Below are 198,263 nucleotides of genomic sequence, written 5' to 3' on the forward strand. Positions count from 1 at the left end.
CGACGTGCCTCACCTAATATGCCCGCGAAACACTTCCGGTGCATCACGTAAAAATGCCCGCGAAACGGAATCATCAGTTTCATGGGAAGTGGGCTATCAATGCGTGCCAGACACGAGATCACACGAAAGTTCGCGAAGCAGTATGCCGCAGCGGCCAAGAAGGAGAAGAGCCGTCTCCTTGACGAGGTATGCGCGATCACGGGCTGGTCCAGAGACAACGCGCGCAGACAGTTACAAGCTGCGCTGAAACCGCGTCGGGTAGGGGCCCGGCAACGTAAGCCGCGCCCGCTGAAGTACTCACATGACGCGTTGAAAGTGCTGCAGAAAGTGTGGGCGTTCGCGGGCGGGATCAGCGGGAAATACTTGGCCGCGTCAATGGAACTCCAACTCATGCTGCTGGAAGCGCACGGCGAACTGGTCCCAGGCCGGGGCAGGTACAGTCACCACGTCGCGGACGAGTTGCTGGCAATGTCACCGGCCACGATCGACCGCTACCTCGCCCCAGCCCGCGCGAGGGACCCACTCCGCGGGATCGCCACCACCACGCCAGGCCCGCTGCTGCGGAACTCGATCACGATCAGGAAAGCCGGTGACGAGATCGAGGCCGTACCCGGGTTCTTCGAGGGCGACACCGTCGCACACTGCGGGCCCGTCTTGAAGGGTGAGTTCTGTCGCAGTGTTGATCTCACCGACATGCACACCGGTTGGACGTACACGCGCTCGATCCGGAACAACGCACACCTGCACATTCGTGACGCCCTCGACCGATTCATCAGCGAAGTGCCGTTCGAGGTGACCGGGGTGGATTTTGATAACGGGTCCGAGTTCATCAACTACGACGTCATCGGTTGGGCTGCAGAACTTGACATCTACTTCACGAGGTCCCGGCCGTACAAGAAGAATGATCAGGCCACGATCGAGTCGAAAAACAATCAGATCGTGCGCCGGTACGCGTTCTACTGGAGGTACGACACCGCGCCTCTGCTGAAGCTATTGAACGAGTTATGGCCGCTGGTGAACGATCGCCATAATTTCCTCACCCCCACGAAGAAACCCATCGGTTGGGCGACCGATCAAAGGGGGCGCCGTAAACGTGTCTACGATGAGCTCGCGACACCATTCGACCGGCTCCAGCGTTCCGGTGTGCTCAGCGCCGAGAAGACCGCCGAGTTGACCGGGTACCGTGACAGCTTGAACCCGGCCCACATCGCTCGCGAGATCGACCGAATCCAGCAGCGCCTCACCTACCTCGCGGCCGAGAAGACTCGCACGCTCGAAGCGATCGAACTCGCGAAAGCACCAAACGCGGCAGCCGGGGTCAAGCCGGCCCGCGCGAGCAGGAAACAGGCAAGCTAAGCTCGAGAATTACGCGGGCATTCTTATGTGAGTCACCGGTGGTGTTTCGCGGGCATATTTATATGAGGTTCCTCGTGCTTTCCTCGTGGATCCCAGCTACGCCATGGAGAGAGCTACTACTGGGGCGGCTCGAGGTGGCGCGAGAGTTCCTCCAGCATGGCCTGGATCTGCGGCTCCACGAAGCGCTCAACCGCTGCCTGTACCCGCTGACGGTGCGCCGCAAGGGCGAAACACACCCGTTGACCGGCATCGTGGGCGCACTGATCCGCCAGCTCAATCTCGGTGCGCAGCCTGCGCTTCTCTTCCGGAGTGAGGGGTGGCCTGGGCAACACGGGCTCGGGCTTCGCCTGTTCGGCGAGGCCGGCGAGCGTGAAGAGGAAAGGTTGGCCGTCTTCCGGCTCTGGGTCAAGATCGAGCCCGTCAAATTCTGGCGGAAGCCCCTCGCTGGGGTTGAAACCTCCCGCATCCCAGAGGGCGTCGCCGGTGAGTTCGGCGTGCAGGCCAGGCAGTTGGCGCTCGGTGAACTCATCCACTGCGCGATCCACAATGCGCTGCATGCGGCTCGTCAGCGCGTGCGCGACCTGGTGGGGGACATCGCCCGCGATGCCCGCGGCGGCCAGAACTGGTGATCCGGTGCATCGCCGACACATGCGCACCCGCCCCCGATGGGTACCCGGCTTCCAGCTGGGCAGCCAACGCAGCCAGGCGTCTACGGCTGCGTCGACGCGATCCTCGATAACGTCCGACACCTGTCTATTCTCCCCGAGCATCGTCGTCGTCTTCGGGTCCACCTGCCGATTCGGCTCCAGCCTCACCGCGACGTTCCCACGGCCACTGCGGAGGGGGCCTGTCGGTGAAGACGCGGCGCGCGAGCACGGCCCAAAACAGGAAGGAACCGAGCGCGAACATGACCGGAAGGGTCGCCGCGTACGGACTCAACCAGGTGTCTTCAATTGTGAGGCCCGCGAGGAGCCCGCCGAGACACCAGATGAGATACGCACCAACTGCCAGCACGAGGGTATGACCCCAGGGCGGCGTGCGGAGCCCGCGTAGCAGCTGAACAGCCTGCAACCAGAGCCCCCAAGCGAGCATTCCGAGCGCGACCGCGATGATCACCGGACCGGCGGCCGAGACGACACCAGGTGTCTGCACCGGCTCCCGATCGGAGAACAGGGCGATCAGCCCCCAGACCGCAACGACCAAGGCCAAGACCACCATGACGGTCGCGAGTATCAAGCCCCCGACGTAGCCCCGGGTGACGCCGCGTCGGGAGCTTTCCGTCACAGCGCCTTCGCCTGCACCTCAGCCAGGGCATCCTCGTACTCGGCGACGGCAGCCGCGTTCTTGCGCGCCACCTTGCGTCCGCGTGAGCCGATCCACGCGCCAAACCACACGGTGACCTCGCGCGCGATGATGCCAGCGACGAGTGCGACAACGAGTGCACCCAAGCTCAGCCGAGCCGCCAGGAGGTCACTGACCGAGCTACGGAATTCCTCTCCGGTATCGATGACGGTGCCGAGGAACGCAACCCCGAACACGAGCACGCCCACCGGAAATCCGCCGATGACATAGGCCCACCATCCGGCGCGACCGGAGATGAGGACAACCAACGCCAGGCCGACGAAGAAGGCCGCAACTGAGCCCAAGTAGCTCCACGAGAGCAAGGCTGGCAGCAGCCCCTCGGTGAGGAACGTCGAAGGTGGGTATGACGGGGCAGCGATCAGCGCGATGATGCCCGCGAACACCAACGCGAATCCGACCGTCGCGAGCAGCGCAATCAGGATGCCGGCGCCTCGATTCCCCTTAATCTCAGGCGGCATGGGCGTCTGCATGTACAGTGCCGCCATTGGGTGATCGGCACTGATGCGGATCTCCCCGTCGCGTGCCGGGCCGAGGCCCGCAGCAGCGGGAGCCGGGGCCGCACCCGGTGTTGTTTCGGTGGACGCGCCAGCTGCCGCACTGGCGGCTCCGGGCACCACTGGAGTGACCGAATCGGCCTCGAGTCGCTGAGCAAGACCCGAACCCTGAGTTGTGGGTGCCGCGGATGCAGCAGCCACAGACTGCGACTCGTGCGTCGGCCGCGAAGATCCGCCGTGCGGGGGCTGAGCTGCAAAAATCTCGCTTGCGGTCGGCCCGGGCGCTGCGCTCGGCTGCTCGACCACCGGCGCGATAATCGGGCGCTCGATCGTGTCGTCAATGACCGCGGGTTCGCCGGTTCCCGACCCTGACGACACAGGACCCTGGGGATCGACCGGGTCTGCAGCAGCGCTCTCGGTGGCGCGTTCAACGGCAGCCTGCACCTCGGTGCCGGACGGCTCATTCTCTTCGACGGGTGCCCCCGCCGTCTGCGTCTCGCGCTCTTCGCTCATGGCCTCACCTCTCGTCGCGACCCGGCCCGCATTGCATCACGTCACAACACATACCGGTTTGCCGCAAGAGTACAAGCGGGCAACGAAGTTCTCGCGCAGCACGCGCGAGTGTTGCCGATCCCGGCACAAAGCAGACGGCGCCCACCCCGAAGGATGAGCGCCGTCTGCGGAGAAACTACGAACTAGCTGTAGTTGCCCGGGTTGAACTCGTCAGCGGTGAAGCTGTCGAAATCGACGAACGACAGATCGTTCTCGTCGAAGTTCGACTCGGTCGCGAACAGACGGCTCGGGTACCGCTCCGCTTTCGCTTCCTCGGTAGCGTTCACATCGACGTCACGGTAGACAGACAGGCCGGTGCCGGCCGGGATGAGCTTACCGATGATGACGTTCTCCTTGAGGCCGATGAGCGGATCTCGCGATCCCTCCATCGCAGCCTGGGTGAGCACGCGAGTGGTCTCCTGGAAGGAGGCCGCCGACAGCCACGACTCGGTCGCCAGCGAAGCCTTGGTGATACCCATGACTTCCGAACGGGCGGTCGCGGTGCGCTTGCCCTCAAGCAGCGCCTCGCGGTTCAGCCGCTGGTACTTCGCGCGATCCACCAGTTCACCCGGCAACAGATCGGTCTCACCGTGATCGACCACAGTCACCTTACGCAGCATCTGACGCACGATGACCTCGATGTGCTTATCGTGGATCGGCACGCCCTGCGAGCGGTACACGTTCTGTACGCCTTCAACGAGGTACCGCTGCACGGCGCGCTCACCTGGGATGTGCTTGCCGTTCTCGGTCGTACCGACCTGAAGAATGTCTTTCGGGTCGAGCGTGCCCGCGATGAAGGGCTGACCCAACACCACGCTGTCGCCGTCTTCGATGAGGAGGGTGGCGCGCTTGAGCACCGGGTAGGCCTTCTCTTCGGTGCCGTCATCCGGCGTGAGGAGAATACGACGACCCTTTTCGGTGTCTTCGATGGTGACACGACCCGCGGCCTCTGCGATCGGCGATGCACCCTTAGGGGTGCGCGCCTCGAAGAGCTCCTGCACGCGGGGCAGACCCTGCGTGATGTCGTCAGCCGAGGCAGACCCACCGGTGTGGAAGGTACGCATCGTCAGCTGCGTGCCGGGCTCACCGATGGACTGGGCGGCGATGATGCCCACAGCCTCACCGATGTCGACGCGCTGACCGGTTGCGAGCGAGCGACCGTAGCAGGTGGCGCAGACGCCGACTGCCGACTGGCAGGTCAGAACCGAACGCACCTTGATCTCGGTGACACCAGCCGCAACGAGCGTGTCGATGAGCACGTCGCCCACGTCAGCGCCGGCCACTGCGATGACGTTGCCCTGAGCATCGATCGCTTCGCTCGCAAGGGTGCGCGCGTAGACCGAGTTCTCGACGTTGTCGTCGCGCACGAGGGTGCCGTCCGCATCCGCGGTTGCGATCGGCAACTCAAGCCCTCGAGTCGTTCCGCAGTCTTCCTCACGAATGATGACATCCTGCGAGACGTCGACGAGTCGACGAGTCAGGTAGCCCGAGTCGGCGGTTCGCAGCGCGGTGTCAGCAAGACCCTTACGCGCACCGTGGGTGGCGATGAAGTACTCCGCCACTGACAGGCCCTCGCGGTACGAGTTGATGATCGGACGAGGGATGATCTCACCCTTCGGATCACTCACCAGGCCTCGCATGCCCGCAATGTTGCGGATCTGCAGCCAGTTACCACGTGCACCCGACGACACCATGCGGTAAATGGTGTTGTCTTCGGGGAACGCTTCGCGCATGGCCGACGCAACCTCTTCGGTCGCCTCGGTCCAGATCTCGACGAGCTCAGTGTGACGCTCGGCATCAGTGATCATGCCCTTGTCGAACTTCTTCTGCACTGCGGCGGCAGCGGTTTCGTGCTGTGCCAGAATCTCAGCCTTGTTCGACGGCGTCACGATGTCAGACAGCGCCACCGTGATACCCGAGCGGGTAGCCCAGTAGAAGCCGGCATCCTTGATGCGGTCGAGCGTGGCGGCGACCTCCACCTTGGGGTACCGCTCGGCGAGGTCGTTGACCAGGCTGGACAGGGTGCCCTTGTCTGCCACGCGCTCGAAGTACGGGTACCCCACCGGGAGCGCCTCGTTGAAGATCGCGCGACCCAGCGTGGTTTCCACAATGAGCGGACGCTCGGAGGTGACACCCTCTGCGTTGGTGTACCCGTGCAGGCGAATCTTCACCTTGGAACCCAGATCGAGAGTTCCCTCATCCTTGGCAAGGATTGCCTCGGCGATTGAGCCGAACGCGCGTCCCTCACCCGGTTCACCAGTCTTGACGGTGGTCAGGTGATGCAAGCCGATGATCATGTCCTGCGAGGGCAGGGTGACCGGTCGACCATCAGACGGCTTCAGGATGTTGTTCGACGCGAGCATCAGCACGCGGGCCTCGGCCTGAGCCTCAACCGACAGCGGGAGGTGCACAGCCATCTGGTCGCCATCGAAGTCGGCGTTGAAGGCGGTGCAGACGAGCGGGTGCAGTTGGATCGCCTTACCCTCGACGAGCTGCGGCTCAAACGCCTGAATTCCGAGTCGGTGCAGGGTGGGTGCGCGGTTCAGCAGCACGGGGCGCTCGCGGATGATCTCCTCGAGCACGTCCCAGACCTCGCTGCGTGAACGCTCAACCATGCGCTTGGCGGCCTTGATGTTCTGCGCGTGCGACAGATCGATCAGGCGCTTGATCACGAAGGGCTTAAACAGCTCGAGCGCCATCTGCTTGGGCAGGCCACACTGGTGCAGCTTGAGCTGCGGGCCGACCACGATGACCGAACGGCCCGAGTAGTCAACGCGCTTGCCGAGCAGGTTCTGACGGAACCGACCCTGCTTACCCTTCAGCATGTCTGACAGCGACTTCAGCGCGCGGTTTCCGGTGCCCGTCACGGGGCGACCGCGACGGCCGTTGTCGAACAGCGCGTCCACAGCTTCCTGCAGCATGCGCTTCTCGTTGTTCACGATGATCTCGGGGGCCCCAAGATCGAGCAGGCGACGCAGACGGTTGTTGCGGTTGATCACACGACGGTACAGATCGTTGAGATCAGACGTCGCGAAGCGGCCACCATCGAGCTGCACCATCGGGCGCAGCTCCGGCGGGATCACGGGAACGACATCGAGCACCATCGCAGCCGGGCTCGCGCCAGTCTGCAGGAACGAGCTGACAACCTTCAGTCGCTTGATGGCGCGGATCTTCTTCTGACCCTTGCCCTCGGAGATCTGGAGGTGAAGCATGTCGCTTTCCTCCTGCAGGTTGAAGGCTTCCAGGCGCTTCTTGATGGCCTCGGCGCCCATGTAGGCCTCGAAGTAGTCGCCGTAGCGATCCATCAGGTCAGCGAAAGTGGCGTCTTCTGGCTTGAGATCGCCGACCTTCAGGGTGCGGAAATCTTCCCACACGCGCTTCAGGCTGGCGATATCGTCATCGAATCCCTTGCGGATCGATGCCATCTCCTTCTCGGCCGAAGCCTCGGCGCGGCGACGCTGATCTGCCTTCGCACCCTCGGCCTCAAGTGCCGCGAGATCCGACTCTGCCTGCTGCTGACGCTGCGCGATGGCGAGATCGCGCTGCTTCTCGAGCGACTCGAGTTCGAGGCGCAGCTCATTCTCGAGCTCGGGAAGATCGTCGCGACGACCTTCCTCGTCGACATCGATCACCATGTACGCGGCGAAGTAGATGACCTTCTCGAGATCCTTCGGCGCCATGTCAAGCAGGTAGCCCAGACGGCTGGGCACACCCTTGAAGTACCAGATGTGCGTGACTGGTGCGGCGAGCTCGATGTGGCCCATCCGCTCGCGACGTACGCTCGACTTCGTAACCTCTACGCCACAACGCTCGCAGACGATGCCCTTGTAGCGAACACGCTTGTACTTGCCACAAGCGCACTCCCAGTCGCGGCTCGGTCCGAAGATCTGTTCGCCGAACAGGCCATCCTTCTCGGGCTTCAGTGTGCGGTAGTTGATGGTCTCTGGCTTCTTGACCTCGCCGAATGACCAGCTGCGAATATCGTCAGCGGTCGCCAGGCGGATCTGCAGCTCGTTAAAACTCGTACCCTCGAGCAATGTGTCTCCTTGGGGATGTAAATCTCTGTGGTGTATTCCGACGCGCGCATCATCCGAGGATGATGCGGCCATCAACTCAGATCTCGTCGATTGACGAGGTCTCGAAGCGGGTCGAGAGGTTAATGCCGAGCTCCTCCGCAGTGCGGTGAGCCTCATCGTCGTTATCGCGCAGATTCACGACTTCTCCACCGGCGCCAAGCACCTCGACGTTCAGGCAGAGCGACTGCATCTCTTTCATGAGTACGCGGAACGACTCAGGAACTCCCGGCTCGGGGATGTTTTCCCCACGAACGATCGCCTCGTACACCTTGACGCGGCCAAGGATGTCGTCGGACTTCACCGTGAGCAATTCTTGCAGCGCGTATGCGGCGCCATAGGCCTCGAGCGCCCACACTTCCATCTCACCGAAACGCTGTCCACCGAACTGTGCCTTACCACCCAGCGGCTGCTGCGTGATCATCGAGTACGGTCCGGTTGAGCGCGCGTGAATCTTGTCGTCAACCAGGTGGTGCAGCTTCAGGATGTACATGTAGCCGACGGAGATCGGGTACGGGTACGGCTCGCCAGAGCGACCGTCGAACAGGCGGGTCTTGCCGCTTGCGCCGATGAGTCGCTCGCCATCGCGAGTCGGGAGGGTCGAATCGAGCAGACCGCCGATCTCTGCCTCGGTCGCGCCGTCGAACACCGGGGTTGCGACCTTGGTGTTCGGTGCAGCTTCGAACGCTTCCTTCGGCAGGTTTGCGGCCCACTCGGGCAGACCGTCAACCTTCCAACCCTGCTTGGCGATCCACCCGAGGTGGATCTCAAGCACCTGGCCGAAGTTCATTCGACCGGGCACGCCCAGCGGGTTGAGGATCACGTCGACCGGAGTGCCGTCTTCGAGGAAGGGCATGTCTTCCACCGGAAGAATCTTCGAGATGACACCCTTGTTGCCGTGACGACCGGCGAGCTTGTCGCCCTCGGTGATCTTGCGCTTCTGAGCGATGTAGACAACCACGCGCTGGTTCACACCAGAGCCCAGATCGTCATCGTTGTCGTTCTCAGCGTCGAAGACCTTGACCGCGGTGACGGTACCGGCAACACCGTGGGGCACCTTCAGCGAGGTATCGCGAACCTCGCGGCTCTTCTCGTTGAAGATCGCGCGCAGCAGGCGCTCCTCGGCCGACAGCTCGGTCTCGCCCTTCGGCGTGACCTTGCCGACGAGGATATCGCCGGGGCGAACCTCGGCACCGATGCGGATGATGCCGCGCTCGTCGAGGTCTTTTAGCGCCTCCATGCTGGCGTTGGGGAGATCACGGGTGATCTCTTCCTTGCCGAGCTTGGTGTCGCGGGCATCAACGTCGTACTCCTCAACGTGGATCGACGAGAGCGTGTCGTCCTTCACCAGGTTCTGGCTCAGGATGATGGCGTCCTCGAAGTTGTGACCCTCCCACGACATGAACGCGACGAGCAGGTTCTTGCCGAGTGCGAGCTCGCCATTCTCGGTCGCTGGACCATCGGCGATAACCTCGCCGGCTTCGATCCGTTCGCCCGACTTCACGATCACGCGGTGGTTGTAGTTCGTGCCCTGGTTAGAACGATCGAACTTGCGCAGGAAGTAGGTCTTCGTTCCGCCCTCGTCGTGCTGGACGGTGACGAAATCGGCCGACACGTCGGTGATGACACCGGCAGCCTCCGAGGTGATGACATCGCCAGCATCGATCGCGGCGTAGCCTTCCATACCGGTACCCACGAGCGGCGACTCGCTGCGAACCAGCGGCACCGCCTGGCGCTGCATATTGGCACCCATGAGTGCGCGGTTTGCATCGTCGTGCTCGAGGAACGGAATGAGCGAGGTCGCTACCGAGACCATCTGACGCGGGGACACGTCCATGTAATCGACGCGGCCCGCATCGACCATCTCGACCTCAGAGCCACGGGGGCGAGCCAGCACCTGCTTGTCGGCGAAGCGGCCATCGCTGGTCAGCGGGGCGCCGGCCTGCGCGATGAGGAACTCGTCCTCCTCATGGGCGGTGAGGTAATCGACCTGGTCGGTGACCTTGCCGTCGATCACGCGACGGTACGGCGTCTCGATGAAGCCAAACGCGTTGATGCGCGCGAAGGTCGCGAGCGCGCCGATCAGGCCAATGTTCGGGCCTTCCGGGGTCTCGATGGGGCACATACGGCCGTAGTGCGACGGGTGAACGTCACGCACCTCAACGCCTGCGCGGTCACGCGACAGACCGCCGGGGCCGAGTGCAGAGAGTCGACGCTTGTTGGTCAGCCCCGCGAGCGGGTTGTTCTGATCCATAAACTGCGACAGCTGCGAGGTGCCGAAGAACTCCTTGATCGCGGCCAGCACGGGGCGCGTGTTGATCAGGGTGTTCGGCGTGATCGCCTCGATGTCCTGCGTGGTCATGCGCTCGCGAACCACGCGCTCCATCCGGCTGAGCCCGGTGCGCACCTGGTTCTGAATCAGCTCGCCAACGGCGCGGATGCGACGGTTGCCGAAGTGATCAATATCGTCGGTGTCAAGACGCAACTCGACTGCCTTGCCGTCGCGAACGCCCGGCAGGGTCTCGGTGCCCGCGTGGAGGCCAACGAGGTACTTGATCGTCGCGACGATGTCTTCGAGCGAGAGCACCGAATCGGTGATGGGAGCGTCGATCCCGAGCTTGCGGTTGATCTTGTAACGACCAACCTTCGCGAGGTCGTAGCGCTTCGAGTTGAAGTAGCTGTTGTCGAGCAGCGCGCGCGCCGCTTCGATCGCAACCTGCTCGCCCGGACGCTGCTTGCGGTAGATGTCCTTCAGGGCATCTTCCTGCGTGGTGATGCCGTCTTTTTCAAGGGTGAGCGCGATCGACTCGTAACCGGCGAACTCCTCGAGGATCTCCTCGCTGGTCATGCCCAGCGCCTTCAGGAAGACGGTGACCGACTGCTTGCGCTTACGGTCGATACGCACGCCAACCTGATCGCGCTTGTCGATCTCGAACTCGAGCCACGCACCGCGGCTCGGAATCACACGAGCCGAGAAGACATCCTTATCGCTGGTCTTCTCCTGGCTGCGGTCAAAGTAGACGCCCGGGCTACGGACGAGCTGCGACACGATGACGCGCTCGGTGCCGTTGATGATGAAGGTGCCCTTGTCGGTCATGATGGGGAAATCACCCATGTAGACGGTCTGGCTCTTCAGCACCTGAGTCTCGGTGTTGTAGAAGGCCGCCTCGACGTAGAGCGGGGCAGAGTACGTCTTGCCACGCTCCTTGCACTCGTCGATCGAGAACTTCTGTTCATCGAGAATCGGGTTCTCGAACGAGAGCTGCATCGTGCCGGCGTTATCTTCGATCGGCGAAATCTCGTCGAAGATCTCTTCGAGGCCACTCTTCAGCGCGATGTCGTCGCGCCCCTGAGCTTGAGCCTCAATGACGCGTGATTTCCACACGTCATTGCCGACGAGCCAATCAAAGCTCTCGAGCTGGAGTGCCAACAGATTTGGCACCGCCAACGTGTCGGAAATCTTAGCGAAGCTGAGTCGCGAGTGATCGCGACCGTTCTTCGGCGAATGGGTGGAAGTTGCGTTGCGCGCAGCAGCCAAGGAAACTACCTCCGTGGGCCCCGTCGGGCCGGTTGACCTGGTCTTGCAGAAAGGCTTCGAGTCACAAGTTGAAAGGCCCGTGAAAACAGGCATGACGGCCGACCGCAATATGAAGGCAGATAGGTGTTCGAAGCGCAACTATCTACTGTAATCGATCTGTTACCGTTCGGCAAGCGGCGATGTGGATCAGGCCTGGTGCCGAGCCCCTCGGGTAAGATATGACTATGCCTGATCAGAGCACCTCCTCCCCCGAGATCCGCATGTTTGGTGCCGACTGGTGCGGTGATTGCCGCCGGGCGAAGCGCCTGTTTGGTGAACTGGGAGTTTCCTACCAGTACATCAATCTGGAGGCGGAACCCGCGGCTGCAGAGGTCGCCCGCGACATCAGTGGGCGCACGAACATCCCGGTCATCATCTACCCCGACGGTAGCCATCACGTCGAGCCAAGCGACGCCGATATGCGCGCGAAACTCACCGAACTCGGCCTCGGGTGAAGCTCCCCGACCCCATCACATTGACCTCGGGGCTCATCGCAGAGTTTGAGGAAGACCGATGGGTGCCGGGAGCCGTGCAGCTCCTCATCGATGGCACGCCCCAGTCTCACGTCAACCTGCGCGACCCGTCCGAGCTCTTCTTTGAGTACATCCGGCGGATCGGCCATGTCATCGACTTGTTCCGCACGCCCGGCAGGCCCATTTCTGCGCTCCACCTGGGCGGCGGCGCCTTCACGCTGCCACGCTACATCGTGGCCACCCGCCCGGGCAGCCGGCAGCAGGTGGTTGAGCTTGAGGGCGCACTCGTCGATCTGGTTCGCGAGGCCGCCCCACTCCCCAAGCGCGCAAGCATCCGCGTGCGACGTGGCGATGCACGCGAGGTACTCTCGAAGCTTCCCGAAGGCATGCGCGGGGCCATGGATCTGATCGTGGTCGACATCTTTGCGGGGGATCGCACTCCCGCCCATGTCTCCAGTGTCGAGTTCTACGAACTCGTGCGGCCACTCCTTTCACCCGATGGGATCGCCGTGGTCAACGTCACAGACGGCACCGGGCAGCATTTCACGCGCGGTCAGGTCGCCACCCTGGAAAGTCTGTTCCCCTCGGTAGCCGCGATCGCCGAGCCTCAGGTGCTGAAAGGTCGACGTTTCGGCAATATTGTGCTGCTCGCAGCAGAGCACACCGAAGAACTGGACTGGCTGCCCCGGCTACTCGCCAGCGGTCCACATCCCGCACGCATGCTGATCGGCCGTGAGCTCGAGACGTTCGTGGGAGGCGTGAAACCGGTCACCGACGCGCGTGCGACCGACTCCCCTCGTCCGGCCCGCGAGCTCTTCGAACGTTCATGACAACTTCCAGCGCCTCCGGTGACCCTACTCGTGGCTGACCTCACGCGCGTGCGCGTCTGGGCTGATGCGTTGATTCGCATGCATTTAGACCCGGCCGAATGGAGCTTCGGCTTCGACCACGCCAAGCGTCGCGCGGGACTGTGCAACTTCACGGACCGCCGCATCACGGTCTCTCGCTTTCTTGCGGCGAAATTCGACGACGACGAGATCCATCAGATCTTGCTGCACGAGGTGGCGCACGCGATGGCGGGGCCAAACGCGGGCCACGGCCCCGCATGGAAGCGCATTGCCGAGGAGATTGGCTACGTGGGCGGGCGCACGCACGATGGGGATGTCGCGCGTGAGTTAGCTCCGTGGGTCGGCCACTGCCCCGGAGGGCACGAACACGTGCGCTTTCGCCGCCCGACGCGCGAGACGAGTTGCGCACTCTGCTCCCGTGGCTTCTCCCCCGCTCACCTCATCGCCTGGAACAAGCGCCGCTAGCACCCGACCGAAGCCAGAGCTTGCCGCAACAACTTGCCGCGGCCGCCCGTAAGATCTGCGAGGTTACCCTCGGCGAGCGCCTGCTCGGGCGACATCCACGTCACCTCAAGCGCGTCTTGCCGGGGGTTACAGCTGCCCGTAACCGGCACCACGAACACCAGCGACACCGCGTGCTGACGCTCGTCGACAAACGGTGAAATGCCGGGTAGCGGGAAGTATTCCGCGACCTGCGCGGGCACCGGCGAGGCTGGGATCAGCGGGAACGCCATCGGCCCCAAATCGTTTTCGAGGTGCCGGAAGAGGGCATCTCGAATCGACTCGCCATAGCGCACGCGCCCGGCGATGAAGGCCCGGTTCATCACGCCGTCGGCGGTGCTGCGCAGCAGCAGCCCCACCTCGGTGACCTGCCCCTGCCCATCAACACGGACGGGCACGGCCTCGACGTAGACGATGGGCATCCGGCCGCGCACGAACGCGAGTTCGTCGTCGCTGAGCCAACCCGGATTCATGTTTGGCGCGGGCCTGTCGTCTGGGTCACCGGGTTCTGGCCGTTCGGCCGTGTCAATCGCCATGGCTTCATTCTGCACGATCACCCATGCCCGTGCCATCGGCGCGCCAGCACTGTCGGCGCAAACGGGTGCTACTTCCCGAGGCGCCGCTGCCTGCGCGAATAGTCGCGCAGCGCGCGCAGCAGGTCGACCTCGCGCAGGTCGGGGTAGAGCGCTTCGACAAAGTAGAACTCGGAGTGCGCCGACTGCCAAATCATGAAGTCACTCAGTCGCTGCTCACCCGAGGTGCGAATGACCAGATCGGGATCGGCCTGGCCCCTGGTCCACAGGTGCTCGCCGATCATCTCGGGAGTGAGCCTTTCGGCGAGCGTCTCGATCGTGCCACCTGCGGCCTGGTGTTCAGCAATCACGCTGCACATGGCGGCGGTGATCTCGCTGCGGCCGCCGTACCCGACTGCGAGGTTGATATGGAGGCCGTCGCGACCCTCGGTGTCACGCTCGGCGCGCTCAAGCGCGAGGGCGAGTTCGGGTGAGAGCCCCTCGATCGACCCCACGTGCTTCACCCGCCAGGCATCGATCGCCGCCAGGTCGGTGGCGAGATCCGCAATGATGCCGAAGAGATCGGTGAGTTCCTGGCTCTGCCGCCCGGCCAGGTTGTCGGCTGACAGGAGGTACAGGGTCACCACCTCGATGCCGCTCTCCTCGCACCACCCGAGAAACTCGGGAATCTTCCGGGCACCGGCACGATGGCCGACCGCTGCGCGCTCCTGCAAACGCTGCTTCGCCCAGCGCCTGTTGCCGTCGACGATTACGGCGATGTGGTGCGGCACTCGCGCTGTGTCGATCTCACGCCTGAGGCGCCGCTGATACAGCCGGTACAGCAGCCCGGGCCGTGGTGAGGTTCGCTCGGGATTCACCCTGCGAGTGTATCGGCTCGCGATTAACGCAAGTACACGGGATCGAGTGCCACAAGCAGCGCGGCGGCCCAGTGGCAGAGAAACGCGAGCACGGTCAGCGCGTGAAAGATCTCGTGAAACCCAAATACTCCGGGAATGGGATTGGGGCGCTTCAGTCCATAGACGATCGAGCCCAGGGTATAGAGCAGACCACCAACGATGACCAGGATCATGGCGACCGGGCTGGCACCATAAATGTCGCCCATGTACATGACCGCCGCCCAGCCCAGGATGAGGTACAGCGGCACATACAGCCAACGCGGGGCGCCGATCCAGAAGACGCGGAACCCGATGCCCAGGAGCGCGCCAGCCCAGACGAGCACCAGCAGCAGGATGCCCTTCTCTGGTGGCAGCGCGAGCAACGCGATGGGGGTGTAGGTGCCCGCGATCAGCAGGAAGATGTTGGCGTGATCGAGGCGACGGAAGGTCTGCCTGACCCTCGGGATCCAGTTCACGCGGTGGTAGAGAGCAGAGATACCGAACAACATCATGCTCGTGAAGGTAAAGACCGCCGCGGCCCACTTGGCGACCGGACCATCGGCCACCGAGATGAGCACGATGCCGGCAACGACGGTGATCGGAAACGTGGCCGCGTGGATCCACCCGCGCCAACTCGGCTTGACGTCTGCGTCGGCCGAACCTACCCGATGGTGGGCCTCATGTTCCACCGCGTCTTCGAGCAGCGGAAGCGAGAGGCTATCCGGCTCTGGGAACGAGTGTGGATCGCGCGCAGTCATGCACCTAGTGTACGAAATCCACAGAATCTGCGACGCATATATGTAAGGAACCTCAGTCGGCGAGTCTGCCGATGCGTCAGTCCGCGAGGAGCGCGAGCACGGCCTCGCCATAGCGCTCAAGCTTGGCCTGGCCGATCCCGGAAATGCCCAAAAGTTCTTCCTCATCTTGCGGGCGATGCAGGGCGAGCGCGCTGAGCGTCGCGTCACCGAACACCACGTAGCTGGGCACTCCCTGCTCGCGCGCCTCGGCGAGGCGCCATTCCCGCAACCGATCGAACACCGCGAGCTGCGCCTCGTCAAGATCGGCCGCGGCCGCGGCACGCTTGCTCCCAGTGGATCCGCCCCCGCCGCGTCTGGCCGCGACCTCCTCGCGCATCATGACCTGAGCCTCGCCCCGGAGGATCAGCTTCGACTGCTCGGTCGGGGCGAGCACGCCCCACTCCCCGAGCGAATCCACCCCGCCCGTGGCCAACAGGTGCCGAACCACGCCGCGCCACTGCGTCGCCGAGAGGTCACTGCCGATGCCCCAGGTCGACAGCTCATCGAGTCGCAGCTGATCCACTCGCGGTGAGCGCACCCCGCGCAACACGTCAATGTGTTGCCCGGCGGCGAACGTCTTGCCGCGCTCGCGCCCGATTCGCACCACCGTCGAGAGAAGTTTCTGCGCGGGAATCGTCGCGTCCCAGAGCTTCGGAGGCTCGAGGCACACGTCGCAGTTGCCGCAGGGCGTGCTGAGTTCTTCGCCGAAGTAGCGCAACAGGTACTGCCTGCGGCACCCGGTGGTCTCGCAGAGCGCGAGCATGTGGTTGAGGTGACGCACCTGGTTGCGCTTCGTCTCGGCGTCGCCGTCGTTTGACTCGATCATCTGCCGCTGCTGCACGACATCGGCGAGCCCGTAGGCCATCCACGCTTCCGCCGGGGCGCCGTCACGCCCGGCGCGGCCCGTCTCCTGGTAATACCCCTCGACCGACTTGGGCAGATCGATGTGCGCGACAAATCGCACGTCTGGCTTGTCGATGCCCATCCCAAACGCGATGGTGGCGACCACCACCACCCCCTCCTCACGCAGGAAGCGCGTCTGCGCGTTCAGACGCTGCTCGGCGGGGAGACCCGCGTGATACGCGACCGCGTCGACACCCGCGTCTCGCAACCAGGCCGCGGTTTGCTCGACCCGCTTCCGGCTCAGCGCGTAGACGATCCCAGCCTCCCCCGCGTGCCCGCGGGTCACGAAGTCGACCAGCTGCTGCCGGACCGTCCCCTTTGTCACGATGCGATACGTGATGTTTGGCCTGTCGAAGCTCGAAACGAAATGTCGGGCGCGGCCTAAATGCAATCGCTCGGTGATTTCGCGGTGCGTCTCGGGTGTCGCCGTCGCGGTCAGTGCGATGCGCGGCACCTCGGGCCACACCTCGGCGAGCGCGCCCAGGCGCAGGTAGTCGGGCCGAAAGTCATGCCCCCACTGCGAGACACAGTGCGCTTCGTCGATCGCGAACACGGCGATCTTTCCCTGCCGCAGAAAGTCAACGGTGCCCGGGGCGGAGAGCCGTTCGGGCGCGAGATACAGCAGGTCAAGCTCGCCCGCGAGGTAGGCCGCCTCGATGGCCTGCCGATCCGCCCCACTGATCGACGAGTTCAGAGCCGCCGCGCGCACGCCCGCGAGCCTGAGCGCCGCAACCTGATCGTGCATGAGTGCGACGAGGGGCGACAGCACGACACCCGTGCCCTCACGGCACAGAGCGGGGATCTGGAAGCAGATGGATTTGCCGCCTCCGGTGGGCATCAGCACCACCGCGTCTCCGCCCGCGATCATCTGGCGGATGATCGCTTCCTGCTCGCTGCGGAACGCGTCAAAACCGAAGACGTCGGCGAGTACGCGTGCCGGGTCAGCCGGGTGGGGCGCCGCGGTCATCTCGAGCTACACGCGGGGTTCGGAATCAGTGTTCCCCGCATCTGGCTGGGTGCCATCCGCGCCCCCAGCAGCAGCACCGCTCTGAGTAGAAGCCGCGGTATCGCGCTCGGCAACCTCCGCGGCGAGCGCCTCACCAATCTCGTGGCGGTATTTGCTGCGGCGAAGCCGACGCACCAGGTCGAAGCCGAGGAAAATGACGGCGAGTGCGAAGAGCGCCGTCACCGCGAAACCGATGACGCCCGGCGAGACGGAGGCCGGATCAAACTCGGCCTCCTCTTCGGCGAACAGTGCGATCATCGCGACCACGGTTGTCAGAACGCTCATGCCGTCTCCTCGTCAATCCCCTGAAACAGGTCTGCTTCAAACTCGCTTGTGGCAACGCGCGACGCAGCGAGTCGATAATCCTCGTAGGGCCAGGCCTCACGCTGGAGGTCATTCGGCCAGAAAAAGAAAAAACTGTCGGGCGGGATCTGGCTCGCGTGGGCGCGCAACGCCGCGTCTCGCTGATCAAAGAAACGGCCAACCTCGACCCGCGCGGTGACATCGCTGGGCCGTCTCCGAAAACGCTGCTCCATCTCCTCAAACTGGGCGATCAGCGGCGACTCGGGCTCACGCTCACGCAGCACCTCGTAGACGCGGGTCATGCGCTCAGTATTGAATATCGATTCGTAGTACAGCTTCTTGATGGCCCAGGGCTCACCGGCGTCGGGATACGACTCCGCGTCACCCGAGAGATCCCACGCGATCTTCGAAATCTCGTGGCACCTGATGTGGTCGGGGTGCGGGTAGCCACCCTGCTCGTTATAGGTGATCATCACGTGGGGGCGAAACTCGCGCACCAACCGCACGAGCGCCTCAGCCGAGACTTCTGCCGGCACATCGGCGAAGCTCCCCTGCGGAACCGCTACGCCCTCGGGCGGCAACCCCGAATCTTCGTAGCCCAGCCAACGATGCTGAAAGCCGATGATGTCGCGGGCGTGATCCATCTCAGAACGGCGCAGGCCGGCCAGATCGCGTCGACTCTTCGGGTCGCGCGCCACGAGCTCGTTGAGCACGTCGCCGCGCTCGCCGCCAGTGCAACTCACGATCAGCACCTCGGCACCCTGATCAAGATAGTGCGCATAGGTGGCTGCGCCCTTGCTCGATTCGTCGTCGGGATGCGCGTGCACCGCGATCAACCTCAGCGCCATTGCGGCCTCTCATCTGACTCCCGGGAGGGCCCGGTACGCTGGCGTAAGTCTCCACTCTACTGGCTTGACTTCGGAGGAACCCGTGACGCAGACGGCCGACCCGTCGGTGCCTACCCAGGCCGCTCAGACGACCCCCGAGTCGATCGACGAACGCTACGGTCGCGGACGACAGCGCGGCATCGACAAACGAGTGGGGTGGATCCTCGCGGGGGTGCTGCTCCTCAGCGGTCTCGCCGTGGTTCTCTTTGGGGGCTGGCAACAGACGAGCCAGGTCGAGTTTCGCGACCTCTCCTATTCGGTCGAGAGCGATCGCGAAGTGAGCGTCAGCTTTGAAGTCACCGCGCCCGCAGGTGCCGAACTCGCGTGCGCACTTGAGGCTCTCAGCCCCTCATTTGCGACAGTGGGCTGGAAGGTACTCGAGCTCGACCCCTCCGCCGATCGCACCCGCCGCTTCACTGAGATGCTCGTGGCGACATCCCCGGCGACCACCGGCATCGTGCGCTCGTGCTGGATTCGCGAAGACGGCGCAGCGGGCTAAGACGCGCCGCCTGCACTCGGTGCCGCCTCCAGACGAGACAGCCGACCGGCTGATAGTCTGTCGGGCAAGCCCCGGCACTGCTGGGGCATAGCTACATCTGCGGGAGATCCGCAGCAATGATAGATTCGCAGATTCGATGGAGGATCCAGCATGGAAGACAATCACACCTGGCTCACCCAAGAAGCCTACGACCGGCTCAAGGGCGAGCTTGACCACCTTTCCGGCCCCGGCCGACGAGACATCACCGCGCGCATCGAGGCCGCGCGGGAAGAGGGCGACCTCAAGGAGAACGGCGGATACCACGCCGCAAAAGACGAGCAGGGGAAGATGGAGGCGCGGATCCGCGATCTCCAAGAACTGTTGAAGCACGCTGTTGTGGCCGAGGCGCCGAAAAGCCGCGGAATCGTCGAGGTGGGCACGGTCATCACCGCGGAGATCATGGGCGACGAGGAGCGCTTCCTGCTCGGTAACCGCGAAATCGCCGACGGCGAGGGCATCGAGGTATACAGCGCTGAGAGCCCGCTCGGTTCCGCGATCCTGGGCCTGAAAGTCGGCGGCACCGCGAGCTACACCGCGCCGAACGGCAAAGAGATTGACGTGAAGATTCTCGGCGTCGACACCTACGCCGGCTGACGCGACGACACTCGAACGAGGGCGCCGGGTCAGCTGACTCGGCGCCCTCAGTCGTCAGTGCACAGCTGGCTAGCCCCGGCCAACGAAGTGATCCATTGACGAATACACCTTGAACACCCGGTCTGCGATGAGATCCCAGGCCCTCGTGGGGAGCACCCCACGTAGCGCCATGGCGAGCTTCACCGTCCACGGCCTGGCAACAACGGGCGTGCCCGACAACATGCCCGACCAGGCAGCCCGGACCGCGGCTTCTGGCCGCATAATGGGGGTCAAGAGGGGCCCCCGAGCACCCTGAAACATGCCGGTCGACACGTAGCTGGGCACGAACGTGGTGACGGCGACGTTGCCGGTGCCCGCGCGTTCAAGTTCGAGCCGCAGCGACTCGCTCCAGCCGATCATTGCCCACTTCGAGGCCGCGTAGACGCTCATGTTGGGGTTCGCGAGTGTTCCGGCTGCGGAGGCTATGTTCAGGATCCGCTTCGAGCGCGCGCGGTCGGCCATCATCGCGGGCAGAAGGGCCCGGGTGAGCCACATCGGGGCGAGCGTATTCACCCGCATGGTCGCCTCGATGTCACGTTCGGAATCATGCTCCCAGAACGGCACCCCGCGCACGATCCCCGCGTTGTTCACCAGGATGTCTGGCGTGCCGAGCTCAGCGAGGGTGCGCTCCGCTGCCTCGGCAACCTGGTTTCGGTCGGCGATGTCGACCGTGTAGCAACGCACCTTCGACCCCACAGCCTCGAGTTCTCGCGCAAGCTGTTCCATGGGTTCGGGGGTGAGATCCCACAGGGCGATCGCCGCGGCACCCTCGTCTGCGGCAAGCCTGGCATAGAGTTCACCCATGCCACGCGCGGCACCGGTGATGACGACGAACGCACCGGCGGCCGATCTGCTTCGCTTCGGGCCACGTGGCATCGGGCGATCCTTTCCTAGTAGCGCTCACCGAGGCGCACACGGTATCCCGCGTCGCGAAGCGCGCTGACGACCTCTTGCCCGTGCTCGGGGCCTCGGGTCTCGATGTGCAGCTCCAGCTCGACATCGCTGATGGGCAGCTCGGTGGCATGCCGTGTGTGAACGACCTCGACGACGTTGGCATTCTTGCTGGCGACGATACTCGCCGTACGCACAAGCTGCCCCGGAATGTCGGGCAAGAGGATGCGCAGTTTGAGATATCGCGAGGAGGCGGCGAGCCCGTGACCAATGACCCGTTGCAGCAACAGTGGATCGATGTTGCCGCCCGAGAGGATCGTCGCGGTGGGGCCCGACACCTGCACCCGGTTCATGAGGAGGGCGGCCACGCCCGCTGCACCTGCCGGCTCGACCACCAGCTTGGTGCGCTCCAGCAGCATCACGATCGCACGCGCGATGTCGTCATCACTCACCGTGACGACTTCATCGACGTACCGTTGCACCATTTGGAAGGTCAGATCGCCGGGCCTCGCGACGGCGATCCCGTCAGCGATGGTCGGGCTGGTCTGGATGCTCACGGGCTCACCAGCCTCAAGTGACGGGCCAAATGAGGCGGCATTCTCGGCCTGTACCCCCACGATGCGAATGCTTCGCCCATCGCGCTCGGCGATCAGTTTCGCCGCAGCGGCGACGCCGGAAATCAGTCCGCCGCCGCCGATCGGCACAACGATGGTCTCTATTTCCGGGGCCGCCTCGAGCATCTCGAGTGCCACGGTGCCCTGCCCGAGGATCACCGAGGGGTGATCAAAGGGCGCAATGAACATCGCACCGGACTCTGCCACGAACTCGCGCGCGGCTGCCAAGGTGGCATCGAAGTTGTCGCCAATCAGGTGCACCTCGGCGCCGTACCGACGCGTCGCCTGCAGCTTGGGGAGCGCCACTCCGAGCGGCATGAAGATGGTTGCCTGAATGCCGAGCTCGCGTGCGGCGAAGGCCACACCCTGCGCGTGGTTGCCGGCGGAAGCCGCCACGACCCCCCGAGAACGCTCTTCGGGGCTCAACTGCCGAAGTCGGTTGTAGGCCCCCCGCAGCTTGTAGGCACCGGTGCGCTGGAGGTTTTCGCACTTCAGATAGACCTTCGGCACTCCCAGAATCTCGGCCAGATAGCGGGACGACTCCAAAGGCGTGACGCGGGCCACACGGTGCACGATGTCGAGTGTGTCTTCGAACTCCGACAGGGTCGGCGGCACGAATGACTCGGTCTCGGGCGAAACCACGACCTGCTCGGTCATACTTTTCCTTCCTTGCGCGTGATCCGCGCAACGTTACGGGCCCGGTGTTTGGCTTCCCGCGAACGTTTATCGTGGTGGAGAAAGCTGGCGACCGGCGTGTCATCCGGATCCCACTTTCGAGCCATGAGCGTGTTTACGATGGCGCTTGCTGATGCCGCGATCGGCACCGCAAAGAGTGCACCGGGAATGCCCGCCAGCAGGGCGCCCGCAGAGACCGCCAGCACGACCCCGAGCGGGTGCACCCGAACCGCGTTGCCCATCACGAGCGGCTGCAGCACATGCCCCTCGATCTGGTTCACGAGGATGACCACGCCGAGCATGAGCAACGCGTTGACCGGGCCGTTGTACACGAGTGCGATAAACGTGGCCAGAAGCCCGGTGGTGATGGCACCCAGAAAGGGTATGAACGACCCCAGAAAGACGAGGATGGCGATCGGGATCGGGAGCGGCACTCCAAGAATCAGCGCACCCAGGCCGATCCCCACCGCGTCGACAAAGGCGACGAAAATCTGAACGCGCACGTACTGACCCACTGAGATCCACCCGGCGAGGCCGGCCGAGTGCACCGGCGCGTGGGCGCTCCTCGGGAGGAACCCGAGCACCCAAAACCAAATTCTCTTGCCATCGATCAGGAGGAAAATAAGGGAGAAAAGTGCCAGCAGAGAACCGGTGATGAGTTGTCCTGCAGTGGTCGTCACCGCGAGAGCGCCACTCCAAATCTCATCTTGGTGGGTTTCGATGGTGTTCACCAGCTGACCGATGAAGCCATTGACCTGCTCGGCCGAAAGGCCGAACGGTGCCGATTCGATCCACTTCAGAAAGTCATTCCACGCGATGCTGGATCGCCGAGCCACATCGCCAAACCCGCCACGCAGTTGACTGACGATCAGCCAGACGAGCGCCGTCACCGCGAGCAGGAACGCGAGAAGCGCGGTCACCACCCCTGCCCAGCGGGGCCAGCCGCGCTTGACGAACAGGCTCACAATGGGCTGCAACAGGGCGGTGAGGAGGATCGCGACCATGACCGGCACAACCAACACTCGCACCTGCACGATGAGCCACAACAGTGCAGCGATCGCGGCTCCGATAATGATGAGTCGCCATGACCACGCCGCGGCAACGCGCACCCCGAGCGGCAGCTCGGTCTCCGCGCTCACTTGTCGGCTTTGCTCTTCCACGGATTCATCCTAGCGATGGGGCGCATGCCGCCGTGTGTGGCGCCGACTACCGCAGCTTTCCGAGCCACCCACGCACGAGCGCCTCCTTTGCTCGGGTGAACGGTGGCATCACCGTCGGGCCGAGGGTGTCGGGATGCAGCGACTTCGCGAGCACCGCCTTCTCGTGGCTGAACGTGAGAAAGGATCGCTCGCCGTGATAGGCGCCCTGGCCGCTTGGCCCCACCCCGCCAAACGGGAGATCGGGCACGGTGAGGTGCATGATCGGCGCATTGAACGTGAGCGCACCGGAGCTCGTCTCTCGCTCCCACCGTGCGCGCACCGACCTGTCGTCGCTGAACACGTAGGCCGCAAGCGGCTTGTCTCGACCGCTCACGAACTCCAGCGCGTCGTCAATGCCGGATACCTCAACCAGCGGCAGAATCGGCCCGAAGATCTCATCGCGCATCACGGCCGAGTCGCGTGCGACTCCCGCGAGCACGGTCGGTTCGATGAAGCGCTCGGATGCGTCACTTCCGCCACCCGCCACGACGGTTCCGTCGGCGAGATACCCGACGAGCCTCGCGAACTGCGCATCATTCACGATCCGACCGTAGTCGGGGTTGCGCTGCACGGCGTTGCCATACAGCGAGTGGATCGCGTCGGCCAGGTGCGGAGCGAGCCGTGCGAGCACCTCGCGCGTGCCCAACACGTAGTCGGGTGCGACGCAGGTCTGGCCCGCGTTCAGGTACTTTGCCCAGACGATCCGCTTTGCCGCGTCGGCAGGTGCCACGGTCTCGTCGATGTAGACCGGTGACTTTCCGCCAAGTTCGAGGGTGATCGGGGTGAGGTGTTCCGCAGCCGCCCGGGCGACGATGCGGCCGACTCTGCCGTTGCCCGTGTAAAAGATGTGATCAAACCGCTCTGCAAGCAGCGCGGTGGTCTCGGGCACCCCGCCCTCGACGATCGCGAGCGCGCGCCGGTCGAGGTACCCGGGTATGAGCCTCGCCAGGGTGGCACTCGTGGCTGGCGCGAGTTCGCTCGGCTTTACAATCGCCGCGTTGCCGGCGGCGAGTGCACCCACTAGCGGCGACAGCGCGAGCATGAGCGGATAGTTCCACGGGGCGATGATCAGTGCGACACCCAGGGGCTCCGCCACGATACGAGCGGTCGCCGGCTGGAGCGCGAGCGGCGCCGCAACGCGGCGCGGCTTGATCCACTGTGAGAGGTGCGCGAGGGTGTGATCGATCTCACCCACCAAGAACCCAATCTCGGTAAGCTGCGATTCGACACCGGACTTGCCCAGGTCTGCGTGCAACGAGGCCTCGAACTCGCCCTCGTGCCGAATGAGCATGCTCCGCAAGGCGAGAAGCTGTTTCCTGCGCCACGCCTCCGGCCTCGTCACACCCTGCGCGAAGGAGTGGCGCACCCCAGCGACGATGGTGGTGATCGCTGATTCGGTGACGTGAGACTCGGGCATGCTCACAACCTAACCGTGCAGGGCAGGCACGATCAAATAGATACCAAAAAGTACGCCAGCAGCGGAGAGCGCGAAGCAGGTATAGGCGGCGATGGTGGCCCAGCGCGGGCGACCCAGCGGATCAACGTCGTCGTCTTCATCGTCGCGCGGGGCGCTCGGCACCGGCCCGGCCTCAACGCGCGGGGGTGTGGCGAGGAAACGAATACCCAGTGAGTACAGTGCCACGAGCGTGATCGCTGAGGCGATCGACGCGACAAAGACGATGACAAACGACATCCAGTCGATCACGAGCGAGCCCCCTTCTTGCGCCCGATGTGCACCGCGCGGCCCGCCCGGTTGACGTCTGGCACGGCAATCGCATTGGAGTGATCAACCCGATTGCGTCGGGAACGCCAAAAGATAAACAGGATGAATCCGAAGCCGAGCACGGAATCGATGACGATGCCCACGGTGCCGAGGTGCGCGATGACGGCCGCGAGGGCACCCACCGCACCTGCGGCCGGCAGCGTGAAGAGCCACCCAGTGGCGATCCGGCCCACGGTTCCCCAACGCACGCTTGACCGCCGACGCCCCAGGCCCGAGCCGATCACCGATCCGGAGGCGACCTGGGTGGTCGAAAGCGCAAAACCCAGGTGGGTGGAGGCGAGAATCGTCGCCGCGGTGCTGGTCTCTGCGGCGAAGCCCTGAGCCGGCTTGACCTGGGTCAGACCGGCGCCCATCGTGCGGATGATGCGCCACCCGCCGGAGTAGGTGCCGATCGCGATGGCGAGGGCGCAGGCGACGATCACCCAGAGTTGTGGCCCGCTGCCCGGCGCTTGCAGGTTCGCGGCGACCAGCGTCAGCGTGATGACGCCCATGGTCTTCTGCGCGTCATTGGTGCCGTGCGCGAGCGCGATGAGCGACGACGAGGCGACCTGGGCGTGGCGGAACCGACCGCGACCGTCCTTACGACCGTCGTGACGGCGAGTGATCGCGTAGGCGACCTTCGTCGCCGTGAAGGCCACCACCCCGGCGGTCAGCGGTGCCGCCACCATGGGGATGAGAATCTTCGAGAGCAGCACCCCACCGTTGATCGCTTCGATTCCGGCACCGACCAACGCGGCACCGATGAGGCCACCAAACAGCGCATGGGAGGAACTCGACGGCAGTCCGTACAGCCAGGTGAGGAGGTTCCAAATGATCGCCCCAATGAGCCCCGCAAAGATCATCTCAGGCGTGATGAGCACTCCGCCGTCGCCCTCGTTGATCAGCCCGCCCGAAATCGTTTTCGCAACCTCAGTCGAGAGAAACGCGCCAATGAGGTTGAGGATCGCCGCGATGAGCACTGCGGTCTTCGGCTTGAGCGCTCCCGTGGCAATCGGGGTGGCCATGGCGTTCGCCGTGTCGTGGAAGCCGTTGGTGAAGTCAAAGAAGAGTGCGAGCACGATGACGAGCAACACGATCAGAGTGAGGTCCACCGGCGTCTTTCGTTCGAGAGTTTGCTTCGTGGCGCACACCTGCTGGCCACGAAGGATTCACCCAAAGTTCACTAGCGCGCGCGTGCAGTTTATGCTGACATCTCGCCGCGGCAAGGTCAAGTCGAGCTGGGTGTTTTGCTCCGAAGCTTTCCTCCCCATTTCGCCGGGTACACTCAATCACGGCATTCTCGCGTGCGCCAGCCGCGATGTAGCCCGACCAGGAGGACTCCATGAGCACCGATTTCGTGCCCGAAGCTGGACAGATCACCATGTTCTCAACCGAGTGGTGTGGGTACTGCAAGCGCCTCAAGAAGATGCTCGATGCCGAAGGGATCGGCTACACCGAAATCGACGTTGAGGAGGTGCCCGGCACCGCGGAACTCGTCGAGGCCATTAATGGAGGTAACCGCACGGTGCCCACCGTGCTCTTTCCCGACGGCACCGCGGCAACGAACCCTTCGCTCAACGAAGTGAAGCAGCGCCTCACCGCCTAGCCCGCGAGGAGCGAGCCTTCGGGAGCGCGCCGCCCGAGGCGATCTGGCTGAGGCGGGCCGCCCGACGCAAGTACCGGCGGTTACCGTAGGCCGAGCTCCCCGCGCAGAACGTGCATGAGTGCGAGCATCTGCACCGATTCCTCTTCTTCACGCTTCGCCTCGGCACCGTCGAGCGCGCGTGCAGCCAGGCCCGCCTTGGTGTCGATCAGTTCGGCGATCTTCGCGTCGATCGTCTGCGCGGCAACGATACGCCAGGCGGTGACCGGCTCTTCCTGGCCGATGCGGTGCACACGGTCGATCGCCTGCGTCTGCTCGGCGTCCGTCCAACTCAGCTCCGCGAGCACAACATCTGACGCGGCCTGCAGGTTCACGCCGACGCCCGCCGCGGTCAGCGAGCACACCGCAACGGCAACCTCGGGGTCGCTGTTGAACGCGTCGATCTGGGCCTGCCGAAATGTCGCCGTCTGGTCGCCACGGATCGAGATCGTCTTCAGACCGCGATCGGCGAAGGCGGCCTCGGCGCGATCCATCACGTCGATGTGCTTCGCAAAGAAGACCACTTTCCCGACGGAGCGCGCGAGTTGCGCAGCGTAGTCTGCCGCAAGGCCGGCCTTCGCCTGGCCGATCTGACGCACCATGGTGAAGACATTGAGGCCCGTTGCCTGCGCGGTCGAATCCTCAAGCTCCTGGGCAGAGGCCATCCGGATGACGGCCTCGTCGCTGAGGTCGCGGCCGAGCTTACCCGCCTTAATGCGAGCGAAGCGATCCATGAGCTTTGTGGCCAACTGACGCTCGGCTTCGCGGATACCGCGACCCAAATCATCGTCAAGCTCGACCGGCAGGTCAACCACACGCTTGGCGGGCAGATCCGCCGCGACATCAATCTTGCGGCGGCGCACAATGCCGAGATCGATCACGGTCTGCCTGGCCGCCGGGTAGAAGGCCGAATCTGCGGGCGTATACCCGTTCGATTCAAGGGCCGACAGCAGCTCAGGGCCCGGCTTTTCCGCATCGGTCCAGCCGAGAAAGCGCCAGATTGCCCGGAAGTCATCGATGTCGTTGATCAGCGGGGTGCCGGTCAGAGCAAGCAGCAGCGGGCGCCCGCCGGGAACTCGGTCACGGATCCGATCCGCCAGCGCGAGCACGTTGCGCGAACGCTGCGACTGCACGTTCTTGATCATGTGCGCCTCGTCGACGACCATGCCTTTGAACCCAAAGCGTGAGATCCAGTTGAGGTGTCGGTCGAGGATGTCGTAGTTCACCACAAACACGTCGGCAAACGCGTCAATATCTGCGCCGTCGCCGTGAATCACGGTAACCCGACGCTGCGGGGTCCAGCGTTCCACCTCGCGGGCCCAGTTCATCTTCACGACGTTCGGCACGACGACGAGCAGCGGGTAGGCATCGGCAACCGAGGCTGCGATCACCGACTGTGCCGTCTTTCCCAGGCCAGGCTCGTCGGCCAGGAGAAAACTGCGGTGGCCGTCGCGCACGCTCGCGAGGAACCTCGCCTGGTGCGGCATAAGTTCAAGACCCTTGGGTGCCAGCCGGTCGGGCACGGGCGCCTCGGGCAGATCCATACAGGCGGATCCGCCGCCGCCCTGCTCAAATGACTTCAACAGCGGTGAGAGCAATTCCCAGTTGGCGAGTCGCACCACGGGTGTCGGGGTGTGCGTGCGCGAGAGATCCGGCGCGAGAAACGGCTGCGACAGCAGTCGGGAGTCAACCCCGGGAGGTTCAACCTGCCGCTCTGCGAGTTCGGGCGGCACGTACGTAGCCACGGGCTCGGGCTCGATCACCAGCTGAGGCAGGTCGATGCCGGCCTGTTCCATCATCTTCCGCTTCAGCGCGCGAGTGGCCTCGGTGATCGGGGCGGCCGGCTCGAGCATCGTGATGAGCGAGGTGTCGCGCGCGGCGGTCTTCGCGAGGATCGAGGCAACACCGTCAAGCCGCTTGAGCGTCTCGGCGCGCTCTGCGTCGCTAAGACCCTCTTCGGTCTTCACTCGCGCGCGCTCCTCGCGCATGAGCAACGCAATAACGTGAAACTTCGTACGATTCGCCGGGGTGGCCTTGCCACGCTGGGCCGATGCCTCGACCTCGCGCACGGCGCGAGCGAGGAGCGGGATGAGCCCGGCGTTATTGGTGTGGCGTTTGCGCGCGGTGCCCTTGCCTGAGCTCTTGGACTTACCCGAACGCGTGGCAGTGGTGGATGCCATGGATCTCCTGATCAGCGAAAACGCACACCCTCAGAGTGGAGGGATGCGCGGCCACCCGAGGTTCTCGGCCTGATGACGTGCATTGCACGGCGGCGGGGGGAACTCACGCGGGTGAAACCAAGCCTAATTCTAGCAGTCGCCGGGATCCGCCCGCTGACAACCCGCCAACAACGGCGCAGCCCAGTTAGTGCATTGCCAGAATCTCACGAGTCGCACGCACGTCTTCCTCGATTTGAGCGACGAGCGCTTCAACCCCCGAGTAGGCAACCATGCCGCGAAGACGCTCGACGAACTGCATCTCGATCCGCTTTCCGTAGAGATCGCCGGTAAAATCGATCAGGAAGGCTTCGACTCGGGGCGAACCCTCGGGTTCAAAGGTGAGGTTCACTCCGACCGAGATTGCGGCCGGGTGACGCACCCCGTCAACGATCGCCCAACCGGCGAACACGCCGTCGATGGGCAGCAGGCCCTCAACCTCGCCGCCCAGATTCGCGGTCGGGAAGCCGAGGTCTCGACCCCGCGCGTCTCCGTGCACAACCTCGCCGCGCACTGACATCGGGCGACCCATCATCCGAGCGGCACGTGCGACATCGCCGGCGATGATCGCCTCCCGAACACGGGACGAAGATACTCGACCGACCTCCTCGTCTTCGACCTGGTCGATGACCTCGACGACAAAACCGAGCTTGGTGCTCATTTCTTCCAGCAGTGCGACATCTCCCGCGCCGCCACGCCCGAACCTGAAATCGGCCCCGACGCAGAGGTACTTCACATGGAGGCGTTGCACGAGCACCTCGGTCACGAAATCTTCGGCCGACAGCGCGGCGAGTGCGGCGTCGAAGGGCACCATCACACAGGCGGTCACTCCGGCGGCGGCCAGCGCGTCAAGTCGCTGCGCGCGGCTCATGATGGGGGCCGGGCAAAGTTCGGGTTTCAGAAAGCTCAGCGGGTTATTCGCGAAGGTGAAGACCAGTGGATCAAGCCCTCGCTCCGCGGCAGCTTCCCCTGTGCGCGCGAGGAGCGCGCGGTGGCCCCGATGTACTCCATCGAACTTCCCAATGGCGACGGCGCTGCCGTTTGCAAACGCGTCTGCGGAGATCTCGTCGACGGTCGTGTAGATCTGCATCAGTATTGACACTCCGATTCACTTGCAGACGTGCGGTCGGGTTCGACCAGGCCTCGCGCATCGCGCCGCAGCCAAATCATGCCCAGTACCGGAAGCACGAGCGGGATCCAGAAGTAGTTCATGCCAAAGAACGACCACACCGAGTCGTGCGCGAACCACTCTGGAATGACCAGGCTCAGCGTGCCCACAATGATCACCCCGACGAACTCAAAGATGAGGGCCGCCCAGGCCACGGTACGCCAGTGGCCCGTGCGCTGCGTGAGGGCGATGGTGGCGATGATGTACACGACACCTGATGCCAGCGACAGGCTGTAGGCGACCGGTGCCTCGTCGAACTTCGCGACGATCTGATAGATCGCGCGCAGCGTCGCGGCGAGTGCGAGGATCAAGTACACGGTGATGAGCACCCGACCGAGGCCGTCGGTGCGCGGCTGGGCGGCTCGCTGAGCGTCAGTCACCCCACTGCGTTCGAAATTTGGCACGCCTACAAGCTTACCGCGGCGAGTTTAGCCCCAGATCACCAGCATGCGAAAGACCATCACCGCGACCGATACCTGCATGACCGCAAGCACGAGGTTCGCGGTGCGCTTTCGATCGATCAGGGCCCAGATGCCGACCCCAAACGGTAGTGCGGCCGCGGTGATCAGATACATCCAGAATTCCAGTGGATCGCCCACCGCCGGGTTGCCCGAGAACGGGGCCACGATCGAGACCACCATCTGCGCGAGCAAAAGCACCCCGAGCAGGAGGGTGGCTCCGAGCGTGTAGTCGTTGGGGCCGCCCTTGCGCGCGAACACCCAGAGGCTTACGATCGCGCCGCTCACGCCCACCACCATCTGCGCGACAGCGAACCACAGAATCATGCTGAGGTCTCCGAGGCCTCCGCGGTCGTCGATGCGTCGGTGGACTCTGGAGCACGGGGCGCCTCTGAGGCCTGAGGTATCGCTGGAGTCTCAGGGGTCTCAGGCACCTCAATGGTCGCCGGAGGGAAGTTTGTGACGACTCGGGTGCGTCCGCGTTCGACCTTCACTAAGCCCACAAGCCTGCCGTCTTCGGCGATTGCCGCGGCGAGCGGCGTGTTCTCGCACTGCCCGTGCGGCAGGTCGAGTCGTTTCCCGTGCCCCAGGTCGATCTCTTGCTGGGGGGTCAGTCGCAGCACCGGAAAGAGCCTGGCGGCCACATCGGTCGGGGTGAGCAGCGCCTCGCGCCCAATGCCGCCGTCGGCGAGCGCTTCGTTCGATGCTGCCTGATCCACTGTGAAGGGACCCACCGCGGTACGCCGCAGCGCCGTCAGGTGTCCACCCACGTCGAGAGCGGCACCGAGGTCACGTGCCAGCGCGCGCACGTAGGTGCCCGAGCTGCAGCGCACCGTGGCATCGATCTCGAGCACATCGATCTCGTGACCATCCTCGTCTCGAATGGTCAGCATGCGGGGCTCACCGATCGAGAATTCGTGAATCGTGACAGGGCGCTTCGTCAGTTCAACCTGCTCGCCCGCGCGCACCCGATCGTAGGCGCGCCTGCCGTCGACCTTGATGGCGCTGACAGCGCTCGGCTTCTGCTTGATGTCACCGGTGAGGGCCGCGACGGCCTCGTGCAGCCAGACCGGGTGCCGCGCGAGCTCCGCGATATGTCCGGGCTCGGCGACTCGCGCCGTTTCGCCTTCTCGATCGTCGGTGACCGTGGAGTAGCCGAGACGAATGGTGGTGAGGTAGGTCTTGTCGAGGCCCACAAGGTGCGTGAGGAGCCGGGTCGCGGGGCCCGCGCCCAGCAAAAGCAAGCCCGTCGCCATCGGGTCGAGGGTGCCGGCGTGGCCAACCTTCCGGGTGCCCAGCGCTCGCCGCGCTTTGGCGACCACGTCGTGGCTTGTCCAGCCTTCGGCCTTGTCAACGAGAAGGATGCCGTTCGGTGTGTGTTCCATTTGTCTCAGCCTACTTTGTATCAGTGTGAGAACTCACTCGCTCACTACACTGGGCGCGTGAGCGAACGTGTGATGGATCAGGACGGCAGGCCGGTGAGGGAACGATTCTCGGGGCTTGCCGAGGCGCTCGGGGCCTGGTTCGCACGCGAGGCCCGCCCGCTTCCCTGGCGTGGCGCGGGGGTCGCCCCCTGGTACGTGCTGGTCTCCGAGTTCATGCTGCAGCAGACTCAGGTCGACCGGGTGGTGCCGCGGTATCTCGCGTGGGTCGAACGCTGGCCGGTTCCCTCCCGCCTTGCCGCCGAGGCACCGGGCGAGGCGGTGCGGGCGTGGGATCGGCTCGGCTACCCTCGCCGCGCCCTCTGGCTCCACCGCGCTGCCAGCGAGATCGCCACCCAGCACGACGATGCGGTTCCACGCGACCTCGACACCCTCCTGGGCCTGACCGGCGTGGGGCCCTATACCGCCCGCGCGGTCGCCGTATTTGCGTTTGGCGAGCGGCATCCGGTAGTCGACACCAATACCCGGCGCGTGCTTGCTCGCGTCGTGCACGGACGGGCCGCCGCCGGTATGCCGCGTGCCGGTGATCTCGACGATATGGCCGCGCTGCTCCCCGAGGCACCGGCCGAGGCGCAAGTCTTTAACGCCGCCGCGATGGAGCTTGGGGCGACCGTGTGCACCGCCCGGTCGCCCCGCTGCGCCGAATGCCCGGTGGCGGCCTGGTGCGAGTGGCGCGGGGCTGGCTACCCAGCAAACGCGCCTGAGCGGCGACCCAAACAGGCCGCCTTCGCTGGCAGCGACCGGCAAACTCGGGGGCGGATCATGGCGCTGCTGCGCAGCGCCAGCGAACCCGTGCCGCGAGGTGACGCGCTCGACGCAATGGTTACTGAGTCGGCGCGTGATCCACTGCAGGCTGAGCGAGCGCTCGACTCACTACTCAGCGATGGACTCCTCGTGGAGTTCGACGGTCGGCTGCGACTGCCCTAGTCGCGTTCCTCGTCTTCTTCGAGCTCTTCTTCGTCAAGGCCGTCCTCGTCTTCGTCGTCAAACTCATCGTCGACCTCGTCGAGTGCCTCGAGGGCTTCCTCCTCGAGGTCGTCGCCGTCTGCGTCAGCCTCCGCGTCGCGGGGTTTCTGATAGGGATCGGGATCACCGGCATACTGGGCGGTTGCGGCCAGTGCCTTCGCCTCATCGTCGCGGCGTCGCGCCTCGGCCAGCAGCTCGCTCAGGTGCTCGGCGCTCTCAGGTAACTCGTCGTGAATGAACTCCAGCGTAGGAGTTAAACGCGTGCCCAGCTGCTTCCCGACCTCGGTGCGCAACATGCCCGTCGCGGCCTTCAACGCGGCGGCAGAGTCTGCCTGCTCCTCTTCCGTGCCGTACACGGTGTAGAAGATGCTCGCGTGCTGCAGGTCACCCGTGACACGCACATCGGTGATGGTCACGAAACCCAATCTGGGGTCACGGAGACCCTTTTCGAGCCTACGCGCGATGATCTGCTGGATCCGCTCTGAGACCTTGCCTGCCCTGGGATTACTCATGCCTTCAGACTACCGCGCTTCGCTCTCCCGAGGGGGTGCACGCGTGCCACCTCCAAGATCGCCACCGCGCCGTTGTGCCCGGACCGTCTGCACTCCACTAGAGTCAGAAATTGCACACCATACAAGATTGGATTTTTCTTAATGACAACACCTCCCGCGGCTTCTACCGCCCCGTACGGCAACCCCGGCCCGGGCGAACCCTACGACGGCGCGACATCGCCCAGCGTTCTGAACCGCCCGCTTTACGGCGCAACATTCGGGCAGGCAATCTCGCGGTTCTTCAAGAACTACGCGACGTTCTCCGGGCGCGCCTCGCGCAGCGAGTACTGGATGCTCACGCTCTTCATGGTCATCGTCTCGGCAGTCTTCGGTGCGCTCATCGGCATCGTCACGGCCACCGCCGGTGTCACCGAAGACGGCACGGCTGAACTCCCCGGCTCCGCGATCGCGCTCATCGTCGTACTGAGCTTGTTTGGGCTCGCGACGCTCGTCCCGTCGATCTCGTTGCAGTGGCGTCGACTCCACGACGTCAACCTGGCTGGCCCGTTCTTCTTCCTGTCGTTTATTCCGTCAGTCGGGTCGCTCATTGTGCTCATTCTGTCGCTTCTGCCACCGAAGCCTGAGGGTCGGCGCTTCGACAAGTAATCTCCGCACAGTCGCAGACGACGCAGGGGGTGGGTCCGATCCGGACCCACCCCCTGCGTCGTCTGTCACGCTGAACCGTTACGCGCGCGGCTTCTCCACCATCTCGGTGGTCTCGATCTCGTCACCGATCTGAATGTCGTTGAACTTGCCGAGGCCGATGCCACACTCGAAGTCAGTCCTGACCTCGGTGACGTCATCCTTGAAGCGGCGGAGCGACTCGATGGCCAGGCCATCGGCAATCACCACACCGTCGCGAATCACGCGCGCCTTCGCGTTACGCGTGATGGTGCCATTGCGCACAATGACGCCTGCGATGTTGCCGATCTTGGAGGAACGGAACACCTCGCGGATCTCGGCCACACCCGAACGAATCTCTTCGTACTCAGGCTTGAGCATGCCTGTGAGGGACTGCTCAATGTCGTCGATCGCGTTGTAGATGACGTTGTAGAAGCGGATGTCGATCCCCTCGCGCGCTGCACGCTCGCGGGCCTTGACATCGGGACGCACATTGAAGCCGATGACGATCGCGTTGTCAATCGTCGCCAGGTCAACGTCGCTCTCGGTGATCGCGCCCACACCGCGGTGCAGGATGCGAAGCTGCACCGAATCGTCAACCTCGATCTTCATGAGCGACTCTTCCAGCGCCTCAACGGCACCAGACACGTCACCCTTGATGATGAGGTTGAGGGACTCGACCTTGCCATCCTCCAGCGCCTTGGTGAAGTCCTCAAGGCTGATACGCTTGCGCGCCTTCGCCAGGAGGGCGTTGCGCTCAGCAGCCTCACGCTTCTCAGCGATCTGGCGCGCGGTGCGATCCTCACCGACGACAATGAAGTTGTCGCCAGCACGCGGAACACTCGACAAGCCCTGAACAAGCACGGGGCGAGAAGGCAGGGCCTCTGCAACCGCGTCGCCGTTCTCATCGAGCATGGCACGCACACGGCCATATGCCGTGCCCGCCACGATCGCGTCGCCCACGCGCAGAGTACCCGACTGAATGAGCACGGTAGCAACCGCACCGCGACCCTTGTCGAGCTTGGCCTCGATGGCAACACCGCGGGCGTGCTTGTTGGGGTTCGCGCGCAGGTCGAGCCCGGCATCTGCGGTCAACAGCACCGCGTCGAGCAACTCGGAAATACCGATCTCACTCTTTGCCGAGACGTCGACGAACATGACATCGCCGCCATACTCCTCGGCAACCAGCCCGAACTCAGTCAGCTGCTGACGTACCTTCTGCGGATTGGCATCTTCCTTATCGATCTTGTTTACCGCGACCACAATTGGCACGTTGGCCGCCTGTGCGTGGTTCAAAGCCTCGATGGTCTGCGGCATGATGCCGTCATCAGCCGCAACCACGAGGATCGCGATGTCGGTGACCTGTGCGCCACGAGCACGCATGGCGGTGAACGCCTCGTGACCCGGGGTATCGATAAACGTCAGCGCACGATCCACACCATCGTGCTCGGTGTGCACCTGGTAAGCACCGATGTGCTGGGTGATGCCACCGGCCTCGCCGCCGCCCACGTTCGCCTTGCGGATCGCGTCGAGCAAGCGGGTCTTACCGTGATCGACGTGACCCATGACAGTGACGACTGGAGGACGGATGACGAGCACATCGTCGCCCTCTTCCTCGAGCTCGCTCTCGATATCGATATCGAAGCCCTCGAGCAGTTCGCGGTCTTCGTCTTCGGGCGAGACAACTTGGATGCGGTAACCCAGTTCCTCACCGAGGACCTGGAACGTTGCCTCATCGAGCGACTCGGTCGCGGTAGCCATCTCACCCAGGTGAAAGAGCACGGTGACAAGGTTCGAGGCACTGGTGCCAATCTTGTCGGCAAAGTCGCTGAGCGACGCGCCACGGCGCAGTCGTACCGCGGTCGTTCCGTCACCGCGGGGTACGCTCACGCCGCCAAGCGACGGGGCCTCCCGCAGTTCGAATTCTGCCCGTTTCGCCCGCTTCGACTTCCGTGCCTTGTTCTTGGAGCCACCACGGCCGAACGCGCCGGCGGTGCCAGCACCGCGGCCTCCACGGCCTCGACCCGCAAACCCACCGGCGGGTGGACGTGGCGGGCCAAAGCCTGAGCCCCCACCGGGTGCGGCACCACCGGCACCGGCACCTTGACGGCCGGGACCACCCGGACGCGCACCGGCACCACCCGGACGGCCTGGACCACCTGGACGAGCACCAGCTGCACCGGGAGCCGGACGAGGGGTCGGACGCGGAATATTCCCCGGGTTCGGGCCCTTCCGGCCCATGCCCTGAGCGGGAGCGAACGGGTTATTGCCCGGACGCGGTGGGCGAGGAATGCCCATACCCTGGCTGGTTGCGAACGGGTTGTTACCCGGACGCGGACCACCGGGTTTGGGTCCTGGCTTCGAGCCAGAGGGCTTTGCGGCCGCGGGCTTTGCAGCATCGGTCGCGGCGCCCTCTGCCTGAGGTGCTTCGGCCGCATCTGATGCTGCCGCGGGCGTTGTGGGCGCGGAAGGCGCCGAGGACTTCTTCGCAGCGGGGCGCGAAGGGGCTGGCTTCTCCGGTGCGCCCTGCTGAACCGGCGCCGGAGCTGGCGCTTCGACTGGTGCCGGCGGCGCCGACGGAGCCGGGGGCTTCGGGCCGGGCTTTGCAGCCGAGGGCCGGGCGCCGGGGCGAGGTGCGCTCGTCGCGGGCTTTGTCGCTCCTGCGGCCTCCTCAGCCTTGGGGCTTGCGACGCCCTCTGCCTGAAGCGCTGCCTTGACCTTGCGCGCGACTGGCGGCGCAACGGCCGACGAACTCGCCTTGACGAATTCGCCCATATCTTTCAGCTTGGCCAGAACGACCTTGCTATCTACACCGAGCTCTGCAGCTATCTCGTGTACGCGTGGGTTTGCCACTTTTCTCCTGTCTGGGTTCACGCCCCAGACAGGCGAGAACCATAATTATCGGACGGGCCTCATTGTGAGCCGCTCATTAGTTGTCCATGAGTGTTTCTAGCCTGTTCTCTAAGGGGCCAGGATCAGGTTTCCCTGATGCCTTCAATGCACGCACGAAGGCTCCGCGCGACACCGCTAGTTCAAGACACTGCGGAGTGGGATGTACCCACGCTCCGCGCCCGGGGAGTACCGCACGCTCGTCGAAATTCAATCGACCCTCGCGCAACACGACCCGGAACAACTCGCTGCGGGACGCCTTTCGGCGGCACGCAACACACGTTCGAACCGGAATCATCTTACCAGCTTCCTCTGTGATCGTTCCCCGGGCGTGTCGTTGTGGGAGTTCAGTCGGATTCCATAACGGAATCCGGCTGAATGTCGAAACTCCGGACATCCTCCGTCACGCTAGTGAGCGCTCCGCAGGATGCGCGAAGATCGACCTCCAATCAGTCGGATTCCATAACGGAATCCGGCTGAATGTCGAAACTCCGGACATCCTCCGTCACGCTAGTGAGCGCTCCGCAGGATGCGCGATGATCGACCTCCAATCAGTCGGATTCCATAACGGAATCCGGCTGAATGTCGATCTTCGCGCCCGTGAGCTTCGCGGCGAGGCGAGCGTTCTGGCCCTCCTTGCCGATGGCCAGTGAGAGCTGGAAGTCGGGAACCAGCGCGCGCACCTGCTTCAACGACTCGTTCAGCATGAAGACATCGGTCACTTTGGAAGGTGACAGCGCGTTCGCGACAAACGTCGGGAGGTCGGGTGAGTAGTCGACGATGTCGATCTTCTCTTCGCCCAGTTCGCTCATGACAGCGCGCACACGTCGGCCCATCTCGCCGATGCACGTGCCCTTAGCGTTGATACCCTGCTGATGCGCCCGCACGGCAACCTTTGTGCGGTGGCCGGCTTCACGGGCGAGAGCGACGATCTCAACGATGCCGGCGGAGAGTTCGGGAACCTCAAGTTCGAACAGTCGACGCACCAGGCCTGGGTGCGTGCGCGAGACGGTCACCTGCGGACCCTTGAGGCCCTTGGAAACGCTGGTGACATACACCCGAAGACGCGTGCCGTGACTGTAGTCCTCGCCGGGTATCTGCTCCTCGGGTGGCAGGATCGCCTCAAGGTCTCCGAGGTCGATGTGCACCATGCGCGGGTTTGGCCCCTGCTGCACAACTCCGGAGAGAATGTGTCCCTCTTTGTCTTTGAACTGGCCCAGAACCGCATCATCAGTGAGATCACGCAGTCGCTGGTTGATGACCTGCTTTGCGGCATTCGCGCCAATCCGACCAAACTCTTCGGTCGGCACAACGGCCTCGCCGATCACCTGACCGGCGTCGTCAAGCTCCGGAACGAAGACTGAGATTTCGCCGCTCTTCCGGTCAAGCGTCACGCGCACCTGGTCATCTTTGGGCTCGGGCTGACCGAGACCCACGACGTGCTTGATGTAGGCCGAGTGGATCGCCTGCTCAATAATCTCCGCGAGTTCCTCGAAGGGGATCTCTTTTTCGCGCTCAAGCCCACGAAGCATGGCGAGGTCGATTTTCACAGTGGCCTCCATATTATTCAGCTGTCAGGTTCCGCCCTGGCGGATCAGTCCTCCAGAATACCCCAGCCAAGCGCAAGCTGCACCGGTGTCGCCCGGCCGCCCTCGATAACGAAGCCCCGCCCCGGCGGAAAGTCCCCTCGCCGCACCCGTCCAAACACGTTACGGAACGGGGTGCCGCTGTCGGTTTCGTCGGGCTGAAGCGCGACCCCCCACCGCGCCTGTTTGAGTACCCCAAGGAGATCCCATACACCCGCAGCGGCTCCGAGTTCGTATTCCACAATGAGCAGCACCTCCGCTCGCCGGCAGGCCTTCGCCAGTGCTACGAGAGCAGAAAGCGCCTCGGTGCCTTCTGCATAGGCCGCACGTTCGACCGCGATGACGGTGTGAGCGTTGGGTGACGCACCTTGACCCAACTCAGTGATCAACTCGCGTGCCATCGCGGCGACCGCCTCCGCCCCGTGCGCCGCTCTGTCCCACGGCCGGCCCCACAGGAGCGTGTCCTCAGCAAGACTCAGAAGAATCCGCCTCACGTACTCTCCTCGTCCAGATGCACGCCGGTCACAGGCGGCCACACAGGTCTTCAGCGCGCTGGTGAGGCCTGATCCTGGCGGCCCAGACACCACAGCCAGCCCGGAGAGGGGAATCCCAATCGGGCTGAAGTCCTGCGACTCGATTCCCACGACAGGTCGATCCTCGATCGCTGTCGGGAGCGATTCCAAAAGCACGCGCTCTGGGGTGTTGCGCAGGGGCGTCGCCGGGCTCACACCACGGTCACGAAGCGAGACAGCCAGGGCCTCGATCGCGCGAGCTTGACCGCCGAGATCCGCTCTTCCCTCCAGCAGCGCAAGCTGCACTTCGACCGAATTCCTCGCGATCACCGCGCGCCCGGCGGGTGCGTTCGCGAGCATTTCCGCGGGCACCCCCAGCTGCGCATAATCAAATGCGCCCGCGAGCCGAAAGACGAGATGCTCCTGCACGCTGGCGGCGAGCGCCGCAGGAAGCGCGGCGGGCCGATCCGCTGTAACGACCACGTGCACCCCCACGGATCTGCCCGATTGCATAATGTCGGCGAGTTGCGTCAAGCGTGCATTTCGCGCACCCAGGGATTCGCTTTCGGAGCGGAACATCGAGAACCCGTCGATGAACAGCACAATTCTCGGCTCCGCCGCACCATCTGCCGTGGAGCGAAACGAGGTGAGGCTGTTGGCGCGTGCCGCTGCGAATCGATTTCCCCGCTCGGCGACAAGCTCAGAGACGTGTCGGAGTATCCGATCAACAAGCTCGACATCGGGAAGCGACGCAACTGCCCCCACCGTCGGGAGTTCACGAAGCGTCTCAAGCGCTCCGCCAGCGGCGTCGATCGCGTAGATGTGCACCGGATCCTCGATTGCTTGGGCGGCAAGCGCCCCGGCGATCGTGAGGAGTGCGCAACTTTTCCCGGTGCCGCTTGCGCCGACGAGTGCGACGTTGCCGAGCCGCTCGAAGTTGAGCGCATAGATGTCGTGCCGCTGTCGCTGAGGCAGATCTGCGAGTCCGATCACTGGCGATTCGCCGCTGGCCTGTTCCTCTTCGTTCGGCACCAACTGCGACAGCAACGCCCAGTCGATCACCAGAGGAAGCGGATCGAGCCACGGCCTGCGGGGTGCACCGAGCCACGCGGCCGCCGATGCAGCCGTGATTCCCGCGAGCAGACGCACGATGTCGCGAGCGCGCGCTCCGTGTGGTCGCAGGGATGCGGGTTCGGGTGGAATCGGCCAGGGTTCGGTGCGTCGAAACCCGAGCGAATGGAAGGCAATCCCCGGATCGATCGCCTGCGCGGGGTGGCCTCCGAGATACCCGGTCTGGAAATGCTCGATAGGCCCCGCTCCGACTCGATAGGCGGCGCGACCGGGGTGTGCCGGGTCGAAGCTCGCCGCATCGGTTACCCCAAGCACGTCACTGCTGTCTGCGCCATCAGCCACACGAAGCGCGATACGAAGATTGGTGTTCGCCCGCAGGTTCTCGGTGATGACACCCGCAGGCCGCTGCGTCGCGAGAATCAGATGAATGCCGAGCGATCGACCACGCTGGGCGATATCGACGATGCCCTCCACGAACTCGGGCACCTCCCGCACGAGCGTCGCGAACTCATCGATCACGATCACCAGCACGGGCGGAGCCGCCGGTTCCGATCGTCGCTCCAGTGTGACCAGGTCTTTCGCTCCCCGGCTAGCGAGCAGTTCCTCCCGGTGACGCAGCTCGGCCCGCAGCGAGGTCAGCGCGCGCCGCACGAGATGCTGATCGAGATCGGTCACGAGCCCCACCGTGTGCGGCAACTCGGCGCACTCTGCGAACGCCGCTCCGCCTTTGTAATCGACCAGAAGGAACGAGAGACAGTCGGGGCTGACCGTCGCTGCGAGCGACATGATCCAACTCTGCAGGAACTCCGACTTTCCCGATCCCGTCGTGCCCCCGACGAGAGCGTGCGGACCCTGTGCCCGGAGATCGAGCCTGACTGCGCCCTCTGGCCCCTGCCCGACGACCACGTCGAGGCAGATTGGTTCGCGCCGCTCCCCCGATTGCCAGGCCTCCTTCAGTGATCCGGAGGCTCGCCAAGACGCGAGTATTGGGTGGCCACCGCCGAGCACATCGATGGGATGCACGTCTCGCAGCGCGAGGGCCTCGGGAAGGTCGCTATCATCCAGCGGCCGTGTGGCCGTGTCGACGACCGGGGCGAGCGACCGTGCGAGGGCACGCCCCCCGGGCTCATCAAGAAACTCCAGCCTGCTCAATCGAACGGTCTCGCTGCTGCGGGTCACGCGCACGTGCGCCTCACCGCGATCGATGTCGATGAGTGTGCGGCAGGCCGCAGGAACCTCTGCACTTCGCGCGGCGACCCACAGCAAGTGAATGCCCACATCCGGCCCTGCTTCGGCGAGCGCGATCAGGCGCGCCGGATCGATGCCACCCGTGTCAAGTACCAGCACGAGGATGACGGGCAGCATGGGAAGCTCGGTGACAGCCTCCGCGGATCCACCAGGAACACCGGGATCCAGGTGCGAGCGCACGGTGCGTCGAGACTGTGCGTGCGCCATTCGTGCCGCGAGCACACCCTCCAGGCCTGCTAGCAGCGTGGCCTGGGTGTGTTCGTCGCTCGCGAGCGGCCAGGCACGAAGTGGGCCGGCGGGTGGATCCACATGGGGCAGCCACCCGAGCCACCGCCAATCACTGTGCCCCTCGCCGAGGTGCCGAGGGGCTGCGAAACAGGCCAGCGCGAATTCAGCCGGAGAATGGAGGCCGACGAGTTGCAGCACCAGGGAGCGGGCGCACCCCTCCGCCCAGTGCGGCTCTCCGGCAACGCCAATTGAACCGCTGCGGTCGAGGCGTTCGAGCACCGGAACCGGTCCGACCGACGCAAATTGCGAAGCAAGATCTTGCAGGGCCGACCAGTGCTCAGGACGGCACTGCCCGCGGTCGGGCATCAGCGTCGCGGTGCGGCTGCTCAGCGTTCCCTCACCGAGGCGAAGCTCGAGAAACTCCCGATGCTCGGGACGCCGCATCCACAGCATCGGGCCTCGCGATTCGATCGCGCCAGCAATATCCGTGATGCTCGGCGCCTCGGATCTGCGCGCCCCAATTTCTTCATCTCGAAGCGCCGCGAGTGCCGCGCGCTCCGCCCGCACCGCCGCATCAAAGACGACGCTGTCGCGTCGAAAGGCGCGCCGCCCCGTCACCCTGCCGTCAAGCCACGAGCCAACCATCATGAGCGGGCTGAAGGCGATCATCAGGAGACTGATGGCCGATCCCGTCACCGCATACATCGCGAGGCCCAGCATCGCCGGGGCAAGCATGGCGAGGAGCGGCAGCTTACTGGCTGGTGAAGGTGCGGGGGGCTGCGGGAGTTGACGCTCGGAACCCGAGAATCGAGGGGACACGTGCGGCTCTCGTGTGTGGGGGTGTGTCGGGGAGAGCGCATCGCTGCGTGCCGGATCGAGCACCCCGGTGAGGTGCAGCCTGAGCCGCACGGTGCCGACCGTCACCTCAGCGCTCATCATTGCGGTTGCTGCCGCTCCCCGGCCATCTCCGACGCCGCCCAAGATCACCCCGCCCTGAGGCGAGCCATCCAGCACCGTGCCGTCGACCGTCGTGCCATTGACCGAACCGAGATCACGCACGAGCACCCGTTCGTTCACGTCAATGGACGCGTGACGGCGGGAGACGCTCGTCTCGTCGAGCAGAATCCGACTGCGTGGATCGCGCCCCACGGAGTTGGTGCCGGCCACCAGGCTGTATCTGGCGCCCCGTTGCGGCCCATCAAGCACTTCGACCGTGCCGACAGCAGGAATGAGCCGCGGGGTGGTGCTCTCCGTGCCGTCCTCACGCACCGCCCGAATCGACCATCCCGACCGGAGCCCGCTGCTGGAGATTGATGATGCGGGGTCAAGCATGACCCACGGTCCCAGCCCCTCCGCACGACCAACCAAGGTCACCGGGGCGGCCCTCGCGGTGGCGATCCGCTCGAGTTCACTATCGCCAGTGAGCCCCGAGCGGATCAATGCCCGCGCCACCTCGGCAACGGTCGCCGTGACGTCACACGACAAAATAATCTCTTGGGTCTCACCCGAACTGGACTGCGCCGCAAGCCTAAGTTGCATCTCTCACTCACCCCAGACCGCTGCTCGGCGAACAGGCGGAGGTCACTCGCAGGTCGACCGCATTGTCTCTCGCGTACAGCGAAATGCGAGACCCGCCGTAGCGATCGGCCCGCATATAGACCAGCGGCATGCCGTCGGGAAGCGGGCCCCGGAAGATGTCCGTGACGACCCACCCGCGCTTCATCCAATGCACGCGAAGCCTCTCGGCCGCCTCGTAGGTGAGTTCGTAGTTCGCGTGAATGATCGAGACAACTATTTGGCCACCGCGACGGCCCGCATCGTCCAAATCACACATGGTTCCATGCAACTCGGGCATCCTCACGTCACGGTACTCTGCCCAATTCCCCTCAGCCACCAGCATGTCCCAACCATCCGGGTCTCCCAGCACGAGGAGCGCCTCTTCGGTCTCCGCAATCGCCCAGGCTATCTGCAGATCTGAGGTTGCGAGCATGTCGGTCTGTCCGGTTTCCCAAGCCGGGCTGAACTTGCGTGTGCCATAGACATCGACGGAACGTGACTCTGATTCAGGCCCGTCACTGGGGCCAAACATTTCGTCGCAACCCACGAGACCTGCGCACAGCGCGAGTGCGATTGCCAGGCTTCCGACCCTGTGGTGACGCTTCACTATTCGTTTCCCTTCGCGAGGATCCATGGAGTATCGGGTGAGACCATCGGCTGGCCATTCCGAGTGAGCCCGCCGGGCACATGCGGCAGTGCGCCAAGACTCGTCGCGGCCGCACCGACAAGCGCCTGCGTGTCGATGTCGAGGTAGCCACGACCTGTCGAAGCATTGCCGCCGAGCAGGCCTCGATCGCCCGCCCCGATGACCGAGTGGCCGTCTGTGGAGAGCAGGGCACCCCAGCCGTCTGACCCGAACACATACGCGCCCGGAATGTGATCTTGTCCGGCGGCTACTGCCCCAGGATTTGGTTGCGCCCGGTCAGAGAGGGCCGCGCCCAGCGGCGCGAGCTGATCCCCCGCAGCCTGAGTGGTGAATACTCTGGGTGCTCCCGCGTGATCCCGTTCGATATTCAGGTCGGAGAATCCCCTCACAACTTCGTCGTCGAGGCCTGCTGATCCGAGCATCGTGAACGACTGCACCGGGTACTGAGTCAGAGTGAGCGCGTTCGCGGTCACGGGTGTGCCGTACGAGTGCGCGATCACCGCGTGAGTGGGCAGCGGCACTCCGTGCGCCCGGGTCGCCGCGGCCCCGTCAAGCTCGGCGGCAAGCCGGTGAGCGCCGGTTCGCGCCGACTGTGCGAAGAGGACCGACAGCAGGTGCGGGGTGTCGTAGGCGAGAAACGCAATCACACCGGGTGCTTGCGCCACACCCCCGCGCGATCTCGTGTGTTTTCGCTGCGCATTGAGCAGGCGCTCTTGGGTGCCGTAGAGGTTCTGGCTTGCCTGGTGCCAGGAGCCAAGTGCCAGGTGGGCATCGCTCGACATTCCGGGCACCTCCCAGGTCAGGCTCGATGACGTGTCAAGGGTGCCGTAGCCGACCGCAACCATGGGGATGCTCCCGCTGAGATTCAGCGCGACGACCGTCACCGGCGGATCGCCTGTGTCGTCCTGCAATGCGCTGGTCAGCTCTCTCAGCAACTCCACACACTCAGGGCTCAGCCCGTCGTGGTGAAGCGCGTAGTACTCGAGCAGACGCCGATTGGCCTGATCGCGCACGTGAAACGGCAGGCCGGGTAGGTTGCCGATCACCCACGGCACCTCCGCGATCAGTTGCTGTTGTTCGGAGGGGGTGAGCTCGCTCCAACCCTCAGCTATGCGAGCCGGAGCGGGAGGGGTGTGCCAGGTATCCGCCCCAGAGCGGGTGCCCAGGAGCTGCACCAGGAGGGCATGCTCCGTGGCCGGGGAAACTGGCGGTCGAGTGAGCCCCCAGAGCTCACCCGAGAAGCCGAACGCAACGATGCTGCGACGCGCAGCGATCGTCGTCTCACTGACCGTGATGAGTTGCCCGAGGGCGGTGCTGTTGAGGGCCGTCAGTAGCGCGAGTTCGGCACTTGACCGCTCATCGAACAGTCGCCGCCATTCGTCGATATCCGCATCGATCTGGTCGACCGCGCCCCGCCACCGCGAGACGGCGGCGGCCCACAGTGGCTCGAACCGAGCACGCACCGCGAGGGCCTCCATCGCGCCGCCGGTGGTCGCTCCTCCGTCGTGCGGAAGCACGCCGATCCAGCCAGCGTCGGGGGCCGGGATCCCGAGTGCCAGCGCGGGCATGACGACGGGCGGGCCAGCGCGCCAGTGGAATTCAACTCGTGCCCCGAGCGCCCGGCAGATCTCGTCAATCGTGTCGCGCTGGCCACGAATCACTGCCAGCGACCCCTCGACTCGCGTGTGCACCCACCGGGCCGCAGCGTGGATGCGGTCGATCTCGGCCGCGTAGTGCTCGAACGCGCTCCGCGCGGTGACAGCCGTCTGATTCAGCGCGACCGCGCCGACCTCCAGCCGTTGCCCGATCTTCCCGGAAATCTCGGTCACACCGTCGCTCTGCACGAGGCCGAGCGTGTGCTGCGCCCGCTGGAGTGCCGCGCGATACTGAGCGACCCCGTCCGCGGTTCCCCCGAGGTACCGCGCCACGGCAGAAGGCTCATCGGGGCACCCCAGAATAGGCGATTCACTCGGCAACACTTCCTCGGCCGACGAAGGAATCCAGGTCATGTCTTCGGTCGCCTCACCTGGGGCACCGCAAACCCATCACCGAGTTGCACCGCAAGTCGCTCCTCAAGCTCCGCGCTCACCTGCATGACTTCGGCAACCGCCCGACCGGCGGTGCCTGCCGCGTCGGCGAGCGCAGCACGGGCAGTAGCGATGCCCTCCAAGAACCAGCGCACCCGGTCACCAGAGCGGGTCACCAACTGCAGTTCAATGTGCGGCGCCGAGGAACCCCCATCGACCAGCGCAGCGGCGGCGTGCGCGAGAAGCGAGCCAGCAGCAAGCAAACTCTCGTCGTCGATTTCGAATCGATCGCGCATCCGAGGTCACCGGGCCGTGCTCAGCTGATGCGGGCGGCGAGTTGTGAATCCAGATCGCGGATCGCGCCCGCCGTCTGTGTCAGAAAAGATTGAATCTCGCTGAGCTTTTCCGCGACGATCGCCGCGCCCGACGTGTACTCGCTGTACATCGAGTGAAATCGCACCGATGCCTGATCGGTCACAAACCCGGTCGACACGAGGGTAGTGATTTGCGATTCAAGTAGGCGGAGCTTCGCGGTGATCTCGTCTCGCCCCTGGGCGAGCTGCCCCGCCACCTGCTCAATATCGCCGTACGTCACCCGAATATTTGCCATGTGGATCCGCTCCCTCGCGCTCACGGCCCCGATGTCTTCACCGGGCGCTACCGTTCTGCGTCTATCTCAGCGGAGCGCGGGCGTCGGAAACGAGGCGGAGGCCGATCTGTGGAGAACTCGAGGATGTTCGTCCGAGCACGGTCGCCTGTGAGCGAAAAGAAGAAAGGGGCGCTGCCACAGGCAGCGCCCCCGATCCACTGGGAGAAAGTGAGCCTACGCCCCAAACAGCCCGGGCACGTCGACCAGTGCGACCTTCTCTTTGGCTCCGGTGGCGCGATCCCACACCTCGGCGAACCCTTCGGTCGCGTCGCGGCCCACCACGACCACGCGCGGCACGCCAATGAGCTCGGCATCGCCGAACTTCACGCCTGGTGACACCTTCGGGCGGTCGTCAAACAGCACCTCCACGCCGGCTGCATCAAGGGCACCTGCCAGCGATTCGGCGATCCCGATGATCGCCGCGTCTTTGCCGGTCGCGACAAGATGCACGTCGAACGGGGCGATCGCACGCGGCCAAATCAACCCGCGATCGTCGTTGTGCAGTTCGGCAAGAATCGCCATGATGCGAGTCACGCCGATGCCATACGACCCCATCGTCACGGTCACCAACTTGCCGTTCTCGTCGAGTACCTTGAGTCCGAGCGCCTCGGCATACTTGCGCCCGAGCTGGAACACGTGACCGATCTCCATACCGCGCGCAGTCTCAATCGGGCCCGACCCGTCGGGTGCCGGGTCGCCGTCTCGCACCGAAGCAATGTCAATCACGCCGTCGCCCGCGAAGTCGCGCCCAGCGACCAGGTACGCAACGTGCTTCTCGGGCTCGTTCGCGCCGGTCACCCACGACGTTCCCGCAACCACGCGCGGGTCGAGCAGGTAACGCACACCAGTGGATCCCGCCTCGCCGAGCACCGGCGCCCCTGCGGCGCCCGGGCCGATGTACCCCTTCACGAGCAGCGGGTGCTTCGCGAAATCTGCGGCATTCGCGGGCTCGACTTCGGCGCCACCAAAGGCAGCCTCGGCGCGCTTCATGTCGGCGTCACGGTCTCCCGGAATGCCGACGACCACCAGTTCGCGCGTGCCGTCGGCCGCGGTCAGCGCGAGCACCACGTTCTTCAGGGTGTCGGCGGCCTCCCATGCACGGCCATCGGCGCGCGGCAGCACCTCGTTGGTGAGCGCGACCAGCGTCTCGATGGTCGGGGTGTCTGGCGAGTCGTACACGACCGCCTCAGGCTGACCCTCAATGGGCAGCGGATCGGGCGTAGGCGTCACATACGCCTCGACATTGGCCGCGTATCCACCGGCCGAGCGCACAAACGTGTCTTCACCGATCTCGGTGGGAAGCAGAAACTCTTCGCTCTTGGATCCACCCATCGCACCCGCGTCTGCCGAGACAATCACGTACTCGAGCCCGAGCCGCGTGAAGATGCGCTCGTAGGCATCGCGCTGCGCCTGGTAGCTCGCCTCCAGCCCCGCGTCGGTGACATCGAAGGAGTAGGCGTCCTTCATCGTGAACTCACGGCCGCGCAGCAGTCCGGCACGCGGCCGTGCCTCGTCGCGGTACTTGTCTTGAATCTGGTAGAGCGACAGCGGAAGATCTTTGTACGACGTCACGATGTCTTTCACCATCAGTGTGAAGACTTCCTCGTGCGTAGGCGCGAGCAGATAATCGGCACCGTGCCGATCCTGCAAGCGGAACAATCCGTCGCCGTACTCGTCCCATCGGCCGGTCGCCTCGTAGGGTTCGCGCGGAAGCAGCGCCGGAAAGTGCACCTCGTGCGCCCCGGCGGCGGCCATCTCGTCGCGCACGATCTGCTCAAGCTTCGCCTTCACACGCAGCCCGAGTGGCAACCAGGCAAATACCCCGGGTGCCTGGCGGCGGATATAGCCGGCCCGCACGAGCAGCCGGTGACTCGTCACCTCGGCATCGGCCGGGTCTTCGCGGAGCGTCTTCAGAAAGTAGTTCGAGAGGCGTGTAAGCACGGAATCTATCGTAGCCGCAGGCCGGGCCTCGATTGCCCAGTGGATCAGCCGATCACCCGCGGCCCGGGCACCGATCCCTCCAGCCTAGGCTGGAGGCGTGCCCGTTCCTCCACCCGCCGCTGCCTCGAGGTCGCCGCGCTCGCGCATAAGCGCCGGACCTCAGGATTCAGGTGCGCCACTCGGACGGCAGAAGCCCAGTGCACCTCGCTCCCTGCTTGCGCCGCTGGCGGTGATCGCGGTGCTGGCTCTCGCTGCGGCACTCAGGTTCTGGGCGCTCGGCCGCCCCGACTCGCTCGTTTTCGACGAGCTGTACTACGTGCGCGACGCGGTGAGCCAGCTGGGGAACGGATTCCCGACGACCTGGCCCGACGATGACCCCGCATTCGGCGGCGAGCGCGCCCTCGCCTTCAGCGATCAGGCGAGCACGATCGCGCACCCTCCGCTCGGCAAGTGGCTGATTGGTCTGGGCGTTCTCCTCTTTGGCGCCGACACCGGCTGGGGGTGGCGATCCGCCGTCGCGCTCGCCGGGGTAGCTGCGGTAGGGGTCACCATGCGGCTCGGCTGGCTCATGACCCGCAGCCTGTGGATCGCGTGCGTGGCGGGGTTCCTCCTCGCAATCGACGGCGTGCATGTGGTGCTCACCCGCGTGGCGCTGCTCGATGGGTTTCTCGCCCTCTTCGTGCTGTTGGGTGCCCTTTTCGTGTGGCGGGATGTGTGTTCAAGCACAACCTCTTCCCGTGGCTCGGAGAAACACACAATCCAGGAGGAAAAGCCGCAAATCGATCCGATTTTGCGCGGATCTCCGAGCGAAGAGAGGGCGGCACAGGCAAGACCGGCACAAGCAGGAGCGGCGCAGGCAGGAGTGGCACAAGCAGGAGCAGCACAAGCAGGAGCAGCACAAGCAGGAGCAGCGCAGGCAGGGCAGCCTGGGCGGCACATCACCTGGCGCAGGCCGTGGCTGCTGGCGGCAGGCCTCACCTTCGGCGCTGCGGCCGCGATCAAGTGGTCGGGCCTCTACCCACTGGCCGCGTTCCTGCTCTTTGTCGTGGCCGTCGACATCTGGCGCAGATTTCGAACGGATCAGGCCAACAGCGGGCAGACTCACAGTGGCCCGTCGCTCAGCATTCGACCTCCCGGCGGCGCAAGGGTGCGCCCCCTCGCTGGCGCGGCCCTGCAGGCCCTCGTCACCGCGGCACTCGCCCTCCCCGCCGCGGCACTCGCGTATCTCGTCAGCTGGTGGGGGTGGATCGCCTCGCCCACCGCGCAGAATCGTGAACCGGGCGAGCCCTGGTGGGTGTCGCTCGCCCAGTGGCACGCGGATGCCCTGGCCTGGCACGCGACCCTCTCCGCCCCACACCCCTACCAGTCACACCCGCTGACCTGGCCGCTCGGGCTCCGCCCCACCGCCATGTACGAGGTGAACTGGCCGCAGGGCGACGGCTGCCGGTGGCCGAGCGGCTGCGTCGCAGCGATCTCCCCGCTCCCCAACCTGCTCGTCACGTGGGGCGGGGTCGCCGCGTTGCTCCTACTCACGTGGGTGGTCGTGCGCAGCGGGTGGATCGCGGTTCGCCGCCCGCGCTTCGCGCGCAACCCGGGTCTCGGCGCGGCATCGGCGTTCGTGCTGGTCGGCTACCTCTCCGGATGGTTGCCCTGGGTGCTCACGTTCTCGCGTTCAGCGGTGTTCCAGTTCTACGCGGTGGTGCTCACACCGTTCGCCGCGCTCGCCCTGGCGCTCGTACTGGGCGCGCTCTGGCACCGACACCGCCCCGGACACCCGGGGCTGCTGGCCCTCGCCGGGATCCACCTCGATAGCTCACCGGAGGCGCTCCTGGGTCGGCGGATCGCCGTGACGATCTTCCTCGCCATCGCACTGGTGGTCTCAGTGCTGTTCTTCCCGGCGTGGTCGGGCATGCCGATTGCCGAGTGGTTCTGGCGCGCCCACCTGTGGCTGCCCGGGTGGGATTAACCGGAAAGTCGGTGATCGAGACCGCTACAGCAGCCGTCGGGCAAGCGCCCATGCGGTCAGCTCGTGCCGGTTCGAGAGCTGCAACTTGCGCAGTACGTTCGACACGTGAGTCTCGACCGTGCGCACCGAGAGGAAGAGCTCGGCGGCGACTTCCTTGTAGGTATACCCTCTGGCGATCATCCGCATGACCTCCTGCTCGCGCACCGACAGTCGATCGAGCTCGTCGTCGGCCGCCGCGGTCTCGCCCAGCCCCGCACCGAATGCGTCAAGCACGAACCCGGCGAGCCGCGGCGAGAACACCGCGTCGCCGCTGTGCACGCGCATCACCGCGGCGGTCACCTCGGCCCCCGATGCCGCCTTCGTCAGATACCCACGGGCTCCCGAGCGGATCACGCTCACCACGTCGTCTGCCGCGTCTGAAACGCTGAGCGCCAGGTATCGGGTGCCCTGCAGCGCAGGCACGCCGCTCAGCTTGCGCAATACCTCGGCACCCCGCCCCCGGCCCCACCCGGCAGGTGCACGTCGAGCAGCACCACGTCGGGGCATGCGAAAGGGATGAGCGCAATCGCCTCATCGACAGTCGAGGCCTCACCCACAACCTCGAGCTGGGGCCCCAACTCCGCGCGCAGCCCCGTGCGAAAAATCTGGTGATCGTCGACGATGACCACGCGGATCGGGGTCGGCTCAGTCGCGAGCTCAGGAACATGATCCGACTGGGCATGCGGCCCCGGGCGCTGGTGTTCGTTCATCTCGTGTCCTGTTCGATCGGGGGTGCACCCAGCCCGGCAGCCTCGCCGCGGTGCATGGAGAGGCGCACCGACGTGCCGGTGCCGCCCGGCCCGGCCACGATCCGCGCGGATCCGCCCGCGCGTTCCATTCGCCCCAGTATGGACTCGCGCACGCCCATGCGCCCGCCGGGAAGCTGCGTGATATCGATGCCCGGGCCCCGATCGGTCACGTCGATCGAGACCGATTCGGGGCCCACCTCGAGATACACCGTCACGTCGCCCCCCGCGTGCCTGGCCGCGTTCAGCATCGCCTCACGCGTGGCCGAGACGATCGCCTCAGGAACGCTGGCTTCCGCCATCGCGCCCACCGCGACGATCTCGAACCGCACCGCATACTCATGCTCGAGAGCCACGGCGTGCTGGCGCAGCTCTCCATCGACCGCCGTGCTCGCAGCCGGGGGCGCGCCATCCGCGCCGCGAAACAGCCATTCGCGGAGCTCACGCTCCTGGCCTCGGGCGATGCGTGCGACTTCGCTACCCGGCTCTGATCTCTGTTGGATCAGCGCGAGTGTTTGCAGCACCGAATCGTGCAGGTGCGCTGCGATCTCCGCGCGCTCCGCCTCGCGCGCGCGGCCGGCGCGCTCGGCGACCAGTTCGCGATTGAGCCGCAGCAACCAGGGGGCAATGGCAAGGGCAACCCCGGCGAGCACCGCCAGAGCCGCAGCGACGACGGTGACGACACTCGGTTCCCGGGCCGTGACGAAGAACATCAGCACGCCCACCGCGACGAGTGCCAACGCGCCGAGCACCCGGGGTACCGAGTGGCGCTCGGGCCGGTCGCGGTCGGCAATCTGCCACCACGCGAGCCCCACGCCCACGAGGACCGCGAGCGTGGGCAACAAGATCTCGAGCCGAAGCTCCACCCCCAGTTGCGAGAGCACGAGGGCTACGCCGGCGACCAAGAAACACGCTCCGAAGAGCAGCTCTGCGACCGGCCAGTGCCTCCGCGCGGGCGCTGAGGCCCCGGGCCGCACGCTCGCGCTGTCACCAGGATCGGCGCGAGTCTTCGCGCTCAGGCCCGAAATGCTCCCCGGATTCGCTCCTTGGCTCGCATCCGACTCGAGCACCGGCTGCGTCAGTGCACGGCGCATGGGCACCACCGGTTCGTCCACCTCGGCTGGTGCCAGGATCCACAGCCACGCGTAGAAGAGCGCGCCCGCCCCACCGAAGAGCGCGAAACCGACCATCGCGATGCGCACCCAAAAGACCGGCAGACCGAGGTGCGCCGCGAGGCCCGCGCACACTCCAGCGAGCACTCGCCCCTCACGGGGGCGCTGCAGCGGCATCTGGGACATGGTTCTATCCAAGCACCCGGCACCGACATACGGGCCAGCCGGCGGCATTGTTCAGGGTCGAATCAGTAAGAACCCCCATGGCGGCGGGCCGCAGACGGGTGCACACTCGAAGCATGAACGACATTCCTCCCTCCGCACCCCCCGCACCGGGCCCGCAGCAGCCCCCGGGCGCCGCAGGCGGCTTCTTCGGGTGGCTGCGCGGCCTGGGCATCATGCGCAGTAGCAGCGATCGCTGGTTCGCGGGTGTCGCCGCGGGCATCGCCGACCGGGCGAACATCGACCCGCTGATCGTGCGCGGCATCTTTGTCGTGCTCGCCGTGCTGGGCGGCCCGGGACTCGTGCTCTACCTCGCGGGCTGGCTGCTGCTGTCCGACCCGAGTGGCAAGATCCACCTGGAAGAGCTGTTTCGTGGGCGCGCACAGACCGGGGTGATCGTTGCCGCGGTTGTGATTGGCGCGCTCGTCGTCCTCCCCATCGTCTTCGGGACGCTCTCGGCGATGTTCGGCGGCCCCGCCAACTGGGTGATGTGGGACGTCTTCGGAGTTCCCGACTGGGTGCAGGTCACCGCGTCGATCATCTGGTGGGCGGTGCTGCTGCCGGCGGCGCTCATCTGGCTCATCGTGTGGATCAGCCGTGGCGGACTCCGCCGGGCCAGCGCCGCACCGCAACCCGATGCGGCCGAATGGACCCAGAAGCTGGCCGACGACGCAACCGCATGGGGTCAGAAGGCCTCTGAACAGGCAACCGCTTGGGGGCAAAAAGTGGGAGAAGACACCCCCGCGTGGGCAGAGCGCGAACGACTGCGCTACGAAGCGCGCAAGCTCGGCGCCGGTCACATCCTGATCACCCTCGCACTCGCGCTCTTGACGGCGGGCGGGGTCGCCGCCTGGGGGCTGAGCATCGGAGAAGACGGCCGGTTCGTGTTCACGACGTCGATCGTGGCCGCGGTCGCGGTCTGCGCCCTCTCGATGATCGTCGCCGGGGTCCGCGGCAAGTACAGCGGGTGGGTCGGGTTCGCGGCCCTCGTCGGCGCGATCGCGCTGCTCTTCACCCCGTACACCACGCTGATGCCCGACAATCTCACGTTCCGCCCGGTCGGCGATGCCGAGGTTCGGGTGACCGAAAACACCCCATCCGACTCAGGTCTCGCGGTGTTTGCCGGCAACGCCGAGCTCGACCTGAGCGCGCTCGACGAACGCGACGCGGGCCGCACGATTGAGGTCTGGATGTTCGCAGGAAATGTCGACATCGAGTTGCCCGACGATCACCCCACCCGCGTCACGGTGAATCTGCTGGCAGGCAATACCATCGCGACCTCGACTGACGGTGAAACGCGCACGATCAGAGGCCCGTTTCAGATGTATGTGACCGGCGCGAATCTGCAGGGTGCCGCGGCCACAGACATCACCGAGGTGCAGGTGCGCATGCTCGCCGGCAACGCCAGAATCGACGGCACTGAATCCGAAAGCGAGGCCACCCGATGACTACCGACCCGACCCCCGAACCGCGTCCCGCTGCTCCGGGCTCCGGAGCCGAAACGTATGGCACCGATCCACACCTGGCAGCAGAAAGGCCCCGGCCACGCACCGGCCCGATCGTGTGGGGCGCCCTGTTTCTCGTGTTCTGCGCCTACGTAGTGCAGCGCGAGTTGGCACCCAGCTCCGTCGACACGGCCGTGTGGATCGCAACCACCGTCATCGGGCTCGGCGTGCTGCTGCTCGCGGTCGGCATCGCCGTGGTCATTCGGGGCGCGAGTTCGCGCTAGTTCCCTTACTCGTCGGTGTTGATCCAGTGCAGGGGAATGTTGATCGCGACTCGGGTGCCCCCGCCCTCGTGCGCCCCCCAGGTAATCGATCCGCCGAGTTCGCCTTCAACGAGGGTGCGCACGATCTGGGTACCCAGCCCGTCGCCGACGGTGCCGCCGGGAAGCCCGGTGCCGGTATCGATCACCTCGACCGCCAGCCGATTATCGGTGCGATCGGCGGTGACGATCACCTCACCCTCGCGGCCAGCAAGCCCGTGTTCGACGGCGTTCGTCACGATCTCGGTGAGTGCGAGCGAGAGGGGCGTGGCGTAGCTCGAGGGCAATTCGCCGAAGCGCCCCACCTTGCTGGGGTGCACCGTGGTGTTGTGCAGGCTGGCCACCTCGGCGGCCAGGCTGATCACCCGGTCGAAGACCAGGTCAAAATCGACGATCTGCGAAAATCCGGTCGAGAGCGTGTCGTGCACCACCGCGATCGCCGCGACGCGTCGCATGGCCTGGCCGAGCACCTGCTTCGCCTCTTCGCTGCGCGCCCGGCGGGCCTGCACGCGCAGCAGTGACGCCACGGTCTGCAGGTTATTCTTCACGCGATGGTGGATCTCGCGAATCGTCGCATCCTTGGTGATGAGTTCCTGCTCCTGATGCCGCAACTCGGTCACATCGCGGGTGAGCACGATGCCCCCGATGCGCTGTTCATCGCGGATCACGGGAATCGACCGCAGGGTCACGGTTCGACCGTTCACCTCGATATCGGCGCGCTTGGCAACCTTACCCTGGGTGATCAGCGGCAGGGACTCGTTGGTGTCTGACTGGCCGTGCACCAGGCTCGCCACATCTTCGGCGAAGTTCTCGCCCTCGAGCTCGTCGCGATGCCCCAGGAGAGCGAAGGTGGTCTGCGTGTTCGGACTCGCAAAGGTCACAATGCCCTGGGTATTGACGCGCACGAGACCGTCAGATGCACGCGGGGCCCCGCGCTCACGGCCGCGCGTCGAACCTGGTGAGGGAAACAGGCCCTGCTGAATCATGACGAACAGGTCGGAGGCGACCTCTCGGAATGCCTTTCCAATGCGCGTATCGCTTTGCATATCAGAGGCACTCGTGTGCACCGTGACCACCGCGAATGGTTCGGTCTGGTAGCCAGCTGGTGTGGTGATCACGCCGGTATCGGTGTTGCGGGCCGTGGTGCCGCCGGTATCGTCTCGACGACTCACGGAAAACGCCCACAGCTTCATAGCGTTCTCCTCGACCCAAATCGGGGCGCGTGAGTTTGAGGGCTGCCGCGTTTGCATCGCCTCGTCTACGACCTCTCGCCAGTCGGGGCGCAGCACGTCGCCAATGACATCACGGTAGAACAGCGTGATAGAGCCGGCCGGGCGACTGTGCGCGGCCGCGATGTAATTGCCGTCAGCGGTGGGCACCCAGAGCACGACGTCGCCCAGCGAGAGATCGGCAAGCAGGGGGAAGTCGGGTGCCATGAGTTCAAGCCATTGAATCTCTTCCTCGCCCAGGGTCGAGTACTTGGTTGCGAGGTTGCGCAGCGTAGCCATGGTTCGAGTGTACTGAGGCGCCGGCTGATCCAAAGCGCCCTGACACTGGGCGTAATTGCTCATTGACACGCGGCAGCCGTTCACGCCTATCGTGGGGACTCTCGGTACAATGCCGAGCTTTCGGCGCAGCCAGGGGAAACAGGGGGCACGGCGCCGCGAGAGACATCTTCGAACGGAGCCCGCAATGCCCCCTGTCTCCCCCGCAAGAGTTGCACCCGCGCGCGTGCGACCCGCACACCTCACGCTGGTTCCCCAGCCGTCGGAGCCGCCGCGCTCGCGCCCGGAATTCCCTGAACCGGAACGGCGGGCTCACGAACTCCCCGGCCCCGATCCACGAATGATCGGAGCGATGGCGGTGCACGTGTTTGAGGCGCTCGAGGGCACACGGGGCCTGGCTCAACTCGGCAACGCGATCACCTGGAAGCTCGCCGTGCACCTCGGCCAGGTGCGCGCCGCGCGCATGGAGCGACGTCACCTCTTCAAGGATGAGCGTCACTCCGCGCCCAGGCCGAAGCGTGTGGTGCTGTGCAGGCCAGCACCACACGCGATCGAAGCATCGGTGGTGCTCGAAACGAATCGGCGCACCCACGCGGTCGCCATGCGATTCGAGTGGGTGACCGACCGCTGGCGGGCGACCGAAATTTCGGTGCTGTAGTGGTTACGGTGTCGGTGTGAGTTCGGTGAGGGTGTTGGTGCGAGTTCGGTGCTGGTGCCGGTGCGGCTACTGCTCTGGCGCGCGCTCGGCCCGCAGCTTCGAGATCTCATACAGCGAGACGCTCACCGCGATGCCCGCGTTCAGCGACTCGGTGGCCGCGGTGATCGGGATCGACACGACCGCGTCGCAGGTCTCGGTGACGAGCCGCGACAGACCCTTGCCCTCGCTGCCGACAACGATCACGAGCGGGCGATCCGCAAGTTCAAGACCGGGCAGCGACACGTCGCCGTCGCCGTCAAGCCCGAGCACGAACACGCCCTGCTCCTTCAACGCCTTCAGCGTCTGGGTGAGGTTGGCGGCCATGGCGACGGGGATGCGGGCGGCGGCCCCGGCCGAGGTCTTCCACGCGGCGGAGTTGAGCCCGACCGATCGGCGCTGGGGCACGATGACACCCTGCCCTCCGAACGCGGCGACGGAGCGGATGATCGCCCCGAGGTTGCGCGGGTCGGTGATGCCGTCGAGGGCGACGAGCAACGGCGTCTCGCCGCGATCCACTGCCGACTCAAGCAGGTCGAACGGGTGTGCGTACTCGTACGCGGGCACCTTCAGCGCCACGCCCTGGTGCACGGTGTCGCGCGAGGTCATGCGGTCGAGTTCGGGGCGCATAATCTCGAGCACGGGCACGCCGCGACCCACGGCGATGCCGAGGATCTCGCGCATGCGTTCGTCCATCTCAACCTTGGCCGCGACGTACAACGCGGTTGCGGGGATCTTGGTGCGGAGCGCCTCGAGCACCGAGTTGCGGCCGGTCACCAGCTCGGTGTCGTCGGTGGGTTTGCGCGTGCCGCGCTGCTGCCGTTCGGGCTTTGCGCCGCGACGCGGGTCTTTGCCGCCGGCCGCCACGTAGCGATCCTTTGCGGCCTTCGCCTTACCCGCGGGGTGGTAGGGCCGGTCCTCTGCCTTTGGCGTCGGGCCGCGGCCCTCAAGGGCCTGGCGCCCCTGCCCGCCCGAACCGACGGCCTTGCCGCGACTCTTCTTACGTACTGCGCCGGGGCGCGATTTCTTCATGTTCATGCGAGACTCCAGCGGGTTCCGTTCGGGCTATCTTCCAGGGCGACCCCCGCCTGCTGCAAGCGATCGCGAATCGCGTCGCTCGTGGCGAAGTCCTTGCGTGCGCGCGCCTCTCGGCGCTCTTCGATCAGGGCGGTGACCAGGGTGTCGAGCGCTGCGGCTTCCGCACCGCCCGCGACTCCTCCCGAGGCAGCCCAGTGCTCGTCGCGTGGGTCAAGGCCCAACACGTCAAGCATGGCGACCACCTCGGTCGCGCGGGCCAGGGCCGACCCTGCGTCACCCGCGTCTATCGCGGTGTTCCCTGCGCGCACGGCCCCGTGAAGGGTCGCGAGCGCCTGCGGCACCCCGAAGTCGTCAAGCATAGCCGCAATAAAGTCATCGGGCAGCATCTCGCTCGTCGCGGTCCCGCCGAGCGGCATCATGCGCACGAGATGCGCGGCCGCGCCGCCACCCGCATGACCCTCCGACACGAACGTCTCCGCACGCTCCAAGAACCCCTCGATGCGTTCGAACGCGGCCGCCGCCTCGGCGAGCGAATCGGCAGAATACTCGAGCACCGAGCGGTAGTGCGCAGAGCCCAAGAAGTAGCGCAGCACCACCGGGCGCGCGGCGCGCAGTAGGTCGTGCGCGAAGAGCGAGTTGCCCAGCGACTTCGACATCTTCTTGCCGCCGGTATTGACGAGGCCGTTGTGGATCCAGTGCCGCGCGAAGGCATGCCCGGCCGCCGTCGACTGTGCCAACTCGTTTTCGTGGTGCGGGAAGCGCAGGTCAAGCCCGCCCCCGTGAATGTCGAACTCTTCGCCGAGGTATCTCGTCGCCATGGCCGAGCACTCGATGTGCCAGCCCGGACGGCCGAGCCCCCACGGAGACGGCCAGGCGGCACTCTCGGGCTCGTGCGCGCGGTGCGCCTTCCACAGCGCAAAGTCGCGCGGATCGCGCTTGCCGACCGGCTCCGAGTCGGTAGCATCTTCCATCTGATCGCGGCGCTGCCGGGTGAGGTCGCCGTAGTCGGGCCAACTGCCCGTGTCGAAGTACACGCTCGCCGAACCGTCTTCGGCCTGGTAGGCGTGCCCGCGCTCAATGAGTCGCGCAATCAGCGCCACCATCTCGGCAATGTTCGCGGTGGCGCGCGGTTCGTAGGTGGGGGGCAGCACCCCGATCGCGTCGTAGGCTGCGGTGAAATCGCGCTCCACGCGGTACGCGAGCGCCCACCACTGCTCCTCGCCCCCAGCAAGCTGCGCCTCGCGTGCGTTGTCGAGAATCTTGTCGTCAATATCGGTGACATTGCGGATCAGCGTGACTCGCTGCCCCATCGCCGTCAACCAGCGACGCATCTGGTCGTAGACGAGGGCGCTGCGCAAGTGCCCGATGTGTGGGGCCGATTGCACCGTCGGCCCGCACACATACATCGAGACCTCGCCCGACACCCGCGGTGCGAGGTCGACCACGTCCTGTTTTCGCGAGTCGTAGATGCGCTGTTTCACGCTTCAAGACTAGGGCAACGACAGGCCCCGGGCGCAGTGGGCCCTGGCATCGCGATCCACTTGGGAATTCACGGAAATACCTGGATGCACGAAAACCGGCTTAGAGCAGCGCGCCGCGCAGGAAATAGTTCACCTGCCGGCTGATGTTCACCGCGTGATCGCCAAATCGCTCGTGGTAGCGGCTCGCGAGGGTCGCGTCGACGACACCCGTGATGTCGGTGTTGACCTTGTCGCTCAGAACCTTTTCAAAGACCTTCGCGTGCAACTCGTCGATCGCGTCGTCGATATCGCGAATCTCGTCGATGAACGCGGGATCCTGCGTACGCAGCAATTCCACGAGTTTGCCCGCGATCTTGGCGTCGAGCTCACCCATGCGCGCGAAGGTCTTGCGCAGGCCCTGCGGAATCGCGCTCTCGGGGTAGCGGTACCGCGCGAGCTGAGCGATGTGCTCGGCCAGGTCGGCCATCCGCTCGAGCGACGAGCCCATGCGCAGCGAGCCCACCATCAGGCGGAGGTCGCTGGCGACCGGCTGCTGCCGGGCGAGAATGTCGATCGTGAGTTCGTCGAGCTCGGCGGCCATCTGCTCGACGCGCTCGTTGTTCTCGATCACTTGCTCGGCGAGTGACACATCGCTCGTGCGAAACGCTGTGGTGGCCTGCTGAATCGCGATCTCCACGAGTTCGGCGATCTGCACCAGGCGGCTCTGCACCTCGGCGAGCTCCTGCTGAAATACTTCGCGCATGTCGAACGGTTCCCTTCCGGTTCCAAAATAGTGCGTCGTGCCATTGCGGATCGCCGTCCAGCCGCCAATTGACAACCGTTGCAGGCACGCCGCAATCGACGCACTGGTTCCATAGTCTCACCTGCGGAGGTGAACAGTCACCTCCCGGGAGGTAAACAGGAACTGAACGCGCGAGGGTGTGGGTGACGGCCGGGCATACGATGGGGACATGACCCCGACCGCCATCGTGCTGGCCTCCGTGGCCCTCGGCACCCTTGCCGGCTCGTTGGCCACATGGATGGTCGTCACGGCCCGAGCGGCGGGCAAGCGGCGGGCACAAGCACTGCGACCGGAGCTTCCCGAGGTTGCGGTCGAGATCCTGAATGCGGTCGATAGCTTTGCGGTGATGCTGGACGCCTCGCTGTCGGTCGTGTATGCGAACCCCGTAGCGCGCGAGGATCGCCGGATCACGGGCGAGGAACTGCGCGACCCCGACTTCTTGCAGCGGGCGCGCCGCGTCATGACCACGGGGGTGCCTGACACCCGTTTGCCCGACCCCCAAGACCCCGGCGACACCGTGCGTGTGCTGATCGTGCGCATACAGGAGAGGTTTCTGGCGGTGTTTGCCTTCGATCTCGGCGAGGAGCAGCGGGTCAACGCCATGCGCCGCGACTTTATCGCCAACGTCAGTCACGAGCTCAAGACACCCATCGCCGCAATCGGTTTGCTCTCCGAGGCGGTACTCGAGGGCGCCGACGAGCCCGACATCGTGCGCAACTTCGCGAGGCGGCTCATCAAGGAATCCCGCCGACTTGGCGACCTGTCGCGTGACATCATCCAGCTCTCGGAGGCGCAGTCGACGTTGCGCCCCGAAGACCGGGAAGAGGTCTCACTCCGCGCCGTCGTGCGCACCGAAGTCGAGGCGCATCGCGATTTCGCGTCACAACACGGGGTGACACTGGTACTCACCGATGTCGGCGGCGCAAGCGAAGAGCTGGTCACGCTCGGACGCCCCGCCTCGATCGGCACCGTGCTGGCGAACCTCTTGAGTAACGCGATCCGCCATTCGCCGGAGGGCGGGCGAGTCGGCATCGGTGTCGAATCGACGAAACGCACCTGCACGATCACGGTCACCGACCAGGGAGAGGGCATTCCGCCCGAGCATCTGCCCCGCATCTTCGAGCGCTTCTATCGGGTCGACGCGGCACGCAGCCGCGAGGGCGGGGGCACCGGCCTGGGGCTCTCGATCGCCCGGCACACGATGCGCGCGCACGGCGGCGATATTGATGTGTGGTCGCAGCCCGGCGTCGGCGCGAGTTTCATTCTCACCTTCCCACTGGTCAATCATGGCGGGGCCGCGAAGAAACCAAAGCGCAAGCGGAGGCAGACTGAAGCCCAAGCTTTGACCGAGCAGTTCGGCCCGCGCACTGCGGCACCGGACACCGCACCTTCACGTACCGAGAGGGCAAACAATTGAGTAAGCGCATCCTGCTTGTAGAAGACGAGGCCTCGATCTCTGAGCCGCTCGCGTTTCTCCTCGAGCGTGAGGGCTACCACGTGCAGATCGTGGCTGACGGTACGGAGGCGGTGCGGGTATTTCCCGGCGCCGACGCAGACCTGGTGTTGCTTGACCTCATGCTTCCCGGGCTGCCCGGCACCGAGGTCTGCCGGTCGATCCGCGCTCGCTCGCGAGTGCCGATCATCATGCTCACCGCGAAGGACAGCGAGATTGACATCGTCGTGGGGCTCGAACTGGGTGCCGACGACTACATCACGAAGCCGTACTCCACTCGGGAGCTGCTGGCTCGCGTGCGCGCCGCCCTGCGACGTGGCGAGGGCGAGGGTGATGACCCGGAGGAGGACTACTACGAGGAGGGCGTGCTCGACGAACAGGGCGTGCGGCTCGACACCGAGCGGCACACGGTGACCGTGCGCGGCGAGGAAATCTCGATGCCGCTGCGCGAATTCGAGTTGCTCGAATTGCTCATGCGTCACTCGGGCCGCGTGCTCACCCGAGGCCAGTTGATCGACCGCGTGTGGGGCAGCGACTACTACGGCGACACGAAAACCCTCGACGTGCACATCAAGCGGATCCGCTCACGCATCGAAGAAGAGCCGAAGGACCCGAAGCTCGTGACGACCGTGCGCGGCGTCGGATACCGCTTCGCGTAGACCTCCACGCTGGCCGGCACGCCCGCGTATCGGTCTGTGCGCCCGCCGCACCGCTCCCTACACGCGGCGCTCTTGCCCCACACAAGACGAAGGGCCCCTGGAATCCCAGGGGCCCTTCGTCGTCGCTGTGCGCGGGAGGCTATTCGGCCGCGCCCTCAGCGCCGGTATCGGTGTTGTTCGCATCGACCGACTCGGTCGAGAGTTCCTCTTCCTCGGCGATGTCTGACGGCGAAAGCACGAACGAACGGTATTCGAGCAGCGTGCCATCGAGCACGGGAACCTCGCGCTCGACGTCGGCACCGCCCGGAACCTGGAGGAAGGCGTTGATCGTGGCACCGGCCGCCAGGTCGGGAAGAGACACGAACACGGGTGGGTTGTCGCCCTCGGGATCGCCGAAGAGCGTGCTGCCCGGCTCGATCGTGAAGTCGGCGGAGGCCTCGGCCGATCCGCTCTCGCTCACAAAGGTGATGCGCAGATCGAGCGTGGTGGTACCGGTGTTCACGCCCGTGAACACGACGTTGAAATTCTCGCTCTTCTCGTCGGCGATCAGCATCAGGTTGCGCACCTCAACGCCGGCAACCGATACGTCGATGCCGTCGCTTGGGGCGTACGGATCAGTCGTCGCCTGAGGCACGGCAAAGCCGCAGCCAGTTGCCCCGAGGGTGATGGCCGCCGCGAGAGCGATGGAAGATGCGATCCGACGAGTCTTCAAGGTGGGTGTCCTCCGGACGGTGGGCGATGCACGAGGCATCACAAACGGCGCTGACGGTTTGAAACTATACTATCTCGTCCGAGGTCTTGGCCGCAGCTTAGGCTCACCTCACTGACGGCGAGTGATGTGGTAAACTAAGGGTTGGACTGATATAAGGAGCCAACTCGATGCAATTTGAGGTCGGAGAGACCGTCGTCTATCCCCACCACGGCGCAGCCAAGATCATCGAGGTGAAGAAGCGGAAGCTCGGTGGCGAGGAAAAGCTTTTCCTGAAGCTGCAGGTCAACCAGGGCGACCTCACCATCGAGGTTCCCGCAGAGAACTGCGACTTGGTCGGTGTGCGCGATGTCATTGATCAAGACGGGCTTGAGCGGGTGTTCGAGGTGCTTCGCGCGCCGTTCACCGAAGAGCCGACGAACTGGTCACGCCGGTACAAGGCCAACCTTGAGAAGCTCGCCTCCGGCGATGTCATCAAGGTGTCAGAGGTCGTTCGCGACCTGTGGCGTCGCGACCAAGAGGTGCGCTCGCTCTCCGCGGGCGAGAAGCGCATGCTCGCGAAGGCGCGTCAGATCCTCGTGTCTGAGCTCGCTCTCGCCGAGAAGACCGACGAAGAGCAGGCATCGAAGGTACTCGACGAGGTGCTCGCTTCCTAGCGAGCTGCCCCGGCCATGAGCGCGGACACCCCTGTGCGAGTTGATACACCGGTGCGTGCTGATACACCGGTGCGTGCTGACACGTCGGTGATTGCTGATACTTCCCTGCATCACGTCGCAGAACTGGGTGTCATCTTGGTGGCGGCGGGCCGCGGCGAGCGCCTGGGTGCCTCCCTGCCCAAAGCGTTCGTCGAGCTCGGCGGCGCACCGCTGCTGGCCCACGCCATCTGCACGGTGACCTCGCTCCCCCATCCGGGCCAGCTCGTGCTCGTGGTGCCCGAGGGGCATGCGGGCGAGGCGTTGGCGCTTGCCGATGAACTGGTGCCCGAGGGCTCGCCGTGGCAGGTGTCGGTTGTGCCCGGCGGCCGCGAGCGCCACGAGTCGGTGCGCTTCGGCATCGAGGCTTTACACGACACCATCAAGACCGTCCTGGTGCACGATGCGGCCCGCCCGCTCACCCCGGCCGCGGTCTTCGAGCGCGTGCTTGATCGCGTGCACCAGACGGGCGAGGCGGTCGTGCCGGGCGTTCCCGTGGCCGACACCCTAAAACAGGTCGATGATCGCGGCACGGTCATATCCACTGTGGATCGTGCGTCGCTCGTCGCCGTGCAGACCCCGCAGGGGTTCACCCGCGAAGGGCTCGCCGCCGCACACGACTCCGCGCAGGCGCGCGCAGGCGCACCCGGCGGGGCCGGCGGGGCCGGCGGGGCCGGCGGGGCCGATGCCCCCACCGACGATGCCGAGGTGGTGCAGCGCTTCGGCGGCACCGTCCACGTCGTGCCGGGCGATCCGCTGGCACACAAAGTCACCACCCCGGCTGACCTCGTCATGCTCGAGGGCACGTTGCTGCATTCGGAAGCGAACAGCTTCGCACCACGGTCGGGGCGACATTCGGCCACGCCACAGAGCCGCGCGGCGAAATGATCCGCGTCGGCACCGGCGTCGATGTGCACGCGTATGATCCCGCCGCGCCACTTCGGCTCGCCGGGCTCGACTGGCCGGGCGAACCCGGGCTTTCCGGGCACAGCGACGGCGACGTGGTCTGTCACGCGGTGGTCGATGCACTGCTGGGGGCGGCCGGGCTCGGCGATATCGGCGAGCTCGTCGGGGTGGATCAGCCCCACACCGCGGGGGCGGCAAGCACCGGCTTTGTGACGCTCGCGCTCGCGCGCCTTGCAGAAGCGGGCTGGCGCCCCGTCAACATATCTGTGCAGATCGTGGGGCAGCGCCCAAAATTCGCACCGCGCCGTGCTGAGGCGCAGATCCGCATGTCCGAATTGGTGGGCGCCCCGGTGAGTCTGAGCGCCACCACCACCGACGGACTCGGGTTCACGGGTCGCGGCGAGGGGCTCGCGGCGATCGCGACGGCCCTCATCGAGCGCAGCCCCACCCGCTAACGCCGGCCCACCGACTGGCTCAGGCCCTCTCCCACCCGCGCCTCCGCCACCCCGCCCCCACCTCGAGAGGTCAAAACCTGCGTTCCGGCGCGCCAGCGCACCACAGAATCTGACCTTTCGACAGGCACATGCCCGGAAGAAGGGTCCTTTCGCGCACCGGCAGCTCGGCGTAGTGTTGCACCGTGGAGGGGAGTTCCCATGAGCGACGGCATCACCAGGCGACAGGCCTTGGCGATCGGCGCGGTCGGCGCGGGGGCGCTCGCCATTGGAGCCACCGGCCTGGTACTCTCCCTGCAGGCACCGAGGCCCGCCTCCGACGCTGACCCGTCGCCCGAGACCCCGACACCGGAACCCCCCGTGGGCGAGGCAGCAGGCGGATGGGCCCAGCCGGAGGTGCTCTCGGCGAAGGACGGGCTCCTCGAATTCGACCTCAGGGTCGCGGCGGCCGAGGTTGTGGTGGGCGGATCCACCGTTCGTATGCTCACCTACAACGGCACCGTTCCCGGGCCCACTCTGCATCTCCACCCGGGCGACCGCCTTCGCGTCCACCTCGTGAACGAGTTCGGCGAAATGACCAATCTGCACACCCACGGGCTGCACGTTTCCGCGGAAGGCAACAGCGACAACCCGTTCGTTCACATCGAGCCCGGGCAGAGCTTCGACTACGAGATCGACATCCCCGATGACCATCCCACGGGCATCAACTGGTACCACCCGCACCATCACGGCCTGGCCGCAGACCAGGTGTTCGGCGGCATGTATGGCGCGATTGTGGTCGATACCGACGACTGGTCAGCAGGTGGATCTCCCCGCGTGGTGCTGGTCTCCGACACCACCTTCGCCGGGGGCGGAGTGGCCGGAGTCACCCAGGCCCAGCGCATGATGGGTCGCACCGGCGAGACGCTGCTCACGAACGGCCAGGTTGCGCCCGAGCTGCGGGGCCCGGCGGGATCCACCCAGAGACTGCTCGTCATCAACGCGTGTGCGAGCCGCTACCTTGACCTCGGGCTGGCCGGATTCTCTGCGCAGCTGCGGGGCACCGACTCGATGCCCCTTGCCGAACCGCGCAGTGTCGATCGCGTGCTGCTCGCGCCGGGCAACCGCGTCGACCTGAGCGTAGTGATGCCTTCTGCGGCGACTGAGCTGGTCGCCGCATCCTTTGATCGCGGGCGGATGAGCATGGGGATGATGGGCGGCCAGAGCACCACGGCCCCCGATGCCGTGGTACTCACGGCGACCCCCGATGCCGCGATTTCTGCACCTCCCGTCCCTGCCAGCATGACTGCCGCGCACCCCGACCTTCGCACCCGGGAGCCGGACGGGGCTCGCACCATCACGATGTCGATGGGGATGGGCGGCGGGGGCGGAATGGGGATGCAGTTTCTCCTCGACGGCCAGGAGTACAGTCACGATCGCGTCGACCAGGCGGTGCAGCTGGGAACGATGGAGGAGTGGACGATCGTCAACGATTCCCCGATGGCTCACCCGTTCCACCTGCACATCTGGCCCATGCAGGTCATTCGCGAGGGTGACGCGGAGGTGAGCAGCATCGACCTGCGCGACGTGGTGCACGTGCCCGAGTTCAGTGCGGTCACCGTCCGCATCGCGTTTGGCCGCTTCCCCGGCCGCACCGTCTACCACTGCCACATCCTCGACCACGAGGATCTCGGCATGATGGGCATCATCGAGGCCGCGTGAGCACGCAAAAGGGCGGGGTGCGTACGCACCCCGCCCTGATCCACTAGCGAGCTAGTGAGAGCAAACTAGACGAGCTTTGCGACTGCGCCAGCCTCGGTGAGCTTCGCGAGTGCCTCTTCGGCTGCGTCCTTCTTGAGGGCCTCGAGAACGTTCTTCGGAGCCTCCTCAACGAGAGCCTTGGCCTCGCCCAGGCCCAGGCCGGTGAGCTCGCGCACAACCTTGATGACCTGGATCTTCTTGTCGCCGGCAGCCTCGAGCAGCACGTCGAACTCGTCCTTCTCCTCGACGGCCTCAGCGGCAGCAGCGGGAGCAGCAGCAACTGCAACCGGAGCAGCAGCCGACACGTCGAAGGTCTCTTCGAATGCCTTGACGAACTCCGAGAGCTCGATGAGGGTGAGCTCCTTGAACTGCTCGAGCAGCTCTTCGGTTGAAAGCTTTGCCATGATGTATCTCCTTGATGTGTGCCTGTCACGCTGCGCGCGACGAGCGGGTCTTATGGGGGTGAACCGAAACGGTTCTTACGCGTCCTGCTTCTCCTGCAGCGCACCGAAACCGCGAGCGGCCTTGGCGGGCAGAGCGTTGAACAGCTGTGCGGCACCGATCAGCGACGCCTGCATGACGCCGGCAGCCTTGGCCAACAGCACCTCGCGGCTCTCAAGATCGGCGAGCTTGCCAACCTCAGCAGCAGAAAGGGGCTTGCCATCAAAGTAGCCGCCCTTCACCACCAGATGAGGGTGTGCCTTAGCGAAGTCACGCAGAGACTTAGCGACCGCGACAGCGTCACCGTGCACGAAGGCGAGAGCCGAAGGACCGGTCAGCTCGTCGTCGAATGCGGTGATGCCAGCGTTGTTCGCGGCAATCTTGGTCAGCGTGTTCTTCGCCACGGCGTACGTCGCGTGCTCACGGATGCCGGCGCGCAGTTCGCGCAATTCGGCAACCGTCAGACCGCGGTACTCAGTCAGCAATACGGCGGCCGACTCTTCAAAGTTCTTCTGAAGGTCGGCGAGCCTAGCATCCTTCGTAGCCATGGCGCTCCTTAGCTTGTGTGTCCCCGCGAAGCGGATGCTTCCCGGGGGCCGAACCACCCGTCACAATAAAAAAAGCTCCGGTGCGCATGCACGGAGCTTCGGGGGCGGATCGAGATCCACACTCAAATATTCGTACCTGCGCAGGTCTTCGCTCTTGCGATTGTTACAGAACTCTTGCGAGTTTCTACCGGCGGTCTTGGGCCATCGGCTAGCTTATCACAGGTTGCGGATCAGGTTTGCGGATCTGCCCTGCGGGTCAGCCCGGCGGGTCAGCCCGGCGGGTCAGCTCTGCGGATCTGCCGCACGTGCCACGCGCGCAGCAACTCGACGAGAATCACGCCGACGCCGACGATCACCAGCACGGCGAGCCCCAGCGGCTCGGGCAGCCACCCGATCTCGAAGAACTGTCGCGACCACGGAATCGCCCAGACAACGCCGAGCCCCGCGTACATCGCCAACACGATGAGCAGCCGGAACCAGTGGAACGGGCGCGAGAGCACCGCGAGCACCCACAGCGCGATGCCTGCGAGCGTCAGCGTCGAGGCCGACTGCATCTCGCTCACCGTGAAGGGTCCGAGCCGCTCCCCCACGAGGTACACCGAGATGAGGCCCGCGGTCACGATGAGTCCCGAGGGGATCGCGAAGAGAAGGGAGCGACGCAGGAAACCCTCGCGGTAGCGGGCCGCGTTCGGCATGATCGCGAGGAAGAAGGCGGGGATGCCGATGGTGAGCCCGTCGGTGATCGAGAGTTGGCGGGGCAGGAACGGAAATGCCCACGCGAGGAGGCCGAAGATCACGCCCACCGAGAGGGCATACGTGGTCTTCGTGAGGAACAGCATCGAGACGCGCTCGATGTTCGCGATGACGCGTCGCCCCTCGGCGACCACCCCCGGCAGCCGCTCGAAGCGCCCGTCAAGCAGCACGAGCCTCGCCACCGCCTTCGTCGCCTGCGCCGCGCTGTCGACGGCGATCCCGAGATCGGCCTCCTTGATCGCCAGGGCATCGTTCACCCCGTCGCCGGTCATCGCGACCACGCGACCCTTCGCCTGCAGCGCCCGCACGAGCGACACCTTCTGCTCGGGCGTGACTCGACCAAACACGCGTTTGCGCTCGAGCACCTCGCCGAGCTCGGCCAGGCCCGTGGGCAGTTCGCGCGCGTCGAACCCACCGTCGCAGTCGATGCCCACCTCGCGCGCCACCGCGGCAACGGTGCGCGGGTCGTCACCCGAAATGATGCGGATCCCGACCCCCTGCTCGGCGAAATAGCTCATGGTCCGTGCGGCATCGGGACGCACCCGCTCGCGAAACGTGACGAGGGCCACGGGCGTGAGCCCCGCGGGCAGGGTCGGGGTTTCGGCGGGTGGCGCGGTCGCTACGGTGTGCGCGAGCACGAGTGTGCGGAGGCCATTCGCAGCGCACTCGCCGGCGCGTGCGAGCGTCTGTGCGATGAGCGGATCCGCCCCGCCAGCCTCAAAGACGAACTCCGGCGCGCCAAAGATCCAGGTGCCGGGGGCGACGCCAGCGGGTACCACGAGCCCGCTCCACTTCCATGCCGAGCCGAACGGAATCTCGTGCTCCACCTCGAGCGCCCGCCCGCCGGGCTCGAAACGCTCGGCGAGGCAGCGGGCCGTGGAGTTTGCACCCTGGGCACCGCCGAGGTGCGCGAGCACCGCCTCCCACCCGGGGGCCTCGATGATCGGCTCGACCCCGTCGAGCGTCATCTCGCCGGTGGTGATCGTTCCGGTCTTGTCGAGGCACAGCACATCGACGCGGGCGAGCCCCTCGACGGCCGCGAGCTCCTGAATGAGCACGTCACGGCGCGCGAGCGTCACCGCGCCCACCGCAAACGCGATGCTCGTGACCAGCACCAGGCCGAGCGGCACCATCGCGATCACCGCGGCGACCGCGCCCACCACCGCCTCGCGCCAGGCCCCGCTCGCGATCGCTGCCTCCCAGCCGCCGTGCGACTGCATCTGCCCGTTCGCGACGATCAGCACCACCGGGCCGAGCAGCCAGGTGATCCACTTCAGCAGCCGGTCGACGCTGCCGCGCAGCTCCGAGCGCACCATCGAGAAGCGCTGGGCCTGAGCGGTGAGGCTCGCGGCGTATGAGTCGGCCCCCACGCGCAGCACCTCGGCGAGCCCGGATCCACCCACCACGCTCGACCCCGAGAGCACCTCGTCGCCGGTGTGGCGCGGCACCGAGTGGGATTCGCCGGTGAGCAGCGATTCGTCGAGTTCGAGGGTGCCGGGGCCGCGATCTGCGGTGTGGATCACGCGCGCATCGGCCGTGACCTGGTCGCCCGCGCGCAGCACGAGCGCGTCGCCGAGCACCACCTGTTCGAGGGGAATCTCGATCTCTTCGCCGTCGCGCAGCACCCGAGCCGACGGGGCGTTGAGCACGGCCAGCCGGTCGAGCGTGCGTTTTGCCTGGAACTCCTGCACCACGCCGATCAGGGTGTTGAAAAGTGCCGGCAGGCCGAACAGCGCGTCTTGCCAGCGGCCGAGCACAAGCAGCGTCGCGAAGCCCGTGAATACGATCGCGTTGAAGAGGGTGAAGACGTTCGCCGCGAGGATCTCGCGCAGGGTGCGGCTGCTGGAGTTCGGTGCCTCGTTGCCGAGGCCCTCACGCAGTCGCTGTTCGGCTTCTTCGCGCGTGAGCCCCAGTACCCGCTGATCCATAGCAGCAGACTATTGCAGGTCTAGCCCATCGCGTCGGAACTTCTTAGGAAAACCTCGTGCATGCTCAAACCGATGGTTTGAGCATGTAGCCCGCCACCCCACACTGCGTTTTTGTGGGCTGCCGACGATGTCGGCAGCGCGGGCCGGCTCAAACCGATGGTTTGAGCATGTAGCCCGCCACCCCACGCAATGCTCTGTGGGCTGCCGACGATGTCGGCAGCGCGGGCCGGCTCAAACCGATGGTTTGAGCATGTAGCCCGCGCCTCTTACCGTGTGGATCATCGGGGGCTTGGACGCATCGATCTTCTTGCGCAGGTAGGAGATGTAGAGCTCTACGACGCTGGGCTTCCCTGTGAAGTCATAGCTCCAGACGCGATCCAGAATCTGCGACTTGGAAAGCACGCGACGCGGGTTGCGCATCAGGTAGCGCAGCAACTCGAACTCGGTTGTGGTGAGGTCGATCGGCTCGCCCGCGCGCTCAACCTCGTAGCTGTCTTCGTTCAGCACGAGATCGCCGACGCGCAGGATCGGGTCGGGGTGCTGATCCTGCATCAACTGTGAGCGACGCACGAGGGCGCGCAGTCGCGCGATGAGCTCTTCGAGACTGAAGGGCTTCGACACATAGTCGTCGCCACCCGCAGTGAGACCGTTCACTCGGTCGTCGACCGAGTCGAGCGCCGTAAGGAAGAGCACCGGGAGGAGGTAGCCCTCGCTGCGAAAACGCGACAGCACCTGAATGCCATCGAAATCGGGAAGCATGATGTCGAGCACCGCGACATCGGGGTTAAAGCTGCGAAGCTTCTCTATTGCCTCAGCGCCAGTCGAGGCAGTGTCAACATCCCACCCCTCGTATCTCAATGCCATTGCAATGAGATTGGAAATTGAATCCTCGTCATCAACCACGAGTGCGCGGGTCTTCGCTCCGTCGCTTTGCTGTATCTTTGCTGCGCCCATAACCTGCAAGTATGGCGGGTCGAGCTATGCAGAGCCTGGTTCCAAAAAGATTACGGACGCATGTATTAAAAACCCACAGAAATCGTTGTGGAGTTCAGCACTTTCTGCATGAACGCCAACAGCACACTGGGGTCTAATTCACACTCAGTTCATCGTTTGATCTCACGAGACGTAGCCCGCATGAGGACTCGACGTGGCCCGCACGCAGGCTGCTCGCGGCTGGCCTACCTCCTCACAGCCGGAACAACTGGCAGAATGAGGGGCGATGATCCACAGGCCTGAGCACCTCAAACGTATTGTTACCGATGGCACCGATCGCGCGGCATGGATGCGTGCACGCGCACGCGGCATCACGGCGACCGACGTCGCGAAGCTGTCAACGCCCCGCTCCATCGACACGGCGGCCTGGCAGAAACTGCACGGCAGTGGGTTTTCCGGTAACGCCTTTACCGACCACGGCAAGGCGCGCGAGCCGGTCATCGCGGCGTGGGTGCTCCGGGAATACGGCATCGAGCCGAGCCAGGCGCTCTTCCACGCACAAGACGACGCGCGGCACCTGGCCACCCCCGATGGGCTCGTGCTGAGAGATGCGGGTCACCTTGAGCTCGCCGAGATCAAGACCACCAACAAGGAATGGCGTTCGATCCCTCGCTCCTACCTGCGTCAGGTGTGGTGGCAGCAGCACGTGCTCGGCGCTGAGCGCACGCTCATGGTGTGGGAGCGCCACGAGAATTTCACGCCAGTCGGCGATCCACAGTTTCGCTGGGTGGATCGCGACGAGAACGAGATCGCAAAGCTCGTGGCACTTGCGGGTCAGCTCATCGACACCCTGATCGCCCGCTCGCGGTAGTCGCGACAGCTAGCGCGGGATCGAAACCGTGTCGTCGGGACCAAACGATGCCTGCGGCGCGGGAGCCCCGGGCACCCGGCCCGACGGATTGCCCTGAGCGTGCGTGAAGTTGTGCTCGATGAGCGTCTGCAGCGCGTCCGCCGCCACTTCGAACCCGGGAACGTCACGCAGCACGGTCGACCCGTCGATGCCTCCCGCACCGCCGACGAGCTCGATGTCGCCCGAGCCGAACACGCGCTGCACGAGGGTGCGCCTCGATCGAACCTCGCGCACGCGACTCAGCGGCACTTCGCTGCGGTGCTGCACGAACACCCCGCTGCGGGCGATCACCCGCCGGTTGGTGATAATCGTGCGCCGGGTGAGCCAGCTGAGCAGGGGGCCCACGCCGAGAAGCAGCGCGAGCGCCGCCGCGCCGCCGGCAGCGGCCAGATTCATCCAGGCCTCGGGCAGTGCCCCCACCCAGAACCCCGCGGCGACGGCGAGCGCAGCAAGCATCAGCACCGGAAGCGTGAGCGCGCGCCCGTGCCTCCGCACCCGCATCACCACGGACTCCACCTGAATCGGCGGTTCAGCGGGGCGCGGGTTCGACATGCCCCTTATTCTGCCGCCCCGGGCTCGCCTGCCGCCGAGGCTCCCCGGTCACCCGCATCATTCACGGCGGCATCAAGGCGCGTGCGCGCGATCTGCCCGGCTCGTTCAGCCAGGCCTGCGAGCTCGGCACGCGCGGCATCTGCGGCCTGACGCTGCGCCTCGAGCGATTCCTCGGCACGCGCCGCACGCTCAGCATCGGTGCTCGGATTTCGCGTCTCTCGCGGCCCCGGAGACTCGCTGATCTCACCGGCCCGCCCGGCACGCGCACTCCGCTCGGCACCCTCAGCACGCTCGGCACGCGCCGACGCGTGCCCGGCCGCGGCCCCGGCGGCTCCCCCGGTCACCGCACCGTTGAGCACGCCCACCAGGTCGATGCCCACGGTGTCGCGCGCCATGTCGAGCAACCCCTTCAGATTGCCCATGGCCTCGCCGGCGACCTTCGCGGTGCCGTCGGCGGAGACGACGGTCATGGTATCGATCGCGCTGATCGCCTGCGCGTACTCGTGCGCGATCGACGGCAAGAGGTGGATCAACTCCTGCGCCAACACCGCCTGCGACTGCGTCTCGAGCGCCCGCGCCCGCGCATCGATCGCCTGCGCCTCGGCGAGACCCTTCGCCTCGGTGGCCCGCGCCTCGGCAAGGCCGCGGGTCTCGATCGTGCGGGCGTCGGCCTCGGCCGTCGCAATGGTGGCTGCGGCCTGCGCCTTCGCGAGCGCCTCGACGCGGAAGGCCTCGGCCTCGGCGACCGCACGCACCTCCGCGTTCAGCCGCTCCTTCTTCAGCGCGACCTCCCGCTGCGCGGTGATCTCTTGCTGCTGCACGATGGCCTGCTGCTGGATCGCCTGCTCGAGCGGCTCGGCGGCGCCCGCCTGGGCGTTCGCCTTGTCGGTCTCGACCTGAATCTCGGCCTGGCGCAGCTTCAGCTCTCGGTTGCGATCGAGCAACACCCGCTCGGCCGCGATCTTGGCCTCCTGCGACGCCTGGTACGAATTGGTCTCCGCGATGTCGGCCTGCTGGCGCACCTTGGCGGCCTCTGGCCGACCGAGGTTTGTAATGTAGTCGGAGCCGTCGCGGATCTCCTGGATCTGCAGCGTGTCGACCACGAGGCCCTGCTTGGTCAGCGCCTCCTCTGCCGCCTCGAGCACGCTCTGCGCGACGACCGCGCGATCCCGAATGATCTGCAACACGGTGAGCCCACCGATGATCGAACGCAGCGAACCCGACAGCACCTCCTGTGTCGACTCGTCGATCTCGTCAGAGTTTGAAAGGAAGCGTTGGGCCGCGGCGCGGATCATCTCTTGAGTGCCACCGACCTTCACGACTGCCACGGCCTGCGCCTGGATGGTGATGCCGTCGGTGGTCTGCGCCTCGGTGGTGATGGTGAGGCGGCGCGACCGCAGCGAAATGGTGAACGACTTCTGTACGAACGGCAGCACGAACACGCCGCCGCCGGTGACCACCTTCTGGCCAGAGAGGTCGCGGTTGACGCTGCCGTCGGCCCCACGAATCTCCTTGCCCTTCCCGCCCGTGACGATGATGGCCTCGTCAGGCTTGGCGATCCGGTAGCGCTTGATAATGACCAGCGCAACGAGCACCAGCGCGATGATGGCGCCGAAAATGCCGATAATGGCCGGGGTGGCGAAAAGCATGTCGTCTCCGATGGTTCGGTGGCGGTTACGGGTCGGTATTCAAGAGTTCAACATGAACCGAGGTGGCGGTCAGGGTCTGCGCGACGCGCACGCGCGCGCCACGGGCGATGGGCGCGTCGGCGGTGGCGGAGAGCGAGATGCGCTCACCGTGGCGCACGAGCGCGACCTCGCCGAGCCCGCCCGCGGGGATCGCGAGCACCACGCTCGCTTCGGCCCCCACGAGTTCATCGGCAGTCACCGAGGTGGTCGATTCTGCTCGGCGGATCGCTCGGCTCAGCCACCAGGCGATCGCGCCGCCCAGCACACCGGCCACCGCGCCGACGACCGCACCCACCGGGGTCGAGGCACCTGCCCCAACCGTGGCAAACGCCGTGAACCCGAAGATCGCGGTGAACGCGGCGATCGTGGTGAGGCTGAGCGGGCCGTCGCCGAAGTCGAAGAAGTCGAAGACGCCGTCGAGCAAGACCGAGATGAGGAGCAGGATCGCGCCAGCGATCCCGATGATGAGGAAGATGCCGCCGGCCACGAGCGAGCCATCGATCAGCCGCTCGAACCACGAGATGATGTCGTTCACGTGCGGCCTCCTCACTGTGCGTTGGATTCAGTCTATCGAGCACCCCCGTCATCGGTCACGGCGAGCGCGAAGCCGACCCCGGGTAGACTCCTGGGGTGACTTCCGAGACCCCCGCCTCACCCGCATCGCCCGCGTCCCCCTCGCGCGCGACGCTGATCCTGCAGCTCGTGCGCTCCGCGTGCCACCTCATCACCGTCGTCATCGTGGCGTTCTGGGCCTTCCTCGATTGGGCATGGCCGTGGCCCGGGCTCCTCACCGGAATCGGCTTCACCATCCTCGCGATCCTCATCTGGGCACTCTTCCTTTCGCCCAAGCCGGTGCTGCACACCGATCGCTTTGGCCAGGGGCTCATCGAGTTGCTCTTCATCGCGTCGGGAGTGGGCGCCATGCTCGCCCTCGGCGTGCACTGGGTGGTCGCGGTTGCGTTCGGTGTCGTGGCCGCGGTGGTCGGCTACCTCGCGCCGAGTCGTCTCACTCCGGCCTAAGTTATGCGCGCATGACTCGGGCAATGTGACACGAAATGTCGCCCCCAAGCAAGGTTGACCACACTTTGCGTCACATTGAAGTGGGGCAGGCGCACCACGCCGGGCGAGCGGCGCGATCCACCCTCAGAAACCGGGCAAGATTCGCGGGAATATCGCGGGCGCGCGCTTAGTTGAAGATTATATGAATCTGAATACTTCTCCCGCAGTGGATCATTCGCAGCTCATCCTCGGACTCGACACCTTCGGCGACGTCACCGTCGGCCCGGACGGGAAGCCGATCCACCACGCGCAGGTTTTGCGCGATGTGGTTGAGCAGGCGGTTCTCGCAGATCAACTGGGGGTCGACGCGCTGACACTCGGCGAGCACCACCGCGACGACTTCGCGATCAGCTCACCCGAGATCGTACTCGCGGCGATCGCCGGCCGCACCGAGCGCATGCTGCTCGGCACCGGCGTCACCGTGCTCTCGAGCGACGACCCCGTGCGGGTGTACGAGCGCTTTGCGACGCTCGACGCGGTGAGCAACGGTCGCGCCGAGGTGGTGCTGGGGCGTGGCTCATTCACCGAGTCGTTCCCCCTGTTCGGGCTGAACCTCAACGACTACGAGGGATTGTTTAACGAGAAGCTCGAGCTGTTCGCGCAGCTGCGCGGCGAGGGTGCCGTGACGTGGTCGGGCAAGCATCGCGCGGCGCTCGTGAACCAGGAGGTGTTCCCGAAGACCGAGCAAGAGGGCGGCGTGCGGGCGTGGATCGGCGTGGGCGGCAGCCCGCACTCGGTAATGCGGTCGGTGCAGGTGGGGATCCCGATGATGCTCGCGATCATCGGCGGCGAGCCCGAGCGGTTCCTGCCGTTTGTCGAGCTGTACCGCAACGCGCAGCGCGAGCTCGGGCGCGAGCAGATGCCCGTCGGCGTGCACTCGCCGGGGCACGTGGGCGCGACCGATGCCGAGGCGCGCGACGAACTGTGGACGCACTACGAGGCGTTCCGCAACCGGCTTGGGCGCGAGCGCGGGTGGCCGCCGGCGGCGCGCGCCGAATTCGAGCACGAGGCCGACAGTGGATCGATGTACGTCGGATCCCCCGAAACCGTCGCCCAGAAGATCGCCGCGACCGTGCGCACGCTGGGTGCTGATCGTTTCGATCTGAAGTACGCGAACGGCACGATGCCGCACGCACTGCTCATGTCGAGCATCGAGCGCTACGGCCGCGAGGTGATCCCGCGCGTGCGCGAGCTGCTCGCGGACTAGCGGGCGGGCGGCGGGCGGGGCGTGCCCCGCGCTGTCTAGAGCGTGAATTCCCGCCAGGCGCCCGTGGCGGCCCCGGTCGGCATGCCGTCGAGCACGCGGATGCGGCGCTCGGCCGGGCTCATCACCACGGTTGCGAGGGTCGCCCACCGGTCGCCGAGCGGCATCGCGGGATCGGCGACGCAGCTCAGCGGCGGATCGCCCTCGCCGCTCTCGAGCAGCGCCACCAGCGCGGTGAGATCAGCAGGGCGGCACGCCTCGATCCGCTGCTCGAGCAGGTCGAAGCGCTCTGATGAGTCGGGCTCGTACGAGGCCTTCTGCTCGCGCAGCGGCGTGGAGTGCTGTAAGTGGTTCGTGCGGATCAGGACCCCCTCGCGCAGCGGCACCTCGAAGACGCCGACCGGCGTGACCTCGAGCGAGACGGCGCCGCCCGCGTCGGTGAGCGTGAGCGAGGTCGAGGCGCTTACCGGGGTGGCGCGCACGAGCGCGATTGCTTCGTCGACGTTCGCGCACTCGCGCAGCACCGCGTAGGCGAGGAGGTGCACGGACACGCCCCCCGGCCCGTCTGCGGCGTGCCCCAGAATGTTGAAGTTGACCGCGAGACCTGCCTCGTTGAGGCCGATCTTCGCGAGGATGCCCTGCTCGGTGATGCCCGCGAAACGGTAGTTCGGGCGCGGGTGAGCGCCTCCGGCAGTCTCGCCTCCCCCTGCGGCCCTACTCCCGGCGGCACCATCTCCAGTAACCGTCTGGGTGTGCCAAAACTCGGCGAGGTCCGCGTGCCAATCCCAGGTCTGCACGCTGTGCATCGCACCACCGAGGCGGATCGACACCGTCGAGCACTCGTGAGCAGGCGCGTTGCCTAACGCGAGGATCTCGGTGCGCGCGTTGAGCGCCATGAGCCGGTCGAGGGCGAGCCCCGATGCGTCGGCGACCGCGCGGAGTTCCTCGGCGATTTCGGGGCGCCAGGCCTCAACCGCGGCGAACGATGCGGCGGCGGACTCGCGCTCGGCCGCTTCGCTGACGCCGACCGCGCGAAAGATCGCGGCATACCCCCGGTAGGCAGCGTCGATCGTGTCGCGCAGTGCCAGCCCGCGTGCGCGCCCGAGCTCGCGCGGGGTGGTGCCCGCGAGCTCGAAGTGGGCACGCGAATGGCGCGTGCCCACTGCGGAATCGGTGCCGGGATTCGTGTGAGTCATGGTCTGCTGAGTGCGGCTTTCGGTTTGGTTAGCGGGTGGATCACTCCACGCTCTCACACTCGACCGCCGCGATGGGTGAGACTCTCCTACCCCGCGACACCCCAGCCTCGCCACTTCCCCGCAGCAAGGAGACCCGTGTTGAGGTATCTCGATGTCGAGATACCTCGATCCACAATGGTGGATCACCGCACTTGCGCTCGCGGCGATGCACGCTAGCCTGAAAGCATGAGCCACCTCAGACTCGAAGAACTGTCCGCCTCCACGATCGTGCACGTCAACAGCCTTGGGCTGAAACCGGGCCAAGAGCAGTTTGTGAGCCCCGTGTCGTACGCGGCGGCCGCGGCCGTGACCCCCGTACACACCGCCTGGCAGCGCGTGGTGCTCGACGACGACCGAGTGGTCGGGTTCATTCACGGCAACTTTGACCCCGACGCTTTGCAGGAGGAGTTTAAGGCGGCGCTGTGGCGCATCAACGTCGACGCCGAAGCGCAAGGCCAGGGCGTGGGCCGCTTCGCGGTCGAGGCCCTCATCGAGGAGGCGCGCCGTCGCGGAGTCGAGCGCCTCACCGTGCTCTGGGAACGGGGCGAGGATGGCCCCGAGCAGTTCTTCCTGCGGATCGGCTTCAAGCAGGTGGGCGAGACCGAGTATGGCGAGGTTATCGGCGCGATCGACCTCTAGCGCACCGCGGAGAATGCCCCCGGCCCGCAGGGTGTGGGGGCATTTTTTCGCCCATTTGCACTCTCCGTGCATGTCCCCCGTTTCTCCCCGAGTTCCTCCTCGTGACCCTCCCTGCGCCACGCGTCGCGCCACGCGTCGTGCCACGCGTCGCCCCTCTCTCCGCACCACTTGGCTTGGCACCTAGACTCGCCCAGTCCCACTCCTCCATCATCCGAAAGCGAGCAGCATGCCCACCGCAGGCCAGTCTCAGTCGCGCGGCGTACTCGTCTCGGTCGGGTCGTCGGTCTCATTCGGCCTGATCTACTTCCTCACCCCGCTGCTGGCCCCGATGTCTGGCGAGTCGGTGTGGGCGGTGCGCACCCTGGTGTCGCTGCCGTTCATCGCGGTGGTGCTCATCGCCCTGCGCCGATGGGGTCTCGCGGCAGAGGTTGCCCGCCGCATCCGGCGCACACCGCTGCTCGCGCTCGGCGTCGTCGCATCGGGCCTGCTTCTCGCCGCCCAACTCTGGATCTTCAGCTGGGCTCCCCTCAACGGCCGCGCCATGCAGGTCGCGCTCGGCTACTTCCTTCTCCCGCTCGTCCTCGTGCTCGTGGGCCGCTTCCTCTACGGCGACCGCATGGTCTGGTGGCAGTGGATCGCCGCGGCTGTCGCCGCGACCGGTGTCGCGTTTGAGATCATTCGCGTCGGCGGCATCTCGTGGGAGACGCTCGTCGTCGCCCTCGGATACCCCGTCTATTTCGTGCTGCGCCGCGCGATCGGCATAGGGCATCTCGGCGGGATGTTTTGGGAGATAGCGGTTCTGTTCCCGGTTGCGATCGTGGTGGTCTGGCTCAATTTTTCCAGTGGATCCCTACTCGCCGCGAATCCCGCACTGTGGTGGGCGGCACCCAGCTTCTCCCTCTTCGCCGCCTTCGCGCTGCTGCTCTACCTCCTCGCCTCGCGCTACCTCTCGATGAGCATCTTCGGGCTGCTGAGCTACCTCGAGCCGGCCCTGCTCGTGGTAGCAGCGGTGCTGATCGGCGAGCGGATCGCGCCGGGCGAGTGGTTCACCTACGGCGCGATCTGGACCGCCGTGCTGATTCTCGTGATCGGCGGGACGGTTGGGCTGGCGCGGTCGAAGCGGCGCCGCCCGGGCGAACCGCCTCCGACGACCCAGCCGATTCCCCTCGCGTAGATGCCCCTCGCTTGGATGCCCCTCGCGCAGGTGCCCCTCGCGCAGGTGCCCATCGCTTGGATGCCCCTCGCTTGGATGCCCCTCGCGCAGGTGCCCCTCGCGTAGATGCCCCGACCAGGTAGGGCGCAAGTGGGTGCTTCACCTGCGTGCAACGCGCCACTTGCGCCCTACCGGCCTTCCGGCAGCAGGGCAGCAGGGTTGCCGGGTCGCTCGCGAGCGGGCGCTGGCCCGCGCGCAGCCGGGCAGCAGGGCAGCTGGGTCGCTGGGCAGCCGGGTCGCAGGGGCGCTCGCGAGTGGGCGCTGACCCCTGCGCACCCGGGTGCCTTGTTCACCTCGGGGTGCCTTATTCCCGCAAATAGGGCACCCTGAGGTGAATAACGCACCCTTTCCCGGGCGCTGGGGCCAGCTCGGAGAGGGATCACGTCACCCACGTGCAGCGGGTCACCTCCCCAACCTCGCCTGCCGGGGGGCGCAGACTCACACGCGCTACTTTCACCTGGTACCGTGCGAGGTGTGCGTGAGGATCCACCTGTAAACGAACCGGCGACCACCACCGGCCCGGCGCCGCGCGGCAGTGCCGGCGAGGTCTTTCGCGCGTTCCTGAAGCTCGGCCTCACCTCCTTCGGCGGCCCGATCGCACACCTCGGGTTCTTTCGCGACGAACTGGTCACCCGCCGCAGGTGGGTGCGCGAGAGCGAATACGCGGATCTCGTCGCGCTCGGCCAGTTCCTCCCCGGGCCCGCGTCGAGTCAGGTGGGGTTCGCGCTGGGGCTGTTTCGCGCGGGGCCGCTCGGCGCGCTTGCCGCGTGGATCGCCTTCACCCTGCCGTCGGCGATCCTGCTCGTGGCGTTCGCCTACGGGGCCACGCTCTTTGACAATGCGATCGGCGCGGGGGTGCTCGCCGGGCTGAAGGTCGTCGCGGTCGCGATCGTCGCGCAGGCGGTGTGGGGCATGGCCCGCACGCTGACACCCGACGCGCGCCGGGCATCGATCGCGGTGGTCGCCGCGATTCTTGTGTTGTTCGTCGCCGGCCCGGTGGGGCAGGTCGGCGCGATCGTGCTCGGCGCCCTGGCCGGATACCTGTTGTGTCGCGACGCTCCCGCTGGTCTCCCAACCAGTGCTCCCGTCCGAAAGCCGGCCAGCCCAACCGCTGCGGAACCCGCTGAGGCAGAAGACAGCCCCGCCACCGGCCTGGCAACCGACTCGACTGCTCGTCGCGCCGAGGGGCCAGCGGGTTCTGGTGCCCTGCGCATTCCCGTCTCGCGCCGCGCCGGCGTCGTCGCTCTCAGCCTCTTCGCTGCGCTACTCGTCGCGCTCCCGGCCGCCGCGGCCGCGCTCGGCACCCCGCCAAGCACAAGTTCCGCCGCGAACGCTGGCAACGGCTCAGTCACCAGCGCCGCTAACACCAGCGCCGCAGGCACAACCTCGCCAGGCAGCACCGCGCCAAGCAGCACCGCGCCAGGCAGCACCGCGATCCACGTGGCCGACTCCTTCTATCGGGCGGGCGCGCTCGTGTTCGGCGGTGGGCACGTCGTGCTCCCCCTTCTGCAGTCCGAGGTCGTGACCGGAAACCCCGCCGGCTGGGTCACCCCCGACGCATTCCTCGCGGGCTACGGCGCGGCGCAGGCCGTGCCGGGTCCACTGTTTACGTTTGCCGCGTACCTCGGAGCGCTCGCCGAGCCCGGCCCCGCGGGCCTCGTGACGGCCGCGATCGCGCTGGTCGCGGTGTTTCTGCCGGGGCTGCTGCTGCTCGTCGGAGTGCTCCCCTTCTGGAACACCTTCCGCACGAAGCGCCCCGCCCAGGCGATCATGCGCGGCGCGAACGCGGCGGTGGTCGGCATCCTCGCGGCGGCGCTCTACGACCCGGTATTCGTCACCGCGATAGTGGATCCCGCGACCTTCGCCCTCGCCCTCGTGTGCTTCGCGCTGCTGGTGTCGTGGCGCACTCCCCCGTGGGTGGTCGTGCTCGTGGGCGCAGCCGGCGGGGCGCTCCTCGCCGCCTGAACCGCGCACTGCACAGCCTCCCGCGCATCGCGCAGGCGACTCGGGCTTTCCTCTCGCACGAGTCCGTGGGCAGTAGATGTCGGAAAGCCCGTGCTTTCGAGCATCTACTGCCCACGGACACCCGTAATCGCGATGGCCGGCGGAATGGATCGCCCCGCCCAGGCAGGGTCGCCCCGCAGCAGATTGCTCGTGACCTCTGTCAGGAACCGGACGAGCCGATCCACGCCCGTGAGCGTGTCTCCGTCGGTATCACCAGACACCGCACCCGAACTCTCCGCGAGTTCTGCAACCGCACCCTGAACGCGGCGCAGAGTCTCCTCCACCACCCACGCAACTCGAGCACGAGGCAACCCCCACCCGATGCCCTCATCGATGAGGTGCTCGGCCGTGATCTCGCGCCAGAATCTCTTTCCACCGATCCGCATGGAGAGGAGAGCGGCCTCATGGTCGAAAAGCACCTGAGGAACAATGTCGTAGGCATCGGCGAGCGTCGCCACGCGGCCGCGCGGCTCAAACGCCCCACTGAGCCCCGGCAGCATGAAGGAAAAGTTCTTTGCATGCGCATCCGTGTTTCCGCACGCAACATTCAGCACGGTCAGCGCGAGGAGTCTTTCTCGGGGCGCGAGCGTGATGCCCGTTGCCTCCGGCTCCCGCCGCAACGGTGACGGGGCCGGCAGTAAACGGGCGATCTGCGCGAGGCTGGCCCGTTCAGAGTCGGCTCAGCGCGGATCCGCCCCCACCCACCGCTGCGCCGCGGATGTACCCGGCAGCGCGGGCAAGAATTCGATCAAACTCGTCTTCGTCAATGTCAATCGGTTCGAGTGGCGGGCGCGGTTCGCCGATGGTCACGCTGCCACCTACATCAGCCCCATCCTCGGCGAGGAGCCCGTACAGATCGTCTGCCCTCACGTGAGCCTCGCGCGCGAGCCGGCTCAGTCCTATTCCTTCGGGCAGCAACCCGCCGAAGAATGGCCCCGGGTCAAGCCCCTCTGCGCCAAAGGGCAGCGAGTGCGACAGCACGGGTGAGTTGAGCGGAGCGATTCACGACCAGTCGCCACCCCAAGCGAACGAACCGTCGCCACGGATCTCGCCGATCGAGACACCCGAGAGGCGCACTTCCAGTGGATCACGGCTCATCGACGGTCGCCGTCAGATTGATGCCGAGCGAGGTGAGCACCTGAAAATACCGCTCGTTGGCCTGTTTTCCCTTGCCCGATTCAAGTTCGGAGAGCCACCGATGGGTCACGCCGAGGCGCTCCGCGAGCTCACGCTGGGTGAGGCCGTGCGCCCGGCGCACGTGACGCACGAGGCGGCCGACATCCATAGGACTGGTGACAATCGCCTGCACACGGCCTCCGATAACGTTTTCGTAAAGTTTTCTCGTTGACTACGATAACGTAAACACTCGGGCCTGACTACCCTTTCGTGCAATTCATGGCCAACAGCCAGGCGCAAGGGGACGGAGTGCCGGGGCGGGGTGCAGGGGGCGGGGCGGGGTTCCGCGGGGCGGCGGATCACTCCGCCTCGTACACGACCTCTCCGGCAAGCACGGTGACCCGATTGCGGGTGAGGTGGATCTCGGCCGCATCTGCCGCGAACGGGTCGCGATCCGCCACCGCCACATCGCACACCTCGCCGACCGCGATGCGCCCGCCCGGCATGCCGAGCAACTCGTGCGACCCGCGCGTGTACGCGGTGAGGATCGACGACAGCGACAGCGCCTCGTCGGGCAGCAGTGGATCAAACTCCGTCACCCCGGGCTCGCGGCGCGTCACCGCCACGTGCATCGCCAGCCACGGGTCGGGGCTCGAGACCGGCCAATCGGAGCCACAGGCAAGCGCGGCCCCCGCGCCCTCGAGCGACGCGAACTGGTACTGCCACCCGGCCCGTTCCTCCCCCATGAGGGGCATCGTGAGGGTGAGCATCTGCGCGTCGAGGCACGCCCACAGCGCCTGCAGGTTGGCGGTCACGCCGAGCTCTGCGAAGCGGGGCAGGTCTTCGGGATTGATGATCTGCAGGTGAGCGATGTGGTTGCGCACGCGGGCGCGATCCGCCTCGGGAACCGCGGCCACCGCGTCGAGCGCGTACCGCACCGCGCGATCGCCGATGGCGTGAAAGTGCGCGGTGAAGCCGCGGGCGTTGAGCAGCGGCACGAGCTCGAGCAGTTGCTCGCGGCTGAAGTAGGCGAGGCCTGATCCACCGGTGCAGGAGCACTCGGCGATATAGGGCTCTTCCATCGCGGCGGTCTCGTTCTCGGGCACCCCGTCGACCATGATCTTCGCGGTGTCGAGCGTGAGCCCCTCGCGTTCGTACTGCGCGCGCCGCCGCTCGAGATCGGCCACGAAGTCTGCGATCGACATCCCGTCAAAGTCGCGCGACACCCACAGCGCCCCGCTCGCCCGCCCGCGCAGTTCGCCCGCGTCGATGAGCGAACGGTAGACCGGGGTGAAGTCGGTGTAGCCGGCGTAACTGCCGAGGATCGCCTCCTGCCACCCGGTGATGCCGTAGCGGAACATCACCTGTTCGCCCGCGAGCAGGCCGGCCCGCATCTCGGCGTCGGTCGTCTCGGGAATCACTGCGGCGACGAGCTCGGCGGCCCCCTCCTGCAGGGTGCCCGCCGGTGCGCCCGTGGCGTCGCGCTCGATGCGCCCGTCGGCGGGGTCGGGGGTCTCGGCGGTGACGCCGGCGAGTTCGAGCGCACGCGTGTTCGCCCACGCCCCGTGGTGGTCGGCGTTGATGAGATACACCGGGCGGTCGGGCACCACGCGGTCGAGGTCCTCGCGCAGCGGGGTGCCGCCGGCGAACTGCGGCATCCGCCATCCGCCGCCCACGATCCACGGCAGCTCGGGGTTCGCCGCCGCGTACCGGGCGATCTCGGCGTAGACCTCCTCGGCGTTCGTGCACGCCGTCAGGTCGCACCGCAGCGACTCGATGCCGCCAATCGTGGTGTGCACGTGCGCGTCGACGAAGCTCGGGGTGACGAGCCCCCCGCGGGCATCGATAACCCGGGCTGCGGCGAAGCTCTCCACAATCTCGTCGCCACCGAGCGCCACGATGCGCCCACCCGCTGCGGCGAGCGCGGTGTGCGGCAACATGGCCCCGTCGCTGAAGATGCGGGCATTGTGGATCACCAGCTCGGCCGAGGCGTGCTCTGCTGAGGTCGCGTGCGCCTGGTCGGCGTGTGTCTGTGCAGCCTGGTTCTGTGCAGCGCGCGTCTGTGCAGCCTGGTTCTGTGCAGCGTGTGTCTGGTCGGCGTGCTTCGGGCCATTGGTACTCATGCGGTGGCGCCTTTCAGGTCGTCGAGTTCGTGGCGGAACATTTCGATGTAGCGGCTGAGGAGATTCATGAACGTCGTCTCGGCGACGCGTCGCTGGTCGGTGCGCCCGCGCGTAATCGACGCGAGGATCGGTGCGCCCTGAGCCGCCACCACGTCGGGGTCGAGCATGAGGTCTTCGGCGTTCCACTCGTAGGCGAAACCAAGGGCGAGGTGCTCGAGCCCGAGCAGCGCCTCAAACGCGCGCACGGGCTCAAAGCCCTGCTCGGTAAGCGTGCGCAGAAAGAGTTCATACATCGCGAGTGTGCCGGCGTCGCGCACCGGCGTCGTTGACAGCACCTGAATGGTGTTGGGGTGGCGCGCGAAGGCGCGGTAGTAGGCGAGCCCGAAGGTGTGGATCGCCTCATCCCAGGGCTGCCGGTCAAGTTCGGGGGTGTGGATCTCGCGCACCACGAGCGCGCGAACGAGGTCGACGATGCCCTTCTGCCCGTCGACGTGGTGGTAGAGCGAGGGCGCACGCACCCCGAGGCGCTGGGCAAGCACCTTCATGGTGCAGGCCGCCCAGCCGAGCTCGTCGATGATCGCGAGCGCCTCGCGGGCGATGGAGTCTTCGGTGAGGGCGGGGCGCGTGGGCCTTCCAGCTTTGCGTGGAGTGTCCGCGTCAGGGGTCGACGTTTCACCCATTGCTCACCTCCCATCGCAGCGTCGCTCATGGTTGTTGCTTCAAGATTTCAAGTTGGTAACCATGCGGAAACGGTCGCATCACGACCCTTGCGCTCCTTATCTAACCCCATTAGGTTTATCGATCACAAGGGTTCGCACCGAAGCGGATCCCGACTTCACCGGCTCGCACTCGTGCGAGCCACACCAACACAGGCTCGCACCGATGCGGGCTCGGGTTTTCAGGAAGCAGGCGATTTATGACCACGCCCATCCCGACAATCAGCGGGCACGACCGCGTCAATCCCACCGATTCCCCCTCGCGCGAACTCACGATCTCGCACGCACGCAAGACCTTCATCACCCCCGAGAAGACGCACGTCAACGCGATCGACGACGTGTCGTTCACCATCAAACAGGGTGAGTTCTTCGTGATGCTCGGCCCGTCGGGGTGCGGCAAGACCACCCTGCTGCGCTCGATCGCCGGGCTCGACACGCTCGACGGCGGCGAGATCCACCTGGGAAATCAGCGCATCGACCAGCTCGCCCCGCACGCCAGGCCGGTCAACACGGTCTTCCAGTCGTACGCGCTGTTTCCGCACCTGACCATCGCGCAAAACATCGCGTTCGGCCTCGAGATGGAGGGGCGCCCGAAGGCGGAGGTGGCCGCCCGCGTCACCGAGATGCTCGAGCTCGTGCAGCTCTCGGAGATGGCGAATCGCAAGCCGGCGCAGCTCTCGGGCGGCCAGCAGCAGCGCGTCGCCCTCGCCCGTGCGTTGGCGAAGCAGCCGCAGGTGTTGCTGCTCGACGAGCCGCTGGCCGCGCTCGATCTCAAGCTGCGCCGCGGCATGCAGTCCGAGCTGAAGCGCCTGCAGCGCACCACCGGCATCACCTTCGTCTTTGTCACGCACGATCAGGAGGAGGCGCTGAGCATGGGCGACCGCATCGCGGTCTTCAATCAGGGCCGCCCCGAGCAGATCGGCACCCCCGAAGAGATCTACGAGAAGCCGGCGAGCCGCTTCGTGGCCGACTTCATCGGCGAAACCAACTTCGTGACGACGCCAGCCCAGCGCGTGGCCGGCAGCGGCGAGGGCGGCGGCGAGGGCGGCGGCAAGCGCAGCAGCAGCAGCAGCAACAGCAGCGGAGTCTCTCACGAGAACAGCGGGGCGGATCAGCGCCTCGTGGTGACGCTGCCGGGCGGCGATTCGGTGACCCTGCCCAAGGTCGTTGACACCCCGAATGGCGAGGTAACCCTCACCATTCGCCCCGAACGGGTGAGCCTCACCCCGACCGGTGTGCGCTTCGCGTCGGGCCGCATCTCGAAGCTCGTGTACATGGGCACCGACCTGCGCTGCAACGTGATGTTGGCCGACGGCACGGAACTCGCGGTGCGGGTGCCGCCGCCGTTCCCGGCCGAGGTGCAGCCCGACGCCGAGGTGTCGCTCTACGCCGACCCAGTGGCGCTGCGGCCCCTCACCCCCGAGACCGCCGCGGGGCACGGGGCACCCGGCCGTGCCGCCACCCACGCGAAACCGCAGGCTGCACAATGAGCACCCCCACCGTGCGCGACGACCGCACGGGCGTGAACCTGGTGCCGCTCGCGACGAAGCGCAAGAAACAGCCGAAGGTGCCCGGCCGCTTCCCGTGGTTCGCGGTGATCCCGGCGCTGATCGTGGCCGCGCTCTTCACCATCGGCCCGCTCGTCATCATCGTGATCTTCTCGTTCATGACGCGCCCGCCCACCGGCGGCGGCATCATCTACGAGTTCACGCTCGAGCCCTACGTCAACTTCCTCTTCCAGTCAGACTTCCTCGGCAACACGGCCTTCGACCCGCGCTACCTGTCGGTGTTCGGCGATTCGCTGTGGCAGGCCGCGATCACCACGATCGTCTGCCTGATCCTCGCGTTTCCCATCGCCCTGTGGATCGCCACTCGCCCCGAGAAGAAGCAGAACCTGCTGGTGATGCTCATCACGGTGCCCTTCTGGACCAACCTGCTCGTGCGCACCTACGCGTGGATGCTGATCCTGAACGACAACGGCATCGTGAACACCGGGGCGGCCGCGCTCGGCCTCCCGCAGATGGATCTGCTCTACACGCCGATGGCCTCGCAGCTCGGCCTGATCTACACATTCCTGCCGTTTATGGTGCTGCCGATCTACGCGTCGCTTGCGGGCTTCGACTTCCGCCTCGCCGAGGCCGCGTACGACCTGGGGGCGCGCAAGTCGACGGTGATCCGCCGCATTATCTTGCCGCTCGCGACCCCGGGCATCATCTCGGGCGTGCTGCTCGTGTTCATGCCGGCGTTCGGCTCGTACGTGCAGCCCGTGCTGCTCGGCGGGGGGAAGGTGCTGCTGATCGGCAACCTGATCGCGTCGCAGTTTGGCGACTCGCGCAACTGGCCGTTTGGTGCGGCCCTGTCGGTGATCACGCTCGTGCTGCTCATGGTCGCGCTGATCGCGATTGCGCTGTACTCGAGAAAGTCGGGCAAGAAGGTGGAGATCTCGCTATGACCGCACCCGCCACCAGCAGTGGATCCGCCGCAACGACCGGCGCGCCCGGCGCTGCCGCCGCTGTGCCATCCACCGCCGCAGCACAGCCTGTGACCCAGCCCCGCAAATCCCCGCGCGCGCTGCGGCTGCGCGACTTCCCGGGCATCGCCCCGATCGCGATCTTCGGCATCGTGTTCCTCTACGTGCCGATCCTCATCACCACGATCTACGCGTTCAACGACGGCGACTCGGCGCTCATCTGGAAGGGCTTCAGCGTGCGCTGGTTCGGCGAGGTGGCGCAGAACGCGAACCTGCTGAGCTCGGTGTGGGTGTCGCTGCAGATCGCGGTGGTTGCGACCGTCGTGGCGACGGCGTTCTCGATCCTGTTCGCGCTCTCGGTCGAGCGGCTGCGCGCAAAGGGCAGCGCGATCGCGACGGCGATCCTCACGGCCCCGCTCGTGATTCCCGAGATCGTGCTCGCGGTCGCGACCCTCGGCTTCATTCGCATGATCGGCCTGCCGCCCGGAATGACCGCGCTCATGCTCGCGCACACCTCGTTCTGTATCCCGTTCGCGCTCATGCCGATCCGCGCCCGCTTGCGCAGCCTCGGCACCACCTACTTCGAGGCGGCGACCGACCTGGGTGCGAACACCTGGCAGATGTTCCGGCGCATCACGCTGCCGCTGCTGGTGCCCGGCATCATCTCGGGCGCGATCCTCGCGTTCGTGATCTCGCTCGACGACTTCATCATCTCGAACTTCCTGTCGGCCTCCGGCGCGACCCCGCTGCCCGTGTTCCTGTTCAGCTTGATCCGGCGCGGCGCGAGCCCCGCAGTAAACGTCATCGCAACGATGCTGCTCGTGCTCGCGATCGTCGTCACCCTCATCACTTTCTGGCAATCACAACGAAGGAGTAAGCAACATGCGTAATACCAAAACGGGGCGCAGGATCGCCTCAGCACTGGCCATCTCGGCCGTGGGCGCGCTCGCCCTCACCTCCTGCGGCGGCGGAGTCTCTGACTCGGGCGGCGGCGAGGCCGCTGCATCTACCGAGTACGTCGAGGCGACGAGCGGCGAGGTAAACCTCTACACGTGGAGCGACTACTTCCCCGACGAGCTCGTGAAGAAGTTCACCGACGAGACGGGCATCAAGCTCAACGTCGACTTCTTCGACTCGAACGAGAGCCTCGAGGCGAAGCTGCGCGCGTCTGACGGCGCCGGCTACGACGTGGTCGTGCCGAGCGACTACATGGTCGAGATCCTCGCGAACGACGGCATGCTGCTCGAGTTCGACTCGCAGAGCCTCCCCAACGGCGGCAACATCAAAGACGACTTCATGGATGTCTACTTCGACGAGGGCCGCAAGTACACGACCCCGTATCTCTACGGCACCACGTCGTTCATGTACGACACCGCGGTGATCACCGAAGAGCTCGACTCGTGGGCCGACTACTTCAACCCGCCCGCCTCGGCCGGCAACGTCGGCACCATGAACGATCAGACCGAGGTCGTGAACTCGGCACTGCGCGTGACCGGCGGTGACTTCTGCACCACCGACGGCGCCGAGCTGCAGGCCGCGCAGGATCTGCTCATGCAGTTCAAGCCGCGCGTCGACACCATCAACAGCGACGGCATCTTGGAGCGTCTTGCGAACGGCGAGCAGGCGATGGCAATGATCTGGAACGGTGCCGGTCACCGGGCCGCGATCGATCGCCCGAGCCTGAAGTTCGTGTACCCGGAGGAGGGCATCGCGCTGTGGCAGGATAACTTCGCGATCCCGTCGGGTGCGAAGAATGTGGATCAGGCCAAGACCTTCCTGAACTGGATGCTCGTTCCCGAGAATATGGCCGTCGCGGTCAACTTCCAGGCCTACGCCTCGGGCGTCGAGGGCACCGACGAGCTCATGAGCGACGAGTTGAAGAACAGCTCGGCGATCGTGGTTCCCGAGGGCTACGACGGCGCGAAGCCGGTCACCCCCTGCAACAACGAGGAAATGTCGAACTACACGAAGATCTTCGAGACCTTCAAGGGTTAGGCAGGCGTGCCGGTTCGGCAGAGCCGGCACCTCTCGCACACACAGCGGCCCCCGCGATTTCACCCCCAGTGGATCGCGGGGGCCGCTGCGTTTCCGCACCTCTTCCCTTGGGGTGCACGATCACGCAGATGCAATGAGATCAGATGCCTCGAACGACGCAAGACAGGCGCAAGATCAACCCAATATGCACAATCTTGCAGATTCTGGCCCGAGATGCGTAGACTAAGCCCAACCAGCGAGTATTTCTGCACGATCGCACAAAATCGGAGGCGAGATGAACGAGCACACCTCCCAAGCGGAACACGTGGCAGCTTCGCTCGGTGCCACGATTCGCGCTCGACGCCGCGAGCTTGAACTTACGCAGCAAGACCTTGCTGATCTGGCAGGCGTTGCCGTGCGTTCGATCCACGAGCTTGAACGGGGAAAGCCAACGATCCGCCTCGCCGTGCTCGTCGCCACACTCAGTGCGCTCGGCCTGACCCTGCATGCATTGAAGGCCGGATCTCATGAGTGAGCGCAATCAAGCCCTGGCCCACACCACCACCGACACCGCCAACGCCAACGCCAACGCGACCGTCGCGACCGTCACCAAACACGGCGTGCCCGCCGCAATCCTCCGCAAGACACGAGAGGCAGTGGAGTTTCGCTACCTCCCCGAGTACCTGACATCGGGTGGGCCGGCGGTTGCTACCTCGCTCCCCCGCACATCAGATCCGATCACCCTGAGAGCTGGTGCAGTTCCGCCGTTCTTTGCGGGGCTCCTCCCCGAGGGTCGCAGGCTCTCGGCGCTAAGACGCGCACTCAAAACCTCGGCCGACGATGAATTCGGGCTGCTCCTCGCTGTAGGTGGAGATGTGATCGGCGATGTCACTATTACCGAATCAGGGGACGCGCCCAGGCCAGTCCCCATGCTCAACCTGCCCGCCGACATCTCTCAGTTGAACATTCTCGAACTTCTGGGAGATGCAGACTACGACAGTGTCTCGATCCCAGGTGTTCAAGACAAGTTCTCGGGACGCATGCTGAACCTGCATGGCGCCCAGGCTGGCGCAAGTGTCATAGTGAAGCTCGATCCTCCCGATTTTCCACACGTCGTGCGCAACGAGGCGGCGTTCCTGCGCGTGGCACGGGAGTCGGGGGTGCGCGTTCCCGAGTGGCAGCTTGCCACCGATGCGATGGGGGTAGATCTGTTGATCGTCACCCGGTTTGACCGCGAGGGCGACACGAAGTTCGCCGTTGAGGACGCTTCGCAGGTGCTCGGCATCTGGCCTGCAGACAAGTATCACGTCACCGCAGAAGAAACATCGCTGGCGCTGATCGAACACTGCGCGGCGCGACCGGTGGCCGCAAAGACACTGTTCGAGCAGGTGCTTTTCGCGGTGATCACGGGCAACGGCGATCAGCACGCCAAGAACGTGTCGATGATCCAGAGAGACAGCGAGTGGCGCATCAGCCCCGCCTACGACCTTCCGTCTACCGCGGTGTACGGCGACGCAACAACTGCTCTGTCGATTTCAGGCTCCAAGCGCGGGCTGTCGCGCCGCAAGGCGATGTTGTTCGCCGAGCGGATCGGCCTCCCGCAGCGTGCGGCGGAACGCAGCCTCGATCGTCTCCTCGCGCGCACCGCGCCGACGCTTCGCGACCTCACCGAATTGCGCCTCCCCTATTCCGCAGCCCAAACGCGCGACTGGCAGCGCGAGCTCGACCACCGTCGCCGTCTCCTCGATAGCTAACGAGTTCCGAACCGCACCGCACCACACCACACCACAGACACGGTACAGACACGGTACGGAATTTCGTCATCTGCACTTGCCAAAATTTACTTAGCCAGACTAATTAGCTAGACTAAGCAATATGCCGCCAGACAGACCCACCAAGAACCTCGCAAAGAGCCCCGTCGAGAACCTTGCCGAGGGCCTTGCCGAGGGCCCCGCCGACCCGCACTTCCAGGAGGCCGCCGATCTGCGCCTCGCGGTCTTTCGCCTGGCCCGCCGCCTGCGCGCCGAGCGCGGCGCGAACCAGCTGAGCGACGCCCAGCACGGCGTGATCGCGGTGCTCGCGCACGAAGGCCCCATGTCGCTCGGCGAGCTCGCCGCGCGCGAGCGCATCTCGGCCCCCTCCATGAATCGCACGGTGAACTGCCTTGAAGAGCAGGGCCTCGTGCAGCGCGTCGCCGACACCTCAGACGGCCGCAAGGTGTCGGTGCAGATCACCGAGGCGGGATCCACCCTCGTGACCGAGGTTAAACGTCGGCGCACCAACTGGCTGGCTAGCGCCATGCACGAACTCAACCCAGACGAGCAGCGCTTACTCACCGACGCAACCGCCGCCCTGAACAAGTTGGCCGGCCGATGACCGCGATGTTCCGCTCCTTCGCGTCGTTCAACTACCGCGTGTGGTTCATCGGCGCGCTCGTCTCAAACGTGGGCACTTGGATGCAGGCGACCGCGCTGAACTGGGTCGTGCTCACCGAGGTCACCGACTACGACGCCACCGCCGTCGGCATCACCATGGCGCTGCAGTTCGCCCCGCCGCTGCTACTCGTGCCGGTCACGGGGTGGGTGACCGACCGCTTCGATCGCCGCCACGTGCTGTACGTCACACAATTGGCGTTCACGGTGCTCGCGGTGCTGATCGGACTGCTGCTGCTCAGCGGCCAGGCGCAGCTGTGGCACCTGTATCTCTTGGCGGCTCTGTTCGGTGTGGTGATGGCGTTCGACACTCCGGCGCGGCAGACCATCGTGACCGACATCGTGTCGCTGCAAAACGCGTCAAACGCGGTCGCCCTGAACTCGGCGGCGTTCAACACCGCGCGGCTCATCGGCCCGGCGGTGGCCGGCTTCACCATTGTGGCGTTCGGCTCGGGCTGGGTGTTTCTCGCCAACGCGGCCACGTTCGTCATCATGCTGGTCATGATCAAGCTGCTCCGGGTGGATCAGCTTCCCGCCCGCGTGCGCAGCACCCAGAAGCGGAATCTGCTCGAGGGGTTTCGCTACGTCTCGAAGCGCCGCGACCTGCTCGTCGTGTTCGGCATCGTCTTTCTGATGGGCGCGTTCGGCATGAACTTCCCGATCATCGCCTCGACCATGGCGGTGGAATTCGGGAAGGATGCCGACGGCTTCGGCCTGCTTTCCTCGATCCTCGCGATCGGCTCGCTCACGGGCGCGCTGCTGGCGGCCCGGCGCGACCGCGCACGCATCAGCGTCGTGATTGGCGCGTCGGGGTTCTTCGCGGTCGCGAGCATCATCTCGGTGTTCATGCCGAGCTACTGGTTGTATGCCGCAAGCCTCATGCTGACCGGGTTCGCGGTGGTCACGCTGCTCACCACGGCGAACGCGGTGGTGCAGACCACGACCGATCCTGCGCTGCGCGGTCGCGTAATGGCTCTCTACATGGCAATTCTGATGGGTGGCACCCCGATCGGCGCGCCGATCATCGGGTGGGTGGCCGACGCGATGGGTCCGCGCTGGGCGATCGGCGTGGGAGCGATCGCCGCGCTGATTGGCTGCATCGGCGGCCTGGTGTGGTTGGTGACGTCGGGGCGGATCCACCGTGGTGAATCGAGGTGGCGGCTCACCCTCGACCGCACCCAGTCGATTACGGTCGTGCACCCCGAGGAATTCTCGGACGAAATCGCGTCGACAACCCCGATCTCCCTCTCCCCCGATGAGAAGAAGGGCTGAACTACTGACGAGTTTCTTTTCTCCGACGACGCGCAGCAACGGGGATTAGTATATGAGTCATGAACGGCTCGATCCTCAATCAGGTAGTTCGGCCAAGTAGGCTGGATCTGGACAGTCGAGCCTCCGTCGGCAGTGACGGCCTTACAGACGCCGAACGAGAAAAACTCGCCAAACTCTACGACGCAAAGACCACTCCAACAGACGACGATCGTCTGAAGTTCTCGCGATGGCGATCACAGCAGAGTGAGGCTTGAATGGCAAGAAGCAGACCGTGAAACTCGTGGGGAGCTTCAGCAGTTTGCTTGTGCCTATCCATCCAAGGTAAGCCGATTTCGCTCACGACCTCACACCCACCCACGCAAGTGGCAAGTGGAGGTTCAGAGTTACATTCGGAACTTGAAGTACCCGGTTCCCATTCCTGATCACGTTCTCGTGGGTCGCTCACTAGGGAAAATCGCGGTGGTGGTGATCTACGAAACTGCGACTGGAGCAGATATGGGTTCGCCGCATTTCATAAAAGCCCTTGCCCGTTCAAACGACTTCCACGGCACTGATGTCGCGGATCAAGCGATGCGAGAACTTCTGAAAGTGCTGCGTGAGCATGACGCTGCGTCGGGGCTCCAACGCGGCGTTTTCGCAAAAGTTCATGTTGACAATAGATCCGGCAAGGCTCTCATGCGGAGGCACCATTTCGGTCAATTCGGAAGGGACGGCTCATATTCTTTGTGGGGCAGAGCCTAGTCCCGCTGAGGCGCCGGCTTACTCCTCGCGGGTGAGGCGATTCATCTTGTGGATCTCGCGAAGCTCTGCCTGCAACTTCTTCGTGAGCGTGGCAAACACTAGCGCGTACGACTCCTCAATGAGTTCGGCCAGGTGGTCGCGAGAGAGGGTCGAATCGGCGAGCCGCACCGAGATCCAGTGCTTCTTGTTGACGTGGTAGCCGGGCACGACCTCGGGAAACTCTTGTCGCAACGCCTCGTTGTCGAGCGGATCGCCCTTCAGCGTGAGGAGGAGCTCGCCGCTGCCCACCCCGAAGATGCCGAAGATCTTGCCGGCGACGGTGAGCACGAATGTCTCCCACTCGGGCTTCTCGGCGGCCTCGGCCCCGGGCCACGCGGCGACCAGCTCGGTCAGCCACGCCTCGTCGATCGTCTGATCACTCACTACCGCTCCTCTCTCACACCTGTCTCGCTTCCTATTTCCACACCTATTTCCGTCATTCACCCGACGCGGGAGGCACGACAACATGATGGACTAGATAGATCATGACAGACACCTCTTTCTCCCTCCCTCAACGCGTCATCGTCACCGGCGCGCAGTCAGGCATTGGCCGTGCGGTCTCACACGCGGTCCGCAACGCGGGCGGTACCGTGCTCGGCTTCGATCTGCACGCCCCTGCCGCACCAATCGATTCTGCCGCGCCAATCGATTCTGCCGCACCAATCGATCCGGCCACGGAGGGCGGCGCGGGCCCCGGCCGACTCATCACTCGAGCTGTCGATGTGACCGATGCCACCGCGCTTGCGCATGTGTTTGCTCGCGCAGAAGACGACCTCGGCGGCCCACCGGATGCGGTGATCCACAGCGCGGGTATTTACCGGCAGGCCCCGGTCGGCGATATGTCGCTCGACGAGTGGGAGCACAGCATGCGCACCAATAGCACCAGTTCGTTCCTCGTGGCGCGTGAGGCCAGCCGCATCATGACCAGCGGGTCGCTCGTGTTACTCACGTCGATCGCCTACGCCCGGGGTGACTTTTTTGAACCGTGCGCAGCCTACGCCGCAAGCAAGGGCGCGGTGGTTTCGCTCACGACGCAGTTGGCCGCGGAGCTCGGCCCGCGCGGCATCCGAGTGAACGCCGTTGCGCCGGGAGTCATCAATACCCCGATGACTACGATCACGCAGCACGAGGACGCGACGGCTGGCCTCCTGCAGCGACTCCCGCTCCGACGCCTCGGCGAGGCGAACGAGGTCGCGGCCGCCTGCCTCTTCCTGAGTAGCCCGGCGGCGAGCTACATCACGGGTGTCGTTCTGCCGGTTGACGGCGGTTTTCTCGTTTCGTAATCAGTGGATCGCGGCAGCGTGCGGGAGCACGTGCGACCTCAGCGGGCGCGCTCTGTCGTCGCATCAAACCAGGGCGGCAGTGCGAAACTCTGGAGGCTTCCAAAGGGCTCAGGATGCAACAGCACATGCTGCTGGTCTTGAATCTGGTACACGAGATGGGCCTGACTCAGCGCAGCATCGGAGGTGGTATCGGGGTAGAGCCTGGGCGCATGCCCGGTCTCGCCGAAGTAGTACACACCGTTGACGCCCCGGTACGGCCACCGCCGCAGGTACTGCACGACGGCTTCGACGTTGCGCGGATCCACTGACGACCACGCCGCGGAAAGCATCCGCACCTGGTCGTACACCGCCCCGGCCTGCGACCACCCCGGATCTTCGCCGAATTTCGTCGCATACTGGAGGCGAAAACGCCGCCCCAATTCGTCGTCGTACGTGCCGGTGGTGGTCGACCAGATCACGCCGTTTGCTGCCGCTCCCAACTCCCGCAGGTAGGAGGGGATGGACGGTGAGTAGATGCTGTAGACCAGCGCGGGCAGGGGCGAGTGCGCAAATGCGCGCTGAAACGAGACCAACTCGGTCTCAACATAGTTGGCGATCAGGATCACATCAGGGCGCAAATCGGCGAGGTTGGCAACAGTGGCCGACCAGTCGGTGTTCCCGACCGGGGTTTCGATGGTGGCCGCGACGGTCCATCCCGCGTCACTCGCGCGCTCCAGGAAGGCTGGGGTCGCCAGATGCATGCTCACTGACTCCATTTCCAGGCACACGATTCGCCGCTCACGCGGAGCCCACAACCGTGCCTCCTCGAGGCGTTTGAGCACCCTGAGCATTCCGGGCCCGTAATAGGTTTCTGAGGCGCAGGTTTGAAACACCATGCCGTACCGCCACGGCTCAAGCTCGGCCCGCAACACATCAGCTTCGAATGTCGCGGTATGCAGGAATGGCTTGCCGTAGTCGGCGATGACGTCGAGGAACTGTGGATGTTCGGCGCTCACGTAACTCGTGATGATCGCGTCAACGTCGGCCTCGATGACCCGGTCGAGCCCACGTGCGACGCTCTCCCAATCAAAAATCTCGACGGTTTCGATGATCGGTTCGATGCGCCGCCCCCCGATGCCGCCCTGCGCGTTGATCTCGTCGATCGCGAGCAACGCACCGTTGAGCGTCTGCGCGGAGTCGGTGCCGAGGCCCCCGGGTTCGATGATTCCCAAGCGAATGGGCACCCGCGCCGCGAGCCCTCCCCTCGCCACAGAGAGGCTGGGATCAAACTGCGCGTGCAGAGCCAGTTCGAGTTCTGCGATACCGATGCCACCGGATTCGGGAGTGCCTCCGGGAAACGGGAGGCGCAGCAGCCCGAGATCGACGGCAACGGCAGCCAATCCACCTCGCGATGTCTGACCAAGCTTCTCGAGCAGACGCTCCAACTGGCTCGACACGGTACGTGCTGAGGTGCCGAGCCGTTCGGCGATGCCGCCGTTGGTGAGGCCGAGTGCCACCAGCGTCAATACGTCGAGTTCTCGCACGGTGATGCCGCGTGGCATCTCGGTCGGTGAGACCAGCACGCGCACGTGATCGTGGCCGTGGTTGCCCACCCCGCTGCGGTTCTCGCGACTAAACTGCACATCGATCCACTGCTTGTCGTCTCTCCACACAAAGCGGAGTGTCGGGCGACGCAGGTGGAGAAACGCGAGGGCGTAGCGCCAAATCTCGGCGGGAACCTGCCGGGGCAGGTCGCGTTCGGGCGTATCGACGGAGATGGTTCTCTCAAACACCTGGTCTAACACCAAAGCCCACCCTCGCTACGTCGAACTGTGTACTCGCGAACGATCATTCAGGCTCTGAATCAACTGGCGTGATACCCCCCGTCAACGGGCAAGACAGCGCCGGTGACGTAGGAAGATGCGCGACTCATCAGATAGTAACAAGATTCAGCGAGTTCGCGTGGATCGGCCACCCGTGCGAGCGGAACTCGGCGCAGCAGTTCTGCGCCACGGCCGGTCAGGCCTTCGGTAATGCCGAGGTGCACCGTATTGACCCGAATGCCAAACGGCCCCCACTCGACCGCGAGTTGGCGTGCGGTGCCGGCGAGCCCGCCGACTGCCGCAGACATGGATGCAGTGCCAAAGCCCGGCGCGCTGTGCGCTACCCCGACATCGACCACGAGCACGACGGCACCATCTTCCACCTGTTGACCGCCGCGCAGTCGCAACATTTCGCGTGCGCCTGACTGCGCAAAGAGAAACCCCGAGAGCGGGTGATGCGACTGGGTCGCTTCCCAGCCGTCGGCTGACTCAGTGACCGCGAGCCGTGCGCGGGCATCGGGCGTATCCGATGTCGCGAAGTACACGAGCGCCGAGGCGGGATGCCCCCAGTTCGAGGACACCCTCGCGAAGCACTCTTCAACCGCCTGGGCATCCGACAGGTCCACGGGATAGGTCGGAGTGTCGGGCAGGGTGCCCCAGCTCTCATGCGGATCGCTGAAGACCGCAATCTTCCAACCGCGTTCGCGAGCGAGTTCGACGAGCGCCTGCGCGGCGGGGCTTGCGGCACCAGCAAGCACCAAGCCCGGCGCAGATGCCAGCGTGTCCGTGATCACGCGAAACTCACCCCACCGTTCACCGCAAGATTCACACCGGTGACGTAGGAGGCTCCTTCTGAAGCGAGCCAGGACACAGCCTGGGCAACGTCATCGCTCGTGCCATGCCGACCCATCGGCACCTCAGCACGCAGTTGCGCAAAGCGGGTCTCGACGGAGATTCCGCGTGCCGCCGCCTGCGCAGCCACCTCCGCTTCGTGCATCGGAGTGAGAATGTAGCCGGGGTCAATGGCGTTGCAGGTGATCCCCTCCTCGCCGAACTCGAGCGCCATGAGACGCGTGAGACTGTACACCGCTCCCTTGCTCGCCGAATAGTCGCCACCGTTGGGTGCCGGATCATGCGCGAACAGTGACGCAAGGTTGATGACGCGCCCCCGCGACGATCGCGCCAGGTGCGGCAGAGCGAGCTGGGTCATACCCACCAGTGCGACCACGTTGATTTCGAGCGTGTCACGCAGATCTTGCAGCGCAAGGTGGGCGATCGGCCCTCCGGCGCCCCCGGTAGCGGCATTGTTGACGAGCACATCGATTCCCGCGAATCGTTCGGCGACCTCCGAAACGAACGAGGTACGAAAGAGCTCGTCGCCAACATCGCCCACCCGAACCACTGCGGTGCCCGCGATGAGTTCGTCTCGCCAGGTGGTGAGCAGCTCAGGGTTGCGGTCACAGATACCGAGGAGAAACCCATCGCTGTGCAGGCTGCGGGCAATCGCGTAGCCGATGCCAGACGCGGCCCCGGTGACCAGGGCTACCGGGGCCGCCTCGTGCGGCTGGTGCGCCGCGGGTGCTTCTGAATGAGTCATCGTGCACGCTCAGTGCGCGGGGACGAGCGGAACCAATTCGGCCGCGCTGTCTACTGCTACTTGCTGCCAGGGCTGCAACGCGAGCTGCGGGTACGCGCTCAAGAACGCCATGTTGGGGTCGTCCACTCCCGATGACTTGCCGCTGAGCGCTTCAAGCACCGCCATGCCACAAAACGGCACATAGCTGGCGGAGTACCCGCCCTCGTGCGAGAAGACCAGGCGACCCTCGCACAGCTCTTCGGCAGCCTCAACCATCTCGGCCGTCATCGCCCGGAATCCCTCGCTGGTCACCACCATGCGTCCGAGCGGGTCGGTCGCCGCAGCGTCCATGCCGCTGCCCACAATGATCAGCTGCGGGCGGAAGCGTTCCAGCGCAGGCCGCACCACGCGGCGGATCGCGTCGAGGTATCCCCCATCTCCGGTTCCGGCGGGCAGCGGGATGTTGATCGAAGTTCCGCGCGCACGCTCGCCACCGTTTTCCTCGCGGAAGCCAGAATCCACCGGATAAAGCTGCTCCTGATGCAGTGAAATGTTGAGCACCGAGGGGTCGTCCCAGAATACGGCCTGCGTGCCGTTGCCGTGGTGCACGTCCCAGTCAACGATCGCTACCCGTTCGATACCGAACTCGGCCTGAGCCATGCGTGCCGAGATTGAGGTGTTTGCGAAGATGCAGAATCCCCGCCCGCGATCGGGCTCGGCGTGATGCCCGGCAGGCCGCACCAGCGCATACGCATTGCGCACCTCGCCCGTGAGCACTGCTCGCGTGGCGGCGAGCGTCGCACCCGCCGCAAGCCTCGCGATGGGCAGCCCTTGCGGGCCAAAGACCGCAAACTCGCCGGCATCGCCACCGGTCGGATTCAGATCCACCACTCGTTGCAGATACTCGGGAGTGTGAGCTCGCAGAATCTCTTCATCGGTCGCCTCGTGGGCGCGAATCGCGTGCAGCTCTTGGTCGAATCCGGAGACCTCGACCAGCGAGGCGAAACGCCCCTTCGTGTCGGGGTTATCAAAGGGCTCGCCCGGCTGCACGAACCCGCCCGCCGGGAAGAAACCCGAACCATTCCCCGTGTTGTGCCAGTTAAAGGCCTCGCGCCATACCCAGCCTGTATGTGAATTAGTCATCTCGCTTACCCTTCCGTTCTGCCTGCGCGGCGTATTCGTCAGCCACGGCAAGCGCCTGCGTGGTGGAGTCTTTTCCAGCATCAAGCTCGGTCAGAGCGAGTCGACCTCGCTTCGCCCAGGAACGCTTGAGAATCCGCTGGATCGACTCGTCCAGGCTCACCGCGATAACCAGGGTCAGACCGACAATCACGGTCTGCAGGAAGGCAGAGGCCTGCAGAAAGATGAGACCGCTGCGCAAGACGCTGAAGAACAGCAAACCCGCGAGCACCCCTCCCATACGACCGTAGCCCCCGGCGAAGGCCACACCACCGAGGAGGACCACCGTCAGCGCCTGCATCTCCATACCGAGGCCGATTGCGGGGCTCACCGACTGCACCTTGGCACTGAGCATGATGCCGGCGAGCGCGGCGAAAACACCGGAAATGATGTAGAGAGCGAAGCGGGTTCCGACGACGCTAAGACCCATGAGGTGAGCGGCACGCTCATTGCCACCGATGGCGTACACGGTGCGGCCAGCGCGATGGCGCGCAAGCACGTACCAGGCAATTGCCGCGACGACCAGAATAATGAGGAGGCGCAGCGGGATCGGGCCGACCATGAACGAACCGATAGAACGGAAGGCCTCAGGCAGGTCGGTGCGGGTGATCGTACGCCCGTTCGTGAAGAGCATGGCGAGACCGCCCCACACGCTCAGGAAGCCGAGCGTGATCACAATCGGGTTCAGACGCAGGTAGGCCACCAAGAATCCGTTGATCGCCCCTGCCACAGCGCCGAATGCCAGGCCGGCCAAGAAGCCGAGTATGACGGAACCGGAGTTGACCATGGTGATGCCGGAGGTGACCGCCGCAACAGAGGCAATCGAACCAACCGACAGATCCACGACGCCGGTAATGAGGAGGAACGCCATCGGAATGACGATGAGCCCCAGCTCCGCCACCTGCAGCAGAATATTCAGACCGTTCTGCGGCGAGAGGAATCTCGGGTTGACAATACTGAAGAGGATGATCAGCGCGATGAGAGCGACAAAGATGCCATTCTTCGCAAGCTCGGTTTTGAAGTCAAAACGGCGAGTTTTCATGAGTTCCGGACCTTCCCGGTGGTTTCGGCAAGAGAGAGCAAAGTGGTGAGGAGGGTGGCTCCGAAGTCTTCGCTGCGCTCGACGGGCGAGTAATTCGTGTCTGCGATGACGTAGGCGCGATCGCAGAGCAGCTCGATTTCGTCGGATTCGGAGGAGGCAACGAGCACAGTAGTTCCGGTCTCGGCAATAGCCCGCACGGCGCGCACGATGTCAAGGCGAGCCCCGACGTCCACGCCTTGGGTGGGCTGGGCGAGGAGGAGCAGTTTCGGCGGCTGAACGAAGGCCCAGCGTGCGATGAGGTGCTTCTGGCGGTTGCCACCGCTGAACTCGTCGATCGGTGCAGCGCCATCGGGCCCCAGTATCTGCAGTTCAGACCGCGCGAGGTCGTAGGCTTCCTTCCCGGTCCCAGAGTAGATCCACGCACCGCGACCAGGGATCGTGCGATACCACGGCAGGAACACAGTGTCGAGCGCCGTGTTGCCGCTGATCAGCCCGTCGCGCTCGCGGTCAGCGGGCACGAGATGCACACCCTTGCGCACTGCCGACTGTGGCGAAGTGCTCTGCACTCGGGCACCGTCCACAGTGAAGTCGTAGGTACCCTGCAACCCGAACATGCACTCGAGAATCTCGAACTGACGACCGCCAGCCATCCCGAAGAGTCCGACGATTTCACCTGCACGCGCGGTGATACCCTCGAACGTCCCGTGGAGCGCGACGGCCTCCGGCTGCTCGGCGAGGTGGCGGCGTGCGAGATCGTCGAACTCGGCGTCGGGGGCCAGCGCCTGCGACAGGGTGCGCCCGTCATACGCTGACGCGAGGCCGTCGGCCTGCACGCGACCCGCTCGCAAGATCACGATCCGGGTGCACACATCCAGGATGTCGGGGAGGCGGTGTGAGACGTAGATCACCGTGACCCCGTCGGCGGCGAGCTGGCGAATGAGCGCGTGCAGCGCGTCGGTCTCGGCGCGACCCAGTGCCGCGGTCGGCTCATCGAGCATCAACACGCGCATGTCGCCGCGCACGAGCCCGCGGGCAAGATCCACGAGCTGTCGTTCGCCGAGTCCCAGCGAAGCGACCTCGCGGTCGAGGTCAAGGGTCGCGCCGACGCGCTCGAGCGCGGCCTGGGCCCGCGCGCGACGCGTGCCGCGAGGTGCCAGATCCTCTTGCCCGAGAAAGATGTTCTCCACCACGGTCAGGTTGTGAGCGAGAGCGGGTTCCTGGTGGATCACGGTGATGCCCAGCTCCGCCATCTGGCTGGGCGAGGGCTTCACCGGCGCGGATTCGCCGCCGACTGAGACGGAGCCACTGCTGGCCGCGAGCGCCCCCGAGACGACGTTGAAGAGCGTCGATTTGCCGGCACCATTGTGACCGAGCAACCCCACGATTTCACCCGACCCGAAGGAGAGCGACACATCGTCGAGCGCTCGGGTGGCCCCGAAATCGACCCGCAGGCCGACCAGCTCAAGCTGGGCGGCCTGCGACTCTGCGAGGCGGTGGTTACTCAACGCGGAAATCATCAGCGTTCTCCGCGGTCACACGGGTGGAGGACATGTTGATGTTCTCGGGCGTGCCACCATCAGCTGCGTCGAGCAGCAGCTTCACGATGTTGTCGGCGAGCTCAGCCGCGGGCAGGATGTACCCGAAGCGCCAGATCGTGTTCTCCTCGACAATGATGTCGAGCGATTCGTTGGTCGCGTCCAGGGCACCCAACATGTAGCTGCTGTCGTCGGGTGCCACGCCACGGTCGGCGAGGGCTCGGTAGGCGCCGATGAGCTGATCAGAGCCAACGGAGAGCCACAGTTTGGTATCGGGCTCTGCGGAAAGCTGGTTGATGGCGGCGTCGTAGCTCTCTTCAACGCTCAGGGTCGAGGCCTCAGAAATCTTCACGTTCGCGCCGGCCTGAGCCAGGCCTTCCTTGATGCCTTCGGAGCGATCTCGGCCGAGATCGGTCTCGTAGTACGAGTAGAGGAAGAGCCCCACCTCTTCGTCGCCGTAGTTCTCGACGATCCACTCGCCAGCTTCAGTGCCGAGCGTCAGCCCGTCCTGATAGTTGTCGATGAGCAGAGCGGCCTGAATGCCCTCCCACTCGGTGGCGTACCCGAGCACCGGGATCCCGGCAGCATTTGCCTGCTCGGTCACTGGGAAGACGGAATCTGATTGCACGGGATATCCCATCAGTGCCTTCAGATCACCGCGCACAATCCACGATTCCCAATCCTGCACCTGCGTCTGAATGTCCCACGCGGGATCGTGCGTGAGGAATTCGTAGCCCGCTTCTTCAATTTGGGGTTCGATCATGCCGAGCATGTCTACCCAGATCTGTATGTCAAGGCCAGCGAAGCTCATCGCTATCGCTCCCTTGCTTTCACCACCGCCCGAATCGCCACCCTCTGCGCTGGGGCTGCAACCAGCCAGGGCGGCGGACACGCCGAGCGCGCCTGCAAGTGCGAGTGCCGCAAATTTTTTCTTCATCATGTTTCTCCTTGAGAATGCGTCTTCATTGACCATCAGAAGCCAAACTATGCTCCACCTGACGGTCAGCTCATCGGCTGATTGACGTATTTCTTGGCCAATGTGTGCGGGCGTCACTCCGACCCTCCGCATTCACCTCCATAAATCTACGTCGAATGACGCATGAACCGGGCGACGCAGTCGGCCGAGAATTGCTACAGGCCACCCGTGCCGCTGTCATTCAGGCGTGTTGTCGCCTGCCATCACGAGACACTCTGGGGAGTCATCGATGACTGAACCGAATACGATTTCACCGTCCGAAGCCGCACCCGACCATGCTGCAGGAGCCGCCAGCACACCCGCCGGAGCCCGGTGGACGATCAGTATTGACACCGGCGGCACGTTCACCGATGCGATCGCGCGCAGTTCGCACGGTGAGATCCGTGAGGCGAAGGTCGCCTCCACGCCTGAGGATCCGTCGACCGGGCTGACACACGCGGTGCGAGAACTCGCAGCAGCCGGTGTACGTCTCGCCGATGTGAATCTCGTGTGTCACGGCACGACCGTCGCCACGAACGCCACCCTCACAGGCAGCCTGGCTCGCGCTGCCCTCGTGACCACGGCTGGCTTCCGGGATGTACTGGGGTATCGCCAGTCCAACCGCCCCGACGTTTACAGCTTGACGCCGAAGCGGCCTTCCGACCTCGTCCCTCGTGGCCTGCGCTTTGAGATCACCGAGCGTCTGAACTCTGCGGGCGAGGTTCTCATCTCCCCCAGCGAGGCAGACATCGACGCGGTCATCGCGCAGCTTCGCGTCGCTGACCCCGATGCGATCGCGGTGTCATTCCTCTTCAGCTATCTGAACGATTCCCACGAACGGCAGGTCGGGGCCGCAATCCGAGACGCGTTCCCTGATCGTCCGGTGACGCTGTCTTCTGAAATTGCCCGTGAGTTCCGGGAGTATCCCCGAACCGCGACGGTCGCCATCAACGCAGCGCTGCGCCCCATTGTTGAGACCTACCTCAACAATGCGAGCAATGCGTTGCGAGATGCCGGAGTGGCTGCCCCCTTGCTCGTGATGCAATCCAACGGCGGCAGCGTGCCTGCGATGCGCGCTGGCGCTGAGGCCCACAAGCTGGTGCTCTCGGGCCCGGCAGGGGGCGTCGCCGGCCTCCAATCGCTCGCCGAAACGCTCGCAGAGCCCAACCTGATCAGCCTCGATATGGGCGGCACGTCCACCGATGTGTGTTTGTTGCGGGGAGCGACGATTCCGTTCATTACGACACAAGAGATTCAGGATCACACCCTGCTCGCCCCGACCGTCGACATTCACACAATTGGAGCCGGTGGCGGCAGCATCGCCTGGCTCGATCCTGCGGGCAGCCTGAAGGTTGGCCCCGCGTCCGCAAAGGCGGTGCCCGGGCCCGCGTGCTACGGGCGTGGCGGTGTCGAGCCCACGATCACGGATGCGCACACGGTACTCGGTACCCTCGGCGCTGGAGAGCTCGCCGATGGCCTCACGATTGATCGCGAGCTTGCGGTGGCCGCGGTGAAACGGATTGCGGATCCGCTGGGCATGAGCGTGGAGGAGGGTGCACAGGCGATCATCGCGATCGGGCTGGCCCACATGATTCGCGCCGTGCGCAAGGTGAGCGTTGAGCGAGGGCTCGATCCACGAGAATTCTGCCTCGTGCCGTTCGGGGGCGCAGGCCCCCTGCACGCCGGACTCATCTTGCGCCACCTGGCGCTCAAGAACGTGATTGTGCCGCTGCGGCCCGGGCTCTTTTCTGCCGATGGCTTGCTCGTTGCCGGCCTCCGCATCGACCGGTCGCAGACGATCCTGCGCACCGTGTCGGAGGAGAGCGCGACAGAGATCGCCGAGTGGCTGGATCTCAGCTCGGCCGAGTCCCTCGAACAGTTCGCCGCAGATGGCATTTCGCCCGAGCAGATCCGCACCGAGGCCTCGTTGGACTGCCGATACCGCGGCCAGGGCTTCGAGCTCGGCATCACGCTGCCCGATTGGACACCCGAGACCCTGCACACGGTCTCCGAACGGTTCCACGCTGCGCATGAGGAACGGTACGGCCACAGCAACACTGATGAACCGGTTGAGATCGTGACCATCAGGCTCGCATCTACGGGGGCCATTGATCGCGACCGCGAGACACTCACCGAAGTACCCCGAGCTTCCTTGCCGGGTGACGCGGTGCTCAGCACCCGACGGGTGCTGCTCGATGACTTCGGGTGGATCGACACGCCGATCATTGACCGCGCAAGCCTGCCGGTGGGGTGTGAGTTTGAGGGCCCCGCAATTATTCAGCAGATGGATGCCACGACCGTGATTTTGCCCGAGCAGCACGTGCGCGTGCTGAGCACCCGAGATCTCCTCATCACCGACGCACGTCAGAACGGGAACGCAGCATGAACGCCACCACCGCACCGAGTGAACACGCACCGAGTGAACACGCACCGAGTGAACACGCACCGAGCATCGGTACGGTGACCTTCGAGGTCGCCTCCGCTGCGTTGCAGTCCGCCGCCGAAGAGATGGGCAGCGTGCTGAAACGCTCGAGCTACAGCCCCATCATTCGCGATATGGATGATTTTTCGTGCGCGATCTTCACTGCGACGGGCGAACTTGTCGCCCAAGCCGACTACATCCCCGCGCAGCTCGGGGCGATGTCGCTGGTGGTGAAGTCGGTGCTGCGCCGCTGGGAGGGACGCATCAACGAGAACGACGCGTTTATCTGCAACCACCCGTATCAGGGCGCGATGCACCTGCCCGACGTGAACATTGTGACGCCGATCATGGTCGATGGCGAACTCATCGCTTGGGCGGGAACTGCCGCCCACCACATCGACGTCGGCGGCGTGAACCCTGGCAGCGAGGGGCCTGAACTGACCGAGATCTACGGCGAGGGAGTCATCATTCCCCCACTCCGTCTGTCGGTCGCCGGGGTTGAGAACGAAGAACTGGTGGATCTGCTCACCGAAAACTTCCGTGATCCCCTGAGCACGCTCAGCGATCTGCGGGCTCAGCGGGCCTCGTGCAAGCTGGGCGAGGAGCGCGTGCACGAACTTGCCCGGCTGTATGGCACCGCGCAGTTGTTGCAGATCATGCAGCGGATGCTCGATGTTGTTGAGACCGCGGTGGCCAAGCTCTTGCAGGGCCTGCCCGACGGTGTGGGCGAGGCCGAGGGGGCGCTCGATGATGATGGCCGGGGCGGTGCCCCCACGCGCGTGCACGCACGCATCGAGAAGCGCGGCGATCGGCTCCACATCGATCTGTCGGGTTCCGACCGGCAGACCGCCGGCGCGATGAACATTCCGTGGGCGAGCGCTCGCGCGGCGTTGGTGTATGCGGTGCGCTGCGTGGTGGCGCCGGGGCTCGGCTCAAATGATGGCCTGCTGCGGGTGCTTGACATCACCGCGCCCGAGGGCACTGTGGTGAATCCGATTCCTCCGGCTGCAGTGTCGATTCGTCACAACAGCTGCCAGCGTTTGGCCGACACGCTCATTCGTGCGATGTATGCAATCTGGCCAGATCGCGCGGTGGCGTCGAGCACAGTGAGTTTCTTCTGTTTCAACGCGGGATCCACCAACCCGTCGACCGGGATCCCCTCGGTCATGGCCGATGTCGTGGGCGGCGGCACGGGTGCCAACGCGTGGAGCGACGGGCTGGATGGGGTCGACACCTACATGTCGAACGTAGGGGTGATGCCCACCGAGGTGGTCGAGACGAACTACAACATTCGCATCAGAAAGACTGAGTTTCGGGCGGGTTCGCAGGGGCTCGGTGCGTTCAATGGCGGGCTCGGCCTGGTGCGCGAGTATGAAATCCTCGCGCATCCGCAGCACGTCACGTTCTATTCCGAGCAGACTGACGCGCGCTTCGCCCCCGAGGGTGCGTCAGGCGGCAGCCGCGCTGCGGCGACCATCATCACGGTGATCGGGCCAGACGGGGAGGAGCTGGACACCCCCATGAAGGCCTCTCGCATTCTCGAGCCCGGCACGATTGTGCGGGTGGAGACCGCGGGCGGCGGCGGGTTTGGCGACCACGCCCAGCGCGAGCCTGAGCTCGTGAAGTGGGATATGCGCGAAGAGCGGATCCACGCATCGTGAGTCTGGAACTGCACGCCGAGGAGGAACCGATGAGTGCGTGGCCCGAGAACCGACCGTTCGCGGCAACCATCAGCTTCGATTTCGATGCCGAAGAGGTGTGGATCGGCGAGAACCCGGCGCACGCAAACGCCCCGGGCGTGCTCTCGCAGGGTGCCTACGGGGCGAAGGTGGGAGTTCCGCTGATTCTCGATTTGTTGGCGCACCATGAGATTCGCGCAACGTTCTTTGTACCGGGGAAGGACGCCCTGCGGCATCCCGGTGCGGTGCGCAGCATCATCGCTGCCGGGCACGAGGTAGCGCATCATGGTCACTCACACCGATCGCCCACAGCGCTTGCGTCGGGGGAAGAGCGAGCCGAACTCGAATCGGGCTTGGCTGCTCTGCGTCAACTCGGTGCTGAGGTCGTGGGGTACCGCTCGCCCTCGTGGGAGTTCACCGATGACACACTTGATCTCTTGCAGGAGGCCGGGTTCGATTACAGCTCGAACCTGCTTGATGATCTGGTGCCCTATCGCCACGCTCAGCACGACCTCATCGAAGTGCCCGTGTCGTGGATACTCGATGACGCACCCCACTTCTGGTTCGCGAATGATACCTGGGAGAAGACCATGCGTTCGACCCGAGAGGTGCTGGAGGTGTGGCTGCCCGAGATTGATGGCATTGCACAGATTGGTGGTCACGTGATGCTCACCATGCACCCCATGCTCATCGGGCGGCCCTCGCGCCTGGCGATGCTCGATGAGGTACTCACTTATCTCAAGCAGCAGGGGGCTTGGATCGCGACGACTCGCGAGGTGGCCGCGCATGCTCGCGCCAACGGCCCGATCGCCCTGCGTCGGTGGCAAGGAGGAACGGCGTGACATTCCCCCGCATTCGTATCAGTGGATCCTCCGCGGAACGCAGTGAACAGTACGGACGATTGGCGCGCGAACAGATTCTGCACATTCGTGCCGGGTACGAGCATGCGTTTGCCGCGAAGGGGACGAGCTGGGAGCACGCGGTTGATTTCGCGCGCCAGTTTCTTCCGTTCATTGACGCGCACGCGAGCCATCTGCGGGGCGAGATGGAGGGAATCGCCGCGGGCAGCGGTCTGAGCTTTGACGAGATTCTCACGCTGAATTGCCGGTCAGAAATCTTGTACGCAGCGACGGTTCGCACGCACGCGAGCATCAAGGCCGGAAGCGCGTACCCTGCGATGCCGCTGCTTGGGGAGTGCAGTGCGATGGCGTTGGAGGGAGATCGCACGTCGACCGGGCAGCCCCTGGTGGCTCAGAACTGGGACTGGCTTGAGGCGCTCGGACCCGGAGTGATCCTGCTCGAAGTCGAGCGAGAGGACGGGCCCAACTATGTGACGCTGGTTGAGGCGGGGCTACTCGCCAAAATGAGCATGAATGCGCACGGGGTCGCGATGGGCATTACGACCCTCGCGTCAACGCGCGATGGCACGCCAACCGGGCTTCCGTTTCATGTGTTGATTCGTATGCTTACTGATGCGCCTCACGTGTCGGCGGCTGTTGAGATGCTTGCGAGCGTTCCTCGCGCGACCGGGGGTAATTTTATGCTTGCGACGGCGACGGGGGCTGTGCTCAACATCGAGACGTCTCCGGGAGCAGCCGAGAATATCTCGCCTCAGGTGAGTCTTTCGGGCGCGCTGGTGCACACAAATCATTTTCTTGACCCGGTTCCGGGGGGCGCGGATCTCGCGGCGCTTGCGATGCCCGACAGCTTCGTGAGGTATGGCCGGCTGCGCCGCGCGGTGGATCAGCACGAGCGTCTCTCACCCACGGAGATTCAGCGCGCGCTGAGTGATCACAGCGACTTCCCGAACTCAATCTGCTGTCACCCCGATGTGGCGGCGGACCCGCGGAGCCGTTGGGCCACGCTCTCGTCGGTGGTCTTGCACCCAAAATCACGCGCGCTCGAGGTCGCACAGGGTACGCCGTGCAGTTCTGGATGGGATCAACTTGACTATTCGGAGTTGCTCGCTGCAACCTAAGCGGGACTATCGGTTGGCGCACTTCTCCCCTGGCCCGGCGCCGGTGGCGGCGGTGGCGGGGGTGGCGGGGGTGGCTGAGGTGGCTGAGGTGACGGCGGTGGCTGAGATGACGACGGTGGTGACGGTGGCCCGGCATAGGCGTACTCGGGGCGGTCGGGATGATCCACCCCGAGCGGGCTCGTCCAGATCAGTGTGCCACACGATTCTTGCCGCACCGACCAGCGTGCCGTGTCCAGCAAGTCAGGATGTTTCAGCGCGTGGTGGCGTTTGCACATGAAAGCCTGATTCTCGAGGCTGGTCTTCCCACCGTTCATCCACTCCACCGTGTGGTCAACATCGCAGAAGTGGGTCGGCATTCGACACCCCGGGAACCGGCAGTGCTGGTCTCGGGCCTCGAGCGTGCGCCGCATCGCTTCCGTGAGCCGATACCGGTCGGTGCTCGTCACCCCGCCGTCTTCGTTGAGGCCCACACGGTTCCAGCCCGGCGCGACCGCGGAAAGCTGCCTCGCGGTGACCGCGTCGATCGGCCCATACCCCGACAAGGTCGCATGCTCAGCGTGCTCCCCGGTGGGAAGCAACACCGTGATCGTCGGGGCAACACCCAAGATCCCGGCCCGATGCGTCGGAGCCCGCCAAACACGACCAGCACCCGCACCAGGACCAGGACCAGGACCAGCATCAGCATCAGCATCGCCTGCACCAGCACCAGCAGCACCGTGACCCGCACCGCAACCCCCAGCACTACCGCCAGCACCCGCACCAGATTCGTCATCGCCGGCGAGGCCAGCACACCGCTCCGCGTCGATCTCACACGGGCTCCCGGTCACACCCGTCAGCAGCAGATCAGCGAAGATGTCGGCGCGAAGCTGATCCACTCCCCGCACATCCACATCAGGATCCGCGGCCCCCGTCGCACCGATCGCACGCTTCGTGGCGCGTGCACCCTGCGTCAGACGATCCAAAATGCCATACGCCAGCACCGCCGAGACCTCCGCCCCGACCTCCGCCATCCCGTCTTCCAGCTCCCGCACCCACACCCGACGGCACGCCACCGCCGCCTCGTGGCGCACGTCGAGCGACACCGGGTTGAGCGATTCTGCGACCTGCCGCAACTTCGTGCGCAACCTCCCCGGGGTGAGCTCGCCCGCGAGCTCCAGCGCCCGCGCCTCAAACCCGGCCCGCACTGTGGCGCCCTCGGCCCCGCCCGGCAGCTGCGCCCCCGCCGCGACGATCGCGCGCACATGCGCCGTGGTGACCTGCCCCACCCCCAACGCCGTCAACACGGTCGGGAACCGGGTCGCGAGATTCCACGCTTGCGAGCACTGCTCAAGCAACGCACGGTCACTCACCTGCACCCGGGTCGCGCACTCCGCCACGAAAGATCGCAACACCACATCGTGCGTATCCGAAGCCCCCGGCGCCACCTCCTCGCGCACATGCTGCGACAGTGCCACGATCTTCGCGAGCGCCCGCGCCTGATCAGCCTCCGCCTCGGCCTTCCGCTTCGTCGCCGCGACCCAATCGTCACGGTACCCGGCGAGCAACACCAGATCGTAATCGTGGATCAGACCAGGCCCGCCAGCCCTCCCCCGCCCACCGCTGCCCGCACTCGCACGCGCACCAGACCCCTCGCCTGAAATACCACCCGGCGCCAAGCCAGCACCAGCACCACCCGAGGCGGCCTCACTGGTACCAGTCGCGACACCGGCACCATCCGTGGCACCGGCACCGGCACCCCGCGGGGCCTCACCCGAGGCAACGAACCGCACCCGCGAGGCCCGCGCGTCACCCGCACCGGGCACCGAACCGGCAGTGCCAGCGGACCCAGCTTCGTCGCGAATGAGGGTTTCTTCGAACATATGTACAGTCAACCAGGCGCCACCGACATGCACGACCCGCGAGCGTCAATTTGGGCCCAAAATTTCCACCACGTCTTTACTGCGCACCTTGCATAACGACCGGAGCTGAGATCCAAGCAGCAGCCCGGCTACACCCCTGGCACCAACTCCGCGAAGCGCTCGTAGTACGCATCCTGAAACGACCGAAACGTCTCACGCAGGAAACCCGGCTCGTTCGCATACTCGGCGAGGCCGCGATAATAGAACTCCTTCTGGGCATCGAGCACGATGAACGGCATCACACCGTTCTGCAAGCACTGCTGAAACATCACGATCCGCCCAACCCGCCCGTTGCCGTCTTGAAACGGGTGGATCGCTTCGAAGGCGTGATGAAAATCGCAGATCTCGGCAAACGTCATTTGCCCGGGTGGCGGAGTTCGTTCAAGTAGCGCCTCCACCGCCAGCGCGACATGTTCGGGGGGCGTGGTGCGCATCCCACCGACCACGTTCGCGACACGTTTCCAGTCCCCCACAGCGAACCAGTCAGCGCGTGCGTGAGCGGTGCCCGTCTTGAGTATGCGGTGATAGTTCTTCAGAGTCTCAGCGGTAATAGCCGCGTCGTAGCTGTCGATCATCACGTCAAAAAGTTCAAAACTGTTCATCGTTTCGACCACATCGTCGACCCGCACAGCATCGCCGGTCACAGTGCGGGTTTCGTAGATGTAGCGCGTCTGATCCTCGTCGAGCAGACTGCCTTCGATGCGGTTGGTGTTGTAAGCCATCAGCACCTGGTTCAGATGATAGAGCCCACCCTTGAGCCGCATCGCGCGCTGCTCCCGGAGTGCCTGAGCAAAGCACTCAGACTCAATGGGGTACTCCTCATCGCGACGCATGATTCGCCCTCCCAGCTTCGGCTTCCAGTCTATCTTTCCTCTTAATTGGCAGTGGATCAGGTGAGTAGCTCAACCGACATACTTTGCCTTCGCACACAACACACCGCACACAAACAAAACCGCCGCACAACCAGAAGGCTGCACGGCGGCTTGAAGGAGAGAAAGCGGAGCGTTACTCTGCGAGCTTGCGCTGCTTGCGCACCGCGCTCGCGACGAGCACGCCGCCACCGACGAATGCGAGTGCGCCGCCGGCAACCCATGCCCAGAGGAGCTGGTCGCCCGCTGCACCGGTCGTTGCAAGGCCGGTGCCAGCGCCGCCTGCAGCAGCGCCACCTGCGCCAGCGCTGCCCACGGAGATGGCAACGGATACGGTGCCCTTCGAGGGGGAGCTTGCGTTGAGCGAGTAGGTGCCCGACGCATTGGCCGGCAGCGTGACCGCCACGGGAGTGCCGCTTGCGCCAGCAACCTTGTTGATCGACGGGGAGTTGTTCACCACGGTGCGGAAACTCGCAAGAGTGGCACCCGCGGCGTTCTCGCCGGTGAGGAAGAAGGTCACGGTTTCACCGGGCGTAAAGAGGGTTGCCCCGAAAGTAATAGTAGTGGTGCCGCCCGGCGCGACCACGGTCTGACCCGTGTAGCCGTCGGACGGGGCCGGCGGGTAGGTGTCAACAGCCATAGCGGCGGCGGGCACGGCGACAAGTGCGGCCACGGCCAGCGCGAAGCCAGCGACTACTTTCCGAATGCGTGAAGTCTTCATTGATTCTTTCCCCCCGTTTTGACTGAGAATACGCTGAAGCGTCTCTCGGTCACATTAAACACATAGCTCCAACGTAGTTGACTTCGTCCAACATTGCGAGTCACGTAGGTTAACATCGCGTAAAAATCGGGGCATGTCCCGCGCTTGAAGGATCACGAAACAACGAAATCACCCGAAACAATCCACACAAACCGACGAAATCAGTAGGATCCGTCGCTCGTTAGCACCGCTTTCGCGGTTTTCCAAAGAATCGCCAAATCGCCAACAAGTGACCAGTTTTCAACGTAATACAGGTCAAGACGCACGGACTCCTCCCACGTGAGGTTTGAACGACCGCTTACCTGCCACAGACCGGTGATACCCGGGCGGGCGAGCAGCCGTCTACGCGCCGCATCTGAATACAGCGCAACCTCCGCCGACACCTGCGGACGAGGCCCGACGAGACTCATTGAGCCACCAAAGACGTTAAAGAGTTGCGGCAATTCGTCAAGCGAATACTTCCGAATGAACTTTCCGATAGGCGTGATCCGTGGATCGTTCTTCACTTTGAAGAGAGGAGTTTGACTCGTGCCTTGCTCCTCTAGAAGCTTCGCGAGCTCGGCATCAGCACCGACGCGCATAGAGCGAAACTTCAGCATGGTGAAGGAATTCCCCTGATATCCAACCCGCTCCTGCCGAAAAAACACTGGCCCAGGCGAGCTCACACGAACTGCAATCGCGGTGCCGAGCAAAATCGGTGAGGCAAGAACAATGATCAAACCAGTGAAAAGTAGATCCATCGATCGCTTACTAATTCTGCCCGCCCGCGAAAAACGTGGGGTTTCAACATGAATCAAAGGCAACCCAGCGACGGGTCGGGTACTGATGCGGGGCCCGCCCACATCGGTGATTGCTGGCGCTACAACAAGATGCTGACGCCCCGACTCGAGCCCCCAGCTGATCTCGCGCACCTTCTCGGCGGGCAACTCCTCGGCCCCTGTCACTGCGACCGTGTCGGCACCAGTGATGGCCATCGCGGTCTGCACGTCATCGACGGAGCGCCAGATGGGCACCCCGAGCTCCTCGAGGTCATCGTGCGCCCCAGAGGGCACGCAGGCCCCCACAACCCAGTATCCGGCGTACGGGTTGCGCGCGAGGTCGCGGGCGACGCGCAGCACCGAGGTGGATCGCCCCACCAGCAGCACCCGCGCGCTGTACGAACCGACCTCGCGCTGGGCGCTGAGCCACTGGCGCCACAGCCACCGGGAGGCCCACAGCGCGCACACTCCGATGGGAAGCGCGATGAGCAGGTAACCTCGGGCCACGTCAATTCGAAACAGGAATGCGAGAATCGCGATAGATCCAAATAATCTCAGACTTGCTTGGAAGATGCGCTTATATTCGTCTGCGCCCGCACCGATGACACGATGGTCGCGGGTGTCATAAAGGCCGAGCGCCATCGACCATACGACGATGAGCAGCGAAGAAAAAACCCAATATGACACCGTTGAGAGTCGACTGTCCTCGCGGATCGCTACATCAGCAGCGCCGATACCAAACCATACGATCTGAGTCCCAAAGACCACCCAGATGAGTACGAGCACGTCCGTAAGGGCCATGTTTCTCGCGTAGCGCACACGCCAATCCAGCCTGGTCGGGGTCAGTGCAGCTTGCGGTTCCGTTACGAGTTCCATGTCACCTTCTCGACTCCGGCAGCAGTCCAGATCCATACGGTGGATCCCGCGGCCTGCACCGCGAGCACCCCACTGCCGGGGGTGCAGAGCTGCGCGGTGTTCGCGCCGTCCGCACCCCACTGCTGCAGCAGCACGCCGTCGCACTCCGCCACGGCTTCGCGTGCGGTGACGAGGGCCCCGTCAGCGGTAGCCGAGGCCGCGACCACGTTCGCGAGGGCGATGGGTTGCCAGACGCCGGCGATCCACTGGGCGACCTGATCTGCGCACACGACGACGGGGGCCGCGGCGGGTGCCCCGGCTACCGCCCGCGCGGGAGCCTCGCAGGGCAGGGGCAGTTCGGCGGTCGGGGTGCGCAATGCGCCGGCTGCCTCATCGACCGCGGCGGCGCCGGTGATCGATGCCGGGTACGCCTGCCAGAAGTCGCCACCGGTGAAGGTGCGCAGCACCTGCGTCTCGCACTCGGAGCCCACGCGCACGACGGCCTCGGCGGTGGCGGCGTTGATTGCCTGCAGCCACAGCACCTCGCGCACGTAGATGCCTGCGGGGGTGACGGCAGCCCAGGTCTGCGCATCGTCTGAACGCTCCATCACCACCGGGGTGGCCGCAGCCGCCCCAACGGTGCAGGTGGCCGGGGCGGCCCGCCACAGCACCGTCTCGTCGGCGAGGCTAAGCGATGCCAGCGAGGGGGTGAGTTCAGGAAGCGCGGGTGGCGCCTCCGTGGGCACGGGTTCGGGGTCGACCAGCTCGGCGGCCAGATCCACCGGGCGACGCTCCGGCTGCTCGCCGGCGGCAGCGCCCAGCTGCAAGGAGGCCATTACGAGGGCGAAGACCACGACGGCGAGCACCACCACGCCTGCCCACGTGAGCAGCGGCTTCAGCGCAAATTGCGCGCGTGCTCGCCCCATTGCAGCCCCTCCCCCAGTGTGTTCGTGCAGTTTGTGTGTGCGCAGTCAGTGTGTTGGTGCAGTAGACAGCGTTACGACGACGCCGGTGCCTTGCTTCGGCGCCCCCGGCGGCCCTTCGGCTCGGCGGCCGCGGTGTACCCGTACCCGTAGTGACCGTACCCGTAGCGGCCGTAGCCGTAGGAGTCGGGCCCCTTGGTCGGAATCATCGAGAGCACAAGCCCCGCGACCTTCGCACCGGCCTGATCGAGGCTGTCGATCGCGCCCTCCAACTGATGCCGGGTGGTGCGGCCCACGGCCACCACCACGATCGCGCCACCGGCCGCCTTCGCCACGACGGCGGCGTCGGTGACGGGCAGCAGCGGCGGCATGTCGAACAGCACCACGTCGAACGCGCTCTCAAGATCGCCGATGAGTTGGCTCATGGCCTTCGAACCCAGCAGCTCGCTGGGGTTCGGGGGCACTGTGCCGGCGAGCAGCACGTAGAGCGTCTGCCGCCCCCAGCGCTGCACGACATCGGCGAGCTGCGCACGCCCGGCGAGCACGTCGGAGAGGCCCGCTCCACCCTCGAGCGCGAGGTACGAGGCCAGCTTGGGCCGACGCATGTCGGCGTCGACGAGCATGACCCTGAGGCCCGCGTCGGCCATCGCGATCGCGAGGTTCGCGGCGGTGGTCGACTTGCCCTCCGACTGGATCGAGCTGGTCACGACGAAGCTCTTGCGGCCGTCAAGATCAATGAACTGCAGGTTGGTGCGCAGCGCCCGGAACGATTCAGCGCGCGGCGACCGCGGATCCTCTTGCACGATGAGCGGGCGATCCTTCGTCTTCGGGTCGAAGGCGATGCCGCCGAGAATCGGTGACTCGGTGAGCTCGCGCACATCGCGCTCGTTGCGCACGCGGGTGTCGAGCACCTCGCGCAGCACCGCGATGCCGACACTCAGCGCAAGGCCGACAAGCAGGCCGAGCGCGAGGTTCACCGGCACGTTGGGGCTGGCCGGGGCACTCGCCACCTGCGCCTGCTGCACCTGCGTGAGCCGCACCGGCGACACCTCCGCGCCCGCCGGGCGCTCGATGGCCTCGACCGTCGCGGTGAGGCTCTCGGCGATCGCGTCGGCCAGTTCGGCGGCGAGCACCGGGTCGGAATCCGAAACGGTGATGTTGATGATCAGGGTGTTCAACGCGGCCGACGCGCTGACCTTCTCTGCCAGCTCTTCGCTGCTGGTGTTGAGCTCAAGCTCGCCGATCACGGGCACGAGCACCGTCTGTGTCGAGACGAGACTGACGTAGGTCGAGACGCGGGCCTGCGTAAAGGTGTTGCCCTGCTGCAGCTCGGCCACCGACGAGGTGCCCTGCGCCGAGACGAAGACCTTGCTGGTCGATTCGTAGAGCGGGGTACGGGTGAGCGAGAATGCCGCAGCCGCCCCCACACCGATCAGTGTGATCACCACGATGAGCAGCCAGTTTTTGCGCAGCACGCGAATGTAGTCACGCAGTTCCATGCGTGCGACCTCCCCCTTGAGCGGGGGCGAACCCCGCAAGTCGATGTGCCAGGCGCCCAGCGCCAGCCTGCGTCAATCCTGCCATAGCACCGGAAGTGAGAGCACGCGGGCGACGGCGTCGAGGCCCGGCTGCATCTGCTCGGCAGAGAGCGCGTAGGTCTTTTCGCTGCGCAGATACGGGTCGACAACGTCGTCCTCGGCGGGGTCGCCGGGCGGCGGGGTCATGCCGCGGGCGTCGGAGAGCAGCCCGAGCACCGCGGCGAGTCGCGACTCGGGATCGGCCGTAACGAAGGGGCCGTCCACGGCACGCACGAGCGCCTCATCGTCGAAATGTGCGGCGAGGCGGGCGAACTCCCGCAGCGTGAACGTGCGCCGCAGCAGTGCGGGGGCGAGCCCCACGATCCGGGCCCGGTGCTCGCGTTCCATGCCCAGCACGAGCGAGGCGCCCTGCAGCACGGGCTCACCGAGGTACCGGCTGCCGTGCCCGGCGGGTTCGCCGCCGAGGCGCGCGCTCCACCTCGCTGCGGGTTCGGGCATCGGCTGCCCGGTTTCGGCGTGCGTGCCGGCGCTCTCGATCACGAGTCGCCCCGAGGCAGCGGCTGGCAGGTGTGCGAGCTTGGCGCGCAGCACCTGCTCGCCCAGCGGAGACCGGCACAGGTTACCCGTGCACACCATAATGATCCGCACCAGGGCCCCCTTCCGCCGCGCGCCCCCAGCGGGCACTATCGACGAGCAGTCTAGCGGCATTCAATGAACTTCCTATTTCGTGCAGGTGCCGCTCGCTAGGCTAGGCACCGTGATCGATTCCTCCCCCACCGCGCCGCCCGCCACGCGCAATCTGGGGGCGGATCCCACGAAGCTCATGCTGCTCCCCCGCTTCGCGGCGATCGACCTCGCCTACGCGCTGCTGTTCGGCATCGCCCTGCGCAGCGTCGCGGTGGCGCTCGAGGCCCTCCCGGCCGGCGGGTTCGCCATGCCGGGCCTGGTGCAGTTCGACGGGCAATTGGTGCCGGCGCAGTGGATCTGGATGATCTGGGTGCCGCTGCTGCTCTCGCCGGTGGTAGAGGAGTGGGTGTTTCGCGGCGTGCTGCAGCCGCTCGCGGCGCGCAGCTTCACCCGGGCGGGCGCGCACCGCGGCACGGCCACGGCGGTCGCGGTGGTGTTCGTCGCGGCGCTCTTCGCGGCCGGGCACGTGGCGCTAAACCCGGGCGGGTGGCCGCTGGTCACCGCATCCGTCACCTTCGCCGTGGGGCTCGCGTGCGGCGCACTGGCCGCCTTCACCGGCCGCCTAGGCACCGCGATCGGCGTGCACTTCGTGTTCAACGCCACCGGGGTGGGCATGCTGCTGCTCGGCACCTTCGGCTGAGCGCCGGCGAGTGAGTACCCTGGGTGTGATGATCGACACGACTACCGCCCCAGCCGCCCAGCCCCTGCGCACGAGGCCGCGCCGCAGGCGCCGCCGCACGTGGGTGTGGATCATCGTCGGTCTGCTCGCCGCCCTCGTCGCCATTACCGCGTGGATCGGGATCCGCGGGTGGCTCGCGTACCAAGAGGTGCAGACGGCCCGCGCCGCGGTCACGAGCATCGGCGAACAGCTCACCGCAGACCCCGCTGCGGCGGCCGCACTGCTCGCTGAGACCGGCACACACACCGAGCGGGCGGCGGGCCTCACCTCCGACCCGATCTGGCGCGCGGCCGAGTTTGTGCCGGGCCTCGGACCAAACCTCGCCGCGTTTCGCGTCACCGCCGACTCGCTCGACGCGGTGGTGCGCGAGATCGGGGTGCCCCTCATCGAGCCGGCCTCGCAGCTCGAGGGCGCGCTGAAGCCGGTCGATGGCCGACTCGACCCGGCTCCCCTGCTCGCGATGCAGCCGGTGGCCGCAGACGCCGCCGCACGCATCACCGAGGTCGAGGCGGCGATGGCCGGCATCGACACCGATGCGCTGCTGCGCCCGCTTTCCGAGGCGGTCGACGAGTTCGCCGCCCAGCTGGCCCCGGTCGCCGGCGGGGTGCACGCGGTGCACGGCGCCACGCAGCTGGTGCCCGCGCTGCTCGGCGCCGATGGCCCGCGCTACACGCTGCTGCTTTTCCTCAACAACGCCGAACTGCGCTCGACGGTCGGCATTCCCGGGGCGCTGGCGCTCGTGCACACCGACCAGGGCGCGATCTCGCTCGCACAGCAGGCCTCCACCCGCGACTTCCCGAAGTTCGACGAACCGGTGATGACGCTGCCGCCCGAGATCCGCGGCGTGTATGGGGATCGACCGGCGCTGTGGATACAGAACGTCACCTACGCACCCGAGTTCCCACTCTCGGGCGAACTCGCGGTCACTATGTGGGAGCGGCAGTTCGGCACCCGGCCGCAGGCCGTGATCGCGCTTGACCCGTTCACGCTCGCGGGCATTCTCGGGGCCACCGGCCCCATCACCCTGACCAGCGGCGAGACCCTCTCGAGCGAGAACGCGGTGCAGTTTCTCCTCCACGACGTCTACATCTCGTACCCCGAGCCGGCCATGCAAGACCTGGTGTTCGCCGATGCGGCCGCCCAGGTGTTCGACGCGGTGGCCTCGGGCGGCTACGACCCGGTCGCGCTGATTGGCGCGCTGGCGACCGCCACACAGGAGAACCGGGTGCGGGTGTGGAGCAGCATTGAGACCGAACAGGCCGTCATAGCGGGTAGCCAGATTGCCGGCACGCTGCCGCAGAGCACGCCAGGCGAGGCGAGGTTCGCGATGCTGCTCAATGACGGCACCGGCTCGAAGATGGACTATTACCTCGCGAGCAGTGTCGAGGTCGTCTCGGGCGGCTGCCCGGTCGACGCAGCGGATCCGCGCGTCACGCTGCGCGTCACACTCACGAACACGGCACCAGCCGATGCGGGGGCGACGCTGCCCGACTACATCACGGGCGGCGGATGGTTCGTCGACATGCCCAAGGGCGACATCCTCACGCTCGCACAGGTCTACGCGCCCCCGGGCTTCGAGCTGCAGCGCATGACGTTCGATGGGGCGCCCGAGGGTCCGGGCTCGTCTGAGTTTGCTTTCGAACGCTCGCTTGCCACCTGGAATCCGAGGCTCACGCCCGGGCAGAGCAGTGTGCTCGAGCTCGAGTACTTCGCAATCGACCACGCGGGGGCAGAGCTTGCCTGGCAGCAGACCCCGACCTTCCAGCACACCGGCACCGACCCCGCCGGCCGCCTCTGTTAGGCCTCGTGTATCGTTAGGCGGAGTATCTGTAATGCCGACACGCGGTTTTGCTCGACATATGCACTCTTGCTGGGGGAACACACATGAATTCACGCTTCTTGAAGCGAGCAACCGCGGCGCTGGCACTCGTGGCGGCGGCGCTCCTGGCGGCTCCGGCGATGGCGCAGGCGGTTGGCGAGGGCTACCCCGCAGACGATTCTTATCAGGCACCCCCCGCGTCGGTTGCTCCGGGCGGCGCGGTGACCCTCGGGTTTCCCGACGGATCTTTCGCTGCCAACCAGCCGGTGAGCTTCACGCTGAACGGCGAGAACGCTGAATCGGGTGCCACAATCGCGTCATTCCGAACTGCGATTGACACCCAGAGCAGGGTGCTCAACGCCACTCCTCAGGGTGCGCTCACCGCGAAGGTAACCTTGCCGACCAGCGCAGTGGGCACCTACAACCTCACCGCCGCCGCTTCGGGCACGGGTTGGACGCGAACCTGGAAGATCACCGTGGCTACTCCTGGTGGATCAGCTACCGTCTCCGATCTCGCAGTCGGCGGATCAGAATCGAACCAGGCACTGTGGATCTGGGTCGGCGGCGGGGCACTTGCCCTCGTTGGCGGCGGCTTCCTCGTGGCAAGTTCGATGCGCAAGAAGCACAAGCAGGCGGAATAGAGCCCTCGACAACTACAGTCCTAACATCCTAGGCGGATGCGGATCGCCAACAGGCCAAGCGTCCCTCATTTTGCCATTGCTGGGTCAACGAATGTAGGCGCCCTATCCTGAAAGGACGTCCTGCTCATGCAAATTGGCTCGATCGGTACTTTTATCGAATCCCGAGCAAGGAGAGGAGTTCCCTCTGGCTGATCTCAACGCGGCTTCTTGCCTTCCCAACTGCCTCAGGATCCGCTTTTTTCGCCAAGCCGGGAACAAATTCGTTCATTTTTTCAATTCGAGGTACTTTGAACTCTTCGGCAAAGGCCACAATCTTCTCTCTATTTCCCAGCGCAACCATCGGAATACCAAGCAGTGCCGCCATATAGAGGGCATGCATCCTTGAAGCAACCACCACCTTTGCCCCAGACAATACTTTCCATGCATCTTCCCAGCTTGTCACAGAGTCCCTGTATCGGGTTCGCTGCCTCCCCTCTTCACTCAAAGCAAGGTAGTCGCCTTCAAATGCGCGCTGGTCCATCGATATGAAGGTTACCGGGCCCTCCGCCTCAAGCTCGTCTAATACAGAACTGGTGAGTTGTGGAACCTCCGTATAGTTCAGTGCAACTATGACGTAAGCAGCGGGGTCAGATGCCTTAGATCGAGTCTTACGTGTTAGCAGAGCTAAGTCAGCTGCTACAAAAGCAGACTTTCTGAACATCACCTGAAGTCTTCCCGCTGAGCTCTCTTCCCGAACCCAGATTGGTACACCGAAAGTAGCAGCGCGAAGAAGCATCTTAGCCACAGGCCGATGAACAGTGTCACAGCCGACTCCGAAGAATGCGACGGGCCGCCTCGCCAGCCTCGCCAATGCTGTCACAACAAAGCAGAGCCGCGGGAGACCACCAATCAGTCGATTTGGCGTGTCATCCTGCAGCAGAGTTCCGCCGCCCAGCACAACAGCATCGGACTCTCGCACGAGTCTCCACAGCTCCCATGGCCCGCTAGCCACAGCCCGCGAAGCTCCTCCTGTGATGCGTTTTGCACCGAAGTCCACGACCGTCACCTCGAGCCCTTCTCTGCGCAATGCTCCAGCGAAAGCATCCGTGAGAAACGCGTCTCCAAGATTCGCGGGTCCACCGTTGTGATCCGTTCTGTCCGCCGAAACAACCAGAATGTGTCTCTTTTTCCTCAATTACTCCGACCTCTCAGTTCCGGTCTTACGCAATGCGAATAGCAATCCGCCCATCAAGAGCACTTCGCCGACAAAAATTGCCGACGCCACTCCCACAACCCCGAAGTAGGCCACACCAGTTACGGACAACAGAATGATGAGCGCGCCAACTCCGATAGACACTGCCATCTTGGCGATGGCTGCGTCACGAACGTAGAGGTGAGCGACCAAGGCGTAGTTCAAGAATTTAAAAGGAAGAGAGGCCAGAAGCAGAAGCAGAATTAAGCCCATGGTTCCCTGTACGGAAAACAATGCCTCAACGGCTGGCCAAACAAAAAAGATACAAGCAGCAATGCAGATGCCCATCAGAAATAAACCCAGTCCGAACTGCCCACCATCGAGTTTCCTGGAGCGCAGGCGCGGCATTGCTTGCTGTGACAGAGTAGCCGGGAGTATCTCAGTAGGTTGAATCAGGCGGGTTACCAAGCTTAGCGTCCCAGCCTGGGCCACCGGCAGCATCAAGCCAGCTACCAGTACTGGAGATTGTGAGTACAGAGCGCTAGAAGCACCAGCAAGACCATATTTAAGCACCGCACGAGGTCTGACCTTCGCGGTCCCAATAGGCTGGATCCTTCGGTAGACATAGGCGTATGCAGCAACTAGCACAATTCCAGAGACAGCCGGAATCCAGCACAATAGATATAGCTGCCGCGACTCCATTGCAGCGACAACCAGGGCGGCTCTTCCCAGGATAATTGGCAGGTCGACAGCTCCGAAGGCAAGGTCCCTACCTGCTAAAAGTAGAGGCGCTTTTGCGACTCGAAGCAGACCCTCAATGAATTGCGCGAGAGCGAGAAAAACTACAAGAGGCAGTAGAGCCCCGAGGCTTTCACCAAACACAAGGAAGCAATAAGAAACTGTAAGAATGGTTCCCGCCGTCGCAATGCCAAAGTGAATGAGAATCGTGTAGTTAAGTTCTCTACGACCGATTGATTGCGCAGATTGACTGAGCAGAAAATTCCCCGCGCCGGAATCTGCAATCACGCCAAATGCTGCGATGATTCCAAAGGATGCAAATAGCGCAGACTGCTGAAGTCCGTCGCTCAGCTGACCAAGCGCAACAAGTACCAGGAGTTGAGTGAGTCGCTGGAGGACAGAGGAGAATGACGGTGAAGCAATTCGAAGGACCTTTCTCACTAAAGGAGCCGATCTCGAGTCACAAAACGAAACCTAAAGGGAACAGATGAAGGGCTCAAGATCGCCGCTCCAGAGCTATACAAGAGACATAGACTTCAACGATGAACGGGGTTTCCGTCTGCGACCAACTGACGCTCGATTGCCTCGCGCAAGTCTCGAGCAGCTTGACCCCATGTCTGCTTGATGGGTTGGACCTGCCCGACGGTTCTCGCTCCCAGGACCATTTCAATCGCTGACCCAAGAGATTCAGGATCTGGAGATGACACAAACACATCACTTCCGAAGATCTCCGGCATTCCGCTGTCCGAGGTGACGACGACTGGAATATCGAAGTAAAGCCCCTCTGCAACAGGAAGACCGAACCCTTCGTCGCTCGAAGGCATAATAATCGCTGAAGCCGTTGATACGATCCGCTGATATTCAGCATCTTCCACAAAACCCGGGAACTCCACTTGGGCCGTGACACCTTCTTCTGCAGCTAGGTCTACAAGTGATTCACGATATTCTCCACGAGCACCTAACACAACGAGACGAACGTTCTGTAACCGCTCCAGGTTCATCTTTGCTAAAGCAGAAATCACAAGCTCCGGTCGCTTGTTATTGTGGTGGCCAAATGTCACAAGCGTGCAACTCTCCGGATCCCGGGGGAACTGCGCCCAACGCCTTGCGTGGTCTCGTCCGTTCGCAACTTCCTCTGTACGCGCGCCTCTCGCATATCGCTCGGTTTCCTGAATCGCCTTCTTGGAGATACAAGCGTTAAAGTTTGCGCGCTTCGCCGATACTTCCCAGAGCTTTCGGTACAGTCGCTGGTGTGAGGGGAACTCCCCAGGATTCAACTTATGCCGCCAGTCGTGTTGGAAACAGACTGTCAGTCGCCCACTTAGTGGCGAGACAATTGGGCTGAGCGAGACAAGAACGTTCGCCCGCTGAAGACGCGCCACTTTCGCTGAAAAGAAGAGCTGGCCAAAGGAACGGTGGAGAACTGACTCGTTGCGCCAATTGACCAGATTAGCCTGTGTACTGAACTCCTTACGGGCCCACTCGGGTCCGATAACCGTAACGGAGTCATGCGGCCAATTTTCCAGCCAACTTTTGATTAATTCTGTGGCGTGTAGACGCATACCACCAGAATGCTCTGTTGAACCAAGCACATCAAAGACGACACGCATCAGGCAGCACGATCCTTCCCTGGTACAGAAAGCAGCAAGGGGTACCTTGCATAAAACTTCAGCATGCTCTGCACTTCCAGTTTCCATGCCGATACTGACAGCTTCGAAGTCTCCCTAGCCCATCCATGTGTCCATCGACAGCCGCCCAACACGACATTTCGCCCCCCGGACCTTAGATTCCTCAGACCAAGATCAGAATCTTCATAGTAGACAAAGAAATGGGGATCCCAAGGGCCAAGCTCCGCAAAACGCTCACGCCTCCCAGCCACAACCGCACCCATTAGCCAAGAGCACTCAGCCATCTGGCCATCTGCCGCGTATCGAAGATAGGTGCCGACACCCCTTTTGGGCGCCAAGCGATTTACAATTTTTCTAACCAAGTAGGGCTCGCCCCGGCCGTTCGGCTGAAGTGAGCCGTCACTATTCACCAACTGAGGTGACACGAGATCCATTGGATGCTCATCAAGGTGTTCCCCCAAGGCAGTCAAACAATCGATGTCTATCGAAACGTCTGGATTGACAAATATCACGTATTCCCCGGAGCTACGTTCAAACCCAATGTTGTTGGCCGCCCCGAAACCAAGATTCGTGGCGAGACGCACCGTCAACGCCCCCAACGACTCGGCGAGATCTACCGAGTCGTCGGCGGAAGCATTGTCTATCAGAATCCACTCAATCGATTTTTCGTGAGCCAAGCTACTCCAGAAATGAGAGATCTCATTCCTACTGTTATATGCGACAGTAATAATCGACCATTTGGGCAAATTGCTTTCCTGACCTCAGAATGTCTCGCGAGCGTTTTGAAAACTGACTTCAATGGGAACCAAACCGGCAGCTAAGCTAAGCACCCGCCGACTCTACATTACTATTCCCATTGAGTCGATTGTAACTTCAAAGAGAATCTACTGTTAGTGAACACCGAGATCCCGACCAGATTTCGGGTTCAACCCCGTCTTACTTCTTGCCTTCGCTATGATCACTGGACCAACCGCGAAGCGAGCCATTAATAACACGCACACCAGAATCAGCACGACTGGGATGACCCCAACATGAAGAAGGGAACCCTGCTACCAGGCGCCAATATGACCGCTGGCGCAATGCTGTCCACCGCATGGCTCCCCGATAAGACTTGGCCGATGATGTTCAGCCTGGGGTTCCACCTGGTAGTGCTGTCGTGCTTCTCTCGGGCACTTTTCGCTGACGGCGAGGAGGAGAGGAAGTCCGCCACCCGAACACGAGAAGAATGATGATCAGCTGCAACACCGAAAGGTAGCTGAACCGGAAAAACGCCGGGAGCACTTCAACGAGCGCAACGTAAAGAACCAACCAGTAGATCGAAGTCTCGACGCTGTTGCTAGGGATGATCCTTTTGGCGACGCTCGCAAGGTAGCCCTGAATACCGCCCGTCAGGAGGCTGACGCCGATCACGCCTGGCCATCCGAAGCTGACCATGCCCCAGATCGGCGGCGGGAGACGCAGACCACCGGAAGCGATCGCAGTGATTTCCTGCGTAGGGTTGACGATTCGAAGCGACCACACGGACGGGTTCCAGGGGTTGTTACCGGGGATCATCCCACCCAACCAGGTCAGTCCCTGCGTGTATTCGGGGCGAACCAACCAGGCAGTCAGGAAGGTGATCTGGTCGCGGATGTCGGGGGCTCCCGCAGCCGCCTGGGCGAGGAGACTTGTGGTTTCTGCGGCTGGGGAACCAGTGAAGCTGCCAAAGCCGATGAGTGCAAGTAGGTAGTAGAGCGCGCCACCAGCGAAATAGGTCGAGACGAGAAGCGCGAAATAGAACCCCCAGGGCTTGCGCCGTACTGCCATGTATACGCCGATGAGCAGGAGCGCTCCGCTCACTGCGGGTTCACGCAGGAGACCGAGGAACAAGGCGAGCATGGCAGCGAGAGCTATAAGGAACGAGCGTCCAGACCGAAGCTTCATCGCGTAAAGGAACAGCACCGGTAGGAGGACGGTGAGAACGCTCGTAGCGCCGCGGTACAGGGGCGCGACTGGCTGGTATGCGGCGGCGTAGGCACCGCGGAAGAATTTAGCGGTGAGTGGGTCAGCGGTGAGTGCCGGGATGAAACCCATCCCCGCGAACGCGACGAACACGCCGAGTACAGCCAGGCCGCTGAGGGCGATGATGCGGCGGCGGATTTTGGCCCGCACCTGCTGCTCCTCAAACGCTGCACGGGCTCGCAGCTTGTCTGCGTCGTATAGGCGTCCGATCGCTGCTCCGGCGAGCACGCCGAGCACAGCGAAAAACAGTCCGCCCGCCATTACCTGAAAGTAAAGGTCGATCGCTTCGCTGCTCAACCCGTCGAGTTGGTGCAGAAACACAATTGGCACAATGTACGCCACTATCGAGAATGCGAGTGCCGTGTGAGCTACGATGTTCCATCTGTTCAACCACACAACGTAAGTGATGCAGTTGAAGCCGACGAGACCGATCAGAAGCAAGGCGGGACGAATGTCGAGCGTCGAAAATGTTGCCGTCAACTGCTCCGCTAGGAATACAACCGAGAAGGTGACGAACACCACTACCGCGATCCCCGCAGTAATGATCGTCATCCTCTTGAGCATTTGCCAATCCTAGCGCCCAGCCCCCGTCGAGTTCAGATGCCGGAGATCGAGCCTCGCACGGTCCCTAAAGACATTTGCACATAGACCCCTCCAGGGAAGCGGACTGGTGTTTCAAACTCAATGTGCCGAGGCTCGCCCGCTTTGATGTGAATGTCACACAGAAGCGTGCCGCTCGAATCGGGGTTCTTGAGCTGCACACGGGCTTCTTCCGCAGTGCCAGCGTTCTCGGTCACGTCGATCAGGTGGACCGTGCGGATTCGCCGCTGTGCCGCGAGGTTACCGGTGAATGGGATAATTATCCTTTCAGGACCGCTTCAAGAGAAACTTTAAGTCCGCCTGTTTCGCCGGATGTTGTGGAAATTTCCTGCCAGAGTCGGGCCCAGTAGCCCCCGACCTGTCGGAACGGCAGGACGATGCACGACGATGCCTCATTCTGCACCGGCCCGAGCGTGTGCATGTCCACCTCACCTGGCGCACTCGAATCGGGGACATCAGTCCAGAGAGGGACCTATCCGGGCGCGAACCGCTGGTCTTCGGGTCTGCTGAAGCTTTGATTAACTCGGATTTCTTCACGCCGCGAGTGCGACGCTGACTACATTAACAACTTCGCACTCGACCGGGGTCAGCTTCTCTAACCCACTGACGTCGCTTCTAGTGATACTTCCCCTCGACCCACAAGACAATCGCGAGTCTGAATTCTTGCCTGGTGACCCATGGTTTGTGGTCGAGGACGTTCTTCTGCAGCAGCGAGAAGAACGATTATGCCGAGGTTTGGGTTATGCCGATCTTGTTTGTGCAGTGCCAGACCGGGCCTGTGTTGGGACTTACCGGTCGATTTCCAGTTCGATGTCGATGAGCGTGACAAAGCGATCATGATCTGCTCCATCGTGGATGAGCGCACCCGCGAATGCTTGGGTGGTCTTGTAAAACGGTCGATCACCGGCGCACGGTTCATCGATCATCTCGAGGAACTCGTCGCTGAGAATGGTGCCCCATTGGTTCTGCGACGTAACAACGGGCCAGAGTTCATCTCCGACACCGTCGCTGACCGGGCGGGCATAAGATCCGGGTTGTCCTACATTCCGCCCGGTCAGCCCTGGCGAAATGGGTACGTTGAGTCGTTCAACTCGAGGCTCCGTGACGAGTGTTTGAATATCAACAGCTTCTACTCGTTGCTTCATGCTCGGGTTGTGATCAGCGACTGGAACCACGAGTACAACCACGGGCGACGGCATTCATCGCGCGGGTACCTCACCTCGCCGGTCGAGTACGCTCGATCCTGCACCCACATGTGAGAAGAAACCGACTCGCATGCCGAGCGGATCTAACAACGGGGGCGGCCCACCGGCCTGCTGCGCAAACGGTGCCGCGTGGAAGGCGAAGAGCCACCACCCGGCGCTTGTTTCCACCCAGACGTCGGCGAACTGTGACCCAATGCCGCGACTTCCCTGCGGGGTCGTCAATCTCGACACTGATGCCGGAGTAGCGGACTGCGCCAGTCGACGCGAATGCCCCGCCCGGCGTCCCGGTAACGATCCTGTCACCCGGCGACAGCGGGGTGAAGGTGCTCACGTATTCGATCAATAACGGGATGTCGAACACGAGATCGGCAAGCGATGCCGACTGGCGCACTCCGAGGACATCCGCGACTCCCCCGCGCTCGACGTCGCCGTGCGATTGCACGGGTTGGGCGCGGATGTGGTGGCGACTGATCCACAAGCTCTTGAAAATGCGCGCTGATCGGCGGCGGACGCAACTGCCTTGACCCCGCCGCGTGGCGTGCGGCCGGGTGGGAGTACCGCGGGATGGGGCGGCCGTAGGGAGTCGAGCACTTGGGACCTCACTGTGCCCCGATAGCATGAAGATCATGCGCGTCTTGCTCACCGGTGGTGCCGGGTACATCGGCAGCCACACGGCTCTCGTTCTGCTTGAGCAGGGGCACCAGGTGGTCGTGCTTGATGATCTCTCGAATAGCAGCCGCGAGTCGGTGCGCCGGGTCGAGGCGCTCACCGGGAAGCCGGTTGAGTTTGTGCATGCCGATCTCACCGACCCGCACGCCACCCGTGCCGGGCTCGACGGCATCGCGTTCGATGCCGTGATCCACTTCGCTGGTCTGAAAGCCGTGGGCGAGTCGGTCGAGCAGCCCACCCGCTACTACCGCGTGAACCTCAACTCGACGCTCGTGCTGCTCGACCTGATGCGCGAGCGCGACGTGACCCGGCTCGTCTTCAGTTCGTCGGCGACGGTCTACGGTAGCCCGCAGACCCCGCTGATCGCGGAGACGCACCCCGTTGGCGTTGGACTGACGAACCCCTACGGGTGGACGAAGGCGATGAACGAGCAGATCATCCGCGACGCGGCCACGGCCTGGCCCGCGCTCGCTGCCGTGAACCTGCGCTACTTCAACCCGGTCGGCGCACACCCCTCAGGCCGCATCGGCGAAGATCCGAGCGGGATCCCGAATAACCTCATGCCCTATGTTGCGCAGGTTGCGGTGGGCCGGCGCGAGCGCCTCGCGGTGTTCGGTGACGACTACCCGACCATCGACGGTACCGGGGTGCGTGACTACATTCACGTGATGGATCTCGCCGAGGGGCACGTCGCCGCGCTCACGCACGCAGAGCCCGGGGTGGAGGCGTTCAACCTCGGGTCGGGGGTGGGCACGAGCGTGCTTGAAGCCGTGCGCACCTTCGAAGAAGCATCGGGACGTGCGGTGCCGTACGCGATCCACCCGCGGCGAGCCGGTGACCTTGCGACGGTGGTGGCGGATCCCGCGCTCGCGCTTTCGCGGCTCGGCTGGCGCACGACGCGCTCGTTCGCGGAGGCGTGCCGCGATGCGTGGGCGTGGCAGTCGGCGAACCCGCAGGGGTATCGCGGCTGATCCACTAGCTTTTCGCGGGCACTTTTACGTAATGCACCGGAAGTGTTTCGCGGGCATACTAGGTGAGGCACGTCGTTTCATTGCTTCTATGTCACGTTCCCGGTAAAATTTCGTGACATGAGCATCATCTCTCCCGCCACTGCAATCCGGAGCACCCCGGCGCGGTCGTTCGTGCACGTAAACCGGCTGCCCGGTACTGCGACCGCTGCACGTCAAGCAGCATCCAGAGCTGCACGGAGCGGAGAGCTCATGCCTGTTCGTCGTGGCCTCTACTACCGCGGCGCGAAGACCCGGTACGGGATGACGCGGCCCCGTATCGAAGAGATCGTACGAGAGGTCCTCGGGGAAGCAGGCAACGGGCCGGCCGGGTACTCCGCTGCGCGCGAGTGGGGCGTGACCACCCAGGTTCCCTCTTCGTTCCACGTCGCGGCGCTGTGGACGGCCGGCCCGATCGAAGGCGTCACTCAGCACGCCCGCAGTAACCGGGAACGCGTGACCCTCAACCCGAAGGAGATCGCGCTCCTCGAGTTGATGCGCGCTCCCGAGGTATACATCGAAGCTGGCTGGAACACCTTGGCAAGCAAAGTCCGTGACGCACTTTCGGACGGCGTGGTCAACGAAGGCCGTCTGCGCGTTGCGGCAGCGGGGGAGCGGAAGGTCACTGCGCGTGAGAACTTCGACAGGCTACTCGCCGACCTGGCCGCCGTATGACCGAGCGTCTCCGGGACAACCCCGATGATCTCGAAGCACTCGTAGGCATAACCGCGGAAGCCCTTGGAATGCCTGCGGTCTACGTAGAGAAGGACTTCTGGGTAACCGAGGTGCTCCGCGCCGCCAGCATCGACCGGTCTGTGGAGTTGCCGGACGGCTCGACCGCGCCGGTGACCTTCACGTTCAAGGGCGGGACCAGCCTCAGTCGCGTCTTCGGGATCATCGAACGATTCTCGGAAGACGTTGACTTGCTCGCGGTGTTCCCGTCCGAGGCCGCCGCGGGCGCCCGCCACAAGGTACTGAAAGAAGTTGATCAGGCAGCGAGGAGCCACCTCGCGTTCGTAAACCCGCAGATCCTTGTGGGCTCATCGACGACCGGGATCAAGCGTTACACGACTTACCTCTACCCAACGGGAAACAGCGACCCTTCGCTGAAGGAAGGCGTTCTGCTCGAGCTCGGGAGTCGAGGCGGTACGCAGCCGTCAGCAACGCACAGCTATCGGTCGCTTGTCGCCGAGCACGCGATCACCACACTTGGTGAGAGCGAGGCGACGTGGGAGGAGTTCGCTGAATTCAGCGTCAATGTCTTGGCCCCGGAGCGGACCCTGTTCGAGAAGCTTGCCGCGGTGCATGACGCGGCAAGCCGAGCCGACCGTGACGCACTCCTCAAGCACGGTCGTCACTTCTACGACATCCGCTGTCTCCTCCGGGACGAACAAGTAACAAACGCAATTGAGGCGCTTGGCAGCGAAGGGGTTAGAGCACTGGTCGACGATATTGATAGCCAAAGCGCTGCCGCCGGATTCTCGTCGACACCGCGGCCGATCGAAGGCTACGCGCACAGTCCTGCCTTTGATCGCGCACATCCCACGCGCGGCACGATCGAAGCGGGATATGAGGCAGCCCAAGCGCTTATCTATGGAGTTCTCGTCTCCTTGGACGAGGTCATTGACACTGTGCACCATCGGCGCGAGCTGCTCTAGTCCGCTCGGGCTTGGTCGACTCCGATCGGGCATTCGAGCCATAGGGGCCGCACTCACCGTTTACACCTCTCCGGCACCGCTTGTGCTGGAACGCTCTCCGACACGGCCCTGGGTCGGAGCATCAGGGCATGGGGCGACCATAGGGCCTGTGATGCACTGAGAAGCGGCTGATCCACCTTTCAACAGCGTCGGACTGATAGAATCAGTAAGAACGAGCAGAGAATCGATGAGCATCGCAACATCCCAGACCACCCGCGCAACGCGCGTCGAGGTTACTCGTCGTGTTCAGTTCGCTGATGCCGCTCTCGCCGTCGCGGGCCACGAGGTTACAGATTCGGCGCTGCGTGATCTCACCCACCGGGTCGCCGCCGGTGAGCTCACGGCGGAAGAAGCAGTCCGTCAAGGCACTGCCCGCATCGACGCTCGCTGATCCGCCACATTTACTGTGGAGTCGCGTCTGATCCGATCTTGGGGCGACTACTTCTACCCTGGCACGACAGTTCTGCGGAACAGGTTCGGTGAAACTGATGCCGATCGTCTCCGTCAGAAGGAAGATTTTGCCACTCATGTGCGCCTTGCAGAGTTGGCCTCTCAACCGATTCGCGGCGAGTTCGTCTGGTCGAGGTTTCACAACCAAGCGAAGGGGCGTATTGACCGGCTCGCTGCCGTGCTCGATCACGCAATTACACCGACTGAACAGACTGCGCGCCTCCACCGCGGAACATTGCGCCGCACGCTCGACCCATGACAAGATGACGCCGATCTCCGTGAACATGCTTCGCGGTGCGCCTGCGCGGGCTCGGCGCTGATGGGGTGGTGACTGATCCACAGTCTCTTGAAAATGCGCGTCGCGTGCACCCGCAGCTCAACTACGAACTCGACCGCTATGCTGCACTCGCCAAACTCGGTTGGCGCACTACCCGGAGACTTGCCGACGCCTGCCGTGACGCGTGGGCGTGGCAGTCGGCGAACCCGCAGGGGTACCGCGGCTGAGCTATTCGAATCTTGCCGGCTCAGCGGGCGAAGCAATCCACCGGTAGTCTGCGAAGCATGGCGGAAACATACGGCAAGAAGGAAGCCGGCATCGCGTACGCGCTGATGCTGTTCACCCTGATTGGCGTTGCCGGAGTGCAGCACTTCTACATGGGGAAAATCGCGCGCGGCATCATCTGGCTACTCACCTTTGGGTTGCTCGGCATCGGCACCATCATCGACATCTTCACCATTCCGGGGCAAATCAGGAAGGTCAACCGGCGCTGATGTGGCGGTGACTGATCGACCGGCGATCGCGAACGCTCGCCGCGTGGCGTGCGGCCGGTGGGAGTGCCGCGGGCTGCTGGAGGTTCGGTGACTCACTGCCACGCAGCCAGTGCGCCCAGCACGCTCCGCTCTGTCCTGCCGGGTTTCCGTGCTTCGACAGAAACCGAATCCCAAGAGGGAGCGATCCATCATCGAGCTCCACGCGGTCCCGAAGCATGCTTGCCAACGTGGTCGTGAGGAGGCGGTCCTCTCCAGTGACATCAGAGATCGTTAGGGAGTCAGCGATTTCCTGCTGCTCGTCTGGAAATCCGCCGATGAACTCGTTGCGAATCGCTGTGAGGGTTTCTGTCGCGGTGATGTCGATCCACCAACCACGGGGGAAGGCGACCGAATGCAAGACCCTTTCCTCTCGCCATGCCTGCGGAAGCCACATGGCGTGCATATTTCCTGCCTGATGCCATTCGGACGCGATTTCAGACCAAAGCACCTCGAGCGGCACGCCCATGGCATCAGCCGTCTTTTTCAGTGCTCGCTTTTCACTAGCGAACTGGGTTCGATATGGCGACAAGATCTCCATATACGCAATCGTTGCACTGTCTGAGGCGTAGACCGTCTGACCGACAGTGTCGTAGCGCCCCCAATGCGCCCGGTCTTCAGCGGGCGTTCGAAGCTTTGGCTTGAGCGGACCATGGACCTTCTTGGTGATTCGATGCACTACTTCCGGGCTCGAAACAAGCGCGAGTCCGGTAGCGGTGCAAATATGAGATTCCAAGCGTGTTACTACCCGCTGTAGCTGTCATCAAGGAGGGCGCTCACAGCGGCATCGACCTGACGAAAGCGACCCTCACGAATGGCTTGAACAGGGGTGTCGTACTCAAGCCAGGGATTAGCTCCGATGAACCAAACTCGGGCCACATGAGCACCTTCGGAAGCCGCAAGGCGATTCCACTGCTCATGGGCGAACCTGAGCCTCTTTGCTGCTTCATCTCGCGGCGTCGTTCCATCAGGGCGAGCCCATTTGTGCGCAGCCTTGGTGTCTTTCGCACCTGCTAGCGCTGACACGAGCGTGCCGCCGAGCACCTCGATGAGATCTTGAGTGAGCTCGGGAGTGGCTAGCTTCAGCGCCTGCTTGTAGGCGGCCGATTTTGAGGTCTTCGGCTTGTTTATTACGGAAGACATAGTGGGCCTCGATCCTCTCATCTGTTCTTACAAGCATACGCTTTCGCTACCAAAAAGCCACACCATATCTTTCGCCCCGCTGGCTCGAACCGTTGTTCGCTCTGAAACCAAGAAGGCTGAGTAGCAGCAAATCCACGGTAACTACCGCCGGTGATCCGGGGCTCCTGCGCAATCGGTGCCGCGTGGGCGACCTCGCGACCATCGTCGCCGACCCGGCGCTTGTCTCCAACGTAGCGGTGCGATTGCATGGGCTGGGCGGAGGTGGTGGTGACTGATCCACAGGCTCTTGAAAACGCGCAACGTGTGCACCCGCACCTTCACCACGAACTCGACCGCGACACTGCGCTCGCCGGGGCCGACGCCGACGCCGTGATCGTGGTCACAGAGAGGGACGAGTACCGGCGAGAGCTTTCTCCCTCGCACGCAGCTTCGCTCGCCACGGGGCGACTCATTGTCGACGGACGCAACTGCCTCGACCCCGCCGCGTGGCGTGCGGCCGGGTGGTACTTCTGCGGGATGGGGCGGCCGTAGCGCCCGTGATGTGCAGCGGGTAGGCTGATCGACCATCAAAACCAACGAGGGCCCCGTGCGAATCACCGGGACCGAAGAACCCAAGAATTCGCAGTTTGGGTATGAGGCTGCGGCCAATGGCTCCTGCCGCACCCCAACTAATTTCTCTCAGGCTCGGCCCGCGACACATGCACTCGCTCACCCGCGAGGTAGACCTCGGAGACTTTGACCTGTTCAAGTTCACTTGCGGGGACGGTGAGTGGGTTGGCGTCGAGCACAGCGAAGTCGGCGTGGGCACCGGGGCTGAGGGATCCGACCTCGCCGGCACGGCCAAGGGCATGCGCACCACCGGCCGTATGCATCCAGAGTCCCTGCCACGGGGTAACACTTTCCCCTGCGCCCAGCACCTGCCCGTGAAAAGTGCGACGGTCGCGTGTCGCCGCAACACTTCGGAGCGGGTTTGACTGGTTCTCGTCAGAGCCGATCCACACATCCGAACTGCCCGAAATCGGCCAACCATCTGCGAGCATCGTGCGGAACGGAAACTGCGCATTCCACGCGTGCTGCCCCACATAGTCCGGCACGAACTCGCCGAAATTGCGAATGAAGATCGGCTGGGGAACCGGCACCACACCCGCCGCCGCCCACGCCGCAGACAGCTTCGGGTAATCGGGCGCATAGTTGCCCGCGTGTTCAATACGCACCCCGGGGTGCGTTCCAAAACGCTGCCTCGCCCTCGCGAGCACCTGGCATATTTCCAGTTGCGTACGATCGCCGTTTGCATGAATCGCCAGTTGCAGGCCTGTCTGCTGCGTCGCCCGGTACAGCTTCGCAATCTCATCGGGCGCAAGCGCCACACTGCCACACTGCCCAGGCGCATGCACATACTCGGTACTGATGCCCGCTTGCGCAGCCGAGAAACCGCCGTCTGCGAACACCTTCACGCCGGTGATTTCGAACAGCGTCGGGTCTTCGCCACGCAGCCCCTCAAGGAACCGCGGGTTGGTAGCCTCGCTCAGGCTCACCGTACCCGGCACCCACAGATACACGCTCATGCGGGCGGGGATGCTGCCGCGCTCAATTCCAGCCCGGAATGCGCCCAAACCACCGATGCTTTCGCTGATTTCACCAATGGTCGTCACGCCGTAGCGGGTGAAAAGTTCCGCCACTCCTGACTCAAGCGCTGCCAGGGTCTGACTTTCGGGAGTGCGCGGAAACGGGATGAGATTATCCATCTCCATCACCACCCCGGTGGGGGTGCCGCCGAGATTCTTTTCCACCACGGGCTGCCCCGTAACTGAGCCGGACGGCGGCACGAAGTCCCGCCCAATGCCGGCCAGTTCCAGCGCTCGCGAGTTCAGAATACTGAGATGCCCGCCAGCGCGCACAATGATCGGTATCTCATGACTCACCGAATCCAGTTCGGCTAGCGTGGGAAATCGACCGTCGCTCAGCTTGCGGTCATAGAACAAATTACCCTGCGCGACCAGCCATCCATCGGTCACCTGCCCTAATGAATCGCGCAGTACCTGCAGTACCTCCGCGATCGAATCGCAATGCGGCACTCGCACGTCGACCACGCCAAACTGGGTGAGCGCAGCCACCTCGGTGTGCGCGTGGGGATCAACAAAACCCGGCATCAGAATGCGCTCGCCCAGATCGATGTGCTGCACCCCCTGCTGTACGTACCCGAAGCCGGTCACCGCATCGCACACTTCGAGAATGCGGCCGCCACTCACTACGACAGCGAGGCCCTCGGTGCGCTCGCCCTCGCGGAGCATGGGGAGGATATGTGCGGCCGTAAAGACCTGCTCTACCGTCACTGTCATGACTAAACAGCGCGGGGAACGTGTAGCACGGCGACACCTTCAGTAGCGAAATTCGCTACGTCGGCGACCGCGGCCTTGCCAGCTTCAGACGCGAATGAGTGATCCGCAACCTCGCGCGAGACGTAGGTCATACGGGCAATGAGTTTCGGGTCGCCCTCGCCTGGATCTGTGACGAAGCCCCAGACAAATTCCCGTAGTTCGGGCATCGCGAGCACCAGCGGCTGGTGCGTGCCCACGTAATGTGCTGCAAAGGCATCGCGATCAGGAATCGAATGGTAGGTAACGATGACGTCGTGCATAGCGGTCCTCCAAAGTGTGGGGTAATCTCGCGGTGCGCGAGAGGGACTAGCCCGCCCTCGCGCACCGCGATCCACTCGAAATGAGCGGGTAGTGCAGAAAAATGCAATTACTTGTCGAGCTTCGTGTGTAGCTTCGTGTAGCCGCCCTTGCCAGCCGGGATCGAGACCAACTTGGTGCCCACCCAATACACAAAGCCCGCCACGACCAACGCGGGGATCGAAGCCGTCATAAACTCGAACGGTGGTCGCGAAATGTACGTCACCGGGTCGAGTAAGTACAAGTAGGCTGCAGCGCCCGCAATGAATGCAATGAACGCAATAATGTTCACTCCGCCCCAATACCAATACTGCGAATCACGATTGTTCTGGTAGATCGAAGCGACGTCGAGCCGCTGCCTGCGCAACAAGAAGTAATCGACGATTTGGATACCGCACATCGGAGCGAACGCCAGGCCCAGCATGCTGAGGAAGGTGCCGAAATTATCGAACACGAAGCCCGAGAAGAACACCACGAGCACCAGCGCTGGCACCGTCGCGATTAGCGTCGACGGGAACCAGCTGAGCTTGCGCACCGTCGCAATCTGACGGAACGCAATGGTGCTGGCGTAGGCACCCACAAGCGCGGTGCCTACGTTCGCGAGCACGATAAAGACCAATGCGATGACGCCGAACACCGGGCCACCCACGTCTACTAGATACTGTGTGGGATCGCCACCTGAGTCTGGCTGCAGCAGCGCACCATAGAGCCCAGTCAACGAACCCACGCCGACTGCGAGACCGAGACCGAAGACTACCGGCCACAGCGAGGATCGCGCACTCGGGGAATTGCGCACCATCGCGCCGGTGTAGGCCCACCACGACAGATTCGAAGCAATGAGCACCTCGATCGCACTGGTCCAGTTCACCGCGGTGCTATCCCACGCCGCCACCGCCGGCGCGGCAATCAGCGTTTCAAGACCACTCGAAGCGATCAGCATGATCATGATGACGATCGACAGACCCAGCACGGCCAACGAGATAAAGATGCCGAACTTGCGCACGTTTTCAGCACCATTGCGCAGCATGGCCAAGACCACCAGCACACCGATACCGCCGAACACACCTGTCATCCACTCTTGCGGCGCGATCCCGAAACCGCCCAGTATGGCCGTGACCGCTCGACCCAGCAGGACGAAGAGGAACACGTTCCACCCGAGGGTGGCACCGTACACGAGCAGGATTGCAAAGACAGAGCCCCGGCTACCCAGCTGCGGTTTCGAAGCCGCCACCACGTCAATGCCATATTTCGATGACACCGGGAGGCAGGCGAGCACAATGAACAAGATGCCCAGAAGCGAACCAGCGATGATTGCGAGGGTGCCGGTGCCTGCGGGCAGATAGTAGGCGACGAAACCGCCGATGATGAAACACCAGGTGGCGATTGCCGTCGCTACCGAGGTGCTGAAGATCGTAAATGGACCCCAGGCGCGCTTACCACGTGGCTGCGGAAGCCCATCTTGCATGGCGACCTTGTCGATCTGGGCGGCAAGTTGCTCCTGGCTATTCATGAGGCGAGCACCCCCCAAATTGTCAGTAGCACCGGCAAGCCAATAGTGACAATAAGCAGTGCGATATAGTCGCGAGGACGCAAACCTTCGCCTTGGTTCTCCGGTTGCTCGATTTGCTCAATCAGGTCGTGCAGGCGCGCGTCGAGACCGACGGCACCGCCTCCCTGCGAGACAGAAGTAGTGGTGGACATGAGTGTGGTGTGCTCCTCTTCGTTGAACAGCGTAGGTGGATTTGGGCTGCTGGCGACGGAAGGCCCGCCGCCAGCAGGTTTGCCTAGACGGCGAAGTGGGGAAGAACTTCTCTGCCAATCAGCTCGAGAGAATTCATGATGTTGTCGTGCCCGACACCGTCAATGCGCAGCAACACCTCATCGATACCCATCAACTCGAGTCGCTTGAGGCGTTCAATGAAATCCTCCGGATCTCCGATCATCACGGAGGGGCTGTACTCGCACAGCCAGTCGAGGTCACCTTCGTGCTCTTGCAACTTATCGATGATGTCGAGGTACTGGTAGTTAGGATTCTTCGACAGCGGAATATAGAGGTCGAGAATGAACTTAAAGTAGCCCAGCGCTACCTCGCGGGCCGTGGCACGCGCCTCCTCGCGGCTCGCAGCGCAATACGCCGTGGCCACGTATAGGCCTTTGTAGTGGTTTGGTGCCACAACGGTGCTGTGATCCGCCGCCTGAAATGCATCCTCGTAGGCGTCGTTACACTGCTGCAGGTATTCGAACCCGAAGTAGTTTTCGAAAGTAATGACGCCGATGCCGCGGGTGCCCGCGTTCGCGTTCGATTCGACACTTGAAGCCGCCACTGACACGGGAGGGTGCGGCTTGGTGATGGGTTTGGGCACGATCTCCACTTCGGGAATCTGCCAGATCGGGCCTTCGTGCGAAAGTCGGTCGTCGACCATCGCCTTCATCAGCACATCCATGGAGTCCTCCCACTGCGCGCGAGTGGTAGCAGGATCCACTCCGAAAGCCCCCATCGTGGTCAGGTTATTCGAACGGGCCGTACAGATCTCGGCGCGTCCGTTCGACATTATGTCGAGGGTCGCCAGCCGCTCGGCAACCAGAATCGGGTGGTTCCAGGCCAGCATCACCGAGGCCATCGTACGAAACTTGATTCGGCTGGTCTGCGGCGCAATCGCCGCATACAGCACCTCGGGCGCTGAGACCGAGAAGCGGGGCGGACTGAAATGCTGTTCTGAGGTGCCCCAGGTGGAGAACCCCAGACGATCAGCCAACTTCACCTCGTCAACAAGCTGGTGATAGCGGGTATTCGGGTCAGTGTTGGTGAGGTCGCCCTCTTGCAACAGGCCAATTTTCACTGGGACTTCCTTTCGTAAACTACGGTGGTAGAGTGACCGACGCTGTGACCCCCATGCCCCACACGGGGCCTGATGTTGAGTTCGCTGGGTTGGATGAACTCGATCGAGATCTGATTTTCCGCTTGCAGATCGACGGGCGCCTGCCCTCCGCGCAACTTGCGCGGGAGTTGCAGCTCGACCAGCGCACTGTGCGCCGGCGGGTGGAACGACTGCTCGACGAGCAGGTGATTCGTATCGCTGCCGTGGCAGACCCGCGGGCCTTGGGCTACAGCTCGATGGCGATGGTGTGTCTGACCACCGCACCGGGTGCGAACTTTGGGGCCATGTACGACGAGATCTGCGCGATGCGAGAGGTCGATTACGTCACGCGCACCACGGGTCCCCATTCCATTCAGGCGGAAGTTATGTGTGGTTCCGAGCGAGAACTGCTTGAGGTGCTCACGAGTTTTGAGGCTCACCCCGGTATTCGCAGCTTTGAAGTGCTGCGGTACCTGCGCCTGCACTACCAGCGAGCCTGGTTCAGCGACACCGACCGCTCCCCGCAGCCCCGTGGGGTGCGCCCCATTGGGCTTGACCCGACCGACCATCGGATGGTTTCGATTCTCGCTCGCGACGGCCGCACGAAGTTCGCGGCCCTCTCTTACGATCTCGGTATTTCCGAAAGCATGGCTCGAAAGCGCTACCAAGCCCTCACCCGCAGCAACGCGATGCGCGTTGTGGCGATTGCAAACCCCCTGCACCTCGGCTTCTCTGCGACCAGTTGGGTGGCTATTTCCTGTAACGGGGCCGCCGGGTGGTCGAGCGTTGCCGAGGCACTGACCCAAGTCGATGAGGTCACCTATGTAGTGCTCACCGCGGGCCGCTTTGACATCATCGCTGAGATCGTGTGTGGATCGCATGAGCACCTCATCTCGGTCGTTGATGCGCACATTCGCGCGATATCGGGGGTGGAGCGGGCGGAGGTGTGGCCTTACCTCGAGCTGAGATACAAGCCCCTCCTCCCCCACTGACGGGGGTGCTTGGGGCTGGGCGCTGAACATGGGGCGCCTAAGCGATCGACATCCAGACAGTGCGGGTGTCGAGGAATTTCTCGATGCCTTCGGGGCCGCAGTCGCGACCCCCACCCGAATCCTTCATGCCGCCGAACGGGGCCGCAGCGTTGTAGTCGGCGTACGTGTTGACCCATACAGTTCCGGCTTCCACCGACTGCGCGAACCGGTGCGCCTTTGCGGCATCTCGTGTCCAGACGCCGGCTGTGAGGCCGTAGCGGCTGTCGTTGGCTCGCGCGAGCGCCTCCTCGAAGCTGTCGAAGGGCTGCACCACGACGACCGGGCCGAATATCTCTTGCGCGACGACTGCGTCGGAGTCGGCCGGGCCGACGATCGCGGTGGGCGCAAGGAAGTACCCTTCCCCGTTGCGCGGCACGCGCTGGCCACCGAAAGCGATCGTCGCGCTCGACTCCCTCGCCTGCTTGATAAACTTCTCTACCTTCTCGAGATGCTTCGCCGAACACAGCGGACCCATTGTCGTCTCAGGCGCTAACCCCGAGCCAATCACGAGATTCTTCGCGTGCTCCTCAAGCACCTCAACCACACGATTCATTGCCGACCGCTCAACCAGTATCCGCGAGCCCGAGAAGCACACCTGTCCGCTGTAGAAAAACGCTGTCGTTGCGGCGAATGCTGCCGCCTTCTCAATGTCAGCATCGGCGAAGATCACATGCGGGTTCTTCCCTCCAAGCTCGAGCGACGCATCAATGAGTCGCTCACCGGCGAGCGCACCCAGGACCCGACCGGTCGCGTCGGAGCCGGTGAAGGTGATCTTGTTCACCAACGGGTGCCGCACCAGCGCATCGCCGGTGACTGGGCCCGTGCCCACGACAACATTGACCGCACCAGCAGGGAGGCCTGCTTCGATCGCCAGCTCAGCTAGGCGCAAGGAAGAAAAGACGGTCATCTCTGAGGGCTTCAGCACTACGGCGTTGCCGGCGGCGAGCGCCGGGGCGAGCTTAATGGCGGCCTGACAGAAGGGAAAATTCCACGGCGTGATCGCGGCAACAACCCCGAGGGGTACCTTCTGCGTGTACACGTGCGCATCGGGGGTCGACACCGGCACCACCGAGCCGACAAGCTTGGTCGGCCATCCCGCGTAGTAACGGAACTGCTCGACCGCGAGCGGCAGATCCACCGCTTCGACATAGGTGATCGGCTTGCCGCCCTCAAGAGCATCGTATTCAGAGAGCTCGTGAGCATGTTCTTCGATGAGATCGGCGAGGCGGTGTAGCAGACGTTCGCGCTGCGCTGGCAGCATCTTGCCCCACTCGCTGTCGTATGCGGCTCTTGCCGAGCGCACTGCGGCGTCGACGGTGGCCGCGTCAGACTCTCGCAACTGGGCGATCTCTTCGCCGCTGGCCGGGTCGAGTGTGGCGAACATGCCGCCTTCGCCCTCAACTATTCTGCCGGCGATAATGGCACCGCGTTGGCGCTGGATGAAGTCACGTGCGGCGACGGAAAGGTGGCTTTCGAAATCAGACTGCATTGGTGATTCCTTCTGGTCCGAGAATGGGTGTTGGGCGTGGAGTGTGAGCGCTGCGCTTCAGCCAGCTCTATGCGGCTGCTGGCATCGCAGCCGGGGAGGGGAGCATCTGGCGGCGGTGGTAGACAATCGGGGTGTTGGCCGGAGCCTGCGCGATGTCACTGATGCGTGCGACCACGATGGTGTGATCGCCTCCCGGAAGCAGTGACTCGACCACGCAGCGGAACGCGGAAGCAAAGCCCTCGATCAGCGGGAGCCCGTGAGCGTCTGCGGTCCAGGCGATCTGATCGAACTTCTGCTCGCCCTTACGAGAGAGCGAAAGTGCGGTCTGCTGCTGGCCGTCTGCGGCAATGTGTAGCATGAGGGGCGATCCTTCGCTCAACGCCGCAAGAGTGTCAGAGCTCTGGTCGAGGCAGACGAGCAGCAGGGGCGGATCAAGCGAGAGTGAGCTGATCGCAGAGACTGTGGCGCCTCGGGGCGTGCCGTCGGCATCACGCGTTGTGACGAGCGAAACGGCGGCGGGCAGGTCTGCCATGGCCGAACGAAAAACTTCGGGGGATGCGGGCAAAAACACGTCATTGTTGTTCATGCGTTGAATGTTTCCGCAATTTATTGTTCGTAACAATGTTCTAAATCGCACTAAATTGGACGTTATTGGCAATCATTCGCATGTTCTCGGGTGTGGATCGCGTCTGACACCCTAACTATTTCTCTCCAGAGTTGACCACTTTGAGCTGATTTGACTCATTTCGTTGCACATATCGGCATGGTTCTGCGAGAACGTGGGCGGGCCGCCGTTTAGAGCGAGTTCGACCTCGGCATGGACCAGCCCGATACTCCAGCCCCGCGGTCCGTGCTCCAACGCTCGTAGTCGAGGCTGTTGCATGGAATCCTTGCAGGCGCGCACGAGCGTCTCAGGTTTGCTGACGCGACCTCAGGCGATCGGGTGTTTGGCGATCCGGTGATCGCTCAGGTGATCGAGCCCGAGTCAACGCTCGATACGATCCGGATCCTCACAGAGTGGGGATTGAAACCACCTCAAACACCTACTGAAATACTGATGTGAGAGTAGGCCTGATCGTGCGCCGCTGCATCACATGCGGTGGCCCGGGTGTCTCCAACCTGGTCTCCGCCAAGTGGCGGCCTATCCGCGCTCGACGTCGCCATGCGATTGCACGGGCTGGGCGCGGAGGTGGTGGTGACTGATCCACAGGCTCTTGAAAATGCGCCGATTGTCGACGGGCGCAACTGCCTTGAGCCCGCCGCCTGGCGTGCGGCCGGGTGGGAGTGCCGTGGGATGGGGCGGCCGCAGGCCGGACTCGTCGGGTCAACCGATCGAGCTTGTGCGGGCCGACCTCACCGACCCACACACTCGCCGGGCTGGGCTCGACGGCATCGCGTTCGATGCCGTGATCCACTTCGCCGGTTTGAAGGCCGTGGGCGAGACCGTCGAGCAGATCATCCGCGACGCGGCCGCGGCTTGGCCCGCGCTCGCTGCCGTGAATCTGCGCTATTTCAACCCGGTTGGCGCACACCCTTCAGGGCGCAACGGTGAAGACCCGAGCGGGATCCCAAATAACCTCATGCCCTTGTTGCGCAGGTCGCGGTGGACCGGCACGAGCGTGCTCGAAGCGGTGCGGGGCTTTGAGGCGGCCTCGGGGCGTGTGGTGCCGTACGCGATCCACCCGCGGCGAGCCGGTGATCTCGCGACGGTGGTGGCGGATCCCGCCCTCGCGTTTGAGCGACTCGGGTGGCGCACCACGCGGTCGTTCGCCGAGGCCTACCGCGACGCGTGGGCGTGGCAGTCGGCGAACCCGCAGGGGTACCGCGGCTGATCCACCTTTCAACAGCGTCGGACTGATAGAATCAGTAAGAACGAGCGGAGAATCGATGAGCATCGCAACGTCCCAGACCACCCGCGCAACGCGCGTCGAGGTTACTCGTCGTGTTCAGTTCGCTGATGCCGCTCTCGCCGTTGCGGGCCACGAGGTTACAGATTCGGCGCTGCGTGATCTCACCCACCGGGTCGCCGCCGGTGAGCTCACGGCGGAAGAAGCGGTCCGTCAAGGCACTGCCCGCATCGACGCTCGCTGATCCGCCACATTTACTGTGGAGTCGCGTCTGATCCGATCTTGGGGCGACTACTTCTACCCTGGCGCGACAGTTCTGCGGAACAGGTTCGGTGAAACTGATGCCGAGCGTCTCCGTCAGAAGGAAGATTTTGCCACTCATGTGCGCCTTGCAGAGTTGGCCTCTCAACCGATTCGCGGCGAGTTCGACTGGTCGAGGTTTCACAACCAAGCGACGGGGCGTATCGACCGGCTCGCTGCCGTGCTCGATCACGCAATTACACCGACTGAACAGACTGCGCGCCTCCACCGCGGAACATTGCGCCGCACGCTCGACCCATGACAAGATGACGTCGATCTCCGTGAACATGCTTCGCCGTGCGCCTGCGCGGGCTCGGCGCTGATGGGGTGGTGACTGATCCACAGTCTCTTGAAAATGCGCGTCGCGTGCACCCGCAGCTCAACTACGAACTCGACCGCTATGCTGCGCTCGCCAAACTCGGTTGGCGCACGACGCGGTCGTTCGCCGAGGCGTGCCGCGATGCGTGGGCGTGGCAGTCGGCGAACCCGCAGGGATACCGCGGCTGAGCTATTCGAATCTTGCCGGCTCAGCGGGCGAAGCGATCCACCGGTAGTCTGCGAAGCATGGCAGAAACATACGGGAAGAAGGAAGCCGGCATCGCGTACGCGCTGATGCTGTTCACCCTGATTGGTGTTGCCGGAGTGCAGCACTTCTACATGGGAAAAATCGCGCGCGGCATCATCTGGCTACTCACCTTCGGGTTGCTCGGCATCGGCACCATCATCGACATCTTCACCCTTCCGGGGCAAATCAGAAAGGTCAACCGGCGCTGATGTGGCGGTGACTGATCGACCGGCGATCGAGAATGCTCGCCGCCCGGCGACTCATTGTCGACGGGCGCAACTGCCTCGGCCCCGCCGCGTGGAGTGCGGCCGGGTGGAGTGCACCGTGGGATGGGGCGGCCGTAGGAGGTCGATGAGGGACTCGAAGCCAGGCCTCAACCGTCGGTCGTTCGATCTTTCATTATCGGACGTTGATCTTGCAGAGGCGGGTAGCAGCGATCAGGCTCTTGTCCGTCAGCTCAAGCTCCGTTGATGAGAGCACAGTGGGCTGCTGGAAGTTCGGTGACTCACTGCCACGCAGCCAGTGCGCCCGGCACGCGCCGCTCTGGCACGGCAACCATAAGCTCAGAAATCGCGGTTGCAGGCACGGTTGCCACGTTCAGCGTCGACGTGCGTGATTCCAACGGAGATGTTGTCGCCGCCGACACCCTCGACCTCACTAGTAGCAACGCTGACGATAGGGTAAGCGGGCTCACCGTCTTGACTACCGAGGCCGGACTCCGCACGATCACCGTTTCAGTGAACAACGGGGTACTCACGACGACCGGAACTCTGGATGTGGCCGCAGCACCCACCGCTGAGATGACACTCAGCGCGCCGTCGAGTTCAGTCGCGCAAGAGTCGAGCCTCACGTTCACCGTTGCGGCCGAAGACGCCTTCGGCTACTCAGTCGACACCCAGGGCACCGTGCTGACAAGCTCAGTGGCAACAGATGTCATCGACGGGCTCACAGTGAGTTTCCCGAGCGCCAGCCCCCACGTGATCACTGCGACCTTGAACGGGGTATCGACCACCTTCACCGTCGAGGTGGTGCCAGCGGCGATCACAAACAGCTCTGCCCCAGGCTCAGATCGACTTTCCTCAACCGGCTCGACCCCTACTGGGCCGCTCGGGGGCCTCGCCCTGCTGTTGCTTATGTCGGGAGCAGCGCTCGCGATGCACCGTCGGAAGCTCGCGCAGGGGTAGGTGCCCTCAGCTCCAGCGCCGGTTGGATTGGTGTCCTGCCCTGCTAGAGCCCGACGGTGTCATCGTGGCCACAAAGCGGGACGATGACCCGCTAGCGATCTGGCCTGAACACGCGTCATCGCCGACCGCAAGACGACCCCTAGTTTGCGGGAGGTGGCGTGACCGAGGTGGATTCGCGATGCACAATCTGACGCGCATGCATCCGGGTCTGGAAGCTCTCCCCTTGCTCCATCAGCCCCTCCAAAGCCTCAATGACGTCGAGAGAAACTGCGTGAACATCTCCACTGAGCGAAGAAAGAGAAGGGGAGAGATAGTCCAGCATGTCGACATCGCCAAAGCCGATAACCATCAGGTCATCGGGCACAGAAATACCAAGTTCGCCCAGCGCGCGCGAAGCGCCCAGGGCCAGTTCATCATTGACGCAGAACACGAGTCCGTAGTCCTTCAAAGTCGCTGCACGTTTCATAATTTCCCGATAGCCAGTTTCGAATCCCGTGCTCGAAGTAACCTCGATGATCTCCGATCGAGCGCACAGCTCTGGAAATTCTTCTAACGCCGCCAGAACACCTTTACGCCGCTGATCGCTGAGAAACGACGCTTCGCTGCCGCCAATGAAAATGAGGGGTCGGGGTCGTCTCATGAGCAGTTCACGCGTAGAACTCTCTGACGCGGCCACATCGTCGAAACAGACAGTCGGCCACGCGGCACCATCAAGCGGCTGGCCAATCACCACGAGAGGTACAGTTTCAGAGAGTCGCACCAGCGCCAACCGCACGTCAGTCTCATCGAGGCGGTCGCCAGTAGCCAGAACAAATCCAGACAGACGTAGCCGACGCGCGCTCTCGACCTGCTCGATCAGCACAGAACTCTTGTGCTCCAAGTCGTACACTACTGTGGTCAGACCAAGAGCCGTGATCGCCCGTCGGAGCTCTCGAATGAGCTTGGTGTACCACGGCTGCGAGAGACTTGCCACCGCAATACCCACAGCGTTGCTGCGGCCCCGCCGCAAATTCGAAGCCGAGATGTTCGGCGAATACCCGAGGCGGTCAACGACAGCGAGAACGTGAAGCTTGGTCCTCTCGGACACAAGTTCTGAATGGTTTAATACCCTCGACACAGTGGCCGTAGAGACACCCGCTTCACGAGCGATGTCAACTACGCCAAGATGCCTCATTGCTCCAGCTTACGAAGGATCCACTGGGTGAACGGCCAACTCTTGCACTTTGACGGACATAAAAGGCCAGACAGGAAGCGCACTGAGAATCTCATGGAGCTGCGTAGCGTTCTCTGCGCGCCAGAGACCCCAGTTCTCGCGTCGGCCTGGTACCCGCCACATCCGCACAAGGTGCCCCTTTTGTGCAAGGTCTGCGGCCATCGTTCGTTCTTCAACCGACAGTCGGTGCACCTCGTCCTCGAGAATGCCGTGAGGCCACTCAATCTGAATGTTGACTAAAAACTCGCTCATTGTGCTCATGCTCGTGATTCCTTTTCTAGATGCTGAATTTGCAGTGCGGCTCGTCGACCGGGGGCACCAGTCACGTACCCTCCCGGCCAGGTGCCCGCTCCCCCCAAGACAATTCCTGCCTGCAGCAGTTTGTCGACGAGCTCGGCATTTGGCCTTCCGTTGAGCATGCTCTCCGGTGTCAGATCACCATGTGTGATGTTGCTCCCTGTGAGCCCGAACTCCTCCTCAAGGTCGATCGGTGACAGCCATCGACGATCGATGATTCTGGCGCTCAGTCCTGGCAGTACTTGCTCGACCTGCGCCACACACCGATCCACAAACGCGGAACCGTTGGCCTGCCAGTAACCCTCACCGAGCGAGTGCGGCGCATGCCACACATTGAGGCTCATCAGGTGCTTCCCTTCCGGTGCCAAGCCTGGCGAGGTGAGACTAGGGATGAGCCCCCAAATAATTGGCTCGGCTGACGGACGACCTGCGATGCCGTCTTCCACAGCCCGTGTGATGTATTCCGGGTCAGGTCCGATCCTGAACTGAGCCGAGAGCAAGGCCTCTAATGGAGCACCCCCGGGAGCATTCGCAACCTCAGGCAGGCCATCGAGCGCAAGAGCGATCTTGAACGCAGATCCCGTTGGCGGAGCTGGCCAGAGCCGATCCTCAATTTCTGCGCCTGTAACTACTGCCCGAAGTGTTGATGGTTCAATGGTAGACACCACCCGGTCTACGTTCTCGATTCGAGCATCAGACTCTAGGACCACGCCACACGCATGGCCATACGCGTCAAACTCAATCTCTTCAACGCGACTATCTAGTAGAATCTCTACCCCGCTCGACCGCGCTGCCTTGATCAGAGCATCCACGATCGCCGCCATCGAGCCGATCGGCAAGCCAACGGAGCCTCGCAGTGGGGACACCTGATTCCCGAGCGGATCGACCGATCCTGTGGCTCGCGAGATAGGCCTCATGAGCAGACCGAAGGCGGATCCTTGAGCATGAGGCGACATAAGCTGGCCGTTCAGAGCAAGCATCATCATGACGCTCTTCATTCCATCTGATTTGAGTCGTTGCTCAAGGAACTCCATCAAGGTTCCTTCGATGATTTCGCGAGAGAATTCCTTCCTCGAAGCTGGCGCCATCCCTTCCAGCACCGCGTCAAGGCTGCGCGGCTGCTCCCAAAATGTCAGTCCGGTAGCCTCCCCAAGTCGATCAAGTGACTGCACGAGTTGGCGATGTCGACCCGATTCACCAGGAGACATTTCGTCCATTTGTTTAGCCACCAATTGTGGATCGCGCCATCCGACAAACAGGCCGTCGCGCATGGGATGCAGGAGTGTGACATCCGGCCTGTGGAATCGCAGACCGTGCCGCTCAAGTTCGAGTTCTTCCAGCACGAGCCCTTCAAATGAGCCCGGGGAGTTCGCAATGGATGTGCCATAGCCGGGGAGGTACTCATATCTTCCAACCACTCCCCCCAACGACGAGCGAGACTCAACGAGGGTGACTCGGTGCCCCGCCCGTGCCAGATAGGTCGCTGCAACGAGCCCATTGTGGCCTCCGCCAATCACAACAACATGTGAGCTCATGACGTCTCCGCGTCGAAAACTTCCCCAAAGAGTCGCATCCAGTTTCCACCCAACACAAGCGCGAGATCGCTCTCGCTGAACCCAGACCGTTGCATCGTTTGAACGAGTGTGGGGAATGCAGTGGGTGACTGGAACCACGCAGGCCACTCGACCACAGGAGCTGACTCGTTAATCGGTACCGGGCTTTCACGCCCCCAACGGCCCATCCGCCACCATTTCACTGCCTCGATGCCGTAGCCCGTGTAGAAGTCCGTGCCCAAAGCAACGTGTTCCACCCCAAATCGATCAGCGGACCAGGTAATCATGTCGACAAACTCCTGTTCCGTTGTACGAATGCCGTTCTTGAGCATCCGCACGTATGGGCTCAATCCGACCACTCCACCACGCTCGACGAGCGCCTGGAGCACCGTTGTCGATTTCGGTCGACGTGAGAGTTCCACATCCTTCCCGACAAATTCGAGCGGGTTTGCGTGAGTAATTGCGACAGGTGCTGAACTCGCGGCGATGGTATCGAGGCAAGTGCGCTCGGAGCAATGTGAAAGGTCGATAAGCATCCCGACGTCGTTGAGCTCACGCACAAACTGTCGACCCACATGTTGCGAGAGGCCTGCATCCTCATCTTCCCAGCAGCCGGCGGCAATACTGTTCTGAGTGTTGTAGGTGAGCTGCACGATTCGCACGCCCAAGTCGTGGAATATCTGCACCAAACGAATGTCATCGTCAAACGGCGCAGTGTTCTGAAATCCGAACACCACAGCGGTACGTCCGGAGGCAACGATCTCTCGAATTTCACTCGCACTTTTTGCGACCGCGACTAGATCCGAATTCTCCCGGAAAAGATCATTCCAGTGGCCGATCACCGACAGGGTTTCTCTTGCGGATTCCCAGACTGCAAGCGTGACGTGCACACAACCCACGTTTCCGCGCTGCCATTCGACGAACCGTTCCCTCGATGGCTTGCTGTACTGCAGACAGTCGACCAATATTGCCGAATTATTCAAAGTTTCTTGCATTGCGATTCTCAAGTCTTTCTCGCTTGTCTGATGAATTAGCTGACGATTTCAAATGGATCCGTCGTGGCACCGAACTCCTGGATAACGGCTTTCACCTGCTGAAACTCGCGCAGCCCCTCAACACCGTTTTCACGCCCTAACCCCGACAGCTTGTAGCCACCAAAAGGGGTCTGCCAGTCCATACCGCGATAAGTATTTACCCATACAGTGCCGGCTTGCAGACCGCGCGACATCTGGTGCGCCCGTCGCATGTCAGCGGTCCAGAAGCCAGCAGCCAACCCGAACTCCGAGTCATTGGCAATGCTCAGCGCTTCAGATTCAGTACCGAATTCCTGAATCGTGAGGACGGGGCCGAATACTTCGGTGCGGCAGATGATATTGGTGTTGTGTTCGACTGACAGCACCGTTGGCTGCAGCCAGTATCCCGACGCGAGGTTATCCGGCATTGCTGGTGGTTCTGTCCCGCCAGCAAGCACCCTCGCACCCTCAGACGTTGCGTCCCGCACGAGTTCACGAATCCGCTCGTACTGCTCTGCAGTGGCTATGGGTCCCAGGTGAGTTTCAGCGGAGAGAGGATCGCCGAGCCGAAGCCTCGCGATCCGTTCTAGCAGCAGCGAGACGAACTCTGCTGAAACGTCGCGATGCACGAGCACGCGGGATCCGGCGACGCAAGTCTGCCCTGTGCCCGAGAATGCGCCCTGCACCACCGCTGTCACCGCGTTACTGAGGTTGGCGTCATCGAAGACAATATGCGCAGACTTTCCACCGGCCTCTGCCACGAATCGCGCAAGTCGGCCGGTCACTACTGCACCGATACGTTTGGCTGCTGCAGTGCTTCCGGTGAATGACACCATGTTGACGCGAGAATCTGCGATCAACTGAGTGCCGACGTCAGCGCCACCCTGGAGCACCTGAAAGCACTCAGCCGGAACCCCTGCCTCGAGCACGATCTTCTGCAGCATTAGGCTGGAACCGGGCGAGTTTAGCGGCGGCTTCAGGATCACTACGTTCCCGGCTGCGAGTGCCGGAGCCAACTTCCATGTGCCTAGAGAGAAAGCTCCGTTAAAGGGCGTGATGAGTGCAACGACGCCGACGGACTCATGCCGGATTCGTCCGCTCTTTGCTGCGGAAAGCTCGATTTCTTCATCGCGCTGGGTGCGCAGCAAGGAGGCGTAATACTGCCACCAGCGCACACTCACGAGCACTTCAGCCATCGTCGACTTCAGCGGCTTGCCGTTGGCGAGAGTCTCAAGTGACGCGATTTCTTCTACATGGGCCTCTACCCCTCGCCCAATCTGATCGAGCACGTCGGCTCGTTGTTGTCTTGTCAGATCAAGCCACTCGCTCGATCTCACGGCCTGCGCAGCGGAATCCACCGCGAGATCGACCTGTTCGAGACTCCAAGTCACATGGCCCCAGGCCTCGCCGTTGAAGGGGCTGATCAGGGATTGAGACTCATTCCCTTCTACTGCTAGACCATTGATGCAGGAGTGAAAAGTTCGAGTAGTGAGTCGTTCGACGATCTTCTTCATTCTGTCTTCCTCAAGATTGAGTGTGTGCTGTTCGAAGCCTGCCCCCGGCAGCCATGTTTAATTAGATAGAACGACGGCGGCGGAGGATGAGTTTGCCGATGAGCTCTACCCCGTAGTAGAGCAGCAAGCCAAGCGCGGTAAGAATGACGAGCGCGGCAAAGAGCAGGTCAGTACGAAGGTTGCCCTGAGTCACAATCAGGAGGTATCCAAGTCCAGAATCGCTTCCGACGAATTCGCCAACAATCGCCCCGACAATAGCGAAGGCAACAGCGAGTTGCATGCCCGAGAGGATATGTGGCGTTGCATTGGGGAACCGAAGATAGCGGAACACTTGCCATTTCGAAGCGCGCATCGACGTGAGTAGGTCCACCGAGGCACTATTCACGGATTTCATGCCGAGGGTCGCATTCACGACCACCGGGAAGAAGGCCATTACAAATGCGATCAGCGCAGACGTCGTGATGCCTGTTCCGATCCACACAACCATCAGTGGGGCGATTGCGACCTTAGGTATGACCTGCGATGCAACAAGGATGGGGAAGACAGCAGCACCCGCGAGAGGCCACATCACCATGACTACTGCCAGCGCGATTCCAATGAGGACACTCAAGATGAAGCCAATGAGCGTCTCAATGAGTGTGACTCCCGCGTGACGCATGAGAAGGTCCCAGTTTTCAATGAGAGAGTTCCAAACGGCGCTAGGTGCGGGTAGAAGGAAGCTGGGGATTTCAGCGAGCTTAACGGTGACTTCCCAGAGCACTATGAGTATCACCAAGGTCGAGACCGGAGCTATCCAAGGTGCCTGTCTCAAAAGGCTCGACGTCCCGAAAGCCGACTTCTTCGCCGACAACTGCCGAGTCCGTACGGCAACGGTTCGATCATTCACTGCACTCATCACGAGTCCGCTCCTAGTCCACTACTGACGCCAGGTCCCTGAAAGACCCCTAGCGATTCGAACTCCTGTGTCACTTCAGCGACCTTCTCGAGAAACTCGGGTTCCGTTCTATGCCTGAGTTGCCTGGGCTGCGGCAGGGATATACCGATATCTGCGACGACCCTCCCTGGCCGAGCTGACATCACATAGATGCGGTCTGAAAGAAACACCGCCTCGGGGATGGAGTGCGTGACGAAGACAATCGTTGTGCCTGTAGTCGCAGCGAGCGCTGAGAGGTCAAGTGAGAGTTGGTCTCTCGTCATCGCGTCAAGAGCAGCGAAGGGCTCGTCCATCAATAGAAGTCTGGGGCGATGAAGCAGTGCTCGACAAATGCCGACGCGCTGCTTCATCCCGCCCGAGAGCTGATGCGGGAAGCTGTCGATGAAATCGGTTAAACCAACTTGCTCAAGTAGTGATCTGGCTCGCTCCTTGATTTCGGAGTTTCGCTGCTTCCGAACATCGGCCTGCAAGAGCACATTGTCGAGCACTGTTCGCCATGGCATGAGGAGATCAGTCTGGAACACAACGCCCAGTTCCGGATGGGAATCTTTCACCTCAGCCCCATCGACCAAAAGCAGCCCGTCAGTCGGTGTCTCGAGACCACCGATCAATCGGAGGAGCGTTGTCTTGCCGCAGCCACTGGGGCCAAGCAGAGAGACAAACTCACCCGGCTGGACCTGCAGGGTAACATCTTCAAGTGCGACCACCTCTTCCTTTCGCGTGGCATACCTCTTTGAGAGGTTCTCGCAGGTGATCTCGATCGGATTCATCATCAGCTTTGTTCCTCGCGGGAGCTATTCTGTAGGCAGCAAGTCGTTGGTGAACATGGTGTTTGCCGCTCGGGTCCCCGTCGCGCCGCCATATTCGACAAGGGTGTCGACAGTGGTATCCCAGTCCTCTTCGCTGCTTGTACCCCAATCACTCGACTCGGGCGCAGTAACCAGCGGGAGCCACAAGTCCAACTGTGTTTCGCACGAATCCTGTAGCACCGCCCCGTCGGATTTCGCAGTTAGTATCTCGCACGCCGCGGCGGGATCACTTACCGTGATCTCCAGCGCCTCGCGGTACGCTGCCAAGAAACTGGTGATTGCCTCAGGAGTCGAATCCAAAAAGTCGTTGTTGGCTACGAAGCCGTGGTCAAGAACTTCAAGGCCCATGTCGGAGAAGGACATGCCTGAAGCATCCTTACCTTCAGCGATCGCGTTAGAAACGTAGAAGTAGACCTGTCCACTGATTGCGTCAACTTCTCCTGTCATCAGTGCCGCGAACTTACCGTTTGCTGGGAGGCTTACGACCTGAACGTCGCTCTCGCCAATCCCATTCGCCTTCAAGAATGCTCCAAGAAGCGTGGAGTCCGACCCGCCGGGGGTCGAGCCAATCCGGAGTCCCTTTGCATCGTCGGCGGATTCGAGGGTGGTGCCCGCAAGAACAGTCAGCCCACTCGCATTTTTTTCCTGAACCTTGGCCACTGCGGTAATCGGAACCTCTTGAAGCATCGACGCAGCCGCTGTTGAGAGATCCGCCCAAGCGATATCCGTTTTTCCAGTTCCTACCTCGAGCACCGCATCGCCGGAGCCGCCTGGGAGTGTCTCAGAAACAGTTAGACCGTATTTCTCCCACAGGCCCTGCTCCGCGGCGACCGCAAATGGAGCGTGGTAGGGAACATATGTGCTCCAGTCAAGTGAGAGCCGCACATCCTGCAAAACGGCCCCTTCTGTATTGGTATCCGCGTCAGGGGCTGCGCTCGTGGAGCAAGAGGCCAGCATGGTAGCTGTCGCAAGGATTGCTCCAGCGGTGAGGACCCGGCGTGTTGACGCCGATCGTAGGTTGCGCATTTTGTATCTCCTTTGATGGTGAGCAACAGAAAATGTAATCGTGTACATGTAGGCTAGCGTCGCACCGAAAGCAAAGTCAAGCTCCCGGGGCAAAGAAATGAAAAGGTTTACATTCGCGAAATATTGGCGATCGAGCGTGATGCTCCGATCGCGAGCGCATGCCTCATTGAGGGCGCACGAAATGGTTTCATTTCACGGAAATCGACTAGTCAGTGAATTTCCTAGATCGGCGCAGACCTCGGGGCACCTGTCGACGGCGGGCCTGCCGGCGCAAGAAGCACGCTTGTAGACAAGCCTGCACGACGACCAGAACTACACCGCAGCAACTCGATGAATTCGCTGCAAGTCTCCTTTTGCCATAGACCCAGAGGAAAGCCCGTCGGCGCCAACTTCAGTCCTTGGAAATTCGCTTCGCTAGCTCCCAGAGCTTCAACCGGCTCGCGGCCGGGCGCGAACACAAGGTGTAATGCGACCGAATCTTGTGGGGAATCGCGGGACCCCAGGCGACCTGAGACGCGTCGCCCACCTCGGTCAGAACCGCCTGACCGTAGGGAAGACCCGGTTGGCGAGGCTGGGATTCAGCCTCCGCACGCGGGTCACGTGATCCGCCGAGATGTCACGCACGATCAGTCCGTCTTCGAGCGTCAACTCGCCCGTGATGCCACCCATGGGGTCGATGAGCATCGATCCGCCCGTCGCGAGCGGCGGCCCCTGCACCACACCGGCCACGTAGCTCGTATTTTCGATCGCCCGGCTGCGCAGCATCGTCTTCCAGTGGTCTTCTTTGCGCGGACCGGGAGGCCAGCCCGCCGAGTACACCAGCAGGTCGGCACCGCGGTCGATGTAGGCGCGCGCCCACTCGGGGAAGCGCAAGTCGTAGCAAATCAGCACCCCAACGTTGAAGCCGCCGATCTGCACCACGAGCGGGTCGGGGGCGTCGGATGCGAGCAGGTTCGCCGATTCCTGGTACCCGAACGCGTCGTAGAGGTGCACCTTGCGGTAGGTGCCGATTACCTCACCCGCTGAATCGATCACTACCGAGGTGTTGAAGGGCCGGCTCTCGTGGCTCGTCTCAAAGACGTTGCAAATGATCGCGATGCCGTGTTCGCGCGCAGCGTCGCGCAGGGCAGTGACGAACTCTCCATCAAGGTTCTCAGCGGCCTCGCGAATGGCGGGCGTCGACTCTTCGGGCATGTACATGGCGTACTCGGGGAGGATGAGCAGCTCTGCCTGCTGCGATGCCGCCTCGCGCACCCATGCGAGAATGCGTGCGAGGTTGTCGGCCTTGTCGGTGCCCGCCGTGAACTGGCAGAGTGCGATGCGCATGATTTCCCTCCGATGACGCGGGTGCCGCCGTGCCCCACTGTCAAAACGTTTTGATACCGTGTGAACTACACTACTCTCATCGGAGTATGTCTGGCAAGGAGAACCATGCCCCAGAATCGTGCAACGCCGCACAAACGAGCGACCATACGTGATGTCGCCGAGCTCGCCGGGGTTTCGATCAGCACCGTCTCGCACGTCTTCTCGGGCAGCCGACCCATCTCAGATGCCACCGTCGAGCGGGTGAAGCTCGCGGCAGAAAAGCTGCGCTACCAGGCCAACCCATCGGCGAAGAACCTCCGCACCGCAAAGGCCGGCATCATCGGGCTGATCGTGCGCCCCAAAGATGCCATTCACGGCACCATACGCGGCACCGAAACCTTCCAGCGCCTGCTCGGTTCGATCGCCACACACGCGCTCGAGCAGGGGCGCGGGCTGATCCACGTGCCCGACGTGCTCGACCCCACCTCAATTAGCGTGCCCATGGATGTGTGCATCGTCGCCCACCCGTATCGAAACGACCAGGTCGTCGCCAAACTGCGCTCGCGCGGGGTGCCGCTCGTGATGATCGACACCGACCCGACGCATGCCGATTTGCCGTGGGCCGTGAACATCGACCACACCCTGGCCCCACGCGCCTATCTCGACGCGTTTCTCGCCGAGGGGCGCCGTCGCATCAGCTACATTTCGGGCACCGAAGACAACGCCTGGAACCGCGACGGTGTCGCCGAATATCTCGCCTGGTGTGCAGAACAGGGCCTCGCGGCGGATCACCACGAGGTGTACGAGGGGGAAGGCATCGAGGGGTCGATCCGCATCGCGCGCGATCTGTTCGCCCGCGAAGATCGGCCCGACGCGATTCTCACCGGCCCCAGCACCTTCGCCCACGGCGTGCTGCTCGTGGCCCAAGAACTCGGCATTCGCGTGCCCGAAGATCTGGCGCTCGCGACCCTCACCGACAGTGAGCGCACGCGCGCCTCGCAGCCGCCCATCACCTCGCTCGACCTGTGCATGGAAGACGCCGGCGCCGAGGCCGTGCGCCTCGCCATCGCGCTCTCGGATGGGGCGGCGCCGCCGGCGACTCCGGTAACGATTAGCCCCGAGATTCTCTGGCGCACCTCGCTACCGCAGCCGACCAATCTGCGGCCGGCCGCGGCGTAGCTTCGGTCTACTCTTCCGCCATCAGGCTCGGCAGCCAGGTGGCGATCTCGGGGAAGAACACCATGAAGATAAGCAGCCCCACCGAGATCGGCAGGAACCACGCCGCACCCATGAACACCTGACCAAGGGTGACCCGGCGACCCAGGTTCACGTCTTTGAGCTGCGCGAGCTTGAAGAGAATGAACACCATCATGCCCACCGGCGGTGTCATCACCGCCAGCTCGCCCAAGAACACCACGAAGACGCCGAAGAACACCAGGCTGATGCCAAAGGTTTCAAGCGACGGCATGAGCAGCGGCACCGAGATGAGCATCATGGTGAGCGGATCGAGCACCATGCCGAGAATGAGGTACATCAAGATCAGCATGAGCAGGAAGCCCACCGCGTTCAGCCCCATCGCCTCGATAGCGTCGGTGACGACCCCGGTGACTCCGCTCACGACGAGGGCGCGGTTGAAGATCATCGCCCCGAAGAACAGGAAGAAGATGCCAGCCGTCGACCCCACGGTGTCTTTCAGCGACTGCCCCACCGCGTGCGTCGCCTTGCGCGGCTTCAGGTACAGAAAGGTGAGTAGCAGCGCACCAAACGCGCCGAACGCGCCCGCCTCGGTGGTCGTGAAGAACCCCGAGTACATGCCACCGAACATGACGATGATGAGCAGCGGCAGCGGCCACACCCGCGCGAGCGACTGCCAGCGATCGCGCCAGGTGATGCCGGTGTCGCCGAACCCCTCGCCGCGGCGGCGCCCGACCAGGTGCGGCATCGCCAGCACCAGACCGATGATGACGAACGCGTAGAGCACCGCGAGCAACACCCCGGGCACGAGGCCCGCCATAAGCTGCGGGCCGACGGGCACCGAGGCGATGCCCGCGTAAATCACCATGTAGATGCTCGGCGGAATCAGCTGCCCGCCGGTGCCCGCGATAATCACCGAACCGGTGGCGAGGCGCGGATCGTAGTTGCGCTTGAGCATCTCGGGCAGGCCGATGCGGCCGAGCGCGGCCACAGTGGCGACCGTCGACCCCGTGATAGCGCTCATGCCGGCACCGGCGAAGTTCGTGCCCACGGCGAGGCCGCCGGGCATCCACGACAGCCAGTTCGTCGCCGCGGCATAGATGCGTTCGGTAATGCCGGATCGCCACAGCAACAGCCCCATGAAGATGAACATCGGCAGTACCGTGTAGCTCCACACCGCAGTCGTGCCGAAGGGCAAGGTGCGCAGTGCGCCCTCGACGACTCCCGATCCACGCAGCAAGAACAGCGCCAGGGCCCCGGCGACCCCCATAGCCACACCGATGTGCACGTTCATGAAGAGGAGGCAGAGCATGAACAGTGCCGCGAGCCCGCCGAGAGCTGGCGCGCTCACGTCGCCGAAGAACATGAAGAAGACGGTGCCGAGCGCGACGCCATACAGCGCGATGCGCACCGGCCACGAGCGGAAGTACGGCGCGTCTTGCAGCTTCTTCTCGGAGCGCGTGACCCCAAGCGTTTCTGTGACCGTCATGCGGTGTGATCCTCTCGCGAAGCGGTGCGGTACTCGCGAATGCGGTGCACCAGACGGGAAATCAGCTCGACTGCGAACAGCGTGCAGCCCAACGGAACGAGGAAGCGAGGCTGCCAAATCGGCACCCCGCTGCCGATGCCGATTGCACCCTGCTGCATCAACGTCATCGCCTCTTCGAGACCGAACCACGCCATGCCGAGCAGCAACGCGACCGACAGCACCGTGCCGACGATGGTGAACTCGAGCTTCAACTGCGGGCGCAACCGGTCGTAGACGATGGGGGCCGAGATGTGTTGATCGGTGCGCTCGGCCATCGCGAGGCCGAGAAATACGATGATTGGCATGTACCAGAACTGCGACACCTCAAGCGTCGCCGGTGCGGGCTGGTTGAACAGGTAGCGCATCGCAACATCAATTACGACGTGCGCCATGAGCGCCAGCACGCCAATGCCTCCGAGCACGCCGAAGAAGCTTGTCACACGGTCGAGCACGCTTCGCCGCGTCGGCGGGCGGTGCTCGCCGGGAGTGGCGACATCGGCCACAGGTGGAGTGGACATGAGGGTTCCCTTGGTGACGGGGTCGGCTTGACCGGGGGAGTGGTGCGGGGTGAAGGTGCTCAATGCCCGGTGCTGCCGCGGGTGGGTGCGGCACCCGGGCGCCTGGGCGATCCACCTGATCAGAAACGGTGGGGGCCGGGCCACAATTTGGCCCGACGCCCCACCCTATCTGCGTGAGCTACTGCGGGCGGTTCGGGTTCATGACCCGCTCCATGTAAGCCTCGATGAAGGCGTCGATGTCGGTCGGGTTTTCTTCGTACGACTCAGCCCACTCGAGCCAGGTCGTGTTTTCGGCATCCGAGTACCCGAGATCTTCGGTGACGATCTTCAGCCAGTCGGCCTGCGTCGCAGCGTAATCCTGGAACAGGGTCTGACCCTCGCCCAGAAGGCCCGTTGCGCGCACGTCAACATCGGCCAGCGTCTTCTCGCGCTGCGCGGTGAGCGCCTCGCGCACGTCATCTTCGTACTCGATGATCTCGACCTGAGTTGCGGCCAGGCGCAGCTCTTCGGCGACCGCCGCCATGCTGCGGTCAATCATGCTGCGCAGCAGGGTCTCGCCCGCCTCGTCCCACAGAATCTGCTGGGCTTCGACCGGCAACTCGTTCCAGACGCGCTCGGCGATCGTGATGTGCGTGCCGTTCCAGCCCTGGAAGTTCACCTGGGTGTCGACGACGAAGTAGTCGGCGACGTCGAAGAGGCCCATCTCCATGCTGTTACCCGGCGACTGCACGGCGCAGTCGATGACGCCACGCTCCATGGCTTCGTAGACCTCGGCCTGCACCAGGTTCACCGGCGTCGCGCCCAGCGCCTCAACCTCTGTCGCCCAGCCGGCACCCGGCACGCGAATGCGCTTGCCGGCGAAGTCGTCGAGGCTCTGCACCGGCTCACCCTTGCACAGCAGCGGGTTGTTGGGCATCTGCTGCACCATGGTGAGCAGCGAAACGATGCCGGCGCTTTCGATCTCGGCCTGCAGCTCTTCGCTCTCCATACCGAACTGCGACGAGCCGTAGCCCTGCAGCTGCGACACGACCGGGGTCTGCTCGGTGAGGAACGCGGTCTCGGTAACCAGCGCGTTCACCGGCAGCGCGGTGGGGTTGTAGGCGGGCATCGACCATGCCATGTCGAGCAGGCCGTCGCGCAGCGCCGCCTCTTGCTCGGCCACGGGGCTCAGTGCCGAAGAGAAGGAGATGTCGAAGGTGATCGCGCCCTCTGAGCGCTCCTCGACCGCGGCCGCATAGTCGACCCACATTTCAGACATGAAGTGATTCGGGCCGTATGGCGACTGCACCACGAGGGTCACAGGATCCATGTCTGCCAGGGCGCCGCTTGCGCCGCCGTCGGCAGTGTCACCGGATCCGCCGCCCGAGCATGCGGTCAGTGCGAGCGCGGCGGTGAGGCCGACCGCGCCGACCATCGTTCCCCGGTGGCGCCTGGGGGTGTTCATCTGAGCCATTCCATCTCCTTCGATTGGATCAATCGGCGTGTGCTGTCAACGTTGTGTGTGAGCGGCGTGAGCCTCACGACCCGTTCCGCATCATTCATCAAAACGTTTTGACGTTCACACGTTACGCGTTGATCGCCTGTCCCGCAAGTAGCAATTCTGAGCGTTACCAACTCTTGATACTGGCGCGCATCGACGGCAGATCGATAGTGGATCGGCCACTCCAAGCCCGCTCACAGCCCGTACGCGCGTGTCTCGATCGCCGACACTACGCCGTCTTGCGGCAGCGTCGCGGCGAGGTTGGCCCGGGCGAAGTCAAGCTCAAACGGGAGCGACTGCTGCGCGATCACGAGCGCGTCGAGTTCGGGAATCTCGTCAGCCAGGTCGGCTTCGCGTTCGTGCAGCACCACGCGGCGCCCGCTCGCGTCGAGGCGCGGTGTTGCGAGAGCGCGTGCAAGCTTGCGCTGGGCTGCGGCGCTGCCCGCGTCATGGCGCTGGCCTTCGCTCTCGCTCTCGCTCTCGCTCTCGCCGTCACCTTCGACGAGCTCGCGCACGAGGTGGAACATCGCACTAATGATGCGCCGCCCACCCGATGCCCCAAGCGCGATCGCGGTGCCGTCGGGGTGCGTCACGAGCGCCGGGGCCATGTTCGCGACCGGGCGCCCGCCCGCAGTGATGCTGTTCGCGGCCCCCGGCTTTGCGTTAAACCACGCCATCGCCGAGTCAAACAACAGCCCGGTGCGCGGGCAAAGCACCGCTGACCCAAAGTGATTCGCCGCCGTGTGCGTGATCGACACGACGAACCCGGCGCGGTCGGCTGCCGAGACATGGGTGGTGCCCGAGGTGGGCTCGGTCGCGCCCCGACTCCCCCACTGCGGCGGCGTGGCGCGATCCGCCGGTTCGAACGGCCACGGGTCATGCAGCGCGACGTCGGCGAAATGGGTCCAGGGTTCCGTGGGCAGCGCCCGCGGGTTCCATGACTCGGTCGCGCACAGCTGCGCCACGAACTCGGCATACCCCGCGCTCAAGAGCCCCTCGACTGGCACGGGCCGGTGTTCGGGGTCGGCGAGCCAGTGGTAGCGATCCGCAAATGCGTGCCGAAGCACCCGCGAAGTGGATCGCACCCGCTCAGCACGGGTAAGGCGTTGCGTGGCGGGCACGAGGTGCTGCCAGACATTCAGCGCCTGCAGCACGGTGAGGCCGCCGCCCGGCGCCCTCGGCACCGCGACCGTGGCGTCACGGAAGCTCATGGTGCGCGGCGTCTCGATGCGGGGCACCGCGCGCAGCAAGTCGGGCGCACCGAGCACCATGCCGTACTCGGTGAAGGTCTGCGCGAGCTGCCCGGCGATCTCGCCCGTGGTGAGCGCCTGGGGCCCTTGGGCCGCCACCACCTCCAGCGTGCGCGCCAGACGCGGCTGCGCGACCATCGGGGGCTGATCGATCGAGAGGCCATACGCGGTGGCGCTTGAGCTGCCCTTCGGCAGACCCCCCTCGAGAAACGTCTCTGCACAGCCAGGGTCGCGCTGCAACAGTGCGAGATCTTGCAACGCATTCACCACAAACCACGTGTCTGCGGCGAACCCTTCAGCGGCGGCGCGGATCGCGGGCGCGAACACCGTGGCCCGCGGCAGGGCGCCGAACCGCTCGTGGGCCTCGGTCAGCGCGAGCAGCGTGCGCGGCACCCCCGAGGCGCGGGGCCCCGAGACGTTCGCGTTGTCGACCACCGGGGCGAGCCCGAGCACGGCCGACGAGGCGGCTTGGGTGTCGATCTCAAACATCTCGGGGTGTGCGGCGCTCGGGGCGAGCGGGCCAGCGTCGACCGACACGAGCTCGCCGCTCGGGAGACGAATGAGGATGAAACCCGAGCCGGCCAGCGTGGTTTCTGTCGGCTCGATCACGCCGGCGACGAGAGCGGCCGCGACTGCGGCGTCGACGGCGTTGCCACCCAGCTCATACATCTCGAGGCCGGCGCGCACGCTCGCGTCGCGCGCCCCGACGACCGTGCCGCGGTCACTCGTGCGGGTCGATACGGGGATCGACCCGCTGTCGTGGGTCAGTGTGGGCATACCGGCTCCTCCTCCGTTGCGTTGTTGTGGACTGTGGGCTTTGCTTCGGCTGTGGGCCCTGGGCCCTGGGCTTCGGGCTTCGGCTGTGGGCTGTTGGCTCTATCGTTGTCACCCGTGTGTGGCACCGTTGAGTCCGTCGCCATCGAGCGAAACTCGATCATCGAAACGTTTTGATGCTGTGCAGTCTATGTTAGCCCGCCCGAGACGCGCTCTCATCGCCGGGGCGTTCACTGCCGCTGTGGTCGAGACCGTCGGGGAGGGAACCTCGGTCACCGCTGTGGTCGAGACCGTCGAGGAGGGAACCTCGGTGACCGCTGTGGTCGAGACCGTCGAGGAGGGAACCTCGGTGACCGCCGAGGCATGTTTGCCGACGATGTCTTCGTCGCGACGAGCTAGTCCTCGCTGATCGCCAGATGCCCTCGACCTTCGGGTCGGGGGCATCTGTGTTGGTGCCGGGTGGGGTACCGCGGGATGGGAGGCCGTAGGGTTTCGAGCATTTGGATTCGCTCTGACGCGAACCTCCTGGACTTTCACTCATCGCAAAGGAATGCCAGTTTCCCTGCTGATGCTGCGGGCATTTGCTCTCAGAAACTGGCAGCCTTCCGGACGATACGACGGGCCAGTGTCAACTCTCGGACCGGGCAACAGAGGTCAGGGTGGTGGGCAAGATCCGCAGCCGGGCGCCTTCACCCTGCAAAACGATCTCCAACCGGCCAAATCTCGCGCGGAAGGCATGATTTGCGTGAAACTGCCGGTTGAAGGCACGGCGTTGCGGAGAGGCTGGGGCTGTCTGGTCGATCCGCCCTGCTCACCAGACCAGAGCCATACCCTCGACCAAGGCAAAAACTTGCTCCGCGGAAGCGGGTTGCGGGGCCAGAGTGACACCCACGCTGCCGGTGGCGATAGTGCGCGCTTACTCTGCTGTGCGCATGGCCGCCTGGATGCGACGGTCGAGATCGTCGAGTTCAGCCATCACCTCGGAGGCAGCCCAGACGCGGTTCTTCTTACGGCCGGTGATCTCTTCGATGAGGCCGGCGTCGACGAGCCGGTCGATGGCCCGGTACGCCTGTGAGGTGGCCGAGCCGGAGTGAGCTTCGATTTCGTCGGCACCCATGACCGGGTGGTCGGTGAAGGCGCCGATGAGTGCGGCCGTTGCCGATCTGGCGCGCGGCCTCAGCTCTGCCGCCCACTGGTCGGGCATCGCCTGCAGCCGCCCGATGGTGTCGCGTGAGCATTCGGCCGCCACCCGCGCAGAGCGCGCGAAGAGATCGATAAGCGGGGCTGGATCGCCGAGCCGATACGAGCCAAGCGACGCGAAGTACTCGTCGCGGCACGCAAGGAGACCACTTGCGAGCGGAACGACAGCGTAGCGAGTCACGCCACGACGTCGCAGCACCGCAGAGACGAGGGCCCGACCAATGCGACCGTTGCCGTCGGTGAAGGCGTGGATCGACTCGAACTGGGCATGGCCGATCGCGGCCTGCACCATCACGGGCACGTCGTCGCGGTTGAGGTAGGCGATGAGGTCGGCCATCAACGAGTCGACGCGATCGGGTGCCGGGGGAATGTGAAGCGCGTCGCGGGGAGAGTGGTCGCTCCCGCCGATCCAATTCTGCATGTCGCGCAGCCGACCGGCGTAATCGGAATCCTCTGGGTCATCTGCCATCAGAGCGCGGTGAGCGCCGGTGAGGTACTCCAGCTCGAACCTCCCCTGCGCTCCGACTGTGGTGATGAGTTCGTGCAGCGCGACCGAGGCGGCAACCATGCTCGTCGCAGACGCGTTCCCTCTGTTGCCAGCAATCGCCCGTGCGTATTCTCTCTCGGATGCGGTGATGCGCTCGATTTTTGACGAAGCAGCCGACTCCGATCGCACCATAAATCGACTAAGCGCTGCGGAGTGCCCCTGAGCTGCGGTGTCCGCCTGAGCAACGGCGAGGAGCGCCTTCTCACTCGTGAGTATCACGGGAAGCGGCGGCATGTAGTCGAGCTTCTCGATTAACGGCGGGATCGTTGCGTGGACGGAACGGAGCATCCGATCCTCTCGCGTGCCACCGCGCACTTGCTGCTGCCACGGCAGTTTCTCGACACCGTGCGGTGGCCAGCCTAGCCCCGCGCTCTCGTCGCTCACAATCACGATTCTACAGCGCCTAATTGGTGATTAAGAAAATAAACACGAATTTAACCTGGAAATTTTGGTGGTTGTGCCCTCCCACACCCGAGATCAAGGCACGTTGGCCTCCTGGGCGGCGGGTTCTGGTGCGCTCAGGCCGCCCGCTCGGGTCATGGGCTCGCGCCGCACGCGTGGGTCATACGCTGCCGCCGGGCATATGAGCAGGGTCGGATCGATCTACCCCATCTGATCCGACTGAACTCACATGTCCGACCGGGGTCACACACCCAACCAGGGCGAACGCACCCCACCGGGCAATGGCGAATAATGGGAGAGTGATGTCACTTGCCGAAGAGGTGCTGCCGCTGATCCGCACCCGCGCCGATCTGCACCGGTGGAGCGCGGCCAACGCTCACGGCTCGACCATGCACGACGCGATCGACCTGCTCGAAAGCGAACTCCACACCGTCGACCCGGCGGAGGCCTACACAGTCACCCATCAGGCTCTCGCCAGTGCCATCAAGGTGATCGCTCGGGCCGACGACTCGAGCGGTGTCATCGACGATGCCTGCCGACGCCTGCTCGAGCTGCACCCATGGGTCGCCGCAGACGCGCACGTGCCGCCGGCGAAACTGGTGAAGTGGATGATGAAGTTTCAGTTCGACGGAGAAGTCGACTTCTTCGAGCTCGACCCCGTCGCCTACGCGCCGGCCCTCGGGGAACCCGGTTTACGCACCTACCGAGCGCGTCTCGACGAGATTCGTGCGGCGCTCCCCCCGAAGCCAGATGCAGACACCTGGCGAGATCCGTCGTCTCACGCGCGCTGGGTGCTCGACTGGAATGATCGGCGACTCGCCGTACTCGACCGCGACATCGAAGCAATCATTCGCACCCACGCGCGAGACCGTCGCGTCGCCGCCTGGCTGCAAGACACGGCAGAAGCATTCGCAGAGATCAACGAGTTCGACCTCGCCATCGACTGGGCGCAGCAGGCCACAGATTTCGGCCCCGGGCACCAATCGCAGCACGCCGCCGAGTACTGGTGCGAGCTTCTCGCGGAGCACCGCCCCGCCGAACTCCTGAACGCGCGACTCACGGCGTTTCGCAAGTGGCCGTCTTCTTCTACCGCGACCCGCCTCCACACCCTCGCAGCCGAAGCCTGGCCGTCGCTCGCAGCCGAAGTCACCGACACGCTCTCAGCGCACCCCGCCGAGGCAGTCACGTTCACCCTCGACACGCTGCGCGACCCAGGCCTCGCATGGCAGCTCGCACACGACCTGAATCTCACCAACGACGATGTGTGGCACAAACTCGCAAGCGCCTACGAAACGATCGACCCGGGTGCGGCCTTGGCGATCCACCAGCGATTAGTGGATCAGCTGCTCGTGGAAACGAACGTGCGCAATTACCGATACGCGGCGCGTAGCCTCGCGCACATGCGCACGCTCGCCGCCCGCAGTGGCAAAGCCGCAGAGATCGACGCGTTCATCGCGGGGCTGCGCGACACGTACCGGCGTCGACCCCGAATGCTGCAGGAGGTCGACCGGGCACTGTTGCCGTAAGCGGTGGCCGCATTGCTGGCGTCGGGGTCGGGGTCGGGGTCGGGCGCAGGGTCGAGTGCAGGGTCGAGTGCAGGGGCGCGGGGTGGGTGCGGAGTGCGGGTCGGGACCGAGTACAGGGTCGGGTGCGGGTCGGGGCCGGGTGCGTGGTGCGGCTCGGGTGCGCACGAGGTTCTGCATCCGCCGGCTCGGAGATATGCATAATTTTGGGCGGAATTTGCTATTTGGGTCCTGGATTGTGTGGATCTCCGAGGCTACGGCCGCGCGGGGGCGACGTTCCCCCGACGCACCATGGGGATGCCTCAGCCGGTTCTGAGGGGGGTACCCCAGCCGGTGCTGAGAGGCAAACCAAGCACATAACACTTGACTTTCGCGGCATACCACGAAAGCCTTGTGTTATGCCACTGACTATCGCCGAATACGCCACTGCGGAGGGTATCTCTGAGCAACGTGCCCGCGAACTCGCTCGGGCAGGGAAGATTGCCGCTCGGCGAACCGGGCGAGCCTGGGAGATCGATACGGAAGCGTCGCCCCCTCGGTTCACGCACAGACCGTTGTCGGCACAGTCCCTCAACGATTTGCTCGCCGTGATCGCAGATATGAATCTAGACTCCGTGACAGGGGTCCGAAAACAACGCGCTGCGGAACGTCTCCGCGGGCTCCGCGCTTCAGAACATCCGGCAGCGCTGCTTGCGCAGTGGGCCGGGCGCACCCCTGAGCGGCCTGCCCGGGCCCACCTACGCGCAATTCTGCGGGCGGCACAACTTGGTCGAGACGACTACCTGAAGCTCGTGCTGGCCGAGGTTGATGCGGATGATCTTAGGGACCCCAAGCTGTTGAAGAAACGTCTGCGTGATGCCATGCAAGTGAATCAACTCCGTGCAGATACGCTCGCTGAGCGTGCGGGTGCCACCACGGAAGACGTGAAGCAGTTGTTAAGCCGAGGTCGCCTGAAGAATTACGGCCGAACGGCTCGGATCCTTCGTACCGCGGGGCTGAAGCCGGGGGCGGTGCCGAGGTGAGCGCCGAGGTGGGCATTGAGGTGTTGGAGTGCTTCCTGAACGGTCGGCACATCGGTCGATTTGAGCGCCGCTACCTCGCGACTGTCGAATTCGCCTATGCCGATTCGCCGCAATCTGGCAGCGACGAGCAGGTGGTGTCACTGAGCCTCCCCCGCGACAGGCCACATGAGAAGAGCGCTGCCAGGAACTTCTTGTCGAACCTGCTTCCCGAAACGGAGGCGGCGAAGGAACTGCTGCGCACCCAGACAGGTGCCCGATCCGCTGATGATTTCGAGCTTCTTCGGCACGTCGGCGGTGACGTCGCTGGTGCGATACAGCTCATGCCTGAGGGAGAGTCCCCCAGTGAATGGATTGATCCACCCCTCATCGCGAGGACCAACGCGATCTCGGGCCGCATTCAGACCATCAAGGCTACGGGGATCCCCACGGGGGGCCTCATCGCAGGCGACTGGCCGATCCGTTTCTCGCTCGCAGGTGTGCAAGCGAAGTTCGCTCTCGCGAATGTCGACGGTGAATGGTTCTGGCCTGATGCCGGCACACCCTCAACGCACATCCTGAAGCCCGAATCACCGGCACACCCGGGTCTCGAGCAACTTGAAACTGCCGCACTGCGCCTTGCTGAGCTCGCAGGAGTCACTGCCGCGGTCGCCGAGGTGGCCGAGTTCAACGGTCACACCTCTTTCATGACACAGAGGTTCGACCGGGTGGTTGATGAATCCGGTCTTCCCGTGAGGCTCCACGCTGAGGATGCCGTGCAAGCTCACGGGAAGGAAGTCGATTTCAAATACCACCTCGGTGCAGACGAAATCGTTGAACTCCTGCGTTCGCGCGGGGCTGACGAAGTCGCGTATGACTTCGTGCAGCAACTCGCGTTCAACACCGGTGTGAAGAACGCAGATGCGCACGGGAAGAACTACTCGTTCTTGCACGCCCCCGACGGGTCAGTCGGGTTGTCACCGCTGTATGACGTGGTGCCCATGGGGTTTTACCCTCAGTATGCGCAGGCGCTCTCGATGTCTATCGGGGACGAGGAACAACTCGTGAGGCTTGACACCAGCCGCTGGAAGCAGTTCGCAGACGACACCGGCCTCGACACAGATCGCGTGCTTGCGATTGTCACCGAGGCTTCTCGGGGAATTCTGGAACACGTGGATGAAGCGTTCGGTCACATCGGACTTTCCACGCGCGAGGCGGCAATCGCAGAAATCAAGCGCTACAACGAGCGGATCGTCGCCCGGCGTTAGGCGTGTGCGGCGGGCTGTAGGCGGCTGGCGTTCTAACGCGTGTCGCCCCTCGCCCTGCGCCTTGCCCGCACCACTGGGGTCGGGGATATGAGTAGGGTCGGGTCGATCCACCACATCTGACCCGACCGCTAGAGTCAACTCTCCGACCGGGGTCAGCGTGCCAGCGGTGCTCACAAGCGCTGCGCACCAGCAGAGCCCGCGGGGCGCACCAGCAGAGTGGGCGCGGCGAGCAGACCCGCTCAGCCCGTGGGTGTCGTTACTGCTCCCGCGGCACGTGCACCACGGCGACGCCCTCGGTCGCGAAGTTCGCCACGTCATTGACCGTGGCAAGGCCCGCATCCGAGGCGAATGACCGATCCGCCGCGTCGCGCGAAGGGAAGGTCAATCGCGCGATGAGTTTCGGGTCGTCTTCGCCCGCATCGGAAACGAAGCCCCAGGCGAACTCCTCGAGCTCGGGCATGGCGCGCACCAACGGCGCGTGCGTGCCGCGGTAATACGCGGAGAATGCGGCGCGATCGGGAATGGAACTGTAGGTGACGATGACATCGTGCATGCGTGGCCTCCGAGGTTGTAGATGTCTGCGAGGTTCGGTGTTCGGGGTTCGGCGCGTGGTGTGCGGTGTGCGCTGTGCGGCAGCCTACCGCGAGCGGGAGAATCTGCCCGATCGCAGCCAGCGCCACGCACCCGTCGACCACAGCGCCCAGACCACGAGCACCGGCTGGAAGAACAGGCGGCCGAGCCGGGCCGCATCTGTACTGAGACCAAACGCGTCGACTCCCTCGATGTACTGCGAGACGTTGCCGGGGAAAATTGCGACAAAGAACGCCGCGACGATCAGCCCGACGATGGGGCGGGCGACCCGCGGCGCGAAGAGCAGTGCGGCCCCGAGGAGAATCTCGACGACCCCCGATGCCACCACCACGAAGTCGGGATCGAGCGGCAACCAGGTCGGCACCTGCGCCTGAAACTCCGCGCGCAGAGCGGTGAGGTGACCGATTCCAGCGAACAGGAGCGAGACACCGAGCAGAGCTCGGGCGATGGTGCGGACTACGCCGCCTGATCCACCCCCGCGCGAAGCCTCGCGGGCACGGGCTTCTGGCTCGTCGAGTGGCGCGGGTTTGGGCGGGATCGGTTGCTCAGGCATGCCTCTAAGTATTGTGCGCAATTAAGTTGTGCACAATACTTATTGAATGGAAACGGCTGACCTGCACCTGCGAAACCAACTGTGCTTCGCGCTCTACACGGCCGCTCGCGCCACCGCTACCGCCTACCGCGAGGCGCTCGCCGAGACGCAGCTGACGTTTCCGCAGTACCTCGTGATGCTTGCGCTCTGGGAAAACGACGGGCTCACCGTGAGCGAACTCGGCACCGAACTACACCTCGATTCGGGCACGCTCTCCCCCCTCCTGACGCGCCTCGAAACCAACGGATACGTGACGCGATCGCGGCCTGAACGCGATGGGCGCCGCGTGGTGGTGCAGCTCACCGCGGCGGGAAAGGAGCTGCGCGCAGTGGCGGAGCAGATCCACTGTGCGATAGTCGAGCACCTCGACATGCCCGAGGCTGAGGTCACCGAGCTGCGCGACATGGCCACCCGCCTGACCGGGCTGATTCAGGAGCGGGCTGCAGGGTAGCGCGGCCGGGCAAGGGTTGAGGTCGCGGCTTGGGTCGAGATCGAGATCGAGGGTTGAGGTCGTAGGCGCGGGACGAGGCGGAGGGGGCACAGCTGCAGGCTCGGAGATCTGCACAATCTCGAACGGAAGTCGCGCTTTGGGTCCTGGATTGTGCTGATCTCCGAGGCACAGGGAGGCGCACGGCAGATCAGGCGCACGAACAGGCGCACGGGCGGAGCATCTCCAAAGGCGGGTGCCCCCGGCGTACCCCTCAGCCCGCGAGGTCGCCGCGCAGCAGCCGGGCCACGACCTCGCTGAGCATCGCCACGCCCGCAACACTGTCGGCGTCGCTTGAGTTCTCGAGTTCGTTGTGCGAGATGCCCTCGATGCTCGGAATGAAGAGCATCACGGTCGGCACGATGTCTTTCATATTCGTCGAGTCGTGCCCCGCGACCGTCATGATCTCGGTGTGCGAAAGCCCCAGCTCAGCCGCCGCGGCACGCGCGAGATCCACACCCTCAGGTTGGTAGGGCGACAGGCCCCACTGGTGGGTGAGATGGCGCTCGATCGTCACGCGCGCCCGCGCCTCGATCTCGGCGATCTTCTCCACCAGGATCTCGTTCGCTCGCGCCAACACGCTCTCATCGGGCGAGCGCAGGTCGAGGTTCATCACGACCTCGCGCGCGAGCGTCACCGGCGAGTTCGGCTCGAGCGACAGCTCCGCCACCGAGGAGTGCAGCAACCCCTCGTCGAAGACTTCGGTGAGTTCGCGCGCGGCGACGATCAGCAGCGCCGCCCCGAACAGCGCATCCTTGCGGTCGGCCATGATGGTCGACCCCGTATGCCCCTGCTCGCCGTGCACCACGATGCGATACTTGCTCGCGGCCCACGTGCGATCGACCAGGCCGATGGTGTGCCCACCGTTCTCGAGCGTGCGCCCCTGTTCGATGTGGATCTCGGCATACGCCGCTGCCGCTGGGGCCTCGGCGAGGCGCCCGACCTCGCCTTGCGCCAGTGCGTCGGCCACGGAGATGCCGGCGCGATCCACTGTGGAAAGCGAATCTGCGGCGGCCATCTTGCCGGTGTACACCGAGGAGCCCATCATGCTCGGGGTGAACCGGCTGCCCTCTTCGTTGAACCAGTTCACGACCGCGAGGTTGAACAGAGGGTGGATCTCGCCCCGCTCGGCGCGGGTGCGGGCATCGCGAGCGGCATGCGCGGCAGCGAGCACGCCGTACGCCCCGTCGAAGCGGCCGGCCATGGGCTGTGAATCGAGGTGCGAGCCGACGAGCAGGTAGGGAGCGCCGGGCACCAGCTCAACCAGGCCGAACTGGTTGCCGACCTCGTCTCGGGTCACTTCGAAACCGTTGCGCTCGAGCCACGCAGCAAACCACGCGCGCGTCTGATGGTCGGCATCGGTCGCCGCCTCGCGGTGCACTCCGCCGCGGTCGGTCGCGCCGAAGCTCGACATCTCGGCGAAATCCCGCAGGAACTCTGTGCCGGTGGTGGCGTTCTGGTCTGCCGCGGGGGTGGTCATGTTCTCGGTCATCGTGACACCTCTGGTTCTTGCTCAGTGGATCGGGTTCGTGCGGATCGCGCTTGCGGCGCTTGATATGTGCGACTGCCTAGTGCGTAAGCGAATCCAGGCCGCCGTGGCGCAGCTGCCCGCCGACGAGGGTTGCGACGACCTCGATCTGCGCGATGCGGTCGCTCGGCACCTCGGTGAGGTCTTCGCCGAGCACCACGAGATCGGCGAGCATGCCCGGCGCGAGCACACCCTTACGGTGCGCCCACCCGGTGGCCTCGGCCGATCCGCGAGTGTAGGCGCGCAGCGCCTGCTCGGCGGTGATCCGCTCGCTCGGCCCGTAGGGCTTGCCGGTCTCAGTGAGGCGCTCGACGAACGCCTGCATGACCGCGAGCGGTGCGCCCGGGGCGACTGGCCGGTCGGAGCTGCCGGGCAGCACCGCCCCCGCGTTCAGCACTCGCGCCGCCGGATACGACAGGTGCGTGCGCTCAGGGCCGAGTTTCGCGGCCATGCCGTCGCCGAAGGTCGGAATAAAGAAGGGCTGCGGCACCAGCACGATGCCGTGCGCCGCAAGCTGCACGATCTGATCATCGCGCACCACTCCCCCGTGCTCGATTCGGTTCGGAATGCGGGGCCTGCCGAACCGGCTCTGCGCTTCGACGATGGTATCGATCGCGAAGTCGACGGCCCGGTCGCCGATCGCGTGCAGTGCGAGCGACCAGCCCGCGGCGGCCGCGCGCAGCACTTTCTCGCGCACCTCGCCCGGGTCGCCAAGAAGGTAGCCGTGATTGCCGGGGCACGCGGCATAGTCTTCGGTCATCGCCGCGGTGGATCCGAGCAACGAGCCGTCGGTGAACACCTTGACGGGCCCCACCTGCAACCACTCGTCACCCAGGCCTGTGCGCATGCCCGCGTCGAGCGTGGCCGCGGTCGGATCGCTCGCGTGGCCCGGCACAGCGTGCAGGGCATCGAGCGTGATCATGGGCTGCATGCGCGTGAGCAGCTTGCCCTGCTGGCGTGCCTGCTGATAGGCGCCGAGTTCTTGCGGGCTGTGCCCGATCCACCCGCCCGCGATGCCCGCGTCGGTGACCGAGGTCAGCCCTTCACGCACATACTGCTGGGTAGCGACGTGCAGGGCGTGCACGATGTCGACGCGCGAGTCGGGCAGCAAGTGCCGCTGCACCAGCTGCTGGGCGTTCTCTTCGATCAGGCCGGTGGCGCGGCCCTGCGCGTCGATGACAACCTGCCCGCCCTCAATCTGTTCGGTCGGGTAATCGGCGATGCCGACCTCTGCGAGAGCTATGCCGTTGAGGGTATATGCGTGGCCCGACGAGTGCTTGAGCCAGAGGGGGCGCCCGCCGGTCGCCGCGTCGAGCGCGTCCCTGGTAGGTAGCTCGGTAGAGATCCCCAGCGGGTTGAAGTTCGATCCGATCACCCACGCACCCGCTGGCACGGTGCGCGCGTACTCGTGAATGCGGCGGATCAGCTCGTCGCTCGTGCCGGTGCCAGACAGGTCGAGTTCGAGCAGGGTCTGCCCGAACCACACCGTGTGGGCGTGGACATCGTTGAAGCCAGGAGCGATGAAGGCGCCCTGCGCGTCGAGGTTGACCTCGGCGGTGACGCCATCGAGCTGTTCGTCGAGGCCGACGATCAGGCCGTTCCAAATGCCTATCTTGCTCGCTCGCGGACGCGACGTGTCGCCCGTCCAAATGCGCCCTCGTTCAATGATGAGGTCGATACGCATGCGTGCTCCTTCGCTGCTGGGTCTGCCTTCCCATCAAACTCCGGCAACCACGACCGTGCAATCGCCAGATCGCCACTCGGCAAAGCACGGTGTTGTGCAGATGCCCATCTAGGAGCAGACTGGGGCCATGACCGACACCCCGGCGACCACTCCGATTGATGCCTCGACAGGTGCATCACCTGACGCGAAGACGGCTGGCTCGCCAGACACGGCATGGCTCACGCTGCTCGACGAGATGCAGCTTCGTGCGCCAGAATTCGTCGATCGCTTTCTCGCGGAGCTGCGGGAGCAGGCCCTCTACGACCCCGAGAGCGTTCCCCCCGGCGATCTCGAGCGCGCCGCCGAAGAAACGGTGCTCATGTTCATCGATCGTCTGCGCACCGGCCAGATCACTCGCGCAGATTCTGCCGAGCCGCTCGGGCGTCGCAGGGCCCGGCAAGGGGTGCCCCTCGAGCGGCTCATGCAGGCTATCCGGCTCGACCTGCGCATCATGTGGCAGATCCTGCTCGACATCGCGCATCCCGACCGCACCGATGTGCTCGTGCGCCACGTCGAACAGCTCATAGCGGTGGTCGACGCCTATGTGGCAGATGTGCAGCAGGCGTTTCTGCGCGAAGTCGCGATCCTGCAGCGCGACTCGCGGCTCGTGACCGAGCAGCACCTGTCGAAACTCTTCAATGCGCAAAGCCTGACTCCCGCGCTGCTCGATGCCGTCGCCGCCGGCATCGGGGTCGGCCCCAAGGAGCGCTTCGAAATGTTGATGCTGCCCGGCGATTCCTCGGAGGTTCGCGGCAGCAAGGTCGACCCATGGCTCGCGAAGCCCAACGTCTTCGCCTACATGTACCGGGGCTGGCTGATGCTGTTTCGCCCCCACGATGCTCCTCTGTCGACCTGGCCCAAAGAATTCGCGCCCGTGCCATCCATCTATGTCGACGCCGTCGACGGCCTGGACCGGGTGCCGGGGGCTGCCCGCGCACTCATCGACCTGCACGCAAGCGCCCCGCCACTCCATGCGCTCACCTACGTCGAAGACCTCTGGGTGTTCGGCGCCGCAAACTACCTGGAAACACTGTTGCCTGGTCACTTCAGCTCGATCCTCGAGTCACTCTCGCAGCTTGGCGAAGACGAGCAGGAACGCCTGCTGCGCACGGTGCGCGCCTACCTCGAATCCGGATCAGTAAAGGTCACCGCGCACGTGGTCGACTGCCACCGCAACACGGTGATCAACCGGTTCAGACTGTTTCAGACCCACACAGGGCTCGACATCACCGTGCCGTCGCAGGCCGCGCTCGCGCTCGTACTCTTGAGCGGTGCCGACACCGCGGAGGCTCGCAACGCCACAGCGACACTCTAGGCAGGCGCCGCGCAACGGCTGACGACCGCCGCCCCGCTGCGACGGGTTCGAGGCTCACCGGGGTCGCGGATCGGGCAGCTGCGCTGCGGGCGGTGACGCTCGCGCCGATCCATCATTGTGCATTTGTCGAAAAATAACGGCCGCGCGAAGGTCACATACCTATTGGCGATGGCGCATCTGAATGCAAATATTGCAGAAACCGCACGAATACGCAGCCACAGCCACCTGGCCACAGCAGCGGAATTGCAGCGCACACGTCCCAGATTCAAAGGAGAAACAGTGAGTAACGCCAACACCGAAGCATCCGCCGCGGTGCAAGTGAGCCCGAAGGATGTTGGGCGCATCGCTCGCGCAGCCTTCGTGGGCACCGCCCTGGAATGGTACGACTACTTTCTGTTCGGCACCGCCGCCGCGCTCGTGTTCAACCGCCTCTTCTTCACCGATCTGAACCCGACCGCAGCGCTGCTCGCCTCGCTCGCGACCTTCGGCGTTGGGTTCGCAGCGCGACCCATCGGCGCGTTCTTCTTCGGCATTCTGGGCGACCGCATCGGCCGGCGCCCCACCCTCCTCATCACCATCGTGGCGATCGGTGTGGCGACCGGCCTCATCGGCGTGCTGCCGACGTTCATGGACATCGGCCTCATGGCGCCGATCTTCCTCGCCATACTGCGCCTGCTGCAGGGCCTCGCCGTCGGTGGCGAATGGGGCGGCGCGACCACCATCGCGATCGAGCACGCGCCCGCTGAGAAGCGCGCCCGTTACGCGGCGCTCGTGCAGGTCGGCTCGCCCGTCGGCACCCTGCTTTCTTCGGGTGCATTCGCCCTCGTGATTATGCTGCCACCCGAGTCGTTTGACGCGTGGGGCTGGCGTCTGCCGTTCCTCGCTGCGTTCCCGATGCTCGGTGTCGCACTGTGGATCCGCCTCAAGGTCGAAGAATCCCCCGTCTTCCGCGAGCTGCTCGAATCCGGCGAAACCACAAAGGTTCCTGCGCTCCTCGTGTTCCGTAAGGCGTTCGGTCGGCTCGTCGTCGCCATCATGGCTGCACTGCTCGGTGTCGGTGGGTTCTACGTCATGAACACCTTCGTGGTGAGCTACACCACCAACACGCTCGGTGTCGACCGCCAGATCGCGGTGAACGCCACCCTCGTTGCTGCTGTGGTACAGATCGTCGTGATCCTCATCTTCGGCCGCGTGGCCGAGAAAATCGGCCCCGGCCGTGTCACCCTCGTCGGCGGGCTGCTCAGCGCCGCGGCAGCCTTCCCCCTGTTCTGGCTCATCGACATGGGCTCGGCATGGGCAATCACCCTCGCTGTCGCAAGCGGCATCGGTCTCCTCACGATCACCTACGCGGTGACCGGCGCGCTGCTCACCGAGTTGTTCCCCGCGAACATGCGCTACAGCGGCGTCTCGCTGGGCTACAACATTGCCGGTGCGCTCTCTGGCTTCTTGCCCTTCATCGGCACCTGGATGATCGCGCAGCAAGACGTGCCGAGCTCGCTGCCGGGCGTCATCATCTTCGCCGCGATCTCACTGCTGACCGCCCTCGGTGGGTTCCTGGGTGAGCGTCTGCGCATTAAGGATGACGTGGTGGTGAAAGAAGCGGTCTAGCGGCGCATGCGACGGTGCGGTGGGTCCTCTGGGGCCCACCGCATTTCTGTGTGCCCACCGCACTCCTCGGCGCCTGGGCAGACCTAACCCACCGCTAACTCGGAGATTCCCACAACTTCGGATGGAATTCGCGTTTTAGGTTCTGGATCGTGCGGATCTCCGAGGCTAGGGAAGCGGGGCCTACGTTCCGCAGTAGGTGACGAAGCGCCCGGCACCCGGTGGGGCCGGGCTGGTGTACTCGGCGGCTCCGGGCTGCTCCTCAAAGGGGCGCGTCACGCGCGCGAGCAGCGCGGTGAAGGGGGCGAGGTCGCCGTCGGTTGCCGCCTCAAGCGCCGCATCGAGCAGGTGGTTGCGCGGGATGTAGATGGGGTTCACCCGGTTCATCGCTGCCGCATCTGGTCCGAGCGCCAGCCAGCGCGCGATCCACTGCTCTGGGAATGCCGTTGACGCCCGCCCGCTTCCGGTATTCCCGCCAGCTGCAATCCTCGCGAGCGCGCGGAAGCTGCCCGTGTAGTCGGCGTCGGTGTCGCGCATATGCTTCAGCAGATCGCGCGCCAATTCGGCAACCACCAGACCACTCGCTGCGGCATCAACAAGCCCGAGCTTCGCGCGCATTCCCGCGACCCACGCCGCATCGAAGATGGCGTCGAACTCCTCGAGGGCCTCGGATGCCGCCGCGATCGCCGCGTCCTGAGCTTCGGCATCGGGGGCGGAGTCGGGCTCAGTACTGCCCCGGGCCGCCACCCCGCCAGCGGCACGCCCGATCCACACTCTGCAATCAGCATCGGCAGCAGCGACTCGGCAAACCGCGCGAGGTTCCACTTCGCGACCGCTCGCTGATTGCCCAACGCATAGCGGCCCTCGTGATCGATCGAGCTGAACACCGCGCTCGGGTCATAGGCATCGATGAACGCGCACGGCCCGTAGTCGATCGTCTCGCCCGAAATCGTCATGTTGTCGGTGTTCATTACCCCGTGCACGAACCCGACGAGCGTCCACGACGCGACCAGCTCGGCCTGCCGCCGCACCACCTCGCGCAACAGATCGAGGGCTGGCGTCTCGCTGAGTTCAAGGTGCGGTGCGTGGCGGTGGATCGCGAAGCGCACCAGGCGCCGCAGCAGATCCGCATTGCGCGTCGCCCGTGCGTACTGAAACGTGCCCACCCGAAGGTGGCTCGCGGCGACCCGCGTCAGCACGGCCCCCGGCAGCAGGTTGTCGTGGAGGAAGTCGTCGCGCAATACCCGACGGCCGGTGGCAGTCACGGCGAGCGCCCGCGTGGTCGGGATGCCCAGCGCGTGCATCGCCTCACTCACCAGATACTCGCGCAGCATCGGGCCGACCGCGGCAAGCCCGTCGCCCCGCGCGGGCGGCGTGCGGCCAGAGCCTTTGAGGTGCAGGTCGCGCAGGGTGCCGTCTTCGCAGCGGATCTCGCCCAGCAGCAGGGCGCGCCCGTCGCCGAGCAGCGGCGAGTAGCCGCCGAACTGGTGGCCCGCGTAGAGCTGCGCGGCGGGACGGCTGCCCGCGGCGAGCGCGCGGCCCACGAGGAACTGGGCCCCGCTCTCGCTGCGGAGGTCGCCTGGGTCGAGCTGCAATTCGCGCGCGAGGTCGTCGTTCAACACCAGCAGATGTGGATCCGGCACCTCTGCCGCCCGCCACTCGAGAGCGAGCTCGGGCAGCGCCTCTACGAAGTCTGCGCTCAGCGTCGCTCCGCCGAACATGGGAAGTGGCTCAGGCTGCACCGCGTGGTCGGAGGCCGACTCAGCGCCGTTGCCCTGGCCGCCCTCGGGCTTGTGCTCGCATTCGTGCTGGTTCGCCTCCATACCTCGATGCTACGCGGGTGTCGGGCGACCTGATCCACTGAATCTAACGAAGCAGCGCACGAGCCACGAGCCTTCCATAGCAGTCTCATAATATCGACAGCGAGTGCGCGCCCATGCCAAGATGAACACTGCGAAAACGCGAAAATCTGTCGCTGTTACGCAGACACGCAGAAGAGCGACAGAACCGGGAAAGGGCACGTGTTCACACGCATGGGGGCCACGCAGAGGGACAGTGCATTTGCTGCGCCCTTCGTCGCCTTTGCCCTTGCGACAATCGGGTACGGTATCTTCGGCCTGATCGCCTGGCCTCCGGATTCCTGGACCCTGGTGCTCACCCTGATCGCGGCCGTGAGCATCGCGGGATCCTTCCAGATGCACGTCGGCCGTGCTCCCGGCTTCCCGCTCGTCGGGATGGCCATCACAATGCTCGCGATCCCCCCGACTGAGCACTCTCCGCTCTTTGGCGTGTGCATCTGGGCGATAGGCCTGTTGGTCTCGCAGCTGGTTCTGCGTCGCGACGTGCTGCAGGCGTTCTATGTGACCGGACTCAACTCACTCGCCGCGTTCGCCTTCGTCGCGATTGAGAGTAGCCTGAGCGTCCTCGGTGTGTGGCGACCGTTCAGCTTCGTTCTTGCTTCCATCGGCTTCTACGCCATTTTCTTGCTCGGCGAATTCGCCCGCCAGTGGGTGCGCAACCGGCCTGCCCGAGGCTTCGGTCTCGCAACGCTCAGCCTCCCACGCGCTGGCGTCGTCGTGCTCATAGTTTCGGCATCTTCCACACTCATTCATGCCTTCGATACCACCGTGATCCCCTGGCTCGAGCAGGATGCCGGCGCGCGCCGCACTTCGTTCATCGTGTTGCTCGCCGCGCTAATTTTTTACGTCATCGGGCAGCGCATCCGCTATGCCGAAACCGAGCGCCGCCTGACTGGCATTCTCGACGCAGCGATCGAGCTCCCGCACGAAACCGGCGAAAGCCTCGCCGCCACGCTGCAGGATCGCGCACGGGCCATTGTGCAGACGAACCAGGTGACATTGCGCAGCACTGGCCCCGGTCCCGGCGAAATTGGCAGCGAGGTGAGCCTTGAACCCGGCACTACGCAGTATCTGGTCGTCGGGCGCAAAGTCGACGGCATGCCCTTCAGTCGTGACGACGCGCGCGCGATCAACACCCTCGCGAACATGGCAAGCGAGGCGGCGCGCGCGCAGAATGAGGTCATTTCGCTCGAGCGGCGCGCCAACACCGACACGCTGACCGGCCTCCCCAATTACGGCGCGTTCCAGCTCGCGCTTGACGACGCGAACGAGAATCGCCCGTATCACGACGGGGTAGGGCTGCTCTTCATCGACCTCGACAACTTCAAACATCTTAACGACACGTTCGGACACCCAGCCGGAGACGAACTCCTGCGCGTGGTTGCCGAACGGCTGCAGAGCGCGTCGGGCGGTGGCGATTTCGTCGCGCGGGTCGGTGGTGACGAGTTTGTGGTGATTCTCACCGGCAAGGTGTCTCTTGAGCAGGCAAAGGAAGATGCCGACCGCATCATCGAGGCCATCAGCCAGCCGCTGACGCTCGAGGGCAGCGACATGGTGCCGGTAGTCAGCGCCGGCCTTGCCTACTCCAGTCACCGCGAACTCTCCGCGCAGACCCTCGTCGAAGATGCCGACCGCACCATGCTGCAGGTCAAGCGCTCGCGCCGCAAGGGAGAAAAGGGAGACAGCAGCGTCGTCGGGATCTCCTCACACCGCTCCTCCCGCACCAACGACATCGTCGCACGCGCGATCCGCAGCAACCGGTTGTCGCTCGCATTCCAACCGATCGTCAGCATCGACGACGGCCAGATCTGGGCGTTCGAAGCACTCGTGCGCTACATCGACCCCGAGCTGGGCCCGATCTCCCCACCGTCGCTGGTCGCACGCGCGAAGAGCCTGGGTTTGCTGAATGAACTCACCATGCAGGTCGTCACCAAGGCACTCACCGCGGCTGACGAGTTCCAGAAGCTCGAGCCGAGCATCACGTGTATGACGGTCAACCTCGAACTGAACCAGATCAGCGACAACGAACTCGGGCCGTTCATCCGTGAGACCGCCAGCGCCCGACCCCACCTGTCGCTGTGTGTCGAACTGAACGAACGATCGATGCGCAGCCTCACGGACGGGCTCAGGCACGATGCCGAGAAGCTGCAGCAGGCTGGTGTGATCATCGCGCTCGACGACTATGGCTCGGATGATTCCTCAGTGGGGGCCCTGGTCCGCTCCCCCATGGACATCCTGAAGATTGACCGCAGCCTCATCGACGACCTCGGCGATCCGCGGCAGCGCGAGTTCATCAAGGCGCTTCAGGGCTTCGGCACCAACCTCAATCACCAGATGGTCGTCGAGGGGATCGAACACCCCGAAATGGTCGACATCATGACCGAGCTTGGAGTGCGCAACGCGCAAGGCTACTACTACGGTCGGCCACTCTCGTTTGCACTCACGATGGACCGCCTCAAGCGCCACGGCACACAGGCTGTCGTTACGTAAGGGGTGGATCGATCCACCGTTTGCGAACAGTGCGCAGGCGGCACGTCGGCCGCGACGCGCGGTTTAGGCCACGGTGTCGGCTTCAGACTGCGATTGCGGGGACACATCGATACCGGCACTCAGCCGCAAGATCGCGTCTTCCGGCTCAAAATCGGGATCTGGTTCAACGAAGGCGTCGACGACCCCGATGAAGGCGGTGGCCGCCACCGACCACACCTCGGTTCCGCTCGCGGTTGGTCGCTCGAAGTGCGCCTCGACCAGTGCGGGAACGGTCGATCGTACGATTCCCAGCCCCTCGATCACCGATGCGGCCGCGACCACCAGCGGGCCGTAGTCGCCGTTGTACTCCGCCTTCAGGCGGTACCCGATCGTGAGGAGAATATTGCGGTAGAAGCTCTCGATCGTCTCGACGAACGCCAACTCGCTCGCGCGCAGGGCATCGAGCACTCGAGCACGATTCGGGCCGTCGGGCCACGACATAATGGTGGTCGACAGCGCCGCGTAGGTGCGCCACTTGCTCGACGCGGTAACCACATCGAAGTTGTACTCGGCAACGGTGCGGATCACGTCGACCATCAAGTTGCGACGCCCTTCGAAGGAACGCAGGTCGTCGATCCGCATGCTCAGGTACTGCCAGGTGGTGACGAGCGACTCGGAGTCGGCACGATCGACGTGCGCTTGGTGCGCAAGCTCGCAGAACAGGTCGGTCAAAAACAGCTCCGGGGTAGGCCACACCTGAGTGAACTGCTTCAGCGAAACCCCTGAGTCACTCGCGAGCTGTTCGATTAGGTCGGAGCTGATGCCTAACGAAAGCCCGATCGTCTCCACATATTGAATGGCCCGATCGAGAACCCTGCCGCGCACTTCTTCAGGGTCCATTTGGATTCGCACCCGGCCACCTCGATTCCCTCTCGCAGCTGACGCGCGTCAGCCTCACAACGGTGTTAATCCCTAATCGTACCAACGGGGCACCAGCGCAGTGGCGAATTATCGAAGAAGCATCGCTTCATCGCGAGCGATCCCGATAGTGTTGAGCCGGAATAAGGCTTGCATGTCCTATCACCAACACCTTCAGACGCTCTCTGTGAGATGCTTCGCAGACACCAGAAAGACCCTGGCGTGACACACATAAACAGATCGGTTTCGAATCACGAAGTGATTCCCGTCATTGAGTCCGCGGTCTTCTCGGAGCAACCCAACGCGCGTCTGGCCAGTGGCCTCATCGCTGTGAACGGCCTGGCGTTGCCTGGCCTCGAAGCCGAATACCGGGCGCACTTTGACTTGCGCCGCAGAGTCTACGTCGACCAGACCGGCCAACTTTCCGAGAGTGATCTGCAGGAAGACGGCACCGACCGCGATGATTACGATGCTCGCTCCGTCACCTTTGCCGTCTTCGAGAACCATCGCACCGGCGTCCGCGTCGTCGGTGTGGCACGACTCATTCGGAGGGACCCGGGAAGCCACCTCCCGATCGAAGAGTTCTGCCCGGATGCATTTACGCTGGAATCATTGAGCGAGGGCTGCGTGGAAATGTCGCGCGTGATCGCCCGCCACGAGAATGCCGCGCTGCAAGACCTCCTGCAGTGGCACCTGTTCGCGGCGATGCTCGCCTACATCACCCAACACAACGTCCAGCGCACGTTCGCGATTATCGAGCCCTGGCTCGAACGACACCTCAATGGCGCGGTGAAGATCTCCCGCATCGGAGAGGTTCGCTACGTCGAACGCTACCTGGATTACAACGTCCCCGTCGAGGTCGACATCCCCACCTCAGCCAGGCTGATGAACGCCCGGAAGGATGGGTTCATTGACCAGTACCTCGCAGGAGGACCCGAGTTGTTGCTCTTCGATCGGGTGTCCACCGGTTCGCTGAGCGAGCGAATCGCCTGATGGCGCGCTCTATCTCCTCGCCCGAGTTCTCGCGCAACTACGGGTTCTGGAGCGAGGCCGAGCAGCAGGCGCTGCTCGACGCGCGAGTTGCGATCGCCGGCGTCGGCGGCGACGGGTTTCAGCTGGGCCTGAAGCTCGCTCGCATGGGGGTGCAGCGTTTCAGCATCGCCGACCCCGAGGTATTCGAGCCTGAGAACGTGAATCGCGTCGAAGGCGCTGCCAGCTCGACGTTCGGACGCAAGAAGGCGGAGGTCTTCGTCGACCGCGTACGCGACATCAATCCCGAGGTCAAGGTCGAGGTATTCCTCTCGGGGGTCACTCCCGACAACGTCGAGCCCTTCATGCACGGCGCATCGCTGGTGCTGGATGAGTCTGAGCTCACGAAGCCTGAGATCGGATCGCTGATCGCACGCCAGGCGCGGTCACAGGGTATTCCCGACCTGCTGGTGATGAACATCGGATTCGCGGCGCAGATCACCTCCTTCGCACCCAATTCCGCGTGGTCATTCGAACGCTTCATGGGGTTCCGCTCGGACACCCCACTCGATGAGATCGCAGAGGCCGGCGTCGATCTCTCTCGTTGCCTCCCGTACATTCCTCCGTACTCCGATCTTCGGTCGCTGCAGGCGGTGCAGGGTGAGGGCGGATCAGAGCCCGCGTCTCTGCCGTCGATCTCCAACGGGGTCGATATCGCCTCGGGGATCGGCAGCACGCAGGCCTTCCTGCACCTCACCGCGGGCGTCTCGAACCGGCGCCGCTCGCCAGTGTGGGCGCCGCGCGTGGTGGTTGCAGATGCATACACGCTGCGCACCCATCGCCTCCGTGCGGGGAGGGCAAGCCACGTGCGTCACCTGCTGGTCGCCGCTGCCCGACAGAAGCTGGGCCTGAATCCGCTCGGCGGGTACACCCTGGCAGACATCGCCCGCCGCCGCTCGGTCGCCGAACGGGTCTGAATTCCGGCGGAGTCGGTCGCTGCAAGGCTGCGCTCGTCAGCATTCCTGACACCAGTGAGCTCACGACGACGTAACTCGCGTAGCTGGACCCGGGTCGCGGCAACTCACGTCGGGGATCTGACCCCGGGCGGATGGATCCACCCCCAACCACCCGACCAGAGCCACATGTCCGACCTGAGTGCTGACGCGACCGTGCGGCCGCTAGATCGCGCGCCCGGGGGTCAGAATGCCCCGCGGATCAAGCGCGAGCTTGATCGCGCGCTGGGCGGCGAGCGCGCCCGCGTCAAGTTGCCACGGCAACTCGTGCCGCTTCACCGCGCCGATACCGTGCTCGCCACTGATGGTGCCGTCGAGTGACAGCGCGAGCCGGGTGATGTCGTCGAGCACGATTACCGCCACCCGGTAGCCCTCGGGCGTATCCGCCGCCTCCACGGTGGGGTGCAGGTTGCCATCTCCCGCGTGCGCGACCACCGACACTCGCCGCCCGTGCTGCTCGGCCACGCGCTCGATTCCCGCAAACATCTCGGCGAGCCGGCTCACCGGCACCCCAACATCACACGAGACTCGCAACCCCGCCGCCCGCAACGCTGGATTCGCGATGCGTCTCGCCTCAAGTAGCGACTCGTCGGCGAGGTCGGTCGCCTCGGTGGCGCCGTGCCGCGCGCAGATCTCGACCACCCGTCGGGCCGCGTGATCCGCCGCCTCACCCACGCACTGCCCGATCAGCACCGCAGCGCCCGGCACCTGGAGCCCCGACGGCTGGTACTGCTCGATCAGCCGCACGCTCTCCGCGTCGAGCAACTCGAGCACCTCGACCTGCACCGCGCTGCCCACGATCTCGGTCACCGCGTCGCCCGCCGCCCCAATCGCGTCGAAGCTCGCGCGGAACGTGCGCACCGGCCCCTCGGGCACCGACTTCAGACGCACCGTCGCCTGCGTGATCACCCCGAGCGTGCCCTCCGACCCGACAAACAGGCTGGTCAGGTCAAGGCCGACCACATTTTTCCGCGTGCGTGCTCCCGTGTGGATCACGGTGCCATCCGCCAACACCACCTCGAGCGCCGCCACCGCGTCGCGCGTCACCCCGTGCGCGATGCAGCGGAGCCCGCCGGCGTTCGTCGCGATGTTGCCCCCGACCGTCGAAGTGCGGGCGCTCGCCGGGTCTGGCGGGAAGAAGAGCCCGTGCTGCCGAGCCGCGTCGTCGAGCACCGCCGTGATCACGCCGGGCTGCACGTCGGCGAGGCGATCCGCTGGGTCGATGCTGATGATCTGGTTCATTTCGGCGAGCGAGAGGATCAGCCCGCCGTCGTACCCCGCGGCGCCCCCGGCGAGGCCCGTGCCCGCGCCCCGCACCGACACCGGCACCCCGTGCTCGTTCGCCCAGGCGAGCGTGGCCTGCACGTCTGCGGTGTCGCGTGCGGTGACGAGCGCCGCAGGGCTCCCCTCGGGCTCATAGCGGGAACTGTCGCGCGCCACGTTCGCGATCAGTGCGGGGTCGGTGGTGAGGCGTTCGCCGAGCGCCGCGCGCAGGGCGGCGAAGTCTGGGCCCGTTGTGGGGGTGCGGTGCTGCTGGTTGGCCTCGGTCATGCGCCCAGTTTATGGCGGGTCGCCCGCACCCGAATTTTCGGCTTCGGGCCGGGCGATGCCCAGGCGACGACGGTGGAATCGGTAACACGGCTGCGCCTCTGCGCCTCATTCGTGCAGTTGAGCCCAGACGAAAGTCCCGTGCCGAGTTGCGCTGATCCACCTCGACGCAAGACCATAGGGGTATGAGCCACACGGACACACCCTCAGCCCCCGCCAGCCCCACGACCGATGCCCCCGCGCACGCCGCACACGCGGCGGAGGTGACAGCGGCCGACAGCGTCGAACTGCCCGGCGCAGGTCAGCCGTACACCCTGTTCGCCGTGTTCCGCGTGAGCTCGTCGCACCCCGAGGTCTTCGACGGGCGCGACGTCGAGGGTGCCGTGCGCGAGATAGAAGACGTGGTGCGCGAAATCGAGGGCGTGAACGTGACCCTGCGCGGCTGGTACGACGTGAGCGGCATGCGCGCCGACGCCGACCTCATGGTCTGGCTGCACGGCGGGGCCGCAGAAGATCTGCAGTGGGCGCTGCGCCAGCTGCGGCGCACCGCGCTGCTCAAGCCACTCATTCGCGTGTGGGGCGCCGTCGGTGTGCATCGCGAGGCAGAGTTCAATCGGGCGCACGCCCCCGGCTACATGCGCGGCATTGACCCGAAGCAGTGGATGACCGTGTACCCCTTCGTGCGCTCACTCGAGTGGTACCTGCTTGACCCGGCCGAGCGAGGTCGCATGCTCGCCGAGCACGGGCGCGCCGGTGCCGCCTTCACCGGCGTGGTGGCCAATACCGTCTCGGCGTTTGCGCTCGGCGACTACGAGTGGTTGCTGCCCATGGAGGCAGACGAGCTGACCGATCTCGTCGACATGATGCGTGCGCTGCGTTCGGTCGACGCGCGCCGGCACGCCCGCGAAGAGATCCCGTTCTACACGGGGCGGCGGATCGAGCCCGTCGAAATTATCGAGGTGCTGCAGTAGGGGCTGCCCGCGCACTCGCGCACTCGCGTACCTCGCACCAAGACCGCGAGTTGACGACGGCGCACGCTTCAGCGGGTATGAACCCTGCGCGCTCGTCCATCTCACTTCTGTATTCCCTAGCCGTTACATTCTCAGAAGAACACCAACATACGAAGGAGTAACACATGGCAATCATCAGCCACCTTGCATCACTCGAAGACGCACAGAAGGCGATCGAGCCGCTGCAGCAGCCCATGGCGGATCCGCTCGGCGCAGTGATCGAGACGAAGACGTTCAACCTCTTCTCGACCGAGAACGGCAGCCTCCACACCGGCACGTGGGAGACCGCCACGGGGCTCTCGCGCTGGTCGTTCGACGAGGGCGGTGAGGTCATCTACGTGCTCGGTGGCAAGATGACCGTGACCCGCGATGGCGAAGAACCGCAGGAAATCGGTGCGGGCGACCTCGCGATCTTCCCACAGGGGTGGACGGGCACCTGGAACGTGACCGAGCCTCTCTCAAAGGTCTACGTCGTCTACAAGTAGGCTCCGCGGGCTCTCCACGACCGGTGACGGGTGGACGCTGGTGCAGGGTTCGGCAGCTCTGAATCCTGCGCGCACGTCCACCCGGCGCGAGACGGCGTGCGGATCAGCGACTCCCCCAGCACGGGTGGACGCTGGCGCACTCCGCCAGCTCGAGTGGACAGTTCCGCGAGGTTCGGCAGCTTCGAACCCTGCGCGCTCGTCCACCCGGCGCGAGACGGCGTGCGGATCAGTAACTCCCCCAGAACAGGTGGACGGTGGCGCGGGGTTCTGCGACGCCGAACCATGCGCGGCCGTCCACCCGAGGGCAGCGCGCAGCGCTCAGCGAGCCCCGCGCACGTAGAGAGTCGCAAGCGCGGGCGGCAGCGCCGACGACCGCGGAAACAACGTCAGCACCACCATCACCACCACGAATGGCAGCATACTGATCACGTCATTCGGGATCGTGACCGTCGTCAGCTGCAGCACCGTGCCCAGCGCCACGAGCAGCCCGTACACCAGCGAGATCAGCAGCACCCACGGCAGCCGCCCGCGGCCGAGCATCGCCACCACGATGGCAAGAAATCCGAGCCCGTGCGTCATGCCGGGAGTGAAGGTGCCCGCCGAGATCAGCGCGAGGTACGCCCCACCGAGGCCCGCGAGAGCCCCGCCGCACAGCACCGCCAGAGCACGCGTGAGCGTCACGTTGCCTCCCGCCGCGTCGAGCGCCGCCGGCATTTGGCCAGCCGCACGCAGTCGCAGCCCCCCGGTCGTGCGGGTGATCCACACCCAAATCAGCGCGAACAGCAGCAGCGAGACGGCGAAGATACCGGGCTGCGAAAACAGGCTCTCCCCCAGCACAGGCAGATCGCTGAGGAAGGGGATCCGCCACGGATCTGCGAGCCCCAGCCGCGGCTTCGAATCGCCGTAGCTGAAGTCGTACAGCACGCTGGTGAGCCCGGTGCCGGCGAGCGTGATGCCGAGACCCACGACGATCTGGTTCAGCCCCAGCAGCACCGAGAGCACCAGCATGATCACCGAAAGCGCGGCACCCGCGAGCGCCCCGACGAGAAACCCGAGCCAGAAGTTGCCGGTCAGAAGCGTCGCGACGAAGCCGAAGTACCCGCCGACCAGCAGCAGCCCCTCGACGCCGAGATTCAGCACCCCCGACTGCTCGCCGACGGTTTCTCCGATCGCTGCGAGCAGCAGCGGCATCGCGCTGGCGAGCGCCGCAAGCACGAATGCCGTGAGCATCGCCTCAGAAAACAGGTGGATCACGATGCGCCGCCCATCCGCTTCGCCCCCGCGAAGAGACCCGCCGGAAGGTAGCTCGTACCGAGGTCGCGCCGCGTGCCGATAAGTTCGATCACTGTCATGAAGAAGAGGATCAGCGCCACGATGATGAGCAAGAAGTCGACCGACAGCCCCACCTGCTGGGCGGCGATCGTGCCACCGGTGGCGAGCACCGCATAAAAGGCGACGAGCGGGATCGACCCGAGGGGGTTCAGCCGCGCGAGAAACACGAACGGCAGGATCTTGTCGCCGTAGGTGGGGTTGAAGCCCGTGCGCATGTAACCCCAGAGGCCCAACATGTCGATCGCGCCCGCGAGCGCGATCATGCCCGAGGAGAGCAGGAACACGACGACGATCAGGCGCTTCACGTTGATGCCCGCGTGCGTCGCGGCCTTCGGGCTCGCGCCGAGCACGTCGATCTTCAGACCGAATGCCGAGCGCGTCAGGATGACATGAAACACCAGCACAATGACGAGCGCGATGACGAAGCCGACGTGAATGCGGGTGCCCGGAATAAACGGCAGCATCAGCCCGAGATCGAGCACCCGCGTCTGCGGCACGGTGACCCCGGGGTCTTGGAACGGACCCTTCACGAGCAGGTTCGCGGCCCCGATGGCGATGAACGACATCATGAGGCTCGTCACAATCTCGTTCGTGCCGGCCTTCGCCTTCAGCCATGCGGGGAGGAAACCGATGGCCGCACCGACGGCGATCGCCATCGCGAGCAGCAGCAGCACCCCGGGCAGAAACGGCATGGCGTACAGGATCGTCGGTGCCGTGCCCGCCACCACCGCGGCCGCAAGTAGATAGGTACCGCCATAGCCCAGATTCCAGAGCTGAGCACGGAAGGCGATGATGAGGCCGAGCGCGATCAGCAGCAGCGGTGCCATCAGCGTGAGACTCTTCTGCCAGCCGGTGCCGCCGAGGCCGAGCTCGATGATGTCACCGTAGAACTGCAGGGGGTTGACACCCATCGCCCAGATGATGCCGCCCGCTGCGGCGAGCGCCAGCAGCACCGGCGCGATGGTGCGGATCAGCACCTGCAGGCCCGTGCTCAACTGACCGCTCAGGCGGTTGCGCGACTCGGCTGCCGGCTTGCCCGCGGGCTGCGGCAATGGCGGGTTCGCCGGTGAGTGGTTCACAGGTGACCCGCCCGATGCCCGACCATGAGCTCCCCCACGCGCTCGACCACGCGATCCCCGCCACACGGCACCTCGCCGACGAGCCGACCGCCAGACATCACCACGATGCGATCCGCGAGCGCGACCAGCTCGTCGAGGTCGGGGGAGATCACGAGGGCCGCCCCCCCGCCGCGGGCAAACTCCCGAATGGAGGCCCACACCTGCCGCACAGACTTCAGATCAAGCCCCGCGGTGGGCTTGTGAAAGACCACCGCGCGCGGGTCGTGGCTCAGCTCGCGCGCGAGCAGCAGCTTCTGAATATTGCCGCCCGAGAGCGTCCCCGCCCGAGTCTCTGCGGAGGGCGTGCGAATGTCAAACTCGGCGATCCGCGCGCGCGCCTCATCCCGCACCGCGGCCGCGTTCATCCGCCCCCACGTCCAGAACGGTCGCTCCCCGATCCGCTTCAGCACGAGATTCAACGCCACGCTCAGCGACCCGACGATGCCCTCGTGCAGCCGGTCGTCGGTCACATAGCGCACGCCGAGGCGCTGCCGCTGCTTCACCGTGAGGCGCGTAATGTCGCGCGAGTCGAGCACGATGCTACCGGCGGCGAGCGCGAGCTGGCCCGCGATCGCCTCCGCGAGATGCGCTTGCCCGTGGCCGTCGATGCCGGCGACCCCCACGATTTCTCCCTGGTGGATCGCGAGACTCACATCGGTCACCGGTGTCTCGCCCGATCGCGCCCGGGTGGTGATGCCGCTCAGCTGCAGGGCGACCGGGGCTGGGCTGCGCTCCGGTCGTCGAGCGATCCGCGGCGCCTCGAGCGAATCTGCGCCGGCGCGGATCGGTGTCTCCGACGAACCGACCTGCCGGTCGGTGTCTCGCATCACGGCCGCCTTGGCGCCTTCGGGATCCGCACCGAACATCGACTCCAGGATGCGCGACTTCAGCTGCCCCGGGTCGAGCGATCGCATCTCGGCGGGCGCGATCCGCCCGGAAACTCTGCCCACGCGCAGCACCGTGACCGCGTCGCCCACCGCGAGCGCCTCGTGCAGCTTGTGGGTGACGAACACCACCGCCAGACCCTGCGCCTTCAGGCGATTCACGCTCGCGAACAGGTGCTCGACCGCCCGCGGAGTCAGCATGGAGGTTGGCTCATCAAGAATGAGCACCCGCGAGCCGTGCCACATCGCCCGCGCGATCTCGACCTGCTGCTGCTGCCCGAGGCCCAGATCGCCCGCGGCCATGTCGGGGTCGATCTCGGCCCCCAGCAGGCCCGCGAGCTCGGCGAGCCGGGCCCGCGCGCCGGAGCGGTCAAGCCAGAAGCCCCCGCCGCCACCGGCACCGCCACCACCGCCGCCACGAACACCACCGCCAGCGCCGCCACCGGCACCGCCACCACCGCCGCCGCTGAGCAACAGGTTTTCGAGCACGGTCATCGAGGGAATCAGCGCGGAGTGCTGATAGACCACGCCGATGCCGTGCGCCAACGAAACCGCGGGCGAGCTGAGCTGAACGGGGCACCCGTCAATCTCGATGGTGCCCGCGTCGGGCTGCTGCAGTCCGGCCAACATGCCAATCAGGGTCGACTTTCCCGCGCCGTTCTCACCGAGCAGGCAGTGCACCTGGCCGGGCGCGATGTCGAGCGAAATCGAGTCGCAGGCAACGATCCCGGGAAACGACTTCGTGATCGCGGTCAGCCGAATCATCGACCCGACTACTGCCCTCTGGCGTCGATGATCGCTTGCACGGCGGCCAGATCGGTGGTGCGCGTCACCTGCACGCTGCCGTCGATGATGCCCGCGGTCGCCGCGTCGACGGCGGCCGCCACGTCACCCGTCAGTGCCGGGCTGTCAAGCAGCGACAGTCCGCCGTTGGCAACGTTCAGCTCGTAGGTGCGCGTGCCGAATGTGCCGGCCTCGACATCCTTGATCGCCGCCACGTACGCGTCGGTGAAGTTCCAGATCACCGAGGTAAGCACCATCTCCGGGTCGTCCACGATCTCGGTGACATCACCGATGGTCGCGATATAGCGGATCGGGTAGGGGGTGCCGGCGGTCTCGATGGCCTGCAGGTACCCGATGGTCGCGCCGTCGCCCATGCCGAAGATCACGTCGGCACCCGCGGCGATCACCTGGGTGGTGACAACCCGGCCGCCGGCCGAGTCGCCGTAGGCCGCGGGCCCCACGTAGGCGATGACGATGTTGATTGCGGGATCCACACTGTACACACCCTGGGCGAAGCCGCCGGCCATCAGAAACCAGTTCAGGTCTTCGGCCGAGGCGACGATGCCCACCGTCTTCGTCGTGGTCGACTTTGCCGCGGCCACCCCGGCGAGGTACGCGCCCTGCTGCCCCTGGGTGATCACCGTGGCGACCCTGCCGGGTTCGTTCTTCTCGAAGTCGACCACCAGGGTGGGCACCCCGGTCTGCAGGCCGACGCGGTGACCGGCGGCGTTAAACCCGCTGGCGTGGGCGATGATGAGGTCGTTGCCAGCCTCCGCGACCTGGGTGAGGATCGTCTCGGTGTTGTCGTAGCCCACGTTCGAGTTGTCGTCGAGCGTGATGCCCAGCTCATCCGCAGCCGCCTGCGCGGCCCAGATGCCCTGCTGGTTCCAGCCGTAGTCCGATTCCTTTTCCGGGGTGACGATGGCGAATTGCTCGACCTTGGTGCCAGCGGTTGCCGCGCCGTCGCCTCCGCCCGCCTCACCCGCGCCGGTATCCCGCCCCGAGCAGCCGGCGGTGAGGAGCAGGGCCGCGGCGACCGCGACCGCGGCTCCGATGCGTAACCCGCTCTTCGCGGTGTGTGCCAGGCTCATGCGTCTTCCTCCAGGTGTCGCCGCGGCAGTGGGGGGCTCGGATCGAGGCTCGGCAATGTGCAGGCCCGCCCGAATCTCGCCCGCCTGCGCGAGTGTCTCGGTGTGTACTCATAAGCATGCCACTGACACGGGGCGTGACCTGCAATTACGACGCCCGATAACCCGTCTGATCTTCATATCTGGGCATCTCGCTGTAATACGCCCAGGGGTAGCAATACTCCGTCACTGGATCTTCCGTGACCTTGCCGATGCAGATCATGTCGCGATATCGCTCGGTGTCGGCCTCTGCAAAGTGCAGCCGGCAGAGCACGCGGAATGTCTCGGCATCGAGCATGTTCGCCGAGGGGTTCCAGCACTCTGTCGCGGTGACCGCGCCCGTGTGTGCGTCTGCCCCCGTGCCCGGGATACCCGAGTCGCGCGGGGCAATCTCGGCGAGCTGCGCGATGATGCGCGCGTCTTCCCCCTGCGCCAGCTCGGCGTCCCCCGCCTCAGGCCCCGCCGCGCACCCCGGCACGCTGAGCAGCGCGAGAAGCGCGAGCAGCGCGAGCGCCGCAGTCGGGCTGCGCACCACTCCCCGCCAGGTAGGGCGCAAGTGGTTGCTTGAGCACGCAGGAAGCAGCCACTCACGCCCTACCACGAGGCAACCAGAGCAAGCACGGGCACCGAGGAGATCAGCATGAGAGTCAGCGCGCCGCGATCCACGTCTCGAGCTCGTCAGCTGTCAGCGGCCCGCTGAAGTAGAAACCCTGCGCGTAATCCGCGCGGTGGGCGCGCAAGAATTCGATGTGGGCCTCCGTTTCGGCCCCCTCCGCGACGGTCTCGAGCCCCAGGTTGTGCGCCAGCGTGATGATGGTCGCCACGAGGTCGCGATCGGCCTGATTCGTCGCCATATCCTCAAGAAACGAGCGGTCGATTTTCAGGTAGTCGATCGGGTACTTTTTCAGGTACTGCAACGAGCTATAGCCGGTGCCGAAATCGTCAAGCGCGACCTTCACCCCGAGCTTCTTCAGCTCGTGCAGCTGCGCCACCACGAGGTCAGCGTTCGAGGCGATCGACTCGGTGATCTCAAGCACGAGTTGGGCGGGATCCACCTCATATTTCGCGAGGGTGCGCTGCAGCATCTCGAGAAATCCGTCGTGATAAAACTGGTGGATCGAGATATTCACCGAGACCCGGAGCCGCCCGAGCCCCCGGGCGCGCCAATCGGCCAACTGTGCGCACGCCGCATCGAGCACCCAGGTGCCGAGTTCGACGATGAGGCCACTCTCTTCCGCGATCGGAATAAAATCCTCCGGGGTGATCGAACCCAGTCGCGGGTTGTCCCACCGCAGCAGGGCCTCGACCCCGTGCAGCGCTCCCGATTCGAGATTGACCTGGGGCTGATACATCACCGAGACTTCGCCCCCGCGCAGCGCCCCGCGCAACTCGATCTCGAGCTGCAGCAGCTGATCTTCGCCCTCGCGCGCGATCGTGCGATGCAGGGCGAAGGTGTTTCGACCGTGCTGCTTCGCGAAGTACATCGCGTTGTCGGCTTTTCTGAAGATCGTGTCGATCACGTCTCCATCTTCGGGGGATGTCGCGATGCCAATGCTTGCCGACATCACCACCTCGTGGTCTTTGATGACGAACGATTCCTCGAACAGCTCTTGCAACTGCTCGGCGAAACGCAGCACCTCCGCCTCGTCTGGTGACTGCAGCACCGCGACGAGCTCGTCCCCTCCGTAGCGGAAGAGCGTCGCGCCCGGCGGCAGGTGCGCCGCGAGCCGCTTCGTCACCGACTTGAGCAGGAGGTCGCCGGTCTCGTGACCCCAGCTGTCATTCACGGATTTGAAACGGTCGAGATCCACCACCATGAGAGCGAAGGGACGCTTCGCAGCCAACAACTCTTCGAGCTGGCGGTGCATCGAGCGCTGGTTCGGGAGGCCCGTGAGGTAGTCGTGATAGGCCATCTCGTTCAGCGCCGACTCGAGCTTCTTGCGCTGGGTGATGTCTTTTCCGATGCAGTGGATACCCTGCAACTCGCCGTCGACCATGATCGGGATCACGGTGATGTGCAGGTCGACCACGTTGCCGGAGCAATGGAACATCGCCGTCTCGTACTGCACTGGGCCGCCCTGCTTCACCCGCATGAACTGCTCGATCGTGTACTCACGCATCTCGGGCACGATGAAGGGCAGGAACGGCTGGCCGATGAGTTCGTCGGCAACGTATCCCATCATCACCTCGGTGGCGTGGTTCATCGCCACAAAGCGCCCCTCGACGTCGTAGGTGAGCACCGCGTCGACGTTGTCGTCAAACAGTGCGCGATACCGCTGCTCGCTGGCCAGCAGCTGACGCTCCACCTCCTTGCGACGACTGATGTCGCGCGCGACCCCAAAGGCCCCGACGATCTCAGCGTCTTCTTTCACCGGGATCGCGAGAATCTCGAACTCGATCGGCACGCCCTCGATATCGATCAAGCGCACCTCGAAGCGCTCAACCTGACCGCTGAGCACCTGCGCGAACCGCTGCTCAACGAGCTCTCGATCTTCCTGGAACACCAGGTCAAGATACGTCATGTGCCGCAGTTGCTCCGTGGTGTAGCGCAGGATTGGCCCCCCCGCGGATGAGATTTCAAACACCCGGCCCGTGGGGTCGATGAAGTAGTTCAGGTCGGGGCTGTGCTCGAAGAGCGCCTGGAGGCGACCCCGCAAGTGTGCAAGCTCTGCCTTCAGCTGTTTCTTTTTTTGCATCGTGCACCGTTCGGTTGACGCTCTACCAACAGTCACCTGATTTTATGGCAGTTTCGGCGCCGCGCGCGCATCTGGGCGAAGAGAGTCGGGTGAGTGGCGGTTTCCGATTCGTTCGCAGCATTTCGGTGACTCGCTGTGTCGGGTGATTCTGAGGGTGAACATAGCCTCGACGACGCATTTCCGGGTGGATCACGCTGGTCCGCTCGGTACCGTGTGGGATGCGGGCCTCACCGCCGTACCCCCATACAGGCTGTGAGGCCCGACCCCCTTGGGGTGCGGGCTCTTCGGGCACGGGTGATTCGGCCGAGACGCTGAGCGCCGTACTCAGCGCATCGGGGGCGTGCGCGATCCACTGGCTAAACCGCGGCGCACAGCAACCAGCAGCAGCACGCCCAGTGCGGTGCCGAGCGTGTTGGCGAGCACGTCTGCGGGGGAACTCACCCGGCCCGGGATGACCTGCTGGGCCAGTTCGATCAGCACGGAGATCGCCGCGCCGAGGCACACAGTGCCGAAGAGCGTCGCTCCCTCTATGCCTCGCGTCGCAGGGCTCGCCGGTCGCGCGAGAGCGATCGGCAGGAGCACACCGAGGGGTACGAACAGTGCGACGTTTGCGCCGAATTCCAGAGTCATGAAGGCGAATTGATACGGGATGCCAGCGCGCGAGGCAATCCCGGCGAGGGTCTCGACCAGGCCAAGAACTTGATGGCCCTCGGACGGGAGCAGCACAATCAGCGCGAGCGCGACACCGAACGCCCCGAGAAGCGCACGGGCGATCCAGGTTGTGGCGGTGGGGCGGGCCGCGGTTCTGGTGGTCGTCACTCCCACAAGTATGCCGTGTTGCCCAGGCATCGCGGCGCTACCCGGCCGCACGCCTAAGCTGCGGAGAGGTCGACCGCTCCTCGGTCGATGAGCTGCTGCTGTGTCTCAGCATCGAGCTGGGCGTGCACCAAGATGGGCAGGTGATCGCTCGTGCCACGATCGAGCGTGCGCACGCTCTCGATATTCATCCCTGACGAGGTGGCGAAGTCGAAGTGCCCACGAAACATCTTGTAGCGCGTATAGGTTCGTTTGTCGCTCAGCGTCAAGTCATATCCCGCTTCGCGCATATTGCGATCGAGTTTGTTCTGGAACACCGGGTAGTTGTAATCGCCCACCATGAGGGCGGGCAGCCCCGGACCGAGCACGCGCAACTCGGCCAGTGCCGCGTGAATCTGGTGCCGGCGCAGCGAGTTGAGCGCGGTGAGCGGTGCCGCGTGAAACGAGGCAGCGACGAGGTCGCGCCCGGTCTCGCGGTCGTGCAGGCGCGCGCCGAGCAGCCGCTCGTGCGCTGGCGCGAGCACCCGATCGTGCAGCGATTTCTTCAGCCGAAATGTGTGCGCCGCGCGCACGGCAAAGCGTTCCTCGCGCACGTACATGGCAAGTCCAAGGCGATTGTTCTCGGTCGCATGCACGAGGCGCATATGCCCGAGGTGCGAGGGAAGCGCGATCGAATCCGCCTCCTGGAGGCAGAGAATGTCGACTTCGTGCTGGTTAGCCAACTCGCCGATCTCGCCGACCGCACGGTTTTTCCTCAGGTTGTAGCTGACGGTTTTCACGCCTCACCTTTCGAACTCGGAGCGTACTTTGCGCCCCGTCTTCCAGCCTACGCCCGCGGTCTGTGGTGCGGGTGGGGGTTCAACAACCTTTCATCTGATGCATAGCTTTCACCCGGTGGATCGCGGCCTACCCGAGTGCCTCAGCGATCGCGGCGCGAATGGACTCGTCTTGCGGTTCGGTCGTGGAGCGGAACCGCACGATCTTCGGCTCGGAACCATCGGCCGGATCGGCGCTCACGACGAACTTCTCGAAGTTCCATGCCACGGGGCCTCCCACGCCCATCGGGTCTTTGCCGTGCTTGAGTTCCTTGAACAGCGGTGCTGCGTTCTTGCCATTCACCTTTGCCTTCTCAAGAAGCGGGAAGGTCACGCCGTAGTTGACTTGGCAGAACTCCCCGATCTCCGCTGCTGTACCCGGCTCCTGCCTCATGAACTGATTACACGGCAGACCTACCACCGTGAGTCCCTGCGGACCGAACTCCTGGTGCAGTTCCTCAAGCCCGCTGTACTGGGGCGTGAACCCGCACTTCGAGGCCACGTTGACCACGAGTGCGGCACCGGGCGCGATGTCGCCAAAGCGACGAACGGTGCCATCTGGCAGGGTGACTTCAAGGTCTCGGATCGACATGGAATGCTCCTTCGGTAATGAACCACAGACGACAGGCTCGCTTATCAATTATCTAGCTTAGCTAGCTAGTTACACAACCGGCCGACGTGCCTCACCTAATATGCCCGCGAAACACTTCCGGTGCATCACGTAAAAATGCCCGCGAAACGGAATCATCAGTTTCATGGGAAGTGGGCTATCAATGCGTGCCAGACACGAGATCACACGAAAGTTCGCGAAGCAGTATGCCGCAGCGGCCAAGAAGGAGAAGAGCCGTCTCCTTGACGAGGTATGCGCGATCACGGGCTGGTCCAGAGACAACGCGCGCAGACAGTTACAAGCTGCGCTGAAACCGCGTCGGGTAGGGGCCCGGCAACGTAAGCCGCGCCCGCTGAAGTACTCACATGACGCGTTGAAAGTGCTGCAGAAAGTGTGGGCGTTCGCGGGCGGGATCAGCGGGAAATACTTGGCCGCGTCAATGGAACTCCAACTCATGCTGCTGGAAGCGCACGGCGAACTGGTCCCAGGCCGGGGCAGGTACAGTCACCACGTCGCGGACGAGTTGCTGGCAATGTCACCGGCCACGATCGACCGCTACCTCGCCCCAGCCCGCGCGAGGGACCCACTCCGCGGGATCGCCACCACCACGCCAGGCCCGCTGCTGCGGAACTCGATCACGATCAGGAAAGCCGGTGACGAGATCGAGGCCGTACCCGGGTTCTTCGAGGGCGACACCGTCGCACACTGCGGGCCCGTCTTGAAGGGTGAGTTCTGTCGCAGTGTTGATCTCACCGACATGCACACCGGTTGGACGTACACGCGCTCGATCCGGAACAACGCACACCTGCACATTCGTGACGCCCTCGACCGATTCATCAGCGAAGTGCCGTTCGAGGTGACCGGGGTGGATTTTGATAACGGGTCCGAGTTCATCAACTACGACGTCATCGGTTGGGCTGCAGAACTTGACATCTACTTCACGAGGTCCCGGCCGTACAAGAAGAATGATCAGGCCACGATCGAGTCGAAAAACAATCAGATCGTGCGCCGGTACGCGTTCTACTGGAGGTACGACACCGCGCCTCTGCTGAAGCTATTGAACGAGTTATGGCCGCTGGTGAACGATCGCCATAATTTCCTCACCCCCACGAAGAAACCCATCGGTTGGGCGACCGATCAAAGGGGGCGCCGTAAACGTGTCTACGATGAGCTCGCGACACCATTCGACCGGCTCCAGCGTTCCGGTGTGCTCAGCGCCGAGAAGACCGCCGAGTTGACCGGGTACCGTGACAGCTTGAACCCGGCCCACATCGCTCGCGAGATCGACCGAATCCAGCAGCGCCTCACCTACCTCGCGGCCGAGAAGACTCGCACGCTCGAAGCGATCGAACTCGCGAAAGCACCAAACGCGGCAGCCGGGGTCAAGCCGGCCCGCGCGAGCAGGAAACAGGCAAGCTAAGCTCGAGAATTACGCGGGCATTCTTATGTGAGTCACCGGTG

General features: G+C 64.4%; 178 protein-coding genes and 6 pseudogenes. 70 read left to right on the plus strand and 114 right to left on the minus strand.

From position 1 onward, the window contains the following. Window positions 1–99: 99 nt before the first annotated feature. Window positions 100–1,356, plus strand: a complete 1,257-nt coding sequence (locus ACR0R4_RS03950; RefSeq protein WP_433645266.1) for an integrase catalytic domain-containing protein — start codon at window positions 100–102, stop codon at window positions 1,354–1,356. Window positions 1,357–1,472: 116 nt separating this feature from the next. On the opposite strand, the gene ACR0R4_RS03955 is transcribed toward ACR0R4_RS03950, so the two are convergent. From ACR0R4_RS03955 to rpoB, 5 genes are all read right to left on the minus strand, one after another. Beyond that, window positions 1,473–2,105, minus strand: a complete 633-nt coding sequence (locus tag ACR0R4_RS03955; protein ID WP_433646045.1) for a spermidine/putrescine ABC transporter substrate-binding protein — start codon at window positions 2,103–2,105, stop codon at window positions 1,473–1,475. Between the two features lie 4 nt (window positions 2,106–2,109). Continuing rightward, the gene (locus ACR0R4_RS03960; protein WP_433646046.1) at window positions 2,110–2,640 is read right to left on the minus strand and encodes a DUF6121 family protein; all 531 of its coding nucleotides are present in this window, start codon (window positions 2,638–2,640) and stop codon (window positions 2,110–2,112) included. Further along, window positions 2,637–3,725, minus strand: a complete 1,089-nt coding sequence (locus ACR0R4_RS03965; protein WP_433646047.1) for a YrzE family protein — start codon at window positions 3,723–3,725, stop codon at window positions 2,637–2,639. Before ACR0R4_RS03965 ends, ACR0R4_RS03960 begins: the two co-directional genes overlap by 4 nt. A gap of 182 nt (window positions 3,726–3,907) precedes the next feature. Next, on the minus strand, window positions 3,908–7,801 hold the full coding sequence (gene rpoC, locus ACR0R4_RS03970; RefSeq protein WP_433646049.1) for a DNA-directed RNA polymerase subunit beta': 3,894 nt from the start codon (window positions 7,799–7,801) through the stop codon (window positions 3,908–3,910). Between the two features lie 76 nt (window positions 7,802–7,877). Beyond that, window positions 7,878–11,375 carry a DNA-directed RNA polymerase subunit beta gene (gene rpoB / locus ACR0R4_RS03975; RefSeq protein ID WP_433646050.1) on the minus strand — a complete coding sequence of 1,166 codons (3,498 nt, stop codon included), beginning with the start codon at window positions 11,373–11,375 and terminating at the stop codon, window positions 7,878–7,880. A gap of 224 nt (window positions 11,376–11,599) precedes the next feature. Between rpoB and ACR0R4_RS03980 the strand changes: the two genes are divergently transcribed. Genes ACR0R4_RS03980 through ACR0R4_RS03990 form a run of 3 tightly spaced genes read left to right on the plus strand, consistent with a single transcriptional unit; the run spans window position 11,600 to window position 13,200 of the window. Further along, entirely contained in the window at window positions 11,600–11,869 is a 270-nt protein-coding gene (locus ACR0R4_RS03980) for a glutaredoxin family protein (protein WP_433646051.1), read from the plus strand. Continuing rightward, window positions 11,866–12,717 (plus strand): spermidine synthase, encoded by an 852-nt coding sequence (locus ACR0R4_RS03985; protein ID WP_433646052.1) that lies wholly within the window; start codon window positions 11,866–11,868, stop codon window positions 12,715–12,717. The genes ACR0R4_RS03980 and ACR0R4_RS03985 overlap by 4 nt, the downstream gene beginning before the upstream one ends. 30 nt (window positions 12,718–12,747) lie before the next feature. Next, window positions 12,748–13,200 carry a SprT-like domain-containing protein gene (locus tag ACR0R4_RS03990; RefSeq protein WP_433646053.1) on the plus strand — a complete coding sequence of 151 codons (453 nt, stop codon included), beginning with the start codon at window positions 12,748–12,750 and terminating at the stop codon, window positions 13,198–13,200. Here the strand turns inward: ACR0R4_RS03990 and ACR0R4_RS03995 are convergent. The 6 genes from ACR0R4_RS03995 to mca form a co-directional block, all read right to left on the minus strand. Then, window positions 13,197–13,772, minus strand: coding sequence for an NUDIX hydrolase family protein (locus tag ACR0R4_RS03995; protein WP_433646054.1), 576 nt, complete (start codon window positions 13,770–13,772; stop codon window positions 13,197–13,199). The two genes, ACR0R4_RS03990 and ACR0R4_RS03995, sit on opposite strands and share 4 nt — an antisense overlap. A gap of 68 nt (window positions 13,773–13,840) precedes the next feature. Next, window positions 13,841–14,626 carry an isoprenyl transferase gene (locus ACR0R4_RS04000; protein ID WP_433646055.1) on the minus strand — a complete coding sequence of 262 codons (786 nt, stop codon included), beginning with the start codon at window positions 14,624–14,626 and terminating at the stop codon, window positions 13,841–13,843. A 23-nt stretch (window positions 14,627–14,649) separates the two neighbouring features. Next, a complete protein-coding gene (gene trhA, locus ACR0R4_RS04005; RefSeq protein ID WP_433646056.1) occupies window positions 14,650–15,402 on the minus strand; it encodes a PAQR family membrane homeostasis protein TrhA in 753 nt (250 codons plus the stop codon). 76 nt (window positions 15,403–15,478) lie between these two features. Continuing rightward, the gene (gene recQ, locus ACR0R4_RS04010) at window positions 15,479–17,311 is read right to left on the minus strand and encodes a DNA helicase RecQ (RefSeq protein ID WP_433646058.1); all 1,833 of its coding nucleotides are present in this window, start codon (window positions 17,309–17,311) and stop codon (window positions 15,479–15,481) included. Window positions 17,312–17,317: 6 nt separating this feature from the next. After that, window positions 17,318–17,635 carry a hypothetical protein gene (locus ACR0R4_RS04015; RefSeq protein ID WP_433646059.1) on the minus strand — a complete coding sequence of 106 codons (318 nt, stop codon included), beginning with the start codon at window positions 17,633–17,635 and terminating at the stop codon, window positions 17,318–17,320. Beyond that, window positions 17,632–18,501: a mycothiol conjugate amidase Mca gene (gene mca / locus ACR0R4_RS04020; RefSeq protein WP_433646060.1), complete on the minus strand. Its 870-nt coding sequence runs from the start codon at window positions 18,499–18,501 to the stop codon at window positions 17,632–17,634. The genes ACR0R4_RS04015 and mca overlap by 4 nt, the downstream gene beginning before the upstream one ends. Before the next feature lie 64 nt (window positions 18,502–18,565). Between mca and ACR0R4_RS04025 the strand changes: the two genes are divergently transcribed. Next, the gene (locus ACR0R4_RS04025; protein ID WP_433646061.1) at window positions 18,566–19,039 is read left to right on the plus strand and encodes a DUF4307 domain-containing protein; all 474 of its coding nucleotides are present in this window, start codon (window positions 18,566–18,568) and stop codon (window positions 19,037–19,039) included. Between the two features lie 150 nt (window positions 19,040–19,189). Next, window positions 19,190–19,672 (plus strand): transcription elongation factor GreA, encoded by a 483-nt coding sequence (gene greA, locus ACR0R4_RS04030; RefSeq protein ID WP_433646062.1) that lies wholly within the window; start codon window positions 19,190–19,192, stop codon window positions 19,670–19,672. Between the two features lie 69 nt (window positions 19,673–19,741). Here greA and ACR0R4_RS04035 read toward each other — a convergent pair whose 3' ends face one another. From ACR0R4_RS04035 to ACR0R4_RS04060, 6 genes are read right to left on the minus strand one after another with little or no spacing between them, the layout of a single operon-like run. Continuing rightward, window positions 19,742–20,587: an SDR family NAD(P)-dependent oxidoreductase gene (locus ACR0R4_RS04035; RefSeq protein WP_433646064.1), complete on the minus strand. Its 846-nt coding sequence runs from the start codon at window positions 20,585–20,587 to the stop codon at window positions 19,742–19,744. Between the two features lie 14 nt (window positions 20,588–20,601). Continuing rightward, window positions 20,602–21,873, minus strand: a complete 1,272-nt coding sequence (gene ilvA, locus ACR0R4_RS04040) for a threonine ammonia-lyase (protein ID WP_433646065.1) — start codon at window positions 21,871–21,873, stop codon at window positions 20,602–20,604. Next, complete coding sequence (locus ACR0R4_RS04045) at window positions 21,870–23,051, minus strand: AI-2E family transporter (protein WP_433646066.1); 1,182 nt, start codon at window positions 23,049–23,051, stop codon at window positions 21,870–21,872. The genes ilvA and ACR0R4_RS04045 overlap by 4 nt, the downstream gene beginning before the upstream one ends. Before the next feature lie 46 nt (window positions 23,052–23,097). Beyond that, a complete protein-coding gene (locus ACR0R4_RS04050; protein WP_433646067.1) occupies window positions 23,098–24,507 on the minus strand; it encodes an aldehyde dehydrogenase family protein in 1,410 nt (469 codons plus the stop codon). Window positions 24,508–24,516: 9 nt separating this feature from the next. Next, window positions 24,517–24,795 carry a hypothetical protein gene (locus ACR0R4_RS04055; RefSeq protein WP_433646068.1) on the minus strand — a complete coding sequence of 93 codons (279 nt, stop codon included), beginning with the start codon at window positions 24,793–24,795 and terminating at the stop codon, window positions 24,517–24,519. After that, entirely contained in the window at window positions 24,792–25,964 is a 1,173-nt protein-coding gene (locus tag ACR0R4_RS04060) for an inorganic phosphate transporter (RefSeq protein ID WP_433646069.1), read from the minus strand. Before ACR0R4_RS04060 ends, ACR0R4_RS04055 begins: the two co-directional genes overlap by 4 nt. Before the next feature lie 230 nt (window positions 25,965–26,194). Here ACR0R4_RS04060 and ACR0R4_RS04065 point away from each other — a divergent pair, with 230 nt between their 5' ends. Beyond that, a complete protein-coding gene (locus ACR0R4_RS04065; RefSeq protein ID WP_433646070.1) occupies window positions 26,195–26,458 on the plus strand; it encodes a mycoredoxin in 264 nt (87 codons plus the stop codon). 80 nt (window positions 26,459–26,538) lie between these two features. Here ACR0R4_RS04065 and ACR0R4_RS04070 read toward each other — a convergent pair whose 3' ends face one another. From ACR0R4_RS04070 to truB, 5 genes are all read right to left on the minus strand, one after another. Then, window positions 26,539–28,674 carry a DEAD/DEAH box helicase gene (locus ACR0R4_RS04070; RefSeq protein ID WP_433646071.1) on the minus strand — a complete coding sequence of 712 codons (2,136 nt, stop codon included), beginning with the start codon at window positions 28,672–28,674 and terminating at the stop codon, window positions 26,539–26,541. Between the two features lie 184 nt (window positions 28,675–28,858). After that, complete coding sequence (locus tag ACR0R4_RS04075; RefSeq protein WP_433646072.1) at window positions 28,859–29,800, minus strand: bifunctional riboflavin kinase/FAD synthetase; 942 nt, start codon at window positions 29,798–29,800, stop codon at window positions 28,859–28,861. Then, window positions 29,800–30,282, minus strand: coding sequence for a hypothetical protein (locus ACR0R4_RS04080; RefSeq protein ID WP_433646073.1), 483 nt, complete (start codon window positions 30,280–30,282; stop codon window positions 29,800–29,802). The genes ACR0R4_RS04075 and ACR0R4_RS04080 overlap by 1 nt, the downstream gene beginning before the upstream one ends. Window positions 30,283–30,306: 24 nt before the next feature. Beyond that, a complete protein-coding gene (locus ACR0R4_RS04085; RefSeq protein WP_433646074.1) occupies window positions 30,307–30,663 on the minus strand; it encodes a hypothetical protein in 357 nt (118 codons plus the stop codon). Continuing rightward, window positions 30,660–31,721: a tRNA pseudouridine(55) synthase TruB gene (gene truB / locus ACR0R4_RS04090; RefSeq protein ID WP_433646075.1), complete on the minus strand. Its 1,062-nt coding sequence runs from the start codon at window positions 31,719–31,721 to the stop codon at window positions 30,660–30,662. Before truB ends, ACR0R4_RS04085 begins: the two co-directional genes overlap by 4 nt. Before the next feature lie 72 nt (window positions 31,722–31,793). Here truB and ACR0R4_RS04095 point away from each other — a divergent pair, with 72 nt between their 5' ends. Beyond that, window positions 31,794–32,705: an iron-sulfur binding domain-containing protein gene (locus ACR0R4_RS04095; protein ID WP_433646239.1), complete on the plus strand. Its 912-nt coding sequence runs from the start codon at window positions 31,794–31,796 to the stop codon at window positions 32,703–32,705. Here the strand turns inward: ACR0R4_RS04095 and rbfA are convergent. Then, a complete protein-coding gene (gene rbfA, locus ACR0R4_RS04100) occupies window positions 32,702–33,256 on the minus strand; it encodes a 30S ribosome-binding factor RbfA (protein WP_433646076.1) in 555 nt (184 codons plus the stop codon). The two genes, ACR0R4_RS04095 and rbfA, sit on opposite strands and share 4 nt — an antisense overlap. Window positions 33,257–33,397: 141 nt before the next feature. Here rbfA and ACR0R4_RS04105 point away from each other — a divergent pair, with 141 nt between their 5' ends. Then, window positions 33,398–33,901, plus strand: a complete 504-nt coding sequence (locus ACR0R4_RS04105; RefSeq protein WP_433646077.1) for a DUF805 domain-containing protein — start codon at window positions 33,398–33,400, stop codon at window positions 33,899–33,901. Between the two features lie 78 nt (window positions 33,902–33,979). On the opposite strand, the gene infB is transcribed toward ACR0R4_RS04105, so the two are convergent. The 9 genes from infB to ACR0R4_RS04150 all read right to left on the minus strand — a co-directional run bounded on the left by infB (window position 33,980) and on the right by ACR0R4_RS04150 (window position 48,270). Next, window positions 33,980–36,769 (minus strand): translation initiation factor IF-2, encoded by a 2,790-nt coding sequence (gene infB / locus ACR0R4_RS04110; RefSeq protein WP_433646078.1) that lies wholly within the window; start codon window positions 36,767–36,769, stop codon window positions 33,980–33,982. 76 nt (window positions 36,770–36,845) lie between these two features. Continuing rightward, window positions 36,846–37,202 carry a YlxR family protein gene (locus tag ACR0R4_RS04115; RefSeq protein WP_433646079.1) on the minus strand — a complete coding sequence of 119 codons (357 nt, stop codon included), beginning with the start codon at window positions 37,200–37,202 and terminating at the stop codon, window positions 36,846–36,848. Window positions 37,203–37,356: 154 nt separating this feature from the next. Then, entirely contained in the window at window positions 37,357–38,355 is a 999-nt protein-coding gene (gene nusA / locus ACR0R4_RS04120; protein ID WP_433646080.1) for a transcription termination factor NusA, read from the minus strand. A gap of 44 nt (window positions 38,356–38,399) precedes the next feature. Then, window positions 38,400–42,989, minus strand: a complete 4,590-nt coding sequence (locus tag ACR0R4_RS04125; RefSeq protein ID WP_433646082.1) for a type VII secretion EssC family protein — start codon at window positions 42,987–42,989, stop codon at window positions 38,400–38,402. Window positions 42,990–42,996: 7 nt separating this feature from the next. After that, window positions 42,997–43,614, minus strand: coding sequence for a hypothetical protein (locus ACR0R4_RS04130; RefSeq protein ID WP_433646083.1), 618 nt, complete (start codon window positions 43,612–43,614; stop codon window positions 42,997–42,999). Next, on the minus strand, window positions 43,614–45,662 hold the full coding sequence (locus ACR0R4_RS04135; protein ID WP_433646084.1) for an alpha/beta hydrolase: 2,049 nt from the start codon (window positions 45,660–45,662) through the stop codon (window positions 43,614–43,616). The genes ACR0R4_RS04130 and ACR0R4_RS04135 overlap by 1 nt, the downstream gene beginning before the upstream one ends. Further along, window positions 45,659–45,976, minus strand: coding sequence for a hypothetical protein (locus ACR0R4_RS04140; RefSeq protein ID WP_433646086.1), 318 nt, complete (start codon window positions 45,974–45,976; stop codon window positions 45,659–45,661). The genes ACR0R4_RS04135 and ACR0R4_RS04140 overlap by 4 nt, the downstream gene beginning before the upstream one ends. 20 nt (window positions 45,977–45,996) lie before the next feature. Then, on the minus strand, window positions 45,997–46,290 hold the full coding sequence (locus ACR0R4_RS04145) for a WXG100 family type VII secretion target (protein ID WP_433646087.1): 294 nt from the start codon (window positions 46,288–46,290) through the stop codon (window positions 45,997–45,999). Window positions 46,291–46,503: 213 nt separating this feature from the next. Further along, window positions 46,504–48,270, minus strand: coding sequence for a proline--tRNA ligase (locus tag ACR0R4_RS04150; RefSeq protein WP_433646088.1), 1,767 nt, complete (start codon window positions 48,268–48,270; stop codon window positions 46,504–46,506). Between the two features lie 97 nt (window positions 48,271–48,367). Between ACR0R4_RS04150 and ACR0R4_RS04155 the strand changes: the two genes are divergently transcribed. Next, a complete protein-coding gene (locus tag ACR0R4_RS04155; protein WP_433646089.1) occupies window positions 48,368–50,236 on the plus strand; it encodes a phospholipid carrier-dependent glycosyltransferase in 1,869 nt (622 codons plus the stop codon). 24 nt (window positions 50,237–50,260) lie between these two features. Here the strand turns inward: ACR0R4_RS04155 and ACR0R4_RS04160 are convergent. Both ACR0R4_RS04160 and ACR0R4_RS04165 read right to left on the minus strand, forming a co-directional pair. Then, window positions 50,261–50,985 (minus strand): annotated as a pseudogene (locus ACR0R4_RS04160) (LuxR C-terminal-related transcriptional regulator). Continuing rightward, window positions 50,982–52,319, minus strand: a complete 1,338-nt coding sequence (locus ACR0R4_RS04165; protein WP_433646090.1) for an ATP-binding protein — start codon at window positions 52,317–52,319, stop codon at window positions 50,982–50,984. Before ACR0R4_RS04165 ends, ACR0R4_RS04160 begins: the two are co-directional and overlap by 4 nt. A gap of 113 nt (window positions 52,320–52,432) precedes the next feature. Between ACR0R4_RS04165 and ACR0R4_RS04170 the strand changes: the two genes are divergently transcribed. Both ACR0R4_RS04170 and ACR0R4_RS04175 read left to right on the plus strand, forming a co-directional pair. After that, window positions 52,433–53,803: a PspC domain-containing protein gene (locus tag ACR0R4_RS04170; protein WP_433646091.1), complete on the plus strand. Its 1,371-nt coding sequence runs from the start codon at window positions 52,433–52,435 to the stop codon at window positions 53,801–53,803. After that, on the plus strand, window positions 53,800–54,084 hold the full coding sequence (locus ACR0R4_RS04175) for a hypothetical protein (RefSeq protein WP_433646092.1): 285 nt from the start codon (window positions 53,800–53,802) through the stop codon (window positions 54,082–54,084). Before ACR0R4_RS04170 ends, ACR0R4_RS04175 begins: the two co-directional genes overlap by 4 nt. Window positions 54,085–54,089: 5 nt before the next feature. Here ACR0R4_RS04175 and ACR0R4_RS04180 read toward each other — a convergent pair whose 3' ends face one another. Continuing rightward, window positions 54,090–55,628, minus strand: coding sequence for a sensor histidine kinase (locus tag ACR0R4_RS04180; RefSeq protein WP_433646093.1), 1,539 nt, complete (start codon window positions 55,626–55,628; stop codon window positions 54,090–54,092). Between the two features lie 184 nt (window positions 55,629–55,812). Between ACR0R4_RS04180 and ACR0R4_RS04185 the strand changes: the two genes are divergently transcribed. Beyond that, window positions 55,813–56,283, plus strand: coding sequence for an Rv3235 family protein (locus ACR0R4_RS04185; RefSeq protein ID WP_433646095.1), 471 nt, complete (start codon window positions 55,813–55,815; stop codon window positions 56,281–56,283). Window positions 56,284–56,349: 66 nt separating this feature from the next. Here ACR0R4_RS04185 and rlmB read toward each other — a convergent pair whose 3' ends face one another. The 3 genes from rlmB to phoU all read right to left on the minus strand — a co-directional run bounded on the left by rlmB (window position 56,350) and on the right by phoU (window position 59,580). Continuing rightward, the gene (rlmB, locus tag ACR0R4_RS04190; protein WP_433646096.1) at window positions 56,350–57,357 is read right to left on the minus strand and encodes a 23S rRNA (guanosine(2251)-2'-O)-methyltransferase RlmB; all 1,008 of its coding nucleotides are present in this window, start codon (window positions 57,355–57,357) and stop codon (window positions 56,350–56,352) included. Next, window positions 57,354–58,838 carry a cysteine--tRNA ligase gene (cysS, locus tag ACR0R4_RS04195; RefSeq protein ID WP_433646097.1) on the minus strand — a complete coding sequence of 495 codons (1,485 nt, stop codon included), beginning with the start codon at window positions 58,836–58,838 and terminating at the stop codon, window positions 57,354–57,356. The genes rlmB and cysS overlap by 4 nt, the downstream gene beginning before the upstream one ends. A gap of 100 nt (window positions 58,839–58,938) precedes the next feature. Continuing rightward, entirely contained in the window at window positions 58,939–59,580 is a 642-nt protein-coding gene (phoU, locus tag ACR0R4_RS04200) for a phosphate signaling complex protein PhoU (protein WP_433646098.1), read from the minus strand. Between the two features lie 208 nt (window positions 59,581–59,788). Between phoU and ACR0R4_RS04205 the strand changes: the two genes are divergently transcribed. Together ACR0R4_RS04205 and ACR0R4_RS04210 are read left to right on the plus strand one after the other, a co-directional pair. Continuing rightward, window positions 59,789–61,036 carry a sensor histidine kinase gene (locus ACR0R4_RS04205; protein WP_433646100.1) on the plus strand — a complete coding sequence of 416 codons (1,248 nt, stop codon included), beginning with the start codon at window positions 59,789–59,791 and terminating at the stop codon, window positions 61,034–61,036. Continuing rightward, complete coding sequence (locus ACR0R4_RS04210; RefSeq protein ID WP_433646101.1) at window positions 61,033–61,731, plus strand: winged helix-turn-helix domain-containing protein; 699 nt, start codon at window positions 61,033–61,035, stop codon at window positions 61,729–61,731. The genes ACR0R4_RS04205 and ACR0R4_RS04210 overlap by 4 nt, the downstream gene beginning before the upstream one ends. Window positions 61,732–61,870: 139 nt before the next feature. Here the strand turns inward: ACR0R4_RS04210 and ACR0R4_RS04215 are convergent, their stop codons facing one another. Continuing rightward, window positions 61,871–62,443: a DNA modification methylase gene (locus ACR0R4_RS04215; protein WP_433646102.1), complete on the minus strand. Its 573-nt coding sequence runs from the start codon at window positions 62,441–62,443 to the stop codon at window positions 61,871–61,873. A 167-nt stretch (window positions 62,444–62,610) separates the two neighbouring features. Here ACR0R4_RS04215 and ACR0R4_RS04220 point away from each other — a divergent pair, with 167 nt between their 5' ends. From ACR0R4_RS04220 to ACR0R4_RS04235, 4 genes are all read left to right on the plus strand, one after another. Then, window positions 62,611–63,096, plus strand: a complete 486-nt coding sequence (locus ACR0R4_RS04220) for a CarD family transcriptional regulator (RefSeq protein WP_433646104.1) — start codon at window positions 62,611–62,613, stop codon at window positions 63,094–63,096. Between the two features lie 51 nt (window positions 63,097–63,147). Next, on the plus strand, window positions 63,148–64,020 hold the full coding sequence (gene ispD, locus ACR0R4_RS04225) for a 2-C-methyl-D-erythritol 4-phosphate cytidylyltransferase (protein WP_433646105.1): 873 nt from the start codon (window positions 63,148–63,150) through the stop codon (window positions 64,018–64,020). Beyond that, on the plus strand, window positions 64,017–64,493 hold the full coding sequence (ispF, locus tag ACR0R4_RS04230) for a 2-C-methyl-D-erythritol 2,4-cyclodiphosphate synthase (protein WP_433646106.1): 477 nt from the start codon (window positions 64,017–64,019) through the stop codon (window positions 64,491–64,493). Before ispD ends, ispF begins: the two co-directional genes overlap by 4 nt. 198 nt (window positions 64,494–64,691) lie before the next feature. Further along, window positions 64,692–66,191, plus strand: coding sequence for a multicopper oxidase family protein (locus tag ACR0R4_RS04235; RefSeq protein WP_433646107.1), 1,500 nt, complete (start codon window positions 64,692–64,694; stop codon window positions 66,189–66,191). A 65-nt stretch (window positions 66,192–66,256) separates the two neighbouring features. On the opposite strand, the gene rplL is transcribed toward ACR0R4_RS04235, so the two are convergent. The 4 genes from rplL to ACR0R4_RS04255 all read right to left on the minus strand — a co-directional run bounded on the left by rplL (window position 66,257) and on the right by ACR0R4_RS04255 (window position 70,854). Then, the gene (gene rplL / locus ACR0R4_RS04240; RefSeq protein WP_433646108.1) at window positions 66,257–66,634 is read right to left on the minus strand and encodes a 50S ribosomal protein L7/L12; all 378 of its coding nucleotides are present in this window, start codon (window positions 66,632–66,634) and stop codon (window positions 66,257–66,259) included. Between the two features lie 75 nt (window positions 66,635–66,709). Further along, entirely contained in the window at window positions 66,710–67,219 is a 510-nt protein-coding gene (gene rplJ / locus ACR0R4_RS04245; RefSeq protein WP_433646109.1) for a 50S ribosomal protein L10, read from the minus strand. A gap of 269 nt (window positions 67,220–67,488) precedes the next feature. Continuing rightward, window positions 67,489–69,900, minus strand: a complete 2,412-nt coding sequence (locus ACR0R4_RS04250) for an HAD-IC family P-type ATPase (RefSeq protein WP_433646110.1) — start codon at window positions 69,898–69,900, stop codon at window positions 67,489–67,491. A 231-nt stretch (window positions 69,901–70,131) separates the two neighbouring features. Then, window positions 70,132–70,854 carry a response regulator transcription factor gene (locus tag ACR0R4_RS04255; RefSeq protein ID WP_433646111.1) on the minus strand — a complete coding sequence of 241 codons (723 nt, stop codon included), beginning with the start codon at window positions 70,852–70,854 and terminating at the stop codon, window positions 70,132–70,134. Window positions 70,855–71,119: 265 nt separating this feature from the next. Here ACR0R4_RS04255 and ACR0R4_RS04260 point away from each other — a divergent pair, with 265 nt between their 5' ends. Then, a complete protein-coding gene (locus ACR0R4_RS04260) occupies window positions 71,120–71,704 on the plus strand; it encodes a YqaJ viral recombinase family protein (protein WP_433646112.1) in 585 nt (194 codons plus the stop codon). Window positions 71,705–71,713: 9 nt separating this feature from the next. Here ACR0R4_RS04260 and ACR0R4_RS04265 read toward each other — a convergent pair whose 3' ends face one another. Genes ACR0R4_RS04265 through ACR0R4_RS04275 form a run of 3 tightly spaced genes read right to left on the minus strand, consistent with a single transcriptional unit; the run spans window position 71,714 to window position 74,518 of the window. Beyond that, entirely contained in the window at window positions 71,714–72,295 is a 582-nt protein-coding gene (locus ACR0R4_RS04265) for a PH domain-containing protein (protein WP_433646113.1), read from the minus strand. A gap of 5 nt (window positions 72,296–72,300) precedes the next feature. After that, the gene (locus tag ACR0R4_RS04270; RefSeq protein ID WP_433646114.1) at window positions 72,301–73,944 is read right to left on the minus strand and encodes a flotillin family protein; all 1,644 of its coding nucleotides are present in this window, start codon (window positions 73,942–73,944) and stop codon (window positions 72,301–72,303) included. 25 nt (window positions 73,945–73,969) lie between these two features. After that, window positions 73,970–74,518 (minus strand): NfeD C-terminal domain-containing protein, encoded by a 549-nt coding sequence (locus ACR0R4_RS04275; RefSeq protein ID WP_433646115.1) that lies wholly within the window; start codon window positions 74,516–74,518, stop codon window positions 73,970–73,972. Between the two features lie 95 nt (window positions 74,519–74,613). Between ACR0R4_RS04275 and ACR0R4_RS04280 the strand changes: the two genes are divergently transcribed. Together ACR0R4_RS04280 and ACR0R4_RS04285 are read left to right on the plus strand one after the other, a co-directional pair. Beyond that, window positions 74,614–75,003 (plus strand): DUF2568 domain-containing protein, encoded by a 390-nt coding sequence (locus tag ACR0R4_RS04280; RefSeq protein WP_433646116.1) that lies wholly within the window; start codon window positions 74,614–74,616, stop codon window positions 75,001–75,003. Between the two features lie 181 nt (window positions 75,004–75,184). Further along, window positions 75,185–76,249: an LLM class flavin-dependent oxidoreductase gene (locus tag ACR0R4_RS04285; RefSeq protein WP_433646117.1), complete on the plus strand. Its 1,065-nt coding sequence runs from the start codon at window positions 75,185–75,187 to the stop codon at window positions 76,247–76,249. Window positions 76,250–76,284: 35 nt separating this feature from the next. Here the strand turns inward: ACR0R4_RS04285 and ACR0R4_RS04290 are convergent, their stop codons facing one another. Beyond that, a complete protein-coding gene (locus tag ACR0R4_RS04290) occupies window positions 76,285–77,442 on the minus strand; it encodes a C45 family autoproteolytic acyltransferase/hydrolase (protein ID WP_433646118.1) in 1,158 nt (385 codons plus the stop codon). Window positions 77,443–77,667: 225 nt separating this feature from the next. On the opposite strand from ACR0R4_RS04290, the gene ACR0R4_RS04295 reads away from it, so the two are divergent. The 3 genes from ACR0R4_RS04295 (at window position 77,668) to ACR0R4_RS04305 (ending at window position 81,298) form a co-directional block, all read left to right on the plus strand. Then, window positions 77,668–78,120, plus strand: a complete 453-nt coding sequence (locus ACR0R4_RS04295; protein WP_433646119.1) for a GNAT family N-acetyltransferase — start codon at window positions 77,668–77,670, stop codon at window positions 78,118–78,120. Between the two features lie 226 nt (window positions 78,121–78,346). Beyond that, window positions 78,347–79,294, plus strand: a complete 948-nt coding sequence (gene rarD, locus ACR0R4_RS04300) for an EamA family transporter RarD (protein WP_433646120.1) — start codon at window positions 78,347–78,349, stop codon at window positions 79,292–79,294. Window positions 79,295–79,807: 513 nt separating this feature from the next. Continuing rightward, window positions 79,808–81,298 carry a chromate transporter gene (locus tag ACR0R4_RS04305; protein WP_433646121.1) on the plus strand — a complete coding sequence of 497 codons (1,491 nt, stop codon included), beginning with the start codon at window positions 79,808–79,810 and terminating at the stop codon, window positions 81,296–81,298. Window positions 81,299–81,402: 104 nt separating this feature from the next. On the opposite strand, the gene ACR0R4_RS04310 is transcribed toward ACR0R4_RS04305, so the two are convergent. From ACR0R4_RS04310 to ACR0R4_RS04330, 5 genes are all read right to left on the minus strand, one after another. Further along, window positions 81,403–81,957 carry a HipA domain-containing protein gene (locus ACR0R4_RS04310; protein ID WP_433646123.1) on the minus strand — a complete coding sequence of 185 codons (555 nt, stop codon included), beginning with the start codon at window positions 81,955–81,957 and terminating at the stop codon, window positions 81,403–81,405. A 49-nt stretch (window positions 81,958–82,006) separates the two neighbouring features. Then, a complete protein-coding gene (locus ACR0R4_RS04315) occupies window positions 82,007–82,318 on the minus strand; it encodes a HipA N-terminal domain-containing protein (RefSeq protein ID WP_433646124.1) in 312 nt (103 codons plus the stop codon). A 106-nt stretch (window positions 82,319–82,424) separates the two neighbouring features. Continuing rightward, complete coding sequence (locus tag ACR0R4_RS04320) at window positions 82,425–82,622, minus strand: helix-turn-helix domain-containing protein (protein WP_433646125.1); 198 nt, start codon at window positions 82,620–82,622, stop codon at window positions 82,425–82,427. Between the two features lie 190 nt (window positions 82,623–82,812). After that, window positions 82,813–84,576, minus strand: a complete 1,764-nt coding sequence (locus ACR0R4_RS04325) for an amidohydrolase (RefSeq protein WP_433646126.1) — start codon at window positions 84,574–84,576, stop codon at window positions 82,813–82,815. Then, on the minus strand, window positions 84,573–85,256 hold the full coding sequence (locus ACR0R4_RS04330; protein ID WP_433646127.1) for a TetR/AcrR family transcriptional regulator C-terminal domain-containing protein: 684 nt from the start codon (window positions 85,254–85,256) through the stop codon (window positions 84,573–84,575). Before ACR0R4_RS04330 ends, ACR0R4_RS04325 begins: the two co-directional genes overlap by 4 nt. A 236-nt stretch (window positions 85,257–85,492) precedes the next feature. Here ACR0R4_RS04330 and ACR0R4_RS04335 point away from each other — a divergent pair, with 236 nt between their 5' ends. The 8 genes from ACR0R4_RS04335 (at window position 85,493) to ACR0R4_RS04370 (ending at window position 93,440) form a co-directional block, all read left to right on the plus strand. Next, window positions 85,493–86,782 carry an ABC transporter ATP-binding protein gene (locus ACR0R4_RS04335; RefSeq protein WP_433646128.1) on the plus strand — a complete coding sequence of 430 codons (1,290 nt, stop codon included), beginning with the start codon at window positions 85,493–85,495 and terminating at the stop codon, window positions 86,780–86,782. Next, a complete protein-coding gene (locus ACR0R4_RS04340; RefSeq protein WP_433646129.1) occupies window positions 86,779–87,744 on the plus strand; it encodes an ABC transporter permease in 966 nt (321 codons plus the stop codon). Before ACR0R4_RS04335 ends, ACR0R4_RS04340 begins: the two co-directional genes overlap by 4 nt. Continuing rightward, window positions 87,741–88,652, plus strand: a complete 912-nt coding sequence (locus ACR0R4_RS04345) for an ABC transporter permease (RefSeq protein WP_433646130.1) — start codon at window positions 87,741–87,743, stop codon at window positions 88,650–88,652. Before ACR0R4_RS04340 ends, ACR0R4_RS04345 begins: the two co-directional genes overlap by 4 nt. Next, window positions 88,645–89,757: an extracellular solute-binding protein gene (locus ACR0R4_RS04350; RefSeq protein ID WP_433646131.1), complete on the plus strand. Its 1,113-nt coding sequence runs from the start codon at window positions 88,645–88,647 to the stop codon at window positions 89,755–89,757. The genes ACR0R4_RS04345 and ACR0R4_RS04350 overlap by 8 nt, the downstream gene beginning before the upstream one ends. A gap of 274 nt (window positions 89,758–90,031) precedes the next feature. Next, the gene (locus ACR0R4_RS04355) at window positions 90,032–90,271 is read left to right on the plus strand and encodes a type II toxin-antitoxin system Y4mF family antitoxin (RefSeq protein WP_433646132.1); all 240 of its coding nucleotides are present in this window, start codon (window positions 90,032–90,034) and stop codon (window positions 90,269–90,271) included. After that, a complete protein-coding gene (locus tag ACR0R4_RS04360; protein ID WP_433646133.1) occupies window positions 90,264–91,490 on the plus strand; it encodes a type II toxin-antitoxin system HipA family toxin in 1,227 nt (408 codons plus the stop codon). Before ACR0R4_RS04355 ends, ACR0R4_RS04360 begins: the two co-directional genes overlap by 8 nt. 121 nt (window positions 91,491–91,611) lie before the next feature. Further along, window positions 91,612–92,112, plus strand: a complete 501-nt coding sequence (locus ACR0R4_RS04365; RefSeq protein WP_433646134.1) for a MarR family winged helix-turn-helix transcriptional regulator — start codon at window positions 91,612–91,614, stop codon at window positions 92,110–92,112. Next, window positions 92,109–93,440 (plus strand): MFS transporter, encoded by a 1,332-nt coding sequence (locus ACR0R4_RS04370; protein ID WP_433646135.1) that lies wholly within the window; start codon window positions 92,109–92,111, stop codon window positions 93,438–93,440. The genes ACR0R4_RS04365 and ACR0R4_RS04370 overlap by 4 nt, the downstream gene beginning before the upstream one ends. Window positions 93,441–94,199: 759 nt before the next feature. Here ACR0R4_RS04370 and ACR0R4_RS04375 read toward each other — a convergent pair. Further along, window positions 94,200–94,604: an MmcQ/YjbR family DNA-binding protein gene (locus ACR0R4_RS04375; RefSeq protein ID WP_433646136.1), complete on the minus strand. Its 405-nt coding sequence runs from the start codon at window positions 94,602–94,604 to the stop codon at window positions 94,200–94,202. 101 nt (window positions 94,605–94,705) lie between these two features. Here ACR0R4_RS04375 and ACR0R4_RS04380 point away from each other — a divergent pair, with 101 nt between their 5' ends. Further along, on the plus strand, window positions 94,706–95,503 hold the full coding sequence (locus ACR0R4_RS04380) for an SDR family NAD(P)-dependent oxidoreductase (protein ID WP_433646137.1): 798 nt from the start codon (window positions 94,706–94,708) through the stop codon (window positions 95,501–95,503). Between the two features lie 38 nt (window positions 95,504–95,541). On the opposite strand, the gene ACR0R4_RS04385 is transcribed toward ACR0R4_RS04380, so the two are convergent. The 7 genes from ACR0R4_RS04385 to ACR0R4_RS04415 all read right to left on the minus strand — a co-directional run bounded on the left by ACR0R4_RS04385 (window position 95,542) and on the right by ACR0R4_RS04415 (window position 103,577). Next, entirely contained in the window at window positions 95,542–97,275 is a 1,734-nt protein-coding gene (locus tag ACR0R4_RS04385) for an ABC transporter substrate-binding protein (protein WP_433646138.1), read from the minus strand. A gap of 71 nt (window positions 97,276–97,346) precedes the next feature. Beyond that, the gene (locus tag ACR0R4_RS04390; RefSeq protein ID WP_433646139.1) at window positions 97,347–98,099 is read right to left on the minus strand and encodes an SDR family oxidoreductase; all 753 of its coding nucleotides are present in this window, start codon (window positions 98,097–98,099) and stop codon (window positions 97,347–97,349) included. After that, complete coding sequence (locus ACR0R4_RS04395) at window positions 98,096–98,902, minus strand: SDR family NAD(P)-dependent oxidoreductase (RefSeq protein WP_433646140.1); 807 nt, start codon at window positions 98,900–98,902, stop codon at window positions 98,096–98,098. The genes ACR0R4_RS04390 and ACR0R4_RS04395 overlap by 4 nt, the downstream gene beginning before the upstream one ends. 9 nt (window positions 98,903–98,911) lie before the next feature. Next, window positions 98,912–100,024: a histone deacetylase-like amidohydrolase gene (locus ACR0R4_RS04400; RefSeq protein ID WP_433646141.1), complete on the minus strand. Its 1,113-nt coding sequence runs from the start codon at window positions 100,022–100,024 to the stop codon at window positions 98,912–98,914. After that, entirely contained in the window at window positions 100,017–101,102 is a 1,086-nt protein-coding gene (locus ACR0R4_RS04405; protein WP_433646142.1) for an ABC transporter permease, read from the minus strand. Before ACR0R4_RS04405 ends, ACR0R4_RS04400 begins: the two co-directional genes overlap by 8 nt. Further along, window positions 101,099–102,619: an ATP-binding cassette domain-containing protein gene (locus ACR0R4_RS04410; protein ID WP_433646143.1), complete on the minus strand. Its 1,521-nt coding sequence runs from the start codon at window positions 102,617–102,619 to the stop codon at window positions 101,099–101,101. The genes ACR0R4_RS04405 and ACR0R4_RS04410 overlap by 4 nt, the downstream gene beginning before the upstream one ends. After that, window positions 102,600–103,577, minus strand: a complete 978-nt coding sequence (locus ACR0R4_RS04415) for a sugar ABC transporter substrate-binding protein (RefSeq protein ID WP_433646144.1) — start codon at window positions 103,575–103,577, stop codon at window positions 102,600–102,602. The genes ACR0R4_RS04410 and ACR0R4_RS04415 overlap by 20 nt, the downstream gene beginning before the upstream one ends. Before the next feature lie 265 nt (window positions 103,578–103,842). On the opposite strand from ACR0R4_RS04415, the gene ACR0R4_RS04420 reads away from it, so the two are divergent. From ACR0R4_RS04420 to ACR0R4_RS04435, 4 genes are read left to right on the plus strand one after another with little or no spacing between them, the layout of a single operon-like run. Further along, window positions 103,843–105,978, plus strand: a complete 2,136-nt coding sequence (locus tag ACR0R4_RS04420; protein WP_433646145.1) for a hydantoinase/oxoprolinase family protein — start codon at window positions 103,843–103,845, stop codon at window positions 105,976–105,978. Then, window positions 105,975–107,675 carry a hydantoinase B/oxoprolinase family protein gene (locus ACR0R4_RS04425; protein ID WP_433646146.1) on the plus strand — a complete coding sequence of 567 codons (1,701 nt, stop codon included), beginning with the start codon at window positions 105,975–105,977 and terminating at the stop codon, window positions 107,673–107,675. The genes ACR0R4_RS04420 and ACR0R4_RS04425 overlap by 4 nt, the downstream gene beginning before the upstream one ends. A 29-nt stretch (window positions 107,676–107,704) precedes the next feature. Further along, on the plus strand, window positions 107,705–108,535 hold the full coding sequence (locus ACR0R4_RS04430) for a polysaccharide deacetylase family protein (protein ID WP_433646147.1): 831 nt from the start codon (window positions 107,705–107,707) through the stop codon (window positions 108,533–108,535). Further along, window positions 108,532–109,671, plus strand: coding sequence for a C45 family autoproteolytic acyltransferase/hydrolase (locus ACR0R4_RS04435; RefSeq protein WP_433646148.1), 1,140 nt, complete (start codon window positions 108,532–108,534; stop codon window positions 109,669–109,671). The genes ACR0R4_RS04430 and ACR0R4_RS04435 overlap by 4 nt, the downstream gene beginning before the upstream one ends. Here the strand turns inward: ACR0R4_RS04435 and ACR0R4_RS04440 are convergent. The 7 genes from ACR0R4_RS04440 to ACR0R4_RS04470 form a co-directional block, all read right to left on the minus strand. Next, complete coding sequence (locus tag ACR0R4_RS04440; RefSeq protein WP_433646149.1) at window positions 109,668–111,530, minus strand: HNH endonuclease signature motif containing protein; 1,863 nt, start codon at window positions 111,528–111,530, stop codon at window positions 109,668–109,670. The two genes, ACR0R4_RS04435 and ACR0R4_RS04440, sit on opposite strands and share 4 nt — an antisense overlap. A 128-nt stretch (window positions 111,531–111,658) precedes the next feature. Continuing rightward, the gene (locus ACR0R4_RS04445; protein WP_433646150.1) at window positions 111,659–112,402 is read right to left on the minus strand and encodes a Fic family protein; all 744 of its coding nucleotides are present in this window, start codon (window positions 112,400–112,402) and stop codon (window positions 111,659–111,661) included. Window positions 112,403–112,574: 172 nt separating this feature from the next. Beyond that, window positions 112,575–113,159: a hypothetical protein gene (locus ACR0R4_RS04450; RefSeq protein WP_433646151.1), complete on the minus strand. Its 585-nt coding sequence runs from the start codon at window positions 113,157–113,159 to the stop codon at window positions 112,575–112,577. A gap of 200 nt (window positions 113,160–113,359) precedes the next feature. After that, complete coding sequence (locus ACR0R4_RS04455; protein WP_433646152.1) at window positions 113,360–114,832, minus strand: sugar transferase; 1,473 nt, start codon at window positions 114,830–114,832, stop codon at window positions 113,360–113,362. Then, entirely contained in the window at window positions 114,820–115,737 is a 918-nt protein-coding gene (locus ACR0R4_RS04460) for a hypothetical protein (protein WP_433646153.1), read from the minus strand. Before ACR0R4_RS04460 ends, ACR0R4_RS04455 begins: the two co-directional genes overlap by 13 nt. 71 nt (window positions 115,738–115,808) lie before the next feature. After that, window positions 115,809–117,233 (minus strand): tyrosine-protein kinase domain-containing protein, encoded by a 1,425-nt coding sequence (locus ACR0R4_RS04465; protein WP_433646154.1) that lies wholly within the window; start codon window positions 117,231–117,233, stop codon window positions 115,809–115,811. Between the two features lie 72 nt (window positions 117,234–117,305). Then, complete coding sequence (locus ACR0R4_RS04470) at window positions 117,306–117,956, minus strand: arsenate reductase/protein-tyrosine-phosphatase family protein (protein ID WP_433646155.1); 651 nt, start codon at window positions 117,954–117,956, stop codon at window positions 117,306–117,308. 73 nt (window positions 117,957–118,029) lie between these two features. On the opposite strand from ACR0R4_RS04470, the gene ACR0R4_RS04475 reads away from it, so the two are divergent. The 3 genes from ACR0R4_RS04475 (at window position 118,030) to ACR0R4_RS04485 (ending at window position 121,098) form a co-directional block, all read left to right on the plus strand. Then, window positions 118,030–118,599 carry a CPBP family glutamic-type intramembrane protease gene (locus ACR0R4_RS04475; protein WP_433646156.1) on the plus strand — a complete coding sequence of 190 codons (570 nt, stop codon included), beginning with the start codon at window positions 118,030–118,032 and terminating at the stop codon, window positions 118,597–118,599. Between the two features lie 28 nt (window positions 118,600–118,627). Continuing rightward, window positions 118,628–120,439 (plus strand): DUF4012 domain-containing protein, encoded by a 1,812-nt coding sequence (locus ACR0R4_RS04480; protein ID WP_433646157.1) that lies wholly within the window; start codon window positions 118,628–118,630, stop codon window positions 120,437–120,439. A gap of 83 nt (window positions 120,440–120,522) precedes the next feature. After that, window positions 120,523–121,098, plus strand: a complete 576-nt coding sequence (locus ACR0R4_RS04485; RefSeq protein ID WP_433646158.1) for a hypothetical protein — start codon at window positions 120,523–120,525, stop codon at window positions 121,096–121,098. 151 nt (window positions 121,099–121,249) lie between these two features. Here the strand turns inward: ACR0R4_RS04485 and ACR0R4_RS04490 are convergent, their stop codons facing one another. The 6 genes and pseudogenes from ACR0R4_RS04490 to ACR0R4_RS04515 all read right to left on the minus strand — a co-directional run. After that, window positions 121,250–122,272 (minus strand): polysaccharide pyruvyl transferase family protein, encoded by a 1,023-nt coding sequence (locus ACR0R4_RS04490; protein WP_433646160.1) that lies wholly within the window; start codon window positions 122,270–122,272, stop codon window positions 121,250–121,252. Continuing rightward, on the minus strand, window positions 122,273–123,448 hold the full coding sequence (locus ACR0R4_RS04495) for a hypothetical protein (protein WP_433646162.1): 1,176 nt from the start codon (window positions 123,446–123,448) through the stop codon (window positions 122,273–122,275). A gap of 95 nt (window positions 123,449–123,543) precedes the next feature. After that, window positions 123,544–124,617, minus strand: coding sequence for a glycosyltransferase (locus ACR0R4_RS04500; RefSeq protein WP_433646164.1), 1,074 nt, complete (start codon window positions 124,615–124,617; stop codon window positions 123,544–123,546). Continuing rightward, window positions 124,617–125,381 carry a glycosyltransferase family 2 protein gene (locus ACR0R4_RS04505; protein WP_433646165.1) on the minus strand — a complete coding sequence of 255 codons (765 nt, stop codon included), beginning with the start codon at window positions 125,379–125,381 and terminating at the stop codon, window positions 124,617–124,619. The genes ACR0R4_RS04500 and ACR0R4_RS04505 overlap by 1 nt, the downstream gene beginning before the upstream one ends. Before the next feature lie 379 nt (window positions 125,382–125,760). Further along, window positions 125,761–127,200: a hypothetical protein gene (locus ACR0R4_RS04510; protein ID WP_433646166.1), complete on the minus strand. Its 1,440-nt coding sequence runs from the start codon at window positions 127,198–127,200 to the stop codon at window positions 125,761–125,763. A gap of 569 nt (window positions 127,201–127,769) precedes the next feature. Further along, window positions 127,770–127,959, minus strand: a pseudogene (locus ACR0R4_RS04515) (IS3-like element ISAar45 family transposase); the annotation flags it as partial. A 68-nt stretch (window positions 127,960–128,027) separates the two neighbouring features. On the opposite strand from ACR0R4_RS04515, the pseudogene ACR0R4_RS04520 reads away from it, so the two are divergent. Then, window positions 128,028–128,495: pseudogene (locus ACR0R4_RS04520) on the plus strand (integrase core domain-containing protein); the annotation flags it as partial. On the opposite strand, the gene ACR0R4_RS04525 reads toward ACR0R4_RS04520, so the two are convergent. Both ACR0R4_RS04525 and ACR0R4_RS04530 read right to left on the minus strand, forming a co-directional pair. After that, the gene (locus tag ACR0R4_RS04525; RefSeq protein ID WP_433646241.1) at window positions 128,436–128,672 is read right to left on the minus strand and encodes a hypothetical protein; all 237 of its coding nucleotides are present in this window, start codon (window positions 128,670–128,672) and stop codon (window positions 128,436–128,438) included. The pseudogene ACR0R4_RS04520 and the gene ACR0R4_RS04525 sit on opposite strands and share 60 nt — an antisense overlap. Before the next feature lie 94 nt (window positions 128,673–128,766). Continuing rightward, window positions 128,767–128,883 (minus strand): annotated as a pseudogene (locus ACR0R4_RS04530) (hypothetical protein); the annotation flags it as partial. On the opposite strand from ACR0R4_RS04530, the pseudogene ACR0R4_RS04535 reads away from it, so the two are divergent. The 7 genes and pseudogenes from ACR0R4_RS04535 to ACR0R4_RS04565 all read left to right on the plus strand — a co-directional run. Continuing rightward, window positions 128,830–129,020, plus strand: a pseudogene (locus ACR0R4_RS04535) (UDP binding domain-containing protein); the annotation flags it as partial. The pseudogenes ACR0R4_RS04530 and ACR0R4_RS04535 overlap by 54 nt on opposite strands. Window positions 129,021–129,067: 47 nt before the next feature. Continuing rightward, complete coding sequence (galE, locus tag ACR0R4_RS04540; protein ID WP_433646167.1) at window positions 129,068–130,081, plus strand: UDP-glucose 4-epimerase GalE; 1,014 nt, start codon at window positions 129,068–129,070, stop codon at window positions 130,079–130,081. 249 nt (window positions 130,082–130,330) lie between these two features. Beyond that, complete coding sequence (locus ACR0R4_RS04545) at window positions 130,331–130,792, plus strand: hypothetical protein (RefSeq protein ID WP_433646168.1); 462 nt, start codon at window positions 130,331–130,333, stop codon at window positions 130,790–130,792. Further along, on the plus strand, window positions 130,789–131,775 hold the full coding sequence (locus ACR0R4_RS04550) for a nucleotidyl transferase AbiEii/AbiGii toxin family protein (protein ID WP_433646170.1): 987 nt from the start codon (window positions 130,789–130,791) through the stop codon (window positions 131,773–131,775). Before ACR0R4_RS04545 ends, ACR0R4_RS04550 begins: the two co-directional genes overlap by 4 nt. 226 nt (window positions 131,776–132,001) lie before the next feature. Then, window positions 132,002–132,205 carry an antitoxin VbhA family protein gene (locus ACR0R4_RS04555; RefSeq protein WP_433646171.1) on the plus strand — a complete coding sequence of 68 codons (204 nt, stop codon included), beginning with the start codon at window positions 132,002–132,004 and terminating at the stop codon, window positions 132,203–132,205. Window positions 132,206–132,591: 386 nt separating this feature from the next. Beyond that, window positions 132,592–132,768 carry a hypothetical protein gene (locus tag ACR0R4_RS04560; protein ID WP_433646172.1) on the plus strand — a complete coding sequence of 59 codons (177 nt, stop codon included), beginning with the start codon at window positions 132,592–132,594 and terminating at the stop codon, window positions 132,766–132,768. 57 nt (window positions 132,769–132,825) lie between these two features. Continuing rightward, window positions 132,826–133,035: an NINE protein gene (locus ACR0R4_RS04565; RefSeq protein WP_433646173.1), complete on the plus strand. Its 210-nt coding sequence runs from the start codon at window positions 132,826–132,828 to the stop codon at window positions 133,033–133,035. Here ACR0R4_RS04565 and ACR0R4_RS04570 read toward each other — a convergent pair. Both ACR0R4_RS04570 and ACR0R4_RS04575 read right to left on the minus strand, forming a co-directional pair. Next, window positions 133,022–133,750, minus strand: a complete 729-nt coding sequence (locus ACR0R4_RS04570; RefSeq protein WP_433646174.1) for a hypothetical protein — start codon at window positions 133,748–133,750, stop codon at window positions 133,022–133,024. The genes ACR0R4_RS04565 and ACR0R4_RS04570 overlap by 14 nt on opposite strands. Window positions 133,751–133,815: 65 nt before the next feature. After that, window positions 133,816–134,214: a hypothetical protein gene (locus tag ACR0R4_RS04575; protein WP_433646175.1), complete on the minus strand. Its 399-nt coding sequence runs from the start codon at window positions 134,212–134,214 to the stop codon at window positions 133,816–133,818. Between the two features lie 267 nt (window positions 134,215–134,481). Between ACR0R4_RS04575 and ACR0R4_RS04580 the strand changes: the two genes are divergently transcribed. After that, a complete protein-coding gene (locus tag ACR0R4_RS04580; RefSeq protein ID WP_433646177.1) occupies window positions 134,482–134,745 on the plus strand; it encodes a UDP binding domain-containing protein in 264 nt (87 codons plus the stop codon). A gap of 137 nt (window positions 134,746–134,882) precedes the next feature. Here the strand turns inward: ACR0R4_RS04580 and ACR0R4_RS04585 are convergent, their stop codons facing one another. The 5 genes from ACR0R4_RS04585 to ACR0R4_RS04605 all read right to left on the minus strand — a co-directional run bounded on the left by ACR0R4_RS04585 (window position 134,883) and on the right by ACR0R4_RS04605 (window position 139,729). After that, window positions 134,883–136,547, minus strand: coding sequence for an amidohydrolase (locus ACR0R4_RS04585; RefSeq protein WP_433646178.1), 1,665 nt, complete (start codon window positions 136,545–136,547; stop codon window positions 134,883–134,885). An 8-nt stretch (window positions 136,548–136,555) separates the two neighbouring features. Then, window positions 136,556–136,852: an EthD family reductase gene (locus ACR0R4_RS04590; RefSeq protein ID WP_433646179.1), complete on the minus strand. Its 297-nt coding sequence runs from the start codon at window positions 136,850–136,852 to the stop codon at window positions 136,556–136,558. Window positions 136,853–136,959: 107 nt separating this feature from the next. After that, window positions 136,960–138,399 (minus strand): purine-cytosine permease family protein, encoded by a 1,440-nt coding sequence (locus ACR0R4_RS04595; protein WP_433646181.1) that lies wholly within the window; start codon window positions 138,397–138,399, stop codon window positions 136,960–136,962. Beyond that, entirely contained in the window at window positions 138,396–138,590 is a 195-nt protein-coding gene (locus tag ACR0R4_RS04600; RefSeq protein WP_433646182.1) for a hypothetical protein, read from the minus strand. The genes ACR0R4_RS04595 and ACR0R4_RS04600 overlap by 4 nt, the downstream gene beginning before the upstream one ends. An 83-nt stretch (window positions 138,591–138,673) precedes the next feature. Further along, window positions 138,674–139,729, minus strand: a complete 1,056-nt coding sequence (locus ACR0R4_RS04605; protein ID WP_433646183.1) for an LLM class flavin-dependent oxidoreductase — start codon at window positions 139,727–139,729, stop codon at window positions 138,674–138,676. Window positions 139,730–139,761: 32 nt separating this feature from the next. On the opposite strand from ACR0R4_RS04605, the gene ACR0R4_RS04610 reads away from it, so the two are divergent. After that, window positions 139,762–140,739 carry an Lrp/AsnC family transcriptional regulator gene (locus tag ACR0R4_RS04610; RefSeq protein ID WP_433646184.1) on the plus strand — a complete coding sequence of 326 codons (978 nt, stop codon included), beginning with the start codon at window positions 139,762–139,764 and terminating at the stop codon, window positions 140,737–140,739. A gap of 37 nt (window positions 140,740–140,776) precedes the next feature. On the opposite strand, the gene ACR0R4_RS04615 is transcribed toward ACR0R4_RS04610, so the two are convergent. Together ACR0R4_RS04615 and ACR0R4_RS04620 are read right to left on the minus strand one after the other, a co-directional pair. Beyond that, complete coding sequence (locus tag ACR0R4_RS04615) at window positions 140,777–142,267, minus strand: aldehyde dehydrogenase family protein (protein ID WP_433646185.1); 1,491 nt, start codon at window positions 142,265–142,267, stop codon at window positions 140,777–140,779. A gap of 67 nt (window positions 142,268–142,334) precedes the next feature. Beyond that, window positions 142,335–142,853, minus strand: a complete 519-nt coding sequence (locus ACR0R4_RS04620) for a flavin reductase family protein (RefSeq protein WP_433646186.1) — start codon at window positions 142,851–142,853, stop codon at window positions 142,335–142,337. Between the two features lie 703 nt (window positions 142,854–143,556). Between ACR0R4_RS04620 and ACR0R4_RS04625 the strand changes: the two genes are divergently transcribed. The 5 genes from ACR0R4_RS04625 (at window position 143,557) to ACR0R4_RS04645 (ending at window position 146,163) form a co-directional block, all read left to right on the plus strand. Continuing rightward, window positions 143,557–144,099: a Rossmann-fold NAD(P)-binding domain-containing protein gene (locus tag ACR0R4_RS04625; protein ID WP_433646187.1), complete on the plus strand. Its 543-nt coding sequence runs from the start codon at window positions 143,557–143,559 to the stop codon at window positions 144,097–144,099. A 55-nt stretch (window positions 144,100–144,154) separates the two neighbouring features. After that, window positions 144,155–144,358 carry an antitoxin VbhA family protein gene (locus ACR0R4_RS04630; RefSeq protein ID WP_433646171.1) on the plus strand — a complete coding sequence of 68 codons (204 nt, stop codon included), beginning with the start codon at window positions 144,155–144,157 and terminating at the stop codon, window positions 144,356–144,358. 386 nt (window positions 144,359–144,744) lie between these two features. Further along, entirely contained in the window at window positions 144,745–144,921 is a 177-nt protein-coding gene (locus ACR0R4_RS04635; RefSeq protein WP_433646188.1) for a hypothetical protein, read from the plus strand. A gap of 57 nt (window positions 144,922–144,978) precedes the next feature. After that, window positions 144,979–145,188, plus strand: a complete 210-nt coding sequence (locus ACR0R4_RS04640; protein WP_433646189.1) for a TM2 domain-containing protein — start codon at window positions 144,979–144,981, stop codon at window positions 145,186–145,188. A gap of 261 nt (window positions 145,189–145,449) precedes the next feature. Next, window positions 145,450–146,163: a hypothetical protein gene (locus ACR0R4_RS04645; protein WP_433646190.1), complete on the plus strand. Its 714-nt coding sequence runs from the start codon at window positions 145,450–145,452 to the stop codon at window positions 146,161–146,163. 139 nt (window positions 146,164–146,302) lie between these two features. Here ACR0R4_RS04645 and ACR0R4_RS04650 read toward each other — a convergent pair whose 3' ends face one another. From ACR0R4_RS04650 to ACR0R4_RS04690, 9 genes are all read right to left on the minus strand, one after another. Then, on the minus strand, window positions 146,303–147,337 hold the full coding sequence (locus ACR0R4_RS04650) for a LacI family DNA-binding transcriptional regulator (RefSeq protein WP_433646191.1): 1,035 nt from the start codon (window positions 147,335–147,337) through the stop codon (window positions 146,303–146,305). A gap of 9 nt (window positions 147,338–147,346) precedes the next feature. After that, on the minus strand, window positions 147,347–147,637 hold the full coding sequence (locus tag ACR0R4_RS04655) for a muconolactone Delta-isomerase (RefSeq protein WP_433646192.1): 291 nt from the start codon (window positions 147,635–147,637) through the stop codon (window positions 147,347–147,349). Next, a complete protein-coding gene (locus ACR0R4_RS04660; protein WP_433646193.1) occupies window positions 147,634–149,208 on the minus strand; it encodes a phytoene desaturase family protein in 1,575 nt (524 codons plus the stop codon). Before ACR0R4_RS04660 ends, ACR0R4_RS04655 begins: the two co-directional genes overlap by 4 nt. Then, window positions 149,205–150,221 carry a membrane dipeptidase gene (locus ACR0R4_RS04665; RefSeq protein WP_504362684.1) on the minus strand — a complete coding sequence of 339 codons (1,017 nt, stop codon included), beginning with the start codon at window positions 150,219–150,221 and terminating at the stop codon, window positions 149,205–149,207. Before ACR0R4_RS04665 ends, ACR0R4_RS04660 begins: the two co-directional genes overlap by 4 nt. 35 nt (window positions 150,222–150,256) lie before the next feature. Continuing rightward, on the minus strand, window positions 150,257–151,753 hold the full coding sequence (locus ACR0R4_RS04670; protein WP_433646195.1) for an aldehyde dehydrogenase family protein: 1,497 nt from the start codon (window positions 151,751–151,753) through the stop codon (window positions 150,257–150,259). Window positions 151,754–151,814: 61 nt separating this feature from the next. Beyond that, the gene (locus ACR0R4_RS04675; protein WP_433646197.1) at window positions 151,815–152,648 is read right to left on the minus strand and encodes an ABC transporter permease; all 834 of its coding nucleotides are present in this window, start codon (window positions 152,646–152,648) and stop codon (window positions 151,815–151,817) included. After that, window positions 152,648–153,460, minus strand: a complete 813-nt coding sequence (locus tag ACR0R4_RS04680; RefSeq protein ID WP_433646198.1) for an ABC transporter ATP-binding protein — start codon at window positions 153,458–153,460, stop codon at window positions 152,648–152,650. Before ACR0R4_RS04680 ends, ACR0R4_RS04675 begins: the two co-directional genes overlap by 1 nt. 21 nt (window positions 153,461–153,481) lie before the next feature. Further along, entirely contained in the window at window positions 153,482–154,381 is a 900-nt protein-coding gene (locus tag ACR0R4_RS04685; protein WP_433646240.1) for an ABC transporter substrate-binding protein, read from the minus strand. Window positions 154,382–155,053: 672 nt separating this feature from the next. Beyond that, window positions 155,054–155,848 (minus strand): carbon-nitrogen hydrolase family protein, encoded by a 795-nt coding sequence (locus ACR0R4_RS04690; RefSeq protein WP_433646199.1) that lies wholly within the window; start codon window positions 155,846–155,848, stop codon window positions 155,054–155,056. A 105-nt stretch (window positions 155,849–155,953) separates the two neighbouring features. Here ACR0R4_RS04690 and ACR0R4_RS04695 point away from each other — a divergent pair, with 105 nt between their 5' ends. Further along, window positions 155,954–157,006: a LacI family DNA-binding transcriptional regulator gene (locus ACR0R4_RS04695; RefSeq protein ID WP_433646200.1), complete on the plus strand. Its 1,053-nt coding sequence runs from the start codon at window positions 155,954–155,956 to the stop codon at window positions 157,004–157,006. A gap of 7 nt (window positions 157,007–157,013) precedes the next feature. On the opposite strand, the gene ACR0R4_RS04700 is transcribed toward ACR0R4_RS04695, so the two are convergent. The 4 genes from ACR0R4_RS04700 to ACR0R4_RS04715 form a co-directional block, all read right to left on the minus strand. After that, window positions 157,014–158,510, minus strand: coding sequence for a TRAP transporter large permease (locus ACR0R4_RS04700; protein ID WP_433646201.1), 1,497 nt, complete (start codon window positions 158,508–158,510; stop codon window positions 157,014–157,016). Continuing rightward, on the minus strand, window positions 158,507–159,067 hold the full coding sequence (locus ACR0R4_RS04705; protein ID WP_433646202.1) for a TRAP transporter small permease subunit: 561 nt from the start codon (window positions 159,065–159,067) through the stop codon (window positions 158,507–158,509). The genes ACR0R4_RS04700 and ACR0R4_RS04705 overlap by 4 nt, the downstream gene beginning before the upstream one ends. Window positions 159,068–159,245: 178 nt before the next feature. Continuing rightward, on the minus strand, window positions 159,246–160,520 hold the full coding sequence (gene dctP / locus ACR0R4_RS04710; protein ID WP_433646203.1) for a TRAP transporter substrate-binding protein DctP: 1,275 nt from the start codon (window positions 160,518–160,520) through the stop codon (window positions 159,246–159,248). Window positions 160,521–160,741: 221 nt separating this feature from the next. Then, window positions 160,742–162,574: a gamma-glutamyltransferase gene (locus ACR0R4_RS04715; RefSeq protein WP_433646204.1), complete on the minus strand. Its 1,833-nt coding sequence runs from the start codon at window positions 162,572–162,574 to the stop codon at window positions 160,742–160,744. Window positions 162,575–162,752: 178 nt separating this feature from the next. Here ACR0R4_RS04715 and ACR0R4_RS04720 point away from each other — a divergent pair, with 178 nt between their 5' ends. Next, window positions 162,753–162,980 (plus strand): hypothetical protein, encoded by a 228-nt coding sequence (locus tag ACR0R4_RS04720; protein ID WP_433646205.1) that lies wholly within the window; start codon window positions 162,753–162,755, stop codon window positions 162,978–162,980. 507 nt (window positions 162,981–163,487) lie between these two features. Here the strand turns inward: ACR0R4_RS04720 and ACR0R4_RS04725 are convergent. Next, window positions 163,488–164,702, minus strand: coding sequence for a Fic family protein (locus ACR0R4_RS04725; RefSeq protein WP_433646207.1), 1,215 nt, complete (start codon window positions 164,700–164,702; stop codon window positions 163,488–163,490). 320 nt (window positions 164,703–165,022) lie between these two features. On the opposite strand from ACR0R4_RS04725, the gene ACR0R4_RS04730 reads away from it, so the two are divergent. The 3 genes from ACR0R4_RS04730 to ACR0R4_RS04740 all read left to right on the plus strand — a co-directional run bounded on the left by ACR0R4_RS04730 (window position 165,023) and on the right by ACR0R4_RS04740 (window position 168,509). After that, entirely contained in the window at window positions 165,023–166,246 is a 1,224-nt protein-coding gene (locus ACR0R4_RS04730) for a DUF6880 family protein (RefSeq protein WP_433646208.1), read from the plus strand. 395 nt (window positions 166,247–166,641) lie between these two features. Continuing rightward, window positions 166,642–167,265 (plus strand): hypothetical protein, encoded by a 624-nt coding sequence (locus tag ACR0R4_RS04735; RefSeq protein ID WP_433646210.1) that lies wholly within the window; start codon window positions 166,642–166,644, stop codon window positions 167,263–167,265. After that, the gene (locus ACR0R4_RS04740; RefSeq protein WP_433646211.1) at window positions 167,262–168,509 is read left to right on the plus strand and encodes a HipA domain-containing protein; all 1,248 of its coding nucleotides are present in this window, start codon (window positions 167,262–167,264) and stop codon (window positions 168,507–168,509) included. The genes ACR0R4_RS04735 and ACR0R4_RS04740 overlap by 4 nt, the downstream gene beginning before the upstream one ends. Before the next feature lie 256 nt (window positions 168,510–168,765). Here the strand turns inward: ACR0R4_RS04740 and ACR0R4_RS04745 are convergent, their stop codons facing one another. Both ACR0R4_RS04745 and ACR0R4_RS04750 read right to left on the minus strand, forming a co-directional pair. Continuing rightward, window positions 168,766–169,062 carry an EthD family reductase gene (locus ACR0R4_RS04745; RefSeq protein ID WP_433646213.1) on the minus strand — a complete coding sequence of 99 codons (297 nt, stop codon included), beginning with the start codon at window positions 169,060–169,062 and terminating at the stop codon, window positions 168,766–168,768. Window positions 169,063–169,146: 84 nt separating this feature from the next. After that, window positions 169,147–169,653, minus strand: a complete 507-nt coding sequence (locus ACR0R4_RS04750) for a DoxX family protein (RefSeq protein ID WP_433646215.1) — start codon at window positions 169,651–169,653, stop codon at window positions 169,147–169,149. Between the two features lie 46 nt (window positions 169,654–169,699). Here ACR0R4_RS04750 and ACR0R4_RS04755 point away from each other — a divergent pair, with 46 nt between their 5' ends. After that, entirely contained in the window at window positions 169,700–170,143 is a 444-nt protein-coding gene (locus ACR0R4_RS04755) for a MarR family winged helix-turn-helix transcriptional regulator (protein WP_433646216.1), read from the plus strand. Between the two features lie 250 nt (window positions 170,144–170,393). On the opposite strand, the gene ACR0R4_RS04760 is transcribed toward ACR0R4_RS04755, so the two are convergent. Together ACR0R4_RS04760 and ACR0R4_RS04765 are read right to left on the minus strand one after the other, a co-directional pair. After that, window positions 170,394–171,671, minus strand: a complete 1,278-nt coding sequence (locus ACR0R4_RS04760; protein ID WP_433646217.1) for a M20 family metallo-hydrolase — start codon at window positions 171,669–171,671, stop codon at window positions 170,394–170,396. A 76-nt stretch (window positions 171,672–171,747) separates the two neighbouring features. Further along, window positions 171,748–173,391 (minus strand): amidohydrolase, encoded by a 1,644-nt coding sequence (locus ACR0R4_RS04765; RefSeq protein ID WP_433646218.1) that lies wholly within the window; start codon window positions 173,389–173,391, stop codon window positions 171,748–171,750. A 127-nt stretch (window positions 173,392–173,518) separates the two neighbouring features. Between ACR0R4_RS04765 and ACR0R4_RS04770 the strand changes: the two genes are divergently transcribed. Together ACR0R4_RS04770 and ACR0R4_RS04775 are read left to right on the plus strand one after the other, a co-directional pair. Beyond that, entirely contained in the window at window positions 173,519–174,745 is a 1,227-nt protein-coding gene (locus ACR0R4_RS04770) for an RsbRD N-terminal domain-containing protein (protein WP_433646219.1), read from the plus strand. 279 nt (window positions 174,746–175,024) lie between these two features. Continuing rightward, entirely contained in the window at window positions 175,025–176,353 is a 1,329-nt protein-coding gene (locus tag ACR0R4_RS04775; protein ID WP_433646220.1) for an MFS transporter, read from the plus strand. A 180-nt stretch (window positions 176,354–176,533) separates the two neighbouring features. Here ACR0R4_RS04775 and ACR0R4_RS04780 read toward each other — a convergent pair. After that, window positions 176,534–178,071, minus strand: a pseudogene (locus tag ACR0R4_RS04780) (protein adenylyltransferase SelO). A 300-nt stretch (window positions 178,072–178,371) separates the two neighbouring features. Here ACR0R4_RS04780 and ACR0R4_RS04785 point away from each other — a divergent pair. Further along, the gene (locus ACR0R4_RS04785) at window positions 178,372–180,699 is read left to right on the plus strand and encodes a putative bifunctional diguanylate cyclase/phosphodiesterase (RefSeq protein ID WP_433646221.1); all 2,328 of its coding nucleotides are present in this window, start codon (window positions 178,372–178,374) and stop codon (window positions 180,697–180,699) included. A gap of 63 nt (window positions 180,700–180,762) precedes the next feature. Here the strand turns inward: ACR0R4_RS04785 and ACR0R4_RS04790 are convergent, their stop codons facing one another. Beyond that, window positions 180,763–181,563, minus strand: coding sequence for a hypothetical protein (locus tag ACR0R4_RS04790; RefSeq protein ID WP_433646222.1), 801 nt, complete (start codon window positions 181,561–181,563; stop codon window positions 180,763–180,765). A gap of 291 nt (window positions 181,564–181,854) precedes the next feature. On the opposite strand from ACR0R4_RS04790, the gene ACR0R4_RS04795 reads away from it, so the two are divergent. Beyond that, entirely contained in the window at window positions 181,855–182,589 is a 735-nt protein-coding gene (locus ACR0R4_RS04795; RefSeq protein ID WP_433646223.1) for a GNAT family N-acyltransferase, read from the plus strand. Further along, the gene (locus tag ACR0R4_RS04800) at window positions 182,589–183,542 is read left to right on the plus strand and encodes a ThiF family adenylyltransferase (protein WP_433646224.1); all 954 of its coding nucleotides are present in this window, start codon (window positions 182,589–182,591) and stop codon (window positions 183,540–183,542) included. Before ACR0R4_RS04795 ends, ACR0R4_RS04800 begins: the two co-directional genes overlap by 1 nt. Window positions 183,543–183,743: 201 nt before the next feature. Here the strand turns inward: ACR0R4_RS04800 and ACR0R4_RS04805 are convergent, their stop codons facing one another. After that, window positions 183,744–185,129: an FAD-binding oxidoreductase gene (locus ACR0R4_RS04805; protein WP_433646225.1), complete on the minus strand. Its 1,386-nt coding sequence runs from the start codon at window positions 185,127–185,129 to the stop codon at window positions 183,744–183,746. Between the two features lie 182 nt (window positions 185,130–185,311). On the opposite strand from ACR0R4_RS04805, the gene hemQ reads away from it, so the two are divergent. Together hemQ and ACR0R4_RS04815 are read left to right on the plus strand one after the other, a co-directional pair. Then, window positions 185,312–186,097 carry a hydrogen peroxide-dependent heme synthase gene (gene hemQ, locus ACR0R4_RS04810; protein WP_433646227.1) on the plus strand — a complete coding sequence of 262 codons (786 nt, stop codon included), beginning with the start codon at window positions 185,312–185,314 and terminating at the stop codon, window positions 186,095–186,097. Between the two features lie 164 nt (window positions 186,098–186,261). Continuing rightward, the gene (locus tag ACR0R4_RS04815; RefSeq protein ID WP_433646228.1) at window positions 186,262–186,621 is read left to right on the plus strand and encodes a cupin domain-containing protein; all 360 of its coding nucleotides are present in this window, start codon (window positions 186,262–186,264) and stop codon (window positions 186,619–186,621) included. A 318-nt stretch (window positions 186,622–186,939) separates the two neighbouring features. On the opposite strand, the gene ACR0R4_RS04820 is transcribed toward ACR0R4_RS04815, so the two are convergent. The 9 genes from ACR0R4_RS04820 to ACR0R4_RS04860 all read right to left on the minus strand — a co-directional run bounded on the left by ACR0R4_RS04820 (window position 186,940) and on the right by ACR0R4_RS04860 (window position 196,784). Then, window positions 186,940–187,875 carry an ABC transporter permease gene (locus ACR0R4_RS04820; protein WP_433646229.1) on the minus strand — a complete coding sequence of 312 codons (936 nt, stop codon included), beginning with the start codon at window positions 187,873–187,875 and terminating at the stop codon, window positions 186,940–186,942. Next, window positions 187,872–189,032: a putative B6 ABC transporter permease subunit 2 gene (locus ACR0R4_RS04825; protein ID WP_433646231.1), complete on the minus strand. Its 1,161-nt coding sequence runs from the start codon at window positions 189,030–189,032 to the stop codon at window positions 187,872–187,874. Before ACR0R4_RS04825 ends, ACR0R4_RS04820 begins: the two co-directional genes overlap by 4 nt. Then, window positions 189,029–190,720, minus strand: coding sequence for an ABC transporter ATP-binding protein (locus ACR0R4_RS04830; RefSeq protein ID WP_433646232.1), 1,692 nt, complete (start codon window positions 190,718–190,720; stop codon window positions 189,029–189,031). The genes ACR0R4_RS04825 and ACR0R4_RS04830 overlap by 4 nt, the downstream gene beginning before the upstream one ends. 8 nt (window positions 190,721–190,728) lie before the next feature. After that, on the minus strand, window positions 190,729–191,829 hold the full coding sequence (locus tag ACR0R4_RS04835; RefSeq protein WP_433646233.1) for a putative B6 ABC transporter substrate-binding protein: 1,101 nt from the start codon (window positions 191,827–191,829) through the stop codon (window positions 190,729–190,731). A 145-nt stretch (window positions 191,830–191,974) separates the two neighbouring features. Next, on the minus strand, window positions 191,975–192,397 hold the full coding sequence (locus ACR0R4_RS04840) for a hypothetical protein (protein ID WP_433646234.1): 423 nt from the start codon (window positions 192,395–192,397) through the stop codon (window positions 191,975–191,977). A 115-nt stretch (window positions 192,398–192,512) separates the two neighbouring features. After that, window positions 192,513–194,561 carry a putative bifunctional diguanylate cyclase/phosphodiesterase gene (locus ACR0R4_RS04845; protein WP_433646235.1) on the minus strand — a complete coding sequence of 683 codons (2,049 nt, stop codon included), beginning with the start codon at window positions 194,559–194,561 and terminating at the stop codon, window positions 192,513–192,515. 324 nt (window positions 194,562–194,885) lie between these two features. Continuing rightward, the gene (locus tag ACR0R4_RS04850; protein WP_433646236.1) at window positions 194,886–195,380 is read right to left on the minus strand and encodes a VanZ family protein; all 495 of its coding nucleotides are present in this window, start codon (window positions 195,378–195,380) and stop codon (window positions 194,886–194,888) included. Between the two features lie 53 nt (window positions 195,381–195,433). Further along, complete coding sequence (locus ACR0R4_RS04855) at window positions 195,434–196,156, minus strand: endonuclease/exonuclease/phosphatase family protein (RefSeq protein ID WP_433646237.1); 723 nt, start codon at window positions 196,154–196,156, stop codon at window positions 195,434–195,436. Window positions 196,157–196,283: 127 nt separating this feature from the next. Then, a complete protein-coding gene (locus ACR0R4_RS04860) occupies window positions 196,284–196,784 on the minus strand; it encodes a glutathione peroxidase (protein ID WP_433646238.1) in 501 nt (166 codons plus the stop codon). Between the two features lie 181 nt (window positions 196,785–196,965). Between ACR0R4_RS04860 and ACR0R4_RS04865 the strand changes: the two genes are divergently transcribed. Then, on the plus strand, window positions 196,966–198,222 hold the full coding sequence (locus ACR0R4_RS04865) for an integrase catalytic domain-containing protein (protein ID WP_433645266.1): 1,257 nt from the start codon (window positions 196,966–196,968) through the stop codon (window positions 198,220–198,222). Window positions 198,223–198,263: the final 41 nt, after the last annotated feature.

This window comes from Leucobacter fengyongliangi, from assembly GCF_050971685.1.
Classification (GTDB): domain Bacteria; phylum Actinomycetota; class Actinomycetes; order Actinomycetales; family Microbacteriaceae; genus Leucobacter.

Excerpts from the sequence above, each read along its gene's own strand:
- ACR0R4_RS04805 (WP_433646225.1), bottom strand. The coding sequence starts at position 185,129 with ATGACCGAGGCCAACCAGCAGCACCGCACCCCCACAACGGGCCCAGAC.
- ACR0R4_RS04655 (WP_433646192.1), bottom strand. The coding sequence starts at position 147,637 with ATGAGCACAATGAGCGAGTTTTTAGTCAACATTCAGATTGAGTGGCCT.
- ACR0R4_RS04455 (WP_433646152.1), bottom strand. The coding sequence starts at position 114,832 with ATGGAACTCGTAACGGAACCGCAAGCTGCACTGACCCCGACCAGGCTG.
- ACR0R4_RS04185 (WP_433646095.1), top strand. The coding sequence starts at position 55,813 with ATGCCCCCTGTCTCCCCCGCAAGAGTTGCACCCGCGCGCGTGCGACCC.
- ACR0R4_RS04670 (WP_433646195.1), bottom strand. The coding sequence starts at position 151,753 with ATGAAGAAGATCGTCGAACGACTCACTACTCGAACTTTTCACTCCTGC.
- ACR0R4_RS04575 (WP_433646175.1), bottom strand. The coding sequence starts at position 134,214 with ATGTCTTCCGTAATAAACAAGCCGAAGACCTCAAAATCGGCCGCCTAC.
- ACR0R4_RS04050 (WP_433646067.1), bottom strand. The coding sequence starts at position 24,507 with ATGCCCGAGTCTCACGTCACCGAATCAGCGATCACCACCATCGTCGCT.
- rlmB (WP_433646096.1), bottom strand. The coding sequence starts at position 57,357 with ATGAACATGAAGAAATCGCGCCCCGGCGCAGTACGTAAGAAGAGTCGC.
- ACR0R4_RS04205 (WP_433646100.1), top strand. The coding sequence starts at position 59,789 with ATGACCCCGACCGCCATCGTGCTGGCCTCCGTGGCCCTCGGCACCCTT.
- ACR0R4_RS04350 (WP_433646131.1), top strand. The coding sequence starts at position 88,645 with ATGCGTAATACCAAAACGGGGCGCAGGATCGCCTCAGCACTGGCCATC.
- ACR0R4_RS04465 (WP_433646154.1), bottom strand. The coding sequence starts at position 117,233 with ATGGAACTGCGTGACTACATTCGCGTGCTGCGCAAAAACTGGCTGCTC.
- ACR0R4_RS04600 (WP_433646182.1), bottom strand. The coding sequence starts at position 138,590 with ATGTCCACCACTACTTCTGTCTCGCAGGGAGGCGGTGCCGTCGGTCTC.
- ACR0R4_RS04065 (WP_433646070.1), top strand. The coding sequence starts at position 26,195 with ATGAGCACCGATTTCGTGCCCGAAGCTGGACAGATCACCATGTTCTCA.
- ACR0R4_RS04595 (WP_433646181.1), bottom strand. The coding sequence starts at position 138,399 with ATGAATAGCCAGGAGCAACTTGCCGCCCAGATCGACAAGGTCGCCATG.
- ACR0R4_RS04330 (WP_433646127.1), bottom strand. The coding sequence starts at position 85,256 with ATGGGTGAAACGTCGACCCCTGACGCGGACACTCCACGCAAAGCTGGA.
- ACR0R4_RS04220 (WP_433646104.1), top strand. The coding sequence starts at position 62,611 with ATGCAATTTGAGGTCGGAGAGACCGTCGTCTATCCCCACCACGGCGCA.
- ACR0R4_RS04590 (WP_433646179.1), bottom strand. The coding sequence starts at position 136,852 with ATGCACGACGTCATCGTTACCTACCATTCGATTCCTGATCGCGATGCC.
- ACR0R4_RS04285 (WP_433646117.1), top strand. The coding sequence starts at position 75,185 with ATGAATCTGAATACTTCTCCCGCAGTGGATCATTCGCAGCTCATCCTC.
- rplJ (WP_433646109.1), bottom strand. The coding sequence starts at position 67,219 with ATGGCTACGAAGGATGCTAGGCTCGCCGACCTTCAGAAGAACTTTGAA.
- ACR0R4_RS04645 (WP_433646190.1), top strand. The coding sequence starts at position 145,450 with ATGAGAGCACAGTGGGCTGCTGGAAGTTCGGTGACTCACTGCCACGCA.
- ACR0R4_RS04360 (WP_433646133.1), top strand. The coding sequence starts at position 90,264 with ATGAGTGAGCGCAATCAAGCCCTGGCCCACACCACCACCGACACCGCC.
- ACR0R4_RS04175 (WP_433646092.1), top strand. The coding sequence starts at position 53,800 with ATGACTACCGACCCGACCCCCGAACCGCGTCCCGCTGCTCCGGGCTCC.
- ACR0R4_RS04395 (WP_433646140.1), bottom strand. The coding sequence starts at position 98,902 with ATGACTCATTCAGAAGCACCCGCGGCGCACCAGCCGCACGAGGCGGCC.
- ACR0R4_RS04640 (WP_433646189.1), top strand. The coding sequence starts at position 144,979 with ATGGCAGAAACATACGGGAAGAAGGAAGCCGGCATCGCGTACGCGCTG.
- ACR0R4_RS04750 (WP_433646215.1), bottom strand. The coding sequence starts at position 169,653 with ATGCCTGAGCAACCGATCCCGCCCAAACCCGCGCCACTCGACGAGCCA.
- ACR0R4_RS04860 (WP_433646238.1), bottom strand. The coding sequence starts at position 196,784 with ATGTCGATCCGAGACCTTGAAGTCACCCTGCCAGATGGCACCGTTCGT.
- ACR0R4_RS04510 (WP_433646166.1), bottom strand. The coding sequence starts at position 127,200 with ATGCTCAAGAGGATGACGATCATTACTGCGGGGATCGCGGTAGTGGTG.
- rplL (WP_433646108.1), bottom strand. The coding sequence starts at position 66,634 with ATGGCAAAGCTTTCAACCGAAGAGCTGCTCGAGCAGTTCAAGGAGCTC.
- ACR0R4_RS03950 (WP_433645266.1), top strand. The coding sequence starts at position 100 with ATGCGTGCCAGACACGAGATCACACGAAAGTTCGCGAAGCAGTATGCC.
- ACR0R4_RS04615 (WP_433646185.1), bottom strand. The coding sequence starts at position 142,267 with ATGCAGTCTGATTTCGAAAGCCACCTTTCCGTCGCCGCACGTGACTTC.
- ACR0R4_RS04845 (WP_433646235.1), bottom strand. The coding sequence starts at position 194,561 with ATGCAAAAAAAGAAACAGCTGAAGGCAGAGCTTGCACACTTGCGGGGT.
- ACR0R4_RS04170 (WP_433646091.1), top strand. The coding sequence starts at position 52,433 with ATGAACGACATTCCTCCCTCCGCACCCCCCGCACCGGGCCCGCAGCAG.
- ACR0R4_RS04085 (WP_433646074.1), bottom strand. The coding sequence starts at position 30,663 with ATGATTCTGTGGTTCGCTGTCGCGCAGATGGTGGTGGGCGTGAGCGGC.
- ACR0R4_RS04745 (WP_433646213.1), bottom strand. The coding sequence starts at position 169,062 with ATGCACGATGTCATCGTCACCTACAGTTCCATTCCCGATCGCGCCGCA.
- ACR0R4_RS04270 (WP_433646114.1), bottom strand. The coding sequence starts at position 73,944 with ATGCTTTTCGCCACCCCGGCCATTATCGGCATTTTCGGCGCCATCATC.
- dctP (WP_433646203.1), bottom strand. The coding sequence starts at position 160,520 with ATGGCTCAGATGAACACCCCCAGGCGCCACCGGGGAACGATGGTCGGC.
- ACR0R4_RS04770 (WP_433646219.1), top strand. The coding sequence starts at position 173,519 with ATGACCGACACCCCGGCGACCACTCCGATTGATGCCTCGACAGGTGCA.
- ACR0R4_RS04370 (WP_433646135.1), top strand. The coding sequence starts at position 92,109 with ATGACCGCGATGTTCCGCTCCTTCGCGTCGTTCAACTACCGCGTGTGG.
- ACR0R4_RS04115 (WP_433646079.1), bottom strand. The coding sequence starts at position 37,202 with ATGTCCGGAGTTTCGACATTCAGCCGGATTCCGTTATGGAATCCGACT.
- ACR0R4_RS04425 (WP_433646146.1), top strand. The coding sequence starts at position 105,975 with ATGAACGCCACCACCGCACCGAGTGAACACGCACCGAGTGAACACGCA.
- ACR0R4_RS04415 (WP_433646144.1), bottom strand. The coding sequence starts at position 103,577 with ATGATGAAGAAAAAATTTGCGGCACTCGCACTTGCAGGCGCGCTCGGC.
- ACR0R4_RS04035 (WP_433646064.1), bottom strand. The coding sequence starts at position 20,587 with ATGCCACGTGGCCCGAAGCGAAGCAGATCGGCCGCCGGTGCGTTCGTC.
- ACR0R4_RS04250 (WP_433646110.1), bottom strand. The coding sequence starts at position 69,900 with ATGGATCAGCGGGTACTGGGGCTCACGCGCGAAGAAGCCGAACAGCGA.
- ACR0R4_RS04320 (WP_433646125.1), bottom strand. The coding sequence starts at position 82,622 with ATGGATGTCGGCCGCCTCGTGCGTCACGTGCGCCGGGCGCACGGCCTC.
- ACR0R4_RS04460 (WP_433646153.1), bottom strand. The coding sequence starts at position 115,737 with ATGGGGCGAGCACGCGCGCAATTTGCGCTGAAGCCGCTGCTCACGTGG.
- ACR0R4_RS04700 (WP_433646201.1), bottom strand. The coding sequence starts at position 158,510 with ATGACGGTCACAGAAACGCTTGGGGTCACGCGCTCCGAGAAGAAGCTG.
- ACR0R4_RS04815 (WP_433646228.1), top strand. The coding sequence starts at position 186,262 with ATGGCAATCATCAGCCACCTTGCATCACTCGAAGACGCACAGAAGGCG.
- ACR0R4_RS04675 (WP_433646197.1), bottom strand. The coding sequence starts at position 152,648 with ATGAGTGCAGTGAATGATCGAACCGTTGCCGTACGGACTCGGCAGTTG.
- ACR0R4_RS04070 (WP_433646071.1), bottom strand. The coding sequence starts at position 28,674 with ATGGCATCCACCACTGCCACGCGTTCGGGTAAGTCCAAGAGCTCAGGC.
- ACR0R4_RS04755 (WP_433646216.1), top strand. The coding sequence starts at position 169,700 with ATGGAAACGGCTGACCTGCACCTGCGAAACCAACTGTGCTTCGCGCTC.
- ACR0R4_RS04325 (WP_433646126.1), bottom strand. The coding sequence starts at position 84,576 with ATGAGTACCAATGGCCCGAAGCACGCCGACCAGACACACGCTGCACAG.
- rarD (WP_433646120.1), top strand. The coding sequence starts at position 78,347 with ATGCCCACCGCAGGCCAGTCTCAGTCGCGCGGCGTACTCGTCTCGGTC.
- phoU (WP_433646098.1), bottom strand. The coding sequence starts at position 59,580 with ATGCGCGAAGTATTTCAGCAGGAGCTCGCCGAGGTGCAGAGCCGCCTG.
- ACR0R4_RS04550 (WP_433646170.1), top strand. The coding sequence starts at position 130,789 with ATGACCGAGCGTCTCCGGGACAACCCCGATGATCTCGAAGCACTCGTA.
- ACR0R4_RS04440 (WP_433646149.1), bottom strand. The coding sequence starts at position 111,530 with ATGTTCGAAGAAACCCTCATTCGCGACGAAGCTGGGTCCGCTGGCACT.
- ACR0R4_RS04665 (WP_504362684.1), bottom strand. The coding sequence starts at position 150,221 with ATGCAAGAAACTTTGAATAATTCGGCAATATTGGTCGACTGTCTGCAG.
- truB (WP_433646075.1), bottom strand. The coding sequence starts at position 31,721 with ATGGAACACACACCGAACGGCATCCTTCTCGTTGACAAGGCCGAAGGC.
- ACR0R4_RS04420 (WP_433646145.1), top strand. The coding sequence starts at position 103,843 with ATGACTGAACCGAATACGATTTCACCGTCCGAAGCCGCACCCGACCAT.
- recQ (WP_433646058.1), bottom strand. The coding sequence starts at position 17,311 with ATGACCGCGGCGCCCCACCCGGCTGACCCGGCACGCGTACTCGCCGAC.
- ACR0R4_RS04735 (WP_433646210.1), top strand. The coding sequence starts at position 166,642 with ATGCCACTGACTATCGCCGAATACGCCACTGCGGAGGGTATCTCTGAG.
- ilvA (WP_433646065.1), bottom strand. The coding sequence starts at position 21,873 with ATGACCGAGCAGGTCGTGGTTTCGCCCGAGACCGAGTCATTCGTGCCG.
- ACR0R4_RS04660 (WP_433646193.1), bottom strand. The coding sequence starts at position 149,208 with ATGAGCTCACATGTTGTTGTGATTGGCGGAGGCCACAATGGGCTCGTT.
- ACR0R4_RS04335 (WP_433646128.1), top strand. The coding sequence starts at position 85,493 with ATGACCACGCCCATCCCGACAATCAGCGGGCACGACCGCGTCAATCCC.
- ACR0R4_RS04380 (WP_433646137.1), top strand. The coding sequence starts at position 94,706 with ATGACAGACACCTCTTTCTCCCTCCCTCAACGCGTCATCGTCACCGGC.
- ispF (WP_433646106.1), top strand. The coding sequence starts at position 64,017 with ATGATCCGCGTCGGCACCGGCGTCGATGTGCACGCGTATGATCCCGCC.
- ACR0R4_RS04235 (WP_433646107.1), top strand. The coding sequence starts at position 64,692 with ATGAGCGACGGCATCACCAGGCGACAGGCCTTGGCGATCGGCGCGGTC.
- ACR0R4_RS04450 (WP_433646151.1), bottom strand. The coding sequence starts at position 113,159 with ATGAAGACTTCACGCATTCGGAAAGTAGTCGCTGGCTTCGCGCTGGCC.
- ACR0R4_RS04180 (WP_433646093.1), bottom strand. The coding sequence starts at position 55,628 with ATGGCTACGCTGCGCAACCTCGCAACCAAGTACTCGACCCTGGGCGAG.
- ACR0R4_RS04075 (WP_433646072.1), bottom strand. The coding sequence starts at position 29,800 with ATGCAGATCTACACGACCGTCGACGAGATCTCCGCAGACGCGTTTGCA.
- ACR0R4_RS04365 (WP_433646134.1), top strand. The coding sequence starts at position 91,612 with ATGCCGCCAGACAGACCCACCAAGAACCTCGCAAAGAGCCCCGTCGAG.
- hemQ (WP_433646227.1), top strand. The coding sequence starts at position 185,312 with ATGAGCCACACGGACACACCCTCAGCCCCCGCCAGCCCCACGACCGAT.
- ACR0R4_RS04485 (WP_433646158.1), top strand. The coding sequence starts at position 120,523 with ATGAATTCACGCTTCTTGAAGCGAGCAACCGCGGCGCTGGCACTCGTG.
- ACR0R4_RS04405 (WP_433646142.1), bottom strand. The coding sequence starts at position 101,102 with ATGAAAACTCGCCGTTTTGACTTCAAAACCGAGCTTGCGAAGAATGGC.
- galE (WP_433646167.1), top strand. The coding sequence starts at position 129,068 with ATGCGCGTCTTGCTCACCGGTGGTGCCGGGTACATCGGCAGCCACACG.
- ACR0R4_RS03965 (WP_433646047.1), bottom strand. The coding sequence starts at position 3,725 with ATGAGCGAAGAGCGCGAGACGCAGACGGCGGGGGCACCCGTCGAAGAG.
- trhA (WP_433646056.1), bottom strand. The coding sequence starts at position 15,402 with ATGACTGCGCGCGATCCACACTCGTTCCCAGAGCCGGATAGCCTCTCG.
- ACR0R4_RS04345 (WP_433646130.1), top strand. The coding sequence starts at position 87,741 with ATGACCGCACCCGCCACCAGCAGTGGATCCGCCGCAACGACCGGCGCG.
- mca (WP_433646060.1), bottom strand. The coding sequence starts at position 18,501 with ATGGCGCTGAGGTTGATCGCGGTGCACGCGCATCCCGACGACGAATCG.
- ACR0R4_RS04260 (WP_433646112.1), top strand. The coding sequence starts at position 71,120 with ATGATCCACAGGCCTGAGCACCTCAAACGTATTGTTACCGATGGCACC.
- ACR0R4_RS04480 (WP_433646157.1), top strand. The coding sequence starts at position 118,628 with ATGATCGACACGACTACCGCCCCAGCCGCCCAGCCCCTGCGCACGAGG.
- ACR0R4_RS04765 (WP_433646218.1), bottom strand. The coding sequence starts at position 173,391 with ATGCGTATCGACCTCATCATTGAACGAGGGCGCATTTGGACGGGCGAC.
- ACR0R4_RS04255 (WP_433646111.1), bottom strand. The coding sequence starts at position 70,854 with ATGGGCGCAGCAAAGATACAGCAAAGCGACGGAGCGAAGACCCGCGCA.
- ACR0R4_RS04105 (WP_433646077.1), top strand. The coding sequence starts at position 33,398 with ATGACAACACCTCCCGCGGCTTCTACCGCCCCGTACGGCAACCCCGGC.
- ACR0R4_RS04690 (WP_433646199.1), bottom strand. The coding sequence starts at position 155,848 with ATGCGCATCGCACTCTGCCAGTTCACGGCGGGCACCGACAAGGCCGAC.
- ACR0R4_RS04430 (WP_433646147.1), top strand. The coding sequence starts at position 107,705 with ATGAGTGCGTGGCCCGAGAACCGACCGTTCGCGGCAACCATCAGCTTC.
- ACR0R4_RS04620 (WP_433646186.1), bottom strand. The coding sequence starts at position 142,853 with ATGAACAACAATGACGTGTTTTTGCCCGCATCCCCCGAAGTTTTTCGT.
- ACR0R4_RS04295 (WP_433646119.1), top strand. The coding sequence starts at position 77,668 with ATGAGCCACCTCAGACTCGAAGAACTGTCCGCCTCCACGATCGTGCAC.
- ACR0R4_RS04400 (WP_433646141.1), bottom strand. The coding sequence starts at position 100,024 with ATGACTAATTCACATACAGGCTGGGTATGGCGCGAGGCCTTTAACTGG.
- ACR0R4_RS04445 (WP_433646150.1), bottom strand. The coding sequence starts at position 112,402 with ATGCGTCGCGATGAGGAGTACCCCATTGAGTCTGAGTGCTTTGCTCAG.
- ACR0R4_RS04705 (WP_433646202.1), bottom strand. The coding sequence starts at position 159,067 with ATGTCCACTCCACCTGTGGCCGATGTCGCCACTCCCGGCGAGCACCGC.
- ACR0R4_RS04730 (WP_433646208.1), top strand. The coding sequence starts at position 165,023 with ATGTCACTTGCCGAAGAGGTGCTGCCGCTGATCCGCACCCGCGCCGAT.
- ACR0R4_RS04695 (WP_433646200.1), top strand. The coding sequence starts at position 155,954 with ATGCCCCAGAATCGTGCAACGCCGCACAAACGAGCGACCATACGTGAT.
- ACR0R4_RS04355 (WP_433646132.1), top strand. The coding sequence starts at position 90,032 with ATGAACGAGCACACCTCCCAAGCGGAACACGTGGCAGCTTCGCTCGGT.
- ACR0R4_RS04145 (WP_433646087.1), bottom strand. The coding sequence starts at position 46,290 with ATGGCAAATATTCGGGTGACGTACGGCGATATTGAGCAGGTGGCGGGG.
- ACR0R4_RS04760 (WP_433646217.1), bottom strand. The coding sequence starts at position 171,671 with ATGACCGAGAACATGACCACCCCCGCGGCAGACCAGAACGCCACCACC.
- rbfA (WP_433646076.1), bottom strand. The coding sequence starts at position 33,256 with ATGAGTAATCCCAGGGCAGGCAAGGTCTCAGAGCGGATCCAGCAGATC.
- ACR0R4_RS04135 (WP_433646084.1), bottom strand. The coding sequence starts at position 45,662 with ATGACCTGGATTCCTTCGTCGGCCGAGGAAGTGTTGCCGAGTGAATCG.
- ACR0R4_RS04340 (WP_433646129.1), top strand. The coding sequence starts at position 86,779 with ATGAGCACCCCCACCGTGCGCGACGACCGCACGGGCGTGAACCTGGTG.
- ACR0R4_RS04500 (WP_433646164.1), bottom strand. The coding sequence starts at position 124,617 with ATGCGTGTCGTCTTTGATGTGCTTGGTTCAACAGAGCATTCTGGTGGT.
- ACR0R4_RS04565 (WP_433646173.1), top strand. The coding sequence starts at position 132,826 with ATGGCGGAAACATACGGCAAGAAGGAAGCCGGCATCGCGTACGCGCTG.
- ACR0R4_RS04015 (WP_433646059.1), bottom strand. The coding sequence starts at position 17,635 with ATGAGCGTTCTGACAACCGTGGTCGCGATGATCGCACTGTTCGCCGAA.
- ACR0R4_RS04265 (WP_433646113.1), bottom strand. The coding sequence starts at position 72,295 with ATGTCGAACCCGCGCCCCGCTGAACCGCCGATTCAGGTGGAGTCCGTG.
- ACR0R4_RS04545 (WP_433646168.1), top strand. The coding sequence starts at position 130,331 with ATGCCTGTTCGTCGTGGCCTCTACTACCGCGGCGCGAAGACCCGGTAC.
- ACR0R4_RS04800 (WP_433646224.1), top strand. The coding sequence starts at position 182,589 with ATGGCGCGCTCTATCTCCTCGCCCGAGTTCTCGCGCAACTACGGGTTC.
- ACR0R4_RS03995 (WP_433646054.1), bottom strand. The coding sequence starts at position 13,772 with ATGGCGATTGACACGGCCGAACGGCCAGAACCCGGTGACCCAGACGAC.
- ACR0R4_RS04555 (WP_433646171.1), top strand. The coding sequence starts at position 132,002 with ATGAGCATCGCAACATCCCAGACCACCCGCGCAACGCGCGTCGAGGTT.
- ACR0R4_RS04835 (WP_433646233.1), bottom strand. The coding sequence starts at position 191,829 with ATGAGCCTGGCACACACCGCGAAGAGCGGGTTACGCATCGGAGCCGCG.
- ACR0R4_RS04125 (WP_433646082.1), bottom strand. The coding sequence starts at position 42,989 with ATGCAACTTAGGCTTGCGGCGCAGTCCAGTTCGGGTGAGACCCAAGAG.
- ACR0R4_RS04630 (WP_433646171.1), top strand. The coding sequence starts at position 144,155 with ATGAGCATCGCAACGTCCCAGACCACCCGCGCAACGCGCGTCGAGGTT.
- ACR0R4_RS04095 (WP_433646239.1), top strand. The coding sequence starts at position 31,794 with ATGGATCAGGACGGCAGGCCGGTGAGGGAACGATTCTCGGGGCTTGCC.
- greA (WP_433646062.1), top strand. The coding sequence starts at position 19,190 with ATGGAAGACAATCACACCTGGCTCACCCAAGAAGCCTACGACCGGCTC.
- ACR0R4_RS04650 (WP_433646191.1), bottom strand. The coding sequence starts at position 147,337 with ATGAGGCATCTTGGCGTAGTTGACATCGCTCGTGAAGCGGGTGTCTCT.
- ACR0R4_RS04165 (WP_433646090.1), bottom strand. The coding sequence starts at position 52,319 with ATGTCCCAGATGCCGCTGCAGCGCCCCCGTGAGGGGCGAGTGCTCGCT.
- ACR0R4_RS04830 (WP_433646232.1), bottom strand. The coding sequence starts at position 190,720 with ATGATTCGGCTGACCGCGATCACGAAGTCGTTTCCCGGGATCGTTGCC.
- ACR0R4_RS04680 (WP_433646198.1), bottom strand. The coding sequence starts at position 153,460 with ATGATGAATCCGATCGAGATCACCTGCGAGAACCTCTCAAAGAGGTAT.
- ACR0R4_RS04410 (WP_433646143.1), bottom strand. The coding sequence starts at position 102,619 with ATGATTTCCGCGTTGAGTAACCACCGCCTCGCAGAGTCGCAGGCCGCC.
- ACR0R4_RS03980 (WP_433646051.1), top strand. The coding sequence starts at position 11,600 with ATGCCTGATCAGAGCACCTCCTCCCCCGAGATCCGCATGTTTGGTGCC.
- ACR0R4_RS04715 (WP_433646204.1), bottom strand. The coding sequence starts at position 162,574 with ATGCCCACACTGACCCACGACAGCGGGTCGATCCCCGTATCGACCCGC.
- ACR0R4_RS04290 (WP_433646118.1), bottom strand. The coding sequence starts at position 77,442 with ATGACTCACACGAATCCCGGCACCGATTCCGCAGTGGGCACGCGCCAT.
- ACR0R4_RS04140 (WP_433646086.1), bottom strand. The coding sequence starts at position 45,976 with ATGCGCGATCGATTCGAAATCGACGACGAGAGTTTGCTTGCTGCTGGC.
- ACR0R4_RS04865 (WP_433645266.1), top strand. The coding sequence starts at position 196,966 with ATGCGTGCCAGACACGAGATCACACGAAAGTTCGCGAAGCAGTATGCC.